Source organism: Streptacidiphilus sp. PB12-B1b (genome assembly GCF_014084125.1).
In the GTDB taxonomy this organism is placed as follows: domain Bacteria; phylum Actinomycetota; class Actinomycetes; order Streptomycetales; family Streptomycetaceae; genus Streptacidiphilus.
The window spans coordinates 1-229,023 of sequence record NZ_CP048405.1 but is presented as its reverse complement, the minus strand read 5'-3'; the positions used below and the strand labels follow the sequence as shown (position 1 = coordinate 229,023).

The following is a 229,023-nucleotide window of genomic DNA, read 5'->3' as shown; positions in this document are numbered from 1 at the left end:
GCAGCACCGCCCCGGCAGGCAGGGGCAGACCGTCGCCGTAGATGTCGTCGTTGATCTCGAAGTCGGCGGCGATGTTCCGCCGCAGCCGCTCGCCCGGCCCGTACTCCTCGTGCTCCCGCGCATACCGCTCGCCTCGCCCGTGGTGGTCTCGGAGCAGGTGGGAGACCTCGTGCACCCAGACGCCCGCCAGCTCCTCCATCGGGGTGCGCGCCACGAAGCCGGGGGAGACGTAGCAGCGCCAGTGCGTGTCCACCGCCATCGTCGGCACTGAACGGTCCTCCAGCACGTGCAGTGCGAAGAGTGCGCCGGCCAGGTACGGACGGACCTTCACCGCGTGCAGCCGGGCGGCCAGCAACTTCTCCATGTCCAGAGGGAGCCCGGGCCGGACGTAAGGGCCGCCGGAGTCGGTCGGCGGCCTCGGCACGGTGGCCCGCACCGGGCGCGGCGGCGAGAGCCGGGGCATCGGGTGGGGCATTGGGCGCGGCCCCGGGCGCTTCGCAGCCCCGGTCATCGACGTGCCCTCGTCGTACGCCCGGCGTCGGCCGCCGCCGCAGCCCGCCCCACCGACTGGTCTGCCAGCCGGGCGAGGCCGATCACCCCGGCCAGCCGTTCCACCGCCTCCGGCACCTCCCAGTCGTCGCGCCGCAGCGCGGCCAGCGCCGTCGCCGGGGCGACCAGCAGGTCCGGGACGCCGGTCTCCAGCGCCCGGACCAGCACCGCCCAGCCCGCCTCCCACCGCGCCCGCTGCGGCCGTGCCCCTACGGCGGCCACCACCGCCTCCAGCGCGGCCTGCCGCAGATCGCCCCGCGCCGGAAGCTCGGCGGATGCCGGATCGGCCAGCAACGACTCCGGGTCCGGGAGTTCCATCCGGTCCAGATGGGCGAGGAGTTCGAGCCCCGGCCCGTCCCCCACGGCGCCCCTCACCAGCAGCGCCAGCACCTCCCGGGAGGCCGAGGCCGCCGTGCCGAAGGCCAGCAGAGTCAAGGCGGCCTCCCAGCTCCGGGGCGAGGGCCAGGCGCCGCCGCGCCGCGTCTCGGTGTTCGGCAGCCGATGGATCAGCGTCGGCCGGGCTTCCAGAAAACCGCAGACCGCGCGCCGGGCGTAAGCCACCGCCTCTGGCAGCCGCTCCGGCACCAGCGAGGGCAGCTCCGCCCTCGGCCAGATCCCGCCCAACCCGCGCACCACCACATCCCGGTCATGCACCCAGTACAGATGCACGAACCGGTTCGCCAGCGGCGGGCTGAGTTCCCACCCGTCCGCCGCCGACGCGCGCGGATTGGCTGCGGCCACGATCCTTACTCCCGGCGGTAGTTGCAACGTCCCAACCCTCCGCTCCAGGACGACCCGGAGCAGCGCGGCCTGGACGGCCGGGGTGGCGGTGGAGAGTTCGTCCAGGAAAAGCAGCCCCCGCCCGGCCCGAACGAGTTCCACTGCCCACTGCGGCGGCGCCATCGGCACCCCCTGCACCGTCGGGTCGTCGCCGACGACGGGCAGCCCGGAGAAGTCGGTGGGCTCGTGGACGCTGGCGATCACGGTCGTCAGCGGCAGGTCGAGGGAGGCGGCGAGCTGTGTCAGGGCTGCGGTCTTGCCGATGCCCGGCTCGCCCCACAGCAACACGGGCAGGTCGGCCGCGACGGCCAGGGTGAGGGCTTCGAGCTGCTCGTCGGGGCGCGGCTCGGTGATGGTCGTCCGCAGCAGGACCAGGAGGTCCTCGGCGACGACGAGTCGGGTGCCGGTTGCGGATGCTCCGGTGGGGGTCGATGCGGGCGCATCGACGGCCGGGACCAGCGCGGGCAGGAGCGTACTGGAGGTCATGGGCATCACCTGGGGTGGGATAGGGGAACGGGATGGCCCGTCCCGGAAGGGGTGGGGTCGTGCGGCAAAGAACGCGCAGTACGAGCGCGGGACGTAGGTGGGGCAGCCAGTCAGGCGATCGTCCGGCAGTCAGGCCAGTCCGGTGCGGGGCCGGGCCCGACTGCTCCGCTTGAGGCGCATTGCGGCAGGCGTACGGCGGTCGAGCCGGGGCCCGCGGCCCGGCTCCGCCCGCCCCGAGCCGGAGGAGTTCCCGCCCCCGACCGCACCGGCAGCGGGGTGTACGGCGACCAGCCCCGAGCGGAAGAGTCCGTGGTCGATGCGACGGGCCGCAGCCGACTCCAGCTCGTCCCGGAGCGGCCCGTCGCGCAGGACCGCACCGGGACCGAGCAGTCCCTCGACCACGTTCAGCGCCCCGGCGATGTCACCGTGACTGATCCGCTCCCGGACCGCGGGCAGTGCCTCCGGATCGCGGTGCACCGCGTCGATCGCCCGCAGGCAGGGCAGCGCGGGCCCGCCGAGGGCCACCAGCAACTCCTCCCGGCGCAGCTGTGCCGGGTCGTGATGGATCGCCGCCAGTACTCCGTCCCGCAGTGCGATCCGGTGGATCTCGCCCCGGCACTCCACCCGGTGTGGGTCGCCAAACCGGAAGTCGCGGCCGGTCGCCGGTCCCGAGCCGGCCGCCGCCGAGGCAGCCATCGCCAGAGCTGTGGCGACGAGCGGATGCAGCCGATCGGACGCGATCAGACCGGCCCGCAGCAACTCCAGATCCGGAAGGGCCCGGGCCGCCGCCTCCGGCAGTACCGGAAGCGCCGCGGCCTCCTGCGGCGGCAGCGCCTCCCGCAGCGGCCGGAACGTCGGGGCATGGCTGTCGTCGGGGGCAACGAGTTCGAGCACGGCGCGGCTCCGCGCACCGAGCCGCACAGTGAAGGATCCATCAGGGCGCCCCTCGGCCCTCAGCAGCAGCTCGGCCTCGGCGGCCCACCGTTCCGATGCCCACGAGCAGTCGTGGACGTCGGACCGATCGGGCAGGTCTGGCACGTCCGGCCGGGTGGGCGCGTACGGTCGGTCGGGCGGCACCAAGCCCGCACCGCACCGCCACGCCAGTTCGCCGCACCGCCTGGAGTCCCAGAGATGGCGGTGCAGGTCGAGCCGGAATCGCCGGTCGGGATGCGGGTGTGGATGGTGCCTCGGGGTACCGGTCCCGGACTTCTCCCACAGGGCCAGGGACATTCGCTGTCCGGCGTCCGCCCAGGCCGGCGGTGTCCGCACCACCAGCTGCAACGGCGTGTCGCGGCCACTCCGGTAACGGCTCAGGGAGATGGTCAGCCCGGGCCGGAGCCGTCCGTCGGGAACGATCCGGGGCATGTGCCAACGGAGCAGATCCGGGGCCAACCGCCGCAGATCCGCACGAAGGCGGGTGACGAGCTCGGTGCCGTGGCGGTCGCGCACGGCGCGCAGATCGAGATCGGCGTCGACCCGGGCAGCGGCGCAAGCCCCTGCCCAGTCTCCGGCCGCACGGCGTGCGGTCGCGGTCTCGATCATGGACGGCGGTACGGCGTACTCACGCACGCGCTGCCACATCAACAGGTGGGGCGGAATCGTGTGAGCGAAGTGATGTGCCATCAGCACTCACCTTGCGCGAACGATTCCCCCGATCCGTACGAGGAGTTCTTCTGCATCCCCGGCATCATAAGCACTGCGACAAGGATCTGTCAGTCCCCTTTGACCACCCGTCACCCTTCCTCAACGCACGCCGCAGCACCCGGAGTGACGCGGCGAGTACCGCTGCCGCTGTCCGTTGCGGGCCGTGCGGATACGTGTTGGGGCAGCCCCTCACAAGTTCGGATCTCGCTTCCTCCGCAGGTCAGAGGGCCCGCACCGCTTCAGCGGCGTGTGGCCTCTGCCTTTCTGGTCTCAGCTTTGGTCTCAGTTGCGATGTGGAAGCCGAGGTCGGCGCACAGTTGAAGGGCGGCGGGGCAACGCCTTCTGCAACCACCGCAGCAGGCGCGGCGCTCGGCGTCAGACCGACAGGACCGTTCAGGTCGCCGTTCGACCGGGGGCGGAAGGAAAGGTGTCAGTGCCTGCCGCTTGAATGAACCCATGCCCGTCTATGAAGTGATCAGCAAGCTGCCCGGCATCGAAGCCGTCCGCTCACGCTCGCAGGCCATGGCGATGTTGGACGCGATCCTGTGCCCTGATGGGAGTTACCGCTTCTTCTCCTTCGACAGCCGGTGGTCACCGCGCGAATCGCTCGCCTCGATGCGGGACGGATCCGGGAATGACTACTCGATCGCTTTCTCATCGGCCGGAGCGTACGCGCGCGCGTTCGACCACGAGTCGCCGATGACGCCCTGGCGCTCCGAACCGCGCGAGCCCTGGCCGGGGCTCTTCGAAGCAGTGCCAGCGGTGTTCCGCTCCCTCGTCGAAGAACCGGCCTTCTGCGAAGCAGACGGAATACCTCGCGCGACCGCGTGCTTCTGGCGGCAGCCCTCCGACGCTGCGTGGAGCGCCGGCCGCTTGAAGTTCCCCATCGAAGAGCACAAGGACATCGACGGGACAGAGTGGATGTTCGAGGTACTCATTGACGGCACTGCCGAGGGCTACCGTATGTTCGCCGAGGAGTACTACGAGGTAGTGCCGGACATCACAGCGATCCGACACGTCTATGAGCTCAAGCCCCTGACCCAAGAGATCGTCTCGGCGCTCAACCCTGATGTGGACCTCGCCGACCTGGCCGAGGACTTCGCCCAGATCGGATATCCCGGCTAAGGTCCGACCCGCAGCTCACCGGCTCGGCAGGAGAGAATTAATCGTGGCGAGCGCCGTCGGTAACTGGCAGTCTGGCGCAATGCTGATCAAGGGCTACGAGTACGGGCCTCTGGTCTCAGGAGAAGCGCTGCTTGATTGCCGTGGCTTCTGGGCCAATCCCCTCCTGGGCCTGTGCACGCCCGACTCGGAAGGTTCGCGGGTCCGCGATCCCGCCTCCTGCTCCTACTGGCTGCCCTGCGCGCTGACAAATTGCCGTCAGGCGCTGAAGTACGGGTCGGCGCGGCGCTCAGCGCTGTCGGTGTCTCCCCAGGAGCACCGCACTGGATGTAGCGGAGCGCCTCTTGGAAGGCCGAAGGCCAACTTCGGAGTGTGCAGACGCCGGTGCCTCGCCGCTCAGCGGCACCGGCCCGCGACGCTCCAATTCCGAGGCATCAACCTCCATGATCCTCCGATCACTTAACATCACCAGGGCCCACAACGACCTGCTCGCCCGCGCACTGGGCCACCCTCCCACCGAGTGACCTCCATTGCCGTCGCTACGGCCTGTCGACTCGTATCCGCCAGCGGGGCTGGGCTGCAAGGCCGCACTGTCGGTGCCCGTCGCTATGTTCGCGGATGTGGCCAACTCCTACACCGTGGTGTGGGCCAATGACCTGTGCCGGGAACTGATACGCGGGGGCTTCACCGGGCAGCGCCCGACAGTGCTCTTCGGCGGCCCCCATCGTTCCTCACCAAAAGCACCCGGTGCCAGCACCGAACCAGAGGCCGTGTGTGAGGAAGGCTTCAGGGCTGATGGTGACCCCCTGCCTAGCGGCGGCGAGTAAGGGCGCCGACCAGTCGCGAGCGCCGGGTTCGCACCGGGAACCGCCGCTCCAACTGTTCGCACATGTAGGCGGCATCCCTCACTGTATTGCGGTAGTCGAATCGGAGGTACTGGAAGGAGGCCAGTGGAAGCACCACAGCCGGAAGATCTCCCGGCCTTATCCGGGGGTCCCGGAAAGCAGCACCGGAACGATGACCTTCTGCTCTTCCAAGGCTTTCTCGATCTCATAGAGAACCCAGTCCTCCTGGTCCGGATACCGGGCCGCAAAGTGTTCGTGCCAAGCCGGTCCGACCACCACCAGCATCGCATCGCAGGAGGCGATGGCGCGAGCAATCTCCAAGGTGTAGTCGGCACCTGGAGCGATGGACCGGCCAGCTCGGAATACATGATCCGGACCGAGGCGCCGGGAAAGCAGCTCGTCCAGCAGTGCGGCGGCGTAGGCATCGGTCTCCCGGCGGTAGTTGATAAAGATATGCGGCATTTGCCCCTCTTATCGCGTTTTCGGCACAGGGCCGACACCGGTTTCTGCGAAGCCGCTACGTGATCACGTCAATGGGCCTAGGCTAGCTCGACCAGTCGGCGATGACCGGGCAGGAGGCACCGTGACGAGTGCAGCGGGAGGTCACCCCACGCCCGGCGGTCAGGCCTCGGCCCCCAGACCTCGACGGGGCGGACGGGTCCCGGCCGAGGAACTGATCGAACTCACCCGGTGGCACATCGACCGGTACGACCGGCTCCGCGCCTCGACGGCCACCCGCGCTTCCGTCTTGCTCAGCGCGAATTCCGTGCTGATGGCCGGCTCCGCCTTCCTGGTCGACTATCACTTACAGACCGCGCCGCCCGATCGACATCCAATCTGGACGATATTTTTCGCAGCCACTGCGGCGATCACCATCGGGCTGATCCTGCGCAGCCTCTGGAGCTGCGTGGATGCCATTGCCGCCCGCAAGACCACTCGAATGGTTCATCCGGGCGAGATCCCATCGCGCTTCCTTTTCAACTGGGGCGACACCCTGAAGGCCGTCGACGGCAGCAGCAACTTCGTCAGCAAGGTCTCGGCGCTGAGCTATGACGAGGTACTGAAGCACGCGGCGGCAGAGCTGTGGACCGACATACTCCAGCACTCCCAGCGCCATCGCCACCTACGGGCGGCCATCTCGGTGTTCCGCTACGGAATCACGGCTTTTCTGGTACTAGCGATAGTCACCTTCGTCGGCTCGGCCCGCTAGTGCCTTGCATTCATCTCGTTCAGCACAGCCCGATCGCCGACGACTTGGCACCCCGCCGCAGCAGAGCCGGAATACTCGCCATTGTGACCCTCGGGCAGGCGGGGACGCTCATACAGGGATGATCTCGACGCCCTGCTCGAGCCCCTTGAAGTCATCGCCGTTCCGCGTGAAGAGCGGGAGTCCATGGGCGGCAGCCGTAGCAGCGATCATCAGGTCCATACGACGAGGGCGGGGGTTGCGATTCGCCTTTACGGTGAGCGCGACGAGAGTTCCGAACCTGCGGGCGGCCTCCCGGTCAAAGGGGATTGCCGCGAACTCTGCCTCCACGTCGGCCAGGCGTTGTGCTCGCGCCATCATCTCCGCCGGGTCCTTCGTCATCGCCACGCCTTGGGCCAGTTCCGCCAGGACGATCGCGGAGACAGCGGTCTCCACAGGCAGGAGGCTGGAATCGATCAGCGGCAGATCAATGACGACACGCGTGTCCAGCATTCCGCGCGCCAGCCTGTCGGTCACGTGCGATCCCATGGATTGCCGTCGTCATCGATACGGTCCTCAGGGCCGAAGAACGCGTCTGCCTCCGCCCGCATCCGAGCGGCATCGACCTGCGGCGCGTGGCGCCACTTCCGCTGCAGCTCCTCCACCGGGACGAAGCGGCGTCTGCTGCTGAGCGGGCGCACCTCGGCTATTTCGTTGCCATTGCGGGTGATGTGGTAAGTCTCACCCGCCTCTACATCATCGAGCACAGCTTTGGAGCGCGCGGCGAGCTCCCGCTGGGTGATGGTCTTCATGGAGCCAGCGTATTGCGCCGTAATGCACTGCGCTACACCCGAGCGAGGTCGAGGCTCGCCCCGGCCGGTCTTCGTTCATTCCGGCTGCATGCAACCCTGCACGTTCCTGCATGCCGTGCCTGTCAGCTTCACGCACCACTTGGGCCGGTCCAGCCAGTGCAAACGCCGAGGGGGCATTTGCGTCTCAGTTTTCAGCTCGGTCGGCCGGGTGGGGCCCTGCTACGGCGGGTCGGCGGAGCTACGGGCGGGTGAAGGTCATGTGGGTGGTGCCGCTGGGTGTTGTCACCGACTCCACCCGGAACCGCTGCTCCAGTCCCTCCAGCCCGTCCCACAGTCGCTCACCGCGGCCCAGGACGATCGGTACGACGGCGACGTGGAGGTGGTCGACCAGGTCCTCCGCGAGGAACTGCCTGACCGTGGCCGGGCCTCCACCGATCCGCACATCGAGGCCGTCCGCCGCCTCGCGGGCCTGCCGCAGCACCTCCTGCGGCGAGGCGTCGACGAAGTGGAAGACCGTGCCGCCCTCCATCTCCAGTGACGGGCGCGGGTAGTGCGTCAGCACGAACACCGGGGTGTGGAACGGCGGGTTGTCCCCCCACCAGCCCTTCCACTCCTCGTCGGTCCACGGGCCGCGCTGAGGGCCGAACTTGTTGCGGCCCATGATCTCCGCCCCGATCCCGGCCCCCCAGGTCCAGGCAAGGGCGTCGTCGACACCGCTGCCGCCGCCGGCCTGGCCGTGCGTCTCCTTGAAAGCGCGGGTCTGAAGAAACCAGTCGACCAGCCGAGTCCCGGCATGCCCGAACGGGGCTTCCAGGCTCTGTCCTTCCCCGGCGGAGAACCCGTCCAGTGACACGCTGAAGTTGTGCACTCGAACACGCGACATGCCACTCACGTTCCTCACTCGGACTTCCTCGTCAAACGGAGCCTAGACTCGCCCACTGACATCAGCCGAACCACTCGCCGAGGGAACGGCCCCCAGGACCGGAACGATGCCGTCGGCAACGTGCTGACCGTCCTCGACCCCGCAGCCGGGGGAACGTTCGATCGCCTCCGGTGAAGCTCTGAGGCACGCCGCTCCGATCAAACGCATGGCCCCGACCGGCGCGCGGTCAGGGGCTGTCGCATCCCGGGATCGCTCACGCAGATCGTCTGACGCATGTTCAATCCTGTTTTCTGCCAAGCACATCAGCCGGGGCGGGGTACTCTCGTCTCCCCGAGCCGCAGGAAGTTTCGTCGGCTCGGTGCGCTGTGCGCCAGATGGCGTATACATGCCGCCGCAGCTGTACTTCCATAGGCAAGGGCCACACAGGCCAAGGAAGACACTCAGCCACCCACGGGGAGAGTTCGCATGGCAATCGACGCGCTGCACCGATGGATCATGGTGCTGGACGTCGAGGGTTTCAGTACCCGCCTGGACCCGCCGCAGGGGATGCTGCGGGAGGAGATGTACCGGGTACTCGACGAGTCCCAGGCCGAGGCCGGACTCGCCGCAGGCGACCTGGACGTGGAGGACCGCGGGGACGGCGCCCTGCTGGTCGCCCGCCCCGACCTCCCGCCGCGCTTACTCGCAGGGCGGTTCGTGCGCGCCCTGCACGACGTCCTGCTGGAACGCTCACAGGGCACCGACTCCGGGTACGGGCTCCGGCTCCGGCTGTCGATGCATCAAGGGCTGGCGTCTCCGGACCCACGGGGGTGGTCCGGAGACGCCGTCAACATGGCCTTCCGCCTGGTGGACTGTGAGCCGCTGCGGACGGCACTGCGATCGGCCGTCGGCTCTCCGCTGGTCTTCGCTGTGTCCGACACGGTCTTCCACGACGTCATCAGGCACGGCTACCGCTCGATCGATCCGGCGGGCTACCTTCCCGCCGACATCGAGATCAAGCACGGTGTCCGGACGCGTGCCTGGATCACCGTCCCCGGCCTCCCGGCGCCGCCCGGCCTGGGCCGGACCACTGCGCGGGCCGGCGCCGCCCAGGGCGAGAGCCCCGCTCCGGGACGCGACCGCGACCCCCGTGCGGTGTCCGAGCCGGCCTCGGCCTCAGCGCCGCGCACCCAGGGCTTCGCACGGTCCACCGTGTTCCACATCGGGACCGTGGAGGGCGACGCGGTCGGCGGCGACAAGTACGTCGGTCTGGAGCCGCCGCGCCGAGGTGACCGATGAGTCCCGCTCCGGACGCCATGACCTCCGGCGCAGCGCCGGTGGACGCTGGGGGCACAGGTCCCCACCCGGGCGGCGCAGGCGCTGGGGAGAAGCCCGAAGGATCCGGCCAGGGGGCGACGGCGTCCGGTCCGGCGCAGGAGAAGCCCGACGCGGCCGAGTCGGACACCGAGGCCTCGGACGCCACCGGCGGCTTCGGCCAGGGCGCCTTCCGGCACAACGCCCGGCAGGACGCCTACAGCAACGTCGGCGGCGACTTCGTCTCGGGCAACAAGTACGTCTTCTTCTCGGGCAACACCCGACGGCGGCTCGGCCGGCTCTCGCCCCTGCTGCTGGACCGGGCGCAGCACGCCTTCGTCGAGCCGAACGGCTGGCCCGAGGTGCTCGCCGCCTTCGGCAAGCGCCGCGTCGTCATCGTGCGCGCACCCGACGGCTGGGGAAAGACCACCGCGGCCATCCGGCTGCTCCTCGGCCACACCCACGACCGGATCTTCAGTCTGGGCCACGACACCGCTCCGGCCGAACTGCCGCAGTTGGTGGATGCCAACGCGGACCAGCTGTCCGGCACCGGGCTCCTGCTCGACCGGCCCGCCCGCACCACCGGTCTCACCGCTGCCGCCCTCCACGCCATGGAGGACAGTCTGGAGCGGATCGATGCCCGCGTGGTCATCACCCAGGTGGCGGACTCCGGGATGAACGACGCGGAGCTGCTCGATTACGTCGCCACTCTCGACGGCCGTCCGGGCCCGTCCCGTCTGGTCGAGCGGTTTCTCCAGTGGCAGCTCGGTACGGGACAGGCCGCCCGACTGCTCGCCGACACGAAGGTGCAGCAACTGCTGGAGGACCACCTCGGCGAGGAGACCCCCGCCAAGCTCGCCGCCGACCTGGCGTCGGCGCTGGTGGACGAGGTGGAGGCGGCCGACACCGAGCTGCTCGACCTCGGCCGGGTCCGGCATCGGCTGGCGAGCCGCAGCGCGGAGGACTTCGAGATCTGGATCGAGGGACTGCGCGATCCCCGCCTGCACAGCCACGCCATCGCCCTGGCCGTGCTCAACGGCCTTCCGCACGAACAGATCGCGGCCGCCACCCGGCAGCTGCAACGGGCGCTGCTGCGCCGGGACGACCCCTTGGCCCAGGCCCCGCAGGAGGAGGACAGCCCCACCCGCGGGGTGCCCGATCCGTACGGGCTGCCGTTGCGGCGCCGGCTCGCCCTGCTGCGCGCCCGGACGAGCACCGCGCCGGTGCGCACGGCGGTCGGCCAGGTGCCCGCCACCTCGGTCGGCTACCAGGACCCGACCTATCCAGCCCAGATCATCCTGCACACCTGGTGCGAGTACCAGGTCCAGGACGTGCTGCTCGGCTGGCTGGGGCGGCTGGCCGAAGACCCCTCGGAACAGGTGCGGATCTACGCGGGTGTCGCCCTCGGCCTGCTGGCCTGCCGGTCGTTCGAGTATCTGACCGACCACTCGCTCCGGCCCTGGGCCTACGGCGGGGACCGCAACCGGCAGAACACGGTCGCCTACGCCCTGTCCGTGTGCGTCCACGACGAGCAACTGCGTCCGGTGGTCGAGGACCTCGCGCGGTCCTGGCACCGGGACGACGACCCCAACGCGCAGGCCACGGCTGCACGGGTGTACGGCGTCGCCCTCGGCGGGGCCGCCCCGATGGCCGCGATCGATGCGCTCGTCCGGCTGGCCCCCGTCGACAGCATCCGGGTTGCCGTGGCCATCGGCGACAGCCTGACCGACGTGCTCACCGAGCACACGGTCCTGGTGACGGTGACGCTGATGCGACTCCACCAGTCGTTGGCCGACTGGCAGTCCCGCCCGAGCGCCCTGCTCGCCTTCCTCATCGTGGCCGCGCAGCTGGTCGACACGGCGGACGGCGAGGAGGCGGCCACGGGCGCGACGACCGAGGTCCAGTGGCCGGGCCTGCTGCGCCACGCCGACCTGCGTCCGGAGTCCCGCGCGCTGCTCGTGGAACTCTGGCGTACCGCCCTCAACGAACCGATCCACCACCGTGAGGCGACCCAGGTGCTGCGCACCTGGGCTGCTCGGGCCGGCGCCGATCGACCGCTGTGCGAGGCGTTCCTGCGCCTCGTCGCGGCCGTCGCCCACGACAACGCCCGCACCACGGCGATCATCCAACGCTGCGCCGCCGAGTGGGCGCAGGAGGCCGGATCGCCTGTGGCTGCCTGCGCCGTAGAAGTCACCGCTCGGCTCTCCGGGAGCCGGGCCGCCCAGAAGGTTCTGTGATGCCACCCCAACTCCCTCTGATTCTCAGCCGACAGCCCGTCCGCAGGATCGGGCCGGTCGCGGCGATCGACCCCAACCGCGCGGTGGTGTACGCCAGTTCCGTCGGGCAGCTGTACTGGCTCCGGGACCGTCTGCCGTCTCTGTCCGACCAGTTCCTGGGCCGCTTCAGCACCCGCTACGAGGTCGACATGAGCGACCACCACCGCAGGGCGCGGCTGGAGAGCTCGCCCATGCCCTGCAGCGACCAGGTCCACTTCTTCCAGGCCGCCCTGGACATCAGCTTCCGGGTCACCGACCCGACCGAGATCGTGCGGCGCAACGTCCAGGACGCCCTCACCGTGGTCTACGGGCAGGTCGCCCAGGTGCTTCGCGGCATCTCCCGCCGGTTCGCCATCGAGGACGCGGCCAGAGCCGAGGCGGCGATGAACCAGCGCTTCGACCAGCACCTGGTACTCGACGAGGGGATCACCGTCCACCGGTGTCTGGTCGAACTCAACCCGGACCAGGCGGCACAGCGCCACCTGACCGGCCTGACGCAGGCCAAGCGCGATCTGAAGCGGGGCTACGCCGAACACGACCTGGCCAAGGCCAGGGTGGAGAGTGAGAACCAGCTCGAGGCCGCACGGCTGCGCGGACAGCTGGAGCGGGAACGGGCCGTCGAGGAAGCCCGGCTGGCACAGCAGCAGGAACGGATGCGGGAGCTGGCCGGCAGCAGCATGGACCTCCAGGCCCTGCTCCGCGCGCACCTGGCCCAGCATCCCGAGGACACCGCCGGGGCGATCGCACAGGTCCTGCACCAGATGCAGCTCCAGGCGGACCTCGTCGCGCAGAACTCCGTGCGCAGCGATGCCCTGTTCCATGCGGTCCTCAAGGAGGGTCTGCTCCAGCCGGTCGATGTGGAGCAACTGCGCAACGAAGTACTGGGCGGTCTGCCACGTGGCGCGGCTCCGACGCCGGCGGCCTCGGAGCTGCCGCCCGTCTACTGGGGCAAGGCGACCACCGGCAACCCCGCCGGCTCCGGTCCCGGGCCGGGTACCAGGGCGGGCGCCCCTGGGGACGCTCCCGCGCACGACGCCTCCCCGGGCGTCGGCGTGCTGCCCGTCTACGTCGTCCTCGACGAGTCGCCGGCGGCGGCCGCCTGCGCCCAGACGCTCGGCAACGGTCTCCGCTCCCTGCACACGACGCTGCTGACGGTCCCCGGCATCGCAGAACGCATCCGCCTGTCCGTCCTGACCGTGGCCGAGGACACCCGGGTCGCGCTGCCGATGACCCGCGTCGACTGGGGCACGGTCATGCCGGTTCCGGACGTGCGCACCGGCGCCCGCTACGGGACGGCGTTCGAGCAGCTCGCCAAGGTCGTCCCGGGCGACGTCGACCAGCTCAAGGGGGATCATCCGACCGTTCACCGGCCGATCGTCTTCCTTCTCGTCGCGGGCGTCGCGGAGGACGGTTCGGCGTGGCGGAACCAGCTCACCGCGCTGACCGGCCCGGGCGCGCCCTACCAGCCGGCGATCGTCGCCGTGGGGATCGGCCAGGCGGGCGCGGAGACCACAGCCGCCATGGCGAGCCGGAGCGAGCTGGCCTTCGTCGCCCGGCCGCACCTCGATCCGACGGCCGCTGCGGAGGAGTTCGCGCTGCTGCTGAACGACACCGTACGGGAGCTGGGCACCGGCCTGCTCCGCGGGCGGCTCGAACTGGCCCCGGTCTGCCCGCCCGGGTTGCGCCAACTCGGCTGAACCCGAACGACGTTCCGTCCGCGGGCACGGTCAGCCCGCACACCACCGATGCACATCAGCACGCCCTGAAAGGCAGGTCCGCCTCCATGGCTGACAACAGAGGCAATCTCGTCCCCATGTACGTGCTCGCCGACGAGTCGGGCTCGATGGAGAGGCACATCGCGGAGCTCAACGCCGGGCTCTCCTCCCTGCACACCGCGCTGCTCGGCGAGCCCATGGCGGCAGCCAAGGTCCGCTTCTCGGTGATCGGCTTCTCCCACCGGGCCACCGTCCGACTGCGCGCCGCCGACCTCCGCCGGGAGAACGAGCTCCCGCTCCTGGAGAGCGACCGCGGGGGCACCAGCTACCGAGCGGCCTTCCAGGAGCTGCTCACCTGCATCCCCCGGGACATCACCGAGTTCAAGCAGCAGGGTTACACGGTGCACCGGCCGGCGGTCTTCATGTTGACCGACGGTCAGCCGAACGGCCGCGAGGACTGGGCCACCACGCACCACCAGCTGACCGACCGCGGGATCACCCGCGCGGCCCCGAACATCGTCGCCTGCGGCATCGGCGACGACGTGGAGGCGGCAACCATCGTGCAGGTGGCCACCAACCCGGAGTACGCCTTCGTCTCGATCCCCGGCGCCGACGTCGGCGCCGCGATCGCCACCTTCTGCACCGCGCTGACCACCAGCGTCATCGAGTCCGGCCTGTCCCTGGGCAGCGACTCCCCCGAACTGGTCGTGGAGAAGCCGGCAGGCTTCCGCATGGCCATCGACGTGGTCTGAGCGGGGCGCCGCATGAGCTTCCGAGCATTCCGGCCGGACGAGCCTGCCGTACCCGGCTCGCGCGAACTGCCCCCGGGCCGGAGCCGATTGCCCGACAGGCGGGGTGTCGACGACTGGATGGACGACTGGGGAAACGTGCTGAACCCGCCGCCGCCCGTCGTCCCACCGCCGTCGGCAGCCGCCGGCGGTGGGCCGGAGGGCTTCCCGCGACGGGCCGAGATCGGCGTCCCCAGCACCGTGTTCGAGGCGCGACCCCCGGGCGCGGCCTCGCTGTCGTACCGGCCCGACACCATCGTCGACGGCTGGTCGACGCATGCGTTCACCGTCCGCATGGCGTCCGTCCGCGGGGACCGCCACCGCTACGGCGACCGACCGCGCGAGGACGACGTGGCGCTCGCGGTGGACCCCCGCACCGGAGCCCTGGTCTTCGCCGTGGCCGACGGCGTCTCCAAGGCGCGACAGCCGCATCTGGGCGCCACCCTGGCCTGCCGCACCGCCGTGGACACCGTCGTCGCCCAGCTGGACGGCGGCCGCGCGCACGCCGACATCGACCTGCCGCAGGTGCTCAGCGCCGGCGCCTACGCCCTTCGTGACCACGCCTCCCGGGTGCTGGAGCGCACCGCGGCCGGTTCGGTCGGCATCGACGAGACAGCGCACCTGCTCGCAACGACGCTCGTCGCCGGGCTGGTCACGCCGACACCGGACGGGCTCCAGGTCTCGCTGGTCCGCATCGGGGACTCCAACGCCTGGGTGCTCAGGGGCGAGGTCTACGAGCCGATCTGGGAGCAGCCACCGCCAGGGGACCAGGAGGTCGCCTCGTCCGCCGTCCACCCGCTGCCCTATGTGAGCAGCGGGATCCGTCCGCGCGGCTTCGTCCTCCCGGACCGCGGCGTCCTGCTGGTCGGCACGGACGGGTTCGGTGGACCGCTCGGTGACGGCACCGGCCAGGTCGGCAGGCTCTTTGCCGAGCGGTTGGCAGCGCCACCGCCGCCGTTGGAGTTCGCGCACCTGCTGGACTTCTCCCGGGAGACCTTCGACGACGACCGCACGCTGCTCGCCGTCTGGCAGCGCCGGCAGCACTCCGGAGGCGGCACGTGACGGCGGCTGTCCGGGAGAAGGAGCTGGACCTCGGCGGGGTGCCGCTCGGCAAGGGCGGTCAGGGCGAGGTCTTCCGCGTGGCGAACCGGCGGATCAACCAGCAGTGGGAGGTCGCCTACAAGCGCTACAAGCCCGAGACCCGGGCCAGGCTGAACGTCAGTGTGCTGCGGAAGATGGCGGACCTTCCGGCCGAGCTGGACGAGGCGGACGCGCGCTGGCTCTGCGAGAACACCTGCTGGCCTGCGGCGGTCGTCGAGGACGACTCCGGCAGCACCTGCGGCTTCCTGATGCGCTTGGTGCCGCGGGACTTCTTCGTGAGCGCCGCCGGCGTGGAGCGTGCGGCAGGGCTGGAGTTCCTGCTGAACCCCGACGAGTACCTCCAGCGCGCGCAGCTCCCGCTGCCGAGCACGGAGCAGCGGCTGCGCCTGCTGGCCGAGGTGGCCGAGGCCATGGACCGGCTGCACCGGCTCGGCATCGTCGTGGGCGACTTCTCGCCGAAGAACGTCCTCTACCGAATGCGTCCCACCCCCGGGAGCTTCTTCATCGACTGCGATGCCATGCGGCTGGCGGGCTGCGACGCGCTCCCCCAGGTGGAGACGCCCGGATGGTCCTCGGCGGCGGGAGAGCCGATCGCTACCCAGGCGACCGACGCAGCGAAGTTCGGCAGGCTCGCCACCCGGCTGCTGGCCAAGGAGCAGGACGGCTTCCACGCCGATGTGCTCCGCCGACTCCTGCCCGAACTGGGCCAGTTGGCGGATCTCAGCGCGCACGCCGACCCCTCCCGCAGGCCCGGACCCAGTGCCTGGACCGGTCCGCTTCGTGAGGCGGCGCGCGCGGCGGGCACCGTGCCACCGCCCCCGCCGCGGCCCGCACCGGCGCCGCAAACCGGCACCGAACAGCCGGCGCCTTCGTCCGCACCACAGGGCGCGTCAGCGCCGAGGCCATCGGGCCCGAACGGCACGCGGAAGGCAGGCCCGGCCCAGCCCCCGGCCGGGAAGAAGCCTCCACCGACGGTGCCGACCGTCAGGCCGCGAACGCTGCTGCGGGCGCTGGGCGCGCTGGTCCTCCTGATCAGCATCTGGTTCGCCGCCACCCACAGCGGAGCCGCCCGCACGGACGCAAGCGGGAGCTCGGCGGTCGGCACCACGACCCAGCAGGACCAGGAGCAGGGCAACGGCACCGGGACCGGCTCGCCGAGCCCGGACGGTGCCCAGCAGCAGGCAGCTGCGATCGATCAGCTCCTGTCGCAGAACGACGGGACACGCTCCCAGGTGACCGACGCGGTGAACGATGTCGACAACTGCACGAGCGGCGGGGATCTGAGCAACGACGTGTCAGCGCTGCAACAGGCGGCGCAGACCCGGCAAGACCTGCTCAGCCAGCTGGGAGCGCTGGACGTGTCTGCCCTGCCCGGCGGCGACCAGGTTGTCAGCGACCTCAAGCAGGCATGGACCGAGTCGATCCAGGCCGACCAGGCGTTCGCAAGTTGGGCCCAGGACGTCCAGAACGGCAGCTGCGGCAGCAGCGGGGCCGATCACACCTCGAACTGGGACGCCGCCGACGACGACAGCCGGCAGGCGACCGCCGACAAGCAGGCGTTCGTCACAGTCTGGACGCCCATCGCGCAGCAGTACGGTCTGACCGTCAGGACGGCTGACCAGTTGTGAAGGCCAGCGACCGCAACACGTCCACGCGCAGCACCCGCACCTCCAGACGGCCGGTGACCACCCAGCCGTTCTGGCGCCACTGCTCGAAGACCCGGCTCACGGTGCGGCGTGAACTGACGACGAGGCCTGCCAGATCGTCCTGGGACAGCGGCAGGTGGACGCGTGCCTGCCCGTCGTCGCTTTCGGACCCGTAGCGGGCTGCGAGTTCCAGCAGGAGCGCGGCAAGCCGGGTCTGTACCGGCTCCGCCGTTGCCGCGCGCATCCGGTCCGCCTCGCGCAGCCGCTCGGACAGGACCCGCTGCAGCGCCGCGCCGATGCCGGCCTCGGCCAGCTGGAGCCGGCTGAACTCGGCCAGGGGAAGCGTCCAACAGGTGACGTCGGTGAGTGCCTGCAGCGTGGCGCTGCGGGTCGTCCCGCCGATGCCGGCCTGCTCGCCGAGCAGGTCGCCCGGGCCGCGCAGCGCCAGCACCGCGCTGTGCCCGGTACTGGAGTCGAGCATCACCTTGACGCAGCCGGACCGCACCACGACGAGGTGGTCCGAGTGTTCACCGGCACGCAGCAGGGTCTCCCCCGGCTGGTGACGGACCGGACGCGCGGCGCGGACCAGGGCGTCCCTGGCGTCCGGACCGAGCCACGACCAGAAGGTCGCGCCACTGCCTTCCTGTACCGGCGGGGCGGTTCTCGGGTCCGTCATCCCAGCACCCCTGCCAGCGTGATCAGGGCGACGCCGAGACACGCCAGGGCCAGGGAGTGCCGCACGCCCCGGTCCTTGATCCACGCGATCCGGCTCAGCGCGACCAGTTGCCGACTCAGCGCGGGCAGCGCGTCGCTGTTGCCGAGGCGCACGGTCACCTCCTCCGGCGTCCAATGGCGCAGATCACCGTAGTAGATCCAGCCCCTCGGCGCGGTACGGTCGCGCCCGTCCCCGCCTCGCGGGACCACCACCAGTACCGCGGCCAGCGCGCCCAGCCCGAGAGCCGCCACCCCGCACCAGAACAGCGCCTGGGCCGGCCACCCCACGAGATGCCCGAGACGGTGACCGCTCCCCGACAGGGCCGCCACACCGCCCAACGCACCCGACTCCAGCGCCAACGCGAAGGACGCCTTGGCGTCGATCTTGCTCGTGAGATCGTTCAGGTAGTCGTGGATGTGCCAGGCAGTCTCGATCGCGCGCTCGTCCGACACCGAACCCCCCCTAGTGCGAAACCGTCAACTCCGGCTTGCGGCAAGTCAGTTCTCTTCCGCAGGATATCCGCGAACCGGACCGGCAACAGCGTGTCGCGCGGACACCCGAGCGGGCGCCGCCACGCGGGCAGCGCGACCCCCCGTCCCGAACGGAACACGGGGTCTGGACGCCGGGAGCGTGCGTTGAGCGGGACGCGGTGCGGCCTCCGGCCGGTGGGGCGGAGGCCGCTGGGGGCGGGGCGGGGTGGCGTGGTCAGGGGTGTTCGCCTCGGGCGCGCTGGGCGGCCCGGCGGGCGAGGTCGGCCGACACCTCGGGGTACAGGTGGGCGACCTGCGGGGGCACCCATGACCGGTCGTGCAGGCGGGGGTGGCCGGGGTGGGAGGCGAACGCGGTCATGGCGAACAGCAGGGGCGCCCAGATCGTACGCAGCCGCAGGCCGAGCCGGTTGCCGCTCTGGCCGGTGCGGAAGTGGACCTCGTACACGTCGGGGGCCGGAAGTTCGCACATCTCCGAGTTGGTCCAGTGGATCGTCGCCCAGGTCTCGGGGTGCAGGTAGTGCACGCCGTGGGTGGTGACGGTGAGCGTCCCGGACGACTCGACGATCCACTGGCCCTGCGCCTTGGACTGGGCGCGGGACTTGTTGATCGCGTTGATGCCCTCGTTGACGGCGTGGGCAGCGAGCAGGAACGGCACGGAGCCCCGGGCGGACAGGTTGTGGCGCTGGTACTGGGGTGCCGACGTGGGCTTCCAGGTGTGCCGCTGGGCGGGCGCGGTGAGCAGTGCCTGTTCACCCTGGCTCAGCTTGGCCGCCGTCGGCACGAACGGGCGGGCGGCGAGCTCCTGCGGAGTCTTGGTCGCCAGCAGGCCGCACAGGAAACCCCAGTCCTGAGGGGTCATCACGGGGAACGGCGGCGGGGCCGGATGGGCGGGTTGGTGGCTGCCACCGATGGGGCGCCGGGCACTGCCGGGGAGGCCAGGAGGGTCGTAGGGGTGCACGGGTGTTCTCTCGTCGGGGCCCGGCCGCAGCAGCAGCCGGGCACAGGCGGGCGGATCGAGCTCAGTCCTTGTTGTCGCTGATCATGCCGTCGAAGCGCGCGCCCAGGAAGCCGGGACGGATCGTTGGACGATGGTTGGTGGTACGCGGTGCCCTCGGCCCGACGGCCTGGACGGCTTCCGGTGCTGGGCCGCCCGGGCGTCGCATTCGCCGGGTCGCTGAGGCGGGCCCCTCGGGGCGGGAGCATCGTGCCTACGGCGTTCGGGTTCGGGAGTCACGCCGGACGGCTTCGCGTCCGTCGCGCGTCGTCTGTCGTTCGTCTTCCGCCGTCCACCGTCCGCCGTCCGTCGTGCGTGTCGGGGACGGCGACCGGGGGACGGCCAGCAGGATCGTCCCGGCCGGGCGGGATGCCGATGAGGGGGTTGCCGTTCCTCGCTGTCGGCGCGGCGGCGGACGGCGGGTGGCGGTCACGCGGTCGCGGAGGCTCTGCGGGAGTGGGCGGTGCCCATGGGCTCCGCGTGCCGGATGATGGGGGTCAGCGGACGTGAGGGGCAGCGCAGTGAGCGACAGCACATCCATCGGGTCGGAGTCAGGCGTTCGATCGGACCTTGAGGGGGCGGAGACCGTCGTGGCCGTCGCCCGGCCCGGGGCCGGGACGGCTGCCGGACCGCGCGCCGAGAACCCGGGTGGGGGCGCGCGGCCCCGGCGATCGATGCGTCGACGGCTGGCCGTAATGGTCCTCGTCCTGCTGATCCTGTGCCTGCCGCCCTGGTGGACGCTGTTCGGCTCCGGCGCCGACTGGCCGTTCCCGGTCTTCCTGGCCGGTACCGTCGTCTTCGCCGCGTGGCTGGTCGGCTTCCCCTTCCTGATGGTCGCGGGGCACGGGGCGCGGCGGTCCGACCGGGCCGCTCGGGTCGCGGACACCAGCCTCGGGGTGGTCTGGGTGCTGTTCACCTGGTCGCTGCTGGGCGGCCTGGCGCACCTCGTGCTGATCGGGCTCGGCGTCGGCGGCACCGACCGGGCCAGGATCGTCGCCGTGGCCGTCGCCGCGGTCTCGGCCGGGCTGCTGGCCTGGGGGCACTACGAGGCCATGCGCGTGCCCCGGGTGAAGCGCCTGGACGTGCACATCCCGCGTCTCGGCGGCGGCCTGGACGGCACCCGCGTCGTCGTGCTGGCGGACACCCACTACGGGCCGATCGACCGGGCGGCCTGGTCGGCGCGGGTTTCCGTGGCAGTCAACGCGCTCGACGCGGACGTCGTGGTCCACGCCGGCGACATCGCCGACGGCACGCCCGTCCAGCGCCGGGAGCAGTCCGCGCCGCTCGGGACGATCCGGGCACAGCTGGCCAAGGTCTACGTCACGGGGAACCACGAGTACTCCAGCGAGGCCCAGGGCTGGCTGGACCGCATGGCGGAGCTGGGCTGGGAACCGCTGCACAACCGCCATGTCGTGGTGGAGCGCGGCGGGGACGCGCTCGTCCTCGCGGGCGTGGACGACGTGACCGCGGAGTCCTCCGGCCTGGCCGGACACTGCGCGAACCTGCTCGGCGCGCTGGAGGGGACGGACCCGGACCGGCCGGTCCTGCTCGTCGCCCACCAGCCCAAGTACGTCCCGCAGGCTGCTGCGGCCGGCATCGACCTGCAGATCTCCGGGCACACCCACGGCGGCCAGATCTGGCCGTTCAACTTCCTCGTCCGGATCGACCAGCCGGTGGTGCACGGCCTGAGCCGCCACGGGGAGCGGACCCAGCTCTACACCAGCCGCGGCACCGGCTTCTGGGGGCCGCCCTTCCGGGTGTTCGCGCCGAGCGAGATCACGATGCTCACGCTGCGGTCGGGCGGCACGCCGGCAACCGCCTAGCGCGGTGGACGCGCCCGGCAGCAGGCGGGCGCGTCCGGTCGGCGCGGGTGGGGGCAGGACGCCGAAGGCCGCACGCTACCGGCCCGGACGCCGCAGGTCAGGGCCCACTCAGCCGGGACGCTCCCGAGCCGCGACGCTCCCGGGCCGGGACCGGCGCGGGGGTTGCGGTCGGGTGCGACCCCCGCGCCGGGGCGGTCCGGCGTCGGTGCGCCTGAGAAGCGGATGACTCCGCTCAGGCTTCGATGTTCTCCAGGTCGTCGAGCAGCGAGGGGCGCGTCGGCTTCCAGTCGAGGGCGGCCCGGGTGTGGGCGCTGGAAGCGGGCTGGTCGGCCGCGAAGATCGGGCCCAGGGCGCCGAAGCTCTCCTGCGCGACCGACTGGACGGGAAGGCCGAGCCGGCGCCCGATGACCGCGGCGATGTCGCGCACCGGGTCTCCTTCGTCGGCGACGGCGTGCCACGCGCTCCCGGCCGGGGCCTTCTCCAGGGCGAGCCGGAACAACACTGCGGCGTCGAGCGCGTGGACGGCCGGCCAGCGCTGCGCGCCGTCCCCCGGGTAGCCGGCGACGCCGGTGCGGCGGGCGATCTCGGTGAGCAGCCCGGCGAACCCGCCCTGGCCCTGGTTGTGGACGGTGCGCGGCAACCGAATCGCCGAACTGCGCACGCCGCGCGAGGCGAGTGCGAGCGCGCGGCCCACGGACTGGCTGCGTCCGCCGACGGGTCCACCGGTCGGCAGCGGGTCGTCCTCGGTCGACGCGCGTCCCGCCACGGCGGGCGTGCCCGAGGCGGTGACGAGCGGCCGGTCCGTGCCGACGAGGGCCTCGCCGAGCGCCGCCAGCGCGGCGCCCTCCTCGGCGATGCCTCGCGCGAGTGCCTCGGGCGAGCTGAAATCGTTGCTGAAGGCGAGGTGGATGACCCCGTCGGCCTGCTCCGCGCCGGTTCGCAGCGCCGCGAGGTCGGTGAGCCCGCCCCGGAGTACGTCGGCGCCGGCGGCTTCGGCGCGCGCCGCGGAGGCGTCGGATCGGGCGAGGGCGGTGACCGTGTGGCCCGCGGTGAGCAGTTCGGCGACGACGGCCGTGCCGATGAGGCCCGTTCCACCGGTGATGAAAACGCGCATGGCGAGCTCCAAAGCGTGATGCGACTGATGTCCCATCACCGTACACCGTGATGCGACACATGTCGCATCGACTAGGCTGGTCGCATGCCCAGATGGAAACCGGATGCGCGCCAGCGCCTTGTCGTGGCGGCGCTCAGCCTGTTCGCCGAGCAGGGCTACGACGACACGACAGTCGCCCAGATCTCCGAGCGCGCGGAACTCACGCGCAGCACGTTCTTCCGCCACTTCGCGGACAAGCGGGAGATCCTCACAGCCGGGCAGGAGGCCCTGAGCCGCCTGCTGGCCGAGGGCATCGACAGCGCCCCGGAGGACGCGACGCCATTGACGGCCGTCGCCGCCGGGCTGGAGCGCGCCTCGGGCGAGATGACCTCGTTCAACCGCGAGCTCGGCCCGCTGCTGCACGCGGCCGTCGAGGCCAACGAGGAGTTGCAGACCCGCCAGGCCTTGAAGAGCGTCGGCATGGCCACGGCGATGGTCGACGCCCTCAAGCGACGGGGTGTCGCCGAACCCACGGCGCAGGTGGCCGCGGAACTCGGCGTGCTCGCCTTCAAACTCGGATACGCCCGGTGGACCGACCCCGCCCGCGACCAGGACCCCGGCCGGCTGGCGACCCTCACCCGAGCCGCCTTCGACGAACTCCGCGCAGCCGCCGCCGAGCTTCACTAGCGGCACCCCGGCCGGCGTGGGGCGAGCCCCTCGGTCACCTGCCCACCGTGCAGGCATCCGGCTCGGACGGTGCCGAGACTGGCGAGTCGTGTCCTTCCGACGGCCGCCCCTTCGACCGACGTGGCTGCTTGGGCATCATGGCGTCATGACACCGACTGCCTCCTCCGCCGCTGTTGCCTCACGGATGTCCCGGCAGGTGTCGCGGGACACGGCCATGGAGCTGGCCGTGCGGCGACAGCTGTACGGGCAGGGACTGCGCTACCGGATCCACGTGCCGGTGCCGGGAATGGCACGGCGTACCGCTGACATCGCCTTCAAGGGGCCGCGGGTGGCCGTGTTCCTCGACGGCTGCTTCTGGCACGGCTGCCCGCAGCATGCCACCAGCCCGAAGGCCAACGCTGCCTGGTGGCGCACCAAACTCGATCGGAACATGGCGCGGGACCTGGAGACCACGGAGCATCTGACCGCACTGGGCTGGACGGTCCTGCGGTTCTGGGAGCACGAGGACGCGCAGGCGGTGGCGGAGCGCATCGCCTCCGAGGTCCGGGCACGCCGGGACGCTCCGCCGAAGGGGTGAGCCGGAACGGCTCTTCCGCCACGTTGCCGGCGGCCAGTGCCCCCTGCGCGAGCAACGGACGTGTGGTGACGACCAGGGGCTGTACGACACGGTTCCAGGCGCCGTGGCCGAGCCGGTCGGCCCGGCCGGGGGCGGTCGCGGTGGTCAACAGGTCGATGACGATGCCGTCGATGATCAGCTAGGTCGGCAGCGGATCCAGTCCCTGGTCGGGGGTGAAGATCCGGGAGTCGACGGCGGGTTGCCGCGGACCATGGTGATGCCGGAGCGGCGCACCTGGCGGGGGATCTCGTCCAGCCCGGCGAGCGGGTCCTCGGGGTGAGCATGGCGCCGGGGACGTTGTAGGCGTAGGTGTGGTCGACCGGGGTGAAGGAGACCGAACAACCAGGGCTGCCGTACGGGCACGCCGACGTCGAGGGACCGTTCTTTCCTGAACCCACCTACTCCGGGCCGCCGAGAGCCTCGGCCTGACAGTTCCTTGACAGGTACGTAGCGCGGCAGGCATACCGCGAGCGCACGCATTTTCTAACGCGCCGGTAATCCGTTCACCCGTTCGCCCTGCGGGCTCGGCCGGCTCTGGACAGGGGGCGCGGGGTGGGCCACGCTTCACGTCCATGGCCACGCCCCCGCCGGAGCTGCGGATACCCGACGAGCGGTTGCACGCGTTGATCCTGGCGACGGCGCAGGACATCGGCGCGCTGCTGGCGGACGCCGATCCGGGGGTGCGCGTCCCCAGCTCCGTGTGGACGCTGGGGGAGGCGGCGGCGCACCTGGCGCTGGCCAACGAGCTGATGGCGGACCTGGCGGCGGGGGCCGAGCGCCCGTACGGGGACGGTACGCCGGGGGGCTTGGCGGCGGCCAACGCGGAGTCGCTGGCGCGGTTCCCGGAGCGGACGCCCGGGGTGCTGGGCGCGGCCGTGGTCGAGCACGCCCGCGCGTTCGTGTCCGCGTCAGTGGCGGCAGCCGGCGACGCGGGCGACGCGGGCGACGCGGGCAGGGTGTTGGGGACGCCGATGGGGGAGATGGACCTGGCGACCCTGGGCTCGTACCTGCTCACGCACATGCTGGGGCATGGGTGGGATCTGGCCCGGGCGCTGCGCAGGCCGCATATGATCAGCCGTCAGCGGGCGGAGCTGTGCCTGCCGTTCCTGGTCGCGGCGATGCCCCGGGTGGTGGATCCGGTGGCGGTGGGCGGTCTGAACGCGCGCTACACCATCGGGGTACGCGGCGGTCAGCGCTTCAGCGCGGTCTTCGAATCGGGGGCGCTGACCGTGACGCCGGGGACGGCGCATCGTCCGGACTGCACCATCATCACCGAGCCGGTCACCTTCCTGCTGATCGCGCTGGGCCGGTGCTCGCCGTGGGGCGCGATCGGCCGAGGCCGGATCAGCGCCTGGGGCCGCCGCCCGCTACTCGCACCGGCCTTCCCCACCTACTTCCGCGCCCCCTGACCACCGGCGGGGCACCGGGGCCCGCGCGGACGCGTGGACGGGGGCGTCGCGCGGGCCGCGCCCGCGGGGGTGGGTGCCGGGGGCGCGGGGGTGGGGGGCATGCGGGGGACGGCGGGGTTGGTGGGGGGTCAGGCGGCGGGGTTGGGGTGGAGGGTCAGGCTCGGTCGGGGGCTCCGGCCAGGAGTTCGGCGGCGGCGACGCCGGAGGCGGTGGTGGCGCCGTGGGTGGCGATCTGGACCACCTCGGAGCCGGGTGTGCCGGGCAGGCCCATCTCCACCACGACCGCGTCGGGGCGGGCCCGCAGCAGTTGGGCGAGGGCGGCGGCCATCCAACCGTGCCGGGCGGCGTCGCGGACCACCACGACCAGCGGGCGTCCGGTGGAGGGGCCCAGCGCCAGCTCCTCCAGCACCGGCGCCTCCGCGCCGCCCGCCGCCGCCAGGTCGTCCTCGTGGACCCGGACGAAGGTGGTTCCGGGGAGCCGCTCGCGCAGCGGGGTGGCCACGCCCCAGGGTGTCTCCTTGCCGATGGCCAGGTTCATCGTCGGCACCAGCTCGACCACGTGCGGTGCGGCCTTCAGCGGGAGCGCCCCCTGGGCGGCGTCGGTCATCCGGATGGCGCGGCGGGCGGCCACGAAGCCTATGTCGCCGCTGATCCGGTCGGTGGGTGTGGAGCGGGAGCGGCCCATGGACCAGTCGGCGAACTCCTGGACCCGCCGGGCGGCGTCGCGCAGCCGCTCCTCGCTGAGTTCGCCGGTGCCCAGGGCGTCCAGCAGGGCGCCGGTGAGCAGGTTTACGGTGCCCTCGGTGGCGCTCTCGCCGCCGACGCAGATGGCGTCCGCGCCGCCGACGACGGCCCGGACGGTGGCGCCGTCGATGCCGTAGAGGTTGGTGACCGCGCCCATCTCGATGCCGTCGGTGACCACCAGGCCGTCGAAACCCAGCTCGGTGCGGAGCAGGTCGACCAGGATGCGACGGCTCATGGTGGCCGGGTTGTCCTGGTCGTAGGCGGGGACGAGCAGGTGCCCGCTCATCACGGCGCGGACGCCGGCGGCGAGCGCCGCGCGGAACGGCGGCAGCGACTCGGCCTCGATCTGCTCGATGCCGGCGTGGTAGCTGGGCAGCCCGAGGTGGGAGTCGACGGCGGTGTCGCCGTGGCCGGGGAAGTGCTTGGCGCAGGCCGCCACTCCGGCCGACTGCAGGCCGCGGATCCAGGCCGCGGAGTGCCGGGAGACCAGGTCGGTGCTGGCGCCGAAGGAGCGGACGCCGATCACCGGGTTGCGCGGGTTGGAGTTGACGTCGGCGCTGGGCGCGTAGTTGAGGGTGATCCCGGCGGCGTGCAGCTCGCGTCCGAGGTCGCGGGCGACGGACTCGGTCAGCTCGACGTCGTCCACGGTGCCGAGCGCGTAGTTGCCCGGGCGGGTGGAGCCGGTCCACGACTCGATCCGGGTGACGTCCCCGGCCTCCTCGTCGATGGCGATGATCAGGGCGGGGTTCTCGGCGCGGAGCGAAGCGGTCAGCCGGGCGACCTGCTCGGGCGTGGCGATGTTGCGGGCGAACAGGACGACGGACGACAGGCCCTCGCCGATCCGTCGCAGTACCCAGTCCGGGGCCTCGGTGCCGACGAAGCCGGGCTGCACCAGCGAGAGAGCGAGCCGTCGCAGCTCCTTACTGGGCGTACTGGACAACATCAATCGGGCCTTCCGATAGTGCCGGAGCGCGAACCGCCGCCTGGGCCGATGGTCCAGACCAATCGGATATTGGCCTAGGCCAATTTGCACTGTCAAGGGGCACCGTTGAAATAGCCCGGAGGGCCCCGGCGGCCCAGCCGAATCACTGGGGCGCCGGGGCGGCGGGGACAGGCGGCCCGGCCTCGGAGAAGCCGGCTCAGGACAGCGGGCCCGGGGGCGGCCCGATCAGCGGACAGTCCGTCAGGAGAACACCACCGAGCGCAGCTTGAGCCGTTCCGAGGCGTGCCCGCCGTACGGCCGCAGGCTGAACCACTCGCCGGTGCAGTCGGCGCCGGAGAAAACCGTGGCGGTGGCGTCGGTGTCGTTGCGCGGGCTGTCGGCGGGCAGCTCGTCCTCGTCCGCCACCTCCGGGAGGGTGATGCACTCGCGGCTCGGCGGGTCCACGATCCGGCCGAGCCGCAGCTCGCCCGCGTGGCCGTGGAAGGTGTAGCGGAACTCGCCGCCGGCCGCGTCGGCCGAGGTGGGCAGGGTCATCACGAGGACAGCGGCGCCGACGGCGGCAGCCAGGGTGTTGCGCAGACGCATGGAGCGTTCCTTCTGCTGGGGAGGGTGGTCGGGACGGGGACAGACTCCCGACGGCCACAGCGGTTCCCCACGATTCGGACGGGGATGCGCGGGCCCACCCGTACGTGGCTGCGGAAACGATCCTCCCTCGGCCGTTCGGCGGCCCCGAGCGGCCCCCGAGCGGCCCCGAGCGGCCCCGAGCGGCACGGAGCGGCCCCCGACGATCCCCGAGCGGCCCCCGGACACGGGTGTGCCCCGGGACGCGGCGGCATCCCGGGGCACGGCTTCGGACCGGCGCGGCGGCCGGTGGGCGGGTCAGCGCGAGGCGGCCGCCAGCGCGTCCACGAAGAGCGTCCCGTCGACGGTGCCCCAGCCGCTGGCCAGGTCGTAGCCCTTGCCGGCGGCGTTGCCCTTGACGCCCTGGTAGGCGTTGTTGCCCGCGGTGACGTCGACGATGCCGTCGGCGGCCGAGCCGTGGCCGCCCATCGCGTACAGCGCGGGGTTGATCAGGCCGAGCCGGTGGCCGGCCTTCTGGTCGGCCAGCGCGACGATGCCGGAGAAGATCGGCGTGGCCTCGCTGGTGCCGCCGACGATCCCCCAGCCCTCGCCGGGCGCGAACGAGGAGTACACCCAGGCACCGCCGTCGACCGAGGCCGACATGCTGATGTCGGGGGTGCCGCGGTGGGTTCCGACGACCTTGGCGACGCCGTTCTGGTAGGCCGGGCGGGAGAAGACGTACGACCAGCCGCCGCCGCCCGCGCCGTTGCCGTCGTTCCAGACCACGTCGGGGGCGGTGCGCCGGCCGGCGTTGTCCAGCGTCAGCTGGGTGCCGCCGACGGAGGTGACCAGCGGGTCGGAGGACGGCCAGGAGTTGGCCGGGTAGCGGTACAGGCCGCCGTTGGCGGTCTCGCTGGCGGCGCCCGCGTCCCCGGCCGCGCCGAGCACCGTGACGCCCTTGCGCTGGGCGTCGGTGAAGGCGTAGCGCAGCGCGGTCAGCGAGCGCGTGCCGTCCTTGCCGAAGCCGGGGAAGGTGTTCTCGGTCGCGCCGAAGCTCTGCGAGATGACGTCGCCGACGCCGTGGTTGATCAGGTACGTCTCGGCGTCCATCATCTGCGGCAGGCCGCTGGTGCCCTCGTTCTCGTTGACCCCGGTCTCCACCAGGACGATCTTGGCGCCGGGCGCCATGGCGTGCGCGTACTCGACGTCCAGGGTGGTCTCGCCGGCCCAGCCGGTCTGGTTGTCGTCCTTGGGGTTCCAGGCCGGGACCTTGCCCCACTTGTCCACCTGCACGGTGGTGCCGGGCAGGCCGAAGGCCTTGTCGAAGACGTTCAGGTCGCGCTGGATGGTCGGGGAGCCGTAGGAGTCCACGACGACGATGGTCCGGCCCCGGCCGGTGATACCTGCCCGGTACAGCGGGGCGAGGTCGTATGCGGCGCGGTACTGCAGCGGGGAGTAGCAGCGCACCTTCATCTGCGTCAGGCAGGCGGAGGTGGAGATCGGCTCGCGCAGCCCGGATATCAGCGTCTGCCCGACGGAGGCCGGCACGACCTGGGGCGCCCCTGCCCCGGCGGCCTGCGCCCGGACGGCCTGCGCCCCGGCGGCGGGTGCGGCGCCCGGCGCGACCGCGCCGGAGAAGGCCAGCAGCGCCGAGGCTCCGGCCGTGAGCACGGCGGCGGCCCGGGTGGCACGGACGCGGACGGTGGGGCGCGGGACCATGGATCTCCTCGGACGGTGGGCCGGCTTCGGCGAACCCGCGGCCGGTACGTTGATGTGATCGTCACCCAATCCCGGGGCGGACGACACCCCTGAACGGGGGGCCTCGACCCCCGTCCGGCGACTTGCGCGGCCCCCTGCCCCCGCCATGACGGGGGCACGGCCCGCTCCGCACCGGGGCGCTCACCCGGATGGCCCAGTACCCCGGCAGCCGCGCCGCCCGGGCCCGAGCCGCCCGCGGTGGCTAACCTGAAAGTGGACCCCGCCGCGCACCTCGATCCACTTCGGTCGGTACCGGGGATGGGCTGGGGAACGGCGGAGCGCTAGGGTCTGGAACGCAGGATCGGATGGAATGAGGGGCTGCCACCGATGGCACCGGACGAGGAAGTGGTGGGCCGTACCGGAGTGCTGCTCGTCGGCACCCGCGGGACCGTCGGCCCCGGTGAGGCACTGGTGCACGTCAGAGGCGGCACCGAGACCTTTCTCGCCTGGTCGCCCGAACCCCTCCCCAAGGGGGCACCCGTACTCGTGATCGAATCCCGGGGCAGTCGCCAGGTCGACGTCATCGAGTGGGCCGATCCGTTGGATGCGTTGACCGGCGACGCCGGCGACGCCGACTGAGGAGACATAAGGATGTTCGGTTACCGGGTTCCCGCTCCCGACGAGGCAATGCTGATCTCAGGAGGTCGGCGCGGGATGGGGACCGCGCCGTTCCGCGTGGTGACCGGTCACGGGGCGTTCGTGCTTCCGATCTTCCGGAAGACCCGCTTCCTCACCCTGGCCATGTGCGAGGCCGAGGTGGACGAGACCTGCGTGACCAAGCAGGGCATCGCCCTGACGGTCCGGGCCGTGATCGCCTTCAAGGTCGGCAACGACAAGGAGAGCATCATCAACGCCGGCCAGCGCTTCCTCTCCGACCAGGACCAGATGGCCGTCCTGACCGGGCGGATCTTCGCCGGCCACCTGCGCTCCATCATCGGCTCGATGACGGTCGAGGAGATCGTCACCGAGCGGCAGAAGCTGGCCACCGAGGTCCTGGAGACCTCCAAGACCGAGATGGGCACCATCGGCCTGAGCGTCGACTCGCTGCAGATCCAGTCCATCGACGACGGCCAGACCGGCTACATCGCGGCCATGGCGGCCCCGCACAAGGCCGCCATCCAGCGGCAGGCGCAGATCGCCCAGGCCATGGCCACCCAGCAGTCGGCCGAGGCGCAGCAGGCAGCGGCGCGGAACCAGGCCGAGTACCAGCGGCAGACCGCGGTCGTCCAGGCGCAGTACTCGGCCGAGGTGGAGCGGGCGCAGGCGGAGGCCGCGCAGGCCGGGCCGCTGGCGCAGGCCCAGGCGCAGCAGGAGGTGCTGCTGGCGCAGACCGAGCTGGCCCAGCGCGCGGCCGAGCTGCGGCAGCAGCAGCTGGTGGCCGAGATCGTGAAGCCCGCCGAGGCCGAGGCCGAGCGGATCCGGGTGCTGGCCACGGCCGAGGCCAACCGGATGAAGATCCAGGCCGAGGCTGCCGCCTCGTACGACCGGGTGGCGCTGGACCGGATGCTGATCGACCAGCTGCCGCTGATCGTCAAGGAGGCCGCCAACGGCCTGGCCGGGGCCAACGTCAACGTCCTGAACGGCGCGGACGGGCTGAGCGAGATCGCCGCGGGCCTGGTCAGCCAGGGTCTGACCATCCTGGACTCGGTCCGGGCCAACCTCGGCACCCCGCAGAGCACCGGCGACGACAAGCACCAGCAGCGCGGCGGCGGCGCCCCGAACCGGCGCGAGGGCGGCCCGATCGAGATCGAATAGTCCGGTACGCCGGATATCAGGTATCGGATACCGGATATCGGCGACCGCTGTTTCCCCGGCCCCGATCCGCACCGCGCGGACCGGGGCCGGGGAATTTTTCGGTACTTTCCCACCGGTGACGGCCGCAATCCGGGAACGCTGTTGCCATGCCGTGACAACGGCCTGACAGCGCCGGGATTTCGCGCTGCCACTCTTCTCCCAGCACCGGAATTCGGAAGCAGACCGCTTCCGCCGCCGACGGGGAGCCCAGGATGTCCAGTCGCCAGCGCCGCAGAACCGCCTCCGCCATCGCCCTGAGCGCCGCCGTCACCACCGGCGCGGCCCTGCTGCTCACCGGTTGCGGTCCGACCTCCCCGGCCACCGCCGCAGGCTCCCCCTCGGCGGCCGGCACCCGCTCGCCGAGCCCCGTCGGCACCGCCACCGCTCCCGCGCAGGCGCCCACGGCGCACACCCCCTCGGCCACGGCCTCCGCACCGGCCGGTACCGCACCGGCAGCGCCGCTGAACGGCACCGGGGGCAGCGGGCTGACCATCAGCGACGGCACCGACTACGTGGTCATGAACGGCACCCGGGTGGACTTCGGCACGGTCGTGCGGGATCTGTCCTGGTCGCCGAACGGCTCCAGGGCGGCGTTCATCGACGGCTCGGGCGATCTGGTGGTGGCCGATCCGGACGGCAGCGGGCGGGTGGTCGTGGCGCGCAACACCGGCGGCCAGGTCTGGTCGCACCCGGTCTGGCAGGTGACCGCCTACGACAGCCAGTACAAGTTCCCGGCCCGGGACAACCTCTTCTTCGCGGTCTCCACCGGAGGCGTCTCCCGGCTGGAGTCCATCGCGGCGACCGCCGTCGACGGCACCCCGGCGCCGCTGCCGCTGGGCCAGCTGGCGGGCCTGCCGGACCTGCCGCAGACCGGCAACCTGTGGCCGGGCACCGGCGGGCCGCAGGGCGCCGCCGTCTACGCCAACTCCGGCAACGGCGAGGTGTACATCCGCGACGACTACCTGCGGCAGCAGGGCATGGCCCGGACCTCGGGCTCCGAGCCGGCGCTGGCGCCCGACGGCGAGATCGTCTTCGTCCGCTCGGTCGGCGGCCACGACCACCTCTTCGAGCTGGACCAGGACAGCTCGGACGGCGCGGCCAGGGACCTGACGCCGAACGCCGCCACCGACTACACCGAGCCCGCCGTGTCGGCCGACGGCTCCACCGTCGCCGCCCGGACCCCGAGCGGCATCGTCACGCTGCCGGTCAACGGCTCGGCCGCGCCGGTGCTGGTCTCCGGCTACGTCGGGCTGCCCGCCTACCGGGCCTGACCCGGACGTCCGTCCCGCTCACCGCCACCCGAAGCGGTCCGGGCCTCCAGCTCGGCCCGCAGCTCGTCGATGTGCGCGTCGGACTCCTGGTGCGGCAGGAACTCGACCACGTCCAGGAAGCGGAACAGCACCTGCGCGGGGGTGACCGCGTACTCGTAGTCGGCGAAGCCCACCACCGCGCCCGAGGAGCCGCGCACCGCGCCGCGCTGGACGTGCGCGGTCAGCTCGTCGGGCTGCTCGGCCGAGCTGCCCCGGCGGGCGTTGGGGCGCGCCAGGTAGGGGCAGACCATGGACGCGTACAGCATGCAGGCGCGGTGTCCGGGGCCCTCCAGCGTCGGCGTCAGGTTGCGGTAGGGCAGCCCGGCCGCCAGCGCCTGCGCGATGGCCGCGCTCTCGGCCGCGCCGACCACCCGCCACACCGGCCCGCGCGGCATCGGGCCGCCGCAGACGGAGCACAGCCGCTTGAGCGCGCAGTCGGCGCTGCGGCCGTGGTCGGTGAGGGCGAACTGCGGCTCGTCGCCCTCCCACGGGGTGATCGCCGGCACCGGGTAGCCGCGCGGGTCGCGCGGCCGGGCCTGGACGGTCGGGGGCATGGGGACGGATTGGAAGCGCACGGCCCATGCTTACCAGGCGCGTGGCCGGTGTGCAGCACCGCCCGGGCGGGAGCCGGGCCAATCCGCTTCCTTCACCGTTCCTCCACGGCTGCTCCACTCCGTCTTTTTTTCTTACCCGGACGCCAGAAACACCGACAAATCGGGCAGTACGGCCAACTCTGCGATGCAGCCAGGTAAACAATCGCCCCATCAGTCTATTCAGGATGTCCTGTATCACTAGGATCACCCCTTGCAGCCCCATGGGTGCAAAACCCTCACGGCTTTCGCGCGTCCTACCGCCACGGCTTTATCCAGAGGATCACCATGTCCGGATTGTCTGGCTTCCTCCATGACATCTCACGCTTGCTCAATCAGCTGGTGGCCGGCGACGACTGGCGGCAGGTGGTCCCGCTGGGGCTGGCCGGGGTCCTCGTCTGGCTGCTGTGGCTGTACCGCGCCGTCGCGTCGCGCTTCGCGCACCCGGTGATCAACGACTACCGCACCACCACCTCCGTGGTCGTCCCCTCGTACCGGGAGGACCCCGAGATCCTGATGCGCTGCCTGGACTCGTGGCTGTCGCAGGACCCGACCGAGGTCATCGTCGTCATCGACACCGCCGACACCGAGGCCCAGCGCCGGCTCGCCGCCGTCAACGACCCCCGGCTGCGGGTCATCGTCTTCGAGCACACCGGCAAGCGCTCCGCCCTGGGCGTGGGCATCCGCGCCGCCCGGAACGAGATCCTGGTCTTCGCCGACTCCGACACCTCCTGGGAGCCCGGGCTGCTGGACGCGGTGCAGATGCCCTTCGCCGATCCCGCCGTCGGCGGCGTCGGCACCCAGCAGAACGTCTACCAGCGCGGCACCAGCGTCTGGCGCCGGATCGCCGACTGGCTGGTCAACCTGCGCTACTACGACTACGTCCCGGCGATGAGCCGCAAGGGCGGGGTGATCTGCCTGTCCGGGCGGACCGCCGCCTACCGGCGCTCGGTGATCCTGCCGACGGTGACCAACCTGGAGGACGAGTTCTTCCTCGGCCGCCGCTGCATCGCCGGTGACGACGGCCGGATGACCTGGCTGACGCTGGCCGCGGGCTACAAGACCGTGCACCAGTCCAACGCCCGTGCGATATCCATGTTTCCCGCCTCCTTCTCGGCGTTCGTGAAGCAGCGGGTGCGCTGGAGCCGCAACTCCTACCGCTGCTACCTGACCGCGATCTGGAAGGGCTGGCTCTGGCGCACGCCGCTGATCTCCCGGATCACCGTGCTGCAGATCCTGATCACCCCGATCACCATGGGCCTCACCATCGGCTTCCTGCTGTTCGACCGGCTCGACTACACCCCGCGCGGCTACGTGCTGGCCGCCGCCTGGCTGCTGATCGGCCGAGGCGTCCGCGGCTACTCGCACCTGCGCCGCCACCCCTGGGAGATCCTGCTGCTGCCGCTGACCGCCCTCACCGTCATCATGATCTCGCTCCCGATCAAGCTGTACGCCTTCTGCACCATGAACAAGCAGGGCTGGCTGACCCGCAGTTCGGACCAGATCGGCGGCGCCGGGCAGAGCGCGGCGACGCTGCAGGCGGAGGCGACGATATGAGCGGGCACCCGTCCGGCACCCCCGCGCGGACGGCGGCCGACGCCCGCCGGCTGCGGCTCGGCGCCTCCGCGATCGCGCTGCTGGCCGCCCTCGGCGGCACCGCGCTCGCGCCCGCGCTGCCGCCCAGCGTTCCCAGCGCGCCCACCGCCCGCCCGGCCGGACACCCGGTCGCGCCCGCCCCCGCGGTGGACGCGGCCACGGCGGCGCGGGAGGCGGCCGAGGTCGCCGCCGAATCCCGACGGCTGATAGAGGTACGCTCGGTCTCGGCCAACGCCGCCCTGCACGCCACCCAGGGCGGCAGCCCCTACCGGCTGGCCACCGGCTCCGGCTACACCCTGGTGCTGCCGCAGCGCGCCACCCCGTACACCGTCTCCGACCTGCTGCAACTGGCGCCGCAGACCTTCCTGCGGCTCACCGACGGCTCGTACCTGCTGCTGGAGAACCTCTATGTGGGCCGCGGCGCCACGCTCGACCTGGCCACCCCGCAGGGGCTGACCCTGCGCATGGCCAGCACCGCCACCGGCTTCGTCACCATCGTCTCCTTCGACGGCACGATCAACCTCTCCGGCACGGCCAAGCACCCGATGACGGTGACCAGTTGGGACACCCAGAACGGCGCGGCCGACACCGACCCGACCGACGGGCGCGCCTACATCCGGTCCATCGGCGGCCACTTCAGCATGAGCCACGTGAACGTCTACGACCTGGGCTTCTGGAGCGGCGCCACCGGCGGGATCAGCCTCACCGGCAGCGACCGGCCCACCACCGGCGCGGCCACCGGCAGCAGCACCTACGTGCACGTGCACGAGGTGCACCTGCACGGCAAGGCCAAGAAGGACGCCGGCTCCACGGCCGACGGCGGCACCGGCACCGGCACCGGCGCGGGCACCAATGTGGCGCAGCCCTCCGGCAACCTGGGCAGCGGCTCGGTCACCACCCTGCCCGCCGGGGCGCTCAACGGCACCGGCAGCCAGTACAGCGTCAGCGGCCTGTCGTACGTCTCGGCGAAGATCACCGACTCCCGGGTCACCGGCAACGCCTACGGCATCTTCATCTCCAGCGCCGACGGCATCGAGATCAGCGACACCGACGTCAGCGGCAGCCTGATCGGCGGCGTGGTGCTGCACCGGTTCGCCACCAACGCCGTCATCGACCGGGTCGACTCCAGCAGCAACCACGGCGACGGTTTCGCCATCGCCCGCGCCGCCCAGGACGTCCAGATCGAGGACTGCACCGCCGCGTACAACTCCGGCAACGGCTACACCGTCAACGGCCAGGCGCTCTCCAACGGCCCCTCCGCCTCCGGCGAACCGGAGGGCGCGTACGGCAACAACACCATCGACACCAGCACCACCGCCGACAACGGGCACTACGGCATCGAGGTGCTCGGCGGCATCAAGGTGGACCTGACCCACGACTCGGTCGTCGGCAACACCATGGGCATCGTGGTGCGGCGCGGCGCCAAGCAGGTCGAGGTGGCCGACGACACGCTCACCGCCCAGGAGCGGGAGGGCATTTCGCTGCGCGACGGCGACAGCTCCGACACCGTCACCGGCAACACCGTCCAGGGCGCGGTCACCGGGATCTACGTGCGCGACTCCAACGCCGGCATCACCGGCAACACGGTCACCGGCGCGCAGGAGCACGGCATCACCCTGGTCGGCGGCGTGGCCGGGAGCCGGGTCGAGGGCAACACGCTGACCGGCTCCGGCCCCAGCCCGATCTCCGACTCCCGCGCCCTGGGCGCGGTCGCCGTCGGCCACAACACCACCGGCCGCTGGCACGACACCACCCCGATGTGGACCAGGGTCCGGCGCATGGCCCGGCCGATGACGCTGATCTGGCTCGGGGTCTTCGCGCTGATCGCGCTGGCCGGCCTCAAGGGCCGCAGCGCCCGCCGCCGGAACCGGCACCAGGCCGAGACCCCGGGCGGCTTCATCGGACGCCACCCGTACCAGCACCAGCAGCCGCTGCCCTCGCGCACCGCGCACGAACTCGCGCCGCTGGTCGACGACCGGGCCCTGGAGGCCGCACTGTGACTGCCGGGCTGCCGCCGAAGCCGCTCCACCCGCCCACGGTCGGCATGGGCCCGACCCCGGAGCAGGAGGCGCCCACGACCGCGCTGCCCGCTGCCGGGCTGCCCGCTGCCGTGCCCGACCGGCTGCGCCACCTGCGCGGCTTCCGGGGCGGGCTGGTGCTGGGCGTGATCGGCGCCGCCGCCGTGACGGCCGTGGCCGTGGCGCTGGCCTCCGGCGGCGGCAACAGCCGGCACCCCCGGGCCTCCCACCACGCCGCCGCCCCGGCCGTCCCCTCGGCCTCCCCGCTGGCCACGCCCCCGGCATGCCCAGCGCGGCCCCCGGCGGCTCCGCCGCACCCACCGCCCCGGCCCGGACGACGGCGGTGACCTGCCCGGCCGCGACCGTCTCGGTGAGCACCGCCGCGCAGCTCAGCGCCGCGCTGGCGGGTGCGGCCCCGGGCACCGTCATCGACCTGGCCGACGGCACCTACAGCGGCCAGTTCACCCTCACCGCCACCGGCACGGCCGCGCAGCCGGTGTTCGTCTGCGGCGGCCGGGGGGCGGTGCTGGACGCCGGCGACACCAGCAAGGGCTACGTCCTGCACGTCAGCAACAGCGCGTACGTCCGGCTGGTCGGCTTCACCGCGCAGGACGGGCAGAAGGGCGTGGTGCTGGACAACACCCAGGAGTCGGTGATCCAGGGGCTGTTGGTGCAGCAGACCGGCGACGAGGCGGTCCACCTGCGCGAACACAGCAGCGACAACCTGGTGATCGGCAACACGATCGGCCACACCGGGCTGCTGCGGGCCAAGTTCGGCGAGGGCGTGTACCTGGGCTCGGCCCAGTCCAACTGGTGCACCTACACCGCCTGCCAGCCCGACACCAGCGACCGGAACGTGGTCAAGGACAACGTCTTCACCGACACCACCGCCGAGAACATCGACGTCAAGGAGGGGACCACCGGCGGGCAGATCCTCGGCAACACCTTCGACGGCTCCGGGCTCCAGGCGGACGCGGCCACCGGCTGGGTCAACGTCAAGGGCAACGGCTACCTGATCGAGGGCAACACCGGCCACGGCTCGGACAAGGACGGCTTCCAGACCCACCAGATCCTGCCGGGCTGGGGCACCGACAACACCTTCAGCGGCAACACCGCGATCGTCAACGGCCCCGGCTACGGCTTCCACCTGACGCCCGTGCTGGGGAACAAGGTCACCTGCGACAACAAGGTCCAGGGCGCGGCCAAGGGCCTGAGCAACGTCCCCTGCTCCTGACCCGCTCCCCCGCCCGATCACTGCCCGGCGCGCTGCGGGTCCGCGAGCACCGCACCCTCGGTCGCCTGCAACGCCCTTGTCGGGCAAGGCCGTTCAGGCACCGGCAGCGGTGAGCTGCCCGTCCGCACAGCCGTCGGCGACCGTCGGCGCGCGGCCGGGCAGCGACGACGGTCCGGGCAGCGCCGGGTTCACAGGCACCGGCACCGGCACAGGCACCGGCACCGGCACAGGCACCGGCACCGGCACCGGGGCCTGCACCGGCGTCGGGAGGGGCGTCCGGTGCGCGGCGCGCAGCGCCACCGCGAGCGCGCCCAGCAGCCCGGCCCTCGGGCCCAACTCGCTCGTCAGCACCGGCATCGGACGGGGCATCAGGCGCACCAGCCAGCCGCGTACCGGCTCCAGCAGCTCGGGGCGGGAGCCGATGCCGCCGCCGAGCACGGCCAACTCCGGGTCGAGGACGGCGGCGACCGTGCGGAGGGCCAGTGCCAGCAGCCGGGCCTCCTCGTCCAAGGCCGCCCGGGCGTGTTCGTCCCCGGCGGCGGCTGCCGCGAAGATCTCCGGGACGCCGTGCCGACCCGCTGCCCGGGCGGCGCCGCCCGCGTAGCGACGGGTCAGTCCCTCGCCGCCCACGGCCTCCTCCAGCGGACCCTTGACCTGGTTGGCCGGGTCGAACGGGTCGGCGCCCAGCGGCAGGTAGGCGATCTCCCCGGCCGCGCCGCGGGCCCCGGTGCGCAGCTCGCCGCCGATGACCACGCCCATGCCGATGCCGGTGCCGACCGAGACGAAGACGAACTCCTCGCAGCCCCGGCCGTGCCCGGCCCAGTGCTCGCCGAGCGCGGCGACGTTGACGTCGTTGTCCACGACGACCTGGACGCCCAGCTCGTCGGCGATCTCCCGAGCCACGTCCAGCTCGCCGAAGGAGGGGATATTGGGCGCGAACGCCATCACCCCGGTCCGCCGGTCCAGGGCGCCCGGGCTGCCCAGAGCCAGCACCCGCAGGCCGGGCGCGCCGATCCCCTCGGCTTCGGCCAACTCCCTTGCCAGGCCCACGATCTGGGTGATCACCCACCGCCCGCCGCGCGGATCGGTGGGCACCGTCCGTTCGCGCCGGACGTTGCCGCCGAGGTCGCCGAGCACAGCGCTGATCTTGGTGCCGCCGAGATCCACACCGACGACCGCCCCCGCCACCGGCTCCACCATCGTCCCGCCCGCCCCATCAGTTCGTAAAGTTGCCTAACCAAAATTCCCACCCGCCCCTCCCCCACGTCAAGCCGTGGCACGGAGCCTCGGACGATGCCGCAACGGCACCCGCGGGGAAACCCGCCGGGGAAATGTCGGATATTCACCGCCTGGGCGGCATGGGATGTTTTCACCCGAATCAAAAAGCGCCGCAGAAAACACCGGAACCGGCCCACCACAAAGCATTCGCGGCACCCATCGGAACCCCACTAGGATATCCGAGCCCCAATTTTCAAAGAAATGTGAGCACAGATGCGCCATACCCTCTCCCGGCGATTTGCTCCGATGGTGGCGGGCGCCATAGCCGTCACCGGGCTGTCCGCTCTCGCTGCACCCGCCGCCCAGGCGGCGCTGCCTGGAACGCCCGGTCTGCTCGCGGGCTCCAAGATCCTCAGCGACGGCACGGTCACCACGGCCACGGAGAACCCGGACGGCTCCCGTCTGGTCCTGCACCTGACCTCGACCGGCGGCTCCGACCAGGGCGGCGGCGCGGCCTGGTCGCCCGACGGCACCTCGGTCGTCTACGTCGACGGCGCCCCGGCGGTGGACACCTACCGGCCGAACGGCACCGGCGAGGAGTTCATCAACGACGGCGGCGCCGATCCGACGTACACGCCCGATGGCTCCACGCTCATCGAGGCCCTGCAGAGCAATGTCGACTACACCACCTATCAGTTGGTGTCCACTCCGCCCACGCCGGGCCTGACCGGTGCGGCGGGCCTGAACCAGCCGCCCCCGCCGCCGTGGTTCGCCACGCCCACCGGCGGTTCCGACCGCTACCCCAGCGTCTCCTCGTCCACCGGCGCAGTGGTGTTCGAGCACGACACCAAGGGCGCGTCGGACATCTGGACCGACCACGGCAACCACACCGCCGGGCCGCTCATCCTCAACGGCCACCAGCCGGACGTCTCGCCCGACGGTTCCCGGATCGCGTTCTACCGGCTCGTGGGCGGCTACGACCAGCTGTTCGTCCAGGCCGCTGACGGCTCCGGCAGCGCCACCCAGGTGACCAGCGGTTCCACCAACCACACCTATCCCAAGTGGACCCCGGACGGCCTGGGCCTGGACTACAACGCCAATCCCGGCACCGACTACCTGAACACCGTCGGCCACCACCTGGTGCTCGCATCGGGCCAGGACACGGTCATCCCGGGCGGCCTGTTCTCGGTCACCCAGCAGCCCACCGGCAAGACGCCGCTCGGCATCACCTCGACCTTCCACTCCACCGGTCCCACCCGGGTGCTGGACACCCGCTACGGCACGGGCCAGGTGTCCAAGGGCGCGGTCGCGGCAGGCGGTACGGCCGCGGTCGCCCTCGTCGGCGCCAACGGGCTGCCCGCCAAGGGCGTCACCGCGGTCGTGCTGAACGTCACGGTCACCTCGCCCGCGTCCAGCGGGCACCTGTCGGTGTATCCCGAGGGGACGGCCGTGCCCAGCACGTCCAACCTCAACTGGACCGCCGCCGGCCAGACCATCTCCAACCTGGTCACCGTCCCGGTGGGCGCCGACGGCGAGGTCGACCTGACCAACCAGAGCGGCGGCAGCACCCAGGTCGTGGCCGACCTGCAGGGCTACTACACCGGCGACACCAGCGGTTCGACCTTCACCAGCGTCAGCCCCGCGCGCATCCTGGACACCCGCTACGCGCAGGGCATCGCCACCACCACCCCGATCGACAACAGCACCATCCGGGTGACCGTGCGCGGCCAGGGCGGCGTCCCGGTCGGCGCTGGCGCGGTCGCGCTGAACCTGACCGCGGTGGGCACCACCGGCGCGGGCTACCTGGAGGCCTACAGCGACGGCGCCGCCGCGCCGACCGTCTCCAACGTCAACTGGACGGGCTCCGGGGCGACTCTGGCCGGGCTGGCGATCGTGCCGATCGGCGCGGACGGCAGCGTGGACATCAAGGTCCACGGCGAGGCCAACGTCCTCGCGGACGTGTTCGGCTACTTCGGCGGCTCGCAGACCGGGCAGGACTTCGTCGGGGTCGCGCCCGACCGGCTGCTCGACACCCGCTACGCGACCGGCGTCCCGACCAGGACCCCGCTGCCCGCCGGGCACACCATCGCGCTGCAGGTCACCGGCGGTGCCGGGGGCGTGCCCAGCGGCGTCAACGCCGTCGTCCTGAACGTCACGGTGACCGACACCACCGGCGCGGGGCACCTCACCGCCTGGGCCGACGGCAGCGCCCAGCCGACCTCGTCCAACCTCAACTGGACCGGCCGCGGCCAGACCTTCCCCAACCAGGTGGTCGTCCCGGTCGGCCCGGACGGCAAGGTCGACCTGTACGTCAACAGCAGTGCCGACGTGATCGCCGACGTCTTCGGCTACTACGGCGGCTGACCCTGTCACCGGGCCCGGCGGGTGACCGGCGGGCCCGGTCAGGGGCGGTGCAGGACCATGATCGGGCCGTCCTGGGTGACCAGGCGGAAGCCCTGGGCGCGCAGGGCGGCCAGGTACGGGGGGATGTCGGCCGGGCCGATGGGGCACTGGGGGTCGGTGGTGTCCACGGCCGCCCAGTCGCCCCGGTCGACCTTGGAGCCGACCAGGGTCACCGTGTCGCGCGCGGCCAGCGGGATGACCAGGTCGTTGGTGGCCCGCACCTCCACCCCCGCCGGGACGGCGGCCAGCGCCGTGTGCACCTCCGCCACCCACGCGGGCGCGGAGGTGTAGGTGTCCCGGGTCAGCCAGCCGTAGAGCGGGCGGTGACGGTCCATGCCGGCCGTGGTCACCAGGGCAATCCCGGCCAGGCAGCAGCCGGCCAGGGCCGGCAGCCAGGCGCGGTCGAGCCGGGGGACGAAGCGGCGGACCAGCCGGGCCAGCCGCTGCACGCCGTCGATGGCGCCGATGAAGGTGATCACCATCAGCGGCATGTCGTAGTAGAGGCTGTCCGACCACTCGGTGCTGCGCGAGGACAGCATCCGGGTCACCATCAGCGGCGCGCCCAGCAGCGCGATCGGCGAGGCCAGCACCGTGAACGCGACCGGCTTCAGCAGGTCCGTCCAGGTCTGCCGCTTGACCGGGTCGTCGAACAGCAGGTGCAGGCCCAGCCGAGGATGGGTGGCCAGCTGCGCGACGAGCTGGTTGAAGTTGTCCGCGTGCAGGTTGGCCGCGTAGTCGGCGGCGTAGGTGAAGCCGCCGGGGTTGAAGTGCGGGATGATCACGTCCACGGTCAGCACGAACATGCCCGCGCCCCAGACGATCAGCGCCGCGCCGTGCCGCCACTTGCGGTTGACCAGGGCGAACAGCGCGAACATGATCACCATCGGCCCCATGTCCTCCTTGACGAAGACACCGGAGGCGATGATCAGCGAGGCCGTGGTCCAGCGCTTCGCCAGCGCCCGCTCCAGCGCCCAGGCGATGATCGGCGCGCCGAACATCACCTCGTGCACCGGGAAGGCGATCGAGCCCTGGACGCCCATGCTGGCGAGGTACGCGGCGGCCAGCGCCGAGGCCACCGCCCGTCCCCAGGCGCGCCGGGCCACCAGGTAGACCGGGACCGCCGACGAGCACACCAGCACGACCTGCGCGAACACCAGCGTCAGCGGCGAGTTGTCGACCCACAGCGCGGGCGCCAGCAGCAGGAAGACCGGCGAGAAGTGGTCGCCCAGCTGCGGATAGCCCTTGATCGGGTCGTACGGGAAGCCGTGGAACGCCCAGCCCTCGGCAGCCTGGTAGAAGATCCCCAGGTCGCAGGCGCCGACCTGGAGCTGGGTGTACTGGTGGTAGGCGAAGACGCCGTAGACGGCGATGGCCGCGCCCACCAGCCAGGTGCACGGCGAGACCGCCGCCTGCCGCAGCCGGCGCCGCAGTCGCAGCGCCGGATCCGGGCGGTCCGGGGCGGGATCGGCCCCGGCGGTGGTGGACGGCTCTGCGGACTCGGTGACGGACACGTGCCCCCCGGCTCGCTGCGGTTCGTTCGCGTTCGTCGCATTCGTCCGCGTTCGTTCGCGGATCCCCGGGACGCGAGCGGTCTCCGCCAGATCCTATTGATGCCAGTGAGTCAGGATTGCCGAATCACTGGGTGAAACAGGTAAGAGGATCGGCGCGCCGCGCAGCAAAGAGTCACAGCCCCGGACGACGCCCGCCCCCGCGCGGCACGGCCGACCAGTGAACAGCGGGCGAACGCCTCAGGCCCGGCCCGGGCGTCCGCCCCGCCCCCGCGACCGGCCGCCCGACCGGGCCTGGCTACGCTGACCGGCATGGCGAGAACCCGGCTCTACCGCAACGGCAACCTGGAACAGGAGAACTTCCCGGTCCAGGACATCTCCTCCTATGTCTGCCAACCCGACCTCACCGTGTGGCTGGACCTGTGCGCCCCCACCGCGGCCGACCTGGAGATGATCCGCGAGGAGTTCAGCCTGCACGAGCTGGCCATCGAGGACGCCCGCAACGAGCACCAGCGCCCCAAGCTGGACCGCTACCGCGACCACCTCTTCATGAGCGCCTACGCGGTCTGCACCACGGACACCGGCGTCCTGGAGGCCATCGAGCTGTCGGTGTTCATCACCCCAACGCCCTGATCACCATCCGCAACGACGACCGCTTCACCATGGACCGGGTGGTCGAGCGCTGGGACGACTCCCCCGACCTCGCCAAGCAGGGCGTCGGCTTCCTGCTGCACGGCCTGCTCGACTACCTGGTCGACGGCCACTTCGCCGCCGTCCAGGAACTCGACGAGCGGATAGAGGAGTTGGAGGAGTTGCTGTTCGACGAGAACGACAGCGACAGCCGCGGCATCCAGCGCCGCACCTTCGAGATGCGCAAGAACCTGGTCCGGCTGCGCCGGGTGGTGCTGCCGATGCGCGAGGTCGTCAACTCGCTGCTCCGGCGCGACCTGCACGTGGTCAGCGAGCCGCTGATGCCGTACTACCAGGACGTCTACGACCACGTGCTGCGCGCCACCGAGTGGACCGAATCGCTGCGCGACATGGTGACCTCCATCATGGAGACGCATCTGACGGTGCAGGGCAACCGGATGAACCTGATCATGAAGAAGGTCACCAGCTGGGCCTCGATCATCGCCGTGCCCACCGCCGTCACCGGCTTCTACGGCCAGAACGTGCCCTTCCCGGGCTTCGCCGCGCACGACGGCTTCTACGCCTCCACCTCGCTGATGATCGTCCTGTCGGTGATCCTGTACGCTGCCTTCCGCCGCAAGGACTGGATCTGACGGGCCGAAGCTGAACGCCCGGGGGCGGGTGCGGTGCCGCGGACTGTGGCAGCGCGGTGACACGGCCCGCACAGATCCCGGATCTCCGCGCGGCAGGCTGGTACCCAGCGCCGGGAGCAGGGCGGCCACGGCGACGCACTCCGGCATCCGCCGCCGCCCGCCCGGGGGACCGCCATGTCCGTTCGCACCCTGCTCATCGGCATCGCCGCCGTTGTCCTGACCGCCGCCGCCACCGCGGGCACCGCCGCGCTGCCGACCTCGGCCCACGCCGCCGCCCCGGCCCCGGCCGCCACCCGCGCGGCCGCCGCCCAGCCCCGCTGACGCCGCCGCCCCGGCCCGTCCCCGGTCCGTCCCGGAGCGCCCCGGCCCGTCCCGGACCGCTCGGCAGCGCGTCCGGTCTATACCAATGCCCGGGGCGTGGATACCCTGGCCGGGCGCCCGCAGCCGCGGGTCCGCCCCCTGAGCTGCCGGAGCACCCCGTGGAGTCGTCCGTCCTCGCCTTCGCCACCGACCTGCTGGACGAGGGCGCCGACCACTTCTTCGGCAACCTCACCGAGCGCGCCCGGGTCGGCGGCGTCACGCTCGCCTCCGTCTACCACCAGGCGCGCGACGTCTTCCCGCACAACCCGCTGCGCGCCGTCCGCTACCTGGAACCCGGCGCGGCCTACTTCCGGCCCGATCCGGAGCGCTGGAGCGGCCTGCGGCTGCGCCCGGTGCCGTCCGGCGCCATCGGCGACCGCGACCCCTTCGCCGAGGCCGCGGCGGAAACCCGGCGGCGCGGGCTGAAGCTGCACGCCTGGACCGTCTTCCTGCACAACGACCGGCTCGGCTTCCAGCACCCGGACTGCGCCCCCGCCAACGCCTTCGGCGACCGCGCCCTCACCGAGCTGTGCCCGGCCAACCCCGACGTCCGCAGCTACGTCACCGCGCTGGTCGCCGAGCACGCCCGCTACGGCGTCGACGCCATCCGCGCCGAATCCCTGCACTTCCACGGCCTGCGGCACGGCTTCCACCACGAGCGCTACTTCGAGCAGCTGGGCCCGGTCACCGAGGCCCTGCTCGGCCTGTGCTTCTGCGAGCACTGCCGGGCCCACGCCACCAGCCTCGGCGTCCCCGCCGACGAGCTGCGGCTGACCGTCCGCGACGAGATCCGGCGCAGGCTCGCCGACGAGCAGGCCGCCGCCGAGCCCACCGCACTGGACGCCATCGCCGACGGCGCGCTCGCCGCCTACGTGGACGCCTCCGCCGCCACCGTCACCTCGCTGGCCGCCGAGGCCGCGGCCACCGCCGAGGCCCACGGCATGCGGCTGACCTTCATGGACGCCGACGGCCCCGGCAAGGGCTGGCTCTCCGGCATCGATCTGCCGGCCCTGGCCAAGGCCGTCCCGCAGATCGAAACCCTGGGCTACGTGTCATCACCCGAACGGGTGCGCGAGAAGGTCGCCGCCTTCGCCCTGCACGGCGTCGCGCCCGAGCAGCTGGCGGTGATCCTGCGGCCGATGGCGCAGGACTGCGACGGGCCGGAGAACCTGGCCGCGAAGATCGGCGCCCTGGCCGACGCCGGCGTGCCCGAGGTCGAGTTCTACAACTACGGACTGATGCGGCTCTCCTCCCTGGACCGCATCGGCGCCGCGCTGAACAGCCGCTGAACCCCCGCCCAACTCCCCGGCTCCCCCGCCTGCGGACCGCAGGGCGGCAGCCCGGCGGCAGCGGACCCGCGCGGGCGCGCGCCCGCACCGCGCGACTCGCGGCCGCACCACCGGCCGAGCGCGCGTCGTTGCTGGTCGGAGCGGGTGGAGCGGGCAGCGGGCCGGGCGCTCCCGGGGGACCTGGCTGCGCCCGACCCCCGGGGAACGGTAGGCTTTCCGTGTGATCTTCAAGCGTATTGGTAACGCGCGGCCCTACCCGGATCACGGCCGGGTCAGCACCCGTCAGTGGGCGGACGTGGCCCCCCGTCCCGTGCGCCTGGACCAACTCGTCACCACCAAGGGCCAACTCGACCTGGAGACCCTGCTCGCCGAGGACTCCACCTTCTACGGCGACCTCTTCGCGCACGTGGTGAAGTGGCAGGGCGACCTCTACCTGGAGGACGGGCTGCACCGCGCCGTCCGCGCGGCCCTGCAGCAGCGTCAGGTGCTGCACGCCCGCGTGCTGGAGATGGACTGACCGTCCCTCAGCACCACCCCGCGCTGCGCCCGACCACGGCCGCAGTGCCGGCTCAGCACGGCCTCGCGCCGTCCGTACGCCCCGCCACGGGCCCGCGCCACGCCGCCCGTGTGCCCCCGATACGGCTCTGATGCGCCCTCGATCTGCCCCTGATGCGGCGCGGCGACACCCTTTCGGGTGCGGAAATAGCCCAGATGATGATCCTTTAGTACGCATCGTCCGGTTTCGGCATTAGTGTGGCCGCAGAAGCAGTCGCTCCGTACCCAAGCCCGTACCCAAGCACTGACAGCCCGGCGCAAAGGGGCACTCCGCGGTGAGCATGTTGACTCCACCTGGCCTCAAGGGAAAGCAGTACCGGATCACGGGCACTGCCTATCCACGGCTGCGACGTCCGCGCGAGCGGCGCCGCCACATCCTGATCGCGGTCGCCGGCGTGCTGGCGCTCTCCGTCCTCAGCTGGGGGACGGTGCAGCTGGTCGGCATCTTCAGCGGCGCCCGGCACACCTCGGCCGCCAGGAACTGCGTCCGGGCCGTCGGGGCGGCCGTCCCGGCCTCCGGCGACGGCCTGGTGCTGCCCTCGGCACCGGCCTCGGGCAGGGTGTCCGGCACGGCGTCCGGTACGCCGTCCGGCCGGGCGTCCGGCGCGGCGGCGGTCAGCGGGGCCGGTGCGGCCGCCGCGGGCGCCGGGATCACCGTCAACGTCTACAACGCGACCAACCAGGCCGGCCTGGCCGGGCGCACCGCCGCCCTGCTCAGGCAGCGCGGCTTCACCATCGGCACCATCGGCAACGCCCCGGCACCGCTGCAGAACAAGGTGGTCGGCCCGGCGCAGGTCACCGGCGGCGCGGCCGGGGCCAAGGCGATGGCCGTGCTGCGCTCCGAGGTGACCGGCGCCAAGCCGGTCACCGACCAGCGCAAGGACGCCACGGTGGACCTGGTGCTCGGCAACGCCTTCACCGCCCTGGCCACCCCGGCGCAGGCCGCCCAGGCCCTCGCCCTGGCCACCGCGCCCTCCCCGGCCGCCTCCGCCCACTGCTGAGGCGCCGGCGGAGGCCGAGGCATCGGGCGAGAGCGGCGGAGGGTCAGTCCCCGGCCGTCCCGTACAGGCGGTCGCCCGCGTCGCCGAGGCCGGGGACGATGTAGCCGTGCTCGTTCAGGTGGTCGTCCACGGCCGCCGTGACCAGCGTCACCGCCATCCCGGCCAGCTCCTTCTCCAGCACGGCCAGCCCCTCGGGCGCGGCCAGCAGGCAGATGGCGGTGACGTCGTCCGCGCCGCGCTCGATCAGCAGCCGGATGGCGGCGACCAGCGTGCCGCCGGTGGCCAGCATCGGATCCAGGATGTACACCTGACGGCCGGAGAGGTCCTCGGGCATCCGGGTGGCGTAGGTGGACGCCTCCAGCGTCTCCTCGTTGCGCACCATGCCGAGGAAGCCGACCTCGGCCGTCGGCAGCAGCCGGGTCATGCCGTCGAGCATCCCCAGCCCGGCCCGCAGGATCGGCACCACCAGCGGGCGCGGGTAGCTCAGCCGGACGCCGGTGGTGACCGCGACCGGGGTGGTGATCTCCACCTGCTCGGTGCGGACGTCCCGGGTCGCCTCGTAAGCGAGCAGGGTGACCAGTTCGTCCGTGAGCCGACGGAAGGTCGGCGAGTCGGTGCGCTCGTCGCGCAGCGTGGACAGCTTGTGCGCCACCAGGGGGTGGTCCAGGACATGAATCCGCATGTCCCAGACAGTAACGGAGCGGGGCATGCCGGACGACACGCCGGGCCCCTGTTCGCGTTCGGACAGCCGTTCCGACCGCCGACCCGACCGCCCCACGGTGTCAATGCGGCCCACCGGGGAACGTGACACGGTGGAGAGCAGTCCCATCGTCGGCAGGAGGGCGCATGTCCGACCACCGGAAGGCCGCGGCAGCCCCGACCGCGGACGGCCCGCGCCAGGACCGGGCGCGCGCCGCAGACGCGGCCGGGAGCCCCGCGCCCGAGGGCGGCATCGTCCGAGCGCCCAGGCCGCGCGCCGAGGCCCCGGCGGACCGGCGCCGGCGCCGCGCCGCCTTCCTGCGGGAGCTGGCCGAGGCCCGGGAACTGCGGGCCCGGGTGCAGCCCCGGCGCACCAAGGCGGCGCGCATGCGCCAGGCCGTACGAATGCGCACCTTCCGGGCCTGAGCGGCCACGCCACCCCCGGCTCACGACACGACCAGGGAAGACGCGCTGCCGAACACTCCCCGCAGAGCACTGCTTTCTGTCACGATGCCGATGGGGCGTTCGCACGGGCACCCCGACAGACGACGGGCGTGGCCTAGCCGCACAAAACCCTGGGAGAGTCGCTGGTGGCGTACTTCGCTGCATTGCTCGCTCGCACCGAGGACGGGTGGGACGTGAGCGAGACCGAACTTGATGATGTGGAAACCCTCGCTGACCTGGCCGACCTCGCGCGTGAGGCCGCCGCCGACGAGGAAACGGTTCTGGTCTTCATCGAACAGGAGGACGTCTGGTTCGCGGTCGTCCGCGTGGACGGCGAAGAGGATCCGCGGATCTTCGTCTCCGACGCCTCCTCGGCCTCCAAGAGCGCCTACGGTGAGATCATTCTCACGGACGAGCTGCTCGGACGCGGATCCGACGACGACCTGGACGACCTGGTGGTCGAACTCGACGAGGACGCCGAGGACGACGACGAGGACGAGGACGCCGTCGCCGAGAGCCCGGACGGCGTGCCCAACGGCCCCCTGGGCGATGCCGGGCTGCTCATCGAGTTCGGCATCGGGGCCAAGGAACTGATGGACATGAGCGTCGAAGGCGCGGTCCCGGGCGACGCCCTGACCGAGATCGCCGACGCGCTCGGCTGCGGCGAGGTGCTCGAAGCCGTCCGCTGACCGCCCGCCCGCGACCTCCGGCCACCGGCCGCAGCGCGGCGGTGCCGCCCCCACCGGTGCTGGACACTGGTGCGATGCGCACCGATCCGCTCCGCGACAAGTGGGCCCCGGCCATGCGACTGGCCCTGGCCGAGGCCCGGCTGGCCCTGCCCACCGGCGATGTGCCGGTGGGCGCGGTCGTGCTGGGCCCGGACGGGGCCGTCGTCGGCCGCGGCCACAACGAGCGCGAGGCCCTCGGCGACCCGACCGCCCACGCCGAGGTCCAGGCCCTGCGCCGGGCCGCCCGCCACCTCGCCGCGAACCCGGACAGCGGCCGCCGGGAGGGCGAGTGGCGGCTGACCGGCTGCACCCTCGTCGTCACGCTGGAGCCCTGCACCATGTGCGCGGGCGCCATCGTCCTCTCCCGGGTGGACCGCGTGGTCTACGGCGCCCTCGACGACAAGGCCGGCGCGGCCGGCTCGCTCTGGGACGTCATCCGCGACCGCCGCCTCAACCACCGCCCCGAGGTGGTCTCCGGCGTCCTCGCCCCCGACTGCGCGGCCGACCTCCGCGCGTTCTTCGACGACCAGCGCCTCCCCGGCCACCCCCGGAAACCCGTTTAGGAGCACTGCCCGGCGTCCGGTAGGCTGTCCCACGGTAGCGTGTCCGAGCGGCCAAAGGAGCACGCCTCGAAAGCGTGTGTGGGGGCAACTTCACCGTGGGTTCGAATCCCACCGCTACCGCTCTGAGCAGAACGAACGAAGCCCCGCCGGGTCCGCCCGGCGGGGCTTCTGCCGTTGCGCCCACCAGCGCCGTTCCGGCCTGGGCCGGTCCCGGGCCGGGCTCGTGCGCCGGGCGGACCAGCGCTCACCATCACGGTCGGCGAGGCCGCTTGGCCGAGGCGCTGACCATCCGTCGGAGGAAGGCCGGGCGCGGGCGGGGGTCAGGCGCCGACGTAGGCGGCGAGGTGGTGGCCGGTGAGGGTGGAGCGGTCGGCGACCAGCTCGGCCGGAGTGCCCTCGAAGACGACGCGGCCGCCATCGTGGCCGGCGCCGGGGCCGAGGTCGATGATCCAGTCGGCGTGCGCCATGACCGCCTGGTGGTGCTCGACCACGATGACCGACTTGCCGGAGTCGACCAGCCGGTCGAGCAGGCCCAGCAGTTGCTCGACGTCGGCCAGGTGCAGACCGGCGGTGGGCTCGTCCAGGACGTACACGCCGCCCTTCTCGGCCATGTGGGTGGCCAGCTTGAGCCGCTGCCGCTCGCCGCCGGACAGCGTGGTGAGCGGCTGGCCGAGGGTCAGGTAGCCCAGTCCGACGTCGGCGAGCCGGCGCAGGACGGCGTGCGCGGCCGGGGTGCGCGCCTCACCGGCGCCGAAGAACTCCTCCGCCTCGGCCACCGACATGGCGAGCACCTCGCTGATGTCGCGGCCACCGAGGTGGTAGTCCAGCACCGACGCCTCGAACCGCTTGCCCTCGCAGTCCTCGCAGGTGGAGGCCACGCCGGCCATCATCGCCAGGTCGGTGAAGATGACCCCGGCGCCGTTGCAGGTGGGGCAAGCGCCCTCGGAGTTGGCGCTGAACAGGGCCGGCTTGACGCCGTTGGCCTTGGCGAACGCCTTGCGGATCGGGTCCAGCAGCCCGCTGTACGTGGCCGGGTTGCTGCGGCGCGAGCCGCGGATCGGGCTCTGGTCGACCGACACCACCCCCGCGGCGCCCGCGCCCGCTGCCGCGCTGCCGGTGCCGCCCGCCGCCGCGTCGGCGACCAGCGAGCCGTGCACCAGCGAGCTCTTGCCGGAGCCGGCCACGCCGGTGACCACCACCAGCACCCCGAGCGGCACGTCCACGTCCACGTCCCGCAGGTTGTTGGTGGTGGCGCCGCGGATCTCCAGGACGCCGGTGGGCGTCCGCACGGTCTCCTTGACGGCGGCCCGGTCGTCCAGGTGGCGGCCGGTGACGGTGCCGCTGGCCCGCAGCCCCTCCACGCCGCCCTCGTAGCAGACGCTGCCGCCGGCCGCACCGGCGCCGGGGCCGAGGTCCACGACGTGGTCGGCGATCCCGATCACCTCCGGCTTGTGCTCCACCACCAGCACCGTGTTGCCCTTCTCGCGCAGCCGCAGCAGCAGGCCGTTCATCCGGCTGATGTCGTGCGGGTGCAGGCCGGTGGTGGGCTCGTCGAAGACGTAGGTGACGTCGGTGAGCGAGGAGCCCAGGTGGCGGATCATCTTGACCCGCTGCGCCTCGCCGCCGGAGAGCGTGCCCGAGGGCCGGTCGAGCGAGAGGTAGCCGAGCCCGATCTCCACGAAGGAGTCCAGGGTCTGCCCCAGTGCCGTCAGCAGCGGAGCCACCGAAGGCTGCTGGAGGCCGCGGATCCACTCGGCCAGGTCGGTGATCTGCATCGCGCAGGCGTCGGCGATGTTGACGCCGCCGATCCGGGACGACCGGGCCGCCTCGGCGAGCCGGGTGCCGCCGCACTCGGGGCAGTCGGTGAAGGTGACCGCACGGTCCACGAACGCCCGGATGTGCGGCTGCAGCGCCTCCCGGTCCTTGGACAGGAACGACCTCTGGATCTTCGGGATCAGTCCCTCGTAGGTGAGGTTGATGCCGTTGACCTTGACCTTGGTCGGCTCGCGGTGCAGGAAGTCCCGCATCTCGGTCTTGGTGTACCTGCGGATCGGCTTGTCCGGGTCCAGGAAGCCCGACTCGGTGAAGATCCGCACCGTCCAGTGGCCGTCCACGCTGTAGCCGGGGACGGTGATGGCGCCCTCGGCGAGCGACTTGGAGTCGTCGAACAGCTGGGTGAGGTCGATGTCGGAGACCTTGCCCAGGCCCTCGCAGCGCGGGCACATGCCGCCGGTGCGGTTGAAGGTCTGCTTCACCGTCCTGCTGCCGCCGCGTTCCACGGTGATCGCGCCGCTGGCGCGGACCGAGGGGACGTTGAAGGCGAACGCGTTGGGCGAGCCGATGTGCGGCTGCCCCAGCCGGCTGAACAGGATGCGCAGCATGGCGTTGGCGTCGGTGGCGGTGCCGACCGTGGAGCGGGCGTCGGCGCCCATCCGCTGCTGGTCCACGATGATGGCGGTGGTCAGCCCCTCGAGGACGTCCACCTCGGGCCGCCCCAGCGAGGGCATGAAGCCCTGGACGAAGGCGCTGTACGTCTCGTTGATCAGCCGCTGCGACTCGGCGGCGATGGTGCTGAACACCAGGGAGCTCTTGCCCGAGCCGGAGACGCCGGTGAACACCGTCAGCCGGCGCTTCGGCAGCTCGACGCTGACGTCCTTGAGGTTGTTCTCGCGCGCGCCGTGCACGCGGATCAGGTCGTGGCTGTCGGCGGCGTGCGGCGCAGGCGACTGCCTGTCCTTCCTGGTGGCCATGCTGGTCCTCTTCCTGCCTCTGCTGCGCCGTCCGGCCGGGACGGTCTGGCGGTCACGCTAGTGCCGCCGGGGAGCCGACGCTTCTCGAATCCTGACCAACCGCATGCGGAAGACCCGTTCCGGGGTGCGGCCGGACGGGCCGCGGAACGGGGCCGAGGGGGGCGCGAAAAGGAGGAGGGCGCGAAGAGGAGGGGGAGGGGGACGGCTCCGGGGGGACGAGCCGCCCCCCGATCGGAGCCCCACAACCGGTCGTCGCGTCGGGGGAAGTCGCAACGGCCGGTCCCACAGCGGGGGCTCCGCATCCCTCGTACCGAGTGGTTCCTGCCAGACCCGATCGGTACACCCTCCACTCTGCTACACGAACACACGTCCCGCATCCGGCGTCGCGCTCGATCAGCTGGGAGTTTCCGCCAACCGTGGCCGCGCCGTCACCGAGCGCTGCCGGGCGCCGACGGAACCGGGCACAGGCGACCGATTCCGGTCATCCTGCGAGCGTACGGCGCTAGGCTTCGGCCATCGGGGCGGCGCAGGGGAGCGCCGCAGGGAGGCAGGCACGACCATGGGGCAGGCCAAGAAGATAGCCATGTACATATTGGTCATCTTTGTGCTCTATACGATCATCACGGCCCCGGTGCGTGCGGCCAACCTGGTCCAGGTGGGCTTCACCGGGATCTCCAGCGCGGCCAAGTCGGTGGGCACCTTCATGTCCAACCTGGTGAAGTAACCTCGGACCGTCCTTGATCACCCGCCCGGCCGCCCCGGCCGGCGCCCGCCCGCCCGAGGAGCACCGCGATGATCCGCCACCTGGTCCTGTTCAAGCTGAACGAGGGCGTCGCCAAGGACGACCCGCGCGCCGCCGAGGGCGCCCGGGCCTTCGCCGAGCTGGGCGGCGCCATCCCGCAGCTGCGCGAGTGGGAGTGCGGCTGGAACCTGAGCGACCGCGACATCGCCTACGACTTCGCCATCAACAGCGCGGTGGACGACGCCGAGGCGCTGCAGTCGTACCTCGCCCACCCCGCGCACCAGGCCGCGGTCGCGCTCTGGAAGACCATCGCCACCTGGGTCATCGCCGACCTGGCGGTCTGACCGCCCAGGCAGCCTTTCGCGGAGGCCGTCCTGGGAGGCCGTCCCAGGAGGCGGCTGCGGCAAACCGGCCGGGGGCGGATCGCAGCCGTACGGCGGCACCCGTTCACTCCCCTGCCGCCAATCCACCAACACACCTATTTGCGGTGCTTGCCCGACTACCATGCGTCTTGTGATGCTATGACCGGTTTGCCGGATGGTGGACTGGGGCAGCGTTGCCCCTCACGGGAGCTCCGAGGGGTGGCGTGTCGGTGCAGGCACAGGGGAGTGCAAAGGACGAGGGTGACGCACCCGCGCCCCCCACCCCCGTCGACCAGTCCCGGGTGGACGTTCGAACCCTCACCCGCGTGCTGTTCGAACGCCTGGCCGAGCTGCCCGTCGGCACCCCCGAGCGCGAGCGGGTCCGGGCCGCGCTGATCGAGGTGAACCTGCCGCTGGTCCGCTACGCCGCAGCCCGCTTCCGGGGCCGCAGCGAGCCGATGGAGGACGTCGTCCAGGTCGGCACGATCGGGCTGATCAACGCCATCGACCGGTTCGACCCCACCCGCGGCGTGCAGTTCCCGACGTACGCCCTGCCGACGATCCTCGGCGAGATCAAGCGCTACTTCCGCGACAACGTCCGCACCATGCACGTGCCCCGGCGGCTGCAGGAGCTGTGGGTGCAGGTCAGCGCGGCCATGGAGGACCTCACCGTGGCCCACGGCCGGATGCCCAAGGTCCCGGAGATCGCCGCCAACCTGCGCATCCCCGAGGAGGACGTCCGGGCCTGCCTGGACGCCGGGCGGGCCTACAACGCGACCTCGCTGGAGGCCGCCCAGGAGCACGACGGCGGGCTGGCGCTGCTCGACCGGCTCGGCTACGAGGACGCGACGCTCACCCATGTGGAGCATCGGGACATGGTCCGTCATCTGCTCGTGCAGCTGCCCGAGCGGGAGCGGCAGATCGTCATGCTGCGCTTCTTCGGCAACCTGACGCAGTCCCAGATCAGCACCGAGCTGGGAATGTCGCAAATGCATGTATCTCGCTTGCTGGCAAGGATCTTTACCCGCCTGCGCAACAGCAACTCCTGGGAGCTCTAGGCTCGTCCGCCGCTTGAGCCGCGCCCGTAGCCGAGCTGATTTCCGGTCAGTTCCCCACCCGAACCCGGCCTGACGACACGTTACCGCCGCGTGACATCTGGTCCTGTTCGGGTTTGCAGGGGATGCTGTGCCGGTATCCCAGTGGAGGTACATCGAGTCGTCGGCTTGTCGACTCTTCGACAGTGGTGCAGACATGAGGGGGTAGCGTGTCCGTCAATCTGGACAGCCCTGAGGTTCACTCCAACGCGTCGGTCCTCCCTGCCCCCCGGGCGGCCGGGACCGGACCGGCCCTGCCCGACATCGTGCTGCCGCACCTCGGCGGGACGACGCCGACCGCGACCGCGACGGTCGTGACCGCGACCGCGACCGCGACGATCCTGACCGCACCGGTCCCCGCGGCCGAGGCCCCGGCGCCCGCGCCGGACGCCGCGCCGGCCGCGCCCGAGCGCGACGGGCTCGACACCCGCACCCTCTCCCGCTCGCTGTTCCAGCGCTTCGCCACGCTGACCCCGGAGTCCGACGACTACACCTACGTCCGTGACACCCTGATCGAGCTGAACCTCCCCCTGGTGCGCTACGCCGCGGCCCGCTTCCGCAGCCGCAACGAGCCCATGGAGGACATCATCCAGGTCGGCACGATCGGCCTGATCAAGGCCATCGACCGGTTCGACAACGAGCGCGGCGTCGAGTTCCCGACCTTCGCCATGCCCACCATCATCGGCGAGATCAAGCGCTTCTTCCGCGACACCAGCTGGTCGGTGCGCGTGCCCCGGCGGCTGCAGGAGCTCCGGCTGTCGCTCACCCGGGCCGGGGACGAGCTGGCCCAGAAGCTCGACCGCTCGCCCACCGTCGCCGAGCTCGCGGCCTGCCTCGGGGTCAGCGAGGAGGACGTCGTCGAGGGCCTGGCCGTCGGCAACGCCTACACCGCCAGCTCGCTGGACACCGCCCCCACCGACGAGGACGGCGACGGCCCGCTCGCCGAGCGGCTCGGCTACGAGGACGCCGCCATGGAGGGCGTCGAGTACCGCGAGTCGCTGAAGCCGCTGCTCGCCCGGCTGCCCGCACGCGAGCGGCGGATCATCATGCTGCGCTTCTTCGGCAACATGACCCAGTCGCAGATCGGCGAGGAGATCGGCATCTCGCAGATGCACGTCTCCCGGCTGCTCACCCGCACCCTGGCCACGCTCCGCGAAGGCCTGATCGCGGAGGCGTGACCGCCGGGTCACGACCGCGCCGCGCGGGGCGGCCCAGGCCCCCGCCCCGCACGCGCAGCCCCGTACCAGCGGCGCCCGTACCCGCATCTGCGGGCACCGCCTCAGTCGACGAGCAGGTTCTTCCGCAGCGCCGCCAGCGTCCCGGCATCCAGGCCCAGGCCGTCGGCGAGGAAGGCGTCGAAGCTGGGCCAGCCCTCCGCCACGGCCGCGAACGCGGCGTCGAGGTAGGACTCCTCCGCCCGGATGACCGGCAGCATCAGCGACGGGTCCTCCAGCACCTTGTTCCTGGTGAACGCCGCCATGATCCGCGCCACCGTGGGCGCCGAGCGCTCGTTGGTGACCAGGTAGTCCTGGTAGACCGTGTCCCGGTCCACGCCCAGGGCGGTGAGCAGGACGGCGGCCGTCCAGCCGGTGCGGTCCTTGCCCGCCGTGCAGTGGAACAGCAGCGGGGTGCCGTCGGGGTCGGCCAGCAGCCGGACGGTCTGCGCGAAGCGCGAGCGGATCACCGGGTCGGTCACGAACCAGCGGTACATCTCCGACATCAGCCGCTCGCCGCCGCCGTCCCCGAGCAGGGCGTGCTGCGCGGCGGCGTCCTGGACCGAGAGGACCTCGCGCAGGGCGACGTAGACGTCGTGCTCGGGCGAGTACACCGGCAGGTGGACCAGCCGGACCGGTCCGGCGTCGATGCTGGTGGCGCCGTCGGTCAGCTCCACCGCGGCGACCTGCTCCGGGTCGAGCCCGGGCAGCCGGTCGCTGCCGTTCTCCCGGACCTCGTTCAGCCCGCGCAGGTCCACCACCTGGCGTATGCCGAGCGCGGTGAGGGTCTCCAGGTCGGCGTCGCTGAGCCGGTGCAGGGCGTCCCCGCGCAGGGCCGCGCCGGTCCGGACGGTCCGGCCGTCGGCGGTGCGGTAGCCGCCCAGGTCCCGGGCGTTGGCCGCGCCGTGCAGGCCGAGGCTGCGCGCGGGCCCCTCGGGTTGGTGCGTCTGGTCGTGCATGGTCTGCGACTCGCTCACGTCAGGTTCTCTTCCTGGCTCGACGCGGCTCCGGGCCGGCGTCCGGCCGGCCCCGGGCCCTGCGCAGTCAGTCTAGGCAGCGCGGCCGGACGCTCCCGCCGGGCACGGCGCAGCCCCGCGGCCGGCCGTCGCCAGGCGAGTGACGGCCGGCCGCGGGGCTGCGAGCCGGGGGCTGCTGCGGATGACTGCGGGGGACTGCTGCGGGGTGTTCGCGGGGGACGTGCAGCCGGGGGGCTGCCGGGACTGCGGGGGACTGCGAGGGAGGGCTACTTGACGGCGAGGTAGACCACGCCGACGACAACCACGAGGGCGATGATCACCCCGATGGCGATCAGTCCGGTGCGGCTGCCCCCGCTGACGGCGGTGGCGGGCTGGGGCTGGGGCTCGTCCACGAAGGCACGGAACATCTGGGTGCTCGCGGACGGGTCCTCGACGGGGGTGTTCTGCTGGTAGTCGGCCATGGCAGAGGACTCTAGCCAATGCGGACGCACCGTAGTCGCCCCAGCGTGTAGCAGTCCTGTACCAGAATGCCCCACCGCCCCGACCGGCCCGCGCCCGTCGGCGCCCCGGCCGCCGCTCACCAGCCCGGCGGCCTGGGCCGGAAGTCGGGCACGAAGCTCCGCATGTAGCCGGTGTCGTCCCGGCGGCGCAGCCCGCAGCGCAGGTACAGCTCGTGCAGCCGGGCCAGGGCGTCCGGGTCGAGCTCCACGCCGAGGCCGGGGGCGTCCGGCACGGCGACCGCGCCGCCGCTGAACTCCAGTGCGCCGGGGACGATGACGTCCTCGTCCTCGGGCTTCCAGGGCCAGTGGGTGTCGCAGGCGTACGTGAGGTGCTCGGTGGCGGCCGCGACCTGGACCATGGCGGCCAGGCTGATCCCGAGGTGGCTGTTGGAGTGCATGGACAGCCCCACCCCGAAGTCCGCGCACAGCCCGGAGAGCTGCTGGGTGTGGCGCAGCCCGCCCCAGTAGTGGTGGTCGGAGAGCAGCACCCCGACGGCCCGCTGCCGCATCGCCGGGGCGAGGTGCTCGGGCGCGACCACGCACATGTTGGTCGCCAGCGGCATGGGCGCCTGCCGGGCGACCTCCGCCATCGGGGCGATGCCGGCGACCGGGTCCTCCAGGTACTCCAGGACGCCGTCCAGCCGCTCGGCGACCCTCAGCGCGGTGGGGACGCTCCAGGCGGCGTTGGGGTCGAGCCGCAGCGGCAGTTCGGGGAAGGCGGCGCGCAGCGCCAGCACTGCCTCGATCTCCTCCTCCGGGGGCAGCACCCCGCCCTTCAGCTTGACCGCGCCGAAGCCGTAACGGTCGATCATGCGGCGGGCCTGGCCGACGACGGCGTCCGGGTCCAGCGCCTCGCCCCAGGCGTCCTCGGCCGCGCCCGGGTGCCCGGCCCACTTGTAGAACAGGTAGGCGGAGAACGGCACGCTGTCGCGCACCGCCCCGCCGAGCAGGTCGGCGACCGGGCGGCCGACGGCCTTGCCCTGGGCGTCGAGGCAGGCGACCTCGAAGGCGGCGAACACCGACAGCACGGTCTTGCTGGTGGAGCTGCCGCCGGTCAGGCCGTGGCTGTCGGCGAAGGCCCCGCCGCCGACAGCGGCGCCGACGGCCCGCTGGATCAGGCCGAGATGGAAGACGTCCAGCCCGACGACGGCCCGGGCGGCGGCGTCCAGCAGCGCCAGGAAGGCGTCGTCGCCGTAGGACTCGCCGAGGCCGACGATGCCGTCGTCGCAGTGCAGCTGGACGACGCTGCGCAGGGCGTAGGGCTCGTGCACGCCGACGGCGTTGAGCAGCGGCGGATCGCGGAAGGCGACGGGGGTGACGGTGACCTGGCGGATCCTCATGCGAGGACCGCCCGGCCCGCGGCGATGATCCGGGCCAGCTGCTCGACGTGCTCGGGCAGCGCCTCGACCAGCGGCGGCCGCACCGGTCCGACCGGGATGCCCTCCAGCCGGGCGCCGGCCTTGACCAGCGAGACGGCGTAGCCGGGGACGGTGTCGCGCAGGTCGGCGAGAGGCAGCAGGAAGGCGGCGAGCAGGGCGTCCACCCGGGCGTCGTCGCCGGAGTCCAGGGCCCGGGCGAAGGCGTGCGCCAGGTCGGGGGCGAAGGCGTGCACGGCGGAGGAGTAGCTGCCGACGCCGATGGCCCGGTAGGCGCGGGCGGAGAGCTCGGCGGTGGGCAGGCCGTTGAGGAAGGCGAAGCCGGCGGCCCGGGGGTGGCCGCTGGTGCGGACGGTGGCGACGATCCGCTGCATGTGCTCGATGTCGCCGAGGCCGTCCTTGAGCCCGACCACCTGCTCCAGGTCGAGCAGCGCCAGCGCGGTGGCCGGGTCCAGCCGGGCGTTGGCCCGCTGGTAGACGATCACCGGCAGCGGGCTGTCGTGGACGACGTAGCGGATGTGGCCGAGCACGCCCCGGGGGGTGGAGCTGACCAGGTAGGGCGGCAGCAGCAGGACGCCCTCGGCGCCGCAGTCGGCGGCGTCGGCCAGGCACGCGCGGGCGGCGGCCGGGCCGCCGCCCGCCCCGGCGAAGACCGGGACCCGCCCGGCGGCGGTCCTCACCGCGACGCCGAGGACCTCGCGGTACTCGTCCCGGCCGAGGGCGGTGAACTCGCCGGTGCCGCAGGCGACGAAGACCGCGCTGGTCCCGGCGGCGATCTGCTGGTCGACGTGGGCGGCGAAGACGTCCGCGGCGAACCGGTCGTCGTCGGTGAACGGGGTGAGCGGGAAGGAGAGCGGTGGGACCAGGGCGGCGGGCAGATCCATGGGGCTCCTCGGCATACGGTGTTCGCAACGCTGTTCATGTTCGTGAATACGATTCACTGTACTGAACATTTGATGATCAGGGGAGACCCCCTCCCCCGCCCGGCCGAGCGGGCACACGGAAATACCGGCCGGTGACGCAGCGTTGAAGCCGGTCATGACGTCATCCCGCAGCTCGCGCATCGGCTCCAGCGACCTCACGGTCTTCCCGCTCGCCCTCGGCGGCAACGTCTTCGGCTGGACCGCGGACGAGCAGCAGTCCTACGCCGTCCTCGACGCCTTCACCGCGGCCGGCGGCGACTTCGTCGACACCGCCGACGTGTACTCCACCTGGGCGCCCGGTAACCAGGGCGGCGAGTCCGAGACCATCATCGGCGCGTGGATGGCCGCACGCGGCAACCGCGACTCCGTCGTCGTCGCCACCAAGGTCGGCGCCCACCCCGACTACCGGGGCCTCGAGGGCGCGAACATCACCGCCGCCACCGAACAGTCGCTGCGCCGTCTGGGCACCGACCGCATCGACCTGCTGTACACCCACTACGACGACGTGGACACCCCGATCGAGGAGATCGTCACCGCACTGGACGGACTGGTCCGCTCCGGCAAGGTCCGGCACGTCGCCGCCTCCAACATCTCCGCGGACCGGCTCACCGCCGCCCTGGAGTTCGCCCAGCGCGAGGGCCTCGCCCCCTACGTCGCCGTCCAGCCCCTGTACAACCTGGTCGCCCGCGACGCCTACGAGGGCGAGCTCGCCGCCGTCGCCACCCGCTTCGGCCTCTCCGCCATCCCCTACTACGGCCTCGCCGCCGGCTTCCTCACCGGCAAGTACCGCGTCGGGGGCCCCGCCGTGGACAGCCCCCGCGCGGACGGAGCCGGCAAGTACCTGCGGACGCCGCGCGGCCCCAAGGTGCTGGAGGCCCTGGACAGCGTCGCCGCCGACCACCGGGCCGAGCCGGCGACGGTGGCCCTGGCCTGGCTGGCGGCCCAGCCGACCGTCGCCGCGCCCATCGCCAGCGCCCGCACCCTCGAGCAGCTTCCGGCCCTGCTGGCCTTCCCCGAGCTGGAGCTGAGCGCGGACCAGCTGGCGCTGCTGGACGCCGCCTCCCGCTGACAGCCGCCTCCGCCGGACAGCCGGTGCCCGTCGGCGCCCGGCCCGGCGCCGCGCCCGTCCGCCCTTCACCCCCCCAGGAGCCCCGTGCAGGTCCGCCCGCTCACCGTCGACGCCCTCGCCGACACCGTCACCGAGCGCACCGCACAGCTGGCGCCGCCCGAGGGCGGACGGCTGCGCATCGCCGTGGACGGCGCCCCGGCCGCGCGTACCGCGGCGCTCGCCGACGCGGTCGCCGACCGGCTGCGACTGCTCGGCCGCCCGGCCCAGCGGATCAGCGCCGAGGACTTCCTGCGCCCGGCCTCGCTGCGGCTGGAGTACGGCCACCAGGACCCGGACGCGTACTACGACGGCTGGCTGGACGCCAATGCCCTGTTCCGCGAGGTGTTCGACCCGCTGGAGCCGGGCGGCAGCGGGCTCGTGCTGCCGGCGCTGCGCGACGCCCGCTCGGACCGGGCGGTACGGGCGGCGCCGGTCGCGCTGCCGCCGGGCGGGGTGCTGGTGCTGGACGGGCCGCTGCTGCTGGGCCGCTGGTTCCCGCTGGACCTGGCCGTCCACCTGCATCTGAGCCCGGCGGCGCTGGCCCGGCGGACGGCGCCCGAGGAGCAGTGGACGCTGCCGGCCTTCGCCCGCTACGAGCAGGAGACCCGCCCGGGCGAGGCGGCCGACCTGGTGGTCCGGGCGGACGACCCGCGCCGTCCGGCTCTGGTGATCGACTGACAGATATCAGAATCTGTCATAGGTCATCTGTCAGCCGACATCTGAAGTCTGACAGTCAGCGCCCTACCGCGCCCTGCTGCGGCACACCGCTCCGCGGCGCCAGCTCCACCGTGCAGAAGGCGCAGCGGGTGGCCGCCAGCGGGACCGAGCTGAGGCATTCCGGGCAGTCCTTGGTCGTCACCAGCGGCTCCTGCTTCGGCGCGAAGCGGGCGTGCAGGGTGTTGATCGGCAGGACGACGAAGAAGTACACCACGCTGGCGATCAGCACGAAGCTGATCACGTTGCCGATGAAGACGCCGTACGGGAACGATGCGCCTTCGACCTTGAAGACCTGGTTGTTGAAGTTGCCCTTCTGACCCGCGATCACACCGATCAGCGGATTGAGGAACGCGGTGACGAAGCCGTTGACGACTGCCGTGAACGCCGCGCCAACGACGATACCGACGGCCAGGTCGACGACGTTTCCGCGCAGCAGGAAACTGCGGAAGCCCTTCACGATGTGCTCTCCAGACTGTTCGGCGCCCGGTTTCGGCGCGGGCAACACCATCCCAGCTCCGCCTCCGCCTACGCCAACAGCCCTGACCAGACGGGTCAGGGCTGTTGACGCAGAGCGACGGGCGGCAGCGTCCGCCGTCAGATGACGGGCTCCTCCGGCATCCACTCCGGCTCCTGCGCGGCCGCGCCGTCCCGCTCGGCCGCCGCCGCGTCCTGGGCGCGGGCCTGCAGCGCGGACACCTTGCGCAGCGGCACCTCCTTGATGAACAGCACCAGGACGAAGGCCACCGCGGTCACGATCGCGCCGAGGAAGAACACGGTGTGCATGGAATCGGCGAAGCCCTGCTTGAAGGGGTCGGCGAACACCGCGGTCAGCTTCTGGATGAAGGACGAGTCGTTGAGCACCGCCGACGCGCCGCCCCCGGTGGCGTCCGGGTGCTTGAGCATCTCCACCACCGGCCGGTTGTTCGGGTCGGCCATGACCGCCTGGTTGTGCACCGCCGCCTGGAACGCCGGGGTGCCGGCCGCCGCGGTGAAGGCCGACTGGATCTTCCCGCCGACATTGCTGAACAGCACCGACAGGAAGACCGCCGTACCGGCGGTGGCGCCCAACTGCCGGAAGAAGGTGGCCGAGGCGGTGGCGACGCCCATGTCCTGCGGCGGGACCGCGTTCTGCACCGACAGCGTCAGCGTCTGCATGGTGAAGCCCAGGCCGACGCCGAACAGCAGCATGTAGGCCATGGTCTCGGCCAGCGGCGTGTTCCACTGCACCTCGAACTGGAACAGCACCATGGCCACGGTCATCAGCGCCGTGCCGATCACCGGGAAGATCTTGTAGTGCCCGGTCCGGGAGATCATCTGGCCGGTGGCGATGGACGCGGTCATCATGCCCAGCATCAGCGGCAGCATCATCAGACCGGACATGGTCGGGCTGGCGCCCTTCACGATCTGCAGGTACTGCGGGATCATCAGCATCGCGCCGAACATCCCGGCGCCGACCAGCACGGACAGCATGCTGGTCTGGCTGAAGACCCGGCCCCGGAACAGCCGCATCGGGATCAGCGCGTCGTCGCCCATCTGGCGCTCGACCAGGATCCAGGCGATCACGCCGACGATGCCGACGGCGAAGCAGGCCAGCGAGCGGCCCGAGGTCCAGCCCCAGCTCTGCCCCTGCTCGGCGACCAGCAACAGCGGGACGACGCCCAGGGCGATGGTCACCGCGCCCCACCAGTCGATGCGGTGCTCGCGGCGGGTGTGCGGCACGTTCAGCACCTTGGCGACGACGACCAGCGCGACCATGCCGATGGGCACGTTCACCAGGAACACCCAGCGCCACCCGGCGATGCCGAGGATCTCGCCCTGGCCGGCGAGGAAGCCGCCGACCAGCGGTCCGAGGACGCTGGAGGTGGCGAACACGGCGAGGATGTAGCCCTGGTAGCGGGCCCGCTCACGCGGCGGCACGATGTCGCCGATGATGGCCAGCGCCAGCGACATCAGACCGCCGGCGCCGATGCCCTGGAACGCCCGGAACCCGGCCAGCTCGATCATCGAGGTGGAGAAGGTGCAGGCGATCGAGCCGGTGACGAAGATGCTGATCGCCGCGAGGAAGAACGGCTTGCGCCCGTAGAGGTCGGAGAGCTTGCCGTACAGCGGGGTGGCGATGGTGGAGGTGATCAGGTAGGCGGTGGTGGTCCACGCCTGCTCACTCAGACCGTTCAGGTCGTCGGCGATGGTGCGGATGGCGGTGCTGACGATCGTCTGGTCCAGCGAGGCCAGGAACATCCCCATCATCAGACCGCTGAGGATGGTGAGGATCTGCCGGTGGCTCAGGCCGGACTGTTCGGATATGGGCGGTGCTGTGGACGTCCCGCTCACGCGTGCTCTCCTTGCTGTGCTGCCGCTGCCGCCGCCGGGGGTGTCGCCCCCGCCTGCCCGGCGGACAGCCGGTGGTAGTTCTCTGCGAAGTCGTCGTTGAAGCGCCCGAACAGGCGGACCAGCTGGTGGCGGTCCTCGGGCGGCCAGGCGTCGAAGATCCGGGCCAGGTGCTCGTTGCGCTGGTCCCGGAAGTGTTGGTACGCGGTGACGCCGGCCGCCGTCGCCGACAGCAGCGCGCCCCGCCGGTCGTCCGGATCGGGCGTGCGCCGGACCAGGCCGGAGTCGACCAGGCAGCGGATCTGCCGGCTGACGGTGGACAGGTCCAGGAAGGTGTCCGCGGCCAGGTCGGTGGCGCGGCGCGGGCCGCCGAGGACCAGCCGCCCCAGCAGCAGCCGATCGCCGACGCCGGGGTCGTCCCGCATCCGCTGTCTCATGGCGTTGATCTGCCGCATGAACCGGCTGATCTCCTCACCCATCCCGGTGGCCGCCTCGGCCGCCGTCGCCGCCCCGGTGTTCCCGGCGTTCCCGGCGTTCCCGGCTGCGACGGGCCCTGCCTCGACGAGTGCGCTCGCGGATGCGGACAGCTCCATGGCCGCACTCCCCCTGTTCTGATGTCCTGCGAGTTAAGTTGCTTGGCTCCAGCAAGTAATTGTAGCGCACAACCAACTACACCTCGACCCCCGCCCGGCAGCCCCGCTCACCCCCCGCCCGCAGCACCGCCCGCACCCGCGATACCCCCACCCCCCGCGACGCCCGCCGCACCCTCGCTGCCCGCCGCACCGCCGACGCCCGCCACATCCGCCGCCGTCCACACGCCCGCCGCACCGGGCCGCCCGGCCAGGTACTCCGCGCAGCGCCGCACCCCCAGCCGTGCGCCTCCCGCAGTCCCGCGGACAGGTGGCGCAGATACCCGGCGGACGGCGCATTCAGCTCCGCTTCGGCGCTGCGGCAGCCCGCAGTGAAGGTCAGCACCGGGCGCCCCTCCAGCAGCCCCGGGCAGACCAGCGTCTCGTACCTGCCCGGCCCCAGCACCGCCCGCCCGCCGGACAGCACCCCGGACAGGTCCAGCTCCCCGCCCGGCTCCCGGTGCATCTCCTGCGCCGCGACGTCCGCGAACTGCTCCACCGTGACCAGGTATGCCCGGGCCGGCATGGTGCCCGGATCGAACGGATCGTAGAAGGCCATGCCGCCGGTCCACACCGCGGACTCCAGCGCGAAGTAGAGCCGGCCGGGCAGCGTCACCGGCAGCGTACGGGCGGGCGGACGCGGATCACGGCACCCCGGGTAGGTCCGCGCCCCGCCCGGCGGCCGGCCGCCGGAGAGGTAGCAGGCCAGCCGGGCGGCGTGCATGTTCGAGCCGTAGGCCGCGTACCAGACCCACCCCGGGGCGGAGGCGCTCCGCCGTCGGGCGACAGGCCCCGGGTCGGGGCTCAGGTGTGGTGCCCGGGGGCGTCCGGATCACCGTGCGGCGCGCGCCCGGGCGTCGAGGGGTGTGTGGCCCACGAATCCCGGTGCGGCGCCCGCGGCTCCAGATCCGGCGCGGGCTCCCTCTCCCTGCGCCGCGCCCCGAGCACGAACGTCAGCGTCAACGCGAGCACCACGACCACCCCGATCACGACGCCGATCGTCACCGCCTCCGCCCCCGTGAACGGTGTTGCCAGCAGATACATGGAGCACTCCCATCGCCGTACAGCGTCCCCGGGCTCCCTTCCAGCCTGTGCTCCCCACCTTCCCCGGTCAACCGGTACCGCCCCTCCCGACACTCGTCGTCGGCACCGGGCAGCCGCACCGAGCCCGAGCCCGTCACAGGCAGATGCGGCAGGCGGCTCCCTGAAGCCACCGGCCGAAGCCGAGCCGGGTTCGCACCGGGGTCATGGCCCGGGTTGCCGGCCACCGTCGCGGACAGCACGCCGACACTTCGATGGCAGAGGCCGTGTTGGCCCGTCATCTACCTCTGCTGCCGAGGTCAGTTGGCGCAGGCGCAGCCTGCTGCGGCCTTGGCCTCGGCGGGGGTCCGGGTGGGGTTGAGTGCCTGTTCGTCGGGGGTGCAGCAGGCGGTGGTGCCGCAGCAGGCTTCCGGGGCGCTGTCGGCGCTCGTGCCGAGGGTGTCGGCGTCGGCCTTGACGACGTAGACCTCCCAGGGCTCCCTGCCGGGTCCGGTGACCCAGACCTTGTCCTGCAGGGCGTAGCAGCAGGCGGTGTCGTTCTCCTCGAAGGTGGCCAGGCCGGCGTCCTTGAGTCGGTCGGTGGCGGCGGTGACCTGGTCGCTGGTGCCGACCTCGACGCCGAGGTGGTCAAGGCGGGTGTCCTGGCCGGGCTCGCCCTCGATCAGGACGAGCTTGAGCGGAGGCTCGTCAATGGCGAAGTTGGCATACCCGGGGCGGCGCTTGGCGGGCTCGGCACCGAACAGCTTGGCGTAGAAGGCGATGGAGCCTTCGAGGTCGGCGACGCGAAGGGCGAGCTGAACACGGGACATGGCTGTCTCCCCGATCCGATTGCTGTATCGACAGTTATCGATACAGGTGAGCTTGCCTCCTGATTAGATGACTGTCAACATAGACGCATGTCTAATCTGGAGCTGTCCGTGCTCGGCCAGGACGCAGCGGTGATGTGCTGCTCGCCGATGGTCCACGAGCCGCTGGGCGAGGACGCTGCCGTCGAACTGGCACGGATGTTCAAGGCGCTGTCGGACCCGGTGCGGCTGCGGCTGCTGTCACTGATCGCCTCGCACGAGGGCGGCGAGGCGTGTGTCTGCGACCTGATCGGCCCGTTCGACGTGTCCCAGCCGACGATCTCCCACCACCTGAAGGTGCTGCGCGAGGCCGGGCTGGTCGGCTCCGAGCGGCGCGGGACCTGGGTGTACTACTGGGTGCTCCCCGCCGCCCTGGCCCAGCTCTCCAGCCTGCTCCAGGCTCCCGCCCAGACCGACGCGGCGCAGGGTGCCGGATGACGGCGATACCGCTGGCCCGCGGGCGGCGGCCGAGCTGGTCGGCACGGCCGCACTGGTCGCGGTCGTGGTCGGCTCCGGCATCCAGGCCACCGCCCTGACCACAGACGCCGGCCTGCAACTGCTGGCCGACTCCCTGGCCACGGTCTTCGGCCTCGGCGTGCTGATCGCCCTACTCGGCCCGGTCTCCGGCGCTCACTTCAACCCCGTCGTCACCCTCGCGGCCTGGTGGACAAGCCGCCGCGACGCCGACGGGCCCGCCCTGCGGGAGCCGGCCGCCTACGTGCCGGCCCAGATCGGCGGGGCGATCGGCGGCGCGGTGCTGACGGACGCGATGTTCGCCAAGCCGCTGGTCCACTTCTCCACCCGCCACCGCTCGGCCCCGCACCTGCTGCTCGGCGAGGTCGTCGCCACCACCGGGCTGATCCTGCTGATCTTCGGCCTCACCCGCGCCCAGCGTGCGCACCTGGCCCCGGTCGCGGTCGCCTCCTACATCGGCGCCGCCTACTGGTTCACCTCCAGTACGTCGTTCGCCACCCCCGCCGTGACGATCGGCCGCGCGTTCACCGACACCTTCGCCGGGATCGCCCCGGCCTCTGTGCCCGGGTTCCTCGGTGCCCAGCTGGTCGGCCTGGCCTTCGGCCTGGCTCTGGTCACCGTGCTGTTCGGCCGCCCCGCCCGGACCACCGCCGACGACGTCGTGGTGCCGCACAGCGAGCCCGACCGTGTCGGCTCCGCCCACTGAGCCCTGCCGCCCCGAGAACGAAGAGTCCCCTGCCGATGAGCGCTCCTGCCGTCCCGTCCGTGCTGTTCGTCTGCGTGCACAACGCGGGCCGCTCCCAGATGGCCGCCGCCTTCCTCACCCACCTCGCGGGCGATGCCGTGGAGGTCCGCTCGGCCGGGTCCGCCCCCGCCGACACCGTGAACCCCGCCGCCGTCCGGGCCATGGCCGAGGTCGGCATCGACCTCTCCGACCAGAAGCCGAAGGTCCTCACCCCCAAGGCGGTGCAGGCGTCCGATGTGGTCATCACCATGGGCTGTGGCGATGCCTGCCCGATCTTCCCCGGCAAGCGCTACCTGGACTGGATCCTGGACGACCCCGCCGGCCAGGGCATCGAGGGTGTCCGCCCGATCCGCGACGAGATCGCCCAGCGCATCCGCGGCCTGCTCGCCGAACTCGCCATCCAGGCCCGCCCATGACCACGCCCCGCCCGGCAGTCCACGTCACGACGATGCTGGCCGAGCACGCCGACCGAGTCCTGGCGATCCACCAACTCGGCATCGACGAAGGCACCACCGCCTTCGAGACCACCGCACCCACCTGGGACGCCTCGACACCACCAAGCCCCCGACCACCGCCACGTCACCCTCAGCAGCAACGGCCAGGTGATCGGCCGGGCGGCGTCAACCTCGCCGAGACGGCTCCGTCAGGTGTGCCTACATGACCTGCGCCACACCCGCGCCTCGCTGCTGCACAAGCAGGAGACCGACGCCCGGGCGTCTGACGGAGCCACAAAGGCCTTTGCCGCCAGCGCTGCCGTCGATCCAACGCCAGAGGCCCCTTACGATTTCTCGTAAGGGGCCTCTGGCCTACTGTGCGCTCAGCAGGATTCGAACCTGCAACCTCTTGATCCGTAGTCAAGTGCTCTATCCGTTGAGCTATGAGCGCTCTTGCTTGGCTTCCGGGCGGTTTTTGTTCGCCCCGCTGCCTTGCGAGAACTACATTACACGAGCACCGCCCTGGGGTGAAATCGGATTCGGCAGGCCCCTGAGCAGGGGCGCAGCGGCGGAGCGGCGCCCCCGGATCGGGGGCGGGGGCGCCGCGGGGGCCGGGTCAGGAGGTGGGGGTGGTGCTGCCCGCGGTCCACTGGGCCCAGCTGAGGTTGAAGTCGGCGTAACCGTTGTCCGGGTCGGCGTTCTTCGGGACGCCGGTGACGGTGACCGGGTCACCCTGCTTCACCACGCCGTAGAACCACTTCGCGTCGGCCAGGGAGAGGTGGACGCAGCCGTGCGAGGTGCTGTCGCCGGGGTCGGTGTCGCCGGTCGAGTAGTGCACGTAGGTGCCGGAGAAGGTCAGGTGGACGTCCCAGGGCAGCTTCAGGTCGTAGTAGTTCGGGCCGCCCGGGGTGCACTGGATGCCGACGCTGCAGGAGGTCATCTCCACCTGCGGCTGCTTGTCGATGACGGCCATGGTGCCGCCCCAGGTCTGGTAGCCCTTGGCGCCGGTGTCCACGGTGAGCTGGCGGAGCAGCCGGCCGTCCTGGGTGACCTTCATGGTGTGCGCGGCGGCGTCCACCACCGCCTCGACGTCGCTGCCGATGGTGAAGGAGTGCTGGTAGTCGTGGACGCCGATGCGCCCGTTGCCGTCGCTGACGCCGTCCAGGTCGGCGTCGACGGTGACCTTGGTGCCGGACTTCCAGTAGGTCTGCGGCCGCCAGTCGGCGCGGGTGCTGCTGAACCAGTGCCAGGCGCCGGTCACCGGGATGCTGGTGGTGACCTTCAGCTGCTTCTCGACCGCGGCCCGGGCCGAGTCGGCGACCGGCTTGGAGAAGACCACGGAGACCGGCATGGCGACGCCGACCACGGCGTCCTTCTCCGGCGTGATGGAGTCCAGCAGCATGCTGCTGCCGCTGCCGGGCGTCTCCACGGTGAAGGGCACCCGGTCGGTGGTGGGCTTGCCGCCCTGGCCGGACGGGGCGGCGCTGGCGCTGAGCGTGTAGGCCACGCCGACGGCCAGCGGGGCGCTGGGGGTCCAGGTGCCGCCGGCCGCGTTGAGCGTGCCGGGGACGGGGTCGCCCTTGGAGTCGGCGACGGTGACGGAGGCCAGCGTCCCGCCCTTGACCGCGATCCTGACCGGCTGGTCCGGGATGACGTCGCCGGAGGAGTCCTTGGCGAGGGTGACGCTGATGGTGGCCGGTGCCGCGTCCCCGCCGCCCGAGCCGTGGCCGCCGCCGGAGGAGGAGGTGGAGGACGAGCAGGCCGCCGTCCCGGCCAGTACCAGGGCGACCAGCCCCGCCGCGCCCGCGACCGCCCGCCGCGGCGCCCTGCCGTGCCCGGTGTCAGCTGTCCGTATCAACGATCCGCTCCTTGCCCTGGCCGAGTATCCGCATGTCGTCCGCGCGTCGTCCGCATACCGTCCGCGCGTCGTCCGCACGTCAGGAAGCGACGCCGCGGCGGGGGTGTTCGGTTGCCCGATGGGGCGTGTACCCCGCATCACCGTGTCAACCGGTCAACTGCCGCGCGGGTAACGGCCGGAAAGCAAGTCAGGGACCCCTCGCCGGAGCGAGGAGTCCCTGTACGAGCGGAGGCTGAGGGATTTGAACCCTCGATGGGCTTGAAGGCCCAAACCGCATTAGCAGTGCGGCGCCATAGACCGGACTAGGCGAAGCCTCCCTGCAGGGATCGCGCGCGCTCAGTGGCGCTCACGACCGTCTGCATGGATGATGCCACAGTCCCAGGGACTGCGGCCAACCGGTAACTACGTTACTAGGCGGGTCGCCGGACTGGCAAAAACAATGGGATAGTGCTTCCCTGGCGCGCGTCCGGGGGGAGCAGCCAGCGCAGCGGCAGGACCCGGCGGCTGCGGCAGCGTAGTCAGCAAGGGAGGACGCCTCGTCGTGAGCAGCAGGCCGACCCGAGGCACTGCTCGCCTCGCAGCGATACTGGACGCCCTTCCGGACGCATTGCTGCTGGTGAACAGCAACGGCACAGTGGTGGACGCCAACGCCGCGGCGCTGCGGAGCCTCCAGGCTCCGGGCACGTCGCTGGTCGGCAGGGGCGTGCTCGACCTGCTGCCCGAGTTCGATCCCAGCCGCATCCCCGGCTCGATGCGGCCCCGCTCGCCGGAGAACTCCGCCGACGACGACTCCAAGCCGGTCCGGATGACCGCGCGGCGCACCGACGGGACGACGTTCCCGGTCGAGGTCGCCGGGAACGAGTTCGAGGACGAGGCCGAGGGCCGCGACGGCTTCCGCGGCGGCTCCTCCTACGACTCGTACGGCGGGGTGTCCCGCTACGGCTACGGCTCCGGCGGCGCCGGACGGCCGTCCGGCTCGCAGTCCGACCGCGAGCTGCTGCTGATCGTCGTCCGCGACCTTTCGGCGCGGCTGGAGGTCGAGGCGGAGCTGCGCCGGCAGCACAAGCAGACCGAGATGATCCTGCGGGCCGCCGCCGAGGGCGTGGTCGGCGTCGACATCGAGGGCAAGGTGGTGCTGGTCAACCCGGCCGCCGCGCACATCCTCGGCTTCCGCGCCAGCGAGCTGGGCGGCCAGGAGCTGCTGCCGCTGGTGCTGCACTCCAGGGCGGACGGCACGCTGCTGCCGCCGGAGGAGTCGCCGCTGGCGGACACCCTGGCGTCCGGGCGCAAGCACCGGGTGCGGGCGGCGACGCTGTGGCGCAAGGACGGGCGTCCGGTCAGCGCCGAACTGTCCACCGCGCCCGTGCGCGACGGCGACCAGCTGGTCGGCGCGGTGGTGACCTTCACCGACCGCACCGCGTACCTGGCCCTGGCGGCGCGCAACGAGCAGCTGACCGCGCTGCTGGAGGGCGAGCTGCACGCGCCGCTGACCCGGCTGCAGGACACCCTGGACCAGCTGGCCCGCGACCCGGCCGGGCAGCTGTGGCCGGAGGCCAACTGGGTGCTGCGGCGGCTGGCCGCCGAGTGCTCGCAGACCGCGCGCCTGGTCGAGGGCGTGCTGGCGTACCAGCGGTTCGACGCGGCGCTGGACGCCGGGCGCGAGCAGCTGGAGCGGGAGCCGGTGGGCCTGGACAAGGTCGTCCACAGCGCGGTCGCGGCGGCCACCGAGATGATCGGCGAGGACCGGGTGCGCTTCGCCGTGCACCCCTCCGAGGTCGAGGTGATCGCCGACCAGGAGCGGCTGGCGCAGGCGCTGGGCCACCTGATCGCGGACGTGGCCACGGCTGTACCCGGCGGCGCGCCGGGCGCGGCGGAAGGCAAGGGCGGCCTGTACGGGATGGCCGTCGGCGTCGCCTCCGGGCTGGCCGGGGCGCCCGCGGCGGAGCCGACGGTGATGATAGCGGCGGCGCAGCGCGGCACGGTGGCCCGGATCGAGGTGCGCGGGCCGAGCGCCGGCGGCAGCCCGGTCCATCTGCCGATAGCGCGGGGCATGGTGGAGCGGCACGGCGGCGTCCTGCAGTCGCACGAGCTGCCCGGCAAGCAGGGCCGCACGTACGTGGTGGAGCTGCCGCTGGACCCGGCGACCGCCCGCGAGGCCGCCGAGCGCGCGGCCGCGGCGGCCCGGGAGGCGGACCGGGCGAAGGAGACCGACACCTCGCTCCTGCCCGAACTGCCGGGCATGCCGGGCATGCCCGGCGCCCCGGACGACGGTGGCGCGGGCGGCCAGGGGGGGTCGGCTGCGGCTGCGGACGGAGGTACGGCTGCGGGTGCGGGTTCCAGTGCGGGTGCGGCCGGGACGAACAGTGCGGGCGGCTCCGACGGGCGGGGCTCCGCCAGCGGCGGCCCCGGTGGCGAGGGCAGGACGGGCGGGGCGGGCGCTTCGGCGGGTGCGGCTCCGCAGGGGGCGGTTCCGCCGGAGCAGGCTCCGGCGTCGGCGACTCCCGCCGAGGGCACCGACCGCTCGCGTCGGCGGCGGGCCCTGCCTGCGCCCGAGGTGGTCCGGCCGCCGCGCGCGGTGATGGAGGCGCGCCAGGAGGCCCACGAGGCCAGGGAGGCCGAGCAGGCGGCCCAGCAGCGGGCGCAGCAGGGCGTCCCGTTCGGCAAGGACGGGTACGGGCAGGAGCAGCACGGCCAGGAGCGGTACGCCGAGCCCGCTCCCGGGGCCGCGCCGGGGACCGGCACCAACGGCTTCCCCGGGCTGATCGGCGGCCCGGTCTACCCGGGGCTGGAGCACGCGCTGCCGCCGGCCGGGAGCCGGATCGACACCCCGCCGCTCCCGGTTGACGGGCCGTCGGGCCAGCTGGACCAGGCGGGCCCGTCGCCGAGCGGTCGCCGGCGCCGACTGGCCATCCCCCCGGCCGACACCTCGGAGAACCCGGCCCACGGCTCCGGCGACGCCGGGAGCGGCAACGGCGGCGGGGCCGTCGGGGCGCTGGAGCCCGCCCGCGCGCACGGCGACGGCACCGCCCGGCGGGAGCTGGGCGCGGGCCGCCCGCAGGAGCGGCAGGACCAGCAGCACGGGCAGCAACACGGGCAGCAGCAGGAGCAGCAGAGCGGCCGGGAGCAGGGACAGCAGCCGATCGCGCTCGGTCCGGCCGCGCCGCAGCCGGTCCCGGCCGACCAGGGGCCCGAAGGCCCCGCGCAGCCGTCCCGCCCGGCCGAGCCCTTCGGCGGACGCTTCGGGCCGGGCGTGAGCGTGCCGGTCCCGGGCAACGGCACCAACGGCAGCGGCGTGATGGGGCTCGCCCAGGCGCTCGGACCGGCCGCGCGCGCCCTGCCGTCCGCCGTCGGCACGGCCACGCCGCCGATCGGCACCGCCCTGCCCAACCCCCGGGCCCCGCACGAAGCTTCGCAGGAGACCCCGTACGAGGCGCCGGGCACGGAGAACCGGCTGGAGTTCATCGGCGGGGCCGACTACCCGACGATGGTCTCCCCGGCGGCCGACGGACGTCCGCGGCAGCTGCTGGTGTGGCCCGAACCCGATCCGTCGACCCGTCAGGCGCTGGAGGAGCGGGGCTACCGGCCGGTGATCGTCCGCTCCCGGGAGGAGGTCGAGGCGCAGGTGCCCGGCCGTCCCTCGGCGCTCTTCGTCGATCCGCTGACCGGCCCGATCACCCGTACCGCGCTGCAGTCGCTGCGCACCGCGGCCGGGGACGGCGGCGTGCCGGTGCTGGTCACGGCCGGGCTCGGGCAGGCCACGCCGGAGGCGGCGTACGGGGCGGATCCGGCGGTGCTGCTGCGGGCGCTCGCGCCGCGCGACAGCGAGCGGCACGCGCCGCGGGTGCTGCTGGTCGAGCAGGACCCGGACGTGGCGACGGCGTTCATCGCCACGCTGGAGCGGCGCGGCATGCACGTGGTCCACGCGACCAGCGAGAACGACGCGGTGGAGAAGGCGGGCAGCGTCCAGCCCAATCTGGTGGTGATGGATCTGATGCTGATCCGCCGCCGCCGGGTGGGCATCGTCGACTGGCTGCGCGGCAACGACCGGTTGCACCGCACCCCGCTGGTGGTCTACACCTCCGTGGACAGCCCGGAACAGCGGCACGGCCTGCGCTCCGGCGAAACCGTGCTGTTCCTCGCCGAGCGCTCGACCAGCAACGAGGTCCAGGCCCGGATCGTGGACCTCCTGGGCAAGATCGGCGCCCTGGGCAACTGACCCCCCGCAGCGCGGGGGCGCGGGGGCGCGGGCGCGGCGCGGGGGCGGGGGCGCGGGCGCGGCGCTGGGTGCAGCCGGGAGGAGGCACGCGGGCGCGGTGCGGCACGTGGGTGCGACGGCACACGCAGGGCGGAGCGCGGGACGCGGCACGCCGTGGCGGCACGCGCAGAGCAGCAAGCGGACGCGACGGTACGCGGGTGCGGAGCACACGCGTGAGGGTGCGCGGGCGCAGCGGTGCAGGCACGGCGGTGCGCGGGCGCGGCGGTGCGGGCACGGCGGTTCAGGCACGGCGGCGGGGCGCGGCGCGGGTACGACAGCGGTTCAGGCACGGCGGCGGAGCGCGGCGGTGCAGGTGCGGGCGCGGCGGCGGGGCGCGGCGCGGGCGCGGCACGGCGGCGGGGCCGGGAGTCCAGCTCCCGGCCCCGCCGCCGTGGGTTCGCCCGCGTGGCCGGACCGAGGGCTACTCCTTGCCGAGCTTGGTGACCGACAGGGCGCCGTCGGCGTACGAGGCGCGGATGACCTTCTTGTCGAACTTGCCCACCGAGGTCTTGGGCACCGACTCGATGACCGCCCAGCGCTCCGGCAGCTGCCAGGAGGCGACCCGGCCGGCCAGGAACTCCCGCAGCGTCCGGACGTCGGCGTCCGAGCCGGGGCGCAGCACCACCGTCGCCAGCGGGCGCTCGCCCCACTTCTCGTCGGGCACGGCGACGACTGCCGCCTCCAGCACGTCCGGGTGGGCCATCAGCTCGTTCTCCAGCGCGACCGAGGAGATCCACTCGCCGCCGGACTTGATCACGTCCTTGGCCCGGTCGGTCAGGGTCAGGTAGCCGTCGGCGCTGACCGTGCCGACGTCGCCGGTGCGCAACCAGCCGTCGTCGCTGAACTTGTCGCCGCCCGCGTCGGGCTGCTGTCCTGCTCCGCCGAAGTAGGCGCGGGCGATCCACGGTCCGCGGACCTCGATCTCGCCCTCGGCGACGCCGTCGTGCGGCATCGCCGAGCCGTCCGGGCCGACCACCCGGGCCTGGACGGTGGCCGGAAAGCGGCCCTGGGTGAGCCGGTAGGGCCACTCCTGCTCGGGGGTGAGCCCGGCCGGCGGGTGCGCGACGCTGCCCAGCGGCGAGGTCTCGGTCATGCCCCAGGCGTGGATGACCTCGATGCCGTAGCGGTCCTGGAACGCCTTCATCAGCGCCGGCGGGCAGGCGGAGCCGCCGATCACCACGGTGTCGAGGGAGCTGGTGTCGTACGCCTCGCCGCCGCTGTCCAGCTCGTCCAGCAGGCCGGTCCAGATGGTGGGGACGGCGGCGCTGAAGGTCGGCCGCTCGGCGGTGATCATCGCCGCCAGCGGCTTGGGCTGCAGGAACCGGTCGGGCATCAGCAGCGAGCTGCCCACCATGAACGCGGCGTGCGGGATGCCCCAGGCGTTCACGTGGAACATCGGGACGACCGGCAGCAGCAGGTCGCGGGCGGTGAAGCCGAAGCTCTCGGCGGAGACCACCTGCAGGCAGTGCAGGTAGACCGAGCGGTGGCTGTAGAGCACGCCCTTGGGGTCGCCGGTGGTGCCGGAGGTGTAGCAGAGCGCGGCGGCACTGCGCTCGTCCAGGTCGGTCGGGAACGGGAAGCTGGTGGGCCGGTCGGCGATCAGCTCCTCGTACTCGTGGACGGAGCCGGAGAAGCCGGCCAGGAGGCCGCGGTCGCCCGGGCCGGAGACCACGATGTGCCGCAGCGTCGGGTTGAGCTGCGGCAGCAGCGGCGCCAGCAGCGGCAGCACGCTGCCGTTGGCGATGATGACGTGGTCGGCGGCGTGGTTGATGATGAAGGCCAGCTGCTGCGGGGGCAGCCGCAGGTTCAGCGTGTGCAGCACCGCGCCCATGGAGGGGATGGCCAGGTAGGCCTCCTGGTGCTCGGTGTTGTTCCACATCAGGGTGGCCACCCGCTGGTCGCCGGTGACGCCCAGCTCGTCGCGCAGGGCGTGGGCCAGCTGCGCCGCGCGGGCCCCGACCTCGGCGAAGGTCCGCCGCACAGCCCGCTCGCCGTCCCAGGTGGCCACGGTGGACGCGCCGTGGACGGTCGCGCCGTGTTCCAGTATCCGGGCGACGGTGAGCGGGACGTCCTGCATCGTGCTGAGCACCTGGAACCTCCTAGGACGGGCTTTCCGACGATCTGCCTGCTGTCTACGGCCTACTGCGCGGTAGCGATGCGGCTGATTGCAGATTCTGTCTTCTTTGCCCGGCGGTGTCAGCACCATGACCAGGTCTATCAGCACACATTGCGAAAGTGTGTCCTTGGTGTTGCGTACCCGCCCGAGCGCACCGCGCGGCGGCTGCTCTCAGCGTCCCCGGCTGCTAGCGGAGCTGCCTGCGGCGCGCCCTGGTGCTCGCCGAACGGACGACGGCCACCGGGGCGTCCACCGCGTTGCGGTCGATCTGCAGGGTCACTCCGCCGTGCTTCTCCTCGACGTTGCCCTGGTACTGGTGGACCCGGCGGTGGTCGGCCCACAGCCCGCGGCGCAGCACGCCGTAGCCGTCGGTGCGGGCGCGGGCGTCCCAGCGGGCGTACCAGACGACGTCCGCGACGGCCGGGGACGACTCGCCGCGTTGCAGGGCGACGGCGGACAGGTCGGCGATACCGGCGTTGGCGCTGTAGAAACCGGCCAGGAACCCGGCCGCGCGGACCGCCTTGGACCAGGCGGCGGTGTACTGCATGACCGCGGTGCTGCAGCTGGAGCCCGTGCGGGTGTACGCCTCCATGTCCAGGTAGACCGGGCTGCTCGACGCCAGGCCCAGGGCTCCGGCGGCACGGGCAGCGTCCGCGCCGTCGGCCGAGCCGGTGGCGGTGGCGCGGCGCGGGTCGATCCGGCTGGACCGGGCGGAGGTGGGCCCCGGGTCCAGGCAGGGGGCCTGGGAGCCGACGTACAGCGGCAGCACGCCCCAGCCCTGCGCCGTGGCGGAGCGCACCCACCCGGCGGTCAGCCGGGGCTGCGCGCAGGCCCGGTTCCGGCCGCCGATGTAGACGCCGATGGCGCCGTAGGGGGAGCTGCGCCGCCAGACCTTGAGGTCGTCCAGGCTGGGGGCGGTGCAGGTGTCGAAGCCCAGGCCGGTGAAGATCCTGGGCGCGGCGGACGCCGGGGCGTCGTCGGTGGTCCCCTTGCCGTGGGGGGCGCGCGCGGGGCGGTGTGTCCGGTGCGGCGCCCGGGCGGCGGTGGCCGGGCGTCCTGCCTGGGCCTGCTGAGCTGCCTGGGCCGTCGCCGGGAGGGCGGGGAGCTGCCCGACCAGCATGTCCCGGAAGGCGTCCGGGCCCGGGTCGGACCCCCGCCCGGACGGGGCCTGGGTGGCGGACGGATCCGCCGGAGGATCAGCCGTGGCCGGTGCGGTGCCGCTGGCGAGGCAGACAAGGGTGATGATCAGCGCGGTGGTGGCAGCGACTGCCCTGCGTGAAGTAGGCACATGTCATCATGGGCTTAATGACCCATTTGAGATGATTAGCCACGCCCATGCCATCACCCTGAGCAGCAAAGGCCGCTCACGGTGCGTCAACTGCGGCGACCGCCCCGGGGACCGGGATCAGCGGCTTCAGCTGGGCTATCACCGAGTCCACCGCCCGGAACCCGATCCGCTCGTAGAGCCCGGTCGCGCCGGTCGGCGAATCGCAGTCCACCCCCAGCGAGGCGGTGTCGAAGCCGTCCGCCAGGGCCTTCCGCAGAACGTGCGCCAGCAGCGCCGAGGCGATGCCGCGCTTGCGGGCCGCCCGGCGGGTGCCGACGAGGGCGACGTAGAGGTCGCGTCGGCCGGTGGCGTCCTGATGCGCCGTGAACTCCTCGCCGAGCACCATCCCGAGCACCTCCCCCAGGCCGGAGTCGGCGGCCTCGTCGGCCTCGTAGGCCAGCCAGGTGTACTCCGCGCGGAAGGCCGTCCCCTGCACCAGGTGCGCCCAGCCCTCCGGGCTGATCTCGGTGGAGCCCCAGTGGTCGCGGAAGGCCTCGTTGCGCACCAGCCGTCCGTCGTCGGAGCGCTCCGGCGCGTACGGCACCAGGACGACGCCGGGCGGAGGGTCGCCCGCGGCCCCGGTCAGGTCCTGGCGCAGGTCCAGGGCCATGCCGTTGAACCACCGGGCCGCGCGGTAGCCATGGTCGGCGAAGAGCGACACCGCGTCGGCGACCTTGGTCACGCTGGTGCCGTACAGCGTCAGCGGCTGCCCCGGGTAGCGCTCCTCGTGCAGCGGCGGCGCGGCCCGCTCCGCCCAGCCCAGCATCCAGCTGCCCAGGCCCCGGTTCCGGTGCTCCGGGTGCACCGCGCCCACCAGGTACGGCTCGTGCACCGGCTGGGCGGCGGCGCGGGCCCGCAGCGTGCAGTAGGCCACCATCGCGCCCGCCCCGGACGTGTCGAACGCGGCGATGCTGCCGCGGGGGAAGTCCATGTACGGGTCGGCGAGCTCGTCCCGCAGGTCCTGCGCGCCGATGTGCTCGTCCACCTGGTCGACCGCCTCGATGGCAGCCAGCAGCAGCACCCATGCCTCCACGTCCTCGGAGGTGATGGGACGCCAGGTGTAGGCGTCGGATTCGGCGCCCGGCAGGGAGGTCATGGGGGCATCCTGCTCCCGCCACCCGACCGGCTCAACCGAATATCGTCGGCCGGTCAGCCGTCGACGCTCAGCAGCAGCCCGGAGGTGGGGACTCCCGTACCCGCCGTGACCAGCACGGTCCGCGCGTCGGCGACCTGGTTGACGGACTGCCCGCGCAGCTGCCGGACCGCCTCGGCGATGCCGTTCATGCCGTGCAGGTACGCCTCGCCCAGCTGGCCGCCGTGGGTGTTGACGGGCAGTCGGCCGCCCAGCTCCAGGCCGCCGTCGGCGGCGAAGTCGGCCGCCTCGCCGGGCCCGCAGAAGCCGAACTCCTCCAACTGCATCAGCACGAACGGGGTGAAGTGGTCGTACAGGACGGCGGTGTCGATGTCGGCCGGGCCGAGGCCGCTGGTACGCCACAGCTGGCGGGCGACCACGCCCATCTCCGGCAGGCCGGTGAGCCCGTCCCGGTAGAAGCTGGTCATCGCCTCCTGGGCGCGCCCGGCGCCCTGCGCGGCGGCGGTGACCACCGCGGGCGGCCTGGGCAGATCCCGGGCCCGCTCCACACTGGTGACCACGATCGCCTGACCGCCGTCGGTCTCCTGGCAGCAGTCCAGCAGCCGCAGCGGCTCGACGATCCAGCGGGAGGCGCGGTGCTCGGCCAGGGTGATCGGCCGCTGATGGAAGTAGGCCGCCGGATTGGTCGCGGCATGGCGGCGGTCGGCGACCGCGACCGGGCCGAAGGCGTCCGGGGTGAGGCCGTAGCTGTGCAGGTAGCGCGCGGCGATCAGGGCCACCCAGGAGGCGGGGGTGAGCAGCCCGTACGGCATCGTCCAGGCCATGGCGACGCCCTCGGCGGTGGGCGGCCGACCGGCCAGTCCGGCGCCGAAGCGGTGGCCGGAACGCTCGTTGAAGGCGCGGTAGCAGACCACGACCTCGGCGACGCCGGTGGCCACGGCCATCGCCGCCTGCTGGACGGTGGCGCAGGCGGCGCCGCCGCCGTAGTGGACGCGGGAGAAGAAGCCGAGCTCGCCGATGCCGGCGGCCTGGGCGAGGGTGATCTCCGGGTTGGCGTCCATGGTGAAGGTGACCAGCCCGTCCACGTCGCGCGGGCGCAGGCCGGCGTCGGCCAGGGCGGCGTGGACGGCCTCGACGGCGAGCTTGAGCTCGCTGCGGCCGGAGTCCTTGGAGAACTCGGTGGCGCCGATGCCGACGATTGCGGCGCGTCCGCCGAGGGAGTCGGTGCGGTGCAGGCTCATCCCCGGCCTCCTGAGGCGGGGGCGGCGGCGAGCGTGACGGTGGCGGTGGCATGGGTGCCGAGATCGTTCGTCCCGATGACAGATATCGTCATCTGTCCGCTGTCGTCTGTCATCGCATGTCCGTTGAACGTCAGCTCGGAGCCGGGATAGGCCGGGACGCCCAGCCGCAGCGCGATGCCGGTGACCATGGCCCCCGGCCCCGTCCAGTCGCTCACATAGCGCCCGACCAGCCCGTTGGTGGTCAGGATGTTCATGAAGATGTCCGGCGAGCCCTTGGCCCGGGCGAGTTCGACGTCATGGTGGACGTCCTGGAAGTCCCGGGTCACGATCGCGCCCGCGACGACCAGCGTCCGGGTGACCGAGATGCGCAGCTCCGGCAGCTCCTGCCCGGCGTCGCCGGGCGGCGTGGACGATCGGGCGGATGGCCGGGTGGATGGACGGAACATGGGCAGGGTCAGCTCGTCGTCGCAGCGCTCGAAGACCAGCTCGACCGGCAGCCCGATCCGGACCCGCTGCGGCTGGATGCCCACGACGTTGCTGACGATCCGCACGCCCTCGGCGAGTTCCACCAGGGCGACCGCATACGGCCGGTCGAAGGCCGCCGGCAGCGGGTGGTGCACCACCACGCTGGAGTAGACCGTGCCCGCCCCGCTCGCCGCCTCGGCCGTCCACCGGGCCGAGCCGCAGGCGTTGCAGCCGGGCAGCCAGGGAAAGCGCGCGGCGCCGCAGTCGTCGCAGCGCTGGAAGCGCAGCTCACCGGCGGCGACCCCCTCCCAGAAGCCCGCAGTGTCGCGGTTCACCACCGGACGCGGCCGCACCGCCGCCGGACGCTCGGCATCGGGGCCGGGGTCGGCGTCGGGGTCGGCGTCGGCGTCGGCTTCAGGACGGGTGGCGGGGCGGGCGGCCGGCCGGTACTTCAGGATGCGGAACCGATGGGTGGCGGCGGGTGTCGCCTCCTCCGGCTTCTCACCCCTGGCCTCGTCATAGGCCCGCAGGTCCATGCGGGTGGTGACGAAGCGGCCGACCCCGAGAGCGGTGCTCTTCTCCGAGGACACCGATTCGATCACCGCCTCGAACAGCACCCGCTCCCCGAGCCGCAGCGGCCTGAGATACCGCTGCTCGCAGTCGGTCGCCACGACCGAGGTGCAGCCGTCCGCGTCCAGCCGGGCGAACAGCTCGTCGTAGGCGCCGCTGCGGGAACTGCCCGCGCTGTCGAGCCCGGCCATCGTCCAGACCTGGAGCATCGCGGGCGGTGCGACGGCGTCCGCCCCGGTGCGGGCGGTGTTGGTCTCGCCCATGACCTCGCACCAGTGCCGGATCATGGGCGCGTTGACCGGATCCGGCGCACGGCCACCGACCCCGGCGGGCTGTCCCGCGTACGCCCGGTATACCTCATCCGCCTGCTGGTCCCTGGGCTCCGTCACAGAACTGACTGTGCGTCAGATATCACTGATCCGTCAAGGGCCATGCCCTGAGCGGCACATGATCGGTACATGGGTCAGCCCCGGGATGTGGAACCGTCCCCGGGGCTGACCGTTTATCCGCGCGCTGACTCAGCAGCGGCTCACGGGCGGATCAAAAGTAGAGGCGAACATCGGAGTTGGACTGGTTCGACCAGACGTTGCCGGAGTTGTCCTTGACGCCCAAGGTGTTGTTGGCGTTCGAGGCCCCCGAGCCTGTCGCGGTCTGCTGTGTCCAGTTCGCGTTGCCGTCCACCCAACCGGACAGGTTGCCGGTGCCGTTGTCGGAGACCACGCTTCCGTTGGAGTGGTCGCTGGCGAAGGAGCCGCTGTCGGCCGAGGCCGCGCCGGCGCCCAGCAGCAGCATGGCGGCGGCGATGGGAGCGGCGGCAAGAGCAAGACGAATGCGGGACATGAGTTCCTCCGAGGTGGTGGAGTCGAATGCTGAGGTGAACGGTCGCATCTGGCCGGATGCGGACTGTTCGGACCGCGACGTCGCACCGCAAGACTGCTCAGAGAATCGACAAATATCCATCCCTGGATGGCTTTTTCCCCCGTAAGCATGACATCGGGGCCAGACCCCCCACATCGGCCCGCACCGCCACCGGCACAGCGTTCACCTGCACCTATGCCGGTGTGATCGCCGCCAGAGCACCACCGTGGAAACGCCCGGGGCGCGCGGCAGACCTTCGCCGCACGCCCCGGGCGCACTCCCCTCCCCGCACAGCAGCCGATCGGGTCAGCTGAGCCGCGCCGAGGTGAGCGCGGAGTTGCCGGGCGTGAGACGCCCCTTGCCCAGCGTCCCCTGGCCGTTGGCGGCGAAGACGTAGAACCAGCCATTGCTCATCCGGGCCACCACCTCGTTCTGGCCCTGGTTGTCGACGGCACCGGCCGCGACGATGGCGTTGAAGCCGCCCCAGCCCTTGCCCAGGTACGTCCGGTGCAGGTTGAAGCCGCCGTGGCCGTTCCCGGTGTACAGCCACAGTTGTCCGCTGCGGTCCCGGACCACCACGTCCGGAATGCCGTCGCCGCTCAGATCGCCGTGCGCGGTCACCAGGTTGTAGACGTTCCACCCGCTGCTGATCCGCGTCCGCGCCCCGAAGCCGCCGCTCCCGTTGCCCGGGAACAGCCACATCACGCCGCTGTGGTCGATCGCCAGCAGGTCGGGCAGGCCGTCTCCGGTCAGGTCGCCCGGCGCCACGATCGTCCCGTACTGGTTGAATCCGGAGCCCAGGTAGTGCTTGGTCGCCGTGGCCAGATTCTCCTGACTGGCCACGTTCTCCTGCCAGAGCTTGGTGAACACGTACAGGTTGCCGTTGGTGGCGCGGCCGATGACGTCGCCGTGCCCGTCACCGTCCAGGTCCCCGGCTTCGAGCAGCAGGTTGTACTGGCCCTGGATGTCCTCGTACCAGCCGCTGTTGTCGTCCAGGCAGAGCGAGACGCCCTCCGAGCACTCGGTGGAAATGGCATCGTTGCGGTCTGCGGCGAACAGGCTGCCCTGCCACATCACATCCGCCGAGACGTCCCGCCCCCAGCCCCTGATCAGCGCGTAGTTGGCGGCGACCGAGGTGTAGATCCGCACACCGTCGGCCGGGCAGGAGTGGACCGGCGTGGCGGACATCCCGAGCAGCTTGCCGCCCACCACCAGGGCGCCGCCGGCGTCCCCGACGCAGTACGGCGCGGTGGAGCCGGAAGCAGGCTTGGTGCAGAAGGAGCCCGACGGCAGCGCGTGGCCGAGCAGGCCGGTGCAGGTCGCGGCCGACTCGATGATCACCGGCTCCATCGACGGGCTCACCGAGACCTGGTCACCCAGCGCGAAGCCCTGCCAGGACCAGAAGTCGGCGTGCGTACCAGCGTTGTAGAGACTGGCATCGCCCGGGCCGGCCAGCGGCACGACCGACTGCGAGGCCGTGGACGTCCCCGAGAACGGCGTGACGGCGAGATCGTCCTGACGGGAAGCGGCGTTGTACCGCCCGTCGACCTGGTACACCGGGCCTCCGCCACCGCCGTCGGCGGGGTAGTCGTTCCACTGCATCTCCTGCGACGAGCGCCCCGCAGGGCAGTCCGCAGGCAGCAGCAGGCGGTACGGCGCGATCTGGATCGAGGTGCAGTAGGAGTCGACGACCTGGTCGGAGGAGGTCGGGGTGGTGACGATGTGCGAGAACATGGACGACATCAGCCAGCCCGGTGCCTTCACGGCGGCGGTGGCCACCGGGCGAGCGCCCTGGGTCTGGGCATCGGCCTGGGCCTGACAGGTCGAGAAGGACACCGCCAGCAGCAGCGCCGCCCCGACCACGGCCGCGAACTGGGCGACGACTCCCCCGCCACCGCCACGTCCGCGTCTACCGAAACGGTCTCTGGACATACAACCCCCCATTGAGTCACGTGCCATACCTGCAGCGGACCGTAGCACCACCGGAAGGGCCGGGTAATCCCCGGGTCCGCCCCCGGATCGGCAGGGAGGTCATATGTCCCCAGATATGCGGAAAGGCCCTCTGACTTGAGGTCAGAGGGCCTTTCACGAAAGGTTGTTCGGCGGTGTCCTACTCTCCCACAAGGTCCCCCTTGCAGTACCATCGGCGCTATGAGGCTTAGCTTCCGGGTTCGGAATGTAACCGGGCGTTTCCCTCACGCTATGACCACCGAAACACTATGAAGTTGACCCGCACTCCCCGGCATGACGCTCCCGGGAAGGGGTCGTTGCTTCAGAACAACACAGTGGACGCGTAGCAACTATGGACAAGCCCTCGGCCTATTAGTACCGGTCAGCTCCACCCCTCACAGGGCTTCCACACCCGGCCTATCAACCCAGTCGTCTACTGGGAGCCTTACCCACTCGATGGTGGTGGGAGTCCTCATCTCGAAGCAGGCTTCCCGCTTAGATGCTTTCAGCGGTTATCCCTCCCGAACGTAGCCAACCAGCCATGCCCTTGGCAGGACAACTGGCACACCAGAGGTTCGTCCGTCCCGGTCCTCTCGTACTAGGGACAGCCCTTCTCAAGACTCCTGCGCGCGCAGCGGATAGGGACCGAACTGTCTCACGACGTTCTAAACCCAGCTCGCGTACCGCTTTAATGGGCGAACAGCCCAACCCTTGGGACCTACTCCAGCCCCAGGATGCGACGAGCCGACATCGAGGTGCCAAACCATCCCGTCGATATGGACTCTTGGGGAAGATCAGCCTGTTATCCCCGGGGTACCTTTTATCCGTTGAGCGACGGCGCTTCCACAAGCCACCGCCGGATCACTAGTCCCTGCTTTCGCACCTGCTCGACCCGTCGGTCTCACAGTCAAGCTCCCTTGTGCACTTACACTCAACACCTGATTGCCAACCAGGCTGAGGGAACCTTTGGGCGCCTCCGTTACATTTTAGGAGGCAACCGCCCCAGTTAAACTACCCACCAGACACTGTCCCTGATCCGGATCACGGACCCAGGTTAGACATCCAGCACGACCAGAGTGGTATTTCAACGACGACTCCACAACCACTGGCGTGGCCGCTTCACAGTCTCCCACCTATCCTACACAAGCCGAACCGAACACCAATATCAAGCTATAGTAAAGGTCCCGGGGTCTTTCCGTCCTGCTGCGCGAAACGAGCATCTTTACTCGTAATGCAATTTCACCGGGCCTATGGTTGAGACAGTCGAGAAGTCGTTACGCCATTCGTGCAGGTCGGAACTTACCCGACAAGGAATTTCGCTACCTTAGGATGGTTATAGTTACCACCGCCGTTTACTGGCGCTTAAGTTCTCAGCCTCGCCCCGTCGAAACAGAGCTAACCGGTCCCCTTAACGTTCCAGCACCGGGCAGGCGTCAGTCCGTATACATCGCCTTACGGCTTCGCACGGACCTGTGTTTTTAGTAAACAGTCGCTTCTCGCTGGTCTCTGCGGCCGGCCACAGCTCCGGAGGTAAACCCCATCACCACAACCGGCCCCCCTTCTCCCGAAGTTACGGGGGCATTTTGCCGAGTTCCTTAACCATAGTTCACCCGAACGCCTCGGTATTCTCTACCTGACCACCTGAGTCGGTTTGGGGTACGGGCCGCCATGAAACTCGCTAGAGGCTTTTCTCGACAGCATAGGATCATCCACTTCACCACAATCGGCTCGGCATCAGGTCTCAGACTATGTGAACGGCGGATTTGCCTACCGTTCGTCCTACACCCTTACCCCGGGACAACCACCGCCCGGGCTGGACTACCTTCCTGCGTCACCCCATCGCTCACCTACTACCAGCTCGGTTCACCGGCTCCACCACTTCCCCTTGTCCGAAGACTCCGGGACGGCTTCACGGGCTTAGCATTACCGGGTTCGACGTTGGCGCTTCAAAGCGGGTACGGGAATATCAACCCGTTGTCCATCGACTACGCCTGTCGGCCTCGCCTTAGGTCCCGACTTACCCTGGGCAGATCAGCTTGACCCAGGAACCCTTGGTCAATCGGCGCAAGAGTTTCCCACTCTTGTATCGCTACTCATGCCTGCATTCTCACTCGTATACCGTCCACGACTGGCTTCCGCCGCCGCTTCACCCGGCACACGACGCTCCCCTACCCATCACAGCCCCCGTTAGGGGTTGATACTGCAATGACACGGCTTCGGCGGTGTACTTGAGCCCCGCTACATTGTCGGCGCGGAATCACTTGACCAGTGAGCTATTACGCACTCTTTAAAGGGTGGCTGCTTCTAAGCCAACCTCCTGGTTGTCTCTGCGACTCCACATCCTTTCCCACTTAGCACACGCTTAGGGGCCTTAGCCGGTGTTCTGGGCTGTTTCCCTCTCGACCATGGAGCTTATCCCCCACAGTCTCACTGCCGCGCTCTCACTTACCGGCATTCGGAGTTTGGCTAAGGTCAGTAACCCGGTGGGGCCCATCGCCTATCCAGTGCTCTACCTCCGGCAAGAAACACACGACGCTGCACCTAAATGCATTTCGGGGAGAACCAGCTATCACGGAGTTTGATTGGCCTTTCACCCCTAACCACAGGTCATCCCCCAGGTTTTCAACCCTGGTGGGTTCGGTCCTCCACACGGTCTTACCCGCGCTTCAACCTGCCCATGGCTAGATCACTCCGCTTCGGGTCTTGGGCGCGCTACTATGTCGCCCTATTCGGACTCGCTTTCGCTACGGCTACCCCACACGGGTTAACCTCGCAACACACCGCAAACTCGCAGGCTCATTCTTCAAAAGGCACGCAGTCACGACCAGTCATCACAAGTGACGCTGGCGACGCTCCCACGGCTTGTAGGCACACGGTTTCAGGTACTATTTCACTCCGCTCCCGCGGTACTTTTCACCATTCCCTCACGGTACTGTCCGCTATCGGTCACTAGGGAATATTTAGGCTTAGCGGGTGGTCCCGCCAGATTCACACGGAGTTTCACGGGATCCGTGCTACTTGGGAAAAACTCAAGAGAGCCGTACAGGTTTCGTCTACGGGGGTCTTACCCTCTACGCCGGACCTTTCGCATGTCCTTCGACTACCCATACGGTTTCTGACTCTCCGACCGGCCGGCAGACCGGTCAAGAATTCTCCCACGACCCCGAAGTGGCAACCCCTGCCGGGTCTCACACCACAACGGTTTAGCCTCATCCGATTTCGCTCGCCACTACTCTCGGAATCACGGTTGTTTTCTCTTCCTGCGGGTACTGAGATGTTTCACTTCCCCGCGTTCCCTCCACACTGCCTATGTGTTCAGCAGCGGGTGACAGCCCATGACGACTGCCGGGTTTCCCCATTCGGACACCCCCGGATCAAAGCTCGGTTGACAGCTCCCCGGGGCCTATCGTGGCCTCCCACGTCCTTCATCGGTTCCTAGTGCCAAGGCATCCACCGTGCGCCCTTAAAAACTTGGCCACAGATGCTCGCGTCCACTGTGCAGTTCTCAAGCAACGACCAGCCACCCATCACCCCCACGAGCACACGCTCACAGAGTTCACTGGGGCCGGCGCTGAAGACCAGCCTTGCGGCCGTGCCCTCAGGACCCAACAACGTGCCCGGAACGATCCACCCGACCCCGCGTTCCACGCACCCCGAAAGGTGCAGTACTAGCGGCGACAAGCCGATCGTGCCGAATAGTCAACGTTCCACCCATGAGCGAACCACCGTCAGACATGCGCTGACGATATGGCCCTCTGACCGCCGAGGCGGTAAGAAGTGCTCCTTAGAAAGGAGGTGATCCAGCCGCACCTTCCGGTACGGCTACCTTGTTACGACTTCGTCCCAATCGCTGGTCCCACCTTCGACAGCTCCTTCCCTTGCGGGTTAGGCCACCGGCTTCGGGTGTTACCGACTTTCGTGACGTGACGGGCGGTGTGTACAAGGCCCGGGAACGTATTCACCGCAGCAATGCTGATCTGCGATTACTAGCAACTCCGACTTCATGGGGTCGAGTTGCAGACCCCAATCCGAACTGAGACCGGCTTTTTGAGATTCGCTCCACCTCGCGGTATCGCAGCTCATTGTACCGGCCATTGTAGCACGTGTGCAGCCCAAGACATAAGGGGCATGATGATTTGACGTCGTCCCCACCTTCCTCCGAGTTGACCCCGGCAGTCTCCTGTGAGTCCCCGGCATAACCCGCTGGCAACACAGAACGAGGGTTGCGCTCGTTGCGGGACTTAACCCAACATCTCACGACACGAGCTGACGACAACCATGCACCACCTGTATACCGACCACAAGGGGGCGACCATCTCTGGCCGTTTCCGGTATATGTCAAGCCTTGGTAAGGTTCTTCGCGTTGCGTCGAATTAAGCCACATGCTCCGCTGCTTGTGCGGGCCCCCGTCAATTCCTTTGAGTTTTAGCCTTGCGGCCGTACTCCCCAGGCGGGGAACTTAATGCGTTAGCTGCGGCGCGGACCACGTGGAATGTGACCCACACCTAGTTCCCAACGTTTACGGCGTGGACTACCAGGGTATCTAATCCTGTTCGCTCCCCACGCTTTCGCTCCTCAGCGTCAGTAATGGCCCAGAGATCCGCCTTCGCCACCGGTGTTCCTCCTGATATCTGCGCATTTCACCGCTACACCAGGAATTCCGATCTCCCCTACCACACTCTAGCCTGCCCGTATCGAATGCAGACCCGGAGTTAAGCCCCGGGCTTTCACATCCGACGCGACAAGCCGCCTACGAGCTCTTTACGCCCAATAATTCCGGACAACGCTCGCACCCTACGTATTACCGCGGCTGCTGGCACGTAGTTAGCCGGTGCTTCTTCTGCAGGTACCGTCACTTGCGCTTCTTCCCTGCTGAAAGAGGTTTACAACCCGAAGGCCGTCATCCCTCACGCGGCGTCGCTGCATCAGGCTTTCGCCCATTGTGCAATATTCCCCACTGCTGCCTCCCGTAGGAGTCTGGGCCGTGTCTCAGTCCCAGTGTGGCCGGTCGCCCTCTCAGGCCGGCTACCCGTCGTCGCCTTGGTAGGCCATCACCCCACCAACAAGCTGATAGGCCGCGGGCCCATCCCAGATCGCCGGAGCTTTCCACGCACACCCCATGCGGAGATGCGTCGTATCCGGTATTAGCACCGGTTTCCCGGTGTTGTCCCAGAATCTGGGGCAGGTTGCCCACGTGTTACTCACCCGTTCGCCACTGATCCACCCCGAAGGGCTTCACCGTTCGACTTGCATGTGTTAAGCACGCCGCCAGCGTTCGTCCTGAGCCAGGATCAAACTCTCCGTGAATGTATTCCGGATATCCGGAGCACACCCGCGAAAGAGCGGCACGACAGTCAGCGGAACAGCCGACCTCGTGCACTGCGTCCTCGCTAGTGTTTTGTGCATCAAAGGAACCACGTCCAAAAACGGACGGGGTATCAACATATCTGGCGTTGACTTTTGGCACGCTGTTGAGTTCTCAAGGAACGGACACTTCCTTCAAGACCCTTTCACCGGTCTCTCCGGGCACTTCGTTCTTCGTTATGAAGCCTACCAGACCGTTTCCGGCCCGATTTCCCGCCGTCCCGCGCCGTTTCCGGCCCGTTCCGACGAGTGAAACTCTAGCGGAACCACGCCATCGACGCGAATTCCACCGATTTACCAACCATTCCCGGAAAAGCGCACGCCAAAGAAGACCGTACGGAATCTGATCAGGGGATGGGTCGCACCCGCTGCGTTCGCAGGGCAACCCGCAGGACACTACGCACCCCGCCGGACGATGTCAAACCAGCTCGGCCCAGCCCCGCCCATACCGCCCTGACCTGTGGTGATAGCGGCCCGGCCTGATCCGATCCGGAACAGGTCTTTCCCTGCCGAGCCGTCTGCTTCCTAGTGTTCGAACGGCGGAAGAACGCCGGACCGGCGCAGCACAGCAGCACACCAGAGAGGCTGAGCATGATGACCACCCGCGAACTCACTGCAACGAGCAAGGCTGTCGTCCTGGACTACATGGACACCCTCATGCGCGGCGATTTCACCGCGTTGCGCGCCTTCTTCACTCCCGAGTCGACCTGGACGCTCGCCGGGAGCCTGCCGCTGTCGGGCACCTGGACCGGGCCGGACGAGATCCTCGACGAGTTCGTGCCCGCCATGGTGGCCCGGATGGTGCCGGAGAGCATGGAGTTCGAGTTGGACGGCCTGCTCGCCGAGGGCGACAGGGTGCTGGCGGAGTGGAACACGCGTGGGCTGGCCCGGTCGGGCGGCCGCTACGACCAGCACTGCTTGGCGGTGTTCACCATCCGCGACGGCCGGATCGCGTCCGTCCGCGAGTACCTCGACACCCTGCACGCCCAGACCGTCGTCTTCGCCTGACCACTGCCCGGCGGCACCCGCCGGGCATCCCTGATGGCCGTCAGATGCGCTGCGGAACAAGCCCCTCACCGGTGGCGGCGGTGCGCGCCGCCTTGCGCTGGCGGGAGGCCTCGTAGAGCACGGCCGTGGCCGCGTTGGCGGCGTTGAGCGAACTGGCGCTGCCGGTCATCGGGATGCTGACCAGGTGGTCGCACGCCTCGCGCCAGCCGGCGCTCAGCCCCGCCGTCTCGTTGCCGATGAGCAGCAGCGTCGGCTGGGTGAAGTCGAAGTCGGCGATGTCGGCCTCGCCGTGTTCGTCGGTGCCCACCACGACGACCGGGTGCCCCTGTTCGCGCTTGCGGTCCAGCCAGGCCGTCACCTCCCGCTGGGAGGGCACCCGGACTGCGGGCAGGGCGAACAGCGAACCGGTACTGGCGCGAACGGACTTGGTGTCGTACACGTCGGCGGCGTGGCCGGTGACGATCAGGCCGTGCGCGCCGAAGGCGTCGGCGGAGCGGACGACGGAGCCGATGTTGCCCGGGCTGGTGGGCCGGTCGAACAGCACTCCGAGGAAGTCGTCGCCGACCCTGATCCGGTCGAGGTCGTCGTCCGGGATCTCCATGACCGCGATGACCTCGGGGGCGTCCTCGTTCTTCTCGCCCAGTTCGGCGAGTAGCTCCGGCGCCATGGCCACGCGCTCGGCCTCCGTCGTCCGCAGCAGTTCCTCCGCCCAGCGCGAGAGCACGCGCCGACTGTCGTACAGCAGAGCGTGGACCGGCCAGCCGTGCTCCACGGCGATGGTGATCGGCCGCACGCCCTGGACCAGGAACTCCCGCAGCCGCGCCCGCTTGTTGCGGTTGACCAGCAGCGACTGCCACTGCTGGTAGCGGGCGTTGCGCGAGGTGATGCGCTGAACTGCGGCCACCAGTCCTCCAGTTGAGACACCGAGCCGCCAGGCTAGCCCGCCTGGCGCGCGAACGCGGACACAGCGGCGGCGGTCCCGCTCGGGCCCACCGGACCAGATCCGCCTCCCGCACCGCAGGACGACGGTCCCGTCGGGCCCACCGCGGCTGTGCGCGACGGGTCGGCCGGGTCAGTCGACGAGGTAGGCGTTGTAGACCGTCTGGGTGGAGCTGTTGCCCGCTGTGTCCACAACGACCGCTGCTTACCTGCTCGTCAGCGCCCGGATGGCCTCGACGGCCTGGCCGACGACAGAGGGCCAGTTTCGACAGCTGTCGATACTGGCCCTGGTGTGGTCCCACTGGCTGCGGAGAGCGTGGGATTCGAACCCACGGTGACGGTTTCCCGGCACGACAGTTTTCAAGACTGTTCCCTTAGGCCGCTCGGGCAGCTCTCCTCGGCACAGGTCGGCGCGGGGGTGGCCCGGAGACACTGCGCTCAGGGATCTTCTCACGAGTCGGGTGGTGGATGGCAGCGAATAGCCCCGCACGGCGGGGATGCGGGGCATCCGGGCCGTGCGGGGCCGGTGGGTCGGCTACTGCGCGTCGCCGACGCGGCTGCCGAGGGTCAGGGTGGTGGTGTGGGTCTGGCCGTTGCGGATGTAGGTGACGGAGCACTTGTCGCCCGGGCGGTGCGACCAGATCTCGCTGACCAGGGTGGGTCCGCTGTCGATCGGGACGCCGGCGAACTCGGTGATCACGTCGCCGGCCTGCAGACCGGCTGCGGCGGCCGGTCCGTTCGCGGTGACGGCCGCCTGGCCCTGGACCGGGCCGGAGGCGATCTTGGCGCCGTTGCCGGTGTAGCTGTCGTCCCGCAGGATGCCGATGATCGGGTATATCGGCTTGCCGGTCTGGATCAGCGTGGACGCCACCCACTCGGCCTGGTTGATCGGGATGGCGAAGCCGAGGCCGACGCTGCCGGACTGGCCCTCGCTGTCGGTGGCGCCGCCGGACTGGATCGCCGAGTCGATGCCGATGACCTGCCCTGAGGCGTTCATGAGCGGGCCGCCGGAGTTGCCCGGGTTGATCGAGGCGTCGGTCTGCAGCGCGTTCATGTACGAGGTCTGCGTGCCGCCGCTCTCGTCGCCCGAGGCGACCGGCCGGTTCTTGGCGCTGATGATGCCCGACGTGACCGTGCCGGACAGCCCGAAGGGCGCGCCGATGGCGATGGTGGTGTCGCCGACCTGGACGGCGTCGGAGTTGCCGAGCGGTAGCGGGACGAGCTTCTCCTTGGGCTTGGCCGCCAGCTTTATCACCGCGACGTCATAGCCCTGGGCGCGGCCGACGATCGTCGCCGGGTAGCTGCTGCCGTCGGAGAACTTCACGCTGAGCTTGCCGTCGCTGGTCGAGGGGGCGACGACGTGGTTGTTGGTGAGGATGTAGCCCCGGCTGTCGAAGACGAAGCCGGTGCCCGTCCCCGACTCCTGAGAGTTGGAGGCGGAGATGGTGACCACGCTCGGCAGGGAGCGGGCCGCTATGCCGGCGATGCTGTTGGGCGAGCGGCTGAGGTCCTTGGGGCTCACGGCGGCGGCCACGCTGGTGCTGCCGCCGGAGCTGTCGCGGGTCTCCAGCCAGGAGCCGATGCCGCCGCCGATGCCGCCCGCGACGAGCGCGGTCACGACCAGGACGGCGGCCAGGCCGGAACGGCGGCGGCGCTTGCGCGGTGGGGCTTCGCCGGGGAACGCCGCCGGCGGGTAGGGAGTACCGGCGCCCCAGCCAACGCCTGCGGCGGGGTAGCCGTCCTGGGCGGGGTGCGCACCCTGGGCAACGTAGGCGTCCTGGCGGGAGTACGCCTCGTGGCCGGAGTACGCCTCCTGGGCAACGTAGGCATCCTGGGCGGGGGTGCCGTACGGCGCGGCGGGCGCGGGCGGTTCGCCGTAGGGCGCGGGAGGCGCGAAGGCGGGGGGCGCGGGCGGCGGCGCGGGGATCGAGAGCTGCTGCTCCGCCGCAGGGGCGGGGGCAGCGAAGGGCTCGGCAGCATCGGCGGGCGCGGACGCAGGCACGGGCGCGGGGGGTGCGGAGGGGGCGGGCGCATCGGTGAACGCAGGCGCGGCATCAGCCGGAGCAGGCGAGGACGCGGGCGTCGCAGGCGCGGAGGCGGCGGCGGGCGCAGCTTCAGCAGGCGCGGGTGCGGCAGCAGGCGCATCGGCGGACGCGGACGCAGCATCGGCGGACGCGAGCCCAGCATCGGCGGGTGCGGCCGGGGACGCGGGCGTCGCAGGCGCGGAGGCGGCGGCGGACGCAGCGTCGGCTGCCGATGCGGGGGGTGGGAAGGCGGCGAGCGCGGGGTCCTTGGGGGTTCGGTGGCTGCCGGGGAGGGGGCGGGTGCGCCGACAGGCGGTGCCACCGAATCCTCGGCGGTGGGTTCGGGTCGGTCCGACCCGGAGAGCCCGCCCTCGTGCTCGGTGCTCACGCATGACCTCCTCGTAGTTGGACCCAGCGGCCCCCAGCATTGCCCACGCGATGTCGGGGCGTCGTAAGCGCCAGCCGTGCGCCGCATCCAGGGCCTGTACGGCGGGTGCGTGCGTCCGGCTGTGATGAAAGGTACCCCGTGTTCCTGTCAGTCCAGCAGCCCCCTTCGGCGGTGCCGCCGGGCGGGCCGGAGCAGGTCCGCGACCTGGACAGACCTTGGCTGCAGCCCGGCCTGCGCCTAGCATGTGGCTCGCACGCATATGCGGGAGCTTGGACCTATCCAGGCTGAGAGGGCGCCGAAACGGGGCGCCGACCGCCTGAACCTGACCGGGTAATGCCGGCGTAGGGAGCTGAGTCCATCGTGACGTCCATGTCCGCGTCCACACCGCCGTCCCCTGTCCTGGAGCAGCCGCCGGGCGCGGGCGGGCGCGCCGAGGCCCCGCTGGTGCTGGACACCGCGCCGCCGCGTCCGCTGGGCTTCCGGGACCAGGCCGCGTTCTGGACCAACCTCGGCATCAGCCTGATCGGCTTCCAGAGCGCCGCGACCGTCCTGGTCTTCAACAACAAGGACCTCAGCCTGGCGGCGTCCATCACCGCCATCGTCGTCGGCACGGTCATCGGCGCGCTGATGCTGGCGGTCGCCGCCGTCATCGGCACCCGCTCCGGCGCGCCCGCGATGGCGATCCTGCGCGGGCTGTTCGGCACCCGGATGTCGTACCTGCCGACGGTGCTGAACGTGATCCAGTGCGTCGGCTGGGGCGTGTTCGAGCTGACCGTCATCGCCATGGGCGCGGACGCGCTGTACGGCGGCATCCCGCACTGGGTGTACGTGGTGGTCGCCGGGGTGCTGACGACCGCGATGACGATCCGCCCGCTGGGCGCGATCTCGGTGCTGCGCCGCTACGTCGCCATCGCCGTCGGCATCGCCATGCTGTTCTTCACGGTGGAGCTGCTGCGCCGGGGCGTGCCGGACCCGGGGCGCGGCAACTGGACCGGGTTCCTGCCCGCGACCGACGCGGTGATCGCGGTCTCCATCTCCTTCGTCCCGCTGGCCGCCGACTACACCCGGCACGCCCGCAGCAGCGCCAGTTCGTTCTGGGGCGCGTTCAGCGGCTACACCGTCTCGCAGGTGTGGTGCTACGTGGTCGGGCTGCTGGCGCTGGTGCAGGTGGGCGGCGACCCGAACAAGATCTTCACGACGTTCATGGGGATCACCGCGGGCTGGGTGTTCTTCTCGGTGCTGGTGCTGCGCGAGGCCGACCAGTCCTTCGCCAACGTCTACTCGACCGCGATGTCGCTGCACAACGTCTTCCCGAGGGCGGACCGGCGCTACCTGACGGTCGGCATCGGCGCGCTGGTGACGGTCCTGGCGCTGGGCGTGACCGACTTCAGCGGGTACGAGAACTTCCTCGGCCTGATCGGCGCGGTCTTCGTGCCGCTGTCGGCGGTGCTGGCCGTGGACTTCTTCTTCGGCGCGGGCCGGCGCCCGGGCGGCTGGGACATGTCGGAGTCCGCGCCGATCCGCTGGCTGACGCTGCTGCCGTGGGCGATCGGCTTCGCCGTGTACGAGCTGATCGCCCCGGCCGGGCTGACCGGCTGGTTCCAGTGGTGGCCCGACTTCTGGGCGCACGCGCAGAACGTCACCGGCATCCACCCCGAGGTGTGGACCTCGGCCTCGCTGTTCTCGTTCCTGGTTCCAGCGCTGCTCACCTGGGCGCTCACCCCGCTGCTGCGCAAGGGTCACTGAGAGTTCACCTGCCGGACGCCCCGGCCGTGGGGGTGTTCGACCGCCGCCGCCTATCGTGGAGGTGTGTCGAACGCCCCGATCGCCCCGGCCGCCGCCCCTGCGGACCCGCCGGGAGCCGCGAGCCCCCAGCCGGGCGCCCAGCCCGGCTCCCTGGCCGAGCCGCAGGTCAGCCCGCCGGAGAGCCCGCTGGTCCTGCCCAACCGGGCCGCCGTGCGCGTGGTCGCGCACCGGGGGGCCTCCGGGACGCTGGCCGAGCACACCCTGGCCGCCTACCGGCTGGCGATCGAACAGGGCGCGGACGCCCTGGAGTGCGACGTCCGACTGACCGCCGACAACCAGCTGGTGTGCGTCCACGACCGCACCGTGAACCGCACCTCGGACGGGCGCGGCGCGGTCTCCGCCTCGACGCTGGCGCAGCTGTCGGCGTTCGACTTCGGCAGCTGGAAGGCGCAGCGGCCGGACGGTGTCCCGGCGGACGAGCACGGCTCGGTGCTGACCCTGGAGCGGCTGCTGGAGCTGGTGGCGGGCTGCGGGCGGCGGGTCGACCTGGCCATCGAGACCAAGCACCCGACCCGCAGCGGCGGCCGGGTGGAGACCGCCCTGCTGGAGCTGCTGCGCCACTTCGACCTGGTCACCCCGGCCTCGGGCGAGCCGTCGCCGGTGCGGATCATGAGCTTCTCGCAGCTGTCGCTGCGCCGGGTGCGGGCGCTGGCACCGACCGTCCCGACGGTGTACCTGCTGGAGCACGTGCTGCCCTGGCTGCGCGGCGGCCGGCTGCCGTACGGGGCGCGGATCGCCGGGCCGGGGATCGACCTGATCCGGGCCAACCCGGGCTACGTCGCCGCGCTGCACCGCGCCGGGCACCGGGTGCACGTGTGGACGGTGGACGAGCCGGCCGACGTCGAGCTGTGCCTGCGGCTCGGCGTGGACACGATCATCACCAACTACCCGCAGCGGGTGCTCGGGCTGCTGGGGCGGACGCGGTAGCCGGAAACGATCCGGCAAACGTCGGCGAAGTAGTGAAGAAGAGCGTGCGCGGGGGCTTGCGCGGGCGCACGAAAATGGCTGAAATATCGTCTGGTACGCCGTCCTTCACCTCGTGATACCAGCAGAAAGTAACCATTCGGCTACGCGGAGTAAAAAGGGCGGCCCGGTCCCTGTTTATGCGTTCACAAGGAAGTCCAACGGTGCACCAATTCTCGTTTCCGGCTCGCTCGCACCGGGCATTCACACCCTGTCGTTAGACGGAGGAGGAGGTCCGGGGGTGTCGCTGGTGATGGCGCATGATGTGCCGACTTCTTCGGCGACCATGGCAGTTCCCCATGGTCCGGCCAGCGTGAGCACGGCCAGACGGCGGCTGCGGAAGGATCTCGCGGAGCATCAGGTCCCGGAGGTCGTCATCGACGACGCCGTCCTCATACTCTCCGAACTGCTGAGCAACGCCTGCCGCCATGCCCGTCCGCTGGAGTCGGTGCTCGACGAATTCGAAGCAGCGCAGGCGCAGGCACAGGCGGCGTCGCCGTCCCAGGTCGGGGCGACGTCCCAGGTGCTGGGACGGCTGCGGATGGACGCGGACGGCTCCTACGCGGAGGGCGGCCGGGTGGTCGTCGGCTGGGAGCTGCACAGCGACGGCCTGCTCACTCTGGAGGTCACCGACGGCGGGGGCCCGACCCGGCCGAGGCGCGGAAGCCCGTCACTGACGGCGCGGGGCGGACGCGGGCTCGGCATCGTCGGGCAGCTGGCGAGCGACTGGGGGGTGCGGGACGCCCCGGGCGAGGTGACGGTCTGGGCGGTGCTCCCGGCCAGGGCCCGGCACGCCCGACGCGGTGACCTGGGCGGTCAGCCGTAACCGCAGGCCCGCCGGGTGGTGAGGACGCCGGGTGCGGAGCGGCCACGGTACAGGCGCGGGCGGGCAGCATGCGGGGTGCGGCGGGCCGTGACGCGCGACGGCGGCCGGTCGGCGGTGGCGGGACAGGCGCGCGGAACAGCGAGCTGGTCAGGGCTCAGGGGAAGGCGCGCGAAACAGGGTGCGGGGCAGGCGCGCGGGGGCAAGGCATGGGGAAGCCGCGCAGAACAGGGCCTGAGGCAGACGCGGACCAAGGCGTTGGGCAGGTGCGCGAAACAGGACGTGAGGCAGGCGCGCGGGCCAAGGCATGGGAAGCCGCGCAGAACAGGGCGCGGGCCAGAGCGTGAGGCAGGCTCACGGGACAGGTCGTGGGCCAAGGTGCGGGGCAGGCGCGAGGAGCAGGGCGCGAGCAGGCCAGCGGGGCAGGCGCGGGGGGTCGGTACGCGCCCGCGCGGGAGCGCGGCGTGCGGGTCGGGACGGCTACGCTCGGGGCGGCAGACCACACGCCCCACCGGGAGATCCGCACCATGGCTAAGAAGGCCGCGAAGAAGGCGCCCGCGCGCGCTCAGAACACCGTCGCAGCGAGCGGGGAGATCCCGGTCGTCGGCGCACGCGAGGACTGCCCGTGCGGTTCGGGTCGCCGCTACAAGGCGTGTCACGGCCGCCAAGCCGCGCACGCGGTACAGGAGTTGGTGCAGCGTCCGTTCGAGGGGCTGACCGGTGAGGGCGACTGGGTGGCGCTGCGCGAGCTGGTCCCGGCCGCGACCGTGCCGCTCACCCTGGGCAAGGACGTGCTGGCGGGCGCCAACGGCGAGGTGCCGTCGGTGACGCTGGCGACGGTGCTGCCGATGGCCTGGCCGGCGATGCGCCGCCAGGACGGCAGCATCCTGCTGGGGCTGCAGACGCAGACCGCCTCCGGCGACGCCAGCCGCGACCTGGGCGACGCGCTGCTGCAGGCGCTGTCGGTGGAGCCCGGTACGCCGGTGCCGCCGCGCCGCCCGGCCACCGACGCCCCCCGGCTGCAGGATCTGCTGGACCTCTCGGCACCGTTCGAGCCGACCGTGCACACCGGCTTCGACTACTGGCTGGAGGACGCGGAATCGGCCACCGGCGAGGTCGCCGCCTCGCTGGAGCAGGCGAACGCCGAGGTGATCCCCACGGTCAAGCTGGCCTCGGTGGACAGCGCCTACTGGTGCTCCGTGCCGGACCGCAACCACCTGCGCTGGGTGATGCCGTACACGGAGGACGCGCTTCTGGACGCGCTGGCGCGGCTGGTCGCGGCGGGCGAGTCGGGTCTGGGCGAGGGCACCCGGCTGGTCGGCTCGTTCCGGGCGCACGGCCTGACCGTCCCGGTGTGGGACCTGCCGTCGGCGATGACGGCCGCCGACTGCGAGCAGCCCGCCGCGGCCTTCCGGGAGCGGCTGACCGGGGCGCTGGCGCAGTCGGCCCCGCTGACCGTCCAGGAGCGGAAGAGCCGGGCCGACCTGGTGAACCGTCAGGTCACCATCGGCTAGGCGACGCAGTGCGGAAAGTGATAACCGGCGGCGACCGTCCGCTCACTGCGGGCGGTCGCAAACCGATAGGAAACTCACAGATCACCCGGTGAATGCGTGACCTGCATCACACATTGACGCCGGGTCGGAAATTCTCATGGCCGGTGGGCCCCAGGGAATTTGCTTGCGGCTCGATTCTTGTTACGGTTTAAACAGCTCGGTCGCTGGTGCATCCCCCGTCGCCAGCGGCCGAGCCATTTCTTTTGCCGGGCCCGGCGGGTGAAGCCGGGCCGGCTCTCAGTAGGCCAGCCGTGCACCGTCCGGCGTGGCCGCGCTCGCCGCCACCAGCGCCTCCAGCAGGGCGGCCACCGTCGGCAGCCACGGCCCACCGCCCTCGCCAGCCGAGCCGGACAGCGCGCCGGACGCCTCCGTGCCCGGGGCGACGGCCGGGGCCGGGCCCGGCGCGCGCAGCCACCGCACCGCCCCGGCACCGGTCCGCGACGGCGGCAGCAGCACGTAGCCGCCGCTGCCGTGGAAGCGCAGGCTGGTCGGCACCCACTCCTGGGCGATCAGCAGCTCGGCCAACTCCTGCATGCCGTACGGGGCGACCAGCAGCACGCAGCGGCTGGGGGTGGCGATCACCGGTCCCACCGGCACCCGCAGCGTGTCGAAGTAGCCCAGCGCCCGCTCGCCCGCGGCGAGCGGCAGGCTCACCGCAGACACCGCGCCCCCGGTGGCGACCACCACCGGGGCGTCCGGACGCCGCTGCCACCACCAGCGCACCATCCGCACATCGGTGGTGGCCGCGAGCAGCGGTGGATCGTAGGGGTGCGCCCCGGGCGTCGGACAGTCGGGGCGCGGGCAGTCGCAGAGCGCGGGGACGCCGTGCCCGGCCGCGCCCTGGGCGGTCGCGCCGGGGACCACCGGCCACTGCCACTCCTGCACGCAGGCGGTCACCGCCGAGAGCAGCTGCGACCTGTCCCGGCGGCGCAGGCTCCGGGAGACCACGCGGTTGACGACGCCGCCGACGATCCCGCCGACCGCGGTTCGCAATGCCGTGCCGTTTCGGACCTCGCTGTTTCGGACCTCGCGCATGAGCACTCGTTCCTTTCCGTGACCAGTCATGGATCGGTACGTGACCTCGCGCTAAGAGAAGCGCACCACGTCCACTGCGCATCCGATAGCTGGCGGGGGGTGGCGCGGGGTGGCGATTGCGATTGCCCTCTCGTACCAGGTTTGTACCCCGGAAGTGCAAGTTCACCAACGAGATTGACGCATCGTCGAGATGGACGCACGGTGAGCGCGGTTGGTTCCACCGTTCGGGGGAGCAGAGAGGCAGCGCTGGGCGCTCGACAATCGTACGATCCGGGGATGGATACGCACAGGGAGCCGACGGGCAGCACTGATTCCGTTCCCTCCGGGGTTTCTGACGCCATGTCGGACACTCCGGGAACGGTCGCGGTAGTGATTCCGGCGCGGAATGAGGCCGCCCGCATCGCCCTGACGGTGCTGGCCGCCCTGCGGCTTCCGCGCGTGGGCCCGGTGGTCGTGGTGGACGACGCCTCGACCGACTCGACGGCCCGGGTGGCCGAGGAGTCGGGGGCCCGGGTGGTGCGCCTGCCGACCGCCCTGGGCCGGGCGGCGGCGCAGCGGCGCGGGGTGGCGGCGGTGCGGGAGACGGCCGGAACCGGACGGTGCTGCCTGCTCTTCCTGGACGCCGACTTGGGCGCCAGCGCGGATCAGGCGGCCGCGCTGGTGGAGCCGGTGCTGGCCGGTACGGCCGATCTGGCGCTGGCGGTCCGCCCGGGCGCGCCGGAGCGGGCGGGGGCGGCCACCCGGCGGGCCCGGGCGGGCATCCAGCGGGCCACCGGTGTGCTGGTGACCGCGCCGCTCACCGGTGAACTGTGCCTGAGCGCCGCCGCGTTCGCGGCCGCGTCGGCCGGGGCGGCGCCGGTGGCGTCCGGGCCCGGTCTGATCATCGACCTGTTGCGACAGGGGTACCGGGTGGTGGAGGTGCCGCTGGAACTGACCCACCGTCCGGCCCGCCGGGGCGTGGGAGCGGCCCTGCGGGAACTGCGGCGCTACCGCGAGGTCGGACGCGAGGTGGCGGCGCGGGGGAACTCCCGCTGAGGGTGCTGCTATTCATCTGCATATTCGCCCACGTTTTCGATCGACAGCGGGGCAAAAGACACCAATCATCCAACACGGCACAGTTCTGGACATCACCCAATCGGTATGTGTAGAAGTGGAGCATTAATTGCCGTTTGGCATGACATGGGGGTGCGTAGTGCAAGAATTCGGACAAAAAGGGCGCACAACCCTGAGGGCGAACCCGCGGTGCCGCTCACTGCGCGTTACCACACCCACTGCCACCCCCTTCCCGCCCGCACCCATCGTGAAGGGCATGCAGCATGGCTGAACAACAGTCCCCCGGCACCGGCCAGACCCTCGCGGGCACCGCCCCCGACGCCGCCGAGCCCCTCGGCTTCCCCGCGCCCGCCACGCCCCCCGGCCCGACGCTCGCCCACGCCCCGCACGGCGTCCACCGCCCCGGCGCCGATCCCCAGGCCGGCGCGCCGAGCGATCCGCTGACGGAGCCGCAGGCCGGGCGGGCCACCGACCCGCTGGCGGACCTCACCACCCTCTTCGGCCTCACCGAACGCCTCACCAGCGCCTCCACGCCGGAGTACAGCCTGGAGGACATCCTGCTCGGCGTCCTGGAGACCGGCGCGACGCTGGTCGGCGCCCAGCGCGGAATGATGCTGCTCACCCAGAGCGCCGACGGCCGCCCGGCGGCGTTCGGCACCGTCGACACCCCAGGCACCATCGTCGGCTACGGCCTGGACCGCTCCGCGCTCGGCGCGCTGGAGACCATCCCGCGCGACGGCGGCCCGTACGCCGGGCTGCTCGACGGCCGCAGCCAGGTGCTCCACCCCGGCCCGCTCGACCGGCCCGCCGACCGCGTCGAACCGGGCGCCGTCCGCGATCCAGGCGCCGTCCGCGAACCGGGCACCCTGCGCGACCCGGGCCCGCTCGGACACCCGCCCCGCACCTCCGGCCGGACGACCGGGCAGGCGACGGCGCAGACAAGCGGGCAGGCAAGCGGGCAGGCCGGTGACTCCCGGTTCCGCGAGGTCGCCCGGCACCTGGGCATCAGTGCCTCCTACGCGCTGCCGCTGGCCGTCCCCGGCGACGGCGGCGCCCCCTTCGGCGTGGCCGTCTGGTTCTACGACACCCCCACCGCCCCCGGCCCGCAGGAGCAGCGGCTGGCCTCGCTCTACTGCGCCGCCGCCTCCCCGCTGATCGCCGTCGAGGTCAAGCGCGACCGGCTGCGCCGCACCGTCGACGCGCTGCGCCGGGGGCTGCTCCCGGACCGGCTGCCGCGGCTGCCCTCGGTGCAGCTGGCCGCCCGCTGCCTGCCCGCGGGCTTCGAGCGCTCCCGCGGCAGCGACTGGTACGACGCCCTCGAACTGCCGGACGGCGGGGTGGCGTTGAGCGTCGGCAGCGTCACCGGCGGCGGGGTCGACTGCGCCGCCGCCATGGGCCGGCTGCGCGCCGCCCTGCGCGCCTACGCGGTGCTGGAGGGTGAGGACCCGGTGGCCGTCCTCGGCGATCTGGAGCTGCTGCTGAAGGCCACCGAGCCGGCCCGCACCGCCACCGCGCTCTACGGCTACCTCGACCCGGACACCCGTCGGCTGTCCCTCGCGGGCGCCGGACACTGCCCGCCGCTGCTGGTCACCGCCTTCGGCGCGAGCTTCGTGGAGACCTCGCTGTCCGCCCCGCTGGCCATGCTCAGCTGCTGGGAGGCGCCCGGCGTGGAGCTCCGGGCCGACCGCGGCGACCTGCTGCTGATGTACACCGAGGGGCTGGCCCGCCGCTGCGGCCCCTCGCTGCACGCCGGCCAGGCGCGGCTGCGCTCCGCCGCCGCCTCCGCGCCGCGCGAGACCCGCCGCGATCCGGAGCGGTTCTGCACGCACCTGCTGGACGTCTGCCTCGGCGGCGGCGAGCCGGGCAACGGCCCGGGCGCGCCCGGCGACCCGGCCGATCCGCAGCACTGCTCCGGAGCCGACGACATCGTGATGCTCGCCGCGCGCTTCGCATAGCGTCCGCCCCCTCATAGGATTGCGAGGACCGTCCACCCGTCACACTCCTGACGCGCCGGGGCGGTCCCGCACGAGGAGGAGGCGACAAGGGTGTCGGACGACCGCACGCAGGACGTACAGGACGCAGGGGAGGCCTCGGGGGAGGCCGGGCAGCAGGAGGCCGCCGAGACCGAAGCCCCCATCAAGGGCCGCAAGAACGGCCTCTACCCGGCGCTCTCCGACGAGCTGGCCGAGGTCATGAAGTCCGGCTGGGCCGACACCGAGCTGCGCGACCTCGTCCCCGACGAGCAGGCCGCGTACGCCGCCAAGCGCCGCGCCGCGCTCTCCGCGCGCTTCCCCGGCGACCGGCTGGTGATCCCCGCCGGGCGGCTGAAGACCCGCGCCAACGACACCGACTACCCCTTCCGCGCCTCCACCGAGTACGTCCACCTCACCGGCGACCAGGCCGAGGACGCCGTGCTGGTGCTGGAGCCGCGCGCCGAGGGCGGCCACGACGCCCACGTCTACCTGCTGCCCCGCTCCAACCGCGAGAACGGCGAGTTCTGGCTGGACGGCCACGGCGAGCTGTGGGTCGGCCGCCGGCACAGCCTGGCCGAGGCCGAGGCCCTGCTCGGGCTGCCCACCCGCGACAGCCGCAAGGTCGTCGAGGAGCTGACCGAGGCGGCCGAGGACCAGCCCGCCCCCACCCGGCTGCTGCGCTCGCACGACGCCCGGCTGGAGGCCGCCCTGGCCGAGCACACCACCCGGCACGGCGACGAGGAGCTGCGGGTCTTCCTCAGCGAGCTGCGCCTGGTCAAGGACGAGTGGGAGGTCGGCCAGCTGCAGGCCGCCTGCGACGCCACCGTCAAGGGCTTCACCGACGTCGTCCGCGAGCTGGCGCAGGCCGTCGCCACCTCCGAGCGCTGGATAGAGGGCACCTTCTACCGCCGCGCCCGGGTCGAGGGCAACGACGTCGGCTACGGCTCGATCTGCGCGGCCGGGCCGCACGCCACCACCCTGCACTGGGTCCGCAACGACGGCGAGGTCCGCCCCGGCGAACTGCTGCTGCTGGACGCCGGCGTGGAGACGCACACCCTCTACACCGCCGACGTCACGCGCACCCTGCCCGTCGACGGCCGCTTCACCGAGCTGCAGCGCCGGCTGTACGACGCGGTGTACGACGCGCAGGAGGCCGGGATCGCCGCGGTCCGGCCGGGCGCGCGCTTCCGCGACTTCCACGAGGCCTCGCAGCAGGTGCTGGCCGAGCGGCTGGTCGAGTGGGGCCTGGTGGAGGGCCCGGTCGAGCGGGTGCTGGAGCTGGCACTGCAACGCCGCTGGACCCTGCACGGCACCGGCCACATGCTCGGCATGGACGTCCACGACTGCGCCCAGGCGCGCACCGAGGCGTACGTCGACTGCGTGCTGGAGCCCGGCATGGTGCTCACCGTCGAGCCCGGGCTGTACTTCCAGGCGGACGACCTGACCGTGCCGCAGGAGTACCGAGGCATCGGCATCCGGATCGAGGACGACATCCTGGTCACCGCCGACGGCAACCGCAACCTCTCGGCCGGGCTGCCGCGCTCGGCCGACGAGGTCGAGTCCTGGATGGCCTCCCTCAAGGGCTGACCGGCGACGCACCGGGGCCGGTGGCGCAGGGGTTTGCCCCTGCGCCACCGGCCCGAGTCGTTCCCCGGCCGTCGTTCCCCGGCCGTCGTTCCCGGCGCGCGTCGTTGCCCGGCGCTACGGGGCGGCGGCCCGCCCGGCCCGGTCCGCGTTGGCGAGGACGGCGTCGTGGAACCACTGCGCGCCGCCGGACACCGCCCGCTCGTAGGTCTCCTCGAAACGCGGATCGCCGGTGTACATCCCGGCCAGGCCGCGGTGCATCTCGTACGGGCAGTCGTAGAAGTTGCGGCAGATGTGCTGCCGGTGGTCCTCGGCGATGGCCATCGCCTGCTCGCTGCCGGGCTCCACCCCGGCCCGTACCGCCTCCGCGATCCGCCGCATGACGTCGTCGGACTCGGCCCTGACCCGCAGCCAGTCCTCCTTGCCCAGCTTCGCCGTCCGGCGGCGCGACTCCTGCCACGCCTGCGTCCCGCCCCAGCGCTGCTCCGCCTCGGTCTCGTACTCCTCGCGGTAGCCCTCGCCGAAGACCTCGAACTTCTCCTCGGGCGTCAGATCGATCCCCATGCTGCTTGCCTCCAGTGCGTGTTCCACGGCGGCGGCCATCTCCTGGAGCCGGGCGATGCGCTCGGTGAGCAGCCGGTGCTGGCGGCGCAGGTGCTCCGACGGGCCCACCTCCCGGTCGTCCAGGACGGCCGCGATGTCGTCGAGGGGGAAGCCCAGCTCGCGGTAGAACAGGATCTGCTGCAACCGGTCCAGATCGCCGTCGTCGTACCGGCGGTATCCGGACGGCGTGCGACTGCTCGGGCGCAGCAGTCCGATCCGGTCGTAGTGGTGCAGGGTGCGCACCGTGGTCCCGGCGAAAGCCGCGACCTGCCCGACCGAGTACCCGCTCACCGGGCCCTCCCTCCTCGTCTGCCTTGCACGGCCCAGCCTGGGGCCTCACCCGGCGTGAGGGTCAAGCGGCAGTCGGAAGTGGCGGTCGGGAGCGGCGGTCGGGTCAGGAGGCGTGCAGCAGCGGGCGGTCGCAGTAGGTGAGCGTCTTGTCGAAGGAGACCACCGCGCCGCTGCGCGGGTTGTCCCGGAACTGGACGTGGTCCACCAGCGCGCGGATCAGGAACAGCCCGCGACCGCTCTCGGCGCAGGCGTCGGGCAGCTGGGTGCCGGCGTCCGCCGGGATGCCCGCGCCGCGCCGCCGCCGCACGGCATGCCCGCCGCGCACGCCGCCACCGGCCCGGGCGCCGTTCGCCGCCGTGCCGTTCGCCGCCGGGCCCGCCGCCGCGCCCCGGCCGGTCTTGCCCGCACCACCGCGCGCCCCGCCCCGCAGCACGCCCGTGCGGCCCCGGGCAGCGGTGAAGCCCGGCCCGGAGTCGGTGACCTCCACCCGCAGCCGGCCGTCCTCGATGGTCGCGGTCACCTGGAAGCCGCTGTCCTCGCCCGAGCCGGCGATGTACGCGGCATGCTCCACGGCATTGGCGCACGCCTCGGTCAGGGCCACCCCGACCTCGTGCGAGACGTCGGGATCCACACCGGCCGAGGCCATCGTCCCGAGCAGGATGCGCCGGGCCAGCGGCACACTGGCGGGCTCGCGTCGCAGATGCAGAGACCACCAGATGTCCACGACAGGCTCCTCCTGGCTGCGGCTCCACGTACCTGTACCTATTGCCGAGCGGCCGGTGCGTCAACCGCTCACGGGGCGAATTGTCACCCCGGTGGCGGATGCGCGAGGAGCGCCGAACCGCGCCCGGCGTGCCCGGGGCGCATCCGCCGCCGCCCGGAGCGCCACCCCTGAGCAGCGGCGCGGCGCGACGCGCGGCCCCGGACCGGCCCCGGCCGGAGGGCCGTCCGGACGCGGTGAGAGACTGGCCGACGTCATGTTGAGGAGCCTGGTGGGACGCCTGCCGCGTCCGGCACACGCCGTAGCGCTCGACCTTCGCGCCCTCCGGGCCCTGCCCTTCGCGTCGGTCTGCGTCGTCGTGTCCGGACTCGCCCACAGCCTCGGCGGGGGCGGCACCGTGCCGCTGCACGCGCTGCTCGTCGGCGGGCTCGCGGTCTGGGCCCTGGCGACCGCCCTGGCCGGGCGGGAGCGCTCGCTCGGCGCGATCGCCGCCGGGCTGGCCGTGGGACAGCTGGGCCTGCACCTGTACTTCCACCTCTCGCTCGGCTCCATGGCGGGCATGTCCGGCTCCGGTTCCGGTTCCGGCGTCGGCTCGATGGCCGGGATGCCCGGCATGGCCGGGATGACCGCGCCGGGCGCGGCGGGCGGCGGCCAGGGCAGCGCGCTCACCGCGCTGGCCCTGCGGCTGATATGCGGCCCGGCCGGGGCGTCCGGCACCGGCGGCCTGCCGCCCGGCACCACGGCCGGGGAGATCGTCAGCCGCGCCGGACTCGATCCGCACCTGGCCGTCACCGCGCTGCCGCAGCTGGACGCCTGGACCGGCTCCGCGGTGCTCGGCCTCACCCCGCTGATGCTGCTCGGCCACCTGCTGGCCGCCCTCGCCGCCGGCTGGTGGCTGCGGCGCGGCGAGGCCGCCGTGTGGCGGCACGCCCGGGTCACCGTCCAGCTGGCGGAGACCCTCGCCCGGACCCACCTCGCGCAGCTGCGCACCGCGCTGTCGCTGCTCGGTGCGCTGGTACGCGGGCTGCTCGGCGCGGAGCCGGACCGCCCCGGCGGCGGCACGGCCCGGGACGCCGCGCCCCGGCGGCTGCCGCGCACGGCACTGCTGCGGCACCAGGTCGTCCGGCGCGGGCCGCCCGCGCTGCTCACGGCCTGACACCTGCACCGGGATCGGAGGCACCCGCGGACGCCGTCCGTGCGCGCCGTCCGTCCACGGAGTCCGTCCACGGACGCCCGGGGGAGCAGGGCAGGCCGAGCCGCCTTCACCTGCCCACTCCACGATCCTGGAGCGATTCCCCATGCGTACCACCACCACCGTCAAGCGTCGGGTCGGCACTGTCGCGGCGGTCGCCGCCGCCGGCGTGCTGCTGATCGCCGGGCCCGCGTCGGCCCACGTCACGGTGCAGCCGCCGACCGCCGTCAAGGGCGCGTCCGACCAGACCTTCTCGTTCCGGGTGCCCAACGAGAAGGACAACGCCTCCACCACCGAGGTGCAGGTCTACTTCCCCAGCGCCGAGCCGATCGCCTCGGTGCTGGTCGCGCCGACGCCCGGCTGGAAGGCCAGCATCACCAGCGTCAAGCTGGCCACCCCGATCCAGACCGACGACGGCGCGATCACCGACGCCGTCTCCTCCATCACCTGGACCGGCGGCAGCATCGCCCCCGGCTACTACCAGGACTTCACCGTCGACATGGGCCAGCTGCCCAGCAACACCGACGCGCTGACCTTCAAGGCGCTGCAGACCTACAGCGACGGCTCGATCGTCCGCTGGATCCAGAACGAGGTGCCCGGCCAACCCGAGCCGGCCAACCCGGCCCCGGTGCTGACCCTCACCGACGCGGCCGCCCCGGCGGGCAGCAGCAGCGCCGGGGCCAAGGCCGCCGCCACGGCCGCCGCGCCGTCGGGCTCCGGCAGCGACACCCTGGCGCGGGTCCTCGGCGGGATCGGCGTGGTCATCGGGCTGCTCGGGGTCGGCTTCGGCTACCTCGGCTGGCGCCGCGGCGGCAGCTCCGGCTCCGGCCGCGGCACCGGCGGCAGCAGCGCCGGAGCCTGACCCGCGCGCGGTCGGGCGTCCCGCCGTCCCCGGGACGCCCGACCGCGCCCCCGACCAGCTCACCGCACCCGTCCGAGAGAACGGACCCACGCATGTCCCCCTCCCAGCCCGACACCCGCACCGACGCCCGCGCCGAGTCCCAGCCCCGGCGCCTGTCCCGGCGGGCCCTGGTCGGCGGCGCCCTGGCCGCCGCCTCCGGCCTGCTGCTCACCGCCTGCGGCAGCAGCTCCGGCAACAGCTCCGGCTCCGGCTCCGGCGACTCCGCCGTGCAGGCCGGGGCCGCGCACTCCCCGTACCAGGGCAGCTACCTGCCGCGGACCTTCGACAAGCCCGACGTCACGCTGACCGACACCAGCGGCAAGCCCTTCAACCTGGCGCAGCGCACCGCCGGGCGGGCCGTGCTGCTGTACTTCGGCTACACCCACTGCCCGGACGTCTGCCCGACCACCATGGGCGACATCGCCGTCGCGGTGTCCAAGCTGCCCAAGGCCCAGCAGCAGCAGATCGACGTGGTCTTCATCAGCACCGACCCCACCGTGGACACTCCCGCCACCCTGCGCAGCTGGCTGGACTCGTTCAATCCCGCCTTCATCGGGCTGACCGGCGACATCGACACGGTCATCAAGGCCGCCTCCTCGGTCGGCGTCTACGTGGCCGCGCCCAAGGCCGGGCAGGAGCCGGTCCACGGCGCCGAGGTGCTGGGCTTCCTCCCCTCCGACAACAAGGCGCACGTGCTGTACACCAGCGGTGTCGCCTGGGGCGAGTACGCGCACGACATCCCGCTGCTGATCAGGAGCGTGACCGCGTGAGGCGCGCCGGACTGCTCTGCGCCGCCGGCGCGGCGGCGCTGGGGCTCACCCTGGCCGCCTGCGCCGCCGACGGCTCCTCCCCCGCCTCCCCCGCCAGGATCTCGGTCAGCGGCGCGTACGTGCCGCTGTCGGCCACCCCCGACATGGCGGTCGCCTACTTCGACATCGCCAACACCGGCGGCAGCGCCGACCGGCTGACCGGCGTCACCAGCCCCGACGCGCAGAGCGCCGAGCTGGACCAGTCCACGGCGACGTCGATGACCGCGATCACCGGCGGCGTCGCCGTGCCCGCGCACGGCAGCACCGCCTTCGCCCGCGACGGCCGGCACGTCATGCTGATGGGCCTGTCCCCCGCGCCCAGGCTCGGCGGCCACGTCGAACTGCGGCTGACCTTCCAGCACTCCGGGACGATCACCGTCGAGGCCACCGTCCAGCCGCTGACCTACCAGCCCGCGAGTTGACGCCCATGCCGACCCGATCCCGCCCGCTGCCCGCCCGCGCCCTGCCGGGCCGCAACCTGCCCGGCCGCAACCTGCCCGGCCGCCGGCCGCTGCGGCGGCGCGCCGCCTCGCTGCTGGCCGTGCTGGCGGCCCTGCTCGGGCTGATGCTCGCCGGGGCCACCGCCGCCTCCGCGCACGCCGCGCTGCTCTCCACCGACCCCGCCGAGAACTCCGTGGTGCAGACTGCGCCCGCCGAGGTCACCCTGCACTTCAGCGAGCAGGTCACGCTGGCCACCGACGACCTGCGGGTGTTCGACCCCAACGGCAAGCGGGTGGACGCCGGGCCCACCGGCCACGCGGGCAGCGACGACACCACCGCCCAGGTCAGGCTGGCCACCGGCCTGGCCCAGGGCACGTACACCGTCGCCTGGCGCGCCATCTCCGCCGACACCCACCCGGTCTCCGGCGCCTTCACCTTCTCCTACGGCCACGCCTCGAGCACCACCGCCGTCGCCGGTGAACAGGCCACCAAGGGCAGCGCGCTGGTCGGCGCCCTGTACGGCGGCAGCCGCAGCGTCCAGTACGGCTCGTACGCGCTGCTGGTCGGCGCGGTGGTGATGGTGCTGGCCTGCTGGCCGCGCGGGGTGCGGCTGAGGTCGGTGCAGCGGCTGATGCTGGTCGGCTGGGCCGGACTGCTGCTGGCCACCGTCGCCGAACTGCTGCTGCGCGGACCGTACGCGGCCGCCTCCGGCCTCGGCGGGGTGTTCGATCTGACGCTGATTCAGCAGAGCCTCGGCGAACGCCTGGGCACGCTGCTGATCGTCCGGGTGCTGCTGCTGGCGGCGGTCGGCGTCTTCCTGTCGCTGCTGGCCGGCCAGGCCGGCATCGGCGGCCCCCCGGCAGCGGACGCGGACGCGGACGTACCGGAGGCGGGCGCGCAGGCGCCGGACGCCGCCGAACACCGGCTGCGCATCGGCCTGGGCATCGGCTGGGCCGTGCTGTCCATCGCGCTGGCCTGCACCTGGGCGCTGGGCGACCACGCCTCCGTCGGCATCCAGGTGGGGCTGGCGGTGCCGCTGGACGTGGTCCACGTCCTGTCCATGGCCTGCTGGCTGGGCGGGCTGGCGACCGTCCTGGTGGGGCTGCGCCGGACCGAGGCCGAGGGCGGGGTGGGCGCGGCGCAGGTGGGCCGCTTCTCCGCGATCGCCATGACCTGCGTGGCCGCGCTCGTCGGCACCGGCGTCTACCAGGCCTGGCGCGGCCTGGGCAGCTGGGGGGCGCTGGTCACCACCACCTACGGGCGGCTGCTGCTGGTGAAGATCGGCGCGGTGCTGATCATGCTGGCCGCCGCCTGGGTCTCCCGGCGCTGGACCGCGGTGCTGCGCACCCAGCCCGCCCCGGAACCGGCACCCGAACCCGAAGCCGCGGCCGAAGCCGAAGCCGCGCCCGAAGCCGAAGCCCCCGAGGCGGAGGCCGACGCGGACGCCGAGGCCGGGAGCGACGACCCGGTGCGCCGCGCGCAGCTGGCCCGGCAGCGGGCGCTGCGCGCCGGCGTCGCCTCCCAGCGCGCGCGGGAGGCCTCCCCGGCGCGGACGATGCTGCTGCGCTCGGTGCTGCTGGAGGTGGCCTTCGCCGTGGTCGTCCTGGTGGTCACCACGCTGCTCACCAACGCCCCGCCCGGCCGCGAGGTCACCCAGCAGGCGGCGGCACTGGCGGCGACGCAGAACCAGCCGGTCAACGTCACCCTGCCGTACGACACCGGCGGGCCCGGCGACAACGCGGACGGCAAGGTCAACATCGCCATCGACCCGGCCCGCACCGGCCCGAACACCCTGCACGCCTATGTGTTCGACCGCAGCGGCAAGCCGGTGGACGTCCCCGAGCTGGACGTCACGCTGTCGCTGGCGGCCAAGGACCTGGGCCCGCTGACGGTCCCGGTCGCCAAGGTCGACCTGGGCCACTGGGCCGCCTCCAAGGTCGAACTCCCGCTCCAGGGCAAGTGGTTGATGGCGGTCAGCATCCGCTCGGACGCCATCGACGAGACAACCGTGTCCACGACCATCCAGGTGGGCTGAACCATGGCAGCACAGCAGTCCAAGAAGTCGCCCAAGCCCGCCGCGCCCCCCGCGCCGGAGGCAGCGCCCGCCGCGCTCTCCCGGCGGCGGCTGCTGACCACCGCCGGGGCGGTCGGCACCGTCGGGGCCGCCGTCGGCGTGGGCGCCTACGCCCTCGCCGACACCCGCCCCGGCGGCCCGGCGCACGCCGCCGCCACCGGCGCCCTGCCGCTGACCGCGCTGGGCGCGGACTCCGTCCCCTTCTACGGCGCGCACCAGGGCGGCATCGTCCAGCCGATGCAGGCCCGGATGTACGCCGCCGCCTTCGACCTGGCGCCGGGGACCGCCCGGCCCGGGCTGATCTCGCTGATGCGGCGCTGGTCGGCGGCGGCCGCGGCGATGGCCGAGGGGCGCACGCCCCCCGGCGTGCAGGACACCGACGTCGCGCTGGACGCCGGGCCCAGCTCGCTCACCGTCACCTTCGGCTTCGGCGCCGCGGTCTTCGCCAAGGCCGGGCTCGGCGCCCGGCTGCCCGCCCAGCTGGCCCCGCTGCCGGCCTTCCCCGCGGACGCCCTGGTGCCCGGCAACAGCAACGGCGACCTGTGGGTCCAGGTCTGCGCCGACGACAACCTGGTCGCCTTCCACGCCCTGCGTACCCTGCAGCGGCTGGCCGCCGGCGCGGCCGTGCTCCGCTGGCAGATGAGCGGCTTCAGCCGCTCGCCCGGCGCGACCGCCCAGCCCCGCACCGCCCGCAACCTGATGGGCCAGATCGACGGCACCAACAACCCCAAGCCCACCGACACCGGCTTCGACCAGGAGGTCTTCGTCCAGGCGAAGGACGGCCCGGCCTGGATGACGGGCGGCAGCTACACCGTCTTCCGGCGGATCAGGATGCTGCTGAACACCTGGGAGGAGCAGACGCCGACCTACCAGGAGCGGGTCATCGGCCGCCGCAAGGCGTCCGGCGCACCGCTCTCCGGCGGCACCGAGACCACGCCGGTGGACCTGGACAAGCTCAACCCGGACGGCTCGCTGGCCGTCCCCGGCGACGCCCACATCCGGGTCGCGGCGGCCTCGTCCAACCAGGGCGCGGCCATGCTGCGCCGGGGCTACTCGTACGCCGACGGGGTCCGCCCGGACGGCTCCCCCGATGCCGGGCTGCTGTTCGTCGCCTTCCAGTCGGACCCGCTGACCGGCTTCGTCCCGGTGCAGCGCAAGCTGTCGCGCGGCGACGCGCTCTCGCAGTTCATCGCGCACGAGTCCAGCGGCCTGTACGCCGTCCCGCCCGCCGCACCCGGGCCGGGGCACTACGTCGGCCAACCGCTGCTGGAGTCCTGACCCGGCGGGCCGGGGGCCCGGCCCGCCGGCGGCGGCGTCCATGCAGCGGAACAGTGCCACCCTGGGTGCAGGGAGTGGCTAACGTTGCTCCGGCAGCGCCACGTCCGTGCCCGGCTCGGCTCCCGGAGGCCCCCTTGTCGCCCCACCGCTACACCTACCTCGGCCCCGAGGGGACCTTCACCGAGGCGGCGCTGCGCACGCTGCCGGAGGCGGCCACCCGCGAGCTGGTGCCCTCGGTGTCGGTCCCGGCCGCGCTGGACGCGGTGCGCAACGGCGAGGCGGCGGCGGCGCTGGTGCCGATCGAGAACTCGGTGGAGGGCGGGGTCACCGCGACCCTGGACGAGCTGGCGACCGGCAGGCCGCTGATGATCTACCGCGAGGTGCTGCTGCCGATCGCCTTCGCGCTGCTGGTCCGCCCCGGGACGGCCCTGGCCGACGTCAAGACGGTCACCGGGCACCCGGTGGCTCAGCCGCAGGTCCGGCGCTGGCTGGCGGAGCACCTGCCGGACGCGCTGTGGGAGTCGGCGGCGTCCAACGCGGACGGCGCGCGGCTGGTGCAGGAGGGCCGCTTCGACGGGGCCTTCGCCGGGGAGTTCGCCGCGCCGCTGTACGGGCTGGAGCCGCTGGCCTCGGAGATCCACGACGCGTCCACCGCCACCACCCGCTTCGTCCTGGTCGGCCGCCCCGGGCGGACGGCCGCGCCGACCGGCGCGGACAAGACCTCCTCGGTGTTCTGGCTGGCCGACGACCACCCCGGCGCGCTGCTGGAGCTGCTGCAGGAGTTCGCGGTGCGCGGCGTCAACCTGACCCGGATCGAGTCCCGCCCCACCGGCGAGGGGCTGGGCCAGTACTGCTTCTCGGTGGACGCTGAGGGGCACATCACCGACCGCCGGGTGAGCGAGGCGCTGATGGGGCTGCACCGGATCTGCCCGAAGGTGCGCTTCCTGGGCTCGTACCCGCGCGCGGACGAGCTGGCGCCGGCGGTGCGCCCGGGCACCTCGGACCTGGAGTTCACCGAGGCGGCCGACTGGCTGTCGCGCTGCCTCGACGGACGCGGCGAGCAGTAGCCCGGCCGTGCCGGGGCAGGGCTGCGACTGCACGGCGACGGCGCTTGATCATCTATGATCGTTTGCGATCGGCGCGTTCCCGAGGGATCGCGGGTTTCTGGGGATTCCCCGGGAGAGTTTTCCCCAGGCTGATCGGCTCTGGGGAAGCGGCGAGTTATCCACAGGTTGGGGATGTGTCGACACATCGCCTTCTGGCGGGCTCGACAGCCGCCCTTCGGGTACCGATCCCGCAAACCGGACAAATCCAGACACGAGCCGGTTGTTTACTCCCCGGTGACCCTCTGGACATCGGAAATCACGCAAACGTGCGCGGAGCCGAGGTTTAGCCCGCCCGGGAACGGGACCGGCCGGAGCCGCTCCGGATGCCCTCGGCGGGCCCGGCATCCACAGCCCTGGCGCGGCAACTGTGGACAAAGCTATGAATCCCCAGGCTGTTCCGAGATATCCACAGGGCGGGGCCAGTTATCCCCAGGTAATCCACCGGTCTCATCACGATGAAAAACCAACGCATAGCACCCAGAACATGACAGAGCCTATCAAGAAGTGATCATCGAGAGAAAAGCCCTCCCGGTCCGCGCACCCCGCGGCGACCCGGCGGCGCAGCGCCACCGCACGGTAATGCGGCGGCGTCCGACGCCGACCGACCGGTAGGCTCGTCCACGTGATTGACCTTCGTCTGCTTCGTGAGGACCCCGACCGTGTGCGCGCATCGCAGCGCGCCCGAGGAGAGGACGTCGCCCTCGTCGACTCGCTCCTGCGCGCCGACGAACGGCGCCGATCGTCCGGTTCGCGCTACGACGAGCTGCGCAACGAGCAGAAGCAGCTGGGCAAGCTCATCCCCAGGGCCCAGGGTGAGGAGAAGGCCGAGCTGCTCAAGCGCACCGGCGTCCTCGCGGCCGAGGTGAAGGCCGCCAACACCGAGCAGAACGAGGCCGAGCAGGAGGCGCAGCGGCTGCTCGGGCAGCTCGCCAACCTGCTCCACCCGGACGTCCCGATCGGCGGCGAGGAGGACTTCGCCACCCTGGAGCACGTCGGCACCCCGCGCGACTTCGCCGCCGAGGGCTTCGAGCCCCGCGACCACGTCGAGCTGGGCCGGATCCTCGGGGCCATCGACATCGAGCGCGCCGCCAAGGTCTCCGGCTCGCGTTTCTACTACCTCACCGGCATCGGCGCGCTGCTGGAGCTGGCGCTGGTCAACATGGCCATCGCCCAGGCGGTGGAGGCCGGCTTCACCCCGATGCTGACCCCGGCGCTGGTCAAGCCCCGCGCCATGGAGGGCACCGGCTTCCTCGGCCAGGCCGCGGAGAACGTCTTCCGGCTGGAGGAGGACGACTTCTACCTGGTCGGCACGTCCGAGGTGCCGCTGGCGGCGTACCACATGGACGAGATCATCGACGCGGAGCAGCTGCCGCTGCGCTACGCCGGGTTCTCGCCCTGCTTCCGCCGCGAGGCCGGGACCTACGGCAAGGACACCCGGGGCATCATCCGCGTGCACCAGTTCGACAAGGTCGAGATGTTCTCCTACGTCGCGCCGGAGGACGCCGAGGCCGAGCACATCCGGCTGCTCGGCTGGGAGAAGGACTTCCTCAACAAGCTCGACCTGGCCTACCGGGTGATCGACGTGGCCTCCGGCGACCTCGGCGCGTCCGCGTACCGCAAGTTCGACATCGAGGCGTGGATCCCCACCCAGGGCAAGTTCCGCGAGCTGACCTCCACCTCCAACTGCACCGAGTTCCAGGCCCGCCGGCTGGACATCCGGATGCGCGGCGCGGAGGGCCGGAACCGCCCGCTGGCCACGCTGAACGGCACGCTGTGCGCCGTCCCGCGGACCATCGTGGCGATCCTGGAGACGCACCAGCAGGCGGACGGCTCGGTCACCGTGCCGGAGGCGCTGCGCCCGTACCTGGGCGGACGCCCGGTGCTGGAGCCGATCACCCGGTGAACCCGCCCGACCGACCGTCCGACCAGCGCCTGCCTGCCCACCGCCCGTCCGACCGGGTGTTCGACCTGGTCGCCACCGACCTCGACGGCACGCTGCTGCGCTCCGACCACACCGTGTCGGAGCGCACCCGGCGCGCGCTGGCGGCGGCCACCGCCGCCGGGGCGGTGCACATCGTGGTCACCGGGCGCTCGGCGTCCTGGACCCGCCCCACCCTGGACGCCATCGGCTACACCGGCCTCGCCGTCTGCGGCCAGGGCGCGCAGCTGTACGACGCGGGCGCGCACCGCGAGCTGACCTCGGTGACCCTGGACCGGCAGCTGGCCCGGACCGCCCTGGCCAAGATCGAGGCCGAGACCGGCCCGCTGGGCGTCGCGGTCGGGCAGGACGGCCTGGACGGCGTCATCCTGGTCGGCCCGGGCTACCGGATGCCCGGCGACGAGCCCATGGCCGCCGCCGACCCGGCGGACTTCTGGGCCAAGCCCATCACCCGGATGTTCCTCCAGCACCCCGCCCTCGGCGACGACGAGCTGGCCCGCACCGCGCGGGAGATCGCCGGGCAGCTGGTGGACGTGGTGGTGTCCGGCCCGGGCTTCGTCGAGGTGCTGCCGCTCGGCCTGTCCAAGGCCACCGGCCTGGCACTGGCCGCGGCCCGCCTCGGCATCACCAAGGACCGCGCCATCGCCTTCGGCGACATGCCCAACGACCTGCCCATGTTCCGCTGGGCCGCCTGCGGCGTCGCCATGGCCAACGCCCACCCCGCCCTCCTCACCGCCGCCGACGAGGTCACCCTCAGCAACGACGCCGACGGCGTCGCCGCCGTCCTCGAACGCCTCTACCCCCAGCCCTGACCCCTCATATTCGCCTATCCGGGTGGATAGCCTTACTGACTCTCCGTACCCGCACACACTCGGCGTAGTTTCCAGGTGCGGCTTGTGTCGGCATGCCGCAGCTGCCCACACTTGAGAGGAGGTGCTTCCCGATGACCGCGCTTTCGGAAGAGGAGGCCGTCGTGGCTCAGGAATCCGTCGCGGACCAGGAGACGCTCGAATCAGATGATCTCGACCAGGTCCTGTGGCAGGCGTGGAAGTCCATGGATCTCCCCGAGGGCTACCGAGCCGAGATCATCGAGGGGTCCATCGAAGTGTCGCCCACCGGACGCCGCCGCCACGCGGTCATCGCCAACCGCCTCCGCCGGGCCCTCGACGCCTTTCTCCGGGACACCGAGTTCGCCGCGTTCCAGGACACCAACGTGATCCACGGGTTGAAGGCGACCGTCCCGGACGTCTTCATCGCCTTGGAGGACCTCGACCTGGCGCCCGACACCGAGGGCCTCGGCGTCGACGCCGCAGGCGTGCAGGTCGTCATCGAGGTCGTCTCGCCCGGCCACAAGGACCGCAAGCGGGATCGGGTGCGCAAGCGCCGCGCCTACGCACGGGCAGGCATCCCCATCTACGTGCTGGTCGACGACCACGAGGACGAGGGAATCGTGACCGTGCTCAGCGATCCCGACAGGCGGGGCGGCGAGTACGACACCTCACACCGCTACCGCTACGGTGCCGAGGCGGTCATCACCGACGGCCCGGCCAAGGGCTTCGTCATCGACGGTTCGATCACCCAGGGCCGCTGACAGGTCGTCCTCGAGGTCCGTGGTCAGTAACGATCCAGGTAGTTGTAGGATGACTGGGCAAGAGGATGTCGGGCAACGGGAGGACCGGGCGATGAGTGGTGGCGGGAGCCTGCAGGCGGCCGGGCGGACCTCGTTGGTGGACGCGGCGATCGAGCAGCTGCGGGCGCAGTTGAGCAGTGGCAGCTGGCAGGTGGGGGATCGGATCCCGACCGAGCACGAACTCGCCGAGCAGCTGCAGGTGGGCCGGAACACCGTGCGGGAGGCCGTGCGGGTGCTGGTGCACGCCGGGATGCTGCAGTCGCGGCAGGGCGAGGGCACCTTCGTCCGCTCCACCAGCGACCCGGCCGCCGTGCTGCACGGGGTGCAGCGCTCCGGGGTGCGGGACGTGCTGGAGGTCCGGTCGGCGCTGGAGAACGAGGCCGCCCGGCTGGCCGCGGTCCGGCACACGCCGGAGGACCTGGCCCGGATGCACGCCGCCCTGGACGCCGAGGCGCACGTCCTGCTCACCGAGCCCGAGCGGCCCGGACGCGAGGCCAGCGTCGAGCACGACCTGGAGTTCCACACCGCCCTGGTCGAGTCCGCGCACAACCCGGCACTGACCGAGGTGTACCGCTACTTCAGCGCCTCGGTGCGCGAGTCCATGCGGGCCGCCTTCGGCGACCAGGAGATGCCCGAAGTCGACCTGGACTCGCACCGCGCCCTGGTCGAGGCCATCGCCTCCGGCGATCCCGAGGCCGCCGAGGCCGCCAGCCGGCGGCTGATAGCCGATCCCATGGGGACCGTCGCCCGCCTGCTCAGCTGAGCCCCGGCTGAGCCCCGCCCCGGCCCCACCGCTCCACAGACCCACAGCGTTCGGAAAGAAACCCATGCCCCGCACCACGCTCGACCAGCAGCCGACCCGCTCGTATCCCACCGCGTCCACCCGGGTGCCCTCGCGCCCGGCGCGGATCGCCGCGCACCCGCTGACCGCCCTGATCGGCATCCTGCTGGTGTCGGTCAACATGCGCGCCGCCGTCTCCGCGGTGTCGCCGCTGCTGACCGACATCAGCACGCACTACGGCCTGTCCTCGACGGCGGGCGGGCTGCTCACCACGCTGCCGGTGCTGCTGATGGGGATCACCGCGAGCTTCGTGCCGGGGCTGGTGCGCCGGCTCGGTCCGGAGCGGGTGGTGCTGGGCGCGCTGCTGCTGCTGGCGGCCGGGGTGGGTCTGCGGGTGATGAGCGGGGTGACGCCGCTGTTCGCGGGCAGCATCGTGGTCGGCGCGGCCATCGCCATGCTGAACGTGACCATGCCGGGCCTGGTGAAGCGGGACTTCCCGGACCGGGCGGCGATGATGACCGGCGTCTACTCCACCGCGATGATCGTCGGGGCGACCTTCGCCGCCGCGCTGTCGGTGCCGATGGAGCACGCCTTCGGCGGCTGGCAGGGCTCGCTGGCGTCCTGGTCGGTGCTGGCGCTGGTCTCCGCCGCGCTGTGGCTGCCGCAGGTCCTGGGCGGCGCCGGGCAGGACCGCACCGCGCCGGCCGCGGCCGCCGGCTCCGGGCGGCTGCCCGGGCTGTGGCGGCACCCGCTGGCCTGGCAGCTCGCCGTCTTCATGGGCATCATGTCGCTGCTCGCCTACACTCTGATCGCCTGGATGCCGACGGTGCTGACCGACCACGGCATGTCCCGGGGCACCGCCGGTCTGATCTTCGCCTTCTGCAACCTGGTCCAGGTGGCGGGCGCGTTCCTGGTGCCGCTCGCGGCCGGGCGGATGACCAGCCAGCGGCTGCTGGTGGTGCTGATGGCGGGCAGCTACGCCGTGGGCATCGCCGGGCTGATGATCGCACCGGCCGCCGGTGCGTGGATCTGGGCGACGCTGCTGGGCCTGGCCATGGGCGGCGGCTTCGGCCTGGCCATGGCGCTGGTGGTGCTGCGGGCCGGTGGCGCCGTGGTGGCCTCGCAGCTGTCGGGGATGTCGCAGATGGTCGGCTACTTCATCGCGGCCTGCGGCCCGGTGGGCGTCGGCGCGCTGCACCAGCTCACCGGCGGCTGGACGCTGCCGCTGACGCTGCTGCTGGTCTGCTGCGGGGTGGCGCTGGCGGCCGGTCTCGGCGCGGCCCGCCCGGTGACCCTGCGGGCGGTCGGGCACCGGCCCTAACAGGCACCCGCCCGTCACAGGCACCCGCCCGTCACAGGCGCCCGGCCGTCACAGGCAACCGGCCGCAGCAGGGCAACCGCCCTCAGCAGGCGCCGGGGCGGAGAACGTCCGAGGGGGTGTGCAGGCCGGTCGGCCCGCACACCCCCTCCGCCGTGGGCGGTGGCGCGTCGGCTACTGCTCCCCCGCCAGCGTCAGCCGGCTCAGCCGGGCCGCCGCCAGCGCCGACGCGGCCAGGGTCACCACCACCAGCAGCGGCACCGCCGTGGGCAGGTGGACGGCCGAGGTGATCACGCCCGGATCGGCGATCCGGCGCCCCACCGCCAGCGCCCACTGCTGGACGCTCAGGGTCTTGGCGCCGGTCACGAAGTTGCCCACGATGCTCTCCCAGACCAGCGAGTAGAGCAGCCCGACCACGACCGCGTGCCGGGTGACCACCCCCAGCAGCAGGAAGATCGCACTGTAGGCCGCCCCGGCGACCAGCGCGGCCACCCCGTACGCCACCGCGACGCTCTCGAAGTTGCCGAACAGGACCACCCCGGCCAGGTACGTCGGGATGGCGCCGAAGACCACCGTGCAGCCGAAGGCGACCAGCAGCTTGGTGGTGATGATCTTCCAGCGCGGCTGCGGTTTGGCCAGCAGGTAGATGATCGAGCCGTCGTCGATCTCCGGGCCGATGGCCCCGGTGCCGGCGATCAGGCCGAGCAGCGGGACGAGGGTGCCCAGCGCCAGCGTGCCGAGGACCTCGACGGTGGTGCTCTCGTCCTGGCCCACGGCGACCCGGATGATCACCGCCAGGACCAGCAGCAGCGCGGGCACCCCGAGCAGCAGCAGGCCCCGGCGGCGGCCGAGCAGGCCGCGCACGGTCAGCCGGGCGACGGTGAGGTTCACTGGTTCCATCCTTCCTGGGGCGTGCCGGTGGCGCTCATGCGGAGGTCACCAGGTAGGAGAAGACGCTCTCCAGGGACTCGTCCGCGGGGGAGACGGTGAGCAGGCGGATGCCCGCCTCCCGGGCGACGCGCGGCACCAGCTCGGTGAAGCGGTAGAAGTCGACGGCCTGCACCCGCAGCGCGTCCTCGGCCGGGTCGATCTCGATCCCGGCGGTGGAGGCGTCCGCGATCAGTGCCGCCGCCAGCGCGCGGTTGTCGCTGGAGCGGACCAGGTACTGGTGCGGGCGGCTGGTCATCAGCCGGCGGATCTTGTGGAAGTCCCCGGACGCGGCGTGCCGCCCGGCCACCACCACCTCGATGTGCCGGGCCAGCTGCTCGACCTCCTCCAGGATGTGCGAGGAGAACAGCACGGTGCGGCCCTCGGCGCCGAAGCGGCGCAGCAGCTCCATCAGGTGCATCCGCTGGCGCGGGTCCATCCCGTTGAAGGGCTCGTCGAGCAGCAGCGCCGCCGGATCGTGGACCAGTGCGGAGGCCATCTTGACCCGCTGCTTCATGCCCTTGGAGTAGGTGGTGACCTTGCGGTCCTGCGCGTACTCCATCTCGACGGTGGCCAGCGCCCGGGCCGCCGCCGCGCCCGGATCGGCGAGGCCGTGCAGCTCGGCGTTGGCGAGCACGAACTCGTACCCGGTCAGGAAGTCGTACATGGCCTCCCGCTCGGGGACCAGGCCGATCTGCCGGTACGCCTGCTGGTTCTTCCAGATCGGCGCGCCGTCGATGTCGACGCGTCCGGTGGAGGGCGGCAGGAAGCCGCTCATCATGTGGATGAGCGTGGACTTGCCCGCGCCGTTGGGGCCGAGCAGACCGGTCACGCCCGGTCCGATCCGCATGCTGATGTCGTTGACGGCGACCACGTTCCCGAACCAGCGGGAGACCCGGTCGATGCTGATGGTGGTCACGGACGGCCTCTCAGATCTTCCGGTAGCGCTGGACGAGGAGTCCGTAGACGGCGGCGGGCAGCAGCAGCGCCTCGGCGACGAAGACGCAGCCGCCGAGGGCGGACGGCACTCCGGTGGCGCCGCTGACCGGCAGCTTGAACATCCAGGTCACCGACGAGTCGACCAGCCCGGACGGGCTGAGCACGTTGGCCCAGTGGGCGGCCGCGCTCTGGTCGTGGCGGTTGATGACGAAGTAGATGATGGTGGCGACCGCGCCGGAGATCAGCAGCAGCATGATGATCCCGGCCACGCCGAACCCCCGGCGCGGTGTCGCGGAGGCGACAGCCAGCCCGATCGCGGAGTACAGCAGCGAGTAGAGCGCGGCGCCGACCAGCCCGTAGCCGAAGTGCTCCAGGTTGTACGCGAAGCCCATGGACGCCAGCAGCGAACCGATCCACATGATCAGCAGCGGCAGCCCGGTCAGCACGAACATGGCGCTGAACATCGCCGCGAACTTGGCCCGGACGTAGTCGCCGGCGGTGATCGGACGCGAGAAGTACAGCGGCAGGGTCATGAAGCGCAGGTCACGGGAGAGCGCCACCGGGGCCTGCGAGGCGATGAAGACCGCGATCACGAAGTCCATGATGGACAGGTAACGCTCGTACTCCAGCGGCAGCTTGCCCGACTTCAGGTAGACCGCGACCGCGACGATGATCAGCGCCGGGACGCACATCAGCGCCAGCAGCCCCATCGGCAGGATCTTGGACTTGATGGAGCGTCCGAGGCCGAAGCTGCCGCGCAGGCTGAGCGTGTAGAGCGAGCGGGTGGCGTAGCCGCGGCCCAGGCGCGGGCCGTCGTAGTGGCGGTAGCCGATGTCGTGGATGACGTCCACCGGGGGCAGCTGCTCAGACATGGGCGGACGCCTCCTCGGGCCGGTCCTGGAAGACCTCGGCGATGCGGTGGCGGCGCTGTTCCATGCGGACCAGGCCGACGCCGAGGTCGGCGACGGCGTCACGGACCAGGTCGTAGGTGTCGTCGCCGTTGATCTCCACCAGCAGCACCCGGCCGCCGTCGCCGGTGACCGTCAGCCCGCCGTCCGTGAGCCGCTTGCGCAGGGCGGCGTCGGCGTCGAAGGCCGGATCGGACTGCAGGTCGGTCACCTCGACCGCGAGCAGCGCCGTGGCCTTGGTGAAGTCCGCGGTGGAGGAGGAGCGCAGCAGCTTGCCGCCGTCGATGACGACGACGTGCTCGCAGGTCCGCTCCAGCTCGCCGAGCAGGTGCGAGGTCACCAGCACGGAGATCCCGAAGTCGCTGTGGACGCGCCGGATCAGCGCCAGCATCTCGTCCCGGCCGGCCGGGTCCAGGCCGTTGGTGGGCTCGTCGAGCAGCACCAGCTGCGGGTCGTGGACCAGCGCCTGGGCCAGCTTCACCCGCTGCTTCATGCCGGTGGAGTAGCCGCCGATCGGCCGGTAGCGCTCCTCGTACAGGCCGACGTGGCGCAGCGTGTCGGCGGTGCGTTCGCGGGCGGCGGTGGCGGGCAGCCCGGCCATCCGCGCCATGTGGACCACGAACTCGGTGGCCGAGACGTCGGGCGGCAGGCAGTCGTGCTCCGGCATGTAGCCGACGCGCTCGCGGATGGCGCCGCCCTCGGTGGCGACGTCCAGGCCGAGCACCCGGGCGCTGCCCTCGGTGGCGGGGGCCAGGCCCAGCAGGATCTTGATGAGTGTGGACTTGCCTGCGCCGTTGGCTCCGACCAGGCCGACCACGCCGGGCTGGACGTCGACGGTCAGTCGATCCAGCGCGGTGACCCTGGGATACCTCTTGCTGAGGTTGTCCGTGATGATGACAGACACGGGACGACCGTATCGACGCGTTCACCCGGACGCATCAGTACTGGGCACCACGGTTTCCCGAACCTTTGGGCGTATGCGCCGGGGGGCGTCCCCTAGGGGACGCCCCGGCCCGCTCAGGCCTGGAGCAGTTCGTTCTGCAGCGCGACGACCTGGGTGAAGGTGCTGGGCACGACCGCCTTGGGGTTGGTCATGATCACGCACACCTCGACGTCGCCGACGTTGAGGAAGGCCATCCGTGCGGCCTGCGTGCCCGGCCCCTTGGGCTGGGCCTCGGCGGTGACGGCGGTGGTGACGCCCGGGAAGCCCGTCTCCTGCACCGGCGCGACGTTGGGCTCGGCCAGCGGCACCGTGGTGGTGGAGTCGGTGGTGTAGAGCTGGGCGGCCGGGCCCGGGGAGCGGAAGCCCAGCAGGTAGATCTCGGTCCGGGTGCCGTCCGGGCCGGTCCAGGCGGTGGCGGCGATGTGCCGCAGGCCGTCGTCGGCGAAGCTGTTGCGCAGCTCGACGGCGTCGCTGAACCTGGCGGCGTACGCGGTCGGCGAGTACCAGCCGGTGCCGCCGGTCAGCGACGGGTCCGGGCGGCCGCCGACGGGCGCGGGCAGCAGCAGCTTCCGCAGGTCGACCAGGTGGACCAGGCCGCCGTCGGCGCTGTTCTCCTCGTTCGGCCCGAGGGCGCCGGGCGGCAGCGCGGGCAGGGCGAGCGTCCCGAAGGTGTAGCGCTGGTCGCCGGGGGTCTTCAGCCCCGGCAGGTCGGTCCGCGGCGGTGCCATGACCACGGCGGCGGTGACCGCGCCGACCACGGCGAACACGGCGCAGGCGACGGTCCAGCGCAGGGCCGTGCGCAGCCACGGGCGCTCCCGGCGCGGCTTCGGCTGCAGCTCGGCGGGCACCGCCCACAGGGTGGTCGGCTGCCCGGGGTACGGCGCGGGCGGCGGCGGAAGCACGCCCGGCGGGGGCGGCGGCGCCGTCGGCTGGGGTGGTGCGGTGGGCTGCGGCGGCGGGGGACCGGTCAGGTCGCTCATGTCTGGTCCTCCGGGGGCGCGAGTCGGGTGAGCTGCTGCTGCAGCAGGTCGGTGACGGACGAGGTGTCCATGGGAGCGGCGCCGAACGCCTGCACGGTCACCAGCACGTCCCCGGCGACCGCGTCGCAGTCCAGGTAGTCCAGCCGGTCCCCCTCCTGCGGCAGCGGCGGCCGGTAGCAGTGGGCCCTGGGATAACCGGTGACCGGGCCCGACGTGGCGAAGGACGAGGTGGCGTTGGCCAGCTCCTGCACGATCGCCGGACCGGCCGAGACCCGGGCGTCGGTGACCTGGAACAGGCCGATCTCGACGTCCAGCTCGTCGCTGAGGTCGTAGGTCCGCAACGCGGCGCCCTTGAGCCCGCCCAGGTCGAGCAGGCCCGCCAGGGTGGAGCGGTCGCCGCCGGACAGCGCGCCGAAGTCCTCGTCGAAGAACGGACGGTACTGCGCCGGGGCGAGCACGGTGTCGTTGCCGAACGCCGGGTCGTCCGCGCCGGGGCCGGCCGTACCGGCGACGGGCAGCAGCAGATCGCCGAGCGAGCCGAAGTGGCTGCCGTCGGCGTTGCCGCCGTAGGCGGGCGGTGCCGGTCGCGCGGCCTGGGCCGAGGACGGGGCGGGCTTCTTCTCGGCGTCCAGGATGGCGTCGCCGACGCCGACCCCGGTCGCAACCGCCAGCAGGACGCCGACCGTGCCGAGCGCGATCCACCGGCCCCGGCGCGGCCGCGCGGCGGCCTCCGCTTGCGCCTGCGCGGCGGTCTCGGGCTGCTCCGGCTTGTCGGCCTCGGCCGGGCTCTTGATCGGGTCAGTGGTCACAGCCGCTCCAACTGGTCCTGGAGGACGGTCTGCACCGTCCGGACGCTGACCGGGCTGTCCTGCTGGACGTAGACCAGTACCGCGATGTCGCCGTGCACCCCGTAGCCGCGCCCCTCGTAGTAGCTGACACTGCCGTTGCTGTGCTGCTTGGTGCCCGCGAAGATCTCCGCGTCGTCCGATCCGATCATCGAACTGCTGGAGCTGCCGGCCCAGGTGGCGGCCGAGTTCGACTGGTTCTCGATGGTCTGCAGCGCGTTGGCCTCCTCCGCGTGGCTGAACTGCACCAGCTGGACGGTGTCGATCAGGTAGCCGCCCGGGCACCAGACGGCCTGGGCCGCGCGGCGGAAGCTGTGGTCGGAGAGCCAGGAGAACTCACCGGCCGGGTCGACATAGCCCTCGGCGTACTGCGCGATGTTCAGCCAGGAGTCGAACCCGGCCGATCCCTGCGCCACGGTCGCGCCGTGCGGCACCGGCACCAGCAGCCGGGTCAGGTCGCCGTCGGTGCGCACCATGTCGTCGTCGGCGGCGGGCAGCGCGGGCGCGGACGCGTGCGCGGCCGGGTAGTGCGGCTGGGGTGCGGACAGCGGCGGCAGCGGGGTGGGCGCGCTGCCGGACTGGGCGGCGTACCCGGCGGCGCCTCCGCCGAGCACCCCGAGGACGGCCGCGACCGCCATGATCAGTGCCGTTCTGCCGCGCGGCCTCGGCTTCGACGGCGGCGGCTGGACGGCCGTCGCGTCGGCTACTTCGGTGGTCAACGTTTCTCCACGGGGACGTCTGTGAGCGAGGACGGGGGCGGCGGACCGGTTCAGTGGCCGGTGCGCAGCAGCTGTGCCTCGCGCTTCATCAGCGGGGTCAGCAGCGAGTGGTCGATCTTGCCCGTGCCGTCGATGTCGATCTGGAACATGACGTCACCGACGTGCGAGACGCCGGTGATGCTGCCGAAGCCCTCGCTGTCGCTCGGGTCGAACGCCCAGCCCTTGGCGTCGTCCAGGCCGGGGACGGAGAACGACGTGCCGCTGCCGAACCTCAGCCCGGAGTACCAGCCGTCGGCGTCGGCGGAGTCGCCGAAGTGCAGCAGCTCGGTACGGACCGTCAGCGTGCCGTCGCTGCTGCGGTATTCGCGGGTCGCGCCGCCGACGCAGTTCCAGCTCCTGAGGTCGGCCAGGCCCTGCGAGGGGTCGGCCATCTCCTTGGAGAGGACGCTGAGGCTCTCCTTGGTACCGTCCACATCGTTGATCGGCTGGGCGCCGCTGGGCAGCGGCAGCAGGAAGAAGCGCAGGTCACCGCTGTGGGAGTCGCCGCTGACGGTCCCCTTGACGGTGGTGGCGGGCGCGGGCGCGACGGTGGGCACCACGATCGGCGCGGAGCTGCTGGGCGCGGCCGTCGGCGTCGGCGTCCGGCCCGGCGCCGGGGAGAGCGGGGCGGTCGGCCGGGCGGGCGCGGCGGCCTGCGAGCTGCCGCCGGGGCTGCCCACGGCGACGGTGACCCCGGCGCTCGCGGCCGCGATCACCAGGAAGCCGGCGACGGCGAGGGAGGCGTACCGCCCGACCCGCGAACGCGGCTTCGGCGGCGCGGCCGGGACGGCGGGTGCGGCGGGCGCGCCCCAGAGCTGCTGGTAGCCGGGCGGAGGCGGCGGGGTCGGCGGATAGACCGGCGCAGCGGCGGCCGGCTCAGCCGGTGCGGCGGGCTCAGCCGTCACCGCCGGTGCCGCCGGTGACGGCGCGTCGGCCGGGGCGGGCTGCGCCCTCCCCGCGTCGTCCGCCGGCGTGTCGTCGCGCACCTCGGACACGTCGGACACGTCGGACACGGGGTCAGTGGCCCCCATACACACTCCCACAGAACGGCTTGTCGCCCCACCGCGAGAGGAGTGGGGCCAGCGCGCGGCCCGGAACCCGTACACAGGTTCGACAGGCCCTACGATCTGCGATTATGTCCAGCTTCTGAGAGCGCCGACAACTTCTTTACATGATCGGTATCCGAACCTCCGGGGGCGGTCAGGACATCAGCGGGAATGTCCTGATCCGCCCCCGCCGGTCAACCCAGCTGCCGCAGGCCCTCGGTGGCGATCCGCTCGAAGACGCCCAGGTCGGCCTCGAAGACCGAGTCCGGCACCGGCCAGTGCACGACCACCTCGTCGATGCCCAACTCCTGGTAGCGCCCGGCCCAGTCGACGAAGGCGTCCACCGACTGCAGCGGCCGCTCCGCCGTCGACCCCTGCAACAGCACGGTGTTGATCGAGTCGGCGTCCCGCCCCTCGGCCTCGCAGGCGGCGCGGAGCTTGCCCAGCTGGGCCGCGATCACGGCCGGCGCCTGCTCGACCGGCACCTCGGCCGGGCCCCTGGGGTCGCCGTAGGTGACCCAGCCCTGCCCGTACCGGGCCGCCAGCCTCAGCCCGCGCGGGCCGGTGGCGGCGACGTAGAAGGGAACGCGCGGCTGCTGCACGCAGCCGGGGATGTTCCGCACCTCGACGGCCGAGTAGAACGCGCCCCGGTCGGTGGTGGCGTCCTCGGTCAGCAGCTTGTCCAGCAGCGGCAGGAACTCGTCGAACCGGTCCGCCCGCTCCCGGGGGGTCCACTCCTCCTGGCCCAGCGCGGTGGAGTCGAAGCCCACCCCGCCGACCCCGATGCCGACGGTCAGCCGCCCGCCCGAGATGTCGTCGACGGTCAGCAACTCCTTCGCCAGCGTCACCGGGTGCCGGAAGTTGGGCGAGGTGACGAGGGTGCCCAGCCGGATCCGCTCCGTCGCTGTCGCGGCAGCCGTCAGCGTCGGCAGCGCCCCGAACCACGGCTTCTCCCGGAACGATCGCCAGCTCAGGTGGTCGTAGGTGTACGCCGCGTGGAAGCCGAGCTCCTCGGCCCACCGCCAGACCTTCTGTCCCTCGGCCCACCGGTGGATGGGCAGGATCACCGTACTCAGTCGCATGCCGCCGACCCTACGCGGTCAGTCGCCTCACCTATGTGACCAGGCGCGGAACGGTGCCGGCTCCGCGACATCCGGGCCGATGTCACGCAGCGATGCCGCGAAGTCGGACGCCAGGTCCATGCACATCCCCAGGAGTTCCGCACGGTCACAGACCTCGGTCACCGGGTTGGGAGTCCACGCTGTTCGGGAGTGTCAGCCCACCTCAGCCGTCTCCCCCTCCGGGAACCGGAAGGTCGCTGTCCGTTCGACGCCTTGCGGATACACGTCAAGATCGAACTGCACTCGTGGGCCTTGTCAGATGGAAGCCGAATCGCATGCACATGCTCCCTCGTTACTCGGCCAAGGTCCCGTACGGATGGAAATGCTGGCATCCCCGAAGACCGTAGGGGACGATGGACTAGCGTCGAACCACGCCCTGGAAGCCAAGGAGGTGCCGCGTGTCATACGAGCCGAAGCTGGCTGCCGCGTTGTCCGGGGCGACCCTGCGGCAGTTGTCGCACTGGCGGCGGGGCGTCAGTGAGCAGGGTGCTGTCCTGATTCCCGAGCTTTCGGCGTCTCGTCCGATCCTCTACTCCTTTCGCGATGTCGTCGCTCTCCGGACCTGCGTCCGCCTTCGGCAGGAGGCGTCGTTGCAGCGGATCAGGCGCGCGCTGAACACCCTGCGCGAGGGTCTCGACGAACGCGAGCACCTCTCCGCCTACCGCTTGGTAGCAGGTGGCGACACGATCTACCTGGCGGACCCGGACCACGCAGTGGACCTTGTACGAAGCAAGGGGAATCTGGTCATCGTCGAGATGGTCGACGTGCTCGCGCCCTTCTACCGTGGCGGACGACGCATCCCGGACCTGCTTGAGCCGCGACCGCACGTATCGATCGATCCCGCCGTGCGTGGTGGAGAACCGGTCGTCGAAGGCACACGTATCCCGGCCGCTGAGGTGGCCGCGCTCCTTCGAGACGGTGTGCAGCCTGTGCAGATCAGCGACTACTACCCGGGCGTCACACCGGAGGCTGCCCTCGACGCGGCGGACTTCGTCGACTATGTCGACAGCTATGCCGATGACGCGGAGATCCGGCAGGCCGCGTCTTGAGGCTGCTGCTGGACGAGAATGTGCCGCTCCCCATGGCCCAGATCGTACGGTTGCTCCTGAAGCACCAGTCGATCGATCACGTGGCCGAGCTCAAGGGCTGGGCGGGTACACGGGACATCGACCTCTACGCGCGAGCCGCAGCAGAAGGCTTCCACGTCATCCTCACGAACGACACCAAGCAATTGAGCCGCCCGCTGGAAGTGGTGGCCATCGCCGAGTCAGGCCTGCACCGCATCGAGTACCGCCAGAACCACAAGCACGGCGGCCTGGTGGGACTCGGCGCCGCCATCGCCACCGTATGCGCCGGCCTGCCCCACGCCCTGACGGAACTCGACCGGGCCGTCGGTCAGCGACTCATCTCCCTCAACGGCGTTGACCCGTCCCAGCAGAGCCGACTGCGGATGGTGGACCCGACTGCCGCTCCACCGAAGTTCTGGCCCTCCCCTTTTGCGTGACGGACGACGAGGTAGCGGGGCGCGCACAGATCGCTGACGCTGATCACAACTCGGTGGCTGTCGCGGCAGCCGTCAGCGTCGGCAGCGCCCCGAACCACGGCTTCTCCCGGAACGATCGCCAGCTCAGGTGGTCGTAGGTGTACGCCGCGTGGAACCCGAGCTCCTCGGCCCACCGCCAGACCTTCTGTCCCTCGGCCCACCGGTGGATGGGCAGGATCACCGTACTCAGTCGCATGCCCTTCACCCTAGGTGAGCGGGGACGAGGGCCCGCATGGTCTCCGCTGCGCGGACGGCCGCGTCGGCGCAGCAGTTGTTGAAGAGGACGTGGACCTCGTGCGCCTGCTCGGCCATCGCGCGGATGCGCGGCACCCACTCGGCGAGTTCCTCGGGCGTGTAGGTGTGGCGGAACTTCTCCTCCTTGGTGCCGGTGCCCCAGGCGGGGTTGCGGCCGTGGAAGCGCACCACCGCGAGCCGGGGGGAGGTGACGCGCACGACCGGGGGGATGGAGACGGCGAGGGTCTGCACCATGTCCACGGCCACGGCTGCCGTGTCCAGGTCCGCGAGCAGCGCGGCCGTCCCGGCGACGCGCTCCTCGCGCCACCAGTCGGGGTGCCGGAACTCCACCGCCATCGGCCACCCCGCGGCACGCTCCCGGGCCCGGCGCAGGAACTCCACCGCCGGCCGCCCCGGCGCGAACTGCGGCGGGAACTGGAACAGCAGCGTTCCCAGCCGGTCGGCCTGGCGCAGCGGTTCGAGGGCCGAGCTGAACCGGCCCCACACCTCGTCCAGCAGTCCGGGATCGGCGCCCGGCCGGTACCGGTGCTCGGCCAGGTACGGGCGCAGGTCGGCCGGCAGCGCGTTCGGCCGCGTCGCATGCCCGGTGAGCAGGGAGAACGCCTTCACGTCGAAGCGGAAGCCCTCGGGGGTGCGTTCGGCCCAGAGCAGGCTGTTGCGGGTGCTGGGCAGGCCGTAGTAGGTGGAGTCCACCTCGGCCACCGGGAACTGCGCGGCGTAGTGCCGTAGCCTGCCCTCCGCGTCGCGGTGGCCCGCCGGATACCACCCGCTGGACACCAGCGCCTTGTCCGTCCACGAGCACGTGCCGATCCGGATCTCTCCCATGCCGCCCGCCTTCCCCGGCGGAGCCGACGGCAAAGCCCCGGCGGGGGCCGGGGCGGGGATGAGCGAGGATGTGGGGGTGAACGACGCTCCCCTGGTACGGCCCCGCATCATCGCCACCGACCTCGACGGGACGCTGCTGCGCAGTGACGGCACGGTGTCCGCGCGGACGGAGGCCGCGCTGGCGCTGGCCGAGGCGGCGGGGCTGTGCATCGTGTTCGTCACCGGGCGCCCGCCGCGCTGGATGGAGGTGGTCAGCGCGGTCACCGGGCCGCACGGCATCGCCATCTGCTCCAACGGCGCGGCCGTGTACGACGTCCGCCGCAAGGCACTGGTCTCCTCGACGCCGCTGCGCCGCGAGGACGCGCTGGCCGTGGTCAAGGCGGTGCGGGCGGAGCTGCCGGGGGTGGGGTTCGCCTTCGAGTTCCCGGAGGGCTTCGCCTACGAGCCGCACTACGCGTCGGCGATGTGGGACGCGGCTGCGGTGCGGGGCATCGCCCCGGCCGAGACGATTCTGGCCTCGGACGTCGGGGGGCAGGTGTTCAAGGTGCTGGCCCGGCACCCCGAGGCGGACCCGGACGAGTTCATGCGCCGGGCCCGCGCGGCGGCGGGGCAGTACGCCGAGATCACCCGCTCCAGTCCGCTGCTGGAGATCAGCGCGCTGGGCGTCAGCAAGGCCAGCACCCTGGCGCTGTGGTGTGCGGAGCGCGGGGTGGCGGCGGAGGAGGTGGTGGCCTTCGGCGACATGCCGAACGATCTGCCGATGCTGGCCTGGGCGGGCACCGCGTACGCCGTCGCCAACGCCCATCCGCAGGTGCTGGCGGCGACGGAGCACCGCGCGGGCGACCACGACGCGGACGGCGTGGCCGAGGTCATCGAGCAGCTGGTGCGCGGCCTGGACGGCTGAGCGCCGGGCCGGTGCGCCCGCAGGCGGGTGTGCGAGCAGGTCGGTGCGCGAGCAGGTCAGTGCGCGAGCAGGGCGTCGGCGGCGCGTTCGCGCTCCCACATGCCGCGCAGCGGTCCCGGCTCGGCGAGCAGCTCGGACCAGCTGCCGCGCTGGACGATCCGCCCGGCGTCCAGGACCACGATCTCGTCCACCGCGTCGAGCCCGGCCAGCCGGTGGGTGATCAGCAGGGTGGCACGGCCCCGGGTGGCGTCCAGCAGGTCGGCGGTGAGGGCGTCGGCGGTGGCCAGGTCCAGGTGTTCGGCGGGCTCGTCCAGGATCAGCGCCGGGAAGTCCGCCAGCAGCGCGCGGGCCAGGGCGAGCCGCTGGCGCTGGCCGCCGGAGAGCCGGGCGCCGTGCTCGCCGACCATGGTGTCCAGCCCCTGCGGCAGGCTCCGTGCCCAGTCGGCGAGGCGGGCCGCGCCGAGGGCGGCCCACAGCTCGGGCTCGGCGCAGTCGGGCCGGGCCAGCCGCAGGTTCTCCCGCAGCGAGCTGTCGAAGACGTGGGCGTCCTGGGCGCACAGGCCGACGATCCGGCGGACGGCGTCGCCGTCCAGGGCGGTGGCGTCCACGCCGCCCAGGGTGACGGAGCCTGCCCGGGGGTCGAGGAACCGCAGCAGCAGCATGGCCAGGGTGGTCTTGCCGGAGCCGCTGGGGCCGACCACGGCGACCCGGCGGCCCGGGGCGAGGTCCAGATCGATGCCGGTGAGGGCGGCGTCCTCGCGTCCCGGCCAGACCGCCGCCAGCCCGCGCACCCGGATCGGGAACGGCCGGTCCGGCAGGGGCTCCGGGCTGGCGGGTTCGCGGACCGGCTCGGGGGCGTCGGTGACCTCGGCGACGCGCGCGGCGGCGCGTTGGCTGCGCTGCCGGATCTGCGCGGCCATCGGCAGCCCGGCGACGGCCTCGAACGCGGCCAGCGGGGTGAGCACCAGCACGGCGAGCATCACCCCGTGCACGGCGTGGCTGTCGGCCGCCGCGATGCCGACCGCCGCGCAGGCGGTGACGGTCAGCCCGGTGACCAGCGTGACCAGCCCCGACCCCAGCCCGGCGGTGGCGGCCGAACGGCCGGTGAGCCGGCGCAGCTCGGCGTCGGTGGCGCGCAGCCCGGCCAGGCGCGCGGGCAGCGCCCCGGCGACGGTGAGCTCGGCGGTGCCGGAGAGCACGTCCACCACCTGGGTGGCCAGCAGTCCCCGGGTGGGCGCCTGCCGCTGCTCGGCGTGGCGGGAAACGGCGACGGACAGGGCCGGTACCGCCGCGCCCGCGAGCAGCAGGCCGCCGGCCAGCAGCAGCCCGGCGGCGGGCAGCACCAGGGCGACGGCGAGGGCGGTCAGCGCGCCGACGAGGACGCCGGTGCGTAGCGGGAGCCGGTAGCGCAGGTAGTGGTCCTGCATCGCGTCCACGTCGGCGACCAGCCGGGAGAGCAGGTCGCCGGAGCGGAAGGCCAGGGCGGCGGGTGCCAGGCGTTCCAGCCGCACGTAGACCCGGGTGCGCAGCGCGCCCAGCGCCCGCAGCACCGCATGGTGCGAGACCAGCCGCTCGGCGTAGCGGAAGGCGCTGCGGCCCAGGCCCAGGGTGCGGACGCCGGTGACGGCCATCATCAGGTACAGCACCGGCGGCTGCTGCGAGGCGCGGGCGATGAGCCAGCCGGAGAGCCCCAGCAGGGCGATGCTGCAGCCGAGGGCCAGCGCGCCCAGCAGGGTGGCGGCGGCCAGCCGGGGCCGGGTCTGCGCCTCGTCCACCGGCAGCGGGGCCGCGTCCGGCTCGGCGGGGGTGTCGACGGCGGTGGCGGACCGGGCAGCGGTGGCGGACCGGGGGGCCGGGAGAGCGGGCGCGGCTGGTGCGGGCAGCGGCGGCAGCGGCGGCAGCGGCGGCAGGGGTGCCGAGGGCGCCGGGGGTGCCAGGGGTATCCGGTGCACCTCGTCGGCGAGGGCCAGCAGGGCCGGGCGGTGCGCGGTCAGCACGACGGTGCGTCCGACGGCGAGCCGGGCGACGGCGCGGACGATCGCGGCCTCGTTGGCGCCGTCCAGGTTGGCCGTGGGCTCGTCCAGCAGCACCAGCGGGCGGTCGGCCAGGAAGACCCGGGCCAGGGCGAGCCGCTGCCGCTGTCCTCCGGACAGGCCGCTGCCGCCCTCGCCGAGCCGGGCGTCCAGGCCGCCGGGCAGCGCCTCGACGAAGTCGAGCGCCTCGGCGCTGTGCAGGGCCGCGCGGACCTCGGCGTCGTCCGCGTCGGGGCGCGACAACCGGACGTTGTCGGCGACCGTCCCGGCGAACAGGGCGGGCTGCTGCGGGAGCCAGGCGATCTGCCGGTGCCAGGCGGCCGGGTCGAGCGAGGCCAGCGGCACCCCGCCGACGCGGACGGAGCCGCTGTCGGGAGCGGTGAAGCCGAGCAGAACGGAGAGCAGGGTGCTCTTGCCGGCGCCGCTCGGGCCGGTCAGCGCGGTGACCCGGCCCGGGCCCAGGGTCAGCGACAGCCGCTCCAGGGCCGGGGTGGACCTGCCCGGGTGGGTGACCGTCAGTCGGTCGACGGTGATGGCGGCGCCGGCCGGTACGGTGCCGGTCCCGGCGGCGGGCAGCGGGGTCTCCAGCACCTCGAAGATCTCCGCCGCAGCGCTCAGCCCCTCCACGCTGGCGTGGTAGTGGACGCCGACCTGCCGCAGCGGGGTGTACACCTCGGGGGCCAGGACCAGGACGACCAGCCCCAGGTAGAGCGAGAGCCCGCCGTCCACCAGCCGCAGGCCGATGCTGACCGCGACCAGGGCCACCGACAGCGTGGACAGCAGCTCCAGGGTGTAGGAGGAGACGAAGGCGATCCGCAGGGTGCGCATGGTCCCGGCCCGGTAGTCGTCGGTGACCGTGCGGATGGTGCGGGCCTGGGCCTTGGCCCGGCCGAAGACCTTGAGCGTGGGCAACCCCTCGACCACGTCCAGGAAGTGGTGCGACAGCCGGGCCAGGGAGCGCCACTGGCGGTCCATCTGCTTCTGCGTGGCCAGCCCGATCAGCACCATGAACAGCGGGATCAGCGGCAGCGTGACGGCGATGGTGAGCGCGGAGAGCCAGTCGGCGCGCAGGATCTCCAGCAGCAGCACGGCCGGGACGACCACGGCGAGCGCCAACTGCGGCAGGTAGCGGGCGAAGTAGTCGTCCAGCGCGTCCACGCCCCGGGTGGCCAGGGTGGCCAGCTCGCCCCGGCGCTGCTCGGAGAGCCAGCCGGGGCCGAGCCCGGTGGCGCGGGCCAGCAGCGCCGAGCGCAGCTGCGACTTCACGGCGGCGGACGCCCGGTGCGCGGCCAGCTCGGTCAGCCAGGCGACCAGGGCCCGGCCGACCGAGACCGCCGCCAGCAGCAGCAGTTGCGGCAGCAGTCGTCCCACGCTGTGGTGCTGCTGGAACGCGCCGACCACCAGCCCCGCCACCAGTACCGCCTGGGCGACCACCAGCAGCGCCCCGGCCAGGCCGAGCGCGACGGAGGCGGCGAGGAAGCCCCGGGTGGCCCGGGCGTGCCGCAGCAGACGCGGATCGACAGGTTTCACGTGAAACATCTCCTCGAACGGCGGCAGGCTCGGCGGTCGGCGGGCTCGGGCGGGCGGCAGGCTCAGCGGGCGGCGGGGATCTGACCGGCCGGGATGTGCTGGACGCCGATGCGCTTGCGGAACACCCAGTAGGTCCAGCCCTGGTAGAGCAGCACCAGCGGGGTCGCCAGCGCCGCCAGCCAGGTCATGATCAGCAGCGAGTAGTGGCCGGAGGCCGCATTGCCGACGGTCAGGCTGAAGGCCGGGTCGGTGGTGGACGGCATCACGTCCGGGAACAGCGCCAGGAACAGCGTCGCGGTGGTGGCCACCACCGTCACCCCGGAGTGGATGAAGGCCCAGCCCTCGCGTCCGCGCAAGTTGGCGGCGAAGGCCGCGAGCAGGCCCAGCACGGCCAGCACCAGCGTGGCCAGGCTCCAGTCGTTGCCGCGGTCGGCCTGGGTCCAGACCAGGAAGGTCAGCGCGAGGACCGCGGTGACCGCCCCGGTCCGGGCGGCGGTGATCCGGGCCCGCTGGCGGATGCCGCCGAGGGTCTTCAGCGCGGTGAACACCGAGCCGTGGAAGGTGAACAGGGAGAGCGTGGTCAGCCCGCCGAGCAGCGCGTAGGGGTGGAGCAGGGTGAGCACGCCGCCGGTGACGTTCTTGCGGCCGTCGATCGGCACCCCGTGGACGATGTCGGCGAAGGCCACGCCCCACAGGAAGGCCGGTACCAGCGAGGTCCAGAAGATGACGTGCTCCCAGTTCCGCTTCCAGCGCTCGCCGTCGCGCTTGGCGCGGTACTCGAAGGCGACGACCCGCAGGATCAGGCAGACCAGGATGGCCAGCAGCGGCAGGTAGAAGCCGCTGAACAGGGTGGCGTACCAGTCGGGGAAGGCGGCGAAGGTGGCGCCGCCCGCGGTGAGCAGCCACACCTCGTTGCCGTCCCAGACCGGGCCGATGGTGTTGATGAGCACCCGGCGCTCCTGCTCGTCGCGGGCGAGCAGCTTGGTGAGCACGCCGACGCCGAAGTCGAAGCCCTCGAGGAAGAAGTAGCCGGTCCACAGGACGGCGATGATGACGAACCACACATCGGGAAGGGACATCTCGGTCTCCTGGCGGTCTATGCGCTCAGTACGCGAAGGCGAGGGGCTTGTCGGCGTCCTCGTCGGAGCCGGGACCGCGCAGCACGGGGTCCTTGTCGGGCGGCTGCTCGCCGGTGACCGGACCGGCCTTGGCGTACTTGACCATCAGCCTGACCTCGACCACCGCGAGCACCGTGTAGAGCAGCACGAACACGCTCAGCGCGGTGATCTGCAGGGCCACCGAGACGTTGGGGGAGACCGCGCTGGAGGTTTTCATCAGTCCGTAGACGGCCCATGGCTGACGGCCCATCTCAGTGAAGATCCAGCCGAAGCTGTTGGCGACGAGGGGGAAGCCCAGGGTCAGAATCCCGCAGCGCCAGCCCCACTTCGTGAAGAACGCGCCGAGTTCCCGGTTCCTGGTGAGCATCAGCGGCGGCACCTCGTCCTCGCCGGTGCGGTGCTCCGGGGCCAGCCAGCGCCGGCGGCGGGTGAGCCACAGGCCGGCCGTCCCGGCGGCGAAGGAGGTCATCCCGAAGCCGATCATCAGCCGGAAGCCCCAGAAGGTGACGAAGATGTTGGGGATGTAGTCGGCGGGCTTGCCGCCGTACTCGGCGGCCTCGCGGGCGGCGATGTTGTTGATGCCGGGGACGGCGTCGGTGAAGTCGCTGTGGGCGAGGAAGGAGAGCAGGCCGGGCACGGACAGCTCGACGGAGTTGTCGCCCCTGGATACGTCGCCGACGGCGAAGACCGAGAAGGGCGCGGGTGCGGCGGTCTGCCACAGGGCTTCGGCGGAGGCCATCTTCATGGGCTGCTGCTGGAACATGACCTTGCCCAGGGTGTCGCCGGTGAGCGCGACGCCGAGGCCGGAGACGACGGCCATGACCAGGCCGACCCGCAGCGAGGTGCGCATGGCGGCGACCATCTTGCGGTCCACCGCCGTGCCCTGGGCCTGCTGCCGCCGGGCCTTCCACAGGTGGTGGCTGGCTATGCCGACGACCAGGGCCGCGCCGGTCAGGAAGGCGGCGGTGAGGGTGTGCAGCACCACGACCACGGTGGTGCTCTGGAACAGCACCGCGGTGATGCTGGTCAGCTGCGCCTTACCGGTGGCGGGGTCGATGTGGTAGCCGACCGGGTGCTGCATCCAGGAGTTGGCGGCGAGGATGAAGTAGCCGGAGAGCACGGTGCCCAGGGCGACCATCCAGATGCAGGCGCAGTGGATGCGCTTGGGCAGCCGGTCCCAGCCGAAGATCCACAGGCCGATGAAGGTCGACTCGAAGAAGAAGGCGATCAGGGCCTCCATCGCCAGCGGGGCGCCGAAGACGTCCCCACGAAGCGGGAGTACTGGGACCAGTTCATGCCGAACTGGAACTCCTGGACGATGCCGGTGGCCACGCCGAGGGCCATGTTGATCAGGAAGAGCTTTCCCCAGAACTTGGTGGCGTGGAAGTACTTCTCCTTGCCGGTCCGCACGTAGCCGGTCTCCAGACCTGCGGTGACCGCGGCCAGCGCGATCGTCAGCGGGACGAAGAGGTAGTGGAAGACCGTGGTGATGCCGAACTGCCAGCGCGCCACCGTGTCCGAAGCCAGAGCGAGATACACGTCGTCGCCTCCGCTGCCTGTACATGCCACTTTTGTCACCGCACGGGCACGCACTGTCGAGCGCTCGTGAATGTGAACACTTTCACAAGATATTCTCGCGCAGCGCCAGGGGTGCTGGACGCCAGAATCCGCGTGTCCTCCGCCACACCTGTGGCCAGCGACAACGCGGACAGCGAGGCGGCCAAGCCGCCTGGAAGGGGACTAGTTGACGGGTAGTCTCACGCGGAACACCGCGCCGGCCCCGGGGACGCTCTCCACCTGGACGTCGCCGCTGTGCGCGGTCACCAGAGCGGAGACGATCGCCAGGCCCAGGCCCGCTCCCCCGCCCTCATTGCGGCTGCGGGAGGCGTCCACCCGGTAGAACCGCTCGAACACCCGGGTGGCCTGCTCCGGCGTCAGCCCCGGGCCCTGGTCGGCGACCTCGATCACGCCGTGGCCGCCCACCGTGCCCACGCCGATCCGCACCGGGGTGCCCGGCGGGGTGTGCCGCACCGCGTTGCCCACCAGGTTGGTCACCACCTGGCGCAGCCGCGCCTCGTCCCCCAGCACCAGCGCGGCCGACGGCGCGGTGCCCCCGCCGGGGCCGGTCAGCGAGACCGGACGGGTCGGGTCCAGCGCAGTGGTGTCGTGCAGCGCGTCGGCGGCCAGGGTGCGCAGGTCCATCGGGGCCAGCTCGATCGGGCGCTGCTCGTCCAGCCGGGCCAGCGTCAGCAGGTCCTCGACCAGGCCGCCCATCCGGACCGCCTCGCTCTCGATCCGGGCCATGGTCCGCTTGATGTCGGCCTCCTCGCTGAGCGCGCCCATGCGGTACAGCTCGGCGAAGCCGCGGATGCCCGCGAGCGGCGTGCGCAGCTCGTGGCTGGCGTCCGCGACGAAGGCCCGCATCCGGTTCTCGGAGGCGGCCCGGGCCGCGAACGCGCCCTCGATCTGGTCCAGCATCGAGTTGAGCGAGTTGGACAGCCGCCCCACCTCGGTGCGCTGCGAGGCCTCCGGCATCCGGTTGGACAGCGGGTGGCCCCCGGCGATCTCGGTGGCCTTGGACTCGATCTGCTCCAGCGGCTTGAGGCCCCGGCGGACCGCGAACCAGCCCGCGACCGAGATCAGCAGCAGCACGACCAGGCCGATGGCCAGGAACCCCTCGTCCAGCTTGGCCATGGTGGCGTCGGTGTCGATCAGCGACACGGCCACCACCACGCTGCCCGCCACCGGGGTGCCGTTCTCGTACAGCGGATAGGCGGCGGGCAGGATCAGCACCTGCCAGCTGCTGCTGCCGTGGTCGCTGGGCACGTTGAAGACGTGGCCGCTGCGCGCGGCCAGCTGCGCCGGAGTCATCGCCGGCAGGCTGGGGGTGGGGTCGGAGGTGGACAGGCCCTGCTGCTGCCAGGCCGAGCGGGTGCCGTCGGGCAGCGCGTAGGCGATGGCGTAGTTGCTGAGCAGGCCGCTCATCCGGCCGTCGCCGCCGGCCCCGGCCCAGCCCGCCGGCGCCTGGTGCTGCGGGAACGGCGCACGGGTGGAGGCGGAGCGGGCGAACCGCTCCAGCTGGGTGTCGACCCGGTCCACCAGCTGGCCCCGGACGACCGCCACCACCAGCCCGTCGCTCACCGCCAGCCCGACCAGGACCAGCGCCACGGCCAGGCACAGCAGCCTGCTGCGCAGCGAGAACGACGAGAACCGGACCCGCCGCAGCCGCCGCCAGAAGCGGCGCAGCCGGGCCGCGGCCAGCGCCGGCACGCTACGCGGCCGGGCGTCGGAGGACATAGCCGATGCCGCGCACCGTGTGGATCAGCTTGGGGCTGCCGTTGGCGCCGGAGTCGACCTTGCGCCGCAGGTAGGAGATGTACGACTCGACGATGCTGAGGTCGCCGCCGAAGTCGTAGGCCCAGACGTGGTCGAGGATCTGCATCTTCGACACCACCCGGCCGGTGTTGTTCATCAGGTACTCGAGCAGCTTGAACTCGGTGGGCGAGAGCGAGACCGCCCGCCCGGCCCGGTGCACCTGGTGGCCGACCGGGTCCAGCTCCAGATCGCCGACGACCAGGTGGTCCTCGTCGGCGATGCCGCCGGTGCGGCGCAGGATCGCCCGGATCCGGGCGATCAGCTCCTCCAGGCTGAAGGGCTTGGTGACGTAGTCGTCGCCGCCTGCGGTCAGCCCGCTGATCTTGTCGTCCACGCCGTCCTTGGCGGTCAGGAAGATCACCGGGATGCGGTCGCGCTCGGCCCCCGGGTGGCCGCGCCGGAGTCGTCCCGCAGCCGCCGGACCACCGCGAAGCCGTCCATGTCGGGCAGCATCACGTCGAGAACGACCAGGTCGGGGCGGTCCCGAGCGACGGCGGTGACCGCCTCCGCGCCGGAGGCGGCCGAGGACACCCGGAAGCCCGCGAACCGCAGCGATGCGGAGAGCAGCTCCCGGATGTTCGGCTCGTCGTCCACGACCAGCAGGCTGGCTTCGGTGGTGTCCATGTGTGCGGCCCCGATAGGAAGGAAGAGGGAGTTATCGGAACGTACGCGTCCGAGATGAAGACAGCATGAGGACCGGCTGTGTGAATCCTCAGCCCGCCGAGCCGCCCGCGGCCGCACCCGCCGCACCGGTGGTGCCGCCCTCGGAGACGCTGGTGGCCGCCACGTTCCCGGAGGAGTCCGTGGTGCCCCGGACGGTCACCGTCTGCCCCGGCTGGAGCTGACTGACGGTCCCGCTCTTGGCGATGCTGACCGTGGTCGAGCCGCCGGTGGTGACCTTGACGATGTTGCCGGAGGAGTTGGTGACGTAGATGGTGCTGCCGTCGACCAGCTTCACCGTACCGGTGGTGGCACCGCCCGCGCCGCCGAAGCCCCCGCCGAAGCCGCCGGAGGCCGAGCCGCTCGCCCCGCCGCGGGTGAAGCCCCCGGCGTCGGCCGCCCCGGCCGCGCCCGAGCGCAGCTTGGCGAAGGCGGACGCGGCGCCGGACGAGCCCGAGCCGCTGTTCTTCTCCACCAGCGCGCCGCCGGCGAAGGAGCCCGCGGCGATCACCCCGGCGGCCAGCAGCAGCGTCAGCCACGGCAGCTTGCGGCGCGGCGGCGCGGCCAGCTCGGCGGCGATGTCCCGGGCGTCCGGGGGCTCGGCCAGGATGTCCTCCGGGCTGAGGCGCAGCTGCTGGGTGCTGTCGTCCAGGAGTTCGGGCTCCAGGACGGGGTCCTCCCGCAGCCCCGGTACCAGCGGGCTCTCCGGCTGCTTGACGAGTTCGGTACGGCGTGCGGCCATGTCCGCATCCTCCCTGGGAAGTTGGTGGCTGTCACTCATGGCGCAGCGCATCGATCGGGCGCAGGCCGGCCGCGCGGTTGGCGGGGTAGCTGCCGAAGAACAGGCCGATGGCGACGGCGATCCCGAAGGAGCCGTACACCGAGGCCGGGATCACCACCGGCTTGATGCCGACGATGGTGAAGTGCGCCCCGATGAGCGCCGTCACCACCCCCAGGCCGCCGCCGATCAGGGACAACAGCGTCGACTCGGCCAGGAACTGGCCCATGATGACGCCCTTGGGCGCGCCGATGGCCTTGCGGATGCCGATCTCGCGGGTCCGCTCGGTCACCGTCACCAGCATGATGTTGGTGATCCCGATCCCGCCGACCAGCAGCGAGATCGCGGCGACCGCGCCCAGCAGCACGGTCAGCGTCTGGGTGCTGGAGGAGCGGGTGGCCAGCAGCGTCGTCTGGCTGCTGACCCGGAAGTCCACGGCCGAGGAGCTGGAGATCCCGTGCGTGCCCATCAGCACGGTGGTGATCTCGTTGGTGGCGGCGGTGGTCGCCGACGCCGACTTGGCCTCGACCAGGATCTGGCTGAGCGAGCCGAAGCCGGTGAAGGCGTTCTGCACGGTCGGCAGCGGCGCGATGACCGTGTCGTCCGGGTCGTCGAAGCTGCTGGTGCTGGAGCCCTTGGTGGCCAGCTCGCCGACGACGGTGAACGGCGTCCCGCCGAGGGTGATCACCTTGCCGATGGGGCTGGCCGTGCCGAACAGGTCGGTGGCGGTGGTGGAGCCGATCACGCAGACCTTGCGGGAGTTGAGGACGTCGTCGTCGCTGAAGTAGTCACCGGTGGTGACCTTGCTGTTGGACGCCTCGAAGTAGGCCGGGTAGGTGCCGATCACCGAACTGACGCTGTGCGAGACGCCGTTGTAGATCGCCGTCTGCGAGGTGGTGACCTCGGGGGCGACCCCGGAGATGTCCGGCGCCTGGGCGGTGTCGGCCAGCGCCTTGGCGTCGGCGACGGTCAGCGGCTTGATGCTGGTCGCGGTGGAGGTCGCGGACGACGTCCCGGAGGTCACCGTCAGCGAGTTGGTGCCCAGCGCGTCGATGGAGTTCACCACCGCCTGCTCGGAGCCGTTGCCGACGGCGAGCAGCAGGATGACCGCCGCCACGCCGATGAGGATGCCGAGCATGGTCAGTCCGGAACGGACCTTGTTGGCCGCGAGTCCGCCGACGGCGAAGCGCAGCGTCTGGAGCGGGTTCACCCCTGGGCTCCTGTCTGTGCGTGCAGTGAGTGCTCGGCGAAGGTGACCGGGTCGAGCAGGGCCGGGGGTGCGCCGACGACCGGCGCCTGCCGCACATCGGACATCACCTGGCCGTCGACGAGCCGGACCACGCGCTTGGCGTGCCGGGCCACCTCGTCCTCGTGGGTGATCAGCACGACCGTGCGGCCGGAGGCGTTCAGCCGGTCCACGATCGCCAGGACGTCGTCGGTGCTGCGGGTGTCCAGGTTGCCGGTGGGCTCGTCGGCCAGCAGCATCGCCGGGGCGGTCACCAGGGCGCGGGCCACGGCCACGCGCTGCTGCTGGCCGCCGGACAGCTCGTTGGGCCGGTGGTCGGCCCGGTCGGCCAGGCCGACCAGGGTCAGCGCGGCCATCGCCCGGCGGCGGCGCTCGGCCGCCTTCACCCCGGCGTACGCCAGCGGCAGCTCCACCTGCGCCACCGCGGTGGTCCGCGGCACCAGGTTGAACGACTGGAAGATGAAGCCGATCTTGCGGTTGCGCACCAGCGACAGCTGGTGCTCGTCCAGGCCGCCGACGTCGATGCCGTCCAGCAGGTAGCGGCCGGAGGTCGGCGAGTCCAGGCAGCCCAGGATGTTCATCAGCGTCGACTTGCCCGAGCCGGAGCTGCCCATGATGGCGACGAAGTCGCCCTCCTGGATGCTCAGGTCCACGCCGCGCGGCCTGCCCTCGGCGTCCAGCGGGCCCGCCAGCGCGTGCACCGCCGCCTCGCCCACGCCGTAGCTCTTGACCAGCCGCTGCACCGAGATCACCGGGACCGGGCCGCGCGCGCCGTCCGCCCGCGCCTGCCGCTGTGCCTGCTGCTGTGCGTCGTTCGCCCGGCTCGGCGCGCTGCCGCGCCGGCGCAGGGCCGGAAGGGAGTGGCTCATCCGCGGCCACCGCCGGTCAGACCGCTGCCGACACCGGACGCGGCGCGCCCGCCGCCCGCGCCGCCGGGAAAGGCCCCGCTCGGGAAGCCGTTGCTGCCGCCGGCCGAGACCGAGGTCAGCACCACCTTCTCGCCCAGCGTGACGCCACTGGTGATCTGCACGTCGGTGTCCCCCTCCACACCCGCCACCACGTTCTTGCGGGTGGTGGTTCCATCGGCGCCGAGCACGGTCACCGTGCTGGACGCGCCGGTGCCGGTGACCGCCGCGGTCGGAACGTACAGCGCACCGTCCGCCTCGGCGGTGGTCACCTGGACGCTGGCGCTGAGGCCGGTCCGCAGGCTGCTGGTGTCACTGGTGATCGACAGCAGCGCCGCGTACTGCACCGCGCTGGCCGAGGAGCCGGATGAGGAGCTGCTCACCGGGAGCGAGCTGATCGACAGCACCTTGGCGTCCAGGGTCGTACCGGCCTCGGCGTTGAGCGAGACCGTGGCCGACTGACCGGCCTGCAGCTTCAACGCGTCGGCCTCGGAGAAGTCCGCGCTGACCTCCATCCCGGTCGGGTTGGTGATCACTACGAACCCGGTGGGCGAGGAGGACGACGACGAGGACGAGGCGGCGGACGAGCTGCCGGAGCCGGCGCCGCTGCCCGCGCCAGTGCCGGACCCGCTGCCGGAGCCGGAGCCGCTGCCCGTACCTGAGCCGGACCCGCCGCTGCCGCTTTCAGAACCGCTGCCGCTGCCCGAACCGCTGCCGCTGCCCGAACCGCTGCCGGAGCTGGAGACGGTGCCGGAGACCGTCTGGCCCACCTTGCCCGCCACCGAGGCCACCGTCCCGCTGACCGGTGCGGTCAGCACCGTGCCCGCCACCGCGCGCTGCGCGGCGGCCACGGCGTTCTGCGCGGTGGTGACCTGCTCCTCGGCGTCGGCGAGGTCCACCGGATTGACGGTGGGCGTGCTGGTGACCGTGTCCGCGACGTCCTCGACGTAGGAGGCGGGCTGCGCGGCCACCGCGTCCGAGGCCGTCGGGGCCTGGTCGGCGCTGCTGCTCGGCGAAGGCTTGGGCTTCGGCTTGGCGCTGCCGCTCGGGGAGGCCGAGGGCTTGGCCGTCGGACCGCTGGAGGGCTTCCCGCCCCTGCCACCGGACCCGGACCCGCCGGACCCGCCGGACCCGGACGGGCGGCCGCTGGTCGAGGGGGAGGGCGCGTGGCTGTACGAGCTCGTGGCGCCACCCGAGCCACTGCCGGAGCCGCCGCTGCCGGAGCCGTAGCCCGAGCCGCCGTTCCCGCTGCCGCTGCTCCCGCTACCGCTGCCCGAGCCGGTCGTCGGGGCGTCGCCCGCCTCCACGTCGGCCAGGTTGGCCTCCGCCGAGGACAGCGTGGCCTGCGCGGTGCTCAAGGCCTCGTCGGCGGCGGTCGGATCGACCTTCGCCAGAACCTCGCCCGCGGTGACCTTGTCTCCGGCGGCCACGTCGACCTCGGTCAGCGTCCCACCGGTGACGAAGTCGGCCCCGGCGTTCGAGGGGGACACCAGCGAGCCTGATCCGGAGACCGTCGAGACCACCGTGCCCCGGGCGACGGTCGCCGTCCTCTGCCCGGCCTTGGCGGTGGTACTGCCCTCGTTCACCGCCGCGTACGCGGCACCTGCGCCCGCCACCAGCACCAGGCCGAGGACGGAGTTCAACAGGACGGCCCTGCGCCGCCGTGGAAGCACCTTCATAGCGCCACAGCCTGAACCGGCTGACCTATCGGACCCTGACACAAATCTGGGAGTTTCCTGGGGCCGGAACCGTGCCGCAACATCCGCCAACTCGGACATCAGGGACGAATATCCACTTCTTCGACACTCCGGCCACCTGCCCGGCTCGCCAACTCACAGCAAGTCCGCAGAGTTCGCCCAGGGCACCTCCACTCCGGTCCGGTTGGGTGTACCTCCAGTGGTGGTGTGCTCCCCCGTACCCGCCACCACGGCACCCAGCCATCCCGCCACGTACGGAGGAAACCCCGGTCATGATCCGAACCATCCGCAGGACGACGGCCCAGCGCGCGCTCGCCGCAGCCGGGCTCCTCGCGTCCGGCGCCCTGCTGCTCACCGGCTGCTCGTCCAGTTCCCCGAAGACCGCGACGGCCGCGGCCTCCGCGTCCTCGTCGGCGGGCAGCAGCGACGGCAGCGGCTCGGCGCAGTTCACGGCGTACCGCACCTGCCTGAGCCAGCACGGGGTGAAGCTGCCCAGCGGGCGCCCGAGCGGCCACTTCAGCGGACGTCCGAGCGGACGGCCCAGCGGGCGACCGAGCGGCTACCCGAGCGGCGGGCGCGGCGGCTTCGGCGGCGGCTTCGGGTTCGGCGGCGGGGCCTCGGCCAACCCGTCCGAGGCGGCCGCGGCCAAGGCGTGCGCCTCGCTCATGCCCAAGGGGGGCTTCGGCGGCGGGTTCGGCGGCGGGGGCGCGGCCGGAAGCAGCGCCATGGCGGCGTTCGCCAGCTGTATGAAGGACAACGGCGTGACCGTGACCGGCGGGCTGCGCAGCCTGAGCACCACCGACCCGAAGACGGCGGCGGCGCTGAAGGTCTGCAAGCCGCTGCTGCCGACCAGGGCCACGGGCGGGGGCGCGGCGCCGTCGGCTTCGCCGAGCGCCTGACGGGTGAGGGGAGTTGAGAGGGGCGGTACCGGACTCCGGTGCCGCCCCTCTCAGCCTCGGGGCCCGACCCGGCCGCTCAGCCCCGGTGCTGGTGCAGGGAGTGCGCGGCGAAGTGCGGATCGAGCAGCGCGGGCGGCGGGCCGTCCAGCGGCGCCTGCCGCTCGTCGGCGATGATCCGGCCGTCCACCAGCCGGATCACCCGCTTGGCGTGCCGGGCCACCTCGTCCTCGTGGGTGATCAGCACGACCGTCCGGCCGGAGGCGTTCAACCGGTCGACGATGCCCAGCAGTTCGTCGGTGCTGCGGCTGTCCAGGTTGCCGGTGGGCTCGTCCGCGAGCAGCATCGCCGGGGCCATCACCAGCGCGCGGGCGACCGCGACGCGCTGCTGCTGGCCGCCGGACAGCTCGTTGGGCCGGTGCCCGGCCCGGTCCTCCATGCCGACCAGGGCCAGCGCCGCGTGCGCCCGCAGCCGGCGCTGCTCCGGCTTCACCCCGGCGTACGCCAGCGGCAGTTCGACCTGGTCGAGCGCGGTCGTCCGGGGCACCAGGTTGAACGACTGGAAGACGAAGCCGATCTTGCGGTTGCGCACCAGGGACAGCTGGTGCTCGTCCAGGTGGCCGACGTCGATGCCGTCCAGCAGGTAGCGGCCGGAGGTGGGCGAGTCCAGGCAGCCGACGATGTTCATCAGCGTCGACTTGCCCGAGCCGGAGCTGCCCATCACCGCCACGAAGTCGCCGGTGCGGACGGCCAGGTCCACCCCCGGGACCTCCCCGCCGTCCGGGGCGGCCGGGCCGCACAGGGCGTGCACCGCGGCCTCGCCGGTGCCGTACGTCTTCACCACCCGCCGCAGCTCCACCACCGGCGGGCGCGCCGGAACGGCGGAAGGGGCCCGGCCGGCCGGGGAGCCCTCCCCGCCGTCCGGGCCCTGCGCTGCCGTCGGGCCTCTGCGGCGCAGCGACGGCAGGCGCGGCGTCATCCCCGTCCACCTCCGCCGAAGCCGCCGCCGCCCGCCCGGGCGCCGGTGCCGCCGAAGCCGCCGGTGCCGCCGCCGAAGCCGCCCGCGCGTCCGCCGCCGAAGCCCCCGGCGCCGCCTGCCGTGGTGGCCACGGTCACCTGCACCTTCTGGCCCTCCGTGAGCCCGCTGAGGATCTGCACGTCGCTGTCGCCGGCGAGGCCGACCGTGACGCTCTTGGACGTGGTCGTGCCGTCCGCCCCGACCACGGTCGCCAGCCGGGTGGTGCCGGTGCCGGTGAGCGCGGCGGTCGGCAGGTACAGCGCATTGTCCACCTCGCCGGTCAGCACGGACACGCTGGCGCTGAGACCGGTCCGCAGGTTGCTGGTGTCGCTGGTGACCGACAGCAGCGCCGCGTACTCCACGGTGCCGCTGGAGCTGAGCCCGGAGGAGGAGCTGACCGGCAGCGAACTGACCGACAGCACCTTGGCGTTGAGCTCCTCGCCGCTGGCGTTCAGGGTGACCGTGGCGCCCTGTCCGGCCTTCAGCTTCAGGGCGTCGGCCTCGGCGAAGTCCGCCGTGACCTCCATCCCGGCCGGGTTGGTGATCACCACGAAGCCGGTCGGGGCGCTGCCGGAGCTGCTGGCGGTGGAGGCGCCGCCGCCGGAGACGGTGCCGCCGACGGAGCCGGAGACCGAGTTGACCGTGCCGGCGATGGGCGCGGTCAGCACCGTCCCGGCGACGGCGGCCTGGGCGGCGGTGACGGCGTTCTGGGCGCTGGTCACCTGTGCCTCGGCCTGGGTGAGCTGCGAGGCACTGGGGGTGGCGGCTGCGCCGGTGCTGGTCGGGTCCTCGACCTGGTCGAGACTGGCCTGCGCGGCGGTCAGCGCGGCCTGGTCGGCGGTGAGGGTCTCATCGGCCGAGGTCGGGTCGACCTTGGCCAGCACCTGGCCCTTGGTGACCTGCTGCCCGGGCTTGACGTCGACCTCGGTGAGCGTCCCGCCGGTGGTGAAGTTCACGCCGGCGTCGCTGGGCGAGTACAGGGCCCCGGTGCCGCTGACCGTCGCCAGCACCATGCCCTTGGCGACCGTGTACGTGGTGGTGTTCGACTTGCTCGCGGCAGTGGACGTCGAGGTGTTCACGGCGGCGTAGGCCGCTCCGGAACCGGCGACGAGCAGCACGGCGAGAACGGAGTTCAGCAGAGCGGCCCTGCGCCGCTGGGGGAGCACCTTCATAGCGAGACATCGTGATCGGCTCCCCGGACGATGCCCTGGGAGGAATCTGGGAACTCGCTGGCAGCGCCGGGCCGCCCGGGCGGCCGTCGGCCAAGGCCCGGGCGGTCCCCGTCGGCCGGGGACCGCCCGCGGCGGAGCCGGGCGGGCGGAAAATCACAGTGAACTCCCAGGGACTTACGAGTCCGCCGCCACCGTCGCCGACCCCACGCTCCCGGCGTCGTCCCCGGGCTCAGGACTCCTTGCGGAACAGCTCCGCCGTCTGCAGGAAGAGGTCGTTCGCCTCGGTCTCGCCGATGGTCACCCGCACGCCCTCGCCCGCGAACGGCCGCACCACCACGCCCGCCGCGGCGCAGGCGGCGGCGAAGTCCATGGTCTGCGCGCCCAGCGGCAGCCAGACGAAGTTGGCCTGGGTCTCGGCCGGCGTCCAGCCCTGCGCGGTCAGCTCCGCGACCACCCGGGTCCGCTCCTGCACCAGCGCCTCGACCCGCTCCAGCAGCGCCGTCTCGGCGCGCAGCGAGGCCACGGCGGCGTCCTGCGCCAGCTGGCTGACCCCGAACGGCACGGCGGTCTGCCGCAGCGCGGCCGCGACCGGCTCGTGCGCGACGGCGAAACCGACCCGCAGCCCGGCCAGGCCGTACGCCTTGGAGAAGGTGCGCAGCACGCAGACGTTGGGCCGGTCGCGGTACAGCTCGACCCCGTCCGGCACCTCGGCGTCGCGGACGAACTCGGTGTACGCCTCGTCCAGCACGATCAGGACGTCGCCGGGGACGGCGTCCAGGAAGCGCTCCAGCTCGGCGCGGCGGACGACGGTGCCGGTCGGGTTGTTGGGGTTGCAGACGAAGATCAGCCGGGTGCGGTCGGTGACCGCGGCCAGCATGGCGTCCAGGTCGTGCGAGGCGTCCGCGCGCAGCGGGACCTGCACCGAGGTGGCGCCGTTGACCTGGACGATGATCGGGTACGCCTCGAACGAGCGCCAGGCGTAGACGACCTCGTCGCCGGGGCCGGCCGTGGCCTGGACCAGCGACTGGGCGACGCCGACCGAGCCGGTGCCGGTGGCGATGTGGCTCTCCGGCACGCCGAGGCTCCGGGCCAGCTCCGCGACCAGCCCGGTGCAGCCCATGTCGGGGTAGCGGTTGATGTCCCCGGCGGCGGCGACGGCGGCTTCCAGGACGCCGGGCAGCGGCGGGTAGGGGTTCTCGTTGGAGGACAGCTTGAAGGCGGGGCGGCCGTCGCTGCCCAGGGCGGGCTTGCCGGGCTTGTACAGCGGGATGCCGCGCAGGTTGCCGTTCAGCCGGGGGCCGTCCGTCCGGCCCTGCTCGGCGGGGCTCCGGCCCTTGTCGTTGTCGCTCACCGCGGTCGTCCTCCACGTCGTGCCGTCGTCCTTGTCCGGTCGGGATCACCCTACGAGCCGATCGGCGATATCTCACCCGTGAGAGTGACATGTTCTGGCGCCGTCCGGCCGAGCCTTCCTCGGCGGCTGCGGCGACACGTGGACGAAACGTAGGCGGGTGACCCCAAATGGTCACGCAGCTAAGGATAAAGAGCACAAAAGCTCATGGAGAAACGTATCTCCGACCAACCCACGCAGACCATCACCTAAGGTCGGTGGTGAGCCATACGATCGGTTCGACATGACAGCAGCAGCAGCCAACCAGAGCGGCCGGCGGCCACCCCACGCCCGGCGGCTGGAACGCGCCGGAATCCGGGACGTCGCCGCCGCGGCGGGGGTGTCCATCACCACCGTCTCCGACGCCCTCAACGGCAAGGGCCGCCTCCCGGACGAGACCCGCAGCAAGGTCCGCGAGGTCGCCGAGCGCCTCGGGTACCGCCCCTCCGCCGCCGCCCGCACCCTCCGCACCGGGCGCTCCGGCCTGATCGGCCTGACCGTCACCACCTACGGACAAGAACCCTTCACCTTCACCGAGTTCGCCTACTTCGCGGAGATGGCCCGGGCCGCCACCTCGGCCGCGCTCAACCGCGGCTACGCCCTGGTCGTGCTGCCCGCGACGTCCCGGCACGACGTCTGGAGCAACGTCGCCCTGGACGGCACCGTCGTCATCGACCCGGCCGAGCACGACCCGATGGTCGCCGAGCTGTTCCGGCAGGGCCTGCCGGTGGTCAGCGACGGCCGCCCCGGCAACTGCCCGGTCACCGCCTGGGTGGACAACGACCACGGCAGCGCCGTGCTGGAGATCCTGGACCACCTGGCCGAGGCCGGGGCCCGCCGGATCGGCCTGCTCACCGGCACCAGCACCGACACCTACACCCGCCTCAGCACCGACGCCTACCTGGGCTGGTGCCGCCGGGTCCGGCAGGAGCCGCTGTGCGAGGCGTACCCCGCGCACGACCCCTGCGCGGGCGCCGTCGCCGCCGATCGGCTGCTGGCCCGCCCGGACCGCCCGGACGCCGTCTACGGCCTGTTCGACCCCAACGGCACCGACCTGCTGGCCGCCGCCCGCCGCTACGGCCTGCGGGTTCCGGAGGACCTGCTGCTGGTCTGCTGCAGCGAGAGCGACGTCTACGCGACCACCGAACCGCCCGTCACCACCCTGTCGCTGAAGCCGCAGCGGATCGGCACCACCGTGGTGAACCTGCTCATCGACGCCATCGAGGGCGGCGCCCCGGCCGAGGAGAGCCCAGTCGGACAGCTGATGCCGACCGAGCTGATCGTCCGCACCTCCTCCCAGCGGCGGCCCGCGCGGATCACCGTCAGCCCGCCCCGGCACCCGGGCGAGGAATGACACGTCACCGCAGAACGTGACAAGAATCCATACAAACCATCACACATACCCACAGCCAACACCGATGACCGACCAGCCCGGGCGTATTGATCCCGCCCAGGTGCGTACACCGCGAACTGGGGCTTCCTATGATGGGCGAATGACACCGGTGGACCCCTTCGCCCGGCCTGAGCTGCCGGACCCAGGCCCCCGTACGCCCCTGGACCCCTCGCGGCCGGAGATCCACGGCGACGGGTCCACGACGTACGACTTCTTCTCCCCGCCCACGCGCGCGGCGGAGGAGGCGGGCTCGTACGCGCCCGAACCGCCCTACGACGGGCCGCCGGTGTACGCACCCGAGCCGGCCTACCCGAGCGCCCCGGCCTATCCCGCCGCGCCGCCCGGCGCCCCGGTGTTCACCCCGCCGCGCTTCATCCCCGGCCCGCAGGACCCGCCCACCATCGAACTGGGCGGCCCGATGGCCCCGACCGTCGGCTACGAGCACCCCGCGCCCCGGGTGGAGACCGCGCCCCCGGTGCTCCCGGCCCCGGCCGCCGCGGCCGAGTCCGAGGGCCCCGGCCCGCTCTACGTCGTCGGCGACGTCCACGGCTACCTGCAGGCGCTGCTGGACGCGCTGCACCAGGCGGGCATCATCGACGCCGAGGGCCACTGGTCCGCCGGGCCCGCCCGGATCTGGTTCCTCGGCGACTTCACCGACCGCGGCCCCGACGGCATCGGCGTCATCGACCTGGTGATGAACCTCGCCGCCGAGGCCGCCGCCTCCGGCGGCTACTGCCGCGCGCTGATGGGCAACCACGAACTGCTGCTGCTCGGCGCCGACCGCTACGGCGACCAGGCCGTCCAGTCCACCGCCGGCACCGCCTCCTTCCTCGCCGCCTGGCGGCTCAACGGCGGCCAGCCCACCGACATGGAACGGCTCCAGGACCACCACGTGACCTGGCTGTCCCGGCTCCCGGCCATGGCCGTCGAGGACGACCACCTGCTGGTCCACTCCGACACCACCGCCTACCTGGAGTACGGCGACTCGGTGGACGCCGTCAACGACGCCATCCACGAGGTGCTGCAGGGCGACGAGGCCGACGACTGGTGGGACTGCTTCCGCCGGATGACCAAGCGCTTCGCCTTCCGCGGCGACGCCGGCCCCTCCGCCTGCCACGAACTCCTCGACGCCTACGGCGGGCGGCGCATCGTCCACGGCCACAGCCCGATCCCCTACCTGGTCGGCGACGCCCAGAGCGAGGACGGCCCGGCCGGCAACTCCGGACACCCCGTCACCGGACCGCACATCTACGCGGACGGCCTGGCGGTCGCCATGGACGGCGGCGTCACCATGGAGGGACAGGGCCGCCTGCTGGTCGCCCGGCTCCCCCTCAACTGACCAGCGCACCAAGGACGATCAGGGAAACCGGCACGATCGCTGCCGGTGCCGGGAGACGGCCGGGCCCCGCGCGGGGCCCGGCCTGCGGCATATACCGGAGGCATCACCAGCCCCACCAGGCCCTGAAATTCCGGAAACTGCCTGTCACCGTGTCAGCTGCTCCCCCTACCATCAAGGCAGAAGCCCCCGACGGAGCCTTCGGGGGAGTAGGTAGGGATCCATGGACAGCGCTCCATACCTGCAGGCCGAGGACAAGCCGGATTTCGAACGCGTCCTCGATGAACTGCTCCACCACGACGAGCTGCGGCTCGCCCTGCGGCGCACCCCCGGCGGCCCCAACGCCCAGCAGCTGCACACCCGCGCCCTGCACGACGCCGGCGCCATAGCCGCCGACGCCGCCTCCGCGTACAGCTACTACCGCGCCCTGCGCGACCAGGTCCGCAGCACCACCCCCGACGACGACCCCACCCGGCGGCAGGCCCCGGAGAACCCCCTGGACGCGGCCGAACGCGCCGGCTGGGTGCCCCTGATCGCGGTCCTGCTGCCGATCCTGTCCGGACTCGGCGCCCTGGTGATGCTGCTGCTCGGCTACGCCTTCCGGGCCGACCACTTCTCCCTCGGCCAGCCCCTGGTCACCGCCGGATTCGTCTCCGCCGTGGTGTGCGCGGCGGCCATCGCCGTGGACATCATCGGGCTGCTGCTCACCGCCGCCCGCGACGCCGCGGGCCCGCCCCCGGGCCGCCACCCCGAGCAGTACGCCGAACTCGCCACGGCCCGCGAGCTCTGGCACACGGCGCTGCGCGACCAGGCCCTGCGCCCCTACCTGCTGGCCCAGCTCGGCGCCGTGCCCGGCGCGGGCGCTGGCACCGGCGAGGTCGCCGCCCGGCCCGGCGTCAGCCTGGTCCGCGCCCGGCCCAAGCTGGGCTACTCCAGCCCCGGCTTCACCAGCCCGGGCCCGGAGCGCCTCACCGACGAGCAGGGCCAGGAGGTCGACGCCGACCCGGCCCCCGAGCCCCACTTCTCCAGCCCCGGCTTCACCAGCCCCGGCCCGGAGCGCCTCACCGACCAGCGCGGCCAGGAGGTCGACGCCGACCCGACCCCCGAGCCCCACTTCTCCAGCCCCGGCTTCACCAGCCCCGGCCCGGAGCGCCTCACCGACCAGCGCGGCCAGGAGGTCGACGCCGACCCGACCCCCGAGCCCCACTTCTCCAGCCCCGGGTACTCCCGGCCGGACTACTCGTCGCCCGACTTCAGCAGCCCGGCCTTCACCAGTGCCTCCGGCGTCCCCGGGCCGCGCGGCGCGGACCGCCCCCGGGCGCGCTCCCGGTTCCTGCCCAACGCCGAGGACGCCGACGCCCGGGGCGCGGCGGACGTCGACGTCGACGTCGAGCGGCCGGCCGAGCTGGACTGACCGCGGCCGCCCGGCCGGCCTCGCCCTATTCGGCGGCGGCCAGCAGCTCCGCGGCGACCAGCTCGGCGATCTGCACCGCGTTCAGCGCCGCGCCCTTGCGCAGGTTGTCACTGGAGACGAACAGCGACAGACCGTTCTCCGCGGTCTCGTCCGCCCGGATCCGGCCGACGTACGACGGGTCCTGACCGGCGGCCTGCAGCGGGGTCGGGATCTCCGACAGCTCGACGCCGGGGGCCTGCGCCAGCAGCTCCCGGGCCCGCTCCGGGCTGAGCGGACGCGCGAAGCGGGCGTTCACCTGCAGCGAGTGCCCGGTGAACACCGGCACCCGGACGCAGGTGCCGGAGACCTTGAGGCCGGGGATCTCCAGGATCTTCCGGCTCTCGTTGCGGAGCTTCTGCTCCTCGTCGGTCTCGTTCAGGCCGTCGTCCACGATGGACCCGGCGAGCGGCAGCACATTGAAGGCGATCGGGCGCGCGTACTGCTTGGGCTCGGGGAACTCCACCGCCGCGCCGTCGTGGGTGAGCGCGCTGGCGCCCGCGCCGACCGCGTCCACCTGGCCCTGCAGCTCGGCGACGCCGCTCAGGCCGCTGCCGGAGACGGCCTGGTAGGTCGCCACCACCAGCCCGACCAGCTCCGCCTCCTGGTGCAGCGGACGCAGTACCGGCATGGCGGCCATGGTGGTGCAGTTGGGGTTGGCGATGATGCCCAGCGGGCGGTCCGCGACGGCGTGCGGATTGACCTCGGAGACCACCAGCGGCACCTCCGGGTGGGAGCGCCAGCCGGAGGAGTTGTCGATCACGACGGCCCCGGCGGCGGCCACCTTCGGCGCCAGCGCGAGCGAGGCGGTCTTGCCCGCGGAGAAGATGACGATGTCGAGACCGCTGTAGTCGGCGGTGTCGGCGTCCTCGACGACGACCGTCCCGTCCTTCCACGGCAGCTCCCGGCCTGCGGAACGCGCCGAGGCGAACAGCCGCAGCTCCGTCACCGGGAAGTCCCGCTCGGCGAGAATCCGACGCACAACGCCACCGACCTGGCCCGTGGCACCCACAATTCCAATCTTCATACCCCTACAGTAGGCGTCCCGGTGCCGCCGCCCCCGCGAATATCCGCTGGCCGGACCACCTGCGCCGGTCCGCCCCCGAAAGACCTGCGCCCCGCACCGAAGCCGCCAGGAAATCCTCCGGGCGGCACCGGCGCAGCACCGCCGGATCGTTCAGCAAAAACGACACCGCCCCGGTACCCCGCCCGGTGATCCCCGCTGCCGCCGAGCCGGCGTTGTCGCCGCCGTCTTCTGATTCTCTGTCAGCTCTCCGGTCGGCGCGAACGGCGTAACCGTATGACCATCCGATCGTTGAACACCGTGCGCATGAGCACTGTGGATCAGATGACGCGGCGAGTGGTGACTGTGGAGTTGGCCGGTTCAGTCCGGCCCATGGGATGAGTGGACGAACGCGACTCGTGCCCTTGACCGTCCAGGTGGGACGGCCCTGAGCCCCGGGATGGGGGCGTTCAGTCAACTGTCCCCACTCATGGGAAGGGCAGGCACCATGCCACCCGAAGTCGCTCTGCTGGAGTCGCGCGCCCTGCGCGACAGCGTCCACCACCGCACCGACGCGCTGGACCGCGTCAAGGCGCTCGTCCTGCTGCCGGACGGCGTCCACGTCACCACGAGGATGGTCGCCGACTACTACGAGGTCGGAATCGAGGCGGTGCAGTCCCTCGTCAAGGACCACCGTGAGGAGCTGCTGGGCACCGGATACCGCATCCTCGCAGGTCAGGAACTCATGTTGCTCAAGAACATGGGTGGGGTGCACCCCAGAACGCCGTCCCTGGCGGTGTTCCCGCGCCGCGCCGTGCTCAACATCGCCATGCTGCTGCGGGACAGCGCCGTCGCCCGGCAGGTCCGTGTCTACCTCCTCGACACCGAGGCGGATCGGCACGGACCGGCGGCCCCGCCGCGCCACGGCATGCCGCCCGGTCGGCGGCTCGGACCGGGCCCGCACTGGGACGAGTACGAGTACCTCCAGGCCCACCCCGACGCCCCCACCCCGGAGCAGTACACCCATGCTGACCAGGGACGATGGGCGGATCTGGCGGAGTCGGTGGACCGTCGGCTGGATGCCCACGGCCGGGTGGTCGGGGCGATGAGCGAGCAGCTCTGCGCCCTCGGCGACGACGTCCGGGAGCTGCGCGAGGACGTCTCCGGCATGCGCAAGGACGTCTCCGAGCTGCGCCAGGGGAGGGCCGCCGACCGCCGTCGTCGGCAGCGCTGATCCCCTAGTACCAGCAGCCTGTGGACAGCGTGGTCCACTCGGGTTCTCGCAGAACCTGAGTGGACCACACGCCTGTGGACAACCTCTTCACCGCAGGTCAGCGCCCCTGTCGCGGATGTTCCGACGACCACGCCGCCATCGGTGGGCAGAGCCTGTGGACAACTCGCCCCGGCAGTCCCTCCGGCCGTTCTTGCGTGTCGCCGCCCTCGGCACCCGCCGCCCGCGCATCATGGAAGCCGCATCGCGCCGGCCTTCGTGCGCTCCTTCTTCGCGCACGGCCCCCGCCCTGGCGTACGACAGCCATCGCCGCCGTTCGAGCACCGGCCCCTCGGCACGGCACCCCCGGCAGCCAGCCCGATATTCCTTTGATGCGCCATCAGTTACCACACGTACTATCTCCCGCTCTCATTTCCCCGACAGTAGGCCGATCAAGCTAATCGACAGATTGCGGGCATGTCATAGCCGCAATAGTGGCGTGATAGGCGGATGGTATGAGGAACCCGGCCCGGCCGGGAACCTGCACCGATCCATGCGCTTGTCCCACAGGCCCGTGGTGTCGGCTCCGGCACGTCGCAGACGTCCACCGTACGGCTCTTGGCGCGATCTGGGTTCTCCACCGGCTGCCGAGATCCGCCGAACCTATTCGAAAGAGTTGGGCACCTCGATGGATTTGATTGTCCCCACAACACCCCATCGGCACAGATTCCGCGCCAGGGCCGCCTCCGGATTCGTCCTGGCATCGGTGGCCGCCGTGCTGGCATTCCTGCCGACCGCTGCCGCCGCGATCGGCGTGGCCGTTCCGCTCGGGACCGCGAGCAGCTTCGCGGTGCTGTCCGGTCAGTCGATCACCAACACCGGCCCCACCACGATCACCGGCGACGTCGGCGTGAGCCCCGGCACCTCGGTGACCGGATTCCCGCCCGGCACGGTGGCCGGAGTCATCCACGCCGCCGACGCCGTGGCGCTCCAGGCGAAGAGCGACCTCACCATCGCCTACAACAACGCCGCCGGGCAGGCACCGGACAGCACCCTCACCTCCCCGGGGACCTCGGCGGGCTGACGCTGGGGCCGGGCGTCTACAAGGCGTCGTCGTCGATCGGGCTGACCGGCACGCTCACCCTGGACGCGCACGGTGACCCGAACGCGGTGTTCATCTTCCAGATCGGCTCGACGCTGACCACGGCCTCCGCCAGCCGGGTGCTCTTCGTCAACGGCGCGCAGCCGTGCAACGTCTTCTGGCAGGTCGGCAGTTCCGCCACGCTCGGAACCCACTCGACCTTCATCGGCACCATCCTGGCCCTGACGTCCATCTCGGTGACCACCGGAGTGGACATCAACGGCCGGGTACTGGCCCGAAACGGGTCGGTCACCCTGGACACCGACAACATCATCCGGTCCACCTGCGCCGCCGGAGGCACCACCGGCGGCACGACCGGCGGCGGCACCGGAGGCACCACCGGCGGCGGCACGGGCGGCACCACCGGCGGCGGCACCGGCGGGACGACCGGCGGCGCCACTGGCGGGACCACCGGGGGCACCGGCGGACACCACCACCACCATCACCACCATCACCACCCCGGCGCTCCCGGTGGCCCCGGCGGTCCCGGCGGTCCTGGCGGTCCCGGCCACCCCGGTGGTCCTGGCCACCGCTACCCCGGCGGCCCGGGGCCCCGCCCCATCGGCGGGATCGGAGCCGGCACCGGCGGCAGCGTCTCCAAGTCGGACTCCACGGAGGTCGCGGTCGGCTCTGCCCTGGTGGGCCTCGCCATCCTCGGCTCGGGCGTCATCGTCCTGCGCCGTCGGGCCGCGAGCCGCTGGCACTCCTGAGACCTGAGTACGCGATGGCTCGTCGGGGCGCGGCAACGCCCCCGGCGGGCCATCGCCCGCTGTCCGGGGGGCACTGTCCGGAGATCAACGGTGGAGGGATGCAATGAGCGGCACCGACAACGGCCGTTCCGGGCCGGGCAGCACACAGCCGGGCAGCACACAGGTGGACCGGGCACCGTCCGTCCCCCGGCCGGCCTCCGGTACGCGCCTCGTACGCGCACAGGAGCGGGAGGCCGCCGCCGGTGACCCGCCGGGCCCGTGCCCTCCGCTGCCCCGGCCCGTCCGGTGGGCGGTCGTCTGCGCGGTCTGCGCGTGCTGCGCCACCGCGCTCGTCCACGTCTGCATGATGTTCCTGTTCGTCGCGCCCTCCAACACCGTCTCCCAGCGGTACGAGCAGCAGATCAACGCCTGGATCTATCCCTACTTCGAGCAGAACTGGCAGCTGTTCGCCCCTGACCCGCAGGCCGACCGCGAGCAGATCTCCGCACGCTCGGCGGTCACCTCCCCCGACGGCGCCCGCCGGGCCGGCCCCTGGGTCGACCTGACCGGCATGGACGAGTCCGCGGTGCGGCACGACCCCTTCCCGAGCCGGACCGCACAGAACATGCTGCGGCGGGCGTGGTCCGCCTACCAGGCGGCACCGGACGGCGACGAGGACGCTTCGGGTCAGGCAGGCATGCTCCGGCACTATCTGGCCGCCATCGCCGCGCAACGCCTCGGCGCCCACGGTCAACACGGCTTCGACGCCGTCCAGTTGCGGATCACCACCACACCCATCTCCCCGATCCCGCCCCAGGCGTCCGGGGCGCGTACCCCGGCGCCGGCCTCCGACACGATCTTTCTCCCCTGGTGGCAGGTGACCCCCGATGGCCGTTGACCGTACCCCCGTGCGCAGGCCCCTCGCGCGCCGAACCCTCGCGCGCCGACCCCTCGCCGCCGCCGACCGGGCCTTCGCCTTCGTGACCGAGCAGGCGGTGTCCCTCCACGCGGCCGCCGTGCTGCGCATCGGATACGGCCTGCTGTACCTGGCCGTGCTGCTGCGCGAGTTCCCGCACCGCGACGAGATCTGGGGCCCGGGCTCGCCCTGGAGCCCGGCGCTGGCACGCGAACTCCTGGCCCGCGACGGGTGGTTCAGCATCCTCACGCTGTCCGACCGCCCGGCCTGGTTCACCTGCTGCTACGCGCTGGCGCTGCTCGCCTCGGCCCTGTTCGCGCTGGGCTGGCACACCAGGGCGACGTCCGTGGTGTTCGCCGTGGTGGTCACCTCGTTCCACGGCCGGGCCGTGTTCATGACGGACGGAGGCGACAACCTGATCGAGCTGATGGCCGTGTACCTGATGTTCACGGCCTGCGGACGACGCTGGTCCCTCGACGCCCGCCGAAGCCGCACCCGCCCCCGCCCCGCGCCGCTGCTGCGACCGGCACTGCGGCAGGCCGTCCAAATCCGCAGCCTGCTGAGCAACACGCTGCACAACTGCGGCATGTTCGTCATCGCGGCCCAGGTCTGCCTGCTCTACGGCTCGGCCGGCCTGTTCAAGGTCCAGGGCGGCCTGTGGCGGGACGGGACCGCGCTGCACTACGTGCTGAATCTCGACCTGTTCCAGCCCTGGCCCGCGCTCTCCCGGGCGGCCGACGGCCACGCCCTGCTGCTGGCCGTCGGCAGCTACCTGACCGTCCTGGTCCAGGTGGCCTTTCCGTTCACCCTGTTCAGCCGGGCCAAGTACGTCGTCCTGGCTTTGCTCGTCGCCCTGCACCTCGGCATCGCCGTGCTGCTGGGGCTGCCGGTGTTCTCCGGCGCGATGATCACCGCCGACGCGGTGTTCCTCCCGGACCGCCTGCTGCTGCGCATCGCCCGACCGGGCGGGCGCGGTACCCGGGGTTCCCCTCGTGACCCCGGGTACCGCCTGCCCGACCTGCCTCAGTCGGCCATGGGCAGGTAGACCCGGTTGCCGGAGGCGGCGAACTCCTCCGACTTGGCGCGCATCCCGGCCTCCGCGGCGGCAGCGGCGGCCTCCGCGCCGAGGCCGAGATCCGCGCCGAACTCCTCGCGGATGTCCTGCGAGATCCGCATCGAGCAGAACTTGGGGCCGCACATCGAGCAGAAGTGCGCGGTCTTGGCGGGCTCGGCCGGCAGCGTCTCGTCGTGGAAGTCGCGGGCCGTCTCCGGGTCGAGGGCCAGGTTGAACTGGTCCTCCCAGCGGAACTCGAAGCGGGCGTCGGAGAGGGCGTCGTCCCAGAGCTGCGCCCCGGGGTGGCCCTTGGCCAGGTCGGCGGCGTGGGCCGCGATCTTGTAGGTGATGACGCCGGTCTTGACGTCGTCCCGGTTCGGCAGCCCCAGGTGCTCCTTGGGCGTGACGTAGCAGAGCATCGCCGTGCCCCACCAGGCGATCATGGCTGCGCCGATGCCCGAGGTGATGTGGTCGTAGCCCGGGGCGACGTCGGTGGTCAGCGGGCCTAGGGTGTAGAACGGCGCCTCGTCGCAGACCTCCCGCTGCAGCTCCATGTTCTCGCGGATCTTGTGCATGGGGACGTGCCCCGGGCCCTCGATCATCACCTGCACGTCGCGCGAGCGGGCGATCCGGCCCAGCTCCCCCAGCGTCTGCAGCTCGGCGAACTGCGCCTCGTCGTTGGCGTCCGAGGTGGAGCCGGGGCGCAGCCCGTCGCCGAGCGAGTAGGTGACGTCGTAGGCGCGCAGGATGTCGCACAGCTCCGCGAAGTTGGTGTACAGGAAGTTCTCCTGGTGGTGCGCCAGGCACCAGGCCGCCATGATCGAGCCGCCGCGCGAGACGATGCCGGTGCGGCGGCGCGCGGTGAGCGGGACGTAGCGCAGCAGCACCCCGGCGTGGACGGTCATGTAGTCCACGCCCTGCTCGCACTGCTCGATGACGGTGTCGCGGTAGACCTCCCAGGAGAGCTCCTCGGCGCGGCCGTCGACCTTCTCCAGTGCCTGGTAGAGCGGCACGGTGCCGATCGGCACGGGGGAGTTGCGCAGGATCCACTCACGGGTGGTGTGGATGTTGCGGCCGGTGGAGAGGTCCATCACGGTGTCGGCGCCCCAGCGGGTGGCCCACGACATCTTCTCCACCTCCTCCTCGATGGAGGAGGTGACCGCCGAGTTGCCGATGTTGGCGTTGATCTTCACCAGGAAGCGGCTGCCGATCAGCATCGGCTCGGACTCCGGGTGGTTCACGTTGGCCGGCAGCACCGCCCGCCCGGAGGCGATCTCCTCGCGCACGACCTGCGGGTCCATGCCCTCGCGCAGGGCCGCGAACTCCATCTCGTCGGTGACCACCCCCCGCCGCGCGTAGGCGAGTTGGGTGACTGCCTGGCCGTCGCGGGCCCGGCGCGGGCGGCGCGGGCGGCCGGGGAAGACCGCGTCCAGGTTGGCCAGTCCGCCGCGCGGCGAGGTGTGCCGCAGGCCGTCGTCCTCGGGGCGGGCCTCGCGGCCGTGGTAGTCCTCGACGTCGCCGCGGCGGACGATCCAGGGGTCGCGCAGTGCCGGGAGCCCGCGCCGGACGTCCGGCTGGAACTCCGGGTCGGTGTACGGGCCGGAGGTGTCGTACAGCGGGACGGTGCCGCCGTTGGTCAGCCGCACCTCCCGGTAGGGCACCCGGAGGTCAGGACGCGATCCGGTGCGGTAGGCCTTGCGCCAGGCCGGGGCCGGGTAACCGGTGGACGTGCTGGAGGCTCCGGAGGTTCCGGAGGCGGCGTGCTGCTGCGGTCGTGCGTCATGCTCGGTCATGAGACCTGCTACTCCCTACGCCGGCATTACCCGGTCAGGTTCCTGCGGTCGGCGCAAGCAGCAGTCCCACATCGGCGTGCGATGTACGACGGTCAGCGCCCTCTCAGCCCGGTGCTCCGAGCTCCCGCGTCTGCAAATGAGATGGCCTCACCGTACCCAGACCCGGGCGGAGTTGGCCAGGGGGCCTGAGCAGACCGGACGCCCGGGGATATTCCGGGCGGCCGTTGTCGGTGCACGGGAGTATCGTCCGAACCGGATGGACCGGATGGACCGGATACCCGGGTGCGGGTGCCGGGGTCGACGGAGGGGGGCCGGAGATGGTCGGCAGTACGGGACGGGTGACCGGGACGGTCGGCCCGGGGCTGGTCGGCGAGGTGCTGATCGCGGTGCGCGGCGGCACCGAGGCGTTCCTGGCGTACCCGGCGGTGCCCGGCGAGCGGATAACCACGGGGACGCTGGTGATCGTCCAGGAGTACCTGCCGCCGCGGACGGTGTACGTGGCCCAACTAATCGGTTGAATCAAGCAACCAGCAGGGGATACGCCCGACTTGCCACGCCTTCCGCCGGCTGATCCCGCTCAAGTTTCCATCAATTGTGGGCACCGCCTTTCGCCGGCCCGGGCGGCGGGTGCACACTTCCGATCGGCCGCCTCGTAGCCCGCGCACTCCTGCACAGTCGCGCAGCCACGGGCCGGGCGGCGTCGAAGGGGGAATGTGCCGATGTTCATCGGCGTCATCGGGGGCGCGGCCGTCGTCGCCCTCATCGTTGTGATCGTGCTGTTCAAACTGATGTGGCGGGTCGCCGAGCCGAACGAGGCCCTGCTGATCTCCGGCTCCAAGCACCGGACCGCGGGGCTCGACGACGGCCTCGGGTTCCGTATCGTGACCGGTCGCGGCACCCTGGTGACGCCCGGGGTGCAGGTCGTCCGCAAGATGTCGCTCGACCTGAACGAGGCCGACCTGGACGTCGAGTGCGTGACCTCGCAGGGCATCCCGGTCCGGGTCCGGGGTGTGGTGATCTTCAAGGTCGGTGACGACCACGCGTCCATAGCCAACGCCGCCCGGCGGTTCCTGGACCAGCAGAAGATGATGGGCAGCCGGGTGCACAACGTCTTCGCCGGGCACCTGCGCTCCATCGTCGGCAGCCTGACCGTCGAGGACATGATCCGCGACCGCGAACGGCTGACCGGGGAGACCCGGGCGGCCTCCGGCTCGGAGATGGAGAAGCTGGGTCTGATCATCGACTCGCTGCAGATCCAGGAGATCCTCGACCCGACCGGCTACATCAAGAACCTCGCCGCCCCGCACGCGGCGGCCGTCCACCGGGACGCCCGCATCGCGCAGGCGGAGGCCGACCGGGCGGCGACCCACGCCGAGCAGGAGGCGGCGGCCCGCAAGGCCGAGTCCACCCGCAACAGCGAGATCCTGCAGTCCGGTTACCGTGCCGAGAGGGAGAAGGCCCAGGCCGAGGCCAAGCAGGCGGGCCCGCTCGCGGAGGCCGCCGCCCGGCAGGAGGTCGTCGTCCAGGAGACCAGGGTCGCCGAGCTGGAGGCGCAGCGCCGCGAACAGCAGCTGCAGATCGACGTCCGCAAGCCGGCGGACGCCGCCGCCTACCAGACCCGCACCATCGCCGAGGCCGAGCGTGACGCGCGGATCTCGGCGGCGCAGGCCCAGGCGCAGGAGACCGAGCTGCGGGCGGTCGCCGACGCCAACCAGGTGAAGATCGCCGCGCTGGCGGCGGCGGAGGCGACCAAGGCCCACGCCCAGGCCGTCTCCGGGGAGTTGCGGGCGACCGGTGAGGCCGAGGCCGCCGCCGCCCGGGCGCGCGGGCTGGCCGAAGCCGAGTCGGTACAGGCCCGCGGTCTGGCCGAGGCCGCGGCGGCGAAGGCGCTGGGCCTGGCCGAGGCCGAGGCGATCAAGGCCCGGGCAGCGGCCCTGGCCGAGAACCAGGAAGCGGTCGTGGCGCAGCAGTTGGCCGAGAACTGGCCGGAGATCGTCCGGGCGGGCGCGTCGGCCTTCGGCAGTGTGGAGCACATGGTGCTGCTCAACGGCGCCGAGGGCATGGGCGAGATGTTCGCCAAGGCGCTGACCATGGGCGGTACCGGGCTCGGCCTGGCCCGGCAGCTGCTGAACCAGATGAAGGACGACCAGGCGGCCCCCACCCTGCCGGCCCCGCCCAACGGCTCGGCGCCCAGGGTGGAGCAGATCCCGGTGCAGTCCGACTGACGGCGTGGTCCGACTGAAGCACGGGGCGCCCGCACCCCTCACCGGGTGCGGGCGCCCGGCCCGGCTCGACCGGGCCCTTCCAGCGCGTCGGCGCTAGCGCGAGGCCTTCTTCACCAGGATCACGACCACCGCGCCCAGGGCGACGATCACCAGCGCCTTGATGACCCAGCCGAAGATGAACCACATCAGCCCGAAGATCGCGCCGATGACCGCCGAGACGATCGCCCAGGCGACGATCAGCGCGATGATGGGCACCACGATGTACCGGATCCAGCCGGGCAGGGTCTTCCAGATCTCCGTCATGATGTCCGTCCTCCCCCACGGGGTTTCCCGGGGCCTCGGGGCCGCCGGCCCTCCACTGGTGCTGATGGGTCGATCGTACGGCGGCCGCGCTGCCCCGCGGAGGGGGTACGCCCCTGAGATGACCCGGATAAGACCCTGATCAGCCGGGCCTCAGACCGGCCAGGACTCGCCGCGCCAGGCGGCGTCCCAGAACATCCATTCGTAGCGCGCGGTGGTGGCGAAGTGCTCGACCGCGCGCCGCTGTTCGGCCTCCGACAGCTCCGCGCCGATCCGGTCGGCCAGCTCCAGCACCCGGCGGACCACGGTCTGGAACTCCTCGTCCGCGTAGGTGGCGATCCAGCGGGCGTAGAGCGGATCGGGGGAGGACGCCGCCAGCAGGGCCTCGCCGACGCGGGCGTAGATCCAGTAGCAGGGCAGCACGGCGGCCAGGCCCTCGGCGAAGGACCCGCCGTAGGCCGTGGCCAGCAGGTAGCTGGTGTAGGCGCGGGTGGTCGGCAGCACGCCGTCCTGCGCGCCCCGGTCCGGGCCCAGCTCCGCCAGGAACTCGGCGTGCATGTCCTGCTCGGCGGCGAGCGCGCCGGCCGCGTCGGCGGCGAAGGCGCGGACGTCCTCCTCGGTGGGCGCCTTGGCCGCGCAGACCGCCAGCGCCCGGGCGTAGTCGCGCAGGTAGTGCGAGTCCTGGACGACGAAGTGGCGGAAGGCGGCGTGCGGCAGGCTGCCGTCGGTCAGGCCGCGCAGGAAGGGGTGATCCAGGATCTCGCGGTAGACAGCGTCGCCCGCCGCCCAGAGCCGTTCACGGAAGGGGACGGCGGTGGTGGCGGTCATGGCGGTCAGCGCTCCGGGGGTGAGAAGACGACGAGGACGCGGAGGTCCTCGGAGATGTGGTGGAAGCGGTGGCCGACCCCGGCCGGGACGTAGACGACACTGCCGCGCGCCACCATGGTGGTCTCCTCGCCGACGGTGATGGACGCACGCCCGCTGACGACGAGGTAGACCTCGTCCTGGCCGTGCGGCTGCTGCGGGTCCTGGGCGCCCTGGTCGAGGGCGTACAGGCCGACGGACATGTTGCGCTCGTTGATGAAGCGCAGGTACGCGCCCTCGTTGGCGGCGCGCTCGGCGTCCAGGTCGTCCAACCGGAATACCTGCATCGGAATCCACTTCCCTGTGATCGGCATCGGGATACGGCACCAGTCCCGTATTGAACCAGGCTCTGTGAATCATCCCGGTAACAAGGTGCGCAGCGGCACCCGTGGATACTTCCGCTGGACCCCGCGCGCCTGCGACGATCACGCCATGCTTCGATTTGTCGGCAAGACCCTCATCAATGCGGTAGCCATCTGGGTGGCCGCCTGGATCGTCAAGGGAATCACCCTGACGTCGGGCGACTGGGAGCACAAAGCGCTCACCGTGGTGCTGGTGGCGCTCATCTTCGGCCTGGTGAACTTCGCCATCAAGCCGATCGTGAAGCTGTTCTCGCTGCCGCTGTTCATCCTGACGCTGGGGCTGATCACCTTTGTGATCAACGCGCTGATGCTGTGGCTGACCTCCTGGGCGTCCGGCAAGCTCCACCTGAACTTCCACGTGGACGGCTTCGTGGCGGCCCTGCTCGGCTCGCTGATCATCAGCGTGGTGGCCTGGGCCCTGCACATGCTCTTCCCCGACAAGGACTGAGCACCAGGCTCCGGTCGCTCGGGCGTACGAGTTTCACCGGGGGCCCCATGCGGCACACTCCCTGCAAGCATCACGCACGGAGGAAGCCCATGGGTCCTGGTGACCGCCCTGTGGTCAAGCGCACTGCCCGTGCCATCCTGCTGGACCCCACGCCGGACGGCACCTCGATCATCCTGATCAAGCGGACCAAGCCCGGGCGGCACCCGTACTGGATCACCCCCGGCGGCGGCGTCGAACCGACCGACCCGACCGTCCTGGACGGCCTGCACCGGGAGCTCTCCGAGGAGCTCGGCGGCAAGGCGACCAACCCGGTCCCCGCCTTCGTCGACACCGTCTCCTACACCCACCACGACAACGGCGACCCGGCGCATCCGCACGGCGTCAAGGTGCAGCACTTCTTCGTGTGCCGCCTGGAGTCGATGGACCTCTCCCAGCGCCACGGCCCCGAGGTGGACGAGCCGAACGGCGAGTACGAGGTGGTCCGGCTGCCGTTCACCCGCGAAGGGGTGACCTCGGTCAACGTGGTGCCACCCTCCCTGCGGGCCTACCTGGCCAACAACATCGAGGGCATCCGGGCCCTGCTGGCGGACGACCTCGGCGGCTGACCCCGGCCCGGCCGGACCCGCGCTCCCGCGCCGCGTCCCCTCAGCCCAGCGCCTCGTCCCCCAGGTCGTGCTGGATGCGGTCCTTGGCGACGCCGACCGCGTACAGCGCCCGGACGCCGCGCCGCACCATTGCGGGCGGCCCGCTGATGTACGCCTCGTACTCGTCCCACGGCCCCTGAGCGGCGACGACGTCGGGCAGCGCGCCGCGCAGCCCCTCGGTCGGCCCCTCCAACACGGCGGTGCGCACGGTCAGCCAGGAGTGACGTTTCGCCAGCTCGACCAGAGCCCCCCGGGCGTACAGCTCGGCCTCGTTCCGGGCGCCGTAGAAGACCTCCACCGAGCGGCACTGCGCCTTCGGCAGCGTCGCCATCTCCTGCACCAGCGACAGGATCGGCGAGATCCCGGTGCCGCCGCCGACCATCAGCAGCGGAGCCCGGCTGCCGGACCGCAGCGCCATCGTCCCGGCGGCCGGACCGAGGCGCAGCACGTCCCCGGGGCGGTCCGGCGGACCAGGGCGTTGCTGACCCAGCCTGCGGGCACGGCCTTCACCTGGAAGGTCAGCAGCCCGTCCGGGCGCGGCGCGTTGGCCATCGAGTAGGGCCGCCAGACGCGCGGCCACAGGGGCACCTCCAGCGTGGCGTACTGGCCGGCCCGGAACGGGTAGGGCTGGTCGGTGCGCACGGTGACCTGCGAGATGTCCCCGGTCAGCGACTGCACCTCGACCACCTCCGCCTGCCACCAGGGCGGCGAGGCCACGGCGTCCTGCTCCGCCGCGTCGATCATCAGCTGCGAGACCGCGCCGTAGACCCTGCCCATCGCGGCCTCGGCATGCCGGTTCCAGGCGCTGCCGCCGAAGTGCGCCAGGGCGGCCAGCAGCGCCGCCCCGACCGGGGCGTAGTGCTCGCTGCGCACGCCGTACTTGCGGTGGCCCCGGGCCAGCGGCTCGATCAGGGCCTTCAGCGCGACCGGGTCCTCGGCGGCCCGGGCCGCCGCCAGCAGCGCCCGGAACAGCCGGTCCCGCTGGAGGTCCATGGCGGCCGGGAACAGCGCCCGCAGCTCGGGACTGCGGACGAAGAGCACCGCGTAGAAGTGCGCCACGGCCCGGTCGGCGACCGGCTCCACCGCCGCCAGCAGCCGCTGCACCAGCACGATGTCCGGCTCGGTGCTCCTGGCCGAGGCCGCCAGCGGCAGGACCGCGACCGCCGTCTCCGGGCTCAGCAGCGGCGGCAGCGGCGGGAACAGCTGCGGATGCGGCGGTGCCCCGGCCGACGGGACGGCACCGGGCGCGCCGGGCGCGGCGGGCGCGCCGGGCGCGGCGGCCGGAGGCTGCTGCGGGGGCGCGGCGGACTGCGGCTGCGCCCAGGCCCTGGTCCAGGCGTCGCCGGGGCCGACCCAGTTCAGCCCCGGCGCGTTGGTGATCATCGGGGTGTAGACCTGGCGGACGGGCACCGGCAGATGGTCCGGGAGCGGCGGCACCACGATCCCCGGTGCGGCCTGCGGCGCGGGCGGCGGGGCGTACGGCGGAGCCGTCGGCGGGGCCGGTGCCGGGGGCGGGGCGTACGGCGGAGCCTGCGCCGGGGCCTGCGGGGCCCGGCCCCGGGCCGGGTCGTCGGTGCCGGTGGCGGAACCCGCAGCGGCACCGGCACCGGCACCGGGCGGCGGCCCCGGCAGCGGCCCGGGGGCCGCGTCCGGCTGCGACCCGGCCTCGGACGCCTCCGCCGTCAGCCCCGGCGGGGGCTCCGGCGGCGCGGCCGTCTCCTGCCGACCACGTGATCGGCCATGTCGATTGAGAGCGCTTCCGATAGACACGTTTCGGCGTCGTCTCCCGTCGTATCAGCACACAGTGCTCCTACCGCCCAGCAGCGTGTCACGACGGAGCTCCCGATCGGACTAATAAGAGGAAGAGTGGGGCGCGCGCCAGACCGACGCGCTACCGTGCGCACCCCGCACACCACCCCGGTACCTCCGGCACCAGCGGCCCTCACACCACGTCGGTCAACTCCTGCACCAGCCGGCGCTTGGGACGGGCCCCGACCAGCGACTTCACCGGCTCGCCGGCCCGGAACACCATCAGCGTCGGCATCGACAGCACCCCGTACGCCGCCTGGACGACGGGGTTGGCGTCCACATCCAGCGTGACCACTTTCAGCCGACCTGCCTGCTCCTGGGCGACCTCGGCCAGCACCGGTGCGATCATCCGGCACGGTGCGCACCAGTCGGCCGTGAACTCCACCAGCACCGGCCCCTGCGCGGCCAGCACCTCGTCCGCGAAGCTCGCGTCCGTCACCGCGAGCACGCCCTCGATCTGCGCCATGTTCCCCACCGTCCTGTCGTCGTCATCGGTCCTCGGGCACGGTGCCCGAGGTCAGCTCGCACACCGGCGGCTCCGGCTGCCCGGCCTGCGCCTCCAGCCGGGCCCGCGCCAGCTGCGCGCCGACCTGCGCCCGCACGGCCTGCAGCCGGTCGATGCACGCGTCCAGCTCGGCCAGCTTGCGCCGGTAGACCTCCAGCGAGGCCGGGCAGGAGTCCCCGGTGGGGTGCCCGGCCCGCAGGCACTCGACGAAGGGGCGGGTCTCCTCCAGGTCGAAGCCGAAGTCCTGGAGCAGCCGGATCTGCCGCAGCAGCCGCAGATCCTCCTCGCCGTAGGCGCGGTAGCCGTTGCCCGCCCGGCGGGCCGGGAGCAGTCCGCGCGATTCGTAGTACCGCAGCGTGCGCGTGGTGGTGCCCGCGCGCTCCGCGAGTTCGCCGATGCGCATCCCGCTCTCCCGCCGTTCCGGTTCGCCGCTGTGCGGTGCCGACGCTAGACCTTGACGCCGACGTCAACGCCAGTCTCCCCCGACCGCATTTCCCTCCTGCCCCCGCCAATACACATGCATTTGCAACTATTGCTTACGCTGCCTACTATGGGCTGCGGAAGCAGCCCCTCTCCCCTGACGAGGACTCCATGAGCATCCTGTTCGAGCCGCTCACCCTGCGTGGACTGACCATCCCCAACCGCGTCTGGATGGCGCCCATGTGCCAGTACTCGGCTGCCTCCGAGGGGCCCGACACCGGCGCCCCCAATGACTGGCACTTCCAGCACCTGGCCTCCCGCGCCACCGGCGGCGCCGGGCTGATCCTCACCGAGGCCACCGCCATCAGCCCCGAGGGCCGGATCAGCCCCTACGACCTGGGCATCTGGAACGACCACCAGGCCGACGCCTTCCGCCGGACCACCGCCTTCCTCACCGCCCAGGGCGCCGTGCCGGGCATCCAGCTGGCCCACGCCGGACGCAAGGCGTCCACCGACAGCCCCTGGTCCGGCGGCGCGGCCCTGCCGCCCGACGGCAAGGGCTGGACGCCGGTCGCCCCCAGCGCGCTGCCCTTCAACGAGGGCTACCTGCTGCCCGCCGAGCTGACCACCGAGGAGATCGCGGGCATCGTCCAGCAGTTCGCCGACGCCGCCCGTCGGGCCCTGGCAGCCGGATTCAAGGTCGCCGAGATCCACGGCGCGCACGGCTACCTGGTCCACGAGTTCCTCTCCCCCTACTCCAACACCCGCACCGACGGCTACGGCGGCTCGCTGGAGAACCGGATGCGCTTCGCGCTGGAGGTGGTGGACGCCGTCCGCGCCGTCTGGCCCGAGGAACTGCCGCTGTTCTTCCGCACCTCCGCCACCGACTGGCTCGCCGGGGACGCCGACGACGCCCGGCAGGGCTGGACCGGCGAGGACACCGTCCGCCTCGCCAAGGAGCTGCAGACCCACGGGGTCGACCTGCTCGACGTCTCCACCGGCGGCAACGTCCCGGACGCCGCCATCCCGGTCGCCCCCGGCTACCAGGTCCGCTTCGCCGCCGCCGTACGCGAGCAGACCGGCCTGCCCACCGCGGCCGTCGGCCTGATCACCGAGCCGAACCAGGCCCAGTCCATCCTGGCCGACGGCCACGCCGACGCCGTGCTCCTCGGCCGCCAGCTGCTGCGCGACCCGTACTGGCCGCGCCACGCCGCCCGCGAGCTGGGCGCGACCGTACCCCCGGCCCCGCAGTACGCCCGGGCCTGACCCGGCAACCGGCACCGGCCGGGCGCGGCACCCCGTCCGGTGCCGCGCCCGGCCGGGCGACTGCGGCAGGCGACTGCGGCAGGTGGTTGCGGCAGGCGGCTGCGGAGGTCGGACCAGGTGACTGCGGCGACTGGGTGACAATCCCCCTCACTCCTGAGATCGTTGTAGGTAGCAACCACTCAAGTGAGGCTTCTCCATGGCTGGCGACACCGCACAACCACCCATATCCGCACCGCCCGCATCATCTGATCCACTGACCCACCACAGTCCGCACGGACCGCACTACAAGTGGATCGCCCTCTCCAACACCACCATCGGCATGCTGATGGTGATGATCAACCAGTCGATCGTGCTGATCGCACTGCCCAACATCTTCGACGGCATCCGGCTCAACCCGCTCGATCCGCAGAACACCAGCTATCTGCTGTGGATGATGATGGGCTTCATGGTGGTCACCGCCGTCCTGGTGGTCTCCTTCGGCAGGCTCGGCGACATGTTCGGCCGGGTCCGGATGTACAACATGGGCTTCGCCGTGTTCACGGTGTGCTCGATCATGCTGTCGCTCACCTTCGGCCACGGCTCCCAGGCCGCCCTGTGGCTGATCGGCTGGCGCGTGGTGCAGGGCATCGGCGGCGCGCTGATCTTCGCCAACTCCACCGCCATCCTCACCGACGCCTTCCCCGCCAACCAGCGCGGCACCGCGCTCGGCATCAACGTCATCGCGGGCATCTCCGGCTCCTTCATCGGCCTGATGCTCGGCGGCGTGCTGGGACCGGTCGGCTGGCGCTGGATCTTCCTGGTGTCCGTCCCGGTCAGCCTCTTCGGCACGGTCTGGGCCTACCTCAAGCTCAAGGACACCAGCGAGCGCCGTCCGGCCCGGATGGACTGGTGGGGCAACCTCACCTTCGCCGTCGGCCTGATCTCGGTCCTGGTCGGCATTACCTACGGCATCCAGCCCTACGGCAAGAGCAGCACCGGCTGGGGCAACCCGTGGGTGCTCACCGCGATGATCGGCGGCGTGGCCGTCCTGCTGCTGTTCTGCTGGATCGAGACCCGGGTCGCCGAACCGCTGTTCCACCTCTCGCTGTTCAAGATCAAGGCGTTCACCGCGGGCAACCTGGCCAGCCTGCTGGCCGCGCTCGGCCGAGGCGGGCTCCAGTTCATCCTGATCATCTGGCTGCAGGGCATCTGGCTGCCGCTGCACGGCTACAGCTTCGAGCAGACGCCGCTGTGGGCCGGCATCTACATGATCCCGCTGACCGTGGGCCTGCTGGTCGCCGCGCCGCTCTCCGGGATGCTCTCGGACCGCTTCGGCTCCCGGGTGTTCACCGTCGCCGGAGCCCTGATGAACGCGCTCAGCTTCGGCCTGCTGATGATCCTGCCGGTGGACTTCCCCTACTGGGCCTTCGCGCTGATCCTGGTGCTGAACGGCGTGGGTGCCGGGCTGTTCGCCTCCCCCAACCGCGTGCAGATCATGAACTCGCTGCCGCCGCAGCAGCGCGGCGTGGGCGCGGGGATGACCGCGACCTTCCAGAACACCGCCATGGTGCTCTCCATCGGCGTCTTCTTCAGCCTGATCGTGCTGGGCCTGTCGGCCCACCTGCCGAGCGCCATGTACGGCGGACTGACCGCGCAGGGCGTGCCGAGCGCGGCAGCCCAGCAGATCTCGCACCTGCCCCCGCTGGCCGTGCTGTTCGCCTGCTTCCTCGGCTACAACCCGATGAAGCAGCTGCTGGGACCGCAGGTGCTGCACCAGCTGCCCGCGGACAAGGCGTCCTACCTGACCGGCCGCAGCTTCTTCCCGCACCTGGTGACCGGCCCGTTCCAGGACGGCCTCGCGGTCGCCTTCTGGTTCGCCCTGGCCGCCTGCCTGATCGCGGCGGGCGCGTCGCTGGTCACCGGCGGCGGAGCGAAGCGCACGGCGTAGCGGTACGGGTGGCGCGGGGCACGTCCTCGCGCCACCCCCGGCGCGCGCCAGCCGAGTACACACCGCATACAAACAAATAACTGCGCCGAACGGGTGACCCCGGTGTGACTAACCGGGTTGAGCAGGACGTCCGCACCACCAACCCGAGAGGGACGTCATGCCGCACACCGAACAACCCACCCTGACCCACTCGGCCTTCCCGGTCACCGGGCAGCCGATCCGCGTCGTCCTGATCGACGGCGAGCCGTGGTTCTCGACGGCCGATGTCTGCCGGATCCTGGGACGGGAGCACTCCGGCCACATCGGCAAGATCGTTGAGCCGCACGAACTCCGCACCCTGAATACGAGCACCATTAGGTTGAGTTCAACTCACCCTAATGACATCAGCGCAGGTGGGAATGGATCCCGCCGAGGCAACCCGGTACTCAGCCTGGTCAACGAGAGCGGGCTCTACACGCTGATCATGCGTTCCCGGAAGCCCAACGCCAAGCCCTTCCAGCAGTGGGTCACCGCCGAGCTGCTGCCCTCGCTCCGCCGGGGCGACGCCGATCTCGGCGAGCAGCGGCAGCGGATGGCCGAGACCTTCGCCGAGGCCATCGGCCAACCCGTGGAGGTGGTCACCCGCATCGAGGGGATCGAGGACGGGGACTTCCGGGTGCTGTCCGACGGGACGATCCACTGCCTGCACGGCCGGACGGACGTGTGCCTCCCGAACAGGGAGGAGGACAGCGGGCCGCCGTTCGGCCCGTACGTCCGCTGCCCGGAGCTCCGCCGGGTCGGCATCCGCGGCAGCAAGGGCATCCGCCCCTGCGGATCGATCCGGTTCGTGGACGTCGTCCGACGCCTCACCGCACGGCGCGAGCCGGAGACCCCCGCCGCGGTGCCGACCGCGTCGGCCGGCCTGGTGACGTTGACCATCGGGGAGGCGAGGGTGCACGGAACCACCCTTGAAATCGCCGGACTGCTCAGGGAGTTGGGGATCTCTCCGGCCTGACGCCGACGACCCGCCGGGGGTCAGGCCTCCCGGCGGGACATCCAGTGGAAGAGGCCCATGCCGACGCTGGTGGCCAGGTTGAAGCTGGAGACCTGGGGTTGCATCGGGATGGCGACCAAGTGGTCCGCGCGGGCGCGGAGTTCGGGGGAGATGCCGTGGCGTTCCGAGCCGAAGGCGAGGACCGCCGCGTCCGGGAAGGTGAGCCCGCGGATGTCCTCGCCCTCCGGGTCGAGCGCGTACAGCGGCCCCGACGAAAGCTGATCAAGCGTCACCTGCTCGACCGCCGTGGCGAAGTGGAGTCCGGCTCCGGCGCGGACCACGGTCGGATGCCAGGGGTCGGTGTCGCCGGTGGTGGCGACGCCGGTCGCGCCGAAACCGGCGGCGAGCCGGACCACCGCGCCGACGTTGCCGAGGTTGCGCGGGTTGTCCAGCAGGACGACCGGGGCACGGCGCGGCTGCCGCGCCAGCCGGGCGAGGTTGGCGGCGCGGGCCGGGCGGGCGGCGAGCGCGACGACGCCGGTGGGGTGGACCCGCGGCACCAGCTCGCGCAGCGCCGCCGCCGGGATCTCCACCGCGAGGGCGTCGACCCGGGCCGCGACGTCGTCCGCCAGCTGCCCGGCGAGTTCCGCCACCGCCGCCCGGTCGCTGGTGAGCACCGCGCGGATGTCCGTGCCGAAGCGCAGCGCGTGCTTGAGCGCGTGGAAGCCGTCGAGCAGCACGCTCTCCGGGGCGAGCTGCCGCCAGCGGGCGGTGGGCGAGTCCGTGTCGTTCACCAGGCAAGCGTAGGCGCGCCCGCTCGGAGCGCGCCCACACCCGTCGCCCGCGCCCGTCGCCCACACCCGTCGCCCGCACCCGTCCGGCCTGCGCCGCTACCTGCGGGCGGTGCGGGCCCGCCCGAGGATCTGCGAGAAGGCGATGATCGCCATGGTGCCCAGCAGCATCAGCGAGCCGATGACGTCGATCTGCGCCGGGTAGGAGCGCTGGACCGAGCCGTAGATGTACATCGGGAACGTCTCCAGGTTGCCCGCGGTGAAGACGGTGATGATGTAGTCGTCGATGGACAGGGCGAAGGAGAGCAGCGCGGCGGCGGCGATGCCGGGCGCCACCAGCGGCAGGGTGACCTTCATGAAGGTCTGGAACGGGGTGGCGTAGAGGTCCTGCGCCGCGCGTTCCAGGGTCGGATCCATGCCCGCGAGCCGGGACTTGACGGTGACGACGACGTAGCTGAGGCAGAACATCACATGGGCGATGGTGATGGTCCAGAAGCCCAGCGCGCCCGGGCCGACGGTGTTGAAGAACAGCGCGGTCAGGGTGGCGCCCATGACCACCTCGGGGGCGGCCATCGGCAGGAACAGCAGGGCGTTGATGCCGGAGCGGGCCCGGAAGCGGTGCCGGACCATGGCGAAGGCGATCATCGTCCCGAGGATGGTGGCGCCGATGGTGGCGACCACGCCGATCTGCAGGGACAGGCCCAGGCTGTGGCACATCTCGTTGCTGGCGCAGGGGTTCTTCCAGGCGCTGAGCGAGAACTTGTTCCAGGTGTAGTCGAACTTGCCGACCGGCTTGTTGAACGACATCCACAGGATGACGGCGTTCGGGGCGAGCATGAAGACGAAGATCAGGACGGTGACGACGAGCAGGATGCGCTCGCGGGCCCAGGCGAGCGGGGAGCGTCGGCGTACCGGCGGCTCGGTCGCGGTGGTCCTGGCGGGGGCGGCGGTGAGCGTGGCCATCAGATCAGGTCCTCCGTGCCGGCCTTGCGGATGTAGGTCATGACCAGGACGAGCGTGGCGACCATCATCACGACCGAGATCGCCGAGCCGACCGGGTAGCCCTGGGTGTCGCGCAGGAACAGGTCCTCGATCTTCTGGCCGACGACGTTGGTGTTGGGGTTGCCCAGCAGCTGCGCGTTGATGTAATCGCCGACGGCGGGAATGAACGTCAGCAGGGTGCCGCCGATGACGCCGGGCATGGACAGCGGCAGGGTGATTCGGCGCCAGGTGGTGAAGGCGTTGCAGTACAGGTCCTGGCCGGCCTCGTGCAGCCGGGGGTCGATCTTCTCCAGCGACGTGTAGAGCGGCAGGATGGTGAACGGCAGGAAGTTGTAGACCATGCCGCAGACCACCGCGGCCGGGCTGGCCAGCACGTGGTTGCCGACGGTCCAGCCGAGCGCGCTGGTGATGTGCAGCACCCCGGCGTGGTCGAGGACGTGCACGACGGTGCCGTTGTCGGCGAGGATCGTCTTCCAGGCGATGGTGCGGATCAGGAAGCTGGTGAAGGACGGCACGATCACCAGGGCCATCAGCAGCGACTTGTACGTGCCGCCCTTGAAGGCGATGAAGTACGCGGCGGGGTAGCCCAGGGCCAGGCAGAAGACGGTGGTGAGGACGGAGTAGATCCCCGAGTGCAGGTACTGGGTGCCGTAGTCGGTGATCGCGGTGGCGTAGTTGCCCCAGTCCCAGGTGACCTTGAAGCCGTCGTCGAAGTTGCCGGTCTGCACCGAGGCGGAGACCGAGGTGAGGATCGGCACCAGGAAGAAGACGATCAGCCACAGCAGGCCGGGCAGCAGCAGGATCCACGGGGTCCAGTTGCGGCGGGCCCTGCGGTCCTCGGGCGGCTCGGCGGCGGGCGGCCGGGCGGTGGGGGTGGTCAGCGTGGTCACGCGGCGCCCTCCTCGTCCACGGCCGCGCCCGCGTCGATGTCCTGGGCGCCGTCGAGGCCGAAGCCCTGGCTCGGATCCCAGTGGACGACGACCTCGCTGCCGGGGCGGTGGATGGGGCGTCCGGTGTTCTGCTCGAAGACCGCCAGCTCCTCGCCGGAGGGGAGCCGCACCAGGTACTGGGTGGAGACGCCGATGAAGGAGGCGTCGGAGACGGTGCCGCTGAGCGCGTTGAAGCCGGAGGGGACGTCGTCCTCGGCCTCGGCCAGCTGCACCTTCTCGGGGCGCACGCCGAGGATGACCGGGCCGGAGGTGGCGCGGCAGCGCGCGGCGTCCAGGGTGAGCCGGCGGCCGTGGGCGGTGACCGTGACCACGCCATCGGCGACGCCCTCGACCACGCCGGGGATCAGATTGGACTGGCCGAGGAAGTTGGCGACGAAGGTGGTCTGCGGGTTCTCGTACAGCTCGGCGGGGGAGCCCATCTGCTCGATCCGGCCCTGGTTCATCACCGCGATGGTGTCGGCCATGGTCATGGCCTCCTCCTGGTCGTGCGTGACGTGGACGAAGGTCAGGCCGACCTCGGTCTGGATGCGCTTGAGCTCGATCTGCATCTGCCGGCGCAGCTTGAGGTCCAGCGCGCCCAGCGGCTCGTCCAGCAGCAGCACCTGCGGCTGGTTGATCAGCGCGCGGGCGAGCGCGATGCGCTGCTGCTGGCCGCCGGAGAGCTGAGTGGGCTTGCGCTTGGCCAGGTGGCCCAGCTCGACCAGTTCGAGCATGGCCTCGACCTGCGGCTTGACGCTCTTGAAGCCGCGCCGGCGCAGGCCGAAGGCGACGTTCTCGAAGATGTCGAGGTGCGGGAAGAGCGCGTAGTTCTGGAAGACGGTGTTCACCGGGCGGCGGTACGGCTTGGTGTCGGTGACCTCGTGGTCGCCGAGGAAGATCTGCCCGGCGGTGGGCTCCTCCAGGCCGGAGACCATGCGCAGAGTGGTGGTCTTGCCGCAGCCGGAGGCGCCGAGCAGGGCGAAGAAGGACCCTTGCGGGATGACCAGGTCGAGGTTGTCGACGGCCTTGAAGGAGCCGAAGCGCTTGGTGAGGCCGGCCAGGCGGAGATCCCCGCCCTCGGTCCGGCCGAGTACGTCATTGCTGCTCATCGAGGTTCTGCTTTCGCTGGGGAACGCTGCGGAGGCGGGACTACTGGCCGGTGACCTGCTGGAACCGACTGGTGTAGTCGTCCAGTTGGGCGATGGTGAGCGCCATGAAACCGTGCGAGGCGGCGTCCATCGCCGGGGTGGGGACGATCAGCGGGACGGCGGCGGCGGTGGAGTCCAGCTGCTGGAGCGCCGCGACCGCGCCCTGCACCGAGGGGATGTAGTCGATGTAGTCGTCCAGCTGGGCGGCGATGTCCGGTTCCAGGTAGAAGTTCATCAGCTTCTCGGCGTTGGCCTTGTGCCGCGCGTAGTTGGGGATCACGCAGTTGTCGGACCAGGACAGCAGGCCCTCCTTGGGGAGGTCCACGGTGACCAGCTTGGCCACGCCGAGCTGGGCGACGTCGCCGGAGTAGGCCATGGTGACGGCGGTGTTGCCCTGCTGGAAGTCGCTCAGGTAGTCGTTGCCGGTGAAGGCCCGGACCTGGCCGGAGTCCTTGGCCCGGCGCACGTACTCCAGGGCCTGGTTGAACTGGGCGTCGGTGAACTTCTCCGGGTCGAAGCCGTTGGCAAGCAGCGCCAGCCCCATGGTGTCCTCCATCTCGCTGAACAGCGAGACCTTTCCGCGCAGGTCGGCGCGGGTGAAGATCTCGGCGATGGAGGTGATCGGCTGCCGCACCAGGTCCTTGTTGTAGGCGATGGTGGTGTAGCCGTAGGCCCACGGCACCGAGAAGCGGCGGCCGGGGTCGGCCGGGTCGCGCAGGACGCTCGGCAGCAGCTTGGCGTGGTTGGGCATGTTCGCCAGGTCGAGTTCCTGGATGTAGTCGTACGCCTTGTACTTGGCGATCATGTAGTCGCTGACGACCATCACGTCGTAGCCGGTGTCGATCCCCTTGACCAGGTACGGGTCGATCTTGGTGTACCAGTCGTTGTTGTCGTTGATGACCTCGAGGTAGGTGACCTTGATGCCGGTCTGCTTCTCGAACTGGTCGAGTGTGGGGTGGTCGCTCGGATTCTTCGCGCTGACGTCGATGTACTGCGGCCAGGTCGCCCAGACGACCTTCTTCTCCGTGGCGGAGTAGTCCTTCGCGGATTCGCCGATGTCCGCGGCCCCCAGCGGGACGACGTGGCCCTGCACTCCGCAGGCGGTCAGTGCTCCGGCGCCGGCTGCGGCCAGGCCGCCGGCGGCCGCGCCGCGCAGCAGCGAGCGGCGACTCATGGCGGCTGCGGCCGAGTGGGCGCGGGTGCGGTTGGCGAACCGCGCGAGATCGAAGGAACTGGAGCCCGTCATGAGGGGGGATATGCCTTTCTGCAGAGCGCGCGGGAGCTGTGCGGTCCTTTCCAGCGATACCTGTCGCATGGCGGGAACGCGGGGATCGGGAGTACCTGGATTGGGTCAGAGATTAAGCGTGTGATCTTCGAATTCCATAGGCTCTGACCAGCTTCGACGGCGGAATCGTTATGTGTCGGCGAGATTAACGACGTGATCCGCATCACTGCTCACCCTGCGTCACAAAGGGCCCGCTCGGCCACCTACAAGATGTAAAAGGCGTAACCGAAGCCCTTCGTATATGACAGCCGAAAAGCGTGCCCGCGGCGCACAGCGACGGCACAGAAAAGGCCGCACGGAGTGTCCGTGCGGCCTTTCCAGGGCGGGGCGGCGGGCGTCAGGCGGAGACGGGGGCCTCGTCCGGCGCCGGGGCGGCGGAGACGCCGCCGTGGTTGATGGCGCCGGCCAGCCAGCGGGCGTAGCCCTCGCTGCCGGGGCTCATGTCGAGCGACGGGTCGCGCCGGGCCTTGGCGCTGCGCCACCACTCCAGGGGGAAGTAGAGCAGCACCGAGGCGCCGACGATGTAGAGGCAGTAGCGCACCGCCTGGCCGCCGCCGTCGCCGCTGGCCTGCTGGTACGCGGCCCAGCCGCAGACGCTGAGCAGGCAGAGCACGATCACCGAGACGGACCACCAGCCGCCGGGGATGCGGTACGGCCGCTCCAGCTCGGGTTCGCGGATCCGCAGCGCGATCAGTGCGGCGACCTCCAGCAGGATGCCGATGTTGGTCAGGAAGACGTCGAAGATGACCAGGTTGGAGAAGCTGCTCAGACAGAACAGCGCGTAGATCACCGAGGAGCCGATGATCGACACGATCGGCATCCGGTAGTTCCGGCTCTCCTTGGCCACCCACTTGGGGAAGTAGCCGTCCTGGGCCAGCACGAACGGCAGCCGGGTGTTGGAGGCGAGCAGCGCCGAGAACATCGCCACCGAGGCGAACATGCCGCCGATGGTCACGGTGATCTGCAGCCACGGGCCCGCCAGCTGCTTGGCGACGTCGGAGAACGAGCCGTCGTCCCAGCTCGCCCAGCCGGCCGGGCCGCCCTTGCCGACCGCGAGCGAGGCGAGCGAGGGCAGCAGGTAGCCGACCATGATCAGCACGACCGCCATGCCCAGCGCCTTGGGCAGGTGCTTGCGCGGGTTCTCCATCTCCCCGGCGACGTTGGACACGCTGTCCCAGCCGGAGTAGTTCCACATCACGATGAACAGCCCGGCGCCGAAGGCGTTCCAGGTGGACTGGTCGGGTGCGCTGGTGAGCGAGCCCACCGGGTTGGTGCCGTGCGTGACCAGGTGGACGATGCCGATGACGCTGAGCAGCAGCATCGGGGTGAGGCAGATCAGCGCGAAGACCACCGAGGACTCGCCGACCCAGCCCGCGCCCAGCAGGTTGATCAGGGTGAACACGGTGATCACGGCCAGGCAGATGAACCAGTTCAGGTCGAACTGGAAGTGCCCCAGGGTGAAGAACACGTGCTTGCCGGGGGCGACCGAGGCGGCCAGGCTCTGCAGGTAGCCGGTGAACATCACCGGGTAGGCGGCCATGTCCACGAAGCTGCAGATCCACTGCAGCACGCCCTGCTGGAAGCCCCAGAACTTGCCCAGGCCCTTCTTGACCCAGTGGTAGTAGCCGCCCTCGACCGGCAGTGCGGTGCCCAGCTCGGCGCAGACCAGCGCGTGCGGAATGCTGTAGATGAGCGGAGCGACGACGATCAGCAACAGGCCCATGCCGGGGCCGGACGTCGAGAAGAGGCTTTCGATGCCGTAGGCGCCGCCGGAGACGCTGAAGAAGATGAGCGCCACCAGCGGCATCAAACGCACCCGGCGGGGGGCGGGCATACGCCGACCTGACTGATCCATCATCGCTGCGGTCATGTATCACCTCTGATAGATCAGCTCGCGGGCCTCGGCGGGGCGAGGCCGGGCGAGACTCCGGTCTGCGTGGGATGGAACGGCAATCGGAGAGGCAACACCGTGCCTGCCGTCCTCGTGGAACCCGGTCCCAGCCCAGGGCTGCGGGGCAGCCGGCGGTCACGGGGTCACTAGAGTCTCAGCCCTGTTGCCGTTCCAAACCATCGGGCAAACCGTCAAAGATCCATACGCCCTCTTGACACGTTGTTGGTGATTCCTGGCACTTTCCTGACGCGGGTCCTAGTTGTGCCGGCGGATCTCGATCGTACGGAAACGGGACGCGACGAAGGCGGCATCGCAGTAGGCGGCGTTGGCGGCCGGGTTGGCGCCGGTGCCGTGCAGGTCCGAGAAGGCCGCCGTCTGGTTGACGTAGACCTGGCCGGTCAGGTTGAGCGAGAGCGACACCCCGGCGTCCAGGCAGGCGTCGACCACGGCCGCTTCGACCTCGGGCGAGGTGGTGTAGCCGGCGGCGGTCATCGCGCCGCGCTCGCGCACGGTCTCCCGCAGCAGCTCCACGGCCTGGGCGGTGTCGTCCACGGCGACCGCGAAGGCGATCGGGCCGAAGCACTCGTCGGGCAGGGCGCCGTCGGCGGCGTCGCGCCGGATCAGCGCCGGGGTGCGGATCACGGCCTGCGGGAACTCCTCCGAGACGACCGCGCGTGGTGCCAGCGCGGGCTCGCCGTACTCGCCCTTCTCCGCCCGCTCGACGCGCTCCAGCACGCCCGGGTTGACCACCGCGCCCAGCAGCGCCGCCGCCCGGGAGTCGTCGCCGAGCAGCTGGCCGATGGCATCGGCCAGGTCGGTGACGACCTCGTCGTAGCTCTTGGGACCGGCCTCGGTGGTGATGCCGGTGCGCGGGATCAGCAGGTTCTGCGGGGTGGTGCACATCTGGCCGCTGTAGAGCGAGAGCGAGAAGGCCAGATTGCCCAGCATGCCCCGGTAGTCGTCGGTGGAGTCCACGACGATGGTGTTCACACCGGCCTTCTCCGTGTAGACCAGGGCCTGGCGGGCGTTGTCCTCCAGCCAGTCGCCGAAGGCGGTGGAGCCGGTGTAGTCGACGATGCGGACGTCCGGGTGGAGCGCCAGGGTCTTGGCCAGGCCCTCGCCGGGCTGCTCGGCGGCCAGCAGCACCAGGTCCGGGCTGAACCCGGCCTCGGCCAGCACCTCGCGGGCGGTCTCCACGGTCAGCGCCAGCGGCAGCACCGCCCGGGGGTGCGGCTTGACCAGGACCGGGTTGCCGGTGGCCAGGGAGGCGAACAGGCCGGGGTAGCCGTTCCAGGTGGGGAAGGTGTTGCAGCCGATCAGCAGCGCGACGCCACGCGGGACCGGGACGAACTCCTTGACCATCCGCAGCGGATCGCGCTTGCCCTGCGGCTTGGTCCACTGGGCGGTGGCGGGCAGCCGGGTCTGCTCGGCGTAGGCGCAGACGACGGCCTCCAGCGCGCGGTCCTGGGCGTGCGGGCCGCCGGCCTGGAAGGCCATGCCGAACGCCTGGCCGGTGGTGTGCATGACGGCCGCGGCCAGCTCCGGGGTGCGGGCGTTGATCCGGGCCAGGATCTCGCAGCAGACGGCGGCGCGCAGCAGCGGACCGGCCTGCGCCCAGGCGGGCTGGGCGGCGCGGGCGGCGGCGGTCAGCGCGTCCGGGTCGCTGGCGTGCGGGTAGGCGACGCCCAGCTCCGGACCGTAGGGGGAGCGCTCGCCGCCCTCCTCGGTGCCGGGGCCGACCCTGCCGTCCGTGCCGGGCTGGTCCAGCAGCAGCTCACGGCCCTGGAACGCGTCCACGGACACCGGCTCGCCGTAGGCGCGGGGGGACTCGGGGTGCGGGGACCAGTGGTCGCGGGCGGCGAAGGCCGCAAGGGCGCTCTCCAGGGTGGCCTGGTGGCGTTGGATCAGTTCGTGGGCCATGGGCTCTAGCTCCTTGTGGGTCCTGGCGACACTGCCGGAACCCACAGTAACCGAATGGTCGGTCGGCTCAAGGGGGCCGACCGGATCAGTCACCGGTGCGCCACGCCCGGCGCTACAGCTTGGCCAGCAGGCGCTCCAGGGTGGTCAGCTCCTCCGCGTCCAGCGCCAGCAGCGACTTCGGGGGCCGGGCCAGGATCGCCTCGGCCAGCTCCGCGGCCTGCCGCCCGGAGTCGGTGATGGTGACTATCTTGCAGCGCCGGTCGCCCGGGTCGACGCTGCGCCGGACCAGGCCGCGCCGCTCCAGGTCGTCCACGATCAGCGTGGTGTAGGGCTTGTCGGTGGCCAGCCCCACCGTCAGCTCCCTCATCCGCAGCGGACCGTCGACCAGCCGCCGCAGCGCCTTGCTGCGGATGAAGCTCATACCGAGGGCCTCGGAGACCTCGGCGCGGCGGTCCTCCTGCTCCAGAACCAGGCGGCGCATGGTCTCGAACACGTGCGCGGCGGCGGGCCGTTCGGTGTCCGGCTGCGTGCCGGTGGACTGCTGGGCGTTCATACGCTGACCGGTTTCCTCACGTCCTCGGGGATGAGCCGGGCGGCGTTGCGGTCAGCCGTCCCCCTGGCCCAGGCGCCAGTGGTGAGGATACCGAGGAACAGCACGGCGAGTCCGCACCCCACGGTGATCCACCAGCCGGTGTGGCTGGCCTCGGTGAAGGTGGTGGAGCCGTGCACGGCCGAGGTGACCACCGAGCCGATGACGGCGACGCCGAGGGACTGGCCGACCTGGCGGCTGGTGGAGGCCACCGCGGCGGCCACCCCGGCCTGGCTGCGGGGCATCCCGGAGACGGCGGTGTTGGTTATCGGCGCGTTCAGCATGCCGAAGCCCAGCCCGAACAGCACATAGGCGATCAGCAGCTGCCACAGCGGGGTGGTCAGGCTGAGCCCGGTGAGCATCAGGCCGCTGAGCGACATGGAGACGCCCGCGACCACCAACGGCAGCCGCGGCCCGCGCGAGCCGACGATCCGCCCGGACAGCGGTGCGAAGACGAGGGTCATCAGCGCCATGGGCAGGGTGTAGAGCCCGGCCTTCAGCGCGCTGTAGTGCAGGGCGTCCTGCAGGTAGAGGGTGTTCAGGAAGAGGAAGCCGGCCAGCGAGGCGAAGCCGCAGACGGCGATCACGGTGGCGCCGGAGAACGGCACGCTGCGGAAGAAGCGCAGGTCGATCAGCGGCTCGTCGCGCCGGGACTCGTACCGGACCAGCCCGGCCACGGCCAGCGCGGCGACCGCGAAGCAGCCCAGCGTCTGCCCGGAGAGCCAGCCCGCGCCGGGGGCCTCGATGATGCCGTAGGTCAGCGACACCAGCAGCAGGATGACCAGCAGCTGGCCGACCGGGTCGATCCGGCGGGCCCGGGCCGCCTTGGACTCGGGCACGAACCGCCCGGCCAGGACCAGCGCGGCCAGGCCGACCGGGATGTTGATCCAGAAGATCGACTGCCAGCCGACCGAGGCCACCAGCAGGCCGCCGACCACCGGGCCCAGCGCCATGCTGAAGCCCACCGTGCCGCCCCAGACGCCGATGGCGCGGGCGCGCTCCTTGGGGTCGGTGAAGGTGTTGGTGATGATCGACATGGCGACCGGGTTCAGCATGGAGCCGCCGACGGCCTGGATCATCCGGGCGGCTATCAGCCAGCTCAGGCTCGGCGACAGGCTGCACAGCAGCGAGCCCAGGGTGAACAGGGCCAGGCCGGTCTGGAAGGTGCGGCGCCGCCCCAGCCGGTCGCCGGTGGAGCCGGACAGCATCAGCAGGCTGGCCAGCACCAGCGTGTAGGCGTCGATGGTCCACTGCAGCCCGGAGACCGAGGCGTGCAGATCGCGCTGGATCGAGGGCAGCGCGACGTTCACGATCGTGTTGTCCAGGCCGACGATGAACAGGCTCATGCAACAGATCGCCAGGACAAGGAAGCGCCGTCGGGCGCTGAGTTCGGACACGGCTTCGGGCATCGGCAGTCCCACCCCTGATAGTTCGACTCCTACAACAGTTACAACGCTACAACTACCACCCGGGGCCGACAACCGGCCCGGACGAGGTCCGGCCTGCGGGCCCCGCGGGGCGGTACGCGATACTCGTGCCCATGGTCGACAAGAACCCGGCACGCCAGCGACGCGACAGCTACACCGTCGAGACGCTGCTCGCCGTGACCGTGCAGGTCTTCAACGAGCGCGGCTACGACGGCACCTCCATGGAGGACCTCTCCCGGGCCGCCGGCATCAGCAAGTCGTCCATCTACCACCACGTCCGGGGCAAGGAGGAGCTGCTCAACCTGGCCGTCGGACGCGCCCTGGACGGCCTGTTCGCCATCCTGGACGAGCCCGCCGCCGCCGAGGGCCCCGCCGCCGACCGGCTGGAGCACGTCGTCCGGCGCACCACCGAGGTGCTGATCGCCGAGCTGCCCTACGTCACGCTGCTGCTGCGGGTGCGCGGCAACACCGACGCGGAGAAGTGGGCGCTGCAACGGCGGCGCGAGTTCGACCACCACGTGGCCGAGCTGCTGGCGGCCGCCGTCCGCTCCGGCGAGCTGCGCTCGGACGTGGACCCCCGGCTGGCCACCCGGCTGATCTTCGGCATGGTCAACTCGCTGGTGGAGTGGTACCGCCCGGAGACCGACGGCCGGTCGCCGCAGCAGATCGCCGACGCCGTGGTCGAGCTCAGCCTCAGCGGCCTGCACGCCCCCCGGGGCTGACCGGGACGCCGCCGCACAGCGGTCAGTCCGGCAGCACCGGCGTCCGGTCGGTCTCGTCGAACACCAGCAGCGTGTGCGTGCCCAGCACCTCCGGGATGCTCTGGATCCGGTTCAGCACCAGCTCCCGCAGCGCCCGGTTGTCGACCGTGTGCACCAGCATCAGCACATCGAACTCGCCGCTCACCAGCGCGATGTGCTCCACCCCCGGCAGCTCCAGCAGCTGCCCGCGCACCGTCCGCCAGGAGTTCTGCACGATCTTCAGGGTGATGTACGCGGACGCGGCCTGCCCGGCCCGCTCGTGGTCCACCCGGGCGGTGAACCCGCGGATCACCCCGTCGTCCACCATCCGCGCGATCCGCGCGTAGGCGTTGGCGCGGGAGACGTGCACCCGCTCCGCCACCGAGCGCACCGAGGCCCGGCCGTCCTGCTGCAGCAGCCGCACGATCGCCCGGTCGATCCGGTCCAGCGGGCGCTGCTCGCCGCCCTCGCCGGCCGGGGGCTGCGGCACCGGCTGCTCCGGGGCGTGGTCGCGGCCGGGGGCGCGCGGCCCGGTCGGCGCATGGCCCGCCGCCCCGCCCGCGCCCGGCCGGGCCGTCCCCGCCCGGCCCGGCACCGAGGCCGAGCGCTGGCGGGCCCGCTCGGCCACCCACTCCGCCGCCGGTCCGGCGGTCAGCGGCGGCAGCGGCGGCCGGGCGCTGGCACGGGCCGGACGCGCGTCGCCGGATCCGGCCAAATGTTCACTGGGCATGTCCCCCGACCCTCCCGTTGTGGACGTCCTGACTCCAGCAGACCGCGCCTCCGGCCGAATGTCCACCACTTCGGCAGGACAGTAGCCAGTTCGATCAAACGACCGAACAATCGGTAGGGAGGGCGACCCCCTCCCGCAGCACCTTCCTGCCCGCAACACCCACCCTGGAGGTGCCCCCCATGACCGTGCTGGACCACCCCGCCGCACAGACATGGCCACCGGACGCCCACGCCCCCCGCCGCGACCCCGCACCCCTGCTCCCGGACGCGGAGCCGGTGCGCGTCCTCGGCACGAAGGCGCTCGCCGAGGCCGATCCCGAGCTGCTGCGCGAGCTGTACCGCCGGCTGGTCGTCGGACGCCGCTACAACCAGCAGGCCACCACCCTCACCAAGCAGGGCAGCCTCGCCGTCTACCCCTCCTCCACCGGGCAGGAGGCCTGCCAGATCGCGGCCGCCACGGCGCTGCGGGCCACCGACTGGCTGTTCCCCAGCTACCGCGACACCCTGGCCGTGGTCTCCCGGGGCGTGGACCCGCTGGAGGCGCTGACCCTGCTGCGCGGCAACGCGCACAGCGGCTACGACCCCTACGAGCACCGGATCGCGCCGCTCAGCACCCCGTTGGCCACCCAGGCCCCGCACGCGGTGGGCCTCGCCCACGCCGCCCGGCTGCGCGGGGAGGACACCGTCGCGCTGGCCCTGGTCGGCGACGGCGGCACCAGCGAGGGCGACTTCCACGAGGCCCTCAACTTCGCCGGGGTCCTCAACGCCCCGGTGGTCTTCCTGGTGCAGAACAACGGCTACGCCATCTCCGTGCCGCTGTCCAAGCAGTCCGCCGCCCCGACCCTGGCCCACAAGGCCGTCGGCTACGGCATCCACGGCCGCCTGGTGGACGGCAACGACGCGGTGGCCGTGCACAGCGTGCTCAGCGACGCCGTCGCCCACGCCCGCTCCGGCAAGGGGCCGGTGCTGGTCGAGGCCATCACCTACCGGCTGGAGGCGCACACCAACGCCGACGACGCCGGCCGCTACCGCACCCCGGACGAGGTCGCCGGCTGGCAGCAGCGCGACCCGCTGCCGCTGATGGAGCGGCACCTGCGCGAGGCCGGGGTGCTCGGCGATGCCGAGGTGGAGCAGGCCGCCGCCGAGGCCGAGGCGCTGGCCGACCGGATGCGGGCGATGTTTCACGTGAAACCCGAGCTGGACCCGTTGAGCCTGTTCACCCACGTCTACGCCGAGCCCACACCCCAGCTGCGCGAGCAGGCCGCCCAGCTGGCCGCCGAGCTGGCCGCCGACGCCGAAGCGGGTGCCCGATGACCACGCTCGCCCCGCAGGCGGCCCCGGCCTCCACCGCCACCATGGCGCAGGCCCTGAACACCGCCCTGCGCGACAGCCTGCGCGAGGACCCGACCGTCCACATCCTCGGTGAGGACGTCGGCACCCTGGGCGGGGTCTTCCGGATAACCGACGGCCTGGCCGCCGAGTTCGGCGCCGACCGCTGCCTGGACACCCCGCTGGCCGAGGCCGGAATCCTGGGCACCGCCGTCGGCATGGCCATGTACGGGCTGCGGCCGGTGGTGGAGATGCAGTTCGACGCCTTCGCCTACCCCGCCTTCGAGCAGTTGGTCTCCCACGTCGCCCGGATGCGCAACCGCACCGCCGGGCGCATGCCGCTGCCGATCACCATCCGCATCCCCTACGGCGGCGGCATCGGCGGCGTCGAGCACCACAGCGACTCCTCCGAGGCGTACTACGCGCACACCCCCGGCCTGCATGTGGTCACCCCGGGGACCGTCGGCGACGCCTACGGGCTGCTGCGCTCGGCCATCGCCTCGGACGACCCGGTGGTGTTCCTCGAACCCAAGCGGCTGTACTGGTCCAAGGCCGACTGGACGCCGGACGCCCCGGTGCCCGCGCTGGGCAAGGCCGTCGTCCGCCGCCCGCTCACCCCGGGCAGCGGCGACACCGCCACCCTGCTCACCTACGGCCCGTCGCTGCCGGTCTGCCTGGAGGCCGCCGAGGCCGCCCGCGCCGAGGGCTGGGACCTGTCCGTGGTGGACCTGCGCAGCCTGGTGCCCTTCGACGACGAGACCGTCTGCGCGGCGGTGCGCGCCACCGGCCGGGCCGTGGTGGTGCACGAGTCGCAGGGGTTCGCCGGGGTCGGCGCCGAGATCGCCGCCCGCGTCAGCGAGCGCTGCTTCCACCACCTGGCCGCGCCCGTGCTGCGGGTCACCGGCTTCGACATTCCCTACCCGCCGCCCATGCTGGAACGCCACCACCTGCCCTCGGTCGACCGGATCCTGGACGCCGTGGCCCGACTCCAGTGGGAGCAGTGAGCACCATGGCCTCCGTACGCGAGTTCCCGCTGCCGGATCTGGGCGAGGGCCTGACCTCGGCCGAGATCGTCCGCTGGCTGGTCGAGGTCGGCGACGTCATCGCGGTGGACCAGCCGGTGGCCGAGGTGGAGACCGCCAAGGCCGTGGTGGAGGTGCCCTGCCCGTACGGCGGCGTGGTCACCGCGCGCTTCGGCGAGGCCGGGACGGAGGTCCCGGTCGGCGCGGCGCTGGTCACCGTCGCCGTCAGCCAGGAGCCGGGCACGGCCCCCGCGGCGGGCCCGGCGTCCGGATCGGGCTCCGGTTCCGGGTCGGGCTCGGGCTCGGGCTCGGGCTCGGGCAATGTGCTGGTCGGCTACGGCACCACCGAGAGCACCGGCTCCACCCGCCGCCGTCGCGCCGGGGCGACCACCGCCACCGCGCCCCGGCCGGCCCCGGTCGCCGTCGCCCCCGCCCCTGCTCCCGCCCCGGTCGCCGTGGCCGAGCCGGTCGCCGTCCCGGCGGTGATCTCGCCGCTGGTCCGGCGGCTGGCCCGGGAGCACGAGGTCGATCTGCGCACCCTGAGCGGCAGCGGACCGGACGGGCTGATCCTGCGCGCCGACGTGGAGCAGCACATCGCCGGTGCCGACCGCGACCGGAGCGACCACGAGCAGCGCCAGGACATCGGCCGGAGCACGGACGGGAACCAGGCCGGGGAGCTGATCCCGCTGCGCGGCGCCGCCCGGCTGGCCGCCGAGCGCTTCGCCCGCAGCAGGCACGAGATCCCGGACGCCACCTGCTGGGTGGACGCCGACGCCACCGGGCTGCTGGCCGCCCGCGAGGCGCTCAACCAGGGCCGTCCGGAGTCCCGCATCGGCCTGCTGCCACTGCTCGCCCGGATCTGCACGGCGGCCCTGGCCAGGTACCCGGAGCTGAACTCCACCGTGGTGGCCTCCGCCGACGGCGTCCCCACCGGCGTCCGCCGCAACCCGGGCGTCCACCTGGGCTTCGCCGCCCAGACCGAGCGCGGGCTGGTCGTCCCGGTGGTGCGGGACGCGCACCTCCTCACCACCGAGCAGCTGGCCGCCGAGATGGCCCGGCTGACCGGGGCCGCCCGCGCCGGGCGGCTCTCCCCGGCCGAGCTGACCGGCGGCACCTTCACCCTCAACAACTACGGGGTGTTCGGGGTCGACGGCTCCACGCCGATCATCAACCACCCGGAGGCGGCCATGCTGGGCGTCGGCCGGATCACCGCCAAGCCGTGGGTGGTCGGCGGCGAGCTGGCGGTCCGCCAGGTCGTGCAGCTCTCGCTCAGCTTCGACCACCGGGTGTGCGACGGGGCGACGGCGGGCGGGTTGCTGCGGCTGATCGCCGACGCGGTGGAGTCCCCGGCGGGGCTGCTCCGCTACCTCTGAGGCAGGCCGGTTAACGCTGGGGTCCGGGGCGGCGCAGGGTGAAGCGGTACAGGCCGTCCCCGCCCTCGCCGTCCCGGACGAACCCGGCCCGGGCGACGACCGCCTGCGAGGCGGTGTTGCCCGGCTCGGTGTGGGCCACCACCAGGTCGATCCCGGGCCGGTTCAGCACGTGGCGGCACAGGGTCCGCGCGGCCTCGGTCGCGTAGCCCCGGCCGCGCGCCGAGTCGGCCAGGTCGTAGCCGATCTCGGCGGAGCCGTCGTCCGGCGGCCCGTGGAAGCCGATGCCGCCGACGGCGGTCCCGTCCTGGCGGCGGACGATGACGTAGCTGCCCCAGGCCGGGTCGAAGTCCCCGCTGAGCACGGCAAGGGCGACCAGGGTGGCGGCGTCGCGGGTGCCCTCGCCGGGCCCGCCGGGGGCCCAGGCGAAGCCGCCGTCGCCGCCCGTGCTCAGGTCCGTCGCCGCCGCGTAGCCGACCGGGCGGAGTTCGAGGCGCTCGCTGCGCAGGGTGCGGGCCCTACCTGCAGTCATGTGGTCCTTCGGCGGGCTCGGGCACCCGGGGCGCCGGGGTGCGGTCCCCGCCATCATCGCCGATACCCCGCCCGCCGCTCTCCCGCTCCGGCCTGCCGGTCTCCCCGCCCGGGCCGACGAGTCCGGCCCGGCCGTGCTCGGCGAACAGCGCGCGCAGGGCCCGGCGGTCCGGCTCGGTGAGCCTGCGGTACTCCGGCCGCCCCGCCGCCGGGAGCGGGAGCGGGAGCGGACCGCGCCGGTAGGGACGCCACAGCACCGGATCGCCGGTGTGCCAGCCCTGCTCCCGCAGCCCGCCGCGGGCCGTCTTGTGGGTCGCGGTCACCGGCATCGCCGACACCAGCCGGACGAAGCGCGGCGGCATCTTGGTCCCGAGGTCGGGTTGGGCGGCCAGGAACGCCGACAGCTCCGCGCACAGCTCCCGGCAGTCGTCGCCGGGCGCCGGACGGCGCAGCTCCACCGCGGCCATCACCTGGTCCCCGGCCACCGGGTCGGGGACGGCGTAGACCGCGACGGCGCGGGCCCTCTGCCAGCGGGCGAGGATGGCCTCGATGTCGGCGACGGCCAGGTTCTCGCTGTCCACCCGCAGCCAGTCCTCGCTGCGCCCGGCGAAGCGGAACCAGCCGTCGGCGTCCCGGTGGAACAGGTCACCGGTCCAGTACCAGCCGTCGCGGACCCGGGCGGCGGCCGCCTGCGGGTTGCGCCAGTAGCCCTCGAAGCCCGCACCGGGCCGGGCGGCGCGGTTGACCAGCTCGCCGATGGCCTCGGCGCCGTTGAGCAGCCGCCCGTGCCGGTCGAAGCGGGAGCGCGGGCACTCCGCGCCGGTGCCGGGATCGACCACGGCGAGGTCGTCCCCGGGGCCCGAGCCGGTGCGGCCCACGGCCCCGGGCGGGGCGTCCGGCTCCTGCCGCAGGTTGCAGCCGCCCTCGGAGGAGCCGTAGCCCTCGACCAGCCGACAGCCGAAGCGGGCCTCGAAGCGGGCCGCGTCCACCGCGCCCGCCTCGGTGCCGAAGCCGAGCCGCAGCGGCGAGCGGGCGTCGTCCGGCTGCTCCTCGGTGGCCAGCACGTAGGAGACCGCCCGGCCCACGTAGGTGAAGTAGCAGGCGCCGTGGGCGCGGACGTCGTCCAGGAAGTGCGAGGCGGAGAAGCGGCGGCGCAGCGCCACCGTGCCGCCGACCAGCAGCATCGGCGACCACAGGCCCATCAGCGCGTTGCCGTGGAACAGCGGCATGCAGGCGTAGCCGGTGTCGTCGGCGGTCAGGCGGAACTGCTCCCGGAGCTTCTCGCCCGCGCGGGCCAGCCGCCGCTGGCTGCAGACGACGGCCTTGGGCGCGCCGGTGGAGCCGGAGGTGAAGGTCAGCAGCATCCGGGTGCCGGGACCGGGCAGCGCGGCGGGCGGCGGCGCGTCCCGGTAGCGGTCGAGCAGGTCGGCGTAGCCGGGGCGGTCGACGACCAGGAGCCGCTGGGGGAGTGCCGCGCCGTCGAGCAGCGGCAGCAGCCGGGCCTCGGTGACCAGCACCGCGCAGTCGGTGTGCTGGATGTCGCGGTACAGGTCGGGCCCGCGCCGGGTGGGGTTGACGCCGACGGCGGTGGCCCCGCTCAGCGCGCACGCCTGCAGCCAGTGGACGTACTCGGGGGTGTTGTCGAGCAGCAGCCCGACATGGGGGTGGGCGGCGGACGCCAGCAGCTCGCCGAGCAGTGCGGCGCGGGCGCAGGCGGCCCGCAGCACCTCGTCCTGGGTGTAGCGGAAGCCCTCGCCGACCAGGCCGGGGCGGTGGACGCCGCGCTGGGCCAGCACGGCCTCGGCCAGGGTGGGCGGTTGCGGTCCTGCGGGCATGGGCGGCACCCCCGGCTCTTTCTGACGCTCCGTCAGTAAGCCGTGTTCCTACCGCCGCCGGCCGCAGACCGCAAGAGCCGCTACAGCACGTACGCCTCGCCGCCGGAGCCGCTCACCATCGGGCGGCCCGCCGCCTCCCAGGCGTACATGCCGCCGTCGATGTTGACCGCCTCCCGGCCCTGCGCCACCAGGTACTGCACCACCTGCGCGGAGCGCCCGCCGACCCGGCACATCACGTACAGCGGCCCGTCCGGCAGCTCCGTGAGCCGCCCGACCACCTGGCCCATCGGGATGTGCAGCGCCCCCTCGACATGCCCGGCGTCCCACTCGTCCTGCTCACGGACGTCCAGCAGCGCGCCCCCGGCGGGCACGGAGGCGGCGTCCACGGTGGGGACGGCGGCGTGGAACATGGTCTCTCCCGACGGCAGGGCCCCGGCTGCTCCGAGGGACTGCGCCCATTCTCGCCGATACCGGGACCGCGCGGGGCCGCACCGGCCGGGCCGGTCAGCCGCCGAGGCCCGCCAGCAACCGGTCCAGCTCCGCCTGCCGGCCGGCGACGCTCTCCAGCAGCTGCTCCGCCAGGATGGTCAGCAGCGCGTCCGGGTCGTCCGGCAGCAGCATCAGCAGCTGGCCCATCGGACTGTCCGCCAGCTCGGCCCGGGTCGCCGCGACCCGCGCCAGCCGCGCCGACAGCCACTCCAGACGCTGCCGCAGCCAGGCGATCCGCTCCGGGGTGCCGCCGGCCGGGGCGCCCGAGTCGCCGGTCTCCCCCGCCCACTCCTCGCTGAGGGCCGCCAGCTCCAGCACGTCGCCGCGGGCGTAGGCGGCGTTGACCCGGGCGATGAACACCCCGCGCAGCTGCTGCTCGGCCGGGTCCTGGGCCAGGTCCGGATGGGCGCGGCGGGCCAGGTCGCGGTAGAGCCGCTGGGCCTCGCGGTCGGGGCGGATCCGCTGCGGCTCCTGCGGGATCACCGGCGGCAGCGGCTCGCCCGCCTCCCGCTGCCGCCCGGTGTCGGCGGCGTCCGCAGCGGGGTCCGAGCCGGATTCCCCGGGCTCGGCGAAGAACGCCTCCAGGTCGGGCATGGGCTCGAGCACGCTGCGGGCCTCGAAGGCCCGGCGGATGTCCTCGGGATCGCCGCTGCGGGCCGCGGTGGCCTCGGCGATCAGCGCGTCCAGCTCGTCCAGCCGCACGTACATCGGGCCGAGCCGCTGGTGGTGCACCAGGGCGAAGTTGTCCAGCTCCACCCGCAGCGTCTCGACCGCGACCTCGGCCTCGACCCATTCCGCCTCGGTGCGGGCGACCTGCTCCTCCAGCTGCTGCTCCTCGGGATCGCTCCACCGGACCGGGGTGTCGGCAGCCATGCGCAACCTCACTGCTTGATGTTTGTACCGCTTGTCAGCCCCGTCACCCTACTGTCCCGGCACGGACGCCGAAGGGCGCACACTAGGGCGTGCGAGCCCGCGTGCACTCCTGGACACAGCCGGGATTCCCGGAAAACGAACGCCGACGACAGGATTCGTGCTTGCCTGGGGTGCCGAGGCGGTGGGGTTCCTGGGGTTCAAGGCCAGTGTTGTAAGGGGATGTAAAGGGGATGTGACGTCGTCCCCGGCCGGAGTGCCGGTCGGGTGCGCCTGCGCAGATCCGAGGGACTGAAGGTAGGTGAGCATGTCGGAGGAGACCTTCGCGGGCCCCGGGCAGCAGCAGGGATCGCAGGCGCCCGACGCCGACGGGCCGCCCACCTCCGGCGTGGTCGCCCAGATCCGCCTCGCCGCCCTGATGATCGACCCCGACGGACGCCTCACCCTGTGGAACCGCGCCGCCGAGGAGCTTTTCGGCCACCGCCGCGCCGAGGTCTTCGACCGCCCCGCCTCCGGCCTGCTCCCGCTGGCCGGCCCCGGCGACGCCAACGGCTCCCCCGGCCGCCTCGGCGACGCCCTCGACCAGCTGGACGACCTCACCAGCTGCGTCCCCGCCTGGAGCGGGGACCTCGCCGTCACCGACCGCGACGGCCGGTCGGTGACCGTGCTGTGCTGGTCCTATCGGCTGATCGAGCCCACCGGCCGCAGCCTGCTGGTGCTCGCCGCCGACGCCCGCCGACTGCGCTCGACCGGCCCACGGCTGGCCCTCGGCGGCCGGCTGCTGCCGTACACCAGCGCCGCCCCGGCCACCGGCCTGGAGCTGGCCGTCAGCAGCATGCTGCTCACCGCCGCGGGCCCGGCCGAGACCGCCCGCACCGCCGAGCAGCTGGCCCCGCTGCTGCCGCGCACCAGCGCCGACCGCCGCCGCAGGCTGCTCGGCCAGGTCGCCGCGGCGGGCGCGCCCGGCCTGCTGGTGGACGGCACGGTCCGGCTGCCGGTGCTGCCGTACGTGCCGCCGGAGGTCGTCCCGCACCACCCCGGCGACGGGCGTCCGGCAGTAGTCGGCGCTGCCCCTCACGGCCCCGGCGCCCGGCCGCCGGACGAGCGGCAGCCCGCCGTGCCCACCCCGCGCAGCGCCCCGCCCGGACGGCCCCGGCGCGCCGGCGCCGAGGACGGCCCGTTCAGCGGCCCGCCCTCGGTCCCCACGCTCACCCTCTCCTCCGCCGACAGCCCGGCCGCCGAGCTGCCCTCGGTGGAGCCGGTGAACGAGCAGCTGCGGCTGCTCAGCCACGTCGGCGCGCAGATCGGCACGACGCTCGATCTGGACGCCACCGTCCGCGAGTTGTGCGACGTGGTGGTTCCCAGCATCGCCGACTTCGCCTGCGTGGACCTGCGCGACCGGCTGATCGTGGACACCGAGCTGCCCCGCGACCGCCCCGACGACGAGACCCAACTGCGGCGCGTCGCAAGGACGTTCAGCGACTCCCTGGCCCACTGGGGCCGGATCGTGCGCGAGGGCAGCCTGTTGGCGCTGCCCCGGAACACCCCCTCCGGCCTGGCATTGCAGACCAACCAGCCGGTGCTGGTGCCCCGGGTGGACCGGCAGGTGGCCGAGTACTGCGCGGCCGGGCGCAGCGGGGCCTCGCTGGTGCCGCTGTTCGAGGGCCGCTCGATGCTGACCCTGCCGCTGGCCGCGCGCGGCACCGTGCTGGGCATCCTGACCCTGCTGCGCAACGACGACCGCCCGCCCTTCGACCAGGCCGACGCCTCCTACCTGCGGGAGCTGGCCGCCCGCGCGGCGCTGTCGGTGGACAATGCCCGGCTGCACCGGATGGAGGCGAAGACCGCGCTGACGCTCCAGCGGAGCATGCTGCCGGGCAGCCCGCCGAAGATCCCCGGGGTGCTGATCGCCCACCGCTACCTGCCCGGCGACCGCCGCGCCGAGGTCGGCGGCGACTGGTTCGACGCGATCCAACTGCCGGGCAGCCGGGTCGCGCTGGTCGTCGGCGACGTCATGGGCCACGGCCTGCACTCGGCGGTGGCGATGGGCCGCTTCCGCACCGCCATGCAGACCCTGGCCGCGCTGGACCTCCCGCCGGGGCAGATCCTGCGGCACCTGGACAACCTCTCCCAGCGCCTCGGCGACGACCACCTGGCGACCTGCCTGTACGCGGTGTACGACCCGATCGCCCGCACCTGCACCATCGCCGGAGCGGGCCACGTGCCCCCGGTGCTGGTGCACCCGGACGGCCGCGGCGAGCTGCTGGAGATCCCGTCCGGAGCGCCGATCGGCGTCGGCGGGGTGCCGTTCGCCTCCCGCGAGATCAAGGTCTCCGACGGCAGCATGCTGGTGCTGTGCACGGACGGCCTGGTGGAGATGCGCGGCGGCGACATAGGGGACGGCCTGGCCGCGCTGTGCGGCGACATCGTCGATCCGCGGCGCAGCCCGGACGAGGTCTGCGACACCGTCCTGGAGCGGCTGCACACCGACGACCGCAACGACGATCTGGCGCTGCTGATCGCCCGATTCGACGGCATCCCGCCGCAGGACGTCATGTCCTGGTCGCTGGAGCTCGATCCGGAGGAGGTCGGCCGGGCCCGGCTGCTGGTCCGCGAGCAGCTCACCCGGTGGGATCTGGGCGAGTTGGTGGAGCCGGCCGCGCTGCTGGTCAGCGAACTGGTCACGAACGCCCTGCGGGTGGCCCGGAACCGGGTGGAGCTGCAGCTGATGCGGGTCGGCAAGCTGCTGGTCGAGGTCAGCGACGACGACCACAACCTGCCCTCGCTGGAGCCCTCCGAGGCGCTGGACGAGGACGGCCGCGGCCTCAGCCTGGTCAGCCACCTGTCGGCGCGCTGGGGCACCAGCCGCAAGGCGGTGGGCAAGGTCGTCTGGTTCGAACTGCCGCTGCCGCACCGGGGGTGAGCGCCTGCCGACCCGCCGCCGAGCCTGCCGCCGACCCGCCGCCGACCCCGCTGCCGCGCGCCCGCGCCGGTGCCGTCGGGGCGGAGCCGACGCTCCGGTAACGGCTGAACGGCGGCTGATGCGGCGCCGAACGGGGGGCCGCGCCACGTCCGCGCGCCGACGGTGCTACCTCTAGGGGTCGAGACGACCGCCGAACAGAGGAGTACAGGTGTCCAGCAGCCAGTCCAGCGCGCCGCAGAGCACGACGACCGGGTCCGGTACGCCGGACGATCCGGACGTGCGGCAGCCCCGGGCCGAGTCCATCGACGCGATCCAGCGCGAACTGACCGCCTTCGCCCGCCGCTCGCGCTCGCAGGCGTCGCAGATCCACCCGGGCCTGACGCTGGTCACCTACGCGATCCTGGACCTGCTGCGGGAGCGCGGCGGCTGCCGCGGCACCGACCTGGCCGCGCACTTCATGCTGGACAAGTCCACCGTGAGCCGGCAGATCACCGCGCTGGAGCGGCTCGGCCTGGTGGAGCGCAGCACCGACCCGGAGGACCAGCGCGGCCAGATCATCCGCACTTCGGCCCAGGGCACCGCGCTGCTGCAGTCCGTCAGCGAGCAGCGCCGGCTGGCCTTCCTGGAGCGGCTCGCGGACTGGCCTGACGAGGACCTGGAGCGCTTCGCGGCCTACCTCACCCTCTACAACGAGCGCTCCCAGCCGCGCACCTGACCGCCGGTCCGCCGGGTGCCGGTCCGCGCTGACCTGCGGTGCTTGACACCGTCTCACCGTCCGGCACATGGTTGGCCCATCAGTTGCGATATATCGCGTTTATGTGGGGGATACACACAATGAATCGCGCCCGGCGCCTCGCCGCCCTGCCCTGCGGACGACGCAGCAAATGGGTCGTCCTCGTCCTGTGGATCATCCTGCTGGTGGCCCTGGGGCCGCTCGCCGGAAAACTCACCGGAGCCGAGAACAACCAGGCGTCCAGCTGGCTGCCCGGCAGCGCCGAGTCCACCAAGGTGCTCAACCTCGAGGGGCAGTTCGCCTCCACCCAGGACATCCCCGGCGTCATCGTCTACACCCGCGCCGGCGGCCTCACCCCGGCCGACCACGCCAAGGCCGCCGCCGACGCGGCCGCCTTCGCCAAGGTCCAGGACGTCTCCGGGCCGGTCGCCGGGCCGATCACCGCCAAGGACGGCAAGGCCCTGGAGACCATCGTCCCGATCGACGTCAACGGCGGCAGCTGGACCGTGCTGACCACCGTCGTCGACCACCTGCGCACCCTGGCGACCAGCGGCGACCCGGGCCTGACCGCGCACATCACCGGCCCCGCCGGCAACGGCGCCGACCAGGGCAAGGCGTTCTCCGGCATCGACGGCACCCTGCTGTACGCCACCCTCGGCGTCGTCGTCGTGCTGCTGCTGCTCACCTACCGCAGCCCCACCCTGTGGCTGCTGCCGCTGCTCTCCTCCGGCCTGGCCCTGGTCTCCGCCGAGGGCCTGATCTACCTGCTGGCCAAGCACGCCGGACTGACCGTCAACGCCCAGAGCGCCGGCATCCTGCTGGTGCTGGTCATCGGCGCGGGCACCGACTACGCCCTGCTGCTGGTCGCCCGCTACCGCGAGGAGCTGCGCCGCCACGCCGACCGGCACGAGGCCATGGCCGAGGCCGTGCACCGGGCCGGACCGGCCATCCTGGCCAGCGCCGGGACGGTCGCGCTCAGCATGCTCTGCCTGCTGTTCTCGCAGATGAACTCCACCAGCGGCCTCGGCCCGGTCTGCGCCATCGGCGTGCTGGTCGCCCTGGCCGCCATGCTGACGCTGCTGCCGGCGCTGCTGACGATCACCGGCCGCTGGGTGTTCTGGCCGGTCAAGCCGGCCTTCGGGACGGCCGAGCCGACCGAGAGCGGCGCGTGGGCCCGGGTCGGCGGCGGCATCGCCCGGCGGCCCCGGCTGGTGTGGATCGGCACCAGCCTGGCGCTCGGCGCCCTGGCGCTGGGCATGTTCAGCCTCAAGGCCGACGGCCTGACCAGCGCCGGCACCTTCACCGACAAGCCCGACTCGGTCGTCGGACAGACCGTGCTGGACCAGCACTTCCCCGGCGGCGCCGGCTCGCCCATCGTGGTCATCGCCGCGGCGGACGCCGCCACCCGGGCCCAGCAGACGCTGGCGGCCACCCCGGGGATCACCTCCACCACCCCGCCGGTGGTCAGGAACGGCCTCGCCTACCTCACCGGCACCTTCGGCAGCGACCCGGACAGCCAGGCCGCCAAGGACACCGTGGACCGGGTCCGCGCCGCGGAGCACGCGCTGCCGGGCGCCCGGGCCGAGGTCGGCGGCAACACCGCCGTGGTGCTCGACACCCAGCGGGCCTCCCGGCACGACGACTTCCTGATCATCCCGATCGTCCTGGTGGTGGTGCTGTTGATCCTGGCGCTGCTGCTGCGGGCGGTCGTGGCCCCGCTGGTGCTGATCGCCACCGTGGTGCTGTCCTTCGCCTCGGCGCTGGGCCTCAGCTCGCTGGTCTTCACCCACCTCTTCCACTTCGAGGCCGAGGACAGCGCCTTCCCGCTGTTCGTCTTCGTCTTCCTGGTGGCCCTGGGCATCGACTACAACATCTTCCTGATGACCAGGGTCCGGGAGGAGTCCGCCACCCGGGGCACCCGCGGCGGCGCCCTGGCCGGGCTCGCCGCCACCGGCGGCGTGATCACCTCCGCCGGGTTGATCCTGGCCAGCACCTTCGGCGTCCTCGGCACGCTGCCGGTGGTGGGCTTCGCCGAGATCGGCTTCGCGGTCTGCGTCGGCGTCCTGCTGGACACCCTGGTCGTCCGCTCGATCCTGGTCACCGCGCTGACCATGGACCTCGACCGGCGGCTGTGGTGGCCCAGCGCCCTCAGCAAGGTCGCGGCCCCGGCCGTCGCGGCGGGCGGGCCCGCGGCCGCCGCGCCGGAGTCCCAGCCCACCCACTGACCGCGCCCCACCCGCGAGGCCGCCCGGAACAACACCGCTCGGGGCGGCCTTGTCACGGGGTGACCGGACCGACCAGCCCGCCACCGTACGGAGTACGCATGCCGCACATCACCGTCCAGCACCTCGCCGGCCGCAGCACCGAGCAGAAGCGCGAACTCGCCCGGGAGATCACCGACGCGTACGTCAGGGTCACCGGCATCAAGCCGGAGAGCGTCTGGGTGACCTTCCAGGACGTCCCGGCCGAGGACTGGGCCGTCGGCGGCACCCCGATCGCCGACCGCTAGACCGGCCGCAGCGGCGGTCGCGGAGCGCGGGACGGGCACCGGGGGCAGACTGGGAAGGACCCAGCGGACACCCCCGAGGAGACCGGTTCCCATGACGGACACCCCAGCGCAGGCCGCGCCGCCGCCGCAGGTCTGGCCCGCGCTCCGGGCCCGCGACGCCCGGGCGCTGATCCGCTTCCTGGTCGACGCCTTCGGCTTCGAGGAGACCGTGGTCTACGGCGAGGGCGACCGGGTGGACCACGCCGAGCTGGCCTGGCCGCCCGGCGGCGGCATCATGCTCGGCTCCCTGCCCGAGGGCGCCGGGGCCACCGGCCCGCTCAGCCCCGGCAGCTTCGCCGGCTACGTGGTCACCGACCAGCCGGACGCCCTGTGCGCCCGGGCCCGCGCCGCCGGCGCCGAGATCACCAGCGACCCGCACGACACCGACTACGGCTCGCGGGACTTCTCCGCCGCCGACCCCGAGGGCAACCACTGGTCCTTCGGCACCTACCGCGGCGCCCCGCGCACCGGCTGACGCCCGGTCAACCCCGCCCATACGGAGCCCATGCGAAAGGGTGCCCCCCGCAGTGACTTTCGTCTCTGCCGGAGGCACCCTGGGTGGTGCTTCGCTGTGCGCGAGGGGGGATTTGAACCCCCACGCCCTTTCGGACACTGGCACCTGAAGCCAGCGCGTCTGCCATTCCGCCACTCGCGCATTGAGTGATGTCGTAGACCCTACCGAAGTTCCCCCGGCCTCTTCAAACCGGTTGTTCACCGGTTCTCCGTCTGCCTTCGTTCCCTGCGGGAGCGCCTTTCGACAAGAAGAACATTAGCACGTCGGACGGGGTGTCCCCGCCGCCCCCGACCACCCCGGCCACGGCCCGGAAGTCGACCCAACCTCTGGGTGAACCCGAACGGGTGATCAGCGGATGACCACCCCGCGCCGGGGGTACGTGTCCGCCTGTACGCTCCGCCCCTTACCCCTTGCTCATCCTGCGGTGGCATCCTTCTTACGACAGCCCCGGCGCCCGCCGACGGCACGGTGAACCGTGTGTCCGACCACACGCGCCGCCGGACCGGCCGGAAGGAACCGCACAAGGGGCTGCCGCGTAGATACGATCAGATAAGGAAGACCGACAGCCGATCGCGCGGACCAGCGCGACCCGAAGCCGAACGCCAGACGGAAGGGGGTGCCCCGTGGGAGCCCTGAAGAAGTTCGAGCAGCGACTCGAGGGAATCGTCAACGGAGCCTTCGCCAAGGTGTTCAAGTCCGAAGTGCAGCCCGTTGAGATCGCCGGGGCGCTGCAGCGCGAGTGCGACAACAACGCCAGCATCTGGAACCGCGACCGGACCGTCGTCCCCAACGACTTCATCGTGGAACTGAGCACCCACGACTACGAGCGCCTCAGCCCGTACTCCCAGCAGCTCGGCGGCGAGCTCGCCGGCATGGTCCGCGAGTACGCCCAGGCGCAGCGCTACTCCTTCATGGGTCCGCTCAAGGTCGCCCTGGAGCGCGGCGAAGACCTCGACACCGGGCTCTACCGGGTGCGCAGCCGGATCGAGGCCGGCGAGGCCGCCCCGCCCGCCGCCGACCCCTACGCCCAGGCCGCGCAGCCCTACGGCGGCCGCCAGGCCGAGGCGTGGCAGCCGCAGATGCCGCCCCCGCCGCAGCAGCCGCCCGCCGCGCCGGTCTTCCCGCCGACCCAGCCCGGCCGCGCGCCGGTGTACGAGCCGCCGGAGAACAACATCCGGCCGCTGCCCGGCACCGGCTACCCCGGCCCGCAGGGCATGCCCGGCGGCGCGCCGGTACGCCGCTGGCTGGAGATGAACGGCGCCCGGCACCAGGTCAGCACCCCCGCGGTGGTGCTCGGCCGCAGCACCGAGGCCGACATCCGGGTGGACGACCCCGGGGTCTCCCGCAAGCACGCGGAGATCCGGATGGGCACGCCCTCCGTCGTGATGGACCTCGGCTCGACCAACGGCATCATCGTGGACGGGCAGCACACGCAGCGCGCCACCCTGCGCGACGGTTCCCGGATCGTCCTGGGCAGCACCACCATCGTCTTCAGACAAACCGAAGGGTGAAGCGGGGCACATGTCAGAGCTGACCCTCACGGTCATGCGGCTGGGTTTCCTTGCCGTGCTGTGGCTGTTCGTCATCGTCGCGGTGCAGGTCATCCGCAGCGACCTGTACGGCGCCAAGGTGACCCAGCGACCCACCGCCGTCGGCCGGCGCGGCACCCCCGCGCCGACCCCGACGGGCCGTCAGCAGCCCCCGCAGCAGCAGGGGCGCCGGGGGCAGCAGGGCCCGGACAGCGGCCGGCAGCGGCGCAGCGCGCCCACCCAGCTGGTCGTCGTCCAGGGCTCGCTCGCGGGCACCACCGTCGCCCTGCACGGCCAGACGATCACCCTGGGCCGGGCCCACGACTCCACGATCGTGCTGGACGACGACTACGCGTCCTCCCGCCACGCCCGGATCTACCCCGACCAGAGCGGGCAGTGGATCGTCGAGGACCTGAACTCCACCAATGGCACCTACCTGGACCGGATGCGGCTGACCAGCCCCACCCCGCTCCAGCCCGGCGTTGCCATCCGCATCGGCAGGACCGTCATCGAGCTGCGGAAGTAGTCACGCATGAGGCATGGGCACCACGCCGCCGACTCCCGAACTCCGCGGCAGGCAGCGGCCGGTGGGCACGGTTCCACGCACCCGGAGCCGGGTCCGCTGGACACCGCACCGTACGATGCATCAACGCACGCTGCACCGGGGCATCGCGCAGGGGACCGAGGGAAGGGGGCGGACGGCACATGAGCCTCGTGCTGCGCTTCGCCGCCGGGTCGCACAAGGGGATGATCCGGGAAGGCAACGAGGACTCGGGCTACGCCGGTCCGCGCCTGCTCGCCGTGGCCGACGGCATGGGCGGCCAGGCCGCCGGGGAGGTCGCCTCCGCCGAGGTCCTGTCCACCATGGTCGCGCTCGACGAGGACGTCCCCGGCAGCGATCCGCTGACCGCGCTGAGCCAGGCGGCCGACCGCGCCAACGAGCGGCTGCGGCTGCTGGTCGAGGGCGATCCGTCGCTGGAGGGCATGGGCACCACGCTGACCGCCCTGCTGTGGACCGGCGAACGCGCCGGGCTGATCCACATCGGCGACTCCCGCGCGTACCTGCTGCGCGACGGCGCGCTGACCCAGATCACCCAGGACCACACCTGGGTGCAGCGGCTGGTCGACGAGGGCCGGATCACCGAGGAGGAGGCCAGTACCCACCCGCAGCGCTCACTGATCATGCGCGCGCTGATGGGCACCGGCGAGGTCGAGTCCGACCTGTCGATCCGCGAGGTCCGGGCCGGCGACCGCTACCTGATCTGCTCCGACGGCCTCTCCGGCGTGGTCAGCCACCAGACCCTGGAGGAGACGCTCGGCAGCTACTACGCGCCCGAGCAGACCATCTCCGAGCTGATCCAGCTGGCGCTGCGCGGCGGCGGCCCCGACAACATCACCTGCGTGGTCGCGGACGTCCTGGACGTCAACGACGCCGACCTGTCCTCCGGGCAGTTCGCCGAGGCCCCGATGGTGGTCGGCGCGGTCGCCGACGGCCCGCCCACCATCAGCCACCACACCATGGCCAACACCCCCGCCGCCCGCGCCGCCTCGCTGGGCCGCAGGCAGCCCCCGGCCGAGCCGGGCGCCCCCTCCGACGGCTACGCCGAGTACGACGACGACGGCTACGCCGAGGGCGACTACGCCGACGACGAGGACTACGCCCCCGGCGAGGGCCGCCGCAGCCGCCGCAAGCAGCGGGCCGGACGCAAGCGCGGCTGGCTGGTCCCCTCGCTGGCGCTGCTGGTCGTGCTCGGCCTGGTCGGCGGCGGCTACGCCGGCTACCAGTGGACCAAGACCCAGTACTTCATCGGCGCCAACGGCGACCACATCGCCGTCTACCAGGGCGTCAACCAGAACCTGGCCGGGGTCAGCCTGTCCAAGGTCTACCAGGACTACCCGGACATCCAGCTGAAGTACCTGCCCGCCTACCAGCAGACGTCGGTCAAGAACACCATCAGCGCCACCACCCTGGGCGCCGCCAACCAGACCGTGACCCAGCTCAAGAGCCAGGCCGCGCTCTGCCGGCAGGTCGCCACCACGGCCAGTACGACGCCGGTCACCCCGACGCCGACCCCGGCCGCGCCGACCCCGGGCGGCACCGCCAAGCCGCCCGCCAAGGCCGGCGCCACCCCCGCGGCCACCGCCTCCGCACCGGCCCCGACCCCCGCCGTCCCGTCCGCCTCCGCCTCGCTGAGCCCGCAACAGCAGCAGCAGGCCCAGCAATGCCCAGCCTCCTGAGTTGAGCTTCCCCGGCCTGCGGCAGCGCGACGACACGGCCTCGGCCATGGCGTCCGTCCTGGGAAAGGGCGCGCCCAACCGGCGCAACACCGAGCTGTGGCTGCTGGTCCTGGCGGTGCTGCTGCCGGTCCTGGCCTACGCCGACACCGGCCTGGCCATGAACGGCCGCATCCCCGAGGGCATGCTCGACTACGGCCTGGGCATAGGAGCGTTCGCCCTGTGTGCGCACGCCTCGGTCCGGCGCTGGGCGCCGCACGCCGACCCGCTGATGCTGCCGGTCGCGGCCCTGCTCAACGGCCTCGGCCTGGTGTTCGTCTGGCGGCTCGACCACGCCCGGCAGCTGCGCCCCAACATCCCCGGCGCGCAGAACCAGCTGATCTGGACCGGGCTGGGGATCACCCTGTTCATCGCGGTGATGGCACTGCTGCGGGACCACCGGCTGCTGCAGCGCTACACCTACCTCTCCGGCCTGGCGGCGCTGGTGCTGCTGGCCGTCCCGGCGTTCCTGCCGACCCGGGCGTCCGACTTCGGCGCCCGGATCTGGATCCACGTGGCCGGCTACTCGGTCCAGCCCGGCGAGTTCGTGAAGATCGTGCTGCCGGTGTTCTTCTCCGGCTTCCTGATGATGAAGCGGGACGCGCTGGCCCTGGCCAGCCGCCGCTTCCTGGGCCTGTACCTGCCGCGCGGCCGCGATCTCGGGCCGATCGTCACGGTGTGGTTGCTGAGCCTGCTGATCCTGGTCTTCGAGACCGACCTGGGCACCTCGTTGCTGTTCTTCGGCGTCTTCGTGGTGATGCTGTACGTGGCCACCGAGCGCACCAGCTGGGTCGTCTTCGGGCTGCTGATGGCCGGGCTCGGCTTCTGGGCGGTGGCCTCGGCCGAGCGGCACGTCGCCGACCGGATCACCGCCTGGCTGCACCCGCTGGCGGTGCTGCCCGAGGGCGGGGTGGGGCAGCTGGCGCAGTCGCTGTTCGCGCTGGGCGCGGGCGGGGTGGCCGGGACCGGCCTGGGCCGGGGCCACTCCTGGCTGATCGGCTTCGCCGCCAAGAGCGACTTCATCCTCGGCACCATCGGCGAGGAGCTGGGCCTGGCCGGGCTGCTGGCGCTGTTCCTGCTGTACGCGCTGCTCTCCGAGCGCGGCCTGCGGACGGCCCTGGCCGCCCGCGACCCGTTCGGGAAGCTACTGGCGGTGGGCCTGTCGGCGGCATTCGCGCTGCAGGTCTTCATCGTGGCCGGCGGGGTGACCGGGACCATCCCGCTGACCGGGATGACCCTGCCGTTCATCGCCCAGGGCGGCTCCTCGGTGATCGCCAACTGGGCCCTGGTCGCCCTGCTGCTGAAGATCAGCGACGTCGCCCGGCGTCCCGAGCCGGCGCCGGGAGCACCGTGACGGGACTCACCCCGAAGAACCGACCTCGGTGCACAGCACGTCATGAACACCGTGTAGACAGACTTCTGCCGCAAACCGCCGTACCGCACGCCGCCATCAGGAGGGTCGCCCGACCGTGAACAAGCCCATCCGCCGGGTATCCGTGTTCTGCCTGGTCCTGGTCCTCGCCCTGATGATCCGCGTCAACTGGGTGCAGGGGGTGGACGCCTCCGCGCTCAACAACAACACCAACAACCAGCGCGGCATGATCGAGGCGTACAGCTACCCGCGCGGCAGCATCATCGTCGGCGGCCAGGCCGTCACCAAGAGCGTGCTGGTCAACGGCAACCGCTTCAAGTACCAGGAGTCCTTCACCAACGGCCCGCTGTACGCGCCGGTCACCGGCTACTCCTCGCCGATCTTCGGCTCGCTGAAGTACGACAGCAACCTGCTGGAGTCGGTCGAGGACCCGATCCTCAGCGGCACCGCCCCCGAGCTCGCGGTCAACAACTTCGAGTCGCTGATCACCGGCAAGGCCAAGCAGGGCGGCGACGTGGTCACCACCATCGACCCCAAGGTGCAGCTGGCCGGGTACCAGGGGCTGTCCAGTAAGAAGTACACCGGCGCGGCGGTCGCCCTGGACCCGACCACCGGCGCGATCCTGGGCCTGGTCAGCACCCCCTCGTACGACCCCAACAGCTTCGCCAACGGCGCGGACTACCCCGCCTACCAGAAGCTGCTGTCCGACCCGTCCAACCCGATGCTGAACCGGGCGCTGCGGCAGACCTATCCGCCGGGCTCCACCTTCAAGCTGATCACCTCGGCGGCGGCGCTGGAGACCGGCAAGATCACCGACATCAACGCCCCGACCGACTCGCCCAGCCCCTACCTGCTGCCCGGCACCGACACCTACCTGCCGAACGAGAGCGCCAGCGACCCCTGCAAGGACGCGCCGATGACGATCGCGCTGCAGTACTCCTGCAACACCGTCTTCGCCAAGCTGGGCGCCGAGGTCGGCAACGCGCGGATGCTCCAGGAGGCCGACAAGTTCGGCTTCAACGCGGCCCGGGACATGCCGGTCGGGGTGGTCCCGAGCGTCTTCCCCAGCGGGGTGAACGCCTCCGGCAACGCGCTCTCCTCCATCGGGCAGTTCGACACCACCGCCACCCCGCTGCAGATGGCCATGGTCGCCGCGGCGATCTGCAACAACGGCTCGCTGATGACCCCCTACCTGGTCTCCGAGCTGCGCGCGCCGGACCAGAGCGTGGTCGGCACCCCGCACCAGGCCACCCAGCTCTCGCAGGCGACGACCCCGCAGGTCGCAAGCGAGATCCAGACCATGATGCAGGCCGTGGTCCAGGGCGGCACCGGCGTCACCGCGCAGATCCCCGGCGTCACCGTCGGCGGCAAGACCGGCACCGCGCAGAACGGCGTGAACAACTCCGGCAACCCCTACGCCTGGTTCGTCTCCTACGCCAAGAACAGCGCCGGCAAGGAGATCGCGGTCGCGGTCGTCGTCGCCAACAGCAGCACCGAGCGCGGCGACATCTCCGGCGAGGAGCTGGCCGCCCCGATCGCCAAGCAGATGATGGAGGCGTACGTCGGCTCGTGAGCGGGGCAGCCGCCCCGACCGCCATGACCGCCACATTCCGTTCTCATATCAAGTAGGCCACCGGGACGTGAAGCCGCCACGCGGCCGGTAGCGTATCCGCAAGCAGCGGTGTGCCCACCGGTGCTTCCGCAGTCCACTGCAGGCCCGACAGATCAACCTCGGCACCGGCGAGGGAGAGGGTTGGAACCATGGAAGAACCGCGTCGCCTCGGCGGCCGGTACGAGCTGGGCGGCGTCCTGGGGCGCGGCGGCATGGCAGAGGTCTACCTCGGCCACGACATCCGGCTCGGACGCGCCGTCGCTGTGAAGACGCTGCGGGCCGACATGGCCCGCGACCCGTCGTTCCAGGCCCGATTCCGCCGCGAGGCCCAGTCTGCGGCTTCGCTGAACCACCCCTCGATCGTCGCCGTGTACGACACCGGTGAGGACTACATCGACGGCGTCTCCATCCCGTACATCGTGATGGAGTACGTCGACGGCTCCACCCTGCGCGAGCTGCTGCACTCCGGGCGGCGGCTGCTGCCCGAGCGCGCCCTGGAGATGACCACCGGCATCCTGCAGGCGCTGGAGTACTCGCACCGCAACGGCATCGTCCACCGGGACATCAAGCCGGCCAACGTCATGCTGACCCGCAACGGCACGGTCAAGGTGATGGACTTCGGCATCGCCCGCGCCATGGGCGACGCCGGCATGACCATGACCCAGACCGCCGCGGTCATCGGCACCGCCCAGTACCTCTCGCCCGAGCAGGCCAAGGGCGAGCAGGTGGACGCCCGGTCCGACCTCTACTCCACCGGCTGCCTGCTGTACGAGCTGTTCACCGTCCGGCCGCCGTTCATCGGCGACTCCCCGGTCGCGGTGGCCTACCAGCACGTCCGCGAGGAGCCCCAGCCGCCGTCCACGTACGACCCCGAGCTGCGGCCCGAGTACGACGCGATCGTGCTGAAGGCCCTGGCCAAGGACCGCGACTACCGCTACCAGAGCGCCGACGAGATGCGCGCCGACATCGAGCGGGCCCTGGACGGCCTGCCGGTCGCCGCGGCGCAGACCGTCGCCTACGGCGCGGGCGCCATGGGCGGCTACGACCAGCAGACGCAGGTGTACGGCGCCCAGCCCGATCCGTACGGCCGCACCACCGCCATGCCGCAGCAGGCCGGCGGCTACGGCCAGACCAGCCTGCTGCCCGGCGTCGGCCAGGGCTACGACGCCGGCGGCGACGGCTACGCCGACAGCGGCTACGACGACGGCCAGGAGTACGGCGGCCGGGGCGACCGGCGCCGCGGCGCGGGAGGCGGCGGCGGCCGGAACCGCAGCATGTCCTGGGTGGTGCTGGTGATCGCCGCCATCCTGGTGCTGACCGGCGCGTACTTCGTCACCAAGTCGGTGTTCGGCACCCCGGTCAACAACGGCGCCACCGCGCCGCAGCTGATCGGCCAGAGCTGGACCGGCGCGCAGACCGCCGTCGGCAACGTCCCGGGCAACCTCAAGGTGGTCCAGGGCGCACCGGTGGCCTGCAGCACCGACACCGCCAGCAAGGGCGACGTCTGCAGCCAGTCGCCCGCGGCCGGGGCCTCCATGGCCAACGGCGGCGTGATCACCGTCCACCTGAGCACCGGCGCGCCGACCAAGCAGATGCCCAGCGTCGTCGGCCAGACCCTGCAGAACGCCACCAACCAGATCAACGCGGCGGGCTTCACCCTGGGCTCGACCACCACCCAGAGCTCGTCCTCGGTGCCCAACGGCTCGATCATCAGCCAGAGCCTGCCGGGCAACTCGCAGCAGCCCACCGGCGCGACGGTGAACCTGGTGGTCTCCTCCGGCCAGCAGCAGGTCCAGGTGGACTTCGTGGTCGGCCAGCCCGCCGACTCGGCCCAGAGCCAGCTCTCCGGCCAGGGCTTCCACGTGGCCACCTCGGTCAGCTCCAGCTTCAACAGCAACTACCTGGCCGGCGCGGTCATCTCGGAGACCTACAACGGCACCGCGATCACCCAGGGCGGCCAGCAGATCCCGGCCGGCTCCACGATCAACCTCGTGGTGAACCCGGCCGCCCCGGACAGCCCCAGCCCGGGAGCGAGCACCAGCACAAACCCTTCGGGGGGGCGTCCGGCACCACCGGCACCACTGACGGCGGCGACCAGGGCCAGACCGGCGGCCAGACCGGGCAGACCGGGGACGGCTTCGTCGGCGGCGGCTTCGGCGGCGGCAACGGCAACGGCAACGGTGGCAACGGCAACGGCGGGAACGGCGACTGACCGCGCCCGCACCGGACGCCCCCTGAGCACCACGGGAGCACGGCACCACAGCACCACCCCGAGGGGTCGCGGACGCACCGGCGTCCGCGGCCCCTCGGCCGTTGCCGGGCGGACCGCGCCCGGGTGGCCGATCATGTGGATATGGCCATTCCGATGAACGAGACACAGTGGCGGGCGTTCCTCAGCGAGGGCACCCGCACCGGCAAGCTGGCGACCACCCGCGCCGACGGACGCCCGCACGTCGCCCCCATCTGGTTCCTGCTGGACGGCGAGGACGTGGTCTTCAACACCGGCCGCACCACCGTCAAGGGCAGCTCGCTGCTCCGCGACGGCCGGGCGGCCCTGTGCGTGGACGACGAGCGGCCGCCGTTCGCCTTCGTCCTGGTCGAGGGCGCGGCCACGGTCAGCGAGGAGCTGCCCGAGGTCCGCGCCTGGGCGACGCGGATCGCCGCCCGCTACGTCGGCGAGCGCCGCGCGGAGGCCTACGGCGAGCGCAACGGCGTCCCGGGGGAGCTGCTGGTGCGGCTGCGGATCGACAAGGTCACCGCCCTGGGCGGGCTGGCCTCCTGAGGCCCGCCAGGGCGCCGGTCAGCGCAGCTCCGGCGGCAGGTCGCGGGCCCGGTCCACCGGGGCGGTACGGGTCAGCGAGGCCCAGACCGCCATCCGGTAGCGCGAGGTGTAGACCGGCGTGCAGGTGGTCAGCGTCAGGTAGCGCCCGGGCCGAGTGTAGCCGGACTCGGCCGGGACGGCGGCGGTGACGTCCACGTCGTACTTGGAGGTCTGCTCCAGCGTCCGGTCGACCGTGTAGACGTACCAGGTGTCCCGGGTCTCCACCACGACCTTGTCGCCGCGCCGCAGCTCGGGCAGGTCGTGGAACTTCGCCCCGTGCCCGTCCCGGTGCGCCGCCAGCGCGAAGTTGCCGCTCGCGGCCCAGGGCATGGCGGCGGGGTAGGGCGCGGCGTACACCCCGGCCACGCCCTCGTCGAGGACGTCCGGGTCGGTGCCCATCTTGATCAGCACCTGGTAGCCCCGGCCCAGCCGGGGCACGTGCAGGAAGCCCAGGCCGTCCCCGGCCCGGTAGGCCGCGGCCGGGGCGGCCGGGCCGGGGGTCGGCCCGGAGGCGCTCCAGGACTGCCGGACCCGCGCCGCGTCCGCGTCCGCGCGCCGGTCGGCGAGCACGTCGGTCCACCACAGCGAGTACGCGACGAACAGCCCCAGCAGCACACCGGCGGTGATCATCAGCTCGCCCAGCAGGCCCAGGGCCCGTTGCAGCGGCGAGGGGGACCGCAGCCGGACCGGCGGCGGCGGGAGGGGGGACGACGGCATGGGCGGCAGCTCTCCTCGGTGGTTGCCCGCACCACCGGGGAGGCGTCCGCCCGGTCAGCCGTTCAGCAGCGCCGGCGGCTTCTTGCCGGAACTCTTCGGCAGGTCCTGGGTGAGCTTGCCCCAGACCGCCATCCGGTAGGTGGAGGTGAACTCCGGGGTGCAGGTCGTCAGCGTGATGTAGCGGCCCGGCTTGGTGAAGCCGGACTGCGGGGGAACCGGCGCGATCACGCTGACGTTGGTGGGCGAGGTCTGCGCGAGCGTGCTGGTCACCGTGTAGGTGTAGTAGTCGTAGGCGGTCTCGACGATGACCTGGTCGCCCGGCACCAGCTTGTTGATGTACCGGAACGGCTCCCCGTGGGTGTTGCGGTGCCCGGCCAGCGCGAAGTTGCCCGAGGCGTCCCAGGGGAACGCGGTCTCCTGGTCGCCGGTGTAGTGCCCGACCAGGCCGTTGTCCAGGATGCTGGTCTTGTCGGTGCCCTCGGCGATCGGCGTCTCCACATCCAGCTTGGGGATGTAGATGATGGCGAACCTGGTCCCGAAGGCTATGGAGTCCGGGTAGGCCGGGTGGGTCGAGGCGCCGTCCGTCCCCCACTGGGACTCCAGCTTGTGCTTGGCGCCGCTGGCGTAGGCGTCGGCGGTCACGTTGGTCCACCACAGCTGGTACGCCACGAACAGGAACATCACCACGCCGAGGGTGATGAACAGCTCCCCCAGGGTGCGCACCACGACGATCCCCAGCGGCTCCTTGGGCCGGGGCTGCCGCGGGGGGCGCCCACCGCGCCGGCGGCTCTGCTGCTCGGCGCGGCGCCGGGCCGCCCGGCCGCCGCCCTCGGGCCCGCCGGGGGCGGCACCGGCCCCCGCGGGGGCGTAGGCGTACGGGGAGGCGTCCGGGAGCGGCGGGAGCCGCAGCGCCAGCGTGTCCGAGCTGTCCGCGGCCTGCGGCGGCCGACCGTACCCGTCCGGTTCCGGCGGCGGCTGGCCGCCGTCCCCGCGCTCCGGCCGCAGTGCGGTCATGCGGTGACCCGTCCGATCACCGGCGCCAGGCCGGCCGAGCGGGCGACCGCGCCCGCGTCGCCGCACTCCGCGAGCCAGTTGGCGAGCATCCGGTGGCCGCCCTCGGTGAGCACGGACTCGGGGTGGAACTGCACGCCCTCCACCGGCAGGTCGCGGTGGCGCAGGCCCATGACCACGCCGGAGTCGGTCCAGGCGGTGAGCGCCAGCTCGGCCGGGACGGTGTCGCGCTCGACCGCGAGCGAGTGGTAGCGGGTGGCGGTCAGCGGCGAGGGCAGCCCGGCGAAGACCCCGCCGTCCTCGTGCAGCACCTCGGAGGTCTTGCCGTGCAGCAGCTCCGGGGCGCGGTCGACGACCGCGCCGTAGGCGACGGCGATCGACTGCAGGCCCAGGCAGACCCCGAAGACCGGCAGCCCGATCCCGGCGCAGTGGTGCACCATCTCGACGCAGATCCCGGCCTCCTCGGGCGTCCCGGGGCCGGGGGAGAGCAGCACGCCGTCGTAGTCGGCGGCGGTCACCGACTCCGCGGTGATCTCGTCGTTGCGGACCACCTCGCAGACCGCGCCGAGCTGGTAGAGGTACTGGACCAGGTTGAAGACGAAGCTGTCGTAGTTGTCGACGACGAGGATGCGCGCGCTCATCAGGCAGTGACTCCGGTCGGGGCGAGGGGCACATAGGTGGGCAGGGCCGCTCCGTTGAGCGTGGGCGCCGAGGACTTCGCCCCCGCCGACGGTCGCGCGGACGGCGCGGTGGAGGGGGCGGTGGAGGGGGCGGCGGGCGCTCCGGAGGGCTGGACGCTGCTGCCGGAGGTGCCGTTCACGGTGACGTCATTGAACGGAAGCAGCGGCTCCGCCCACGGGAAGACCCAGGTGAACAGGACGCCCACGACCAGGGCGAAGAGCAGCAGCGCGAGCAGGGCGCGGACCAGCGTGTTACCGGGGAGCCGCCCCCAGATCCAGCCGTACATCGCGCTCCTCTCCGTCGGCGCCTCAGGCTGCGGGCGCCGCCGCACCAGGGTACGGGGAGTCCCGCGCGCCGAGTGCGCGGTCCGGCCACGAGTTACCGATTTACCAGATCTTCAGGCTCGTCGTTCCAACCCGCCCTCTCCTAACGCGCGCGGAGGGCCGGCGTCACGGTTCGGCCGCACTCCCGGGGCGCGGGAATACCCTATATCCGTAGACAACCGGCCAATCGGACGCGAATACATCAACGGAAGGGCTCATCCCAGCGAACCTGCGGAACTTTCTTCGAATCCGCCGCGTACCCTTATCTCCTTCAGACTCCCCGAGCCACTACGCTAACGGACGCTGGAGACACGTGTGCGGCATGCCCGACCGCCTGCCACTGGCCCAGGAATCCCACAGCTCAGCTGGCCGTCTGCGGCCATGCAGCGCAGCGCATCGACAGGAGTGCTCCTCGTGCCGAAGTCCCGAATCCGGAAGAAGTCGGACTACACCCCGCCACCCACGGCGACCGCGGTGAAGCTCAGCTCCGGGCGCAGTTGGATCGCACCGCTGATGCTGGCACTGTTCCTGGTCGGCCTGGTGTGGATCGTCGTCTACTACGTGACCAACTCGTCGTGGCCGATCCACCACATCGGCAACTGGAACATCGTCATCGGCTTCGTGTTCATCGCGGGCGGCTTCGGCGTCTCCACCCAGTGGAAGTAGCGGCGAAAGCCGCCACCACCCCGCCCGACCCGGACAGGTGTTCTTTGTCCACATGGTTATCCACAGTGGGGAAAACCATGACTATCTGTGGATAACTTCAGCCCAGAAGCCCGGAGAGATCGCTCACAGAGGCCCTCATCAGAGCTGAAGACCCAGGTGGACGCGGGTAGACAAAAAGATCCACAAGGGCCCCGCCGAAACCGGCGGGGCCCTTGTGGACAACCGGGTGCCGAGCCCGGTCAGGTCTGGATCTGCGCCGCCCCCACCAGGCTGACCACCGCCACCACGGCCAGCATCGCCGCCATCGCCCCCCACTGCACCAGCGCCCGGTTCCGCTGCGGCGCGTGCGCCAGGCCCACGCCCAGCAGCAGCCCGGCCACCAGCCCGCCGACGTGCGCCTCCCAGCTGATGCCGGCGATGGTGAAGGTCGCCACCAGGTTCACCACGATGATCCCGACGATCGGCCCCAGCTGGTAGCCGCGCTTGCGCTGCAGCACCACCAGCGCGCCCAGCAGGCCGAAGATCGCCCCGAGGCGCCCAGCGCCGGCGTCCCCGGGGCCACCAGCAGCTGCAGCGCCGAACCGGCCAGCCCGGACACCAGGTACAGGCCCAGGAAGCGCCACCGGCCGAGCATCTGCTCCACCGCCGGGCCGACCACCCACAGCGACCACATGTTCATGGCGATGTGCAGCACCTGCTGGTGCAGGAAGACCGAGGTGATCATCCGGTACCACTGCCCGTCGACCACCCCGCCGGCATAGCCCGGGTACGCGCCCAGCATCACGAAGCGGTCCACGAAGACATTGCCCAGCAGGTACGTCAGCCCCCACACCGCCACATTGATCCCGATCAGGATCTTGGTGACCAGCGCGCCGTCCCGGCTGACCTGCCCGCCGAACTCGGTCCGGGCGGTGCGCACCTCGGCACTGCCGCCGCGCACGCACGCGCGGCACTGGAAGCCCACCGAGGCGTTCTCCCGGCACTCCGGGCACACCGGGCGCTCGCAGCGGGAGCAGCTCACCCCGGTCTCCCGGCCGGGATGCCGGTAGCAGTCCGGGAGCCGGTAGCCGTCGTGCTGCTGCGGCCCGATCGGGCCCTGCTGATCGGAGAGCATGTCTGCCTGCCTTCTGCACCTCACGGGGTACACCCGAAGGCTAGCGTTCCACGCGCGGCAGGGCCGAAGCCCGGCACGGGCAATTCCCGCCGCCGGGCCCGGCTCCCCGCTACCGGCGGCCGATCCGGACCGACTCGATCACCACGTCCTCGACCGGGCGGTCGTTGAACTGGGTCACCTCGGTGGCGGCGATGGCGTCCACGACCTTCCGCCCGGCCGGGTCCACGACCTCGCCGAAGATGGTGTGCTTGCGGTTCAGCCAGGTGGTCGGGGCGACCGTGATGAAGAACTGCGAGCCGTTGGTGCCCGGGCCGGAGTTGGCCATGGCCAGCAGGTACGGGCGGTCGAAGTGCAGGTCGGGGTGGAACTCGTCGGCGAACTGGTAGCCCGGGCCGCCGGTGCCGTTGCCCAGCGGGTCGCCGCCCTGGATCATGAAGCCGGAGATGACCCGGTGGAAGACCGTGCCGTCGTACAGCGGGGACCTGCTCGCGGCGCCGGTACGCGGGTCCGTCCACTCGCGGGTGCCGTCGGCCAGCTCCACGAAATTGGCCACCGTCTTCGGGGCGTGGTTCGGGAACAGCCTGACCTCGATGTCCCCGCGGTTGGTCTGGAGAGTGGCGAACAGTTCCTCGGCCACGATGCGCCTTCCTGCAAGTCCCTGCGTACCCCTGGGTACACCTCTGACGGACGAATCCTCCCACGCGCCGCCCCGGACCCGGCCCCGTCCAGCGTGCCTGAGGACGCTCCAGGAGGCATGATCTTCAACTGGGTGGACAGGTGAGTAAAAGGACGCCACCGAGGAGGAGGTACTGGTGACCCGCATCGATACAGCCCGTGAGGCCGCAGGGAAGACCAGGGAACAGCTTGCCCCTTACGCCGTGAGTGCACGTGACGCGGCAGTGCACTACACCGATGAAGCGTGGCAGCGGCTGGCCCCTCACATCGAGAGCGCGGTCATCCCCCGTGTGGTCCCGCTGTGGGAGCAGGCGCGCGCCAGCGTGCCGCCATCGGCCGTGGAGGCCGCCAACAAGGCGGCGGAGCGCGCGGTGGACGCCGCCAGGTCGGCCGGCAGCTCCGCCAGGACCGTGGCCGTGCAGGCCCGGCAGGCGACCGTCCCGGCGGTCAGCCAGGCCCTGGACGAGGCCGTCCAGGCCACGGCGGCGGCTGCGGCGGCCGCCAGGGACCGCGGAGCGGCGGCGCTGCCGGTGCTGCGCGGCCAGATCAGCGTGGCCGAGATCGAGGCACTGCAGGCCCACCACGCCCGTTCGGCCCGCCGGGGCCGCTGGGGCCGCCGACTGGTCGTCGTGGGCGTCCTGGGCGCCGCCACCGCCGGCGGGCTCGCCGCCTGGAAGTGGTGGCAGCGGCAGAGCAACCCGGACTGGCTGGTCGAGCCGCCGGTCACCCCGCTCCAGCCGCGCACCACCCCGGCCACGGCCCCCGAGGAGGCCCCGGCCACCGGCACCAGCGCCACCGGCACCCTGCCGCTCGACCCGGAGGTCGAGGCCAAGGAGTCCGAGGCGGACCTCGACACGCAGTTCGACCCGGACGACGCCGACATCACCGGCATCGACCCCGACGGCGACGGCAGCACGGGCACCGACCGCCCCTGACCTGCACCGCGTACGACCGAGGGCCCCACCCGCGCACGGGTGGGGCCCTCGGTCGTACCGGAACTGCTGTGGAGCCTAGGGGAGTCGAACCCCTGACATCCGCCATGCAAAGACGGCGCTCTACCAACTGAGCTAAGGCCCCTCGGCGGGGGAGGATCCGACCGCCGCGCACCAGGGTACCGGTTCGCGGCCGAAATCCCGACCGCCGGTGCCCGCGGCTGCGCCGGGCCGGCCACAGCGGCAGCCCCGGCCGGCGGCCAGGGCTGCGGGGGCTCGGCGCCGACGCGCCGGGCCGGACTCTAGCGGGCGCCGACCGGGACCGCGTCCGTCGCCTCGGTCCACAGGTCCTGCTCGGCGCGGTCCGCCTGGACCTGGCGGTACACGAAGTACCCGCCGAGTGCAGCCAGGGCTACCAGGAGAAGCTTCTTCACCGCGCGACCTCGTCCTTCTTGCGTCTGATCCGGTACTGAGCGGAGGCAACCAGGCTGGATGCGTCCTTCCGGCCGATGATACACACCCGACCTGCGGGCCAGCCCTGCGCTGCCCGCCCCCGGAACGGCCTGGAGGCCACGGTCAACACGCCCCGGACCAAGCCCGTTTGACGCCCCGACGGCAGCCCCGCCCGGCCCCTCAGGGCCATCGCCGAGCGGGCCCGGCCCCGTCGCTGCCGCAGGCCGCCACAGCGCCGCACCAGGCCCGTCCGCGCCGCCCGCACCCACCCCGTCCGCGGCCCCTTCCGCGCCCCGGCCGGGCCCGGAAACGCAGAAACGGCCGATGGGATGTTCCCATCGACCGTTCCGCTGCGGTGGACCTAGGAGGACTTGAACCTCCGGCCTCTTCCTTATCAGGGAAGCGCTCTAACCGTCTGAGCTATAGGTCCGCGCTGCGCTCCTGCGCTGCGTTGAAAGATTAGCGCACCCATGCCGCTCCGCCCAAATCCGTTCCCTCCGGCAGGGCCAGGAGGTGCACAAACGCGAGTGGACCCCGCTGCGGGCGGGGTCCACACGGTCATCAGGTCGGGCCGAGGCAGCCCGGGAGCGTCCGGGGCGGAGCGGGTCAGTCCTCCTCGGAGAGCGTCAGTTCGACGCCCCCGGAGATGCCGGCCGCCATGTTGTAGATGAACGAGCCCAGCGTCGCCAGCGCGGTCAGCAGCACCACGTCGATCACCGCGATCAGCGCCGTCGTCATCAGCACGTTGCCGAAGGACAGGTACGACTGGAGGTCGAAGCCGCCGTTGTTGTCGGAGCCCGTCGCCTGCTTCAGCGTGCCGCCGACCGAGCTGAACACCCCGGCCGTGTCCAGCAGCATCCACAGCAGCGACACGCCGACGATGGTGACCACGCCCAGCGCGATCGACAGCAGGAAGCTGATCTTCATCACCGACCACGGGTCGGTCCGGGTCACCCGCAGCCGCGCCCGCCGGGTGCGCCCGGACGCCGGGGCGGCCGGACCGGGACGCGGGGCCGCCTCCGGCTGCCCGGAGCCGGTCGGCACCCGGGTGCCGCCGGGGGGCGTCGGCTGGCCCTTCTGGTACGTCGTCGGCGTCGAGTACCCGGAGCGCCCGCCCGCCGGCGCCGCGGCCGGGGCGGCGGGGCTCATCGCCTGCGTCTGCGGCTGACCGCCGGGGCCCGCCTGCTGGTCGGCCTGGCGGCGGCGCGCGGCCGCCGTCCCGCCGCCCGCCACCGACGGCCTCACCGCGGTGGCCGCCGCGTCGTGCCCGGACAGCTGACCGCCGGCCATCCCGCCCTGGGGCGCGCTCGGCCCAGGGCCCTTCCGCCCCGCAGCGGCGTTTCCGCCAGCGGCACCCGTGGCTCCACTCACCCTGGTCCTCCCGGAGTTCCCCACCAGGACCGGTCAGTCCTGGTCATTGTGTTGTCGGACGCTGCCCGCCGATGACAGCGAGCGGTCGGGCCGCCGACTGCGGCGGCCCGACCACGCGCGGGTACGTCGGAATCACTCGGACGTGTCGTCCGACGGTTCCTCGACCCCATTGTCTGCTGCCCCGGAACCCGCGTCAGCGGCACCCGGCTCCGCGACTCCCGCGTCCACGGCGTCCTCCGCCGCGGCCCCGGGCTCGCCCTCACCGTTCTCGTCCAACTCGTCCTCACCCGCGCCCTCGGCATTGCGGGCGATGCCGACGACGGCGTCCCGCTTACCCAGGTTGATCAGTTGGACGCCCATGGTGTCACGGCTGGTTTCACGAACCTCCACAACCCTGGTGCGAATTACTCCGCCGCCGAGAGTGATTGCGAGGATTTCATCCGATTCCTCCACAACCAGCGCCCCGACCAGGATGCCACGGTTTTCGACGATCTTGGCTGCCTTGATGCCGAGCCCGCCGCGCCCCTGCACCCGGTACTCGTCCACCTTGGTGCGCTTGGCGTAACCGCCGTCGGTCGCGGTGAACACGTACGTCCCGGGCCGGATCACGTTCATCGACAGCAGTTCGTCGCCGTCGCGGAAACTCATGCCCTTCACACCCGAGGTGGCCCGGCTCATCGGGCGCATGGACTCGTCGGTCGCGGTGAAGCGGATCGCCTGGGCCTTCTTGCTCACCAGCAGCAGGTCGTCCTCGGCCGAGACCAGCTCCGCGCCGATCAGCTCGTCGTCGCGGCCCTCCTCGTCGGTCCGGAGGTTGATGGCGATCAGACCACCCGAACGGGGCGAGTCGTAGTCCTTCAGCGGGGTCTTCTTGACCAGGCCCTCACGGGTCGCCAGCACCAGGTACGGCGCCGCCTCGTAGGTGCGCACCGCCATCACCTGCGCGATGTGCTCGCCCGGCTGGAACGCCAGCAGGTTGGCCACGTGCTGGCCGCGGGCGTCGCGCCCGGCGTCCGGCAGCTCGTAGCCCTTGGCCCGGTACACCCGGCCCTTGTTGGTGAAGAAGAGGATCCAGTTGTGCGTGGTGGTCACGAAGAAGTGGTCGACGATGTCGTCCTGCTTCAGCTGCGCACCGCGCACCCCCTTGCCGCCGCGCTTCTGCGAGCGGTAGAGGTCGCTGCGGGTGCGCTTGACGTACCCGCCGCGGGTGATGGTGACGACGATGTCCTCTTCGGCGATGAGGTCCTCGACCGACATGTCGCCCTCGTACGGGATGAGGGTGGACCGGCGGTCGTCGCCGTACTTCTCCACGATGATCGCCAACTCCTCGGCGATGATCGCGCGCTGACGGTCCGGCGAGGCCAGGATCGCGTTGTACTCGTTGATCTTCGCCATCAGGTCGTCGTACTCGGCGGTGATCTTCTGGTGCTCCAGCGCGGCCAGCCGGCGCAGCTGCATCTCCAGGATCGCGTTGGCCTGGATCTCGTCGATCTCCAGCAGCGCCATCAGGCCCGCCCGGGACTCCTCGACCGTGTGCGAGCGCCGGATGGTGGCGATGACCTCGTCGATCGCGTCCAGGGCCTTCAGCAGCCCGCGCAGGATGTGCGCGCGCTCCTCGGCCTTGCGCAGCCGGAAGGTGGTCCGCCGGACGATCACGTCGACCTGGTGGCTGACCCAGTGCCGGATGAAGGCGTCGATCGCCAGCGTCCGCGGCACCCCGTCGACCAGGGCCAGCATGTTGGCGCCGAAGTTGGTCTGCAGGTCGGTGTGCTTGTACAGGTTGTTCAGCACGACCTTGGCGACGGCGTCCCGCTTGAGCACCACCACCAGCCGCTGGCCGGTCCGCGAGGACGACTCGTCCCGGACGTCGGCGATGCCGCCCACCCGGCCGTCCTTGACCAGGTCGGCGATCTTCAGCGCCAGGTTGTCCGGGTTCACCTGGTACGGCAGCTCGGTGATCACCAGGCACTGGCGGCCCTGGATCTCCTCCACCTCGACCACCGCGCGCATGGTGATCGAGCCGCGTCCGGTCCGGTACGCGTCCTCGATGCCGCGGCGGCCCACGATCAGCGCGCCGGTCGGGAAGTCCGGGCCCTTGATCCGCTCGATCAGGGCCTCCTGCAGCTCCTCGTTGGAGGCAGTCGGGTTGTTCAGGTACCACAGCGCGCCCGAGGCCACCTCGCGCAGGTTGTGCGGCGGGATGTTGGTCGCCATGCCGACCGCGATCCCGGTCGCGCCGTTGACCAGCAGGTTGGGGAAGCGGGCCGGCAGGACGTCCGGCTCCTGCGAGCGGCCGTCGTAGTTGGCCGAGAAATCGACGGTCTCCTCGTCGATGTCCCGCATCATCTCCATGGCCAGCGGCATCATCTTGCACTCGGTGTAGCGCATGGCCGCCGCCGGGTCGTTGCCCGGCGAGCCGAAGTTGCCGTTGCCGTCCACCAGCGGCATCCGCAGCGACCAGGGCTGCGCCAGCCGCACCACGGTGTCGTAGATCGACGTGTCACCGTGCGGGTGGTAGTTGCCCATGACGTCGCCGACGACGCGGGCGCACTTGTAGTAGCCCTTCTCCGGCCGGTAGCCGCCGTCGTACATCGCGTACAGCACGCGCCGGTGGACGGGCTTGAGGCCGTCGCGGACCTCGGGCAGGGCCCGGCTCACGATGACGCTCATCGCGTAGTCGAGGTAGGAGCGCTGCATCTCGCTCTCGAGCTCGACCTGCTCGATGCGCAGGCTGCTCTCGGGCACCTCGGGCAGGCCGGGCAGGTCGCCCTCGGGCCCGGTGGGCTTGTCGTCGTCGACCACTGCGGGTCAGTTTCCTCTCGTGCGTGCTGCCAGGGACGGTCGGGACGGCGCCTACGGGCCGTCAGACGTCCAGGAAGCGAACGTCCTTGGCGTTGCGCTGGATGAAGGAGCGGCGGGCCTCGACGTCCTCGCCCATCAGGATCGAGAACAGGTCGTCCGCGCGGGCGGCGTCCTCGAGGGTCACCTGGCCCAGCAGCCGGTGGTCCTGGTCCATGGTGGTCACCCGCAGCTCCTCGGCGTTCATCTCGCCGAGGCCCTTGAAGCGCTGGATCGCGTCGTCCTTGGGCAGCTTGCGGCCGGCCGCGCGCCCGGCCGCGATCACCGCGTCCCGCTCGGGGTCGGAGTACACGTACTGGACGTCGTCCCGGCCCCACTTGATCTTGTACAGCGGCGGGCGGGCCAGGTAGACGTGGCCGCCCTCGATCAGCGGCCGCATGAACCGGAACAGCAGGGTCAGCAGCAGCGTGTTGATGTGGTGGCCGTCGACGTCGGCGTCGGCCATCAGCACGATCTTGTGGTACCGCAGCTTGGAGGCGTCGAAGTCGTCGTGGACGCCGGTGCCGAAGGCCGAGATCAGCGCCTGGACCTCGGCGTTCTGCAGGACCTTGTCGATCCGCGCCTTCTCGACGTTCAGGATCTTGCCGCGGATCGGCAGGATCGCCTGCACCCGCGGGTCACGCCCCTGCTTGGCCGAGCCGCCGGCCGAGTCGCCCTCGACGATGAAGATCTCGCACTCGGAGGGGTCCTTGCTCTGGCAGTCCGACAGCTTGCCCGGCAGCGACGCCGTCTCCAGCAGCCCCTTGCGACGGGTCAGGTCGCGCACCTTCCGGGCGGCCACCCGGGCGGTCGCCGCGGTGATGGACTTGCGGATGATGTCCGCCGCCTCCACCGGGTTGCGGTCCAGCCAGTCGTTCAGGTGCTCGTGCACGACCTTCTGCACGAAGGTCTTGGCCTCGGTGTTGCCCAGCTTGGTCTTGGTCTGGCCCTCGAACTGCGGCTCGCCCAGCTTCACGCTGATGATCGCGGTCAGGCCCTCGCGGATGTCCTCGCCGGTGAGGTTCTCGTCCTTCTCCCGGAGCAGCTTCTTCTCCCGCGCGTAGCGGTTGATCAGCCCGGTCAGCGCCGCGCGGAAGCCCTCCTCGTGGGTGCCGCCCTCATGCGTGTGGATGGTGTTGGCGAACGAGTACACGCCCTCGCTGTACGCCGAGTTCCACTGCATGGCGACCTCGACCGAGATCGTCCGGCCCTTGTCCTCGGCCTCGAAGTCGATGACGGTCGGGTGGATCACGTCGCCCTTGCGGGCGTTCAGGTAGGTCACGAAGTCGGAGATGCCGCCCTCGTAGTGGTACGTGACCGTGAACGGCTTGCCCTCGTCGTCCACGTGGTCCGGACGCTCGTCGGTCAGGCCGATGGTCAGGCCCTTGTTGAGGAACGCCATCTCCTGGAACCGCCGGGAGAGCGTGTCGAAGGAGTACTCGGTGGTCTCGAAGATGTCGCCGTCGGCCCAGAACGTCACCGCGGTGCCGGTCTCGGCCGTCTCCTCGTGCCGCTCCAGCTCGGCCGTGGGCGCGCCCAGCTTGTAGTCCTGGGTCCAGCGGTGGCCGTCGCGGCGGATCTCCACCGACAGCCGCTGGGACAGCGCGTTCACCACCGAGACGCCGACGCCGTGCAGACCGCCGGAGACCGAGTAGCCGCCGCCGCCGAACTTGCCGCCCGCATGCAGCACCGTCAGCACGACCTCCACGGCCGGCTTGCCCTGCCCCGGGACGATGTCCACCGGGATGCCGCGGCCGTTGTCGGTCACCCGGACCGCGCCGTCCTTCAGGATGGTCACGCCGATGGTGTCCGCGTGCCCGGCCAGGGCCTCGTCGACGGCGTTGTCCACCACCTCGTAGACCAGGTGGTGCAGACCGCGCTCGCCGGTCGAGCCGATGTACATGCCCGGGCGCTTGCGGACCGCGTCCAGGCCCTCGAGGACCGTGATCGCACTGCCGTCGTAGGACTCGTTGTTCTCCGAGAGCGACCCGGACGAGGGCGCGAGGACCTCCAGGACCTCGGCGACCTCCTCGGTCACGGGTGCAGACGTCACTGCGGCGGCAGCCTCGGCGGACAGGTTTTCAGGGGTCTGGCTGGGGTCGCCGGAATCGGCCACGAAGCGCCCTTTCTGGCACAGCTCGGGCCGACCCCGTCCCCCGTGGGAGGGAGCGGAGCGGCCTCGGCACTCGACTCAGTCACCGCAAGCGGCGGTTTCAGCCTCCAGTCTACCGGTAGGACTGACACTCATGGGCCTTTGGAAGCCCCTGGGCTCCCCCGTGCCGCACAAAAACCAGGCCGGATGTATCCCACCACCCGCCTGGGGGGCGTAATGGGCTCACATGGGCACGGAGCCGATCCGCTCGGTCACCCCCAGGTGTCCCCCGGACCCTTGCTCCCGGGCGCCCGCAACCGCCCGTAACTGCGCTGCGGACCACCCGGCCCCTGCACCTTGATCAACCGCACCGTGCCGTGGCCCAGCTCCTGGTTCAACCGCCGCACCAGCTCCGGCGCCATCAGCCGGATCTGCGTCGCCCAGGCCGTCGAGGTGCACCGCACGCTCAGCACCCGGTCCTCCTCGGAGTAGCCCTCCGGCTCGCAGTGCGCGGCCAGGTCCCGGCCGACGATCTGCGGCCAGCGGCCCATCACCCCGCCCACCGCCGCCGGCGCCTCCCAGCCCCGCTCGGCCAGCAGCCGCCCGATGGCCGCACCCAGCGGCTGCGGATCCCGGCCGTCCGCCCGGGCCCCGCTGCGCAGCCCGGTACGCCGGGCCTCCTTCTTCTGCCGGACGCTGTCGCCGCGCAGCCGGGCCTGCTCCTTGGCGTTGCGCAGCGCCACCCGGGCCAGGTCCACCCCGGACAGCCGCGGCTCGTCCGCCGCACCGGCCCCGGCCTGCCCGGGCACACCGCCCGCCCCGCCGGCCCGGCCGGCCTCACCGGCCGCGGGCAGCACCTGCCCACCGCCCACCGCATCGGTCGAATCGTTCACAGCTGCCTCGTCACTCCCCGCTCGGGCTTGCAAGGGTACGAGCCCGCGGGCCCGAGCGCGGACTTCAGGCGATTCGGACCACATCGCCGCTCGTGACGGAGTAACGGGCCCCGCTGAGCGACTCCGGCACGTCCTCCGGCACCGCCGCCGTCACCAGCACCTGCTCACCCGGGGCGACCAGCTCCGCCAGCCGCTCCCGGCGGCGGGCGTCCAGCTCGGCGAAGACGTCGTCCAGGATCAGCACCGGCTCGCCGCCGTCCGCCCGCAGCAGCTCGTACGAGGCCAGCCGCAGCGCCAGCGCGAACGACCAGGACTCCCCGTGGCTGGCGTAGCCCTTGGCGGGCAGCTCGCCCAGCCGCAGCCCCAGCTCGTCGCGGTGCGGGCCGACCAGGGTGATCCCCCGCTCCAGCTCCTGCTTGCGCAGGGCCCCCATGGCCCGCAGCAGCTCCCCGTACAGGCCCTCCCGGCCGCCGCCCAGCTCGGCGTCCTCGCCGATGGAGCTGCGGTACTCCAGCAGCGTCGGCCCGCCGCCGGGGGCCAGCTCCTCGTAGGCGGTGCGCACCAGCGGCTGCAGCGCCGCCACCAGGTCGAGCCGGCAGGCCAGAAGCTCGGCGCCGGCCCGGGCGAGGTGGTCGTCCCACACGTCCAGCGTGGACAGCTCCACCCGGCCGCTGGAGCGCCGGGCCATGGCGGCGGTCTTCAGCAGGGCGTTGCGCTGCTTCAGCACCCGCTCGTAGTCCTGGCGGACCCCGGCCAGCCGGGGCGCCCGGGCCACCAGCAGCTCGTCCAGGAAGCGCCGGCGCTCGCCCGGATCGCCCTTCACCAGGGCCAGGTCCTCGGGCGCGAACAGCACCGTCCGCAGCAGGCCCAGCACGTCGCGCGCGCGGACGTTGTCGGAGCGGTTGATCCGGGCCCGGTTGGCCCGGCCCGGGTTCAGCTCCAGCTCCACCAGGGTGGACCGCTGGTCGCGGACCACGGCGGCGCGGATCACCGCCCGCTCGGCGCCCAGCCGCACCAGCGGGCCATCACCGGACACCCGGTGGCTGGCCAGGGTGGCCACGTAGCCGACGGCCTCGACCAGGTTGGTCTTGCCCTGGCCGTTGGGGCCGGTGAACGCGGTGACGCCCGGATCGAGGGGAACCTCGACCCGGGCGTAGGAACGGAAGTCGGCCAGCGACAGATGCGAGACGTGCATGCCCTGGACTCGTCAGCCTTCTTCTCGTCAGTTGTTCCGGTGCGCCCGCCGGTCGGGCCCGCCCGGCGCGGGGACCGCGGGGGACTACTTGGACTCGACCGCGTGGCCGCCGAACTGGTTGCGCAGCGCGGCCACCATCTTCATCTGCGGCGAGTCGTCCTGGCGGGACGCGAAGCGGGCGAACAGCGAGGCGGTGATCGCGGGCAGCGGCACGGCGTGGTCGATGGCGGCCTCGACCGTCCAGCGGCCCTCGCCGGAGTCCTGGGCGAAGCCCTTGAGCTTGTCCAGGTGCTCGTCGGCGTCCAGCGCGTTGACGGCCAGGTCCAGCAGCCAGGAGCGGATCACCGTGCCCTGCTGCCAGGAGCGGAACACCTCGCGGACGTCGGTGACCGAGTCCACCGCCTCCAGCAGCTCCCAGCCCTCGGCGTACGCCTGCATCATGGCGTACTCGATGCCGTTGTGGACCATCTTGGCGAAGTGCCCGGCGCCGACCTTGCCCGCGTGGACCGAGCCGGCGTCGCCCTCGGGCTTCAGCGCGTCGAAGATCGGCTGGACCTTGGCGATGTCCTCGTCCGTGCCGCCGTACATCAGCGCGTAGCCGTTCTGCAGGCCCCAGACGCCGCCGGAGACGCCGCAGTCGACGAAGCCGATGCCCTTGGCCTTCAGCTCGGACGCGTGCTTCTCGTCGTCGGTCCAGCGGGAGTTGCCGCCGTCCACGACCACGTCGCCGGGTTCCAGCAGCTCGCCGAGCTCGTCGATGGTGGCCTGGGTCGGGGCGCCGGCCGGAACCATCACCCACACGACGCGAGGGGCCTGCAGCGCACCGACGAGGTCCTTGAGGCTGGACACGTCGGCCAGGTCGGGATTGCGGTCGTAGCCGACGACGGTGTGGCCCGCGCGGCGAATGCGCTCGCGCATGTTGCCGCCCATCTTGCCGAGACCGATCAGTCCGAGCTCCATCACACGTCCTTCGTTCGAGGTGACTACCGGCGCGCGGCCCCGTTGCCGCCACGAGGCGAGCCTACGCCCGGGGCTGTGCAGCCACCGGGCGTAGGGCCCATCTGCGGTACGCCTTGCCCGAACCGGGCCGGACAACCGTCCCGAGGGCAGCCGTCCCGGCCGTGGGGCTTCCGCAGCCGGTTCGTGACAACCGCACCGACTGCGGGGGCCGGACAACCGCACCGGCATGATCCAGCCTCTGTCAGCCGGACAAACGCACCGGCATGATCAAGTACTTGTACGCCTCGTCCGCCTCCGCGTCCGCCGAGGGCTTGCCGCTGAGCAGGGCCGGCTTGGTGGAGGTGGTGAAGCTCAGCTGGGCGACGGCGGAGTCGATCGCGGAGAGGCCGTCCAGCAGGTAGGCCGGGTTGAAGGCGATCGAGATGTCGTCGCCCTCCAGGTCCGCGTCCACCCGCTCGGTGGCCTGGGCGTCGTCGCCGGAGCCGGCCTCCAGGGTGAGCACGCCCTGCTCGAAGCTCAGCCGGACCGGGGTGTTCCGCTCGGCGACCAGCGAGACGCGCTTGACGGCCTCGACGAACGCCGGGGTGTCGATGGTGGCGACGGAGTTGAACTCGGTCGGGAACAGCGCCCGGAACTTCGGGAACTCGCCCTCCAGCAGCCGGGTGGTGGTCCGGCGGCCCGCGCCCTCGAAGCCGATCAGGCCCTCGCCCTTGCCGCTGCCCGCCAGCGCGATGGAGACGGTGTCGCCGGCGCTGAGCGACTTGGCGGTGTCCAGCAGCGTCTTGGCGGGCACCAGGGCGACCGCCGCCAGGCCCTCCTGCTCGGGCTTCCACAGCAGCTCGCGGACGGCGAAGCGGTAGCGGTCGGTGGCGGCCAGGGTGATCCGGTCGCCCTCGATCTCGACCCGGACACCGGTCAGCACCGGCAGCGTGTCGTCCCGCCCGGCCGCGGTGGCGACCTGGACCACGGCGGCCGCGAACAGGTCGCCGGGGACGGCGCCGGAGACGGTGGGCATCTGCGGCAGCGCCGGGTACTCGTCCACCGGCAGCGTCGGCAGGGTGAACCGCGAGCTGCCGCAGACCACGATGACCCGGACCCCGTCGGTGGAGATCTCGACCGGCCGGTTGGGCAGCGACCGGGAGATGTCGGCCAGCAGGCGACCGGAGACCAGGACCGTGCCCGGCTCGTCGATGTCGGCCTCGGTCTCGACCCGCGCGGAGACCTCGTAGTCGAAGCCGGACAGGCTCAGCTTGCCCTCGTCGGCCGCGATCAGCAGACCGGCGAGCACGGGCACCGGAGGCCGTGCCGGGAGGCTGCGCGCGGCCCAGGCCACGGCCTCCGCGAGGACGTCACGCTCGACCCGGAACTTCACCGGTAACCGCCTCCTGTGTGCTGCTGCTGTTGGATTCGCAGTTTGGAACCGTCCCCAGGGTGGGGACTCTTGCTGTGGGTGCAGTGAACCACCTCGATCGGCAGGGCACTGCTCCTGTTGCCGAAGACAGTCTGACGTACTCCACCGACAGCCGAGGCTGATGGGGCGAAGACGCTTCGAACCCGCGTCGGGTTCGCGTCATCCACAGATCAGGCCCCCGCCTGCTTGTCGATCATCCTCGAGCTCTATACGTGGAGTAGTAGTAGTAGGCCTTGTGGATACCGTGGATAACCCCCTTTTCAGCAGGTCAGGGCCGGTTTTTTGTCCACATTGCCTGGGGACGCCACCGGTGGAGAAACTACGTCTGCTGTGGACACAGGAGGCTTCCCCCACAGGGCAGTTGAGTTGTCCCCAGGTTATCCCCACCTGCGTCCCCAGATTTGGGGGCAGTTCTCCCCAGCCCCTTCGGCAACGTTGTGTGGCCTCTTTCACTCGCTCCGGTGAAATGCAGAACGATGTTGCCGAACTGGGGATATTCGGGCCCTGAACTGTGGACAACCTGGGGACAAGTGCCCTGTTCCTGGGGACGGCGCGTGGACAACTCTGGCGCGGGGTTGACAGGCCCTCAGTTCTCCACAGCCTGTGGACAGTCGTTGCGCACAAGTACACAGGCAGCTGAGCTGGGCCGACGCCACCATGATGGCGGACGCTGTGGAGGGATTCGGGATAACTCCGCTCTCCCCAGGGTGTGGACGAGGAAAAGTGCTCTCCGCTGTGGACACCGGCCCCGATCGCCCCCGATCGCCCCCGCCGTTCGATTGGGCTGCTCAGACGTACGGGCCCCGGTCGGCGGCTGTCGGCGCTGCGGCGGCCCGGCCCGGCCCCGGCGGGCACGAAAAAGCGGGTGCCGGGACGGTCAGTCCCGGCACCCGCGGCGGCCCCTCGGCCCGGCGTGCTCAGCTCTTGATGCGGTTGGTGAGTTCGGTCACCTGGTTGTAGATGGACCGCCGCTCGGCCATCATCGTGCGGATCTTGCGGTCGGCGTGCATCACCGTGGTGTGGTCCCGGCCGCCGAACTGCGCGCCGATCTTGGGCAGGGACAGGTCGGTCAGCTCCCGGCACAGGTACATGGCGATCTGCCGCGCCGTGACCAGCACCCGGCTGCGCGAGGAGCCGCACAGGTCGTCCACGCTCAGGCCGAAGTACGCCGCCGTCTGCTGCATGATGACGGTCGCGGTGATCTCCGGCCCGGCCTCCTCGCCGCCGGGCACCAGATCCTTCAGCACGATCTCCGCCAACTGCAGGTCGACCGGAGCCCGGTTGAGGCTGGCGAAGGCCGTCACCCGGATCAGCGCACCCTCCAACTCGCGGATGTTGCGCGAGATCCGGGACGCGATGAACTCCAACACCTCGGGCGGGGCGTTGAGTTGCTCCTGGATCGCCTTCTTGCGCAGGATGGCGATCCGGGTCTCCAGCTCAGGCGGCTGGACGTCGGTGGTCAGCCCCCACTCGAAGCGGTTGCGGAGCCGGTCCTCCAGCGTCACCAGCTGCTTGGGCGGCCGGTCGGAGGAGATCACGATCTGCTTGTTGGCGTTGTGCAGGGTGTTGAAGGTGTGGAAGAACTCCTCCTGCGTCGACTCCTTGCTCTGCAGGAACTGGATGTCGTCGACCAGCAGGATGTCCATGTCCCGGTAGCGCTGCCGGAAGCCGTCGCCCTTGTCGTCCCGGATCGAGTTGATGAACTCGTTGGTGAACTCCTCCGAGCTGACGTAGCGCACCCGGGTGCCGGGGTACAGGCTCCTGGCGTAGTGGCCGATCGCGTGCAGCAGGTGGGTCTTGCCGAGCCCGGACTCGCCGTAGATGAACAGCGGGTTGTACGCCTTCGCGGGCGCCTCGGCGACGGCCACCGCCGCCGCGTGCGCGAAGCGGTTGCTGGAGCCGATGACGAAGGTCTCGAAGAGGTACTTCGGGTTCAGCCGGGCCGCCGGCTCGTCCGGCCGGGCCAGCCCCGAGCTGTTGCTCGAACCACCGCCGGGCCGGTGCACCGGCATGTGCGGCGGCAGGTTGGCGGGCAGCGGGCCGTCACCGGCGGAGCGCTCGGCCGGAGCGCCGTCGGGGCGCACGGCCGGCAGGTGGTCGGCGCGGTCCTCCGTCGGCTGGTGCTCGGGGCGCGCGTGGTCCTGGCGCTGCAGGTCCTGCCGTTGCAGGTCCTGGTGCTGGTCCGGGCGGTGCTGGTCGGGGCGGTGCTGGTCGCGCTGCTCCCAGGGGCGGGGCTGCGGCGCGGGCGCGGCCGGGGGCCACTCGTCGTCCTGGCTGTGCGGGGCGCGGCCGGGAAAGGCACTGGGATAGCCGGGGCCGCCGCCGTAATAGCCGCCGCGGTCCGGGTAGCCGCCGCCGCGGTTCTCGTAGTCGTAGCCGTATCCCGGCTGCTGCTGCGGGGGCGCGGGCGGGTACTCGCGGTGCTGCGGCTGGTAGGGGTACTCGCGGTCGATCGGCCGCTCGCCCTGGCGCTCCCCCTGGCGCTCCCCGTGGCGCTCGCCCAAGCGCTCTCCCAGCCGCTCTCCGAGCCGCTCGCCCTGGCGCTCGGGAGCGCGCTCGGGCTCTGCGGGTGCGGAGGAGGCCGGCGGCGGGATCAGCGAGGCCGCGTTGGCGTCGACGATCACCGCGATCCGGATCGAGCGCCCGTACTGCTGGCTCAGGGCCTCGGTGATCTTCGGGAGAAGATGTCCTTCGAGCTTGGCCTTGGCCATCTCGTTGGGGGCGGCCAGTAGCGCGGTGTCGTGCATCAGACCCATGGGAGCGGTGCGCTCCAGCCACTTGCGGTCCAT

The 229,023-nt window shown here is 72.0% G+C and carries 196 protein-coding genes, 7 tRNA genes, 3 rRNA genes, 4 pseudogenes and 2 riboswitches (1 of these 212 only partly in view); of the genes and pseudogenes, 97 read left to right on the top strand and 113 right to left on the bottom strand.

The features are described from left to right. The 3 genes from GXW83_RS01040 to GXW83_RS01030 form a co-directional block, all read right to left on the bottom strand. Window positions 1-364 carry the start of a VWA-like domain-containing protein gene (locus GXW83_RS01040; RefSeq protein WP_182440993.1) on the bottom strand. It extends 842 nt beyond the left edge of the window, so the window shows 364 of its 1,206 coding nt (coding positions 1-364); its start codon is at window positions 362-364; the stop codon falls past the left edge of the window. A 143-nt stretch (window positions 365-507) separates the two neighbouring features. Further along, window positions 508-1,815, bottom strand: a complete 1,308-nt coding sequence (locus tag GXW83_RS01035) for a MoxR family ATPase (RefSeq protein ID WP_182440992.1) — start codon at window positions 1,813-1,815, stop codon at window positions 508-510. A gap of 129 nt (window positions 1,816-1,944) precedes the next feature. Beyond that, a complete protein-coding gene (locus GXW83_RS01030) occupies window positions 1,945-3,438 on the bottom strand; it encodes a hypothetical protein (protein WP_182440991.1) in 1,494 nt (497 codons plus the stop codon). A 477-nt stretch (window positions 3,439-3,915) separates the two neighbouring features. Between GXW83_RS01030 and GXW83_RS01025 the strand changes: the two genes are divergently transcribed. Continuing rightward, window positions 3,916-4,584, top strand: a complete 669-nt coding sequence (locus GXW83_RS01025; RefSeq protein ID WP_182440990.1) for a hypothetical protein — start codon at window positions 3,916-3,918, stop codon at window positions 4,582-4,584. Window positions 4,585-5,564: 980 nt separating this feature from the next. Here GXW83_RS01025 and GXW83_RS01020 read toward each other — a convergent pair. Beyond that, a complete protein-coding gene (locus GXW83_RS01020; protein ID WP_182440989.1) occupies window positions 5,565-5,888 on the bottom strand; it encodes a toll/interleukin-1 receptor domain-containing protein in 324 nt (107 codons plus the stop codon). Window positions 5,889-6,009: 121 nt separating this feature from the next. On the opposite strand from GXW83_RS01020, the gene GXW83_RS01015 reads away from it, so the two are divergent. Next, window positions 6,010-6,636, top strand: coding sequence for a hypothetical protein (locus GXW83_RS01015; RefSeq protein WP_182440988.1), 627 nt, complete (start codon window positions 6,010-6,012; stop codon window positions 6,634-6,636). A gap of 108 nt (window positions 6,637-6,744) precedes the next feature. Here the strand turns inward: GXW83_RS01015 and GXW83_RS01010 are convergent, their stop codons facing one another. From GXW83_RS01010 to GXW83_RS01000, 3 genes are all read right to left on the bottom strand, one after another. Beyond that, window positions 6,745-7,149 carry a type II toxin-antitoxin system VapC family toxin gene (locus GXW83_RS01010; protein ID WP_370466529.1) on the bottom strand — a complete coding sequence of 135 codons (405 nt, stop codon included), beginning with the start codon at window positions 7,147-7,149 and terminating at the stop codon, window positions 6,745-6,747. Next, window positions 7,146-7,424, bottom strand: coding sequence for a type II toxin-antitoxin system Phd/YefM family antitoxin (locus tag GXW83_RS01005; RefSeq protein ID WP_182440987.1), 279 nt, complete (start codon window positions 7,422-7,424; stop codon window positions 7,146-7,148). The genes GXW83_RS01010 and GXW83_RS01005 overlap by 4 nt, the downstream gene beginning before the upstream one ends. A 238-nt stretch (window positions 7,425-7,662) precedes the next feature. Continuing rightward, a complete protein-coding gene (locus tag GXW83_RS01000; protein WP_182440986.1) occupies window positions 7,663-8,307 on the bottom strand; it encodes a dihydrofolate reductase family protein in 645 nt (214 codons plus the stop codon). 465 nt (window positions 8,308-8,772) lie between these two features. On the opposite strand from GXW83_RS01000, the gene GXW83_RS00995 reads away from it, so the two are divergent. The 6 genes from GXW83_RS00995 (at window position 8,773) to GXW83_RS00970 (ending at window position 17,108) form a co-directional block, all read left to right on the top strand. Beyond that, window positions 8,773-9,585: a hypothetical protein gene (locus tag GXW83_RS00995; protein ID WP_182440985.1), complete on the top strand. Its 813-nt coding sequence runs from the start codon at window positions 8,773-8,775 to the stop codon at window positions 9,583-9,585. Then, window positions 9,582-11,837, top strand: coding sequence for a hypothetical protein (locus GXW83_RS00990; RefSeq protein ID WP_182440984.1), 2,256 nt, complete (start codon window positions 9,582-9,584; stop codon window positions 11,835-11,837). The genes GXW83_RS00995 and GXW83_RS00990 overlap by 4 nt, the downstream gene beginning before the upstream one ends. Then, on the top strand, window positions 11,837-13,573 hold the full coding sequence (locus GXW83_RS00985; protein ID WP_182440983.1) for a hypothetical protein: 1,737 nt from the start codon (window positions 11,837-11,839) through the stop codon (window positions 13,571-13,573). Before GXW83_RS00990 ends, GXW83_RS00985 begins: the two co-directional genes overlap by 1 nt. An 86-nt stretch (window positions 13,574-13,659) precedes the next feature. Continuing rightward, entirely contained in the window at window positions 13,660-14,343 is a 684-nt protein-coding gene (locus GXW83_RS00980; RefSeq protein ID WP_182440982.1) for a hypothetical protein, read from the top strand. Between the two features lie 117 nt (window positions 14,344-14,460). Continuing rightward, window positions 14,461-15,441, top strand: a complete 981-nt coding sequence (locus GXW83_RS00975; RefSeq protein WP_182440981.1) for a protein phosphatase 2C domain-containing protein — start codon at window positions 14,461-14,463, stop codon at window positions 15,439-15,441. Continuing rightward, the gene (locus GXW83_RS00970) at window positions 15,438-17,108 is read left to right on the top strand and encodes a hypothetical protein (protein WP_182440980.1); all 1,671 of its coding nucleotides are present in this window, start codon (window positions 15,438-15,440) and stop codon (window positions 17,106-17,108) included. Before GXW83_RS00975 ends, GXW83_RS00970 begins: the two co-directional genes overlap by 4 nt. Here the strand turns inward: GXW83_RS00970 and GXW83_RS00965 are convergent. From GXW83_RS00965 to GXW83_RS00955, 3 genes are all read right to left on the bottom strand, one after another. Next, complete coding sequence (locus GXW83_RS00965; RefSeq protein WP_182440979.1) at window positions 17,086-17,802, bottom strand: Crp/Fnr family transcriptional regulator; 717 nt, start codon at window positions 17,800-17,802, stop codon at window positions 17,086-17,088. The two genes, GXW83_RS00970 and GXW83_RS00965, sit on opposite strands and share 23 nt — an antisense overlap. Continuing rightward, the gene (locus tag GXW83_RS00960) at window positions 17,799-18,293 is read right to left on the bottom strand and encodes a Pycsar system effector family protein (protein WP_182440978.1); all 495 of its coding nucleotides are present in this window, start codon (window positions 18,291-18,293) and stop codon (window positions 17,799-17,801) included. The genes GXW83_RS00965 and GXW83_RS00960 overlap by 4 nt, the downstream gene beginning before the upstream one ends. 253 nt (window positions 18,294-18,546) lie before the next feature. Continuing rightward, window positions 18,547-19,191, bottom strand: coding sequence for a hypothetical protein (locus tag GXW83_RS00955; protein ID WP_182440977.1), 645 nt, complete (start codon window positions 19,189-19,191; stop codon window positions 18,547-18,549). 830 nt (window positions 19,192-20,021) lie between these two features. On the opposite strand from GXW83_RS00955, the gene GXW83_RS00950 reads away from it, so the two are divergent. Beyond that, complete coding sequence (locus GXW83_RS00950; RefSeq protein ID WP_370466527.1) at window positions 20,022-21,149, top strand: metallophosphoesterase; 1,128 nt, start codon at window positions 20,022-20,024, stop codon at window positions 21,147-21,149. Window positions 21,150-21,381: 232 nt separating this feature from the next. On the opposite strand, the gene GXW83_RS00945 is transcribed toward GXW83_RS00950, so the two are convergent. Continuing rightward, window positions 21,382-22,263: an SDR family oxidoreductase gene (locus GXW83_RS00945; protein WP_182440976.1), complete on the bottom strand. Its 882-nt coding sequence runs from the start codon at window positions 22,261-22,263 to the stop codon at window positions 21,382-21,384. 84 nt (window positions 22,264-22,347) lie between these two features. Here GXW83_RS00945 and GXW83_RS00940 point away from each other — a divergent pair, with 84 nt between their 5' ends. The 3 genes from GXW83_RS00940 to GXW83_RS00930 all read left to right on the top strand — a co-directional run bounded on the left by GXW83_RS00940 (window position 22,348) and on the right by GXW83_RS00930 (window position 24,954). Next, window positions 22,348-22,929, top strand: a complete 582-nt coding sequence (locus tag GXW83_RS00940) for a TetR/AcrR family transcriptional regulator (RefSeq protein WP_182440975.1) — start codon at window positions 22,348-22,350, stop codon at window positions 22,927-22,929. A 145-nt stretch (window positions 22,930-23,074) separates the two neighbouring features. Next, complete coding sequence (locus GXW83_RS00935) at window positions 23,075-23,506, top strand: very short patch repair endonuclease (RefSeq protein ID WP_182440974.1); 432 nt, start codon at window positions 23,075-23,077, stop codon at window positions 23,504-23,506. 611 nt (window positions 23,507-24,117) lie between these two features. Further along, entirely contained in the window at window positions 24,118-24,954 is an 837-nt protein-coding gene (locus GXW83_RS00930; RefSeq protein WP_182440973.1) for a maleylpyruvate isomerase family mycothiol-dependent enzyme, read from the top strand. A 154-nt stretch (window positions 24,955-25,108) separates the two neighbouring features. On the opposite strand, the gene GXW83_RS00925 is transcribed toward GXW83_RS00930, so the two are convergent. The 3 genes from GXW83_RS00925 to GXW83_RS00915 all read right to left on the bottom strand — a co-directional run bounded on the left by GXW83_RS00925 (window position 25,109) and on the right by GXW83_RS00915 (window position 28,921). After that, the gene (locus GXW83_RS00925) at window positions 25,109-26,641 is read right to left on the bottom strand and encodes a glycoside hydrolase family 3 protein (protein ID WP_182440972.1); all 1,533 of its coding nucleotides are present in this window, start codon (window positions 26,639-26,641) and stop codon (window positions 25,109-25,111) included. A gap of 240 nt (window positions 26,642-26,881) precedes the next feature. After that, on the bottom strand, window positions 26,882-27,226 hold the full coding sequence (locus tag GXW83_RS00920; RefSeq protein ID WP_182440971.1) for a hypothetical protein: 345 nt from the start codon (window positions 27,224-27,226) through the stop codon (window positions 26,882-26,884). Window positions 27,227-27,520: 294 nt separating this feature from the next. Continuing rightward, window positions 27,521-28,921, bottom strand: a complete 1,401-nt coding sequence (locus GXW83_RS00915; protein ID WP_182440970.1) for a S8 family serine peptidase — start codon at window positions 28,919-28,921, stop codon at window positions 27,521-27,523. 366 nt (window positions 28,922-29,287) lie between these two features. On the opposite strand from GXW83_RS00915, the gene GXW83_RS00910 reads away from it, so the two are divergent. The 3 genes from GXW83_RS00910 to GXW83_RS00900 all read left to right on the top strand — a co-directional run bounded on the left by GXW83_RS00910 (window position 29,288) and on the right by GXW83_RS00900 (window position 32,025). After that, window positions 29,288-29,539: a hypothetical protein gene (locus GXW83_RS00910; RefSeq protein ID WP_182440969.1), complete on the top strand. Its 252-nt coding sequence runs from the start codon at window positions 29,288-29,290 to the stop codon at window positions 29,537-29,539. 12 nt (window positions 29,540-29,551) lie between these two features. Then, window positions 29,552-30,715, top strand: a complete 1,164-nt coding sequence (locus tag GXW83_RS00905) for a flotillin family protein (protein ID WP_182440968.1) — start codon at window positions 29,552-29,554, stop codon at window positions 30,713-30,715. A 251-nt stretch (window positions 30,716-30,966) separates the two neighbouring features. Further along, window positions 30,967-32,025, top strand: a complete 1,059-nt coding sequence (locus tag GXW83_RS00900) for a hypothetical protein (RefSeq protein ID WP_182440967.1) — start codon at window positions 30,967-30,969, stop codon at window positions 32,023-32,025. On the opposite strand, the gene GXW83_RS00895 is transcribed toward GXW83_RS00900, so the two are convergent. After that, the gene (locus GXW83_RS00895; protein ID WP_182440966.1) at window positions 32,013-32,618 is read right to left on the bottom strand and encodes a hypothetical protein; all 606 of its coding nucleotides are present in this window, start codon (window positions 32,616-32,618) and stop codon (window positions 32,013-32,015) included. The two genes, GXW83_RS00900 and GXW83_RS00895, sit on opposite strands and share 13 nt — an antisense overlap. 363 nt (window positions 32,619-32,981) lie before the next feature. Here GXW83_RS00895 and GXW83_RS00890 point away from each other — a divergent pair, with 363 nt between their 5' ends. Genes GXW83_RS00890 through GXW83_RS00875 form a run of 4 tightly spaced genes read left to right on the top strand, consistent with a single transcriptional unit; the run spans window position 32,982 to window position 37,502 of the window. Further along, window positions 32,982-34,211, top strand: coding sequence for a glycosyltransferase (locus GXW83_RS00890; RefSeq protein WP_225446669.1), 1,230 nt, complete (start codon window positions 32,982-32,984; stop codon window positions 34,209-34,211). After that, on the top strand, window positions 34,208-36,250 hold the full coding sequence (locus tag GXW83_RS00885) for a right-handed parallel beta-helix repeat-containing protein (RefSeq protein ID WP_182440964.1): 2,043 nt from the start codon (window positions 34,208-34,210) through the stop codon (window positions 36,248-36,250). The genes GXW83_RS00890 and GXW83_RS00885 overlap by 4 nt, the downstream gene beginning before the upstream one ends. Next, window positions 36,247-36,615: a hypothetical protein gene (locus GXW83_RS00880; protein ID WP_182440963.1), complete on the top strand. Its 369-nt coding sequence runs from the start codon at window positions 36,247-36,249 to the stop codon at window positions 36,613-36,615. Before GXW83_RS00885 ends, GXW83_RS00880 begins: the two co-directional genes overlap by 4 nt. Further along, on the top strand, window positions 36,552-37,502 hold the full coding sequence (locus tag GXW83_RS00875) for a right-handed parallel beta-helix repeat-containing protein (RefSeq protein WP_182440962.1): 951 nt from the start codon (window positions 36,552-36,554) through the stop codon (window positions 37,500-37,502). Before GXW83_RS00880 ends, GXW83_RS00875 begins: the two co-directional genes overlap by 64 nt. A 93-nt stretch (window positions 37,503-37,595) precedes the next feature. Here GXW83_RS00875 and GXW83_RS00870 read toward each other — a convergent pair whose 3' ends face one another. Beyond that, complete coding sequence (locus GXW83_RS00870) at window positions 37,596-38,702, bottom strand: ROK family protein (protein WP_182440961.1); 1,107 nt, start codon at window positions 38,700-38,702, stop codon at window positions 37,596-37,598. Window positions 38,703-38,993: 291 nt separating this feature from the next. Between GXW83_RS00870 and GXW83_RS00865 the strand changes: the two genes are divergently transcribed. Then, window positions 38,994-41,084 carry a PD40 domain-containing protein gene (locus GXW83_RS00865; protein WP_182440960.1) on the top strand — a complete coding sequence of 697 codons (2,091 nt, stop codon included), beginning with the start codon at window positions 38,994-38,996 and terminating at the stop codon, window positions 41,082-41,084. A gap of 38 nt (window positions 41,085-41,122) precedes the next feature. On the opposite strand, the gene GXW83_RS00860 is transcribed toward GXW83_RS00865, so the two are convergent. After that, on the bottom strand, window positions 41,123-42,634 hold the full coding sequence (locus GXW83_RS00860; RefSeq protein ID WP_182440959.1) for a DUF2079 domain-containing protein: 1,512 nt from the start codon (window positions 42,632-42,634) through the stop codon (window positions 41,123-41,125). 309 nt (window positions 42,635-42,943) lie between these two features. Between GXW83_RS00860 and GXW83_RS35205 the strand changes: the two are divergent. The 5 genes and pseudogenes from GXW83_RS35205 (at window position 42,944) to GXW83_RS00835 (ending at window position 47,119) form a co-directional block, all read left to right on the top strand. Then, window positions 42,944-43,914 (top strand): annotated as a pseudogene (locus GXW83_RS35205) (magnesium transporter CorA family protein). 174 nt (window positions 43,915-44,088) lie between these two features. Next, on the top strand, window positions 44,089-44,235 hold the full coding sequence (locus tag GXW83_RS00850; RefSeq protein WP_182440958.1) for a hypothetical protein: 147 nt from the start codon (window positions 44,089-44,091) through the stop codon (window positions 44,233-44,235). A gap of 158 nt (window positions 44,236-44,393) precedes the next feature. After that, complete coding sequence (locus GXW83_RS00845; protein ID WP_182440957.1) at window positions 44,394-45,563, top strand: hypothetical protein; 1,170 nt, start codon at window positions 44,394-44,396, stop codon at window positions 45,561-45,563. A gap of 220 nt (window positions 45,564-45,783) precedes the next feature. Continuing rightward, complete coding sequence (locus GXW83_RS00840) at window positions 45,784-46,080, top strand: type II toxin-antitoxin system VapB family antitoxin (RefSeq protein ID WP_182440956.1); 297 nt, start codon at window positions 45,784-45,786, stop codon at window positions 46,078-46,080. A 319-nt stretch (window positions 46,081-46,399) separates the two neighbouring features. Next, a complete protein-coding gene (locus GXW83_RS00835) occupies window positions 46,400-47,119 on the top strand; it encodes a LytR C-terminal domain-containing protein (RefSeq protein WP_182446950.1) in 720 nt (239 codons plus the stop codon). 43 nt (window positions 47,120-47,162) lie between these two features. Here GXW83_RS00835 and upp read toward each other — a convergent pair whose 3' ends face one another. Beyond that, window positions 47,163-47,801 carry a uracil phosphoribosyltransferase gene (gene upp / locus GXW83_RS00830; protein ID WP_182440955.1) on the bottom strand — a complete coding sequence of 213 codons (639 nt, stop codon included), beginning with the start codon at window positions 47,799-47,801 and terminating at the stop codon, window positions 47,163-47,165. A gap of 164 nt (window positions 47,802-47,965) precedes the next feature. On the opposite strand from upp, the gene GXW83_RS00825 reads away from it, so the two are divergent. From GXW83_RS00825 to GXW83_RS00810, 4 genes are all read left to right on the top strand, one after another. Continuing rightward, window positions 47,966-48,244, top strand: a complete 279-nt coding sequence (locus tag GXW83_RS00825) for a hypothetical protein (RefSeq protein ID WP_182447734.1) — start codon at window positions 47,966-47,968, stop codon at window positions 48,242-48,244. A gap of 212 nt (window positions 48,245-48,456) precedes the next feature. Continuing rightward, window positions 48,457-48,951 (top strand): hypothetical protein, encoded by a 495-nt coding sequence (locus tag GXW83_RS00820; protein ID WP_255431236.1) that lies wholly within the window; start codon window positions 48,457-48,459, stop codon window positions 48,949-48,951. Window positions 48,952-49,025: 74 nt separating this feature from the next. Then, the gene (locus tag GXW83_RS00815; RefSeq protein ID WP_182440953.1) at window positions 49,026-49,553 is read left to right on the top strand and encodes a nucleoside deaminase; all 528 of its coding nucleotides are present in this window, start codon (window positions 49,026-49,028) and stop codon (window positions 49,551-49,553) included. A gap of 33 nt (window positions 49,554-49,586) precedes the next feature. Continuing rightward, window positions 49,587-49,673: transfer RNA gene (locus tag GXW83_RS00810), tRNA-Ser, on the top strand. A gap of 200 nt (window positions 49,674-49,873) precedes the next feature. On the opposite strand, the gene GXW83_RS00805 is transcribed toward GXW83_RS00810, so the two are convergent. After that, window positions 49,874-52,303: an excinuclease ABC subunit UvrA gene (locus tag GXW83_RS00805; RefSeq protein ID WP_182440952.1), complete on the bottom strand. Its 2,430-nt coding sequence runs from the start codon at window positions 52,301-52,303 to the stop codon at window positions 49,874-49,876. A 583-nt stretch (window positions 52,304-52,886) separates the two neighbouring features. Here GXW83_RS00805 and GXW83_RS00800 point away from each other — a divergent pair. The 4 genes from GXW83_RS00800 (at window position 52,887) to GXW83_RS00785 (ending at window position 55,679) form a co-directional block, all read left to right on the top strand. Then, window positions 52,887-53,027, top strand: coding sequence for a hypothetical protein (locus GXW83_RS00800; protein WP_182447733.1), 141 nt, complete (start codon window positions 52,887-52,889; stop codon window positions 53,025-53,027). A 68-nt stretch (window positions 53,028-53,095) separates the two neighbouring features. Further along, window positions 53,096-53,389 carry a Dabb family protein gene (locus GXW83_RS00795; protein ID WP_182440951.1) on the top strand — a complete coding sequence of 98 codons (294 nt, stop codon included), beginning with the start codon at window positions 53,096-53,098 and terminating at the stop codon, window positions 53,387-53,389. A 212-nt stretch (window positions 53,390-53,601) separates the two neighbouring features. Next, a complete protein-coding gene (locus tag GXW83_RS00790; protein ID WP_370466526.1) occupies window positions 53,602-54,465 on the top strand; it encodes an RNA polymerase sigma factor SigF in 864 nt (287 codons plus the stop codon). Window positions 54,466-54,815: 350 nt separating this feature from the next. After that, window positions 54,816-55,679, top strand: coding sequence for an RNA polymerase sigma factor SigF (locus GXW83_RS00785; protein ID WP_182446948.1), 864 nt, complete (start codon window positions 54,816-54,818; stop codon window positions 55,677-55,679). A gap of 101 nt (window positions 55,680-55,780) precedes the next feature. On the opposite strand, the gene GXW83_RS00780 is transcribed toward GXW83_RS00785, so the two are convergent. The 4 genes from GXW83_RS00780 to GXW83_RS00765 form a co-directional block, all read right to left on the bottom strand. Beyond that, window positions 55,781-56,692 (bottom strand): tyrosine-protein phosphatase, encoded by a 912-nt coding sequence (locus GXW83_RS00780; RefSeq protein ID WP_182440950.1) that lies wholly within the window; start codon window positions 56,690-56,692, stop codon window positions 55,781-55,783. 266 nt (window positions 56,693-56,958) lie between these two features. Next, on the bottom strand, window positions 56,959-57,153 hold the full coding sequence (locus GXW83_RS00775) for a hypothetical protein (RefSeq protein WP_182440949.1): 195 nt from the start codon (window positions 57,151-57,153) through the stop codon (window positions 56,959-56,961). 116 nt (window positions 57,154-57,269) lie between these two features. Then, window positions 57,270-58,532: a glucarate dehydratase family protein gene (locus tag GXW83_RS00770; protein ID WP_182440948.1), complete on the bottom strand. Its 1,263-nt coding sequence runs from the start codon at window positions 58,530-58,532 to the stop codon at window positions 57,270-57,272. Beyond that, window positions 58,529-59,452, bottom strand: a complete 924-nt coding sequence (locus GXW83_RS00765) for a 5-dehydro-4-deoxyglucarate dehydratase (protein WP_225446668.1) — start codon at window positions 59,450-59,452, stop codon at window positions 58,529-58,531. Before GXW83_RS00765 ends, GXW83_RS00770 begins: the two co-directional genes overlap by 4 nt. Window positions 59,453-59,606: 154 nt before the next feature. On the opposite strand from GXW83_RS00765, the gene GXW83_RS00760 reads away from it, so the two are divergent. Next, window positions 59,607-60,560, top strand: a complete 954-nt coding sequence (locus GXW83_RS00760) for an aldo/keto reductase (RefSeq protein WP_182440946.1) — start codon at window positions 59,607-59,609, stop codon at window positions 60,558-60,560. An 84-nt stretch (window positions 60,561-60,644) separates the two neighbouring features. After that, window positions 60,645-61,277 carry a uridine kinase gene (locus GXW83_RS00755; protein WP_182440945.1) on the top strand — a complete coding sequence of 211 codons (633 nt, stop codon included), beginning with the start codon at window positions 60,645-60,647 and terminating at the stop codon, window positions 61,275-61,277. Window positions 61,278-61,332: 55 nt separating this feature from the next. Here GXW83_RS00755 and mscL read toward each other — a convergent pair whose 3' ends face one another. The 6 genes from mscL to GXW83_RS00725 all read right to left on the bottom strand — a co-directional run bounded on the left by mscL (window position 61,333) and on the right by GXW83_RS00725 (window position 66,123). Continuing rightward, entirely contained in the window at window positions 61,333-61,824 is a 492-nt protein-coding gene (mscL, locus tag GXW83_RS00750) for a large conductance mechanosensitive channel protein MscL (protein WP_182440944.1), read from the bottom strand. Between the two features lie 86 nt (window positions 61,825-61,910). Continuing rightward, window positions 61,911-63,647, bottom strand: a complete 1,737-nt coding sequence (locus tag GXW83_RS00745; RefSeq protein WP_370466525.1) for an MDR family MFS transporter — start codon at window positions 63,645-63,647, stop codon at window positions 61,911-61,913. Then, window positions 63,644-64,237 (bottom strand): MarR family winged helix-turn-helix transcriptional regulator, encoded by a 594-nt coding sequence (locus GXW83_RS00740; protein ID WP_182440943.1) that lies wholly within the window; start codon window positions 64,235-64,237, stop codon window positions 63,644-63,646. Before GXW83_RS00740 ends, GXW83_RS00745 begins: the two co-directional genes overlap by 4 nt. Before the next feature lie 76 nt (window positions 64,238-64,313). Next, window positions 64,314-64,997, bottom strand: a complete 684-nt coding sequence (locus GXW83_RS00735; RefSeq protein WP_370466523.1) for a histone deacetylase — start codon at window positions 64,995-64,997, stop codon at window positions 64,314-64,316. 80 nt (window positions 64,998-65,077) lie between these two features. Next, window positions 65,078-65,317, bottom strand: a complete 240-nt coding sequence (locus GXW83_RS00730) for a DUF6479 family protein (RefSeq protein ID WP_182440942.1) — start codon at window positions 65,315-65,317, stop codon at window positions 65,078-65,080. Between the two features lie 296 nt (window positions 65,318-65,613). Next, entirely contained in the window at window positions 65,614-66,123 is a 510-nt protein-coding gene (locus GXW83_RS00725) for an ArsI/CadI family heavy metal resistance metalloenzyme (RefSeq protein WP_182440941.1), read from the bottom strand. Window positions 66,124-66,210: 87 nt separating this feature from the next. Here GXW83_RS00725 and GXW83_RS00720 point away from each other — a divergent pair, with 87 nt between their 5' ends. From GXW83_RS00720 to GXW83_RS00705, 4 genes are read left to right on the top strand one after another with little or no spacing between them, the layout of a single operon-like run. Then, window positions 66,211-66,597, top strand: coding sequence for a helix-turn-helix transcriptional regulator (locus GXW83_RS00720; protein WP_182440940.1), 387 nt, complete (start codon window positions 66,211-66,213; stop codon window positions 66,595-66,597). Beyond that, on the top strand, window positions 66,587-67,339 hold the full coding sequence (locus GXW83_RS00715; RefSeq protein WP_182440939.1) for an aquaporin: 753 nt from the start codon (window positions 66,587-66,589) through the stop codon (window positions 67,337-67,339). The genes GXW83_RS00720 and GXW83_RS00715 overlap by 11 nt, the downstream gene beginning before the upstream one ends. 35 nt (window positions 67,340-67,374) lie before the next feature. After that, complete coding sequence (locus GXW83_RS00710) at window positions 67,375-67,794, top strand: arsenate reductase ArsC (RefSeq protein ID WP_182440938.1); 420 nt, start codon at window positions 67,375-67,377, stop codon at window positions 67,792-67,794. Beyond that, window positions 67,791-68,039, top strand: a complete 249-nt coding sequence (locus tag GXW83_RS00705; protein ID WP_182440937.1) for a hypothetical protein — start codon at window positions 67,791-67,793, stop codon at window positions 68,037-68,039. Before GXW83_RS00710 ends, GXW83_RS00705 begins: the two co-directional genes overlap by 4 nt. A 151-nt stretch (window positions 68,040-68,190) precedes the next feature. Here GXW83_RS00705 and GXW83_RS00700 read toward each other — a convergent pair. From GXW83_RS00700 to GXW83_RS00690, 3 genes are all read right to left on the bottom strand, one after another. Beyond that, window positions 68,191-68,263, bottom strand: a tRNA-Arg gene (locus tag GXW83_RS00700). 165 nt (window positions 68,264-68,428) lie between these two features. Next, on the bottom strand, window positions 68,429-69,670 hold the full coding sequence (locus GXW83_RS00695; protein WP_370466522.1) for an Ig-like domain-containing protein: 1,242 nt from the start codon (window positions 69,668-69,670) through the stop codon (window positions 68,429-68,431). A 226-nt stretch (window positions 69,671-69,896) separates the two neighbouring features. Next, window positions 69,897-69,987: transfer RNA gene (locus GXW83_RS00690), tRNA-Ser, on the bottom strand. Between the two features lie 224 nt (window positions 69,988-70,211). Between GXW83_RS00690 and GXW83_RS00685 the strand changes: the two genes are divergently transcribed. Further along, complete coding sequence (locus GXW83_RS00685) at window positions 70,212-73,886, top strand: PAS domain-containing protein (protein ID WP_182440935.1); 3,675 nt, start codon at window positions 70,212-70,214, stop codon at window positions 73,884-73,886. Window positions 73,887-74,346: 460 nt separating this feature from the next. Here the strand turns inward: GXW83_RS00685 and GXW83_RS00680 are convergent, their stop codons facing one another. From GXW83_RS00680 to GXW83_RS00635, 10 genes are all read right to left on the bottom strand, one after another. Continuing rightward, window positions 74,347-76,014, bottom strand: coding sequence for a long-chain fatty acid--CoA ligase (locus GXW83_RS00680; RefSeq protein WP_182440934.1), 1,668 nt, complete (start codon window positions 76,012-76,014; stop codon window positions 74,347-74,349). A gap of 214 nt (window positions 76,015-76,228) precedes the next feature. Beyond that, complete coding sequence (locus tag GXW83_RS00675; RefSeq protein ID WP_304940945.1) at window positions 76,229-77,329, bottom strand: DUF1906 domain-containing protein; 1,101 nt, start codon at window positions 77,327-77,329, stop codon at window positions 76,229-76,231. A gap of 76 nt (window positions 77,330-77,405) precedes the next feature. Beyond that, window positions 77,406-78,464: a GNAT family N-acetyltransferase gene (locus GXW83_RS00670; RefSeq protein WP_182440933.1), complete on the bottom strand. Its 1,059-nt coding sequence runs from the start codon at window positions 78,462-78,464 to the stop codon at window positions 77,406-77,408. 53 nt (window positions 78,465-78,517) lie between these two features. Further along, on the bottom strand, window positions 78,518-79,702 hold the full coding sequence (locus GXW83_RS00665; protein ID WP_182440932.1) for a lipid-transfer protein: 1,185 nt from the start codon (window positions 79,700-79,702) through the stop codon (window positions 78,518-78,520). Then, a complete protein-coding gene (locus tag GXW83_RS00660) occupies window positions 79,699-81,126 on the bottom strand; it encodes an OB-fold domain-containing protein (RefSeq protein ID WP_225446667.1) in 1,428 nt (475 codons plus the stop codon). The genes GXW83_RS00665 and GXW83_RS00660 overlap by 4 nt, the downstream gene beginning before the upstream one ends. A 151-nt stretch (window positions 81,127-81,277) precedes the next feature. Then, window positions 81,278-81,577 carry a hypothetical protein gene (locus GXW83_RS00655; protein WP_182440931.1) on the bottom strand — a complete coding sequence of 100 codons (300 nt, stop codon included), beginning with the start codon at window positions 81,575-81,577 and terminating at the stop codon, window positions 81,278-81,280. Window positions 81,578-81,901: 324 nt separating this feature from the next. Next, on the bottom strand, window positions 81,902-83,458 hold the full coding sequence (locus GXW83_RS00650) for an FG-GAP-like repeat-containing protein (RefSeq protein ID WP_182440930.1): 1,557 nt from the start codon (window positions 83,456-83,458) through the stop codon (window positions 81,902-81,904). Between the two features lie 234 nt (window positions 83,459-83,692). Continuing rightward, window positions 83,693-83,809, bottom strand: a 5S ribosomal RNA gene (rrf, locus tag GXW83_RS00645). Window positions 83,810-83,897: 88 nt separating this feature from the next. Then, window positions 83,898-87,022, bottom strand: a 23S ribosomal RNA gene (locus tag GXW83_RS00640). Window positions 87,023-87,333: 311 nt separating this feature from the next. After that, a 16S ribosomal RNA gene (locus tag GXW83_RS00635) occupies window positions 87,334-88,852 on the bottom strand. Together the 16S, 23S and 5S rRNA genes form the textbook arrangement of a ribosomal RNA operon. 648 nt (window positions 88,853-89,500) lie before the next feature. Between GXW83_RS00635 and GXW83_RS00630 the strand changes: the two genes are divergently transcribed. Next, entirely contained in the window at window positions 89,501-89,917 is a 417-nt protein-coding gene (locus GXW83_RS00630; protein WP_225446666.1) for a nuclear transport factor 2 family protein, read from the top strand. A gap of 40 nt (window positions 89,918-89,957) precedes the next feature. Here GXW83_RS00630 and GXW83_RS00625 read toward each other — a convergent pair whose 3' ends face one another. From GXW83_RS00625 to GXW83_RS00615, 3 genes are all read right to left on the bottom strand, one after another. Beyond that, entirely contained in the window at window positions 89,958-90,821 is an 864-nt protein-coding gene (locus GXW83_RS00625; RefSeq protein ID WP_182440928.1) for a TrmH family RNA methyltransferase, read from the bottom strand. Window positions 90,822-91,164: 343 nt separating this feature from the next. Beyond that, a tRNA-Ser gene (locus tag GXW83_RS00620) sits at window positions 91,165-91,253 on the bottom strand. 138 nt (window positions 91,254-91,391) lie between these two features. After that, entirely contained in the window at window positions 91,392-92,858 is a 1,467-nt protein-coding gene (locus GXW83_RS00615; RefSeq protein WP_225446665.1) for a S1C family serine protease, read from the bottom strand. A gap of 661 nt (window positions 92,859-93,519) precedes the next feature. After that, window positions 93,520-93,634: riboswitch (TPP riboswitch) on the top strand. Window positions 93,635-93,637: 3 nt separating this feature from the next. Between GXW83_RS00615 and GXW83_RS00610 the strand changes: the two genes are divergently transcribed. The 4 genes from GXW83_RS00610 to GXW83_RS00595 all read left to right on the top strand — a co-directional run bounded on the left by GXW83_RS00610 (window position 93,638) and on the right by GXW83_RS00595 (window position 98,374). Beyond that, the gene (locus GXW83_RS00610) at window positions 93,638-95,014 is read left to right on the top strand and encodes a cytosine permease (protein ID WP_182440926.1); all 1,377 of its coding nucleotides are present in this window, start codon (window positions 93,638-93,640) and stop codon (window positions 95,012-95,014) included. Between the two features lie 150 nt (window positions 95,015-95,164). After that, window positions 95,165-96,001 carry a glycerophosphodiester phosphodiesterase gene (locus GXW83_RS00605; protein ID WP_370466850.1) on the top strand — a complete coding sequence of 279 codons (837 nt, stop codon included), beginning with the start codon at window positions 95,165-95,167 and terminating at the stop codon, window positions 95,999-96,001. Window positions 96,002-96,278: 277 nt separating this feature from the next. Next, window positions 96,279-96,863, top strand: a complete 585-nt coding sequence (locus tag GXW83_RS00600; protein WP_182440925.1) for an anti-sigma regulatory factor — start codon at window positions 96,279-96,281, stop codon at window positions 96,861-96,863. Window positions 96,864-97,387: 524 nt separating this feature from the next. Then, on the top strand, window positions 97,388-98,374 hold the full coding sequence (locus tag GXW83_RS00595) for a DUF5926 family protein (protein WP_182440924.1): 987 nt from the start codon (window positions 97,388-97,390) through the stop codon (window positions 98,372-98,374). Window positions 98,375-98,650: 276 nt separating this feature from the next. Here the strand turns inward: GXW83_RS00595 and GXW83_RS00590 are convergent, their stop codons facing one another. Continuing rightward, window positions 98,651-99,448, bottom strand: a complete 798-nt coding sequence (locus tag GXW83_RS00590; RefSeq protein WP_182440923.1) for a bifunctional DNA primase/polymerase — start codon at window positions 99,446-99,448, stop codon at window positions 98,651-98,653. A 339-nt stretch (window positions 99,449-99,787) separates the two neighbouring features. On the opposite strand from GXW83_RS00590, the gene GXW83_RS00585 reads away from it, so the two are divergent. From GXW83_RS00585 to GXW83_RS00575, 3 genes are all read left to right on the top strand, one after another. Further along, on the top strand, window positions 99,788-100,483 hold the full coding sequence (locus GXW83_RS00585) for a glycosyltransferase (RefSeq protein WP_225446664.1): 696 nt from the start codon (window positions 99,788-99,790) through the stop codon (window positions 100,481-100,483). Between the two features lie 281 nt (window positions 100,484-100,764). After that, a complete protein-coding gene (locus tag GXW83_RS00580) occupies window positions 100,765-102,456 on the top strand; it encodes a PP2C family protein-serine/threonine phosphatase (RefSeq protein ID WP_182440921.1) in 1,692 nt (563 codons plus the stop codon). Window positions 102,457-102,546: 90 nt separating this feature from the next. Further along, window positions 102,547-104,061, top strand: coding sequence for an aminopeptidase P family protein (locus GXW83_RS00575; RefSeq protein WP_182440920.1), 1,515 nt, complete (start codon window positions 102,547-102,549; stop codon window positions 104,059-104,061). Between the two features lie 114 nt (window positions 104,062-104,175). Here the strand turns inward: GXW83_RS00575 and GXW83_RS00570 are convergent, their stop codons facing one another. Both GXW83_RS00570 and GXW83_RS00565 read right to left on the bottom strand, forming a co-directional pair. Beyond that, window positions 104,176-104,952: a MerR family transcriptional regulator gene (locus tag GXW83_RS00570; RefSeq protein ID WP_182440919.1), complete on the bottom strand. Its 777-nt coding sequence runs from the start codon at window positions 104,950-104,952 to the stop codon at window positions 104,176-104,178. 103 nt (window positions 104,953-105,055) lie between these two features. After that, window positions 105,056-105,676, bottom strand: coding sequence for an ATP-binding protein (locus GXW83_RS00565; protein ID WP_182440918.1), 621 nt, complete (start codon window positions 105,674-105,676; stop codon window positions 105,056-105,058). 268 nt (window positions 105,677-105,944) lie between these two features. Between GXW83_RS00565 and GXW83_RS00560 the strand changes: the two genes are divergently transcribed. From GXW83_RS00560 to GXW83_RS00505, 12 genes are all read left to right on the top strand, one after another. Further along, window positions 105,945-106,829 carry a hypothetical protein gene (locus tag GXW83_RS00560; protein ID WP_182440917.1) on the top strand — a complete coding sequence of 295 codons (885 nt, stop codon included), beginning with the start codon at window positions 105,945-105,947 and terminating at the stop codon, window positions 106,827-106,829. 142 nt (window positions 106,830-106,971) lie between these two features. Then, window positions 106,972-107,727 carry a YcnI family protein gene (locus tag GXW83_RS00555; RefSeq protein ID WP_182440916.1) on the top strand — a complete coding sequence of 252 codons (756 nt, stop codon included), beginning with the start codon at window positions 106,972-106,974 and terminating at the stop codon, window positions 107,725-107,727. A 92-nt stretch (window positions 107,728-107,819) separates the two neighbouring features. Further along, complete coding sequence (locus GXW83_RS00550; RefSeq protein ID WP_182440915.1) at window positions 107,820-108,536, top strand: SCO family protein; 717 nt, start codon at window positions 107,820-107,822, stop codon at window positions 108,534-108,536. Next, a complete protein-coding gene (locus GXW83_RS00545) occupies window positions 108,533-108,997 on the top strand; it encodes a copper chaperone PCu(A)C (protein ID WP_182440914.1) in 465 nt (154 codons plus the stop codon). The genes GXW83_RS00550 and GXW83_RS00545 overlap by 4 nt, the downstream gene beginning before the upstream one ends. A 5-nt stretch (window positions 108,998-109,002) precedes the next feature. After that, window positions 109,003-111,051 (top strand): copper resistance protein CopC, encoded by a 2,049-nt coding sequence (locus GXW83_RS00540; RefSeq protein ID WP_182440913.1) that lies wholly within the window; start codon window positions 109,003-109,005, stop codon window positions 111,049-111,051. 3 nt (window positions 111,052-111,054) lie between these two features. Next, window positions 111,055-112,368, top strand: a complete 1,314-nt coding sequence (efeB, locus tag GXW83_RS00535; protein WP_182440912.1) for an iron uptake transporter deferrochelatase/peroxidase subunit — start codon at window positions 111,055-111,057, stop codon at window positions 112,366-112,368. A 134-nt stretch (window positions 112,369-112,502) separates the two neighbouring features. Continuing rightward, window positions 112,503-113,435, top strand: a complete 933-nt coding sequence (gene pheA, locus GXW83_RS00530; RefSeq protein ID WP_182440911.1) for a prephenate dehydratase — start codon at window positions 112,503-112,505, stop codon at window positions 113,433-113,435. A 661-nt stretch (window positions 113,436-114,096) separates the two neighbouring features. After that, on the top strand, window positions 114,097-115,377 hold the full coding sequence (serS, locus tag GXW83_RS00525; protein ID WP_182440910.1) for a serine--tRNA ligase: 1,281 nt from the start codon (window positions 114,097-114,099) through the stop codon (window positions 115,375-115,377). A 29-nt stretch (window positions 115,378-115,406) separates the two neighbouring features. After that, complete coding sequence (locus GXW83_RS00520) at window positions 115,407-116,225, top strand: HAD family hydrolase (RefSeq protein WP_182446938.1); 819 nt, start codon at window positions 115,407-115,409, stop codon at window positions 116,223-116,225. A gap of 131 nt (window positions 116,226-116,356) precedes the next feature. Beyond that, window positions 116,357-117,004, top strand: coding sequence for a Uma2 family endonuclease (locus tag GXW83_RS00515; protein ID WP_182440909.1), 648 nt, complete (start codon window positions 116,357-116,359; stop codon window positions 117,002-117,004). A 91-nt stretch (window positions 117,005-117,095) separates the two neighbouring features. Further along, window positions 117,096-117,806 (top strand): FadR/GntR family transcriptional regulator, encoded by a 711-nt coding sequence (locus tag GXW83_RS00510; RefSeq protein WP_182440908.1) that lies wholly within the window; start codon window positions 117,096-117,098, stop codon window positions 117,804-117,806. Window positions 117,807-117,870: 64 nt separating this feature from the next. Next, a complete protein-coding gene (locus tag GXW83_RS00505; protein ID WP_182440907.1) occupies window positions 117,871-119,145 on the top strand; it encodes an MFS transporter in 1,275 nt (424 codons plus the stop codon). Window positions 119,146-119,316: 171 nt separating this feature from the next. Here the strand turns inward: GXW83_RS00505 and GXW83_RS00500 are convergent, their stop codons facing one another. From GXW83_RS00500 to GXW83_RS00460, 9 genes are all read right to left on the bottom strand, one after another. Beyond that, the gene (locus tag GXW83_RS00500) at window positions 119,317-120,042 is read right to left on the bottom strand and encodes an ABC transporter permease (protein ID WP_182440906.1); all 726 of its coding nucleotides are present in this window, start codon (window positions 120,040-120,042) and stop codon (window positions 119,317-119,319) included. A gap of 25 nt (window positions 120,043-120,067) precedes the next feature. Next, window positions 120,068-120,988 carry an ABC transporter ATP-binding protein gene (locus GXW83_RS00495; protein ID WP_182440905.1) on the bottom strand — a complete coding sequence of 307 codons (921 nt, stop codon included), beginning with the start codon at window positions 120,986-120,988 and terminating at the stop codon, window positions 120,068-120,070. 10 nt (window positions 120,989-120,998) lie between these two features. Then, on the bottom strand, window positions 120,999-121,880 hold the full coding sequence (locus GXW83_RS00490) for an ABC transporter permease (RefSeq protein WP_182440904.1): 882 nt from the start codon (window positions 121,878-121,880) through the stop codon (window positions 120,999-121,001). Then, entirely contained in the window at window positions 121,873-122,820 is a 948-nt protein-coding gene (locus GXW83_RS00485) for an ABC transporter ATP-binding protein (RefSeq protein WP_182440903.1), read from the bottom strand. The genes GXW83_RS00490 and GXW83_RS00485 overlap by 8 nt, the downstream gene beginning before the upstream one ends. A 113-nt stretch (window positions 122,821-122,933) precedes the next feature. Next, window positions 122,934-123,839 carry a hypothetical protein gene (locus GXW83_RS00480; RefSeq protein ID WP_182440902.1) on the bottom strand — a complete coding sequence of 302 codons (906 nt, stop codon included), beginning with the start codon at window positions 123,837-123,839 and terminating at the stop codon, window positions 122,934-122,936. Then, entirely contained in the window at window positions 123,836-124,648 is an 813-nt protein-coding gene (locus GXW83_RS00475) for a hypothetical protein (RefSeq protein WP_182440901.1), read from the bottom strand. Before GXW83_RS00475 ends, GXW83_RS00480 begins: the two co-directional genes overlap by 4 nt. Continuing rightward, window positions 124,645-125,403, bottom strand: coding sequence for a hypothetical protein (locus tag GXW83_RS00470; protein ID WP_182440900.1), 759 nt, complete (start codon window positions 125,401-125,403; stop codon window positions 124,645-124,647). Before GXW83_RS00470 ends, GXW83_RS00475 begins: the two co-directional genes overlap by 4 nt. Before the next feature lie 50 nt (window positions 125,404-125,453). Next, window positions 125,454-126,455, bottom strand: a complete 1,002-nt coding sequence (locus GXW83_RS00465; protein ID WP_182440899.1) for a hypothetical protein — start codon at window positions 126,453-126,455, stop codon at window positions 125,454-125,456. 227 nt (window positions 126,456-126,682) lie between these two features. Beyond that, on the bottom strand, window positions 126,683-127,570 hold the full coding sequence (locus tag GXW83_RS00460) for an LLM class flavin-dependent oxidoreductase (RefSeq protein ID WP_182440898.1): 888 nt from the start codon (window positions 127,568-127,570) through the stop codon (window positions 126,683-126,685). Between the two features lie 437 nt (window positions 127,571-128,007). Between GXW83_RS00460 and GXW83_RS00455 the strand changes: the two genes are divergently transcribed. Further along, window positions 128,008-128,658 (top strand): DUF433 domain-containing protein, encoded by a 651-nt coding sequence (locus GXW83_RS00455; protein ID WP_182440897.1) that lies wholly within the window; start codon window positions 128,008-128,010, stop codon window positions 128,656-128,658. After that, window positions 128,655-129,113, top strand: a complete 459-nt coding sequence (locus GXW83_RS00450) for a hypothetical protein (protein WP_182440896.1) — start codon at window positions 128,655-128,657, stop codon at window positions 129,111-129,113. The genes GXW83_RS00455 and GXW83_RS00450 overlap by 4 nt, the downstream gene beginning before the upstream one ends. A 49-nt stretch (window positions 129,114-129,162) precedes the next feature. Here the strand turns inward: GXW83_RS00450 and GXW83_RS00445 are convergent. Beyond that, a pseudogene (locus tag GXW83_RS00445) lies at window positions 129,163-129,348 on the bottom strand (LLM class flavin-dependent oxidoreductase); the annotation flags it as partial. 5 nt (window positions 129,349-129,353) lie between these two features. Further along, a complete protein-coding gene (locus GXW83_RS00440) occupies window positions 129,354-130,232 on the bottom strand; it encodes a DUF72 domain-containing protein (RefSeq protein WP_182440895.1) in 879 nt (292 codons plus the stop codon). A 58-nt stretch (window positions 130,233-130,290) separates the two neighbouring features. Here GXW83_RS00440 and GXW83_RS00435 point away from each other — a divergent pair, with 58 nt between their 5' ends. After that, window positions 130,291-131,136 carry an HAD family hydrolase gene (locus GXW83_RS00435; protein ID WP_182440894.1) on the top strand — a complete coding sequence of 282 codons (846 nt, stop codon included), beginning with the start codon at window positions 130,291-130,293 and terminating at the stop codon, window positions 131,134-131,136. A 56-nt stretch (window positions 131,137-131,192) separates the two neighbouring features. On the opposite strand, the gene cydD is transcribed toward GXW83_RS00435, so the two are convergent. The 10 genes and pseudogenes from cydD to GXW83_RS00390 all read right to left on the bottom strand — a co-directional run bounded on the left by cydD (window position 131,193) and on the right by GXW83_RS00390 (window position 144,460). After that, window positions 131,193-134,699, bottom strand: coding sequence for a thiol reductant ABC exporter subunit CydD (gene cydD, locus GXW83_RS00430; RefSeq protein ID WP_182440893.1), 3,507 nt, complete (start codon window positions 134,697-134,699; stop codon window positions 131,193-131,195). Between the two features lie 62 nt (window positions 134,700-134,761). After that, window positions 134,762-135,778: a cytochrome d ubiquinol oxidase subunit II gene (gene cydB / locus GXW83_RS00425; RefSeq protein WP_182440892.1), complete on the bottom strand. Its 1,017-nt coding sequence runs from the start codon at window positions 135,776-135,778 to the stop codon at window positions 134,762-134,764. Between the two features lie 25 nt (window positions 135,779-135,803). Beyond that, a pseudogene (locus tag GXW83_RS00420) lies at window positions 135,804-137,356 on the bottom strand (cytochrome ubiquinol oxidase subunit I). Window positions 137,357-137,557: 201 nt separating this feature from the next. After that, window positions 137,558-139,114 carry a cell wall metabolism sensor histidine kinase WalK gene (locus GXW83_RS00415; protein WP_182440891.1) on the bottom strand — a complete coding sequence of 519 codons (1,557 nt, stop codon included), beginning with the start codon at window positions 139,112-139,114 and terminating at the stop codon, window positions 137,558-137,560. After that, window positions 139,089-139,553 (bottom strand): winged helix-turn-helix domain-containing protein, encoded by a 465-nt coding sequence (locus GXW83_RS35200; RefSeq protein ID WP_370466520.1) that lies wholly within the window; start codon window positions 139,551-139,553, stop codon window positions 139,089-139,091. The genes GXW83_RS00415 and GXW83_RS35200 overlap by 26 nt, the downstream gene beginning before the upstream one ends. Then, on the bottom strand, window positions 139,550-139,816 hold the full coding sequence (locus tag GXW83_RS35195) for a response regulator (RefSeq protein WP_370466519.1): 267 nt from the start codon (window positions 139,814-139,816) through the stop codon (window positions 139,550-139,552). The genes GXW83_RS35200 and GXW83_RS35195 overlap by 4 nt, the downstream gene beginning before the upstream one ends. An 88-nt stretch (window positions 139,817-139,904) precedes the next feature. Next, a complete protein-coding gene (locus GXW83_RS00405; RefSeq protein ID WP_182440890.1) occupies window positions 139,905-140,594 on the bottom strand; it encodes a hypothetical protein in 690 nt (229 codons plus the stop codon). A gap of 31 nt (window positions 140,595-140,625) precedes the next feature. Then, a complete protein-coding gene (locus tag GXW83_RS00400) occupies window positions 140,626-141,840 on the bottom strand; it encodes an ABC transporter permease (RefSeq protein WP_182440889.1) in 1,215 nt (404 codons plus the stop codon). Then, the gene (locus GXW83_RS00395) at window positions 141,837-142,745 is read right to left on the bottom strand and encodes an ABC transporter ATP-binding protein (protein WP_225446662.1); all 909 of its coding nucleotides are present in this window, start codon (window positions 142,743-142,745) and stop codon (window positions 141,837-141,839) included. The genes GXW83_RS00400 and GXW83_RS00395 overlap by 4 nt, the downstream gene beginning before the upstream one ends. Further along, entirely contained in the window at window positions 142,742-144,460 is a 1,719-nt protein-coding gene (locus GXW83_RS00390; protein ID WP_182440888.1) for a biotin/lipoyl-binding protein, read from the bottom strand. The genes GXW83_RS00395 and GXW83_RS00390 overlap by 4 nt, the downstream gene beginning before the upstream one ends. A gap of 290 nt (window positions 144,461-144,750) precedes the next feature. Between GXW83_RS00390 and GXW83_RS00385 the strand changes: the two genes are divergently transcribed. After that, window positions 144,751-145,377, top strand: a complete 627-nt coding sequence (locus GXW83_RS00385; protein ID WP_182440887.1) for a hypothetical protein — start codon at window positions 144,751-144,753, stop codon at window positions 145,375-145,377. Window positions 145,378-145,453: 76 nt separating this feature from the next. Here GXW83_RS00385 and GXW83_RS00380 read toward each other — a convergent pair whose 3' ends face one another. The 3 genes from GXW83_RS00380 to hisC all read right to left on the bottom strand — a co-directional run bounded on the left by GXW83_RS00380 (window position 145,454) and on the right by hisC (window position 148,855). Beyond that, window positions 145,454-146,353 (bottom strand): ABC transporter ATP-binding protein, encoded by a 900-nt coding sequence (locus GXW83_RS00380; protein WP_182440886.1) that lies wholly within the window; start codon window positions 146,351-146,353, stop codon window positions 145,454-145,456. Then, the gene (locus GXW83_RS00375; protein WP_182440885.1) at window positions 146,350-147,564 is read right to left on the bottom strand and encodes an efflux RND transporter periplasmic adaptor subunit; all 1,215 of its coding nucleotides are present in this window, start codon (window positions 147,562-147,564) and stop codon (window positions 146,350-146,352) included. Before GXW83_RS00375 ends, GXW83_RS00380 begins: the two co-directional genes overlap by 4 nt. A gap of 229 nt (window positions 147,565-147,793) precedes the next feature. Continuing rightward, entirely contained in the window at window positions 147,794-148,855 is a 1,062-nt protein-coding gene (hisC, locus tag GXW83_RS00370; RefSeq protein WP_370466849.1) for a histidinol-phosphate transaminase, read from the bottom strand. Between the two features lie 340 nt (window positions 148,856-149,195). On the opposite strand from hisC, the gene GXW83_RS00365 reads away from it, so the two are divergent. The 3 genes from GXW83_RS00365 to GXW83_RS00355 all read left to right on the top strand — a co-directional run bounded on the left by GXW83_RS00365 (window position 149,196) and on the right by GXW83_RS00355 (window position 153,094). Next, window positions 149,196-150,305: a LacI family DNA-binding transcriptional regulator gene (locus GXW83_RS00365; RefSeq protein ID WP_182440883.1), complete on the top strand. Its 1,110-nt coding sequence runs from the start codon at window positions 149,196-149,198 to the stop codon at window positions 150,303-150,305. A 139-nt stretch (window positions 150,306-150,444) separates the two neighbouring features. Continuing rightward, on the top strand, window positions 150,445-151,683 hold the full coding sequence (locus GXW83_RS00360) for a metallophosphoesterase (RefSeq protein ID WP_182440882.1): 1,239 nt from the start codon (window positions 150,445-150,447) through the stop codon (window positions 151,681-151,683). Between the two features lie 220 nt (window positions 151,684-151,903). Then, on the top strand, window positions 151,904-153,094 hold the full coding sequence (locus tag GXW83_RS00355) for a hypothetical protein (RefSeq protein ID WP_182440881.1): 1,191 nt from the start codon (window positions 151,904-151,906) through the stop codon (window positions 153,092-153,094). A gap of 25 nt (window positions 153,095-153,119) precedes the next feature. Here the strand turns inward: GXW83_RS00355 and GXW83_RS00350 are convergent, their stop codons facing one another. Beyond that, window positions 153,120-154,157 carry an aspartate-semialdehyde dehydrogenase gene (locus tag GXW83_RS00350; protein WP_182440880.1) on the bottom strand — a complete coding sequence of 346 codons (1,038 nt, stop codon included), beginning with the start codon at window positions 154,155-154,157 and terminating at the stop codon, window positions 153,120-153,122. Window positions 154,158-154,641: 484 nt separating this feature from the next. Here GXW83_RS00350 and GXW83_RS00345 point away from each other — a divergent pair, with 484 nt between their 5' ends. From GXW83_RS00345 to GXW83_RS00330, 5 genes are all read left to right on the top strand, one after another. Next, window positions 154,642-155,367: a hypothetical protein gene (locus tag GXW83_RS00345; protein ID WP_182440879.1), complete on the top strand. Its 726-nt coding sequence runs from the start codon at window positions 154,642-154,644 to the stop codon at window positions 155,365-155,367. Window positions 155,368-156,109: 742 nt separating this feature from the next. Continuing rightward, window positions 156,110-156,427, top strand: a complete 318-nt coding sequence (locus GXW83_RS34715; protein ID WP_255431222.1) for an ice-binding family protein — start codon at window positions 156,110-156,112, stop codon at window positions 156,425-156,427. Further along, window positions 156,424-157,194 carry an ice-binding family protein gene (locus tag GXW83_RS00340; protein ID WP_255431343.1) on the top strand — a complete coding sequence of 257 codons (771 nt, stop codon included), beginning with the start codon at window positions 156,424-156,426 and terminating at the stop codon, window positions 157,192-157,194. Before GXW83_RS34715 ends, GXW83_RS00340 begins: the two co-directional genes overlap by 4 nt. A gap of 103 nt (window positions 157,195-157,297) precedes the next feature. Continuing rightward, window positions 157,298-158,071, top strand: coding sequence for a DUF5819 family protein (locus GXW83_RS00335; protein ID WP_225446661.1), 774 nt, complete (start codon window positions 157,298-157,300; stop codon window positions 158,069-158,071). Window positions 158,072-158,081: 10 nt separating this feature from the next. After that, window positions 158,082-159,134 carry an HTTM domain-containing protein gene (locus GXW83_RS00330; RefSeq protein ID WP_225446660.1) on the top strand — a complete coding sequence of 351 codons (1,053 nt, stop codon included), beginning with the start codon at window positions 158,082-158,084 and terminating at the stop codon, window positions 159,132-159,134. On the opposite strand, the gene thiC is transcribed toward GXW83_RS00330, so the two are convergent. After that, window positions 159,113-160,936, bottom strand: coding sequence for a phosphomethylpyrimidine synthase ThiC (thiC, locus tag GXW83_RS00325; RefSeq protein WP_182440877.1), 1,824 nt, complete (start codon window positions 160,934-160,936; stop codon window positions 159,113-159,115). The genes GXW83_RS00330 and thiC overlap by 22 nt on opposite strands. Continuing rightward, window positions 160,932-161,074: riboswitch (TPP riboswitch) on the bottom strand. (Overlaps the previous gene by 5 nt.) Window positions 161,075-161,253: 179 nt before the next feature. Between thiC and GXW83_RS00320 the strand changes: the two genes are divergently transcribed. Continuing rightward, window positions 161,254-161,454 carry a hypothetical protein gene (locus GXW83_RS00320; protein WP_182440876.1) on the top strand — a complete coding sequence of 67 codons (201 nt, stop codon included), beginning with the start codon at window positions 161,254-161,256 and terminating at the stop codon, window positions 161,452-161,454. A 201-nt stretch (window positions 161,455-161,655) separates the two neighbouring features. Beyond that, window positions 161,656-163,161: a flotillin family protein gene (locus tag GXW83_RS00315; RefSeq protein WP_182446932.1), complete on the top strand. Its 1,506-nt coding sequence runs from the start codon at window positions 161,656-161,658 to the stop codon at window positions 163,159-163,161. A 93-nt stretch (window positions 163,162-163,254) separates the two neighbouring features. Here GXW83_RS00315 and GXW83_RS00310 read toward each other — a convergent pair whose 3' ends face one another. The 3 genes from GXW83_RS00310 to GXW83_RS00300 all read right to left on the bottom strand — a co-directional run bounded on the left by GXW83_RS00310 (window position 163,255) and on the right by GXW83_RS00300 (window position 164,612). Then, window positions 163,255-163,464, bottom strand: coding sequence for a DUF5326 family protein (locus GXW83_RS00310; protein WP_182440875.1), 210 nt, complete (start codon window positions 163,462-163,464; stop codon window positions 163,255-163,257). A gap of 150 nt (window positions 163,465-163,614) precedes the next feature. Then, a complete protein-coding gene (gene tenA / locus GXW83_RS00305; RefSeq protein WP_182440874.1) occupies window positions 163,615-164,289 on the bottom strand; it encodes a thiaminase II in 675 nt (224 codons plus the stop codon). A 5-nt stretch (window positions 164,290-164,294) separates the two neighbouring features. Beyond that, complete coding sequence (locus tag GXW83_RS00300) at window positions 164,295-164,612, bottom strand: cupin domain-containing protein (protein ID WP_182440873.1); 318 nt, start codon at window positions 164,610-164,612, stop codon at window positions 164,295-164,297. Between the two features lie 145 nt (window positions 164,613-164,757). Between GXW83_RS00300 and GXW83_RS00295 the strand changes: the two genes are divergently transcribed. Together GXW83_RS00295 and GXW83_RS00290 are read left to right on the top strand one after the other, a co-directional pair. Then, window positions 164,758-165,135, top strand: coding sequence for a phage holin family protein (locus GXW83_RS00295; RefSeq protein ID WP_182440872.1), 378 nt, complete (start codon window positions 164,758-164,760; stop codon window positions 165,133-165,135). Window positions 165,136-165,224: 89 nt separating this feature from the next. Continuing rightward, window positions 165,225-165,740, top strand: coding sequence for an NUDIX domain-containing protein (locus tag GXW83_RS00290; RefSeq protein WP_182440871.1), 516 nt, complete (start codon window positions 165,225-165,227; stop codon window positions 165,738-165,740). Between the two features lie 40 nt (window positions 165,741-165,780). Here the strand turns inward: GXW83_RS00290 and GXW83_RS00285 are convergent, their stop codons facing one another. The 4 genes from GXW83_RS00285 to GXW83_RS00270 form a co-directional block, all read right to left on the bottom strand. Continuing rightward, window positions 165,781-166,197 carry a hypothetical protein gene (locus GXW83_RS00285; RefSeq protein ID WP_182440870.1) on the bottom strand — a complete coding sequence of 139 codons (417 nt, stop codon included), beginning with the start codon at window positions 166,195-166,197 and terminating at the stop codon, window positions 165,781-165,783. Next, window positions 166,161-167,549, bottom strand: a complete 1,389-nt coding sequence (locus tag GXW83_RS00280; protein ID WP_182440869.1) for a globin domain-containing protein — start codon at window positions 167,547-167,549, stop codon at window positions 166,161-166,163. The genes GXW83_RS00285 and GXW83_RS00280 overlap by 37 nt, the downstream gene beginning before the upstream one ends. Before the next feature lie 172 nt (window positions 167,550-167,721). Beyond that, a complete protein-coding gene (gene trxA, locus GXW83_RS00275) occupies window positions 167,722-168,054 on the bottom strand; it encodes a thioredoxin (RefSeq protein ID WP_304940944.1) in 333 nt (110 codons plus the stop codon). Between the two features lie 22 nt (window positions 168,055-168,076). Further along, window positions 168,077-168,496 (bottom strand): MerR family transcriptional regulator, encoded by a 420-nt coding sequence (locus GXW83_RS00270; protein WP_182440868.1) that lies wholly within the window; start codon window positions 168,494-168,496, stop codon window positions 168,077-168,079. A 188-nt stretch (window positions 168,497-168,684) separates the two neighbouring features. Between GXW83_RS00270 and GXW83_RS00265 the strand changes: the two genes are divergently transcribed. The 3 genes from GXW83_RS00265 to GXW83_RS00255 all read left to right on the top strand — a co-directional run bounded on the left by GXW83_RS00265 (window position 168,685) and on the right by GXW83_RS00255 (window position 172,700). Then, on the top strand, window positions 168,685-169,779 hold the full coding sequence (locus GXW83_RS00265) for an NADH:flavin oxidoreductase/NADH oxidase (protein WP_182440867.1): 1,095 nt from the start codon (window positions 168,685-168,687) through the stop codon (window positions 169,777-169,779). Window positions 169,780-169,975: 196 nt separating this feature from the next. After that, the gene (locus GXW83_RS00260) at window positions 169,976-171,706 is read left to right on the top strand and encodes an MFS transporter (protein WP_182440866.1); all 1,731 of its coding nucleotides are present in this window, start codon (window positions 169,976-169,978) and stop codon (window positions 171,704-171,706) included. Window positions 171,707-171,863: 157 nt separating this feature from the next. Further along, entirely contained in the window at window positions 171,864-172,700 is an 837-nt protein-coding gene (locus tag GXW83_RS00255) for a BRO family protein (protein ID WP_182440865.1), read from the top strand. A 20-nt stretch (window positions 172,701-172,720) separates the two neighbouring features. On the opposite strand, the gene GXW83_RS00250 is transcribed toward GXW83_RS00255, so the two are convergent. From GXW83_RS00250 to GXW83_RS00210, 9 genes are all read right to left on the bottom strand, one after another. Then, on the bottom strand, window positions 172,721-173,476 hold the full coding sequence (locus tag GXW83_RS00250) for an RNA methyltransferase (RefSeq protein WP_182446928.1): 756 nt from the start codon (window positions 173,474-173,476) through the stop codon (window positions 172,721-172,723). Window positions 173,477-173,569: 93 nt separating this feature from the next. Then, entirely contained in the window at window positions 173,570-174,307 is a 738-nt protein-coding gene (locus GXW83_RS00245) for an ABC transporter permease (protein ID WP_225447398.1), read from the bottom strand. A 125-nt stretch (window positions 174,308-174,432) separates the two neighbouring features. Beyond that, window positions 174,433-175,362 (bottom strand): ABC transporter permease, encoded by a 930-nt coding sequence (locus GXW83_RS00240; protein WP_370466517.1) that lies wholly within the window; start codon window positions 175,360-175,362, stop codon window positions 174,433-174,435. Beyond that, window positions 175,359-176,510, bottom strand: coding sequence for an ABC transporter ATP-binding protein (locus GXW83_RS00235; RefSeq protein WP_182440863.1), 1,152 nt, complete (start codon window positions 176,508-176,510; stop codon window positions 175,359-175,361). Before GXW83_RS00235 ends, GXW83_RS00240 begins: the two co-directional genes overlap by 4 nt. Window positions 176,511-176,550: 40 nt before the next feature. Beyond that, window positions 176,551-177,795 (bottom strand): spermidine/putrescine ABC transporter substrate-binding protein, encoded by a 1,245-nt coding sequence (locus GXW83_RS00230; protein WP_182440862.1) that lies wholly within the window; start codon window positions 177,793-177,795, stop codon window positions 176,551-176,553. Window positions 177,796-178,171: 376 nt separating this feature from the next. Further along, window positions 178,172-179,668: an APC family permease gene (locus GXW83_RS00225; RefSeq protein ID WP_225446659.1), complete on the bottom strand. Its 1,497-nt coding sequence runs from the start codon at window positions 179,666-179,668 to the stop codon at window positions 178,172-178,174. A 312-nt stretch (window positions 179,669-179,980) separates the two neighbouring features. Continuing rightward, complete coding sequence (gene paaN, locus GXW83_RS00220) at window positions 179,981-181,645, bottom strand: phenylacetic acid degradation protein PaaN (RefSeq protein WP_182440860.1); 1,665 nt, start codon at window positions 181,643-181,645, stop codon at window positions 179,981-179,983. 112 nt (window positions 181,646-181,757) lie between these two features. Then, window positions 181,758-182,198 carry a MarR family winged helix-turn-helix transcriptional regulator gene (locus GXW83_RS00215; RefSeq protein WP_182440859.1) on the bottom strand — a complete coding sequence of 147 codons (441 nt, stop codon included), beginning with the start codon at window positions 182,196-182,198 and terminating at the stop codon, window positions 181,758-181,760. Further along, window positions 182,195-183,643 (bottom strand): MFS transporter, encoded by a 1,449-nt coding sequence (locus GXW83_RS00210; RefSeq protein ID WP_225446658.1) that lies wholly within the window; start codon window positions 183,641-183,643, stop codon window positions 182,195-182,197. The genes GXW83_RS00215 and GXW83_RS00210 overlap by 4 nt, the downstream gene beginning before the upstream one ends. A gap of 131 nt (window positions 183,644-183,774) precedes the next feature. Between GXW83_RS00210 and GXW83_RS00205 the strand changes: the two genes are divergently transcribed. Then, complete coding sequence (locus GXW83_RS00205) at window positions 183,775-184,383, top strand: TetR/AcrR family transcriptional regulator (RefSeq protein WP_182440858.1); 609 nt, start codon at window positions 183,775-183,777, stop codon at window positions 184,381-184,383. Between the two features lie 22 nt (window positions 184,384-184,405). Here GXW83_RS00205 and GXW83_RS00200 read toward each other — a convergent pair whose 3' ends face one another. After that, window positions 184,406-185,131 carry an Lrp/AsnC family transcriptional regulator gene (locus tag GXW83_RS00200; protein ID WP_370466516.1) on the bottom strand — a complete coding sequence of 242 codons (726 nt, stop codon included), beginning with the start codon at window positions 185,129-185,131 and terminating at the stop codon, window positions 184,406-184,408. 179 nt (window positions 185,132-185,310) lie between these two features. Here GXW83_RS00200 and pdhA point away from each other — a divergent pair, with 179 nt between their 5' ends. From pdhA to GXW83_RS00185, 3 genes are read left to right on the top strand one after another with little or no spacing between them, the layout of a single operon-like run. Beyond that, window positions 185,311-186,444 (top strand): pyruvate dehydrogenase (acetyl-transferring) E1 component subunit alpha, encoded by a 1,134-nt coding sequence (gene pdhA / locus GXW83_RS00195; RefSeq protein ID WP_182440857.1) that lies wholly within the window; start codon window positions 185,311-185,313, stop codon window positions 186,442-186,444. After that, a complete protein-coding gene (locus tag GXW83_RS00190; protein ID WP_182440856.1) occupies window positions 186,441-187,463 on the top strand; it encodes an alpha-ketoacid dehydrogenase subunit beta in 1,023 nt (340 codons plus the stop codon). The genes pdhA and GXW83_RS00190 overlap by 4 nt, the downstream gene beginning before the upstream one ends. A gap of 5 nt (window positions 187,464-187,468) precedes the next feature. Continuing rightward, window positions 187,469-188,854 carry a dihydrolipoamide acetyltransferase family protein gene (locus GXW83_RS00185; RefSeq protein WP_182446921.1) on the top strand — a complete coding sequence of 462 codons (1,386 nt, stop codon included), beginning with the start codon at window positions 187,469-187,471 and terminating at the stop codon, window positions 188,852-188,854. A 10-nt stretch (window positions 188,855-188,864) separates the two neighbouring features. On the opposite strand, the gene GXW83_RS00180 is transcribed toward GXW83_RS00185, so the two are convergent. From GXW83_RS00180 to GXW83_RS00165, 4 genes are all read right to left on the bottom strand, one after another. Then, window positions 188,865-189,383: a GNAT family N-acetyltransferase gene (locus GXW83_RS00180; protein ID WP_182440855.1), complete on the bottom strand. Its 519-nt coding sequence runs from the start codon at window positions 189,381-189,383 to the stop codon at window positions 188,865-188,867. Beyond that, entirely contained in the window at window positions 189,370-191,217 is a 1,848-nt protein-coding gene (locus GXW83_RS00175) for an AMP-binding protein (RefSeq protein WP_182440854.1), read from the bottom strand. Before GXW83_RS00175 ends, GXW83_RS00180 begins: the two co-directional genes overlap by 14 nt. Window positions 191,218-191,297: 80 nt before the next feature. Next, a complete protein-coding gene (locus tag GXW83_RS00170; protein WP_182440853.1) occupies window positions 191,298-191,627 on the bottom strand; it encodes a rhodanese-like domain-containing protein in 330 nt (109 codons plus the stop codon). Between the two features lie 94 nt (window positions 191,628-191,721). Further along, a complete protein-coding gene (locus tag GXW83_RS00165; RefSeq protein WP_182440852.1) occupies window positions 191,722-192,579 on the bottom strand; it encodes a hypothetical protein in 858 nt (285 codons plus the stop codon). 304 nt (window positions 192,580-192,883) lie between these two features. Between GXW83_RS00165 and GXW83_RS00160 the strand changes: the two genes are divergently transcribed. The 5 genes from GXW83_RS00160 (at window position 192,884) to GXW83_RS00140 (ending at window position 199,255) form a co-directional block, all read left to right on the top strand. Further along, the gene (locus GXW83_RS00160) at window positions 192,884-195,499 is read left to right on the top strand and encodes a SpoIIE family protein phosphatase (RefSeq protein WP_182440851.1); all 2,616 of its coding nucleotides are present in this window, start codon (window positions 192,884-192,886) and stop codon (window positions 195,497-195,499) included. A gap of 208 nt (window positions 195,500-195,707) precedes the next feature. Next, window positions 195,708-196,214, top strand: a complete 507-nt coding sequence (locus GXW83_RS00155; protein ID WP_370466514.1) for a MarR family winged helix-turn-helix transcriptional regulator — start codon at window positions 195,708-195,710, stop codon at window positions 196,212-196,214. Window positions 196,215-196,333: 119 nt separating this feature from the next. Then, on the top strand, window positions 196,334-198,457 hold the full coding sequence (locus GXW83_RS00150) for an MMPL family transporter (protein ID WP_182440850.1): 2,124 nt from the start codon (window positions 196,334-196,336) through the stop codon (window positions 198,455-198,457). A gap of 98 nt (window positions 198,458-198,555) precedes the next feature. After that, entirely contained in the window at window positions 198,556-198,741 is a 186-nt protein-coding gene (locus GXW83_RS00145; RefSeq protein ID WP_182440849.1) for a 4-oxalocrotonate tautomerase family protein, read from the top strand. A 91-nt stretch (window positions 198,742-198,832) separates the two neighbouring features. Then, complete coding sequence (locus GXW83_RS00140) at window positions 198,833-199,255, top strand: VOC family protein (RefSeq protein WP_182440848.1); 423 nt, start codon at window positions 198,833-198,835, stop codon at window positions 199,253-199,255. Window positions 199,256-199,352: 97 nt separating this feature from the next. Here GXW83_RS00140 and GXW83_RS00135 read toward each other — a convergent pair. Beyond that, a tRNA-Leu gene (locus GXW83_RS00135) sits at window positions 199,353-199,435 on the bottom strand. 482 nt (window positions 199,436-199,917) lie between these two features. Between GXW83_RS00135 and GXW83_RS00130 the strand changes: the two genes are divergently transcribed. The 7 genes from GXW83_RS00130 to GXW83_RS00100 all read left to right on the top strand — a co-directional run bounded on the left by GXW83_RS00130 (window position 199,918) and on the right by GXW83_RS00100 (window position 208,863). Next, window positions 199,918-200,805, top strand: coding sequence for a DUF3662 and FHA domain-containing protein (locus GXW83_RS00130; protein ID WP_182440847.1), 888 nt, complete (start codon window positions 199,918-199,920; stop codon window positions 200,803-200,805). Window positions 200,806-200,815: 10 nt separating this feature from the next. Next, on the top strand, window positions 200,816-201,349 hold the full coding sequence (locus tag GXW83_RS00125; protein ID WP_182440846.1) for an FHA domain-containing protein: 534 nt from the start codon (window positions 200,816-200,818) through the stop codon (window positions 201,347-201,349). 179 nt (window positions 201,350-201,528) lie between these two features. Further along, window positions 201,529-203,061 carry a PP2C family serine/threonine-protein phosphatase gene (locus GXW83_RS00120; RefSeq protein ID WP_182440845.1) on the top strand — a complete coding sequence of 511 codons (1,533 nt, stop codon included), beginning with the start codon at window positions 201,529-201,531 and terminating at the stop codon, window positions 203,059-203,061. Window positions 203,062-203,107: 46 nt separating this feature from the next. After that, window positions 203,108-204,451, top strand: coding sequence for an FtsW/RodA/SpoVE family cell cycle protein (locus GXW83_RS00115; RefSeq protein ID WP_182446917.1), 1,344 nt, complete (start codon window positions 203,108-203,110; stop codon window positions 204,449-204,451). 115 nt (window positions 204,452-204,566) lie between these two features. Beyond that, the gene (locus tag GXW83_RS00110) at window positions 204,567-206,042 is read left to right on the top strand and encodes a penicillin-binding protein 2 (protein ID WP_182440844.1); all 1,476 of its coding nucleotides are present in this window, start codon (window positions 204,567-204,569) and stop codon (window positions 206,040-206,042) included. A 188-nt stretch (window positions 206,043-206,230) separates the two neighbouring features. Next, window positions 206,231-208,450 (top strand): Stk1 family PASTA domain-containing Ser/Thr kinase, encoded by a 2,220-nt coding sequence (gene pknB, locus GXW83_RS00105; protein WP_182440843.1) that lies wholly within the window; start codon window positions 206,231-206,233, stop codon window positions 208,448-208,450. Next, a complete protein-coding gene (locus tag GXW83_RS00100; RefSeq protein WP_182440842.1) occupies window positions 208,435-208,863 on the top strand; it encodes a PPOX class F420-dependent oxidoreductase in 429 nt (142 codons plus the stop codon). Before pknB ends, GXW83_RS00100 begins: the two co-directional genes overlap by 16 nt. An 18-nt stretch (window positions 208,864-208,881) precedes the next feature. Here GXW83_RS00100 and GXW83_RS00095 read toward each other — a convergent pair whose 3' ends face one another. Genes GXW83_RS00095 through GXW83_RS00080 form a run of 4 tightly spaced genes read right to left on the bottom strand, consistent with a single transcriptional unit; the run spans window position 208,882 to window position 211,597 of the window. Then, window positions 208,882-209,619 carry a class E sortase gene (locus GXW83_RS00095; RefSeq protein WP_182440841.1) on the bottom strand — a complete coding sequence of 246 codons (738 nt, stop codon included), beginning with the start codon at window positions 209,617-209,619 and terminating at the stop codon, window positions 208,882-208,884. 54 nt (window positions 209,620-209,673) lie between these two features. Beyond that, window positions 209,674-210,633 carry a class E sortase gene (locus GXW83_RS00090; RefSeq protein ID WP_182440840.1) on the bottom strand — a complete coding sequence of 320 codons (960 nt, stop codon included), beginning with the start codon at window positions 210,631-210,633 and terminating at the stop codon, window positions 209,674-209,676. Beyond that, window positions 210,630-211,271 carry an aminodeoxychorismate/anthranilate synthase component II gene (locus GXW83_RS00085; protein WP_182440839.1) on the bottom strand — a complete coding sequence of 214 codons (642 nt, stop codon included), beginning with the start codon at window positions 211,269-211,271 and terminating at the stop codon, window positions 210,630-210,632. Before GXW83_RS00085 ends, GXW83_RS00090 begins: the two co-directional genes overlap by 4 nt. After that, a complete protein-coding gene (locus GXW83_RS00080; protein WP_182447732.1) occupies window positions 211,271-211,597 on the bottom strand; it encodes a hypothetical protein in 327 nt (108 codons plus the stop codon). Before GXW83_RS00080 ends, GXW83_RS00085 begins: the two co-directional genes overlap by 1 nt. 451 nt (window positions 211,598-212,048) lie before the next feature. On the opposite strand from GXW83_RS00080, the gene crgA reads away from it, so the two are divergent. Continuing rightward, on the top strand, window positions 212,049-212,300 hold the full coding sequence (gene crgA / locus GXW83_RS00075) for a cell division protein CrgA (protein WP_182440838.1): 252 nt from the start codon (window positions 212,049-212,051) through the stop codon (window positions 212,298-212,300). 239 nt (window positions 212,301-212,539) lie between these two features. Here the strand turns inward: crgA and GXW83_RS35190 are convergent. Together GXW83_RS35190 and GXW83_RS00065 are read right to left on the bottom strand one after the other, a co-directional pair. Then, a pseudogene (locus tag GXW83_RS35190) lies at window positions 212,540-213,024 on the bottom strand (rhomboid family intramembrane serine protease). Window positions 213,025-213,523: 499 nt separating this feature from the next. Continuing rightward, complete coding sequence (locus tag GXW83_RS00065; RefSeq protein WP_182440837.1) at window positions 213,524-214,051, bottom strand: peptidylprolyl isomerase; 528 nt, start codon at window positions 214,049-214,051, stop codon at window positions 213,524-213,526. Between the two features lie 175 nt (window positions 214,052-214,226). On the opposite strand from GXW83_RS00065, the gene GXW83_RS00060 reads away from it, so the two are divergent. Next, window positions 214,227-215,024: a DUF5324 family protein gene (locus GXW83_RS00060; RefSeq protein WP_182440836.1), complete on the top strand. Its 798-nt coding sequence runs from the start codon at window positions 214,227-214,229 to the stop codon at window positions 215,022-215,024. Between the two features lie 69 nt (window positions 215,025-215,093). On the opposite strand, the gene GXW83_RS00055 is transcribed toward GXW83_RS00060, so the two are convergent. The 11 genes from GXW83_RS00055 to dnaA form a co-directional block, all read right to left on the bottom strand. Then, window positions 215,094-215,166, bottom strand: a tRNA-Ala gene (locus GXW83_RS00055). A gap of 157 nt (window positions 215,167-215,323) precedes the next feature. Beyond that, window positions 215,324-215,455: a DLW-39 family protein gene (locus tag GXW83_RS00050; protein WP_225446657.1), complete on the bottom strand. Its 132-nt coding sequence runs from the start codon at window positions 215,453-215,455 to the stop codon at window positions 215,324-215,326. A gap of 375 nt (window positions 215,456-215,830) precedes the next feature. Beyond that, window positions 215,831-215,904: transfer RNA gene (locus GXW83_RS00045), tRNA-Ile, on the bottom strand. A gap of 176 nt (window positions 215,905-216,080) precedes the next feature. Further along, the gene (locus GXW83_RS00040) at window positions 216,081-216,764 is read right to left on the bottom strand and encodes a DUF3566 domain-containing protein (protein ID WP_182440835.1); all 684 of its coding nucleotides are present in this window, start codon (window positions 216,762-216,764) and stop codon (window positions 216,081-216,083) included. 213 nt (window positions 216,765-216,977) lie between these two features. Beyond that, window positions 216,978-219,608 carry a DNA gyrase subunit A gene (gyrA, locus tag GXW83_RS00035; RefSeq protein WP_225447396.1) on the bottom strand — a complete coding sequence of 877 codons (2,631 nt, stop codon included), beginning with the start codon at window positions 219,606-219,608 and terminating at the stop codon, window positions 216,978-216,980. Between the two features lie 100 nt (window positions 219,609-219,708). Continuing rightward, window positions 219,709-221,799: a DNA topoisomerase (ATP-hydrolyzing) subunit B gene (gene gyrB / locus GXW83_RS00030; RefSeq protein WP_370466513.1), complete on the bottom strand. Its 2,091-nt coding sequence runs from the start codon at window positions 221,797-221,799 to the stop codon at window positions 219,709-219,711. 248 nt (window positions 221,800-222,047) lie between these two features. Next, window positions 222,048-222,668 carry a DUF721 domain-containing protein gene (locus GXW83_RS00025; RefSeq protein ID WP_370466512.1) on the bottom strand — a complete coding sequence of 207 codons (621 nt, stop codon included), beginning with the start codon at window positions 222,666-222,668 and terminating at the stop codon, window positions 222,048-222,050. A 64-nt stretch (window positions 222,669-222,732) separates the two neighbouring features. After that, on the bottom strand, window positions 222,733-223,863 hold the full coding sequence (gene recF, locus GXW83_RS00020) for a DNA replication/repair protein RecF (protein WP_182440833.1): 1,131 nt from the start codon (window positions 223,861-223,863) through the stop codon (window positions 222,733-222,735). An 84-nt stretch (window positions 223,864-223,947) separates the two neighbouring features. After that, window positions 223,948-224,823: a phosphogluconate dehydrogenase (NAD(+)-dependent, decarboxylating) gene (gene gnd / locus GXW83_RS00015; protein ID WP_182440832.1), complete on the bottom strand. Its 876-nt coding sequence runs from the start codon at window positions 224,821-224,823 to the stop codon at window positions 223,948-223,950. A gap of 241 nt (window positions 224,824-225,064) precedes the next feature. Beyond that, on the bottom strand, window positions 225,065-226,195 hold the full coding sequence (gene dnaN / locus GXW83_RS00010) for a DNA polymerase III subunit beta (protein ID WP_182440831.1): 1,131 nt from the start codon (window positions 226,193-226,195) through the stop codon (window positions 225,065-225,067). A 956-nt stretch (window positions 226,196-227,151) separates the two neighbouring features. Continuing rightward, a partial coding sequence (dnaA, locus tag GXW83_RS00005) for a chromosomal replication initiator protein DnaA (protein ID WP_182440830.1) occupies window positions 227,152-229,023 on the bottom strand: 1,872 nt, incomplete at its 5' end.

Coding starts and splice junctions, on each gene's coding strand:
- GXW83_RS00835 (WP_182446950.1), top strand. CDS start 46,400: ATGTTGACTCCACCTGGCCTCAAGGGAAAGCAGTACCGGATCACGGGC.
- GXW83_RS00140 (WP_182440848.1), top strand. CDS start 198,833: ATGACGGACACCCCAGCGCAGGCCGCGCCGCCGCCGCAGGTCTGGCCC.
- GXW83_RS00255 (WP_182440865.1), top strand. CDS start 171,864: ATGCCGCACACCGAACAACCCACCCTGACCCACTCGGCCTTCCCGGTC.
- GXW83_RS00040 (WP_182440835.1), bottom strand. CDS start 216,764: ATGGCCGGCGGTCAGCTGTCCGGGCACGACGCGGCGGCCACCGCGGTG.
- GXW83_RS00365 (WP_182440883.1), top strand. CDS start 149,196: ATGACAGCAGCAGCAGCCAACCAGAGCGGCCGGCGGCCACCCCACGCC.
- efeB (WP_182440912.1), top strand. CDS start 111,055: ATGGCAGCACAGCAGTCCAAGAAGTCGCCCAAGCCCGCCGCGCCCCCC.
- GXW83_RS00225 (WP_225446659.1), bottom strand. CDS start 179,668: ATGCCCGCCCCCCGCCGGGTGCGTTTGATGCCGCTGGTGGCGCTCATC.
- GXW83_RS00555 (WP_182440916.1), top strand. CDS start 106,972: ATGCGTACCACCACCACCGTCAAGCGTCGGGTCGGCACTGTCGCGGCG.
- GXW83_RS00335 (WP_225446661.1), top strand. CDS start 157,298: ATGAGCGGCACCGACAACGGCCGTTCCGGGCCGGGCAGCACACAGCCG.
- GXW83_RS00480 (WP_182440902.1), bottom strand. CDS start 123,839: ATGAGCGACCTGACCGGTCCCCCGCCGCCGCAGCCCACCGCACCACCC.
- GXW83_RS00395 (WP_225446662.1), bottom strand. CDS start 142,745: ATGAGCCACTCCCTTCCGGCCCTGCGCCGGCGCGGCAGCGCGCCGAGC.
- GXW83_RS01020 (WP_182440989.1), bottom strand. CDS start 5,888: ATGCCGCATATCTTTATCAACTACCGCCGGGAGACCGATGCCTACGCC.
- GXW83_RS00665 (WP_182440932.1), bottom strand. CDS start 79,702: ATGAGCCTGCACCGCACCGACTCCCTCGGCGGACGCGCCGCAATCGTC.
- GXW83_RS01005 (WP_182440987.1), bottom strand. CDS start 7,424: ATGAAGACCATCACCCAGCGGGAGCTCGCCGCGCGCTCCAAAGCTGTG.
- GXW83_RS00610 (WP_182440926.1), top strand. CDS start 93,638: ATGTCCGCGTCCACACCGCCGTCCCCTGTCCTGGAGCAGCCGCCGGGC.
- GXW83_RS00720 (WP_182440940.1), top strand. CDS start 66,211: ATGTCTAATCTGGAGCTGTCCGTGCTCGGCCAGGACGCAGCGGTGATG.
- GXW83_RS00955 (WP_182440977.1), bottom strand. CDS start 19,191: ATGACCCCTCAGGACTGGGGTTTCCTGTGCGGCCTGCTGGCGACCAAG.
- thiC (WP_182440877.1), bottom strand. CDS start 160,936: ATGACCGAGCATGACGCACGACCGCAGCAGCACGCCGCCTCCGGAACC.
- GXW83_RS00875 (WP_182440962.1), top strand. CDS start 36,552: ATGCCCAGCGCGGCCCCCGGCGGCTCCGCCGCACCCACCGCCCCGGCC.
- GXW83_RS00990 (WP_182440984.1), top strand. CDS start 9,582: ATGAGTCCCGCTCCGGACGCCATGACCTCCGGCGCAGCGCCGGTGGAC.
- GXW83_RS00920 (WP_182440971.1), bottom strand. CDS start 27,226: ATGCGTCTGCGCAACACCCTGGCTGCCGCCGTCGGCGCCGCTGTCCTC.
- GXW83_RS00320 (WP_182440876.1), top strand. CDS start 161,254: ATGGTCGGCAGTACGGGACGGGTGACCGGGACGGTCGGCCCGGGGCTG.
- GXW83_RS00185 (WP_182446921.1), top strand. CDS start 187,469: ATGGCCTCCGTACGCGAGTTCCCGCTGCCGGATCTGGGCGAGGGCCTG.
- GXW83_RS00705 (WP_182440937.1), top strand. CDS start 67,791: ATGACCACGCCCCGCCCGGCAGTCCACGTCACGACGATGCTGGCCGAG.
- GXW83_RS00500 (WP_182440906.1), bottom strand. CDS start 120,042: ATGGAACCAGTGAACCTCACCGTCGCCCGGCTGACCGTGCGCGGCCTG.
- GXW83_RS00795 (WP_182440951.1), top strand. CDS start 53,096: ATGATCCGCCACCTGGTCCTGTTCAAGCTGAACGAGGGCGTCGCCAAG.
- GXW83_RS00210 (WP_225446658.1), bottom strand. CDS start 183,643: ATGCCCGAAGCCGTGTCCGAACTCAGCGCCCGACGGCGCTTCCTTGTC.
- GXW83_RS00725 (WP_182440941.1), bottom strand. CDS start 66,123: ATGTCCCGTGTTCAGCTCGCCCTTCGCGTCGCCGACCTCGAAGGCTCC.
- GXW83_RS00515 (WP_182440909.1), top strand. CDS start 116,357: ATGACCGCGCTTTCGGAAGAGGAGGCCGTCGTGGCTCAGGAATCCGTC.
- GXW83_RS00090 (WP_182440840.1), bottom strand. CDS start 210,633: ATGACCGCACTGCGGCCGGAGCGCGGGGACGGCGGCCAGCCGCCGCCG.
- GXW83_RS00170 (WP_182440853.1), bottom strand. CDS start 191,627: ATGTTCCACGCCGCCGTCCCCACCGTGGACGCCGCCTCCGTGCCCGCC.
- GXW83_RS00490 (WP_182440904.1), bottom strand. CDS start 121,880: ATGTCTGAGCAGCTGCCCCCGGTGGACGTCATCCACGACATCGGCTAC.
- GXW83_RS00655 (WP_182440931.1), bottom strand. CDS start 81,577: ATGTCCCGCATTCGTCTTGCTCTTGCCGCCGCTCCCATCGCCGCCGCC.
- GXW83_RS00385 (WP_182440887.1), top strand. CDS start 144,751: ATGATCCGAACCATCCGCAGGACGACGGCCCAGCGCGCGCTCGCCGCA.
- GXW83_RS00980 (WP_182440982.1), top strand. CDS start 13,660: ATGGCTGACAACAGAGGCAATCTCGTCCCCATGTACGTGCTCGCCGAC.
- GXW83_RS00440 (WP_182440895.1), bottom strand. CDS start 130,232: ATGGGAGAGATCCGGATCGGCACGTGCTCGTGGACGGACAAGGCGCTG.
- GXW83_RS00435 (WP_182440894.1), top strand. CDS start 130,291: ATGAGCGAGGATGTGGGGGTGAACGACGCTCCCCTGGTACGGCCCCGC.
- GXW83_RS00460 (WP_182440898.1), bottom strand. CDS start 127,570: ATGCGACTGAGTACGGTGATCCTGCCCATCCACCGGTGGGCCGAGGGA.
- GXW83_RS00985 (WP_182440983.1), top strand. CDS start 11,837: ATGCCACCCCAACTCCCTCTGATTCTCAGCCGACAGCCCGTCCGCAGG.
- GXW83_RS00930 (WP_182440973.1), top strand. CDS start 24,118: ATGGCCACGCCCCCGCCGGAGCTGCGGATACCCGACGAGCGGTTGCAC.
- GXW83_RS01000 (WP_182440986.1), bottom strand. CDS start 8,307: ATGTCGCGTGTTCGAGTGCACAACTTCAGCGTGTCACTGGACGGGTTC.
- GXW83_RS01035 (WP_182440992.1), bottom strand. CDS start 1,815: ATGACCTCCAGTACGCTCCTGCCCGCGCTGGTCCCGGCCGTCGATGCG.
- GXW83_RS00180 (WP_182440855.1), bottom strand. CDS start 189,383: ATGACTGCAGGTAGGGCCCGCACCCTGCGCAGCGAGCGCCTCGAACTC.
- GXW83_RS00945 (WP_182440976.1), bottom strand. CDS start 22,263: ATGCGCGTTTTCATCACCGGTGGAACGGGCCTCATCGGCACGGCCGTC.
- GXW83_RS00730 (WP_182440942.1), bottom strand. CDS start 65,317: ATGTATCTGCTGGCAACACCGTTCACGGGGGCGGAGGCGGTGACGATC.
- GXW83_RS00710 (WP_182440938.1), top strand. CDS start 67,375: ATGAGCGCTCCTGCCGTCCCGTCCGTGCTGTTCGTCTGCGTGCACAAC.
- GXW83_RS00190 (WP_182440856.1), top strand. CDS start 186,441: ATGACCACGCTCGCCCCGCAGGCGGCCCCGGCCTCCACCGCCACCATG.
- GXW83_RS00290 (WP_182440871.1), top strand. CDS start 165,225: ATGGGTCCTGGTGACCGCCCTGTGGTCAAGCGCACTGCCCGTGCCATC.
- GXW83_RS00850 (WP_182440958.1), top strand. CDS start 44,089: ATGTCCGTTCGCACCCTGCTCATCGGCATCGCCGCCGTTGTCCTGACC.
- GXW83_RS00215 (WP_182440859.1), bottom strand. CDS start 182,198: ATGAACGCCCAGCAGTCCACCGGCACGCAGCCGGACACCGAACGGCCC.
- GXW83_RS00160 (WP_182440851.1), top strand. CDS start 192,884: ATGTCGGAGGAGACCTTCGCGGGCCCCGGGCAGCAGCAGGGATCGCAG.
- GXW83_RS01030 (WP_182440991.1), bottom strand. CDS start 3,438: ATGGCACATCACTTCGCTCACACGATTCCGCCCCACCTGTTGATGTGG.
- GXW83_RS00760 (WP_182440946.1), top strand. CDS start 59,607: ATGACGTCATCCCGCAGCTCGCGCATCGGCTCCAGCGACCTCACGGTC.
- GXW83_RS00390 (WP_182440888.1), bottom strand. CDS start 144,460: ATGAAGGTGCTTCCACGGCGGCGCAGGGCCGTCCTGTTGAACTCCGTC.
- GXW83_RS00145 (WP_182440849.1), top strand. CDS start 198,556: ATGCCGCACATCACCGTCCAGCACCTCGCCGGCCGCAGCACCGAGCAG.
- GXW83_RS00380 (WP_182440886.1), bottom strand. CDS start 146,353: ATGACGCCGCGCCTGCCGTCGCTGCGCCGCAGAGGCCCGACGGCAGCG.
- GXW83_RS00670 (WP_182440933.1), bottom strand. CDS start 78,464: ATGACCTCCCTGCCGGGCGCCGAATCCGACGCCTACACCTGGCGTCCC.
- GXW83_RS00285 (WP_182440870.1), bottom strand. CDS start 166,197: ATGGCGCTGCGGTCCGGCAGCCGGGCTCCGCTGCTGATGGTCGGCGGC.
- GXW83_RS00315 (WP_182446932.1), top strand. CDS start 161,656: ATGTTCATCGGCGTCATCGGGGGCGCGGCCGTCGTCGCCCTCATCGTT.
- GXW83_RS00265 (WP_182440867.1), top strand. CDS start 168,685: ATGAGCATCCTGTTCGAGCCGCTCACCCTGCGTGGACTGACCATCCCC.
- GXW83_RS00865 (WP_182440960.1), top strand. CDS start 38,994: ATGCGCCATACCCTCTCCCGGCGATTTGCTCCGATGGTGGCGGGCGCC.
- GXW83_RS00915 (WP_182440970.1), bottom strand. CDS start 28,921: ATGGTCCCGCGCCCCACCGTCCGCGTCCGTGCCACCCGGGCCGCCGCC.
- GXW83_RS00405 (WP_182440890.1), bottom strand. CDS start 140,594: ATGGCCGCACGCCGTACCGAACTCGTCAAGCAGCCGGAGAGCCCGCTG.
- GXW83_RS00580 (WP_182440921.1), top strand. CDS start 100,765: ATGGCTGAACAACAGTCCCCCGGCACCGGCCAGACCCTCGCGGGCACC.
- GXW83_RS00965 (WP_182440979.1), bottom strand. CDS start 17,802: ATGACGGACCCGAGAACCGCCCCGCCGGTACAGGAAGGCAGTGGCGCG.
- GXW83_RS00085 (WP_182440839.1), bottom strand. CDS start 211,271: ATGAGCGCGCGCATCCTCGTCGTCGACAACTACGACAGCTTCGTCTTC.
- upp (WP_182440955.1), bottom strand. CDS start 47,801: ATGCGGATTCATGTCCTGGACCACCCCCTGGTGGCGCACAAGCTGTCC.
- GXW83_RS00235 (WP_182440863.1), bottom strand. CDS start 176,510: ATGAGCAGCAATGACGTACTCGGCCGGACCGAGGGCGGGGATCTCCGC.
- GXW83_RS35195 (WP_370466519.1), bottom strand. CDS start 139,816: ATGGACACCACCGAAGCCAGCCTGCTGGTCGTGGACGACGAGCCGAAC.
- GXW83_RS00200 (WP_370466516.1), bottom strand. CDS start 185,131: ATGCCCAGTGAACATTTGGCCGGATCCGGCGACGCGCGTCCGGCCCGT.
- GXW83_RS00765 (WP_225446668.1), bottom strand. CDS start 59,452: ATGGATCTGCCCGCCGCCCTGGTCCCACCGCTCTCCTTCCCGCTCACC.
- GXW83_RS00095 (WP_182440841.1), bottom strand. CDS start 209,619: ATGCCGTCGTCCCCCCTCCCGCCGCCGCCGGTCCGGCTGCGGTCCCCC.
- GXW83_RS00540 (WP_182440913.1), top strand. CDS start 109,003: ATGCCGACCCGATCCCGCCCGCTGCCCGCCCGCGCCCTGCCGGGCCGC.
- GXW83_RS00815 (WP_182440953.1), top strand. CDS start 49,026: ATGCGCACCGATCCGCTCCGCGACAAGTGGGCCCCGGCCATGCGACTG.
- GXW83_RS00885 (WP_182440964.1), top strand. CDS start 34,208: ATGAGCGGGCACCCGTCCGGCACCCCCGCGCGGACGGCGGCCGACGCC.
- GXW83_RS00590 (WP_182440923.1), bottom strand. CDS start 99,448: ATGCGCGAGGTCCGAAACAGCGAGGTCCGAAACGGCACGGCATTGCGA.
- GXW83_RS00350 (WP_182440880.1), bottom strand. CDS start 154,157: ATGAAGATTGGAATTGTGGGTGCCACGGGCCAGGTCGGTGGCGTTGTG.
- gnd (WP_182440832.1), bottom strand. CDS start 224,823: ATGGAGCTCGGACTGATCGGTCTCGGCAAGATGGGCGGCAACATGCGC.
- GXW83_RS00125 (WP_182440846.1), top strand. CDS start 200,816: ATGTCAGAGCTGACCCTCACGGTCATGCGGCTGGGTTTCCTTGCCGTG.
- GXW83_RS00165 (WP_182440852.1), bottom strand. CDS start 192,579: ATGGCTGCCGACACCCCGGTCCGGTGGAGCGATCCCGAGGAGCAGCAG.
- pdhA (WP_182440857.1), top strand. CDS start 185,311: ATGACCGTGCTGGACCACCCCGCCGCACAGACATGGCCACCGGACGCC.
- GXW83_RS00900 (WP_182440967.1), top strand. CDS start 30,967: ATGTCCAGTCGCCAGCGCCGCAGAACCGCCTCCGCCATCGCCCTGAGC.
- GXW83_RS00375 (WP_182440885.1), bottom strand. CDS start 147,564: ATGAAGGTGCTCCCCCAGCGGCGCAGGGCCGCTCTGCTGAACTCCGTT.
- GXW83_RS00310 (WP_182440875.1), bottom strand. CDS start 163,464: ATGACGGAGATCTGGAAGACCCTGCCCGGCTGGATCCGGTACATCGTG.
- GXW83_RS00205 (WP_182440858.1), top strand. CDS start 183,775: ATGGTCGACAAGAACCCGGCACGCCAGCGACGCGACAGCTACACCGTC.
- GXW83_RS00345 (WP_182440879.1), top strand. CDS start 154,642: ATGCCACCCGAAGTCGCTCTGCTGGAGTCGCGCGCCCTGCGCGACAGC.
- GXW83_RS00360 (WP_182440882.1), top strand. CDS start 150,445: ATGACACCGGTGGACCCCTTCGCCCGGCCTGAGCTGCCGGACCCAGGC.
- tenA (WP_182440874.1), bottom strand. CDS start 164,289: ATGACCGCCACCACCGCCGTCCCCTTCCGTGAACGGCTCTGGGCGGCG.
- GXW83_RS00245 (WP_225447398.1), bottom strand. CDS start 174,307: ATGCTCGCCCCGAACGCCGTCATCCTGTGGATGTCGTTCAACAAGCCG.
- cydB (WP_182440892.1), bottom strand. CDS start 135,778: ATGTCCCTTCCCGATGTGTGGTTCGTCATCATCGCCGTCCTGTGGACC.
- GXW83_RS00925 (WP_182440972.1), bottom strand. CDS start 26,641: ATGTTGTCCAGTACGCCCAGTAAGGAGCTGCGACGGCTCGCTCTCTCG.
- trxA (WP_304940944.1), bottom strand. CDS start 168,054: ATGGCGCAGATCGAGGGCGTGCTCGCGGTGACGGACGCGAGCTTCGCG.
- GXW83_RS00740 (WP_182440943.1), bottom strand. CDS start 64,237: ATGGAGCTGTCCGCATCCGCGAGCGCACTCGTCGAGGCAGGGCCCGTC.
- GXW83_RS00775 (WP_182440949.1), bottom strand. CDS start 57,153: ATGGCCGACTACCAGCAGAACACCCCCGTCGAGGACCCGTCCGCGAGC.
- GXW83_RS00825 (WP_182447734.1), top strand. CDS start 47,966: ATGTCCGACCACCGGAAGGCCGCGGCAGCCCCGACCGCGGACGGCCCG.
- GXW83_RS00770 (WP_182440948.1), bottom strand. CDS start 58,532: ATGAGGATCCGCCAGGTCACCGTCACCCCCGTCGCCTTCCGCGATCCG.
- GXW83_RS00270 (WP_182440868.1), bottom strand. CDS start 168,496: ATGCGCATCGGCGAACTCGCGGAGCGCGCGGGCACCACCACGCGCACG.
- paaN (WP_182440860.1), bottom strand. CDS start 181,645: ATGGCCCACGAACTGATCCAACGCCACCAGGCCACCCTGGAGAGCGCC.
- GXW83_RS00550 (WP_182440915.1), top strand. CDS start 107,820: ATGTCCCCCTCCCAGCCCGACACCCGCACCGACGCCCGCGCCGAGTCC.
- pknB (WP_182440843.1), top strand. CDS start 206,231: ATGGAAGAACCGCGTCGCCTCGGCGGCCGGTACGAGCTGGGCGGCGTC.
- GXW83_RS00100 (WP_182440842.1), top strand. CDS start 208,435: ATGGCCATTCCGATGAACGAGACACAGTGGCGGGCGTTCCTCAGCGAG.
- GXW83_RS00080 (WP_182447732.1), bottom strand. CDS start 211,597: ATGTACGGCTGGATCTGGGGGCGGCTCCCCGGTAACACGCTGGTCCGC.
- GXW83_RS00300 (WP_182440873.1), bottom strand. CDS start 164,612: ATGCAGGTATTCCGGTTGGACGACCTGGACGCCGAGCGCGCCGCCAAC.
- GXW83_RS00975 (WP_182440981.1), top strand. CDS start 14,461: ATGGACGACTGGGGAAACGTGCTGAACCCGCCGCCGCCCGTCGTCCCA.
- GXW83_RS00295 (WP_182440872.1), top strand. CDS start 164,758: ATGCTTCGATTTGTCGGCAAGACCCTCATCAATGCGGTAGCCATCTGG.
- GXW83_RS00175 (WP_182440854.1), bottom strand. CDS start 191,217: ATGCCCGCAGGACCGCAACCGCCCACCCTGGCCGAGGCCGTGCTGGCC.
- GXW83_RS00595 (WP_182440924.1), top strand. CDS start 97,388: ATGGCTAAGAAGGCCGCGAAGAAGGCGCCCGCGCGCGCTCAGAACACC.
- mscL (WP_182440944.1), bottom strand. CDS start 61,824: ATGGTGTTGCCCGCGCCGAAACCGGGCGCCGAACAGTCTGGAGAGCAC.
- GXW83_RS00895 (WP_182440966.1), bottom strand. CDS start 32,618: ATGCCCCCGACCGTCCAGGCCCGGCCGCGCGACCCGCGCGGCTACCCG.
- GXW83_RS00805 (WP_182440952.1), bottom strand. CDS start 52,303: ATGGCCACCAGGAAGGACAGGCAGTCGCCTGCGCCGCACGCCGCCGAC.
- GXW83_RS00905 (WP_182440968.1), top strand. CDS start 29,552: ATGTTCGGTTACCGGGTTCCCGCTCCCGACGAGGCAATGCTGATCTCA.
- GXW83_RS00940 (WP_182440975.1), top strand. CDS start 22,348: ATGCCCAGATGGAAACCGGATGCGCGCCAGCGCCTTGTCGTGGCGGCG.
- GXW83_RS00735 (WP_370466523.1), bottom strand. CDS start 64,997: ATGCACGCCGCCCGGCTGGCCTGCTACCTCTCCGGCGGCCGGCCGCCG.
- GXW83_RS00505 (WP_182440907.1), top strand. CDS start 117,871: ATGCCCCGCACCACGCTCGACCAGCAGCCGACCCGCTCGTATCCCACC.
- GXW83_RS00510 (WP_182440908.1), top strand. CDS start 117,096: ATGAGTGGTGGCGGGAGCCTGCAGGCGGCCGGGCGGACCTCGTTGGTG.
- GXW83_RS00230 (WP_182440862.1), bottom strand. CDS start 177,795: ATGACGGGCTCCAGTTCCTTCGATCTCGCGCGGTTCGCCAACCGCACC.
- GXW83_RS00995 (WP_182440985.1), top strand. CDS start 8,773: ATGGCAATCGACGCGCTGCACCGATGGATCATGGTGCTGGACGTCGAG.
- GXW83_RS00260 (WP_182440866.1), top strand. CDS start 169,976: ATGGCTGGCGACACCGCACAACCACCCATATCCGCACCGCCCGCATCA.
- recF (WP_182440833.1), bottom strand. CDS start 223,863: ATGCACGTCTCGCATCTGTCGCTGGCCGACTTCCGTTCCTACGCCCGG.
- GXW83_RS00935 (WP_182440974.1), top strand. CDS start 23,075: ATGACACCGACTGCCTCCTCCGCCGCTGTTGCCTCACGGATGTCCCGG.
- GXW83_RS00120 (WP_182440845.1), top strand. CDS start 201,529: ATGAGCCTCGTGCTGCGCTTCGCCGCCGGGTCGCACAAGGGGATGATC.
- GXW83_RS00150 (WP_182440850.1), top strand. CDS start 196,334: ATGAATCGCGCCCGGCGCCTCGCCGCCCTGCCCTGCGGACGACGCAGC.
- GXW83_RS00630 (WP_225446666.1), top strand. CDS start 89,501: ATGATGACCACCCGCGAACTCACTGCAACGAGCAAGGCTGTCGTCCTG.
- GXW83_RS00415 (WP_182440891.1), bottom strand. CDS start 139,114: ATGTCCTCCGACGCCCGGCCGCGTAGCGTGCCGGCGCTGGCCGCGGCC.
- GXW83_RS00115 (WP_182446917.1), top strand. CDS start 203,108: ATGGCGTCCGTCCTGGGAAAGGGCGCGCCCAACCGGCGCAACACCGAG.
- GXW83_RS00355 (WP_182440881.1), top strand. CDS start 151,904: ATGGACAGCGCTCCATACCTGCAGGCCGAGGACAAGCCGGATTTCGAA.
- GXW83_RS01025 (WP_182440990.1), top strand. CDS start 3,916: ATGCCCGTCTATGAAGTGATCAGCAAGCTGCCCGGCATCGAAGCCGTC.
- GXW83_RS00800 (WP_182447733.1), top strand. CDS start 52,887: ATGTACATATTGGTCATCTTTGTGCTCTATACGATCATCACGGCCCCG.
- GXW83_RS00910 (WP_182440969.1), top strand. CDS start 29,288: ATGGCACCGGACGAGGAAGTGGTGGGCCGTACCGGAGTGCTGCTCGTC.
- GXW83_RS00950 (WP_370466527.1), top strand. CDS start 20,022: ATGGTCCTCGTCCTGCTGATCCTGTGCCTGCCGCCCTGGTGGACGCTG.
- GXW83_RS00585 (WP_225446664.1), top strand. CDS start 99,788: ATGTCGGACACTCCGGGAACGGTCGCGGTAGTGATTCCGGCGCGGAAT.
- GXW83_RS00870 (WP_182440961.1), bottom strand. CDS start 38,702: ATGGTGGAGCCGGTGGCGGGGGCGGTCGTCGGTGTGGATCTCGGCGGC.